This is a genomic window from Pseudomonas sp. LBUM1649 (assembly GCF_059716155.1).
In genome coordinates this window covers 4,752,501-4,979,723 of record NZ_CP166807.1, presented here as the reverse complement: position 1 = coordinate 4,979,723, position 227,223 = coordinate 4,752,501, and the positions used below count along the sequence as shown (strand labels likewise).

General features: G+C 60.2%; 199 protein-coding genes, 1 tRNA gene and 13 pseudogenes (2 of these 213 running past the window's edge). 117 read left to right on the top strand and 96 right to left on the bottom strand.

The annotated features are described in order from the left end of the window. The 4 genes from ACA058_RS22980 to ACA058_RS22965 form a co-directional block, all read left to right on the top strand. Window positions 1–295, top strand: partial view of a helix-turn-helix domain-containing protein gene (locus ACA058_RS22980; protein ID WP_497636038.1) — the 3' portion only. It extends 47 nt beyond the left edge of the window; 295 of the gene's 342 nt are visible here — the last part of the coding sequence; the start codon falls outside the window, past its left edge; it ends in the stop codon at window positions 293–295. Beyond that, on the top strand, window positions 292–663 hold the full coding sequence (locus ACA058_RS22975) for a hypothetical protein (RefSeq protein ID WP_008060892.1): 372 nt from the start codon (window positions 292–294) through the stop codon (window positions 661–663). The genes ACA058_RS22980 and ACA058_RS22975 overlap by 4 nt, the downstream gene beginning before the upstream one ends. After that, window positions 664–1,071 carry an SEL1-like repeat protein gene (locus tag ACA058_RS22970; RefSeq protein ID WP_497636037.1) on the top strand — a complete coding sequence of 136 codons (408 nt, stop codon included), beginning with the start codon at window positions 664–666 and terminating at the stop codon, window positions 1,069–1,071. A 407-nt stretch (window positions 1,072–1,478) separates the two neighbouring features. Then, on the top strand, window positions 1,479–1,805 hold the full coding sequence (locus ACA058_RS22965; protein ID WP_497636036.1) for a hypothetical protein: 327 nt from the start codon (window positions 1,479–1,481) through the stop codon (window positions 1,803–1,805). A 75-nt stretch (window positions 1,806–1,880) separates the two neighbouring features. On the opposite strand, the gene ACA058_RS22960 is transcribed toward ACA058_RS22965, so the two are convergent. Together ACA058_RS22960 and ACA058_RS22955 are read right to left on the bottom strand one after the other, a co-directional pair. Then, entirely contained in the window at window positions 1,881–3,017 is a 1,137-nt protein-coding gene (locus tag ACA058_RS22960; protein ID WP_497636035.1) for an aminotransferase class V-fold PLP-dependent enzyme, read from the bottom strand. 320 nt (window positions 3,018–3,337) lie between these two features. Then, window positions 3,338–3,928: pseudogene (locus tag ACA058_RS22955) on the bottom strand (LysR substrate-binding domain-containing protein); the annotation flags it as partial. Window positions 3,929–4,278: 350 nt separating this feature from the next. Between ACA058_RS22955 and istA (ACA058_RS22950) the strand changes: the two are divergent. The 3 genes and pseudogenes from istA (ACA058_RS22950) to ACA058_RS22940 form a co-directional block, all read left to right on the top strand. Next, window positions 4,279–5,793, top strand: coding sequence for an IS21 family transposase (istA, locus tag ACA058_RS22950; RefSeq protein WP_497636034.1), 1,515 nt, complete (start codon window positions 4,279–4,281; stop codon window positions 5,791–5,793). 20 nt (window positions 5,794–5,813) lie between these two features. Further along, on the top strand, window positions 5,814–6,569 hold the full coding sequence (gene istB / locus ACA058_RS22945; RefSeq protein ID WP_024264899.1) for an IS21-like element ISPsy14 family helper ATPase IstB: 756 nt from the start codon (window positions 5,814–5,816) through the stop codon (window positions 6,567–6,569). A gap of 124 nt (window positions 6,570–6,693) precedes the next feature. Beyond that, a pseudogene (locus ACA058_RS22940) lies at window positions 6,694–7,245 on the top strand (transposase); the annotation flags it as partial. An 815-nt stretch (window positions 7,246–8,060) separates the two neighbouring features. Here the strand turns inward: ACA058_RS22940 and ACA058_RS22935 are convergent. The 4 genes from ACA058_RS22935 to ACA058_RS22920 form a co-directional block, all read right to left on the bottom strand. Then, complete coding sequence (locus ACA058_RS22935; RefSeq protein WP_497636033.1) at window positions 8,061–8,450, bottom strand: hypothetical protein; 390 nt, start codon at window positions 8,448–8,450, stop codon at window positions 8,061–8,063. A gap of 148 nt (window positions 8,451–8,598) precedes the next feature. After that, entirely contained in the window at window positions 8,599–9,129 is a 531-nt protein-coding gene (locus ACA058_RS22930; RefSeq protein WP_497636032.1) for a DUF2867 domain-containing protein, read from the bottom strand. 415 nt (window positions 9,130–9,544) lie between these two features. After that, entirely contained in the window at window positions 9,545–11,344 is a 1,800-nt protein-coding gene (locus tag ACA058_RS22925; protein WP_497636031.1) for a bifunctional diguanylate cyclase/phosphodiesterase, read from the bottom strand. Window positions 11,345–11,478: 134 nt separating this feature from the next. Beyond that, on the bottom strand, window positions 11,479–13,560 hold the full coding sequence (locus ACA058_RS22920; RefSeq protein WP_497636030.1) for a carboxy terminal-processing peptidase: 2,082 nt from the start codon (window positions 13,558–13,560) through the stop codon (window positions 11,479–11,481). 138 nt (window positions 13,561–13,698) lie between these two features. On the opposite strand from ACA058_RS22920, the gene ACA058_RS22915 reads away from it, so the two are divergent. Continuing rightward, window positions 13,699–14,661, top strand: coding sequence for a zinc-binding dehydrogenase (locus ACA058_RS22915; protein ID WP_497636029.1), 963 nt, complete (start codon window positions 13,699–13,701; stop codon window positions 14,659–14,661). Between the two features lie 114 nt (window positions 14,662–14,775). On the opposite strand, the gene ACA058_RS22910 is transcribed toward ACA058_RS22915, so the two are convergent. From ACA058_RS22910 to ACA058_RS22885, 6 genes are all read right to left on the bottom strand, one after another. Further along, window positions 14,776–15,429, bottom strand: coding sequence for an HAD family hydrolase (locus ACA058_RS22910; protein ID WP_497636028.1), 654 nt, complete (start codon window positions 15,427–15,429; stop codon window positions 14,776–14,778). Between the two features lie 34 nt (window positions 15,430–15,463). Then, window positions 15,464–16,453 carry an ABC transporter ATP-binding protein gene (locus ACA058_RS22905; protein ID WP_497636027.1) on the bottom strand — a complete coding sequence of 330 codons (990 nt, stop codon included), beginning with the start codon at window positions 16,451–16,453 and terminating at the stop codon, window positions 15,464–15,466. After that, a complete protein-coding gene (locus ACA058_RS22900) occupies window positions 16,450–17,250 on the bottom strand; it encodes an ABC transporter permease (RefSeq protein ID WP_497636026.1) in 801 nt (266 codons plus the stop codon). Before ACA058_RS22900 ends, ACA058_RS22905 begins: the two co-directional genes overlap by 4 nt. After that, the gene (locus tag ACA058_RS22895; protein WP_497639988.1) at window positions 17,237–18,073 is read right to left on the bottom strand and encodes an ABC transporter permease; all 837 of its coding nucleotides are present in this window, start codon (window positions 18,071–18,073) and stop codon (window positions 17,237–17,239) included. The genes ACA058_RS22900 and ACA058_RS22895 overlap by 14 nt, the downstream gene beginning before the upstream one ends. Before the next feature lie 5 nt (window positions 18,074–18,078). Beyond that, window positions 18,079–18,885: an alkaline phosphatase family protein gene (locus ACA058_RS22890; protein WP_497636025.1), complete on the bottom strand. Its 807-nt coding sequence runs from the start codon at window positions 18,883–18,885 to the stop codon at window positions 18,079–18,081. 184 nt (window positions 18,886–19,069) lie between these two features. Then, window positions 19,070–20,134, bottom strand: a complete 1,065-nt coding sequence (locus ACA058_RS22885; protein WP_497636024.1) for an ABC transporter substrate-binding protein — start codon at window positions 20,132–20,134, stop codon at window positions 19,070–19,072. 363 nt (window positions 20,135–20,497) lie between these two features. On the opposite strand from ACA058_RS22885, the gene ACA058_RS22880 reads away from it, so the two are divergent. Continuing rightward, entirely contained in the window at window positions 20,498–21,223 is a 726-nt protein-coding gene (locus ACA058_RS22880; RefSeq protein WP_497636023.1) for a UTRA domain-containing protein, read from the top strand. A 25-nt stretch (window positions 21,224–21,248) separates the two neighbouring features. Here ACA058_RS22880 and ACA058_RS22875 read toward each other — a convergent pair whose 3' ends face one another. Beyond that, complete coding sequence (locus tag ACA058_RS22875) at window positions 21,249–22,016, bottom strand: DODA-type extradiol aromatic ring-opening family dioxygenase (RefSeq protein ID WP_497636022.1); 768 nt, start codon at window positions 22,014–22,016, stop codon at window positions 21,249–21,251. A gap of 103 nt (window positions 22,017–22,119) precedes the next feature. Here ACA058_RS22875 and ACA058_RS22870 point away from each other — a divergent pair, with 103 nt between their 5' ends. Beyond that, a complete protein-coding gene (locus tag ACA058_RS22870; protein ID WP_497639987.1) occupies window positions 22,120–22,776 on the top strand; it encodes a thiopurine S-methyltransferase in 657 nt (218 codons plus the stop codon). Window positions 22,777–22,839: 63 nt separating this feature from the next. On the opposite strand, the gene htpX is transcribed toward ACA058_RS22870, so the two are convergent. Both htpX and ACA058_RS22860 read right to left on the bottom strand, forming a co-directional pair. Next, window positions 22,840–23,730 (bottom strand): protease HtpX, encoded by an 891-nt coding sequence (gene htpX / locus ACA058_RS22865; protein ID WP_497636021.1) that lies wholly within the window; start codon window positions 23,728–23,730, stop codon window positions 22,840–22,842. A 315-nt stretch (window positions 23,731–24,045) separates the two neighbouring features. Next, on the bottom strand, window positions 24,046–25,257 hold the full coding sequence (locus tag ACA058_RS22860; RefSeq protein ID WP_008030363.1) for a pyridoxal phosphate-dependent aminotransferase: 1,212 nt from the start codon (window positions 25,255–25,257) through the stop codon (window positions 24,046–24,048). A 225-nt stretch (window positions 25,258–25,482) separates the two neighbouring features. Between ACA058_RS22860 and msrB the strand changes: the two genes are divergently transcribed. The 3 genes from msrB to ACA058_RS22845 all read left to right on the top strand — a co-directional run bounded on the left by msrB (window position 25,483) and on the right by ACA058_RS22845 (window position 27,017). Next, complete coding sequence (msrB, locus tag ACA058_RS22855; RefSeq protein ID WP_497636020.1) at window positions 25,483–25,878, top strand: peptide-methionine (R)-S-oxide reductase MsrB; 396 nt, start codon at window positions 25,483–25,485, stop codon at window positions 25,876–25,878. 195 nt (window positions 25,879–26,073) lie between these two features. Then, the gene (locus ACA058_RS22850; protein WP_497636019.1) at window positions 26,074–26,559 is read left to right on the top strand and encodes a glutathione peroxidase; all 486 of its coding nucleotides are present in this window, start codon (window positions 26,074–26,076) and stop codon (window positions 26,557–26,559) included. Beyond that, window positions 26,556–27,017 carry a MarR family winged helix-turn-helix transcriptional regulator gene (locus ACA058_RS22845; protein WP_497636018.1) on the top strand — a complete coding sequence of 154 codons (462 nt, stop codon included), beginning with the start codon at window positions 26,556–26,558 and terminating at the stop codon, window positions 27,015–27,017. The genes ACA058_RS22850 and ACA058_RS22845 overlap by 4 nt, the downstream gene beginning before the upstream one ends. On the opposite strand, the gene ACA058_RS22840 is transcribed toward ACA058_RS22845, so the two are convergent. Beyond that, on the bottom strand, window positions 27,001–29,364 hold the full coding sequence (locus ACA058_RS22840) for a hybrid sensor histidine kinase/response regulator (RefSeq protein ID WP_497636017.1): 2,364 nt from the start codon (window positions 29,362–29,364) through the stop codon (window positions 27,001–27,003). The two genes, ACA058_RS22845 and ACA058_RS22840, sit on opposite strands and share 17 nt — an antisense overlap. Before the next feature lie 117 nt (window positions 29,365–29,481). On the opposite strand from ACA058_RS22840, the gene ACA058_RS22835 reads away from it, so the two are divergent. Continuing rightward, window positions 29,482–30,372: an ATP-binding protein gene (locus ACA058_RS22835; protein ID WP_497636016.1), complete on the top strand. Its 891-nt coding sequence runs from the start codon at window positions 29,482–29,484 to the stop codon at window positions 30,370–30,372. Then, window positions 30,369–30,851 carry a GAF domain-containing protein gene (locus ACA058_RS22830; RefSeq protein WP_497636015.1) on the top strand — a complete coding sequence of 161 codons (483 nt, stop codon included), beginning with the start codon at window positions 30,369–30,371 and terminating at the stop codon, window positions 30,849–30,851. Before ACA058_RS22835 ends, ACA058_RS22830 begins: the two co-directional genes overlap by 4 nt. Here ACA058_RS22830 and ACA058_RS22825 read toward each other — a convergent pair whose 3' ends face one another. From ACA058_RS22825 to ACA058_RS22785, 9 genes are all read right to left on the bottom strand, one after another. Then, window positions 30,852–33,797, bottom strand: coding sequence for an HD domain-containing phosphohydrolase (locus tag ACA058_RS22825; RefSeq protein ID WP_497636014.1), 2,946 nt, complete (start codon window positions 33,795–33,797; stop codon window positions 30,852–30,854). Between the two features lie 48 nt (window positions 33,798–33,845). Then, a complete protein-coding gene (locus ACA058_RS22820; protein WP_497636013.1) occupies window positions 33,846–37,487 on the bottom strand; it encodes a transporter substrate-binding domain-containing protein in 3,642 nt (1,213 codons plus the stop codon). 8 nt (window positions 37,488–37,495) lie between these two features. Continuing rightward, complete coding sequence (locus tag ACA058_RS22815; RefSeq protein ID WP_272603202.1) at window positions 37,496–38,122, bottom strand: response regulator transcription factor; 627 nt, start codon at window positions 38,120–38,122, stop codon at window positions 37,496–37,498. A gap of 240 nt (window positions 38,123–38,362) precedes the next feature. Further along, on the bottom strand, window positions 38,363–38,752 hold the full coding sequence (locus tag ACA058_RS22810; protein WP_497636012.1) for a response regulator: 390 nt from the start codon (window positions 38,750–38,752) through the stop codon (window positions 38,363–38,365). A gap of 179 nt (window positions 38,753–38,931) precedes the next feature. Beyond that, complete coding sequence (locus ACA058_RS22805) at window positions 38,932–40,260, bottom strand: deoxyguanosinetriphosphate triphosphohydrolase (RefSeq protein WP_497636011.1); 1,329 nt, start codon at window positions 40,258–40,260, stop codon at window positions 38,932–38,934. Between the two features lie 68 nt (window positions 40,261–40,328). Beyond that, window positions 40,329–41,492, bottom strand: coding sequence for an EAL domain-containing protein (locus ACA058_RS22800; protein ID WP_497636010.1), 1,164 nt, complete (start codon window positions 41,490–41,492; stop codon window positions 40,329–40,331). A 128-nt stretch (window positions 41,493–41,620) separates the two neighbouring features. Next, window positions 41,621–41,965 carry a hypothetical protein gene (locus tag ACA058_RS22795; protein ID WP_497636009.1) on the bottom strand — a complete coding sequence of 115 codons (345 nt, stop codon included), beginning with the start codon at window positions 41,963–41,965 and terminating at the stop codon, window positions 41,621–41,623. Beyond that, entirely contained in the window at window positions 41,962–42,351 is a 390-nt protein-coding gene (locus tag ACA058_RS22790) for a phage holin family protein (protein ID WP_248678874.1), read from the bottom strand. The genes ACA058_RS22795 and ACA058_RS22790 overlap by 4 nt, the downstream gene beginning before the upstream one ends. A gap of 1 nt (window position 42,352) precedes the next feature. Continuing rightward, the gene (locus ACA058_RS22785) at window positions 42,353–42,667 is read right to left on the bottom strand and encodes an ElaB/YgaM/YqjD family protein (protein ID WP_497636008.1); all 315 of its coding nucleotides are present in this window, start codon (window positions 42,665–42,667) and stop codon (window positions 42,353–42,355) included. 326 nt (window positions 42,668–42,993) lie between these two features. On the opposite strand from ACA058_RS22785, the gene ACA058_RS22780 reads away from it, so the two are divergent. The 5 genes from ACA058_RS22780 (at window position 42,994) to ACA058_RS22760 (ending at window position 46,371) form a co-directional block, all read left to right on the top strand. Continuing rightward, entirely contained in the window at window positions 42,994–44,205 is a 1,212-nt protein-coding gene (locus tag ACA058_RS22780; protein ID WP_497636007.1) for an ammonium transporter, read from the top strand. Between the two features lie 70 nt (window positions 44,206–44,275). After that, a complete protein-coding gene (locus ACA058_RS22775) occupies window positions 44,276–44,512 on the top strand; it encodes a glutaredoxin family protein (protein ID WP_497636006.1) in 237 nt (78 codons plus the stop codon). A 161-nt stretch (window positions 44,513–44,673) separates the two neighbouring features. Continuing rightward, window positions 44,674–44,991 (top strand): transcriptional regulator, encoded by a 318-nt coding sequence (locus tag ACA058_RS22770; protein WP_497636005.1) that lies wholly within the window; start codon window positions 44,674–44,676, stop codon window positions 44,989–44,991. Between the two features lie 71 nt (window positions 44,992–45,062). Further along, window positions 45,063–45,953: a pseudouridine synthase gene (locus ACA058_RS22765; RefSeq protein WP_497636004.1), complete on the top strand. Its 891-nt coding sequence runs from the start codon at window positions 45,063–45,065 to the stop codon at window positions 45,951–45,953. Between the two features lie 139 nt (window positions 45,954–46,092). Beyond that, complete coding sequence (locus ACA058_RS22760; RefSeq protein WP_497636003.1) at window positions 46,093–46,371, top strand: PA2433 domain-containing protein; 279 nt, start codon at window positions 46,093–46,095, stop codon at window positions 46,369–46,371. Between the two features lie 77 nt (window positions 46,372–46,448). Here the strand turns inward: ACA058_RS22760 and ACA058_RS22755 are convergent, their stop codons facing one another. Together ACA058_RS22755 and mobA are read right to left on the bottom strand one after the other, a co-directional pair. Further along, the gene (locus ACA058_RS22755) at window positions 46,449–46,670 is read right to left on the bottom strand and encodes a YgdI/YgdR family lipoprotein (RefSeq protein ID WP_497636002.1); all 222 of its coding nucleotides are present in this window, start codon (window positions 46,668–46,670) and stop codon (window positions 46,449–46,451) included. A 77-nt stretch (window positions 46,671–46,747) separates the two neighbouring features. Next, window positions 46,748–47,350, bottom strand: a complete 603-nt coding sequence (gene mobA / locus ACA058_RS22750; protein WP_497636001.1) for a molybdenum cofactor guanylyltransferase MobA — start codon at window positions 47,348–47,350, stop codon at window positions 46,748–46,750. A gap of 81 nt (window positions 47,351–47,431) precedes the next feature. Between mobA and moaB the strand changes: the two genes are divergently transcribed. Both moaB and ACA058_RS22740 read left to right on the top strand, forming a co-directional pair. Next, window positions 47,432–47,971, top strand: coding sequence for a molybdenum cofactor biosynthesis protein B (gene moaB / locus ACA058_RS22745; protein ID WP_046816112.1), 540 nt, complete (start codon window positions 47,432–47,434; stop codon window positions 47,969–47,971). Beyond that, window positions 47,955–49,181: a molybdopterin molybdotransferase MoeA gene (locus tag ACA058_RS22740; RefSeq protein WP_497636000.1), complete on the top strand. Its 1,227-nt coding sequence runs from the start codon at window positions 47,955–47,957 to the stop codon at window positions 49,179–49,181. The genes moaB and ACA058_RS22740 overlap by 17 nt, the downstream gene beginning before the upstream one ends. A gap of 62 nt (window positions 49,182–49,243) precedes the next feature. On the opposite strand, the gene ACA058_RS22735 is transcribed toward ACA058_RS22740, so the two are convergent. Continuing rightward, entirely contained in the window at window positions 49,244–49,555 is a 312-nt protein-coding gene (locus ACA058_RS22735) for a hypothetical protein (protein ID WP_497635999.1), read from the bottom strand. A gap of 213 nt (window positions 49,556–49,768) precedes the next feature. Between ACA058_RS22735 and yegS the strand changes: the two genes are divergently transcribed. Next, entirely contained in the window at window positions 49,769–50,686 is a 918-nt protein-coding gene (gene yegS, locus ACA058_RS22730; RefSeq protein WP_497635998.1) for a lipid kinase YegS, read from the top strand. Here the strand turns inward: yegS and ACA058_RS22725 are convergent. From ACA058_RS22725 to ACA058_RS22715, 3 genes are all read right to left on the bottom strand, one after another. Further along, on the bottom strand, window positions 50,670–51,329 hold the full coding sequence (locus tag ACA058_RS22725; RefSeq protein ID WP_497635997.1) for a response regulator: 660 nt from the start codon (window positions 51,327–51,329) through the stop codon (window positions 50,670–50,672). The two genes, yegS and ACA058_RS22725, sit on opposite strands and share 17 nt — an antisense overlap. Next, entirely contained in the window at window positions 51,326–52,219 is an 894-nt protein-coding gene (locus ACA058_RS22720; RefSeq protein WP_497639986.1) for a sensor histidine kinase, read from the bottom strand. The genes ACA058_RS22725 and ACA058_RS22720 overlap by 4 nt, the downstream gene beginning before the upstream one ends. A 357-nt stretch (window positions 52,220–52,576) precedes the next feature. After that, window positions 52,577–53,047 carry a hypothetical protein gene (locus tag ACA058_RS22715; RefSeq protein ID WP_497635996.1) on the bottom strand — a complete coding sequence of 157 codons (471 nt, stop codon included), beginning with the start codon at window positions 53,045–53,047 and terminating at the stop codon, window positions 52,577–52,579. Window positions 53,048–53,499: 452 nt separating this feature from the next. On the opposite strand from ACA058_RS22715, the gene ACA058_RS22710 reads away from it, so the two are divergent. Next, window positions 53,500–54,435, top strand: coding sequence for a chemotaxis protein CheV (locus ACA058_RS22710; protein ID WP_497635995.1), 936 nt, complete (start codon window positions 53,500–53,502; stop codon window positions 54,433–54,435). 315 nt (window positions 54,436–54,750) lie between these two features. Next, entirely contained in the window at window positions 54,751–55,557 is an 807-nt protein-coding gene (locus tag ACA058_RS22705) for an MOSC domain-containing protein (RefSeq protein WP_497635994.1), read from the top strand. Between the two features lie 69 nt (window positions 55,558–55,626). Here ACA058_RS22705 and ppnP read toward each other — a convergent pair whose 3' ends face one another. From ppnP to ACA058_RS22665, 8 genes are all read right to left on the bottom strand, one after another. Next, window positions 55,627–55,911, bottom strand: coding sequence for a pyrimidine/purine nucleoside phosphorylase (ppnP, locus tag ACA058_RS22700; protein ID WP_433736347.1), 285 nt, complete (start codon window positions 55,909–55,911; stop codon window positions 55,627–55,629). An 80-nt stretch (window positions 55,912–55,991) separates the two neighbouring features. Then, window positions 55,992–56,534 (bottom strand): 3'-5' exonuclease, encoded by a 543-nt coding sequence (locus ACA058_RS22695; protein WP_497635993.1) that lies wholly within the window; start codon window positions 56,532–56,534, stop codon window positions 55,992–55,994. A 71-nt stretch (window positions 56,535–56,605) separates the two neighbouring features. Beyond that, window positions 56,606–58,567, bottom strand: coding sequence for an acetyl/propionyl/methylcrotonyl-CoA carboxylase subunit alpha (locus ACA058_RS22690; RefSeq protein WP_497635992.1), 1,962 nt, complete (start codon window positions 58,565–58,567; stop codon window positions 56,606–56,608). 109 nt (window positions 58,568–58,676) lie between these two features. Further along, entirely contained in the window at window positions 58,677–59,474 is a 798-nt protein-coding gene (locus ACA058_RS22685; RefSeq protein ID WP_497635991.1) for an enoyl-CoA hydratase/isomerase family protein, read from the bottom strand. Beyond that, on the bottom strand, window positions 59,471–60,628 hold the full coding sequence (gene atuD / locus ACA058_RS22680) for a citronellyl-CoA dehydrogenase (RefSeq protein WP_497635990.1): 1,158 nt from the start codon (window positions 60,626–60,628) through the stop codon (window positions 59,471–59,473). The genes ACA058_RS22685 and atuD overlap by 4 nt, the downstream gene beginning before the upstream one ends. Window positions 60,629–60,763: 135 nt before the next feature. After that, the gene (atuC, locus tag ACA058_RS22675; protein WP_497635989.1) at window positions 60,764–62,380 is read right to left on the bottom strand and encodes a geranyl-CoA carboxylase subunit beta; all 1,617 of its coding nucleotides are present in this window, start codon (window positions 62,378–62,380) and stop codon (window positions 60,764–60,766) included. Window positions 62,381–62,383: 3 nt separating this feature from the next. Further along, window positions 62,384–63,253, bottom strand: coding sequence for an SDR family oxidoreductase (locus ACA058_RS22670; protein ID WP_497635988.1), 870 nt, complete (start codon window positions 63,251–63,253; stop codon window positions 62,384–62,386). A 12-nt stretch (window positions 63,254–63,265) separates the two neighbouring features. Next, entirely contained in the window at window positions 63,266–65,068 is a 1,803-nt protein-coding gene (locus ACA058_RS22665) for an acyclic terpene utilization AtuA family protein (RefSeq protein WP_497635987.1), read from the bottom strand. Between the two features lie 177 nt (window positions 65,069–65,245). On the opposite strand from ACA058_RS22665, the gene ACA058_RS22660 reads away from it, so the two are divergent. The 3 genes from ACA058_RS22660 (at window position 65,246) to ACA058_RS22650 (ending at window position 67,869) form a co-directional block, all read left to right on the top strand. Continuing rightward, a complete protein-coding gene (locus tag ACA058_RS22660; protein ID WP_497635986.1) occupies window positions 65,246–65,869 on the top strand; it encodes a TetR/AcrR family transcriptional regulator in 624 nt (207 codons plus the stop codon). Window positions 65,870–65,961: 92 nt separating this feature from the next. Then, window positions 65,962–66,756 (top strand): substrate-binding periplasmic protein, encoded by a 795-nt coding sequence (locus ACA058_RS22655; RefSeq protein WP_497635985.1) that lies wholly within the window; start codon window positions 65,962–65,964, stop codon window positions 66,754–66,756. A 99-nt stretch (window positions 66,757–66,855) separates the two neighbouring features. After that, entirely contained in the window at window positions 66,856–67,869 is a 1,014-nt protein-coding gene (locus tag ACA058_RS22650; RefSeq protein WP_497635984.1) for a GNAT family N-acetyltransferase, read from the top strand. A 59-nt stretch (window positions 67,870–67,928) separates the two neighbouring features. Here ACA058_RS22650 and ACA058_RS22645 read toward each other — a convergent pair whose 3' ends face one another. Then, window positions 67,929–68,096: a DUF2897 family protein gene (locus ACA058_RS22645; RefSeq protein ID WP_020796133.1), complete on the bottom strand. Its 168-nt coding sequence runs from the start codon at window positions 68,094–68,096 to the stop codon at window positions 67,929–67,931. Between the two features lie 379 nt (window positions 68,097–68,475). Between ACA058_RS22645 and kdpF the strand changes: the two genes are divergently transcribed. The 6 genes from kdpF to ACA058_RS22615 all read left to right on the top strand — a co-directional run bounded on the left by kdpF (window position 68,476) and on the right by ACA058_RS22615 (window position 76,628). Further along, window positions 68,476–68,565: a K(+)-transporting ATPase subunit F gene (gene kdpF / locus ACA058_RS22640; protein WP_007899818.1), complete on the top strand. Its 90-nt coding sequence runs from the start codon at window positions 68,476–68,478 to the stop codon at window positions 68,563–68,565. Window positions 68,566–68,573: 8 nt separating this feature from the next. Beyond that, window positions 68,574–70,277 carry a potassium-transporting ATPase subunit KdpA gene (gene kdpA, locus ACA058_RS22635; RefSeq protein WP_497635983.1) on the top strand — a complete coding sequence of 568 codons (1,704 nt, stop codon included), beginning with the start codon at window positions 68,574–68,576 and terminating at the stop codon, window positions 70,275–70,277. A gap of 18 nt (window positions 70,278–70,295) precedes the next feature. Continuing rightward, a complete protein-coding gene (gene kdpB, locus ACA058_RS22630; RefSeq protein WP_497635982.1) occupies window positions 70,296–72,362 on the top strand; it encodes a potassium-transporting ATPase subunit KdpB in 2,067 nt (688 codons plus the stop codon). Between the two features lie 201 nt (window positions 72,363–72,563). Continuing rightward, window positions 72,564–73,109 (top strand): potassium-transporting ATPase subunit KdpC, encoded by a 546-nt coding sequence (kdpC, locus tag ACA058_RS22625; RefSeq protein WP_497635981.1) that lies wholly within the window; start codon window positions 72,564–72,566, stop codon window positions 73,107–73,109. Window positions 73,110–73,225: 116 nt separating this feature from the next. Next, window positions 73,226–75,871 (top strand): DUF4118 domain-containing protein, encoded by a 2,646-nt coding sequence (locus ACA058_RS22620; protein WP_497635980.1) that lies wholly within the window; start codon window positions 73,226–73,228, stop codon window positions 75,869–75,871. 67 nt (window positions 75,872–75,938) lie between these two features. After that, the gene (locus ACA058_RS22615; RefSeq protein WP_497635979.1) at window positions 75,939–76,628 is read left to right on the top strand and encodes a response regulator; all 690 of its coding nucleotides are present in this window, start codon (window positions 75,939–75,941) and stop codon (window positions 76,626–76,628) included. A 117-nt stretch (window positions 76,629–76,745) separates the two neighbouring features. Here ACA058_RS22615 and ACA058_RS22610 read toward each other — a convergent pair whose 3' ends face one another. Beyond that, window positions 76,746–77,786, bottom strand: coding sequence for a patatin-like phospholipase family protein (locus ACA058_RS22610; RefSeq protein WP_497635978.1), 1,041 nt, complete (start codon window positions 77,784–77,786; stop codon window positions 76,746–76,748). A gap of 218 nt (window positions 77,787–78,004) precedes the next feature. Between ACA058_RS22610 and ACA058_RS22605 the strand changes: the two genes are divergently transcribed. From ACA058_RS22605 to ACA058_RS22595, 3 genes are all read left to right on the top strand, one after another. Next, window positions 78,005–78,283 carry a hypothetical protein gene (locus tag ACA058_RS22605; RefSeq protein WP_497635977.1) on the top strand — a complete coding sequence of 93 codons (279 nt, stop codon included), beginning with the start codon at window positions 78,005–78,007 and terminating at the stop codon, window positions 78,281–78,283. An 89-nt stretch (window positions 78,284–78,372) separates the two neighbouring features. Continuing rightward, complete coding sequence (locus ACA058_RS22600; RefSeq protein WP_497635976.1) at window positions 78,373–79,131, top strand: CHAD domain-containing protein; 759 nt, start codon at window positions 78,373–78,375, stop codon at window positions 79,129–79,131. A gap of 223 nt (window positions 79,132–79,354) precedes the next feature. Beyond that, entirely contained in the window at window positions 79,355–80,152 is a 798-nt protein-coding gene (locus ACA058_RS22595) for an acyl-CoA thioesterase (protein WP_497635975.1), read from the top strand. Here the strand turns inward: ACA058_RS22595 and ACA058_RS22590 are convergent, their stop codons facing one another. Further along, the gene (locus tag ACA058_RS22590; protein ID WP_497635974.1) at window positions 80,153–80,518 is read right to left on the bottom strand and encodes an Mpo1-like protein; all 366 of its coding nucleotides are present in this window, start codon (window positions 80,516–80,518) and stop codon (window positions 80,153–80,155) included. Between the two features lie 131 nt (window positions 80,519–80,649). Continuing rightward, window positions 80,650–82,131 carry a methyl-accepting chemotaxis protein gene (locus ACA058_RS22585; RefSeq protein ID WP_497635973.1) on the bottom strand — a complete coding sequence of 494 codons (1,482 nt, stop codon included), beginning with the start codon at window positions 82,129–82,131 and terminating at the stop codon, window positions 80,650–80,652. Between the two features lie 179 nt (window positions 82,132–82,310). Here ACA058_RS22585 and ACA058_RS22580 point away from each other — a divergent pair, with 179 nt between their 5' ends. The 7 genes from ACA058_RS22580 to ACA058_RS22550 all read left to right on the top strand — a co-directional run bounded on the left by ACA058_RS22580 (window position 82,311) and on the right by ACA058_RS22550 (window position 87,546). After that, window positions 82,311–82,841 (top strand): hypothetical protein, encoded by a 531-nt coding sequence (locus ACA058_RS22580; protein ID WP_497635972.1) that lies wholly within the window; start codon window positions 82,311–82,313, stop codon window positions 82,839–82,841. Window positions 82,842–82,923: 82 nt separating this feature from the next. Beyond that, complete coding sequence (locus ACA058_RS22575; RefSeq protein WP_020796120.1) at window positions 82,924–83,115, top strand: PLDc N-terminal domain-containing protein; 192 nt, start codon at window positions 82,924–82,926, stop codon at window positions 83,113–83,115. A 137-nt stretch (window positions 83,116–83,252) separates the two neighbouring features. After that, window positions 83,253–83,486 carry a hypothetical protein gene (locus ACA058_RS22570; protein ID WP_497635971.1) on the top strand — a complete coding sequence of 78 codons (234 nt, stop codon included), beginning with the start codon at window positions 83,253–83,255 and terminating at the stop codon, window positions 83,484–83,486. 220 nt (window positions 83,487–83,706) lie between these two features. Then, window positions 83,707–84,051 (top strand): ribonuclease E inhibitor RraB, encoded by a 345-nt coding sequence (locus ACA058_RS22565; RefSeq protein ID WP_007971898.1) that lies wholly within the window; start codon window positions 83,707–83,709, stop codon window positions 84,049–84,051. 316 nt (window positions 84,052–84,367) lie between these two features. After that, window positions 84,368–85,777 carry a circularly permuted type 2 ATP-grasp protein gene (locus ACA058_RS22560; protein ID WP_046816144.1) on the top strand — a complete coding sequence of 470 codons (1,410 nt, stop codon included), beginning with the start codon at window positions 84,368–84,370 and terminating at the stop codon, window positions 85,775–85,777. 12 nt (window positions 85,778–85,789) lie between these two features. Continuing rightward, window positions 85,790–86,740 carry an alpha-E domain-containing protein gene (locus tag ACA058_RS22555; protein ID WP_497635970.1) on the top strand — a complete coding sequence of 317 codons (951 nt, stop codon included), beginning with the start codon at window positions 85,790–85,792 and terminating at the stop codon, window positions 86,738–86,740. Continuing rightward, the gene (locus tag ACA058_RS22550; RefSeq protein ID WP_497635969.1) at window positions 86,737–87,546 is read left to right on the top strand and encodes a transglutaminase family protein; all 810 of its coding nucleotides are present in this window, start codon (window positions 86,737–86,739) and stop codon (window positions 87,544–87,546) included. The genes ACA058_RS22555 and ACA058_RS22550 overlap by 4 nt, the downstream gene beginning before the upstream one ends. A 129-nt stretch (window positions 87,547–87,675) precedes the next feature. Here the strand turns inward: ACA058_RS22550 and ACA058_RS22545 are convergent, their stop codons facing one another. Next, window positions 87,676–88,497 carry a c-type cytochrome gene (locus ACA058_RS22545; RefSeq protein ID WP_497635968.1) on the bottom strand — a complete coding sequence of 274 codons (822 nt, stop codon included), beginning with the start codon at window positions 88,495–88,497 and terminating at the stop codon, window positions 87,676–87,678. Window positions 88,498–89,114: 617 nt separating this feature from the next. Here ACA058_RS22545 and ACA058_RS22540 point away from each other — a divergent pair. The 4 genes and pseudogenes from ACA058_RS22540 to ACA058_RS22525 all read left to right on the top strand — a co-directional run. Then, the gene (locus tag ACA058_RS22540) at window positions 89,115–90,320 is read left to right on the top strand and encodes an acetyl-CoA C-acetyltransferase (protein WP_497635967.1); all 1,206 of its coding nucleotides are present in this window, start codon (window positions 89,115–89,117) and stop codon (window positions 90,318–90,320) included. Window positions 90,321–90,344: 24 nt separating this feature from the next. Beyond that, on the top strand, window positions 90,345–92,489 hold the full coding sequence (locus ACA058_RS22535; RefSeq protein ID WP_497635966.1) for a 3-hydroxyacyl-CoA dehydrogenase NAD-binding domain-containing protein: 2,145 nt from the start codon (window positions 90,345–90,347) through the stop codon (window positions 92,487–92,489). Between the two features lie 94 nt (window positions 92,490–92,583). After that, the gene (locus tag ACA058_RS22530) at window positions 92,584–93,306 is read left to right on the top strand and encodes an amidotransferase (protein ID WP_497635965.1); all 723 of its coding nucleotides are present in this window, start codon (window positions 92,584–92,586) and stop codon (window positions 93,304–93,306) included. Window positions 93,307–93,333: 27 nt separating this feature from the next. Then, a pseudogene (locus tag ACA058_RS22525) lies at window positions 93,334–93,411 on the top strand (outer membrane lipoprotein carrier protein LolA); the annotation flags it as partial. Here the strand turns inward: ACA058_RS22525 and ACA058_RS22520 are convergent. Beyond that, on the bottom strand, window positions 93,407–94,378 hold the full coding sequence (locus ACA058_RS22520) for a magnesium and cobalt transport protein CorA (RefSeq protein ID WP_497635964.1): 972 nt from the start codon (window positions 94,376–94,378) through the stop codon (window positions 93,407–93,409). The pseudogene ACA058_RS22525 and the gene ACA058_RS22520 overlap by 5 nt on opposite strands. A gap of 592 nt (window positions 94,379–94,970) precedes the next feature. On the opposite strand from ACA058_RS22520, the gene ACA058_RS22515 reads away from it, so the two are divergent. The 4 genes from ACA058_RS22515 (at window position 94,971) to ACA058_RS22500 (ending at window position 100,192) form a co-directional block, all read left to right on the top strand. Continuing rightward, the gene (locus ACA058_RS22515; protein ID WP_497634894.1) at window positions 94,971–95,966 is read left to right on the top strand and encodes an IS110 family RNA-guided transposase; all 996 of its coding nucleotides are present in this window, start codon (window positions 94,971–94,973) and stop codon (window positions 95,964–95,966) included. 505 nt (window positions 95,967–96,471) lie between these two features. After that, window positions 96,472–97,986, top strand: coding sequence for an IS21 family transposase (gene istA, locus ACA058_RS22510; RefSeq protein ID WP_497635052.1), 1,515 nt, complete (start codon window positions 96,472–96,474; stop codon window positions 97,984–97,986). 20 nt (window positions 97,987–98,006) lie between these two features. Beyond that, the gene (gene istB / locus ACA058_RS22505) at window positions 98,007–98,762 is read left to right on the top strand and encodes an IS21-like element ISPsy14 family helper ATPase IstB (RefSeq protein ID WP_024264899.1); all 756 of its coding nucleotides are present in this window, start codon (window positions 98,007–98,009) and stop codon (window positions 98,760–98,762) included. A 161-nt stretch (window positions 98,763–98,923) separates the two neighbouring features. Beyond that, window positions 98,924–100,192 carry an IS110 family RNA-guided transposase gene (locus ACA058_RS22500; protein WP_497635127.1) on the top strand — a complete coding sequence of 423 codons (1,269 nt, stop codon included), beginning with the start codon at window positions 98,924–98,926 and terminating at the stop codon, window positions 100,190–100,192. Window positions 100,193–100,355: 163 nt separating this feature from the next. Here ACA058_RS22500 and ACA058_RS22495 read toward each other — a convergent pair whose 3' ends face one another. Then, complete coding sequence (locus ACA058_RS22495; RefSeq protein ID WP_020796108.1) at window positions 100,356–101,078, bottom strand: lysophospholipid acyltransferase family protein; 723 nt, start codon at window positions 101,076–101,078, stop codon at window positions 100,356–100,358. A gap of 214 nt (window positions 101,079–101,292) precedes the next feature. After that, window positions 101,293–101,982 (bottom strand): crotonase/enoyl-CoA hydratase family protein, encoded by a 690-nt coding sequence (locus ACA058_RS22490; protein ID WP_497635963.1) that lies wholly within the window; start codon window positions 101,980–101,982, stop codon window positions 101,293–101,295. Window positions 101,983–102,046: 64 nt separating this feature from the next. On the opposite strand from ACA058_RS22490, the gene ACA058_RS22485 reads away from it, so the two are divergent. After that, window positions 102,047–102,205 (top strand): hypothetical protein, encoded by a 159-nt coding sequence (locus tag ACA058_RS22485; RefSeq protein ID WP_497635962.1) that lies wholly within the window; start codon window positions 102,047–102,049, stop codon window positions 102,203–102,205. Between the two features lie 85 nt (window positions 102,206–102,290). Further along, a tRNA-Ser gene (locus tag ACA058_RS22480) sits at window positions 102,291–102,380 on the top strand. 79 nt (window positions 102,381–102,459) lie between these two features. Here the strand turns inward: ACA058_RS22480 and ACA058_RS22475 are convergent. The 4 genes from ACA058_RS22475 to phbB form a co-directional block, all read right to left on the bottom strand. Continuing rightward, window positions 102,460–102,726 (bottom strand): DUF1652 domain-containing protein, encoded by a 267-nt coding sequence (locus ACA058_RS22475; RefSeq protein ID WP_497635961.1) that lies wholly within the window; start codon window positions 102,724–102,726, stop codon window positions 102,460–102,462. Window positions 102,727–102,809: 83 nt separating this feature from the next. After that, window positions 102,810–104,513, bottom strand: coding sequence for a class I poly(R)-hydroxyalkanoic acid synthase (gene phaC, locus ACA058_RS22470; RefSeq protein WP_497635960.1), 1,704 nt, complete (start codon window positions 104,511–104,513; stop codon window positions 102,810–102,812). Window positions 104,514–104,673: 160 nt separating this feature from the next. Next, on the bottom strand, window positions 104,674–105,852 hold the full coding sequence (locus ACA058_RS22465; RefSeq protein ID WP_497635959.1) for an acetyl-CoA C-acetyltransferase: 1,179 nt from the start codon (window positions 105,850–105,852) through the stop codon (window positions 104,674–104,676). A 64-nt stretch (window positions 105,853–105,916) separates the two neighbouring features. Beyond that, the gene (gene phbB, locus ACA058_RS22460) at window positions 105,917–106,663 is read right to left on the bottom strand and encodes an acetoacetyl-CoA reductase (RefSeq protein WP_497635958.1); all 747 of its coding nucleotides are present in this window, start codon (window positions 106,661–106,663) and stop codon (window positions 105,917–105,919) included. A 271-nt stretch (window positions 106,664–106,934) separates the two neighbouring features. On the opposite strand from phbB, the gene ACA058_RS22455 reads away from it, so the two are divergent. Beyond that, window positions 106,935–108,062, top strand: a complete 1,128-nt coding sequence (locus ACA058_RS22455; RefSeq protein ID WP_497639985.1) for an AraC family transcriptional regulator — start codon at window positions 106,935–106,937, stop codon at window positions 108,060–108,062. Between the two features lie 14 nt (window positions 108,063–108,076). On the opposite strand, the gene ACA058_RS22450 is transcribed toward ACA058_RS22455, so the two are convergent. After that, window positions 108,077–109,918: a DUF3141 domain-containing protein gene (locus ACA058_RS22450; protein ID WP_497635957.1), complete on the bottom strand. Its 1,842-nt coding sequence runs from the start codon at window positions 109,916–109,918 to the stop codon at window positions 108,077–108,079. A gap of 248 nt (window positions 109,919–110,166) precedes the next feature. On the opposite strand from ACA058_RS22450, the gene phaP reads away from it, so the two are divergent. Then, window positions 110,167–110,730, top strand: a complete 564-nt coding sequence (gene phaP / locus ACA058_RS22445) for a TIGR01841 family phasin (protein ID WP_497635956.1) — start codon at window positions 110,167–110,169, stop codon at window positions 110,728–110,730. A gap of 34 nt (window positions 110,731–110,764) precedes the next feature. Here phaP and phaR read toward each other — a convergent pair whose 3' ends face one another. Further along, on the bottom strand, window positions 110,765–111,298 hold the full coding sequence (phaR, locus tag ACA058_RS22440) for a polyhydroxyalkanoate synthesis repressor PhaR (protein ID WP_497635955.1): 534 nt from the start codon (window positions 111,296–111,298) through the stop codon (window positions 110,765–110,767). Between the two features lie 320 nt (window positions 111,299–111,618). Here phaR and ACA058_RS22435 point away from each other — a divergent pair, with 320 nt between their 5' ends. The 7 genes from ACA058_RS22435 (at window position 111,619) to ACA058_RS22405 (ending at window position 115,726) form a co-directional block, all read left to right on the top strand. Beyond that, window positions 111,619–111,801, top strand: a complete 183-nt coding sequence (locus ACA058_RS22435) for a hypothetical protein (protein ID WP_497635954.1) — start codon at window positions 111,619–111,621, stop codon at window positions 111,799–111,801. A gap of 308 nt (window positions 111,802–112,109) precedes the next feature. Beyond that, window positions 112,110–112,436: a hypothetical protein gene (locus tag ACA058_RS22430; protein ID WP_497635953.1), complete on the top strand. Its 327-nt coding sequence runs from the start codon at window positions 112,110–112,112 to the stop codon at window positions 112,434–112,436. 144 nt (window positions 112,437–112,580) lie between these two features. After that, a complete protein-coding gene (locus ACA058_RS22425) occupies window positions 112,581–112,769 on the top strand; it encodes a hypothetical protein (RefSeq protein WP_497635952.1) in 189 nt (62 codons plus the stop codon). A gap of 391 nt (window positions 112,770–113,160) precedes the next feature. Then, window positions 113,161–113,529: a bacteriocin gene (locus ACA058_RS22420; RefSeq protein WP_497635951.1), complete on the top strand. Its 369-nt coding sequence runs from the start codon at window positions 113,161–113,163 to the stop codon at window positions 113,527–113,529. Between the two features lie 113 nt (window positions 113,530–113,642). After that, entirely contained in the window at window positions 113,643–114,077 is a 435-nt protein-coding gene (locus ACA058_RS22415) for a glycine zipper domain-containing protein (protein ID WP_497635950.1), read from the top strand. Window positions 114,078–114,181: 104 nt separating this feature from the next. Next, complete coding sequence (locus ACA058_RS22410; RefSeq protein ID WP_497635949.1) at window positions 114,182–114,394, top strand: hypothetical protein; 213 nt, start codon at window positions 114,182–114,184, stop codon at window positions 114,392–114,394. Window positions 114,395–115,030: 636 nt separating this feature from the next. Next, entirely contained in the window at window positions 115,031–115,726 is a 696-nt protein-coding gene (locus ACA058_RS22405; protein WP_497635948.1) for an HAD-IA family hydrolase, read from the top strand. A gap of 50 nt (window positions 115,727–115,776) precedes the next feature. On the opposite strand, the gene ACA058_RS22400 is transcribed toward ACA058_RS22405, so the two are convergent. Continuing rightward, entirely contained in the window at window positions 115,777–116,523 is a 747-nt protein-coding gene (locus ACA058_RS22400) for a 3-oxoacyl-ACP reductase family protein (protein WP_497635947.1), read from the bottom strand. A 125-nt stretch (window positions 116,524–116,648) separates the two neighbouring features. Here ACA058_RS22400 and ACA058_RS22395 point away from each other — a divergent pair, with 125 nt between their 5' ends. Further along, window positions 116,649–117,572: a LysR family transcriptional regulator gene (locus ACA058_RS22395; RefSeq protein WP_497635946.1), complete on the top strand. Its 924-nt coding sequence runs from the start codon at window positions 116,649–116,651 to the stop codon at window positions 117,570–117,572. A 116-nt stretch (window positions 117,573–117,688) separates the two neighbouring features. Here ACA058_RS22395 and ACA058_RS22390 read toward each other — a convergent pair whose 3' ends face one another. Both ACA058_RS22390 and ACA058_RS22385 read right to left on the bottom strand, forming a co-directional pair. Then, window positions 117,689–118,417, bottom strand: a complete 729-nt coding sequence (locus tag ACA058_RS22390; protein ID WP_497635945.1) for an aspartate/glutamate racemase family protein — start codon at window positions 118,415–118,417, stop codon at window positions 117,689–117,691. A gap of 175 nt (window positions 118,418–118,592) precedes the next feature. Beyond that, window positions 118,593–119,333, bottom strand: a complete 741-nt coding sequence (locus tag ACA058_RS22385) for a phosphoadenylyl-sulfate reductase (RefSeq protein WP_497635944.1) — start codon at window positions 119,331–119,333, stop codon at window positions 118,593–118,595. A gap of 163 nt (window positions 119,334–119,496) precedes the next feature. On the opposite strand from ACA058_RS22385, the gene thrH reads away from it, so the two are divergent. Continuing rightward, a complete protein-coding gene (thrH, locus tag ACA058_RS22380) occupies window positions 119,497–120,114 on the top strand; it encodes a bifunctional phosphoserine phosphatase/homoserine phosphotransferase ThrH (protein WP_497635943.1) in 618 nt (205 codons plus the stop codon). 75 nt (window positions 120,115–120,189) lie between these two features. Here the strand turns inward: thrH and pabB are convergent, their stop codons facing one another. The 4 genes from pabB to rloA form a co-directional block, all read right to left on the bottom strand. Beyond that, window positions 120,190–121,527, bottom strand: coding sequence for an aminodeoxychorismate synthase component I (pabB, locus tag ACA058_RS22375; RefSeq protein ID WP_497635942.1), 1,338 nt, complete (start codon window positions 121,525–121,527; stop codon window positions 120,190–120,192). A gap of 194 nt (window positions 121,528–121,721) precedes the next feature. After that, window positions 121,722–122,708, bottom strand: coding sequence for an alpha-L-glutamate ligase-like protein (locus ACA058_RS22370; RefSeq protein WP_497635941.1), 987 nt, complete (start codon window positions 122,706–122,708; stop codon window positions 121,722–121,724). Next, window positions 122,708–124,243: an osmotic stress tolerance membrane protein RloB gene (gene rloB / locus ACA058_RS22365; protein ID WP_497635940.1), complete on the bottom strand. Its 1,536-nt coding sequence runs from the start codon at window positions 124,241–124,243 to the stop codon at window positions 122,708–122,710. Before rloB ends, ACA058_RS22370 begins: the two co-directional genes overlap by 1 nt. A gap of 5 nt (window positions 124,244–124,248) precedes the next feature. Next, window positions 124,249–124,785 (bottom strand): retropepsin-like aspartic peptidase RloA, encoded by a 537-nt coding sequence (gene rloA, locus ACA058_RS22360; RefSeq protein ID WP_497635939.1) that lies wholly within the window; start codon window positions 124,783–124,785, stop codon window positions 124,249–124,251. Window positions 124,786–125,087: 302 nt separating this feature from the next. Between rloA and ACA058_RS22355 the strand changes: the two genes are divergently transcribed. The 5 genes from ACA058_RS22355 (at window position 125,088) to prpF (ending at window position 132,045) form a co-directional block, all read left to right on the top strand. Continuing rightward, window positions 125,088–125,804, top strand: a complete 717-nt coding sequence (locus ACA058_RS22355; RefSeq protein WP_171017110.1) for a GntR family transcriptional regulator — start codon at window positions 125,088–125,090, stop codon at window positions 125,802–125,804. Then, window positions 125,801–126,691, top strand: coding sequence for a methylisocitrate lyase (gene prpB, locus ACA058_RS22350; RefSeq protein ID WP_008061726.1), 891 nt, complete (start codon window positions 125,801–125,803; stop codon window positions 126,689–126,691). Before ACA058_RS22355 ends, prpB begins: the two co-directional genes overlap by 4 nt. Before the next feature lie 174 nt (window positions 126,692–126,865). Further along, window positions 126,866–127,993: a bifunctional 2-methylcitrate synthase/citrate synthase gene (gene prpC, locus ACA058_RS22345; RefSeq protein WP_497635938.1), complete on the top strand. Its 1,128-nt coding sequence runs from the start codon at window positions 126,866–126,868 to the stop codon at window positions 127,991–127,993. Between the two features lie 189 nt (window positions 127,994–128,182). After that, entirely contained in the window at window positions 128,183–130,777 is a 2,595-nt protein-coding gene (gene acnD / locus ACA058_RS22340; protein WP_497635937.1) for a Fe/S-dependent 2-methylisocitrate dehydratase AcnD, read from the top strand. Window positions 130,778–130,842: 65 nt separating this feature from the next. Then, the gene (gene prpF, locus ACA058_RS22335) at window positions 130,843–132,045 is read left to right on the top strand and encodes a 2-methylaconitate cis-trans isomerase PrpF (protein ID WP_497635936.1); all 1,203 of its coding nucleotides are present in this window, start codon (window positions 130,843–130,845) and stop codon (window positions 132,043–132,045) included. Here prpF and ACA058_RS22330 read toward each other — a convergent pair. Further along, window positions 132,043–132,174 (bottom strand): annotated as a pseudogene (locus ACA058_RS22330) (outer membrane lipoprotein carrier protein LolA); the annotation flags it as partial. The gene prpF and the pseudogene ACA058_RS22330 sit on opposite strands and share 3 nt — an antisense overlap. Here ACA058_RS22330 and prpD point away from each other — a divergent pair. Continuing rightward, window positions 132,173–133,657, top strand: coding sequence for a 2-methylcitrate dehydratase (prpD, locus tag ACA058_RS22325; protein WP_497635935.1), 1,485 nt, complete (start codon window positions 132,173–132,175; stop codon window positions 133,655–133,657). The pseudogene ACA058_RS22330 and the gene prpD sit on opposite strands and share 2 nt — an antisense overlap. A gap of 118 nt (window positions 133,658–133,775) precedes the next feature. On the opposite strand, the gene ppsR is transcribed toward prpD, so the two are convergent. Then, window positions 133,776–134,594 (bottom strand): posphoenolpyruvate synthetase regulatory kinase/phosphorylase PpsR, encoded by an 819-nt coding sequence (gene ppsR / locus ACA058_RS22320; RefSeq protein WP_008061720.1) that lies wholly within the window; start codon window positions 134,592–134,594, stop codon window positions 133,776–133,778. 174 nt (window positions 134,595–134,768) lie between these two features. Between ppsR and ppsA the strand changes: the two genes are divergently transcribed. The 8 genes from ppsA (at window position 134,769) to ACA058_RS22280 (ending at window position 142,957) form a co-directional block, all read left to right on the top strand. Further along, window positions 134,769–137,144 carry a phosphoenolpyruvate synthase gene (gene ppsA / locus ACA058_RS22315; RefSeq protein WP_497635934.1) on the top strand — a complete coding sequence of 792 codons (2,376 nt, stop codon included), beginning with the start codon at window positions 134,769–134,771 and terminating at the stop codon, window positions 137,142–137,144. Between the two features lie 204 nt (window positions 137,145–137,348). Beyond that, window positions 137,349–138,338 (top strand): alpha/beta fold hydrolase, encoded by a 990-nt coding sequence (locus ACA058_RS22310; protein ID WP_497635933.1) that lies wholly within the window; start codon window positions 137,349–137,351, stop codon window positions 138,336–138,338. A gap of 137 nt (window positions 138,339–138,475) precedes the next feature. Next, complete coding sequence (gene rraA / locus ACA058_RS22305) at window positions 138,476–138,967, top strand: ribonuclease E activity regulator RraA (protein WP_046053152.1); 492 nt, start codon at window positions 138,476–138,478, stop codon at window positions 138,965–138,967. Between the two features lie 34 nt (window positions 138,968–139,001). Next, on the top strand, window positions 139,002–139,997 hold the full coding sequence (gene cmaX, locus ACA058_RS22300; protein WP_497635932.1) for a divalent cation transporter CmaX: 996 nt from the start codon (window positions 139,002–139,004) through the stop codon (window positions 139,995–139,997). A 63-nt stretch (window positions 139,998–140,060) separates the two neighbouring features. Then, window positions 140,061–140,309, top strand: coding sequence for a CrfX protein (locus ACA058_RS22295; RefSeq protein WP_207263654.1), 249 nt, complete (start codon window positions 140,061–140,063; stop codon window positions 140,307–140,309). A 2-nt stretch (window positions 140,310–140,311) separates the two neighbouring features. Beyond that, complete coding sequence (locus tag ACA058_RS22290) at window positions 140,312–141,136, top strand: mechanosensitive ion channel family protein (RefSeq protein ID WP_008048604.1); 825 nt, start codon at window positions 140,312–140,314, stop codon at window positions 141,134–141,136. Window positions 141,137–141,227: 91 nt separating this feature from the next. Then, complete coding sequence (sigX, locus tag ACA058_RS22285; protein WP_075949123.1) at window positions 141,228–141,818, top strand: RNA polymerase sigma factor SigX; 591 nt, start codon at window positions 141,228–141,230, stop codon at window positions 141,816–141,818. 107 nt (window positions 141,819–141,925) lie between these two features. Then, on the top strand, window positions 141,926–142,957 hold the full coding sequence (locus tag ACA058_RS22280; RefSeq protein WP_497635929.1) for an OmpA family protein: 1,032 nt from the start codon (window positions 141,926–141,928) through the stop codon (window positions 142,955–142,957). A gap of 119 nt (window positions 142,958–143,076) precedes the next feature. Here the strand turns inward: ACA058_RS22280 and cobA are convergent, their stop codons facing one another. Genes cobA through ACA058_RS22265 form a run of 3 tightly spaced genes read right to left on the bottom strand, consistent with a single transcriptional unit; the run spans window position 143,077 to window position 146,782 of the window. Beyond that, window positions 143,077–143,841, bottom strand: coding sequence for a uroporphyrinogen-III C-methyltransferase (cobA, locus tag ACA058_RS22275; protein ID WP_497635928.1), 765 nt, complete (start codon window positions 143,839–143,841; stop codon window positions 143,077–143,079). Between the two features lie 51 nt (window positions 143,842–143,892). Continuing rightward, the gene (locus ACA058_RS22270) at window positions 143,893–145,563 is read right to left on the bottom strand and encodes a bifunctional protein-serine/threonine kinase/phosphatase (protein WP_497635927.1); all 1,671 of its coding nucleotides are present in this window, start codon (window positions 145,561–145,563) and stop codon (window positions 143,893–143,895) included. A gap of 7 nt (window positions 145,564–145,570) precedes the next feature. Beyond that, window positions 145,571–146,782, bottom strand: coding sequence for a nitrate/nitrite transporter (locus tag ACA058_RS22265; protein WP_497635926.1), 1,212 nt, complete (start codon window positions 146,780–146,782; stop codon window positions 145,571–145,573). A 277-nt stretch (window positions 146,783–147,059) separates the two neighbouring features. Between ACA058_RS22265 and ACA058_RS22260 the strand changes: the two are divergent. Both ACA058_RS22260 and ACA058_RS22255 read left to right on the top strand, forming a co-directional pair. After that, window positions 147,060–147,209: pseudogene (locus ACA058_RS22260) on the top strand (transposase); the annotation flags it as partial. Between the two features lie 27 nt (window positions 147,210–147,236). Continuing rightward, window positions 147,237–147,587 (top strand): annotated as a pseudogene (locus ACA058_RS22255) (transposase); the annotation flags it as partial. A 90-nt stretch (window positions 147,588–147,677) separates the two neighbouring features. Here the strand turns inward: ACA058_RS22255 and ACA058_RS22250 are convergent. Both ACA058_RS22250 and ACA058_RS22245 read right to left on the bottom strand, forming a co-directional pair. Beyond that, window positions 147,678–148,253, bottom strand: a complete 576-nt coding sequence (locus tag ACA058_RS22250) for an ANTAR domain-containing response regulator (protein WP_008056396.1) — start codon at window positions 148,251–148,253, stop codon at window positions 147,678–147,680. A gap of 15 nt (window positions 148,254–148,268) precedes the next feature. Then, a complete protein-coding gene (locus tag ACA058_RS22245; RefSeq protein ID WP_497635925.1) occupies window positions 148,269–149,480 on the bottom strand; it encodes a CmpA/NrtA family ABC transporter substrate-binding protein in 1,212 nt (403 codons plus the stop codon). Window positions 149,481–149,709: 229 nt separating this feature from the next. Between ACA058_RS22245 and ACA058_RS22240 the strand changes: the two genes are divergently transcribed. Beyond that, window positions 149,710–150,729, top strand: a complete 1,020-nt coding sequence (locus tag ACA058_RS22240; RefSeq protein WP_497635924.1) for a quinone-dependent dihydroorotate dehydrogenase — start codon at window positions 149,710–149,712, stop codon at window positions 150,727–150,729. Between the two features lie 300 nt (window positions 150,730–151,029). Here the strand turns inward: ACA058_RS22240 and rmf are convergent, their stop codons facing one another. Further along, complete coding sequence (gene rmf, locus ACA058_RS22235) at window positions 151,030–151,245, bottom strand: ribosome modulation factor (protein ID WP_003223300.1); 216 nt, start codon at window positions 151,243–151,245, stop codon at window positions 151,030–151,032. A gap of 529 nt (window positions 151,246–151,774) precedes the next feature. Here rmf and rlmKL point away from each other — a divergent pair. The 3 genes and pseudogenes from rlmKL to ACA058_RS22220 all read left to right on the top strand — a co-directional run bounded on the left by rlmKL (window position 151,775) and on the right by ACA058_RS22220 (window position 156,738). Beyond that, complete coding sequence (gene rlmKL / locus ACA058_RS22230; RefSeq protein WP_497635923.1) at window positions 151,775–154,045, top strand: bifunctional 23S rRNA (guanine(2069)-N(7))-methyltransferase RlmK/23S rRNA (guanine(2445)-N(2))-methyltransferase RlmL; 2,271 nt, start codon at window positions 151,775–151,777, stop codon at window positions 154,043–154,045. A 35-nt stretch (window positions 154,046–154,080) separates the two neighbouring features. Continuing rightward, window positions 154,081–154,158: pseudogene (locus ACA058_RS22225) on the top strand (outer membrane lipoprotein carrier protein LolA); the annotation flags it as partial. A gap of 180 nt (window positions 154,159–154,338) precedes the next feature. Further along, entirely contained in the window at window positions 154,339–156,738 is a 2,400-nt protein-coding gene (locus ACA058_RS22220; RefSeq protein WP_497635922.1) for a sensor domain-containing diguanylate cyclase, read from the top strand. Between the two features lie 122 nt (window positions 156,739–156,860). On the opposite strand, the gene dacB is transcribed toward ACA058_RS22220, so the two are convergent. After that, window positions 156,861–158,321 (bottom strand): D-alanyl-D-alanine carboxypeptidase/D-alanyl-D-alanine endopeptidase, encoded by a 1,461-nt coding sequence (gene dacB / locus ACA058_RS22215; RefSeq protein ID WP_497635921.1) that lies wholly within the window; start codon window positions 158,319–158,321, stop codon window positions 156,861–156,863. Window positions 158,322–158,554: 233 nt separating this feature from the next. On the opposite strand from dacB, the gene ACA058_RS22210 reads away from it, so the two are divergent. Then, window positions 158,555–158,899, top strand: a complete 345-nt coding sequence (locus ACA058_RS22210) for a YggL family protein (protein ID WP_274073188.1) — start codon at window positions 158,555–158,557, stop codon at window positions 158,897–158,899. A 468-nt stretch (window positions 158,900–159,367) separates the two neighbouring features. Next, the gene (gene ltrA / locus ACA058_RS22205) at window positions 159,368–160,789 is read left to right on the top strand and encodes a group II intron reverse transcriptase/maturase (RefSeq protein WP_497635123.1); all 1,422 of its coding nucleotides are present in this window, start codon (window positions 159,368–159,370) and stop codon (window positions 160,787–160,789) included. Between the two features lie 161 nt (window positions 160,790–160,950). On the opposite strand, the gene ACA058_RS22200 is transcribed toward ltrA, so the two are convergent. After that, entirely contained in the window at window positions 160,951–162,141 is a 1,191-nt protein-coding gene (locus ACA058_RS22200) for a benzoate/H(+) symporter BenE family transporter (RefSeq protein WP_497635920.1), read from the bottom strand. A gap of 223 nt (window positions 162,142–162,364) precedes the next feature. On the opposite strand from ACA058_RS22200, the gene ACA058_RS22195 reads away from it, so the two are divergent. Next, a complete protein-coding gene (locus ACA058_RS22195; RefSeq protein WP_497635919.1) occupies window positions 162,365–163,129 on the top strand; it encodes a GntR family transcriptional regulator in 765 nt (254 codons plus the stop codon). Window positions 163,130–163,309: 180 nt separating this feature from the next. Here ACA058_RS22195 and guaD read toward each other — a convergent pair whose 3' ends face one another. The 4 genes from guaD to xdhA form a co-directional block, all read right to left on the bottom strand. Beyond that, the gene (gene guaD, locus ACA058_RS22190; protein WP_497635917.1) at window positions 163,310–164,614 is read right to left on the bottom strand and encodes a guanine deaminase; all 1,305 of its coding nucleotides are present in this window, start codon (window positions 164,612–164,614) and stop codon (window positions 163,310–163,312) included. Between the two features lie 25 nt (window positions 164,615–164,639). After that, window positions 164,640–165,497: a xanthine dehydrogenase accessory protein XdhC gene (gene xdhC, locus ACA058_RS22185; RefSeq protein ID WP_497635916.1), complete on the bottom strand. Its 858-nt coding sequence runs from the start codon at window positions 165,495–165,497 to the stop codon at window positions 164,640–164,642. A 124-nt stretch (window positions 165,498–165,621) separates the two neighbouring features. After that, on the bottom strand, window positions 165,622–168,021 hold the full coding sequence (gene xdhB, locus ACA058_RS22180) for a xanthine dehydrogenase molybdopterin binding subunit (protein ID WP_497635915.1): 2,400 nt from the start codon (window positions 168,019–168,021) through the stop codon (window positions 165,622–165,624). Continuing rightward, entirely contained in the window at window positions 168,014–169,468 is a 1,455-nt protein-coding gene (gene xdhA, locus ACA058_RS22175) for a xanthine dehydrogenase small subunit (RefSeq protein ID WP_497635913.1), read from the bottom strand. The genes xdhB and xdhA overlap by 8 nt, the downstream gene beginning before the upstream one ends. A gap of 266 nt (window positions 169,469–169,734) precedes the next feature. On the opposite strand from xdhA, the gene ACA058_RS22170 reads away from it, so the two are divergent. From ACA058_RS22170 to ACA058_RS22130, 9 genes are all read left to right on the top strand, one after another. After that, a complete protein-coding gene (locus ACA058_RS22170; protein ID WP_497635912.1) occupies window positions 169,735–170,394 on the top strand; it encodes a GntR family transcriptional regulator in 660 nt (219 codons plus the stop codon). Window positions 170,395–170,396: 2 nt separating this feature from the next. After that, window positions 170,397–173,885: a chromosome segregation protein SMC gene (smc, locus tag ACA058_RS22165; RefSeq protein ID WP_497635911.1), complete on the top strand. Its 3,489-nt coding sequence runs from the start codon at window positions 170,397–170,399 to the stop codon at window positions 173,883–173,885. Window positions 173,886–174,140: 255 nt separating this feature from the next. After that, window positions 174,141–174,986: a cell division protein ZipA gene (gene zipA / locus ACA058_RS22160; RefSeq protein ID WP_497635910.1), complete on the top strand. Its 846-nt coding sequence runs from the start codon at window positions 174,141–174,143 to the stop codon at window positions 174,984–174,986. A 138-nt stretch (window positions 174,987–175,124) separates the two neighbouring features. Further along, window positions 175,125–177,482 carry an NAD-dependent DNA ligase LigA gene (gene ligA / locus ACA058_RS22155; protein WP_497635909.1) on the top strand — a complete coding sequence of 786 codons (2,358 nt, stop codon included), beginning with the start codon at window positions 175,125–175,127 and terminating at the stop codon, window positions 177,480–177,482. Window positions 177,483–177,699: 217 nt separating this feature from the next. Beyond that, entirely contained in the window at window positions 177,700–178,863 is a 1,164-nt protein-coding gene (locus ACA058_RS22150; RefSeq protein WP_497635908.1) for a zinc-binding metallopeptidase family protein, read from the top strand. A gap of 88 nt (window positions 178,864–178,951) precedes the next feature. Beyond that, window positions 178,952–179,260, top strand: coding sequence for a PepSY domain-containing protein (locus ACA058_RS22145; protein WP_497635907.1), 309 nt, complete (start codon window positions 178,952–178,954; stop codon window positions 179,258–179,260). Further along, window positions 179,260–179,583, top strand: coding sequence for a PepSY domain-containing protein (locus ACA058_RS22140; protein WP_497635906.1), 324 nt, complete (start codon window positions 179,260–179,262; stop codon window positions 179,581–179,583). The genes ACA058_RS22145 and ACA058_RS22140 overlap by 1 nt, the downstream gene beginning before the upstream one ends. A 3-nt stretch (window positions 179,584–179,586) precedes the next feature. Continuing rightward, window positions 179,587–180,255, top strand: a complete 669-nt coding sequence (locus ACA058_RS22135) for a response regulator transcription factor (protein WP_497635904.1) — start codon at window positions 179,587–179,589, stop codon at window positions 180,253–180,255. Next, the gene (locus tag ACA058_RS22130) at window positions 180,252–181,565 is read left to right on the top strand and encodes a sensor histidine kinase (protein WP_497635903.1); all 1,314 of its coding nucleotides are present in this window, start codon (window positions 180,252–180,254) and stop codon (window positions 181,563–181,565) included. The genes ACA058_RS22135 and ACA058_RS22130 overlap by 4 nt, the downstream gene beginning before the upstream one ends. A gap of 13 nt (window positions 181,566–181,578) precedes the next feature. Here ACA058_RS22130 and dusA read toward each other — a convergent pair whose 3' ends face one another. Next, window positions 181,579–182,574, bottom strand: a complete 996-nt coding sequence (gene dusA / locus ACA058_RS22125; RefSeq protein ID WP_497635901.1) for a tRNA dihydrouridine(20/20a) synthase DusA — start codon at window positions 182,572–182,574, stop codon at window positions 181,579–181,581. A 473-nt stretch (window positions 182,575–183,047) separates the two neighbouring features. Here dusA and ACA058_RS22120 point away from each other — a divergent pair, with 473 nt between their 5' ends. The 5 genes and pseudogenes from ACA058_RS22120 to ACA058_RS22100 form a co-directional block, all read left to right on the top strand. Next, on the top strand, window positions 183,048–183,410 hold the full coding sequence (locus ACA058_RS22120; RefSeq protein WP_497635900.1) for a DUF6124 family protein: 363 nt from the start codon (window positions 183,048–183,050) through the stop codon (window positions 183,408–183,410). A 152-nt stretch (window positions 183,411–183,562) separates the two neighbouring features. Beyond that, entirely contained in the window at window positions 183,563–183,907 is a 345-nt protein-coding gene (locus ACA058_RS22115) for a hypothetical protein (protein ID WP_497635899.1), read from the top strand. After that, a protein-coding gene (locus ACA058_RS22110; RefSeq protein ID WP_497635898.1) for an IS3 family transposase occupies window positions 183,876–185,038 on the top strand; the annotation gives its coding sequence in 2 pieces (ribosomal slippage) (window positions 183,876–184,131 and window positions 184,131–185,038; 1,164 coding nt in all). The genes ACA058_RS22115 and ACA058_RS22110 overlap by 32 nt, the downstream gene beginning before the upstream one ends. 124 nt (window positions 185,039–185,162) lie before the next feature. Next, on the top strand, window positions 185,163–185,408 hold the full coding sequence (locus ACA058_RS22105; protein WP_497635897.1) for a type II toxin-antitoxin system Phd/YefM family antitoxin: 246 nt from the start codon (window positions 185,163–185,165) through the stop codon (window positions 185,406–185,408). A gap of 130 nt (window positions 185,409–185,538) precedes the next feature. Continuing rightward, window positions 185,539–185,718, top strand: a pseudogene (locus ACA058_RS22100) (type II toxin-antitoxin system HicB family antitoxin); the annotation flags it as partial. Window positions 185,719–185,768: 50 nt separating this feature from the next. Here ACA058_RS22100 and ACA058_RS22095 read toward each other — a convergent pair. After that, window positions 185,769–186,317: an RNA polymerase factor sigma-70 gene (locus tag ACA058_RS22095; RefSeq protein ID WP_497635896.1), complete on the bottom strand. Its 549-nt coding sequence runs from the start codon at window positions 186,315–186,317 to the stop codon at window positions 185,769–185,771. Window positions 186,318–186,698: 381 nt separating this feature from the next. Here ACA058_RS22095 and ACA058_RS22090 point away from each other — a divergent pair, with 381 nt between their 5' ends. Further along, window positions 186,699–199,694, top strand: a complete 12,996-nt coding sequence (locus ACA058_RS22090; RefSeq protein WP_497635895.1) for a non-ribosomal peptide synthetase — start codon at window positions 186,699–186,701, stop codon at window positions 199,692–199,694. 205 nt (window positions 199,695–199,899) lie between these two features. Further along, window positions 199,900–200,712 carry an alpha/beta fold hydrolase gene (locus ACA058_RS22085; protein ID WP_497635894.1) on the top strand — a complete coding sequence of 271 codons (813 nt, stop codon included), beginning with the start codon at window positions 199,900–199,902 and terminating at the stop codon, window positions 200,710–200,712. A 103-nt stretch (window positions 200,713–200,815) separates the two neighbouring features. Here ACA058_RS22085 and dsbG read toward each other — a convergent pair whose 3' ends face one another. Genes dsbG through dsbD form a run of 3 tightly spaced genes read right to left on the bottom strand, consistent with a single transcriptional unit; the run spans window position 200,816 to window position 204,149 of the window. Further along, window positions 200,816–201,583, bottom strand: a complete 768-nt coding sequence (dsbG, locus tag ACA058_RS22080) for a thiol:disulfide interchange protein DsbG (protein ID WP_497635893.1) — start codon at window positions 201,581–201,583, stop codon at window positions 200,816–200,818. Further along, window positions 201,559–202,413, bottom strand: a complete 855-nt coding sequence (locus ACA058_RS22075) for a prolipoprotein diacylglyceryl transferase family protein (RefSeq protein WP_497635892.1) — start codon at window positions 202,411–202,413, stop codon at window positions 201,559–201,561. Before ACA058_RS22075 ends, dsbG begins: the two co-directional genes overlap by 25 nt. Then, the gene (dsbD, locus tag ACA058_RS22070) at window positions 202,413–204,149 is read right to left on the bottom strand and encodes a protein-disulfide reductase DsbD (RefSeq protein ID WP_497635891.1); all 1,737 of its coding nucleotides are present in this window, start codon (window positions 204,147–204,149) and stop codon (window positions 202,413–202,415) included. The genes ACA058_RS22075 and dsbD overlap by 1 nt, the downstream gene beginning before the upstream one ends. A gap of 154 nt (window positions 204,150–204,303) precedes the next feature. Between dsbD and ACA058_RS22065 the strand changes: the two genes are divergently transcribed. The 5 genes from ACA058_RS22065 (at window position 204,304) to ACA058_RS22045 (ending at window position 208,689) form a co-directional block, all read left to right on the top strand. Further along, a complete protein-coding gene (locus ACA058_RS22065; RefSeq protein WP_497635890.1) occupies window positions 204,304–204,984 on the top strand; it encodes a response regulator in 681 nt (226 codons plus the stop codon). Further along, complete coding sequence (locus ACA058_RS22060; RefSeq protein ID WP_497635889.1) at window positions 204,981–206,306, top strand: ATP-binding protein; 1,326 nt, start codon at window positions 204,981–204,983, stop codon at window positions 206,304–206,306. Before ACA058_RS22065 ends, ACA058_RS22060 begins: the two co-directional genes overlap by 4 nt. A 121-nt stretch (window positions 206,307–206,427) precedes the next feature. Continuing rightward, window positions 206,428–206,910 (top strand): GNAT family N-acetyltransferase, encoded by a 483-nt coding sequence (locus tag ACA058_RS22055; RefSeq protein ID WP_497635888.1) that lies wholly within the window; start codon window positions 206,428–206,430, stop codon window positions 206,908–206,910. A 57-nt stretch (window positions 206,911–206,967) separates the two neighbouring features. Then, window positions 206,968–208,380, top strand: coding sequence for an aspartate aminotransferase family protein (locus ACA058_RS22050; RefSeq protein ID WP_497635887.1), 1,413 nt, complete (start codon window positions 206,968–206,970; stop codon window positions 208,378–208,380). An 81-nt stretch (window positions 208,381–208,461) separates the two neighbouring features. Further along, window positions 208,462–208,689, top strand: a complete 228-nt coding sequence (locus ACA058_RS22045) for an MbtH family protein (RefSeq protein WP_033041979.1) — start codon at window positions 208,462–208,464, stop codon at window positions 208,687–208,689. 134 nt (window positions 208,690–208,823) lie between these two features. Here ACA058_RS22045 and ACA058_RS22040 read toward each other — a convergent pair whose 3' ends face one another. The 9 genes from ACA058_RS22040 to ACA058_RS22000 form a co-directional block, all read right to left on the bottom strand. Then, window positions 208,824–209,735 (bottom strand): metal ABC transporter substrate-binding protein, encoded by a 912-nt coding sequence (locus ACA058_RS22040; protein WP_497635886.1) that lies wholly within the window; start codon window positions 209,733–209,735, stop codon window positions 208,824–208,826. Next, window positions 209,736–210,635, bottom strand: coding sequence for a metal ABC transporter permease (locus tag ACA058_RS22035; RefSeq protein WP_497635885.1), 900 nt, complete (start codon window positions 210,633–210,635; stop codon window positions 209,736–209,738). After that, the gene (locus ACA058_RS22030; protein ID WP_497635884.1) at window positions 210,635–211,480 is read right to left on the bottom strand and encodes a metal ABC transporter ATP-binding protein; all 846 of its coding nucleotides are present in this window, start codon (window positions 211,478–211,480) and stop codon (window positions 210,635–210,637) included. Before ACA058_RS22030 ends, ACA058_RS22035 begins: the two co-directional genes overlap by 1 nt. Then, entirely contained in the window at window positions 211,477–212,403 is a 927-nt protein-coding gene (locus ACA058_RS22025) for a metal ABC transporter substrate-binding protein (protein ID WP_497635883.1), read from the bottom strand. Before ACA058_RS22025 ends, ACA058_RS22030 begins: the two co-directional genes overlap by 4 nt. Window positions 212,404–212,438: 35 nt before the next feature. Then, window positions 212,439–213,011 (bottom strand): DUF6162 family protein, encoded by a 573-nt coding sequence (locus tag ACA058_RS22020; protein ID WP_497635882.1) that lies wholly within the window; start codon window positions 213,009–213,011, stop codon window positions 212,439–212,441. Continuing rightward, window positions 213,008–213,337, bottom strand: coding sequence for a hypothetical protein (locus tag ACA058_RS22015; protein WP_497635881.1), 330 nt, complete (start codon window positions 213,335–213,337; stop codon window positions 213,008–213,010). Before ACA058_RS22015 ends, ACA058_RS22020 begins: the two co-directional genes overlap by 4 nt. Beyond that, window positions 213,334–213,876, bottom strand: coding sequence for a PA2404 family protein (locus tag ACA058_RS22010; protein WP_497635880.1), 543 nt, complete (start codon window positions 213,874–213,876; stop codon window positions 213,334–213,336). The genes ACA058_RS22015 and ACA058_RS22010 overlap by 4 nt, the downstream gene beginning before the upstream one ends. After that, complete coding sequence (locus ACA058_RS22005; protein WP_497635879.1) at window positions 213,873–215,072, bottom strand: PepSY-associated TM helix domain-containing protein; 1,200 nt, start codon at window positions 215,070–215,072, stop codon at window positions 213,873–213,875. The genes ACA058_RS22010 and ACA058_RS22005 overlap by 4 nt, the downstream gene beginning before the upstream one ends. A gap of 234 nt (window positions 215,073–215,306) precedes the next feature. After that, entirely contained in the window at window positions 215,307–215,765 is a 459-nt protein-coding gene (locus ACA058_RS22000) for a VOC family protein (RefSeq protein WP_497635878.1), read from the bottom strand. A 320-nt stretch (window positions 215,766–216,085) separates the two neighbouring features. Here ACA058_RS22000 and ACA058_RS21995 point away from each other — a divergent pair. Both ACA058_RS21995 and ACA058_RS21990 read left to right on the top strand, forming a co-directional pair. Further along, a pseudogene (locus tag ACA058_RS21995) lies at window positions 216,086–216,572 on the top strand (acyl-CoA dehydrogenase family protein); the annotation flags it as partial. Between the two features lie 2 nt (window positions 216,573–216,574). After that, window positions 216,575–217,128, top strand: a pseudogene (locus ACA058_RS21990) (MetQ/NlpA family ABC transporter substrate-binding protein); the annotation flags it as partial. A gap of 113 nt (window positions 217,129–217,241) precedes the next feature. Here the strand turns inward: ACA058_RS21990 and soxR are convergent. Then, window positions 217,242–217,697: a redox-sensitive transcriptional activator SoxR gene (gene soxR, locus ACA058_RS21985; RefSeq protein WP_497635877.1), complete on the bottom strand. Its 456-nt coding sequence runs from the start codon at window positions 217,695–217,697 to the stop codon at window positions 217,242–217,244. A 95-nt stretch (window positions 217,698–217,792) separates the two neighbouring features. On the opposite strand from soxR, the gene ACA058_RS21980 reads away from it, so the two are divergent. Beyond that, window positions 217,793–218,158 (top strand): antibiotic biosynthesis monooxygenase, encoded by a 366-nt coding sequence (locus ACA058_RS21980; RefSeq protein ID WP_497635876.1) that lies wholly within the window; start codon window positions 217,793–217,795, stop codon window positions 218,156–218,158. Here the strand turns inward: ACA058_RS21980 and ACA058_RS21975 are convergent. The 4 genes and pseudogenes from ACA058_RS21975 to msuE form a co-directional block, all read right to left on the bottom strand. After that, window positions 218,155–218,322 (bottom strand): annotated as a pseudogene (locus tag ACA058_RS21975) (sigma-54-dependent Fis family transcriptional regulator); the annotation flags it as partial. The gene ACA058_RS21980 and the pseudogene ACA058_RS21975 overlap by 4 nt on opposite strands. A 165-nt stretch (window positions 218,323–218,487) precedes the next feature. Next, a pseudogene (locus ACA058_RS21970) lies at window positions 218,488–219,167 on the bottom strand (acyl-CoA dehydrogenase family protein); the annotation flags it as partial. A 127-nt stretch (window positions 219,168–219,294) separates the two neighbouring features. Beyond that, window positions 219,295–219,931: pseudogene (locus ACA058_RS21965) on the bottom strand (LLM class flavin-dependent oxidoreductase). A 10-nt stretch (window positions 219,932–219,941) separates the two neighbouring features. Then, window positions 219,942–220,505 carry an FMN reductase gene (gene msuE / locus ACA058_RS21960; RefSeq protein WP_497635875.1) on the bottom strand — a complete coding sequence of 188 codons (564 nt, stop codon included), beginning with the start codon at window positions 220,503–220,505 and terminating at the stop codon, window positions 219,942–219,944. Between the two features lie 197 nt (window positions 220,506–220,702). On the opposite strand from msuE, the gene ACA058_RS21955 reads away from it, so the two are divergent. From ACA058_RS21955 to ACA058_RS21940, 4 genes are all read left to right on the top strand, one after another. Next, window positions 220,703–220,972 (top strand): hypothetical protein, encoded by a 270-nt coding sequence (locus ACA058_RS21955; protein WP_497635874.1) that lies wholly within the window; start codon window positions 220,703–220,705, stop codon window positions 220,970–220,972. Window positions 220,973–221,073: 101 nt separating this feature from the next. Continuing rightward, on the top strand, window positions 221,074–221,688 hold the full coding sequence (locus tag ACA058_RS21950; protein ID WP_497635873.1) for a LysE family translocator: 615 nt from the start codon (window positions 221,074–221,076) through the stop codon (window positions 221,686–221,688). A 206-nt stretch (window positions 221,689–221,894) separates the two neighbouring features. Continuing rightward, on the top strand, window positions 221,895–223,052 hold the full coding sequence (locus tag ACA058_RS21945) for an aminotransferase class V-fold PLP-dependent enzyme (protein ID WP_497635872.1): 1,158 nt from the start codon (window positions 221,895–221,897) through the stop codon (window positions 223,050–223,052). A gap of 64 nt (window positions 223,053–223,116) precedes the next feature. Beyond that, window positions 223,117–224,925, top strand: coding sequence for an aminopeptidase P family protein (locus ACA058_RS21940; protein WP_497635871.1), 1,809 nt, complete (start codon window positions 223,117–223,119; stop codon window positions 224,923–224,925). Window positions 224,926–224,988: 63 nt separating this feature from the next. Here the strand turns inward: ACA058_RS21940 and ACA058_RS21935 are convergent, their stop codons facing one another. Next, window positions 224,989–225,579, bottom strand: a complete 591-nt coding sequence (locus ACA058_RS21935) for a 2-hydroxychromene-2-carboxylate isomerase (protein WP_497635870.1) — start codon at window positions 225,577–225,579, stop codon at window positions 224,989–224,991. 36 nt (window positions 225,580–225,615) lie between these two features. Beyond that, entirely contained in the window at window positions 225,616–226,344 is a 729-nt protein-coding gene (locus tag ACA058_RS21930) for an SDR family oxidoreductase (RefSeq protein WP_497635869.1), read from the bottom strand. A 93-nt stretch (window positions 226,345–226,437) separates the two neighbouring features. Here ACA058_RS21930 and ACA058_RS21925 point away from each other — a divergent pair, with 93 nt between their 5' ends. Then, window positions 226,438–226,998 (top strand): TetR/AcrR family transcriptional regulator, encoded by a 561-nt coding sequence (locus ACA058_RS21925; protein ID WP_497639984.1) that lies wholly within the window; start codon window positions 226,438–226,440, stop codon window positions 226,996–226,998. A 15-nt stretch (window positions 226,999–227,013) separates the two neighbouring features. Here ACA058_RS21925 and ACA058_RS21920 read toward each other — a convergent pair whose 3' ends face one another. Next, on the bottom strand, window positions 227,014–227,223 hold the 3' portion of the coding sequence (locus ACA058_RS21920) for a hypothetical protein (protein ID WP_497635868.1). It continues 72 nt past the right edge of the window; 210 of the gene's 282 nt are visible here — the last part of the coding sequence; its start codon lies off the right edge, out of view — the gene reads right to left on this strand; it ends in the stop codon at window positions 227,014–227,016.

Here is a 227,223-nt window from a genome sequence, read left to right as displayed (position 1 = left end):
TCTGCCGTGGGCTCAGTATCAGGCTCTACTGAAAGCAGCAGGCATCAACCAAGCACCGTCGCGTCCGGCCCCGGCGCCGCTCGCGACAACGCCAGACCCCATTCTTCCAGGTCTGGATCAACTACGCAGTTTGCGCGAAGGGAAGGGCATCGCCATCGAGGCGCTCGCCCGCACGGTAGGCATCAGCCCGTCTTATCTGGCCTTGATCGAAAGTGGTGAGCGTCTGCCCGACGCCGCGATTCGCCGCAGCCTGGCCTGGGAATTGACGGTGCCAGGATGGAGGGATGAATCGTGAGCGTACGCATCAGTCGTCACCATTGGGACGGATTGCTGGGCGAGTTGGATCAGGCGCGCCGTCAGCGTCATCTCCTGACTTATCGGGCATTGCTGGAGCGTTTGCAGCTTCCTACGCCCGCCATGCAAACCCTGACCGCCGCACTTGAGCACCTGGCCGCACTGGATGCCAAGGCCGAACAGCCGCTGCGCAGTTCGCTGGTGATCAGCCAGGGTGCCAGCCGCTTGCCGCGCACCGGATTCTTCGAATGTGTCGAGCGATTGGGGCGTTTCACCGGCCCGTCCGACGGCGTCGCCGCAGCCTCCTGGCACGCATCGGAAGTGGTTCGCGTATTCGAATATGAGTACCCCGAATCGGCGGAAGCCTGAGTGTTTCTGCGGCTCAAGGCGCGGGCCGGTTACTGGCTGGCCCGCCGGTTGTTTCACTGGCCATGGTTTGTGCGCCAGCCTCGCGGCTGGAGCTGGCTGGAGGGCCAGTTCGCGCGCATGGCAAACCTGGGCGATGTCGGCGCCATGAGTTTCTATGGGCACATCCTGACCTTTCGTGGCGTCGGCCTGGGGGCGCGCGAAGAGGGTGTTCGTCTGTTGCGCCTGGCGGCATTGGCCGGTGATGGCAAGGCGGCCTACCAGGTGGGTGTGATCAGCCTCGCCGGGAGCCCGAGCAAGGCGCCGGACCCGGCGGAAGCTGCGCGGTTCTGGCACATGGCGGCCAAAGCCGGACATCCATTGGCCGAGATCAAACTCAAAGAGTTGGCGGCTGGCGGTTCTTCGCAGTAATCCCTTTATTGTTCGATAAGCACACGTGGCCTGAGGGAAACCTTGTGCCTCGTTGCGTTTAATTGGGCGAAATTTCTGGGCAAGGTCCTAGGAAGTTTCCTTCAAGTTGTGGCGGTTTTCGTGAACTGGTGCGCAGGGAGTTCAATCGATAGGCTTTGGGGGTCGCTGCATATGCAGTGACAGGGTGTAGGAACCCTTCAAGACTTTTAAGGTGATATAGCGTCGATACTTGATTGCGGCCGTTGAATTGCGTCCGTAAGATTCGTTGCGGCGGCTATGTGTGGGCACGCTTCGGCGTGGTCGAGTTTTCGCCCTAAAAGTCTCGATATTCCTACCCCGCGCATAGCTGCCACCCTAACCTGTAGGAAGGCGGATGGCAGTTCCCCTCAGACTTTTAGGGTTTCAAAATGACATCACTGCATCCCGATCCACCTTACGAAAAACCAATTCCCCACCCCGAAAACCGCTTCATGGCGCTCACCAGCAACTGCACCGACATACCCACCCTGTTCGTGGATACCCAAGCGCCGCTGGATGTTTTGTATGACGCGGCCGGCTATCGAATTCGCGCTGTAACCCAAGTGCTGGAGAACCTGTCCATGCGTGGAACGATCGAATGTGAATCCTTCATCCTCAGCGATTTTGCCTTGCTGTGCGCCATCCCGCTTCGCGATGGCTGTGATGTGCTGGATGTGATTGGGCGGCGGTTACGGGCTCAGTCAGCGGCGGATTAGCTCAGAGATTTGTAGTGTTAGAGCTGGCCTCTTCGCGGGCGGCGATCGACTTGCCCGCGGAGGCTTCCTTTCTAATCACCGCTGCCCCATCACCTCGTCCAGTGCCTGCTCGAGGGTGCTGACCGTGCGCTCGATATTGTGCAGCTTTTCGAGTCCGAACAGACCGATGCGGAAGGTCTGGAAGTCGGCCGGCTCGTCGCATTGCAACGGCACTCCGGCGGCGATCTGTAGGCCGTGGTTGGCAAATTTCTTACCGCTCTTGATGTCGGCATCATCGGTGTAGCTCACGACTACGCCAGGGGCCTGAAAGCCGGCTGCAGCCACGCTTTTGATGCCTTTGCCGATCAACATTGCGCGCACCCGATCGCCCAGAGCCTGTTGTTCGCCGCGGACCTTCTCGAAACCGTAGGCTTGCGTCTCTTTCATCACTTCGTTAAATCGCGCGAGGGAATCGCTGGGCATGGTCGCATGGTAGGCATGTCCGCCCTGTTCGTAGGCCTGCATGATCTGAAGCCACTTTTTCAGGTCGCAGGCGAAGCTGCTGCTATGCGTCTGTTCGATGCGCTCGAGGGCCAAAGAACTGAGCATCACCAGGGCGCAGCAAGGGGAGGCGCTCCAGCCTTTCTGCGGTGCGCTGATCAGCAGGTCGACTGCGCATTTCTGCATATCAACCCAAAGCGTGCCTGAGGCGATGCAGTCCAGCACGAACAGGCCACCCACCGCATGCACGGCGTCGCCGACGGCCCGCAGGTACTCGTCGGGCAGGATAATCCCTGATGAGGTTTCAACGTGGGGGGCGAAGACAATCTGCGGCTTCTGCGCCTGGATGGCTGCCAGCACTTCGTCCAGAGGGGGTGGGGCGTAGGCAGCCTGGCGACCAATGTCGACCGGTCGGGCTTTCAGCACCGTGGTGGCCGCCGGGATGTTGCCCATCTCAAGGATCTGGCTCCAGCGATAACTGAACCAGCCGTTGCGTATCACCAGGCATTGCTGGTCGGTGGCAAACTGTCGCGCCACCGCTTCCATGCCGAATGTGCCGCTGCCCGGGACCACCGCAACAGCCTGGGCGTTGTAGACCTGTTTCAGGGTCCTGGAAATGTTCTTCATCACGCCTTGGAACGACTGCGACATGTGGTTGAGCGAGCGGTCGGTGTAGACCACCGAGTACTCGACCAGCCCCTCGGGATCGATACTGGGATAGAGCTTTGACATGAATGACTCCTTTGGCAGAGATCTCAGTGGTATCGACCCTGCCCTAAGCCTTGGCAAATGACAAGATTGCTCGGGATTGAATTGCGACTTCTGTCGAGCGGCTGGCATCATCAGGTCCATTACTGGAGGTAGCAATGCTCGCAGGTGGCTGCTGAGTTGTGGGAGGGTGGGCCTTTGTAATCAAGCACCTCGTGCCCCATTGCATCCGGCATGGTTAAGGAAAAAAAAGGGAAAAAAAAGGGACGGATTTATTTTCCAAAAAGAGAAGGAAAAATAAATCCGTCCCCTTTTCACTCTCACTTTTCACTCAATCGTCGTGGTCACGCATCCGTGACGGTCATGCTGTCATCTGGTGGCAAGCGGTCCACCCGTAATGCATCAACGACCAGCGAAAATGCCTGGGAGGGTTGCCGGCGGCTGGGGTAGTACAGGTGAAAACCTCCGAAAGGCTCACACCAGTCTTCCAGCACCCGAACCAGGCGACCTTGAGCCAGTTGTGAGGCGAATTCGTCCTCGGGCAGGTAAGCGATGCCCAGCCCGCTCACCGCTGCATCGGCGATATGGGTGGTGGAGTTAAATAGCAATTGGCCGTTTACCCGCACTTTCAGCTTCTTGCGCTGGCGCTCGAATTCCCACGCGTCCATGCCGTCATAGGTGGGGAAACGTATGTCGATGCAGCGATGTGCCGCCAGATCTCGAGGGTGTTCAGGGACGGGATTTTTAGCGAAGTAGCTTGGCGCTGCCACTACGGCCATTCGTATCGCGGGGCCAATGGGCACGGCAATCATGTCTTGGGCCACCGTGTCACTGAAGCGCACGCCAGCATCGAAGCGGTCGGCGACGATATCGCGAAAGCCATAGTTGATATCGAATTCCAGCTTGATATCCGGGTACATCTGCAGCAGCGGCGTCCAAAAAAAGGGACGGATTTATTTTCCAAAAAGATAAGGAAAAATAAATCAAGGAAAAATAAATCCGTCCCCTTTTCCCTGCTTTTCCCTGCTATCTGATCGAGGATATTTACAGCCGCAAAGCTGGGGATTCCATGCGCACTTGGACACCCATTCCACGAACACTTGGACAGCGATTCCACGCTGACTTGGACACTCATTCCACGACCACTTGGACACTGATTCCACGAGTACTTGGACAGTAATCTCTCACTGATCCGACCCAAGCTCAGGCAGGCAGCAACGCAGGATTATTCACTACCATCGACCTCTTTTCTCGAAGCGAAGAGGTCGTCGTGGAGCGTATATCCATGCGTAAAATCCGAGAGGTACTACGCCTAAAGTTCGACGCCGGCCTGTCCGTGCGCAAAATTGCCACCAGCCTTCGCATCAGCAGCGGCAGTGCCGGCAATTATCTGCACCGCTTCAACGCTTGCGGGCTGACTTGGCCCACGCAGTTGTCGGACGCCGAACTGGAGCGATGTCTATTCCCGCCAGCGCCGACGGTTCCCAGCGATCAACGTCCGATGCCGGACTGGGCTCATGTCCATGCCGAGTTACGTCGCCCGGGTGTAACTCTGGCCCTGCTTTGGCAGGAGTATCGACTCGCTCACCCGCAAGGTTTCCAGTACAGCTGGTTCTGCGAGCACTACCGCCTCTGGGCCGCGAAGATCGATGTGGTCATGCGCCAGGAACACCGTGCCGGCGAGAAGCTGTTCGTTGATTACGCCGGCCAGACCGTGCCAGTTATTGATCGGCGAACCGGGGAGATACGCCAGACGCAGATCTTCGTCGCCGTCCTCGGCGCGTCCAGCTACACCTTCGCCGAGGCCACCTGGTCGCAGAAACTGCCTGACTGGCTGGGCTCGCACGTGCGCTGCTTCGCCTTTCTCGGCGGTACATCGCAGATCCTGGTACCGGACAATCTGCGCAGCGGCGTCACCAAGGCGCATCGCTACGAGCCGGATATCAACCCCAGTTACCGCGATCTCGCCGAGCATTACGGCGTAGCCGTGCTGCCCGCGCGCTCGCGTAAACCCAAGGACAAAGCCAAGGTTGAAGTCGGTGTGCAGGTGGTCGAGCGCTGGATCCTGGCGGTGCTGCGCAACCGCCAGTTCTTCTCCTTGGGCGAACTCAACACAGCCATCGCGCTGCTCGTGGATCGCCTCAATCAGAAGCCCTTCAAGAAGCTGCCCGGCTCACGCCGTTCGGCCTTCGAGACCATCGACCAACCCGCACTGCAACCGCTACCAGAACATCCGTATGTCTACGCCGAATGGAAAAAGGTGCGGGTGCACATCGACTACCACGTCGAGGTCGACGGCCATTACTACTCGGTGCCGTACCAGCTGGTGAAGCACCAACTCGAAGTGCGGCTAACCGCTAAGACCGTCGAGTGCTTCCACGCCAACCAGCGGGTGGCCAGCCATCTGCGCTCAGCACATAAAGGCCGCCACACCACCCAAACCGAGCACATGCCCAAAAGTCACCGCGAACATGCCGAATGGACGCCGCAGCGACTGATCCACTGGGCTGAGCAGACCGGGCCGAACACCGCTGGTGTCATCGCCTACATCCTCGAACGCCGAATCCATCCGCAGCACGGCTTCCGCGCCTGCCTGGGGATCCTGCGCCTGAGCAAACAGCACGGCGAAGAGCGGCTGGAAGCCGCTTGCCAGCGAGCGCTGGCACTGGGCGCGTGCAGCTACAAAAGCCTTGAATCGATCCTGCGCCAAGGGCTGGAACGACTGCCGCTGGCCCAGCAAAACCTACCGTTACTGCCTGAAGAACACATCAACCTGCGCGGCCCTGGCTACTACCACTGACCTGAAAAAGGACCACCAAAATGCTGCCCAACCCGACACTCGACAAGCTGCAAACCCTGCGCCTGCACGGCATGATCAAGGCGCTTGGCGAACAACATGCAACGCCTGACATCAACGATCTCAGCTTCGACGAACGCCTCGGTCTGATGGTCGACCGCGAGCTGACCGAGCGCGAAGACGCACGCCTGACGACTCGCCTCAAGGCCGCACGACTGCGCCATAACGCCTGCCTGGAAGACATCGATTATCGCAGTCCGCGCGGTCTGGACAAGGCCTTGATCCTGCAACTGGGCAGCGGCCAGTGGCTGCGCGACGGCCTGAACCTGATCATCGGCGGCCCAACTGGCGTAGGCAAAACCTGGCTCGCCTGCGCGCTGGCTCATAAGGCCTGCCGCGACGGTTACAGCGTGCGTTATCTGCGCTTGCCGCGCTTGATGGAAGAACTAGGCCTGGCCCACGGCGACGGCCGCTTCGCGAAACTGATGGCGGGTTATGCCAAGACCGACTTGCTGATCCTGGACGACTGGGGCTTGGCGCCGTTTACCGCTGCGCAACGGCGCGACATGCTTGAACTGCTGGACGACCGCTACGGTAACCGCTCGACGCTAGTGACCAGCCAGATGCCAGTGGACAAATGGCACGCGCTGATCGGCGATCCGACCTTGGGCGATGCGATCCTCGACCGGCTGGTGCACAACGCTTATCGGATCGAACTGAAGGGCGAATCGATGCGCAGACGCGCAACGAAATTGACGGCGACAGAGACTTCAGACTAACAATGCAAACCTGCGTCGCTGCGCTCCGACTGCCTGTCCAAGTGGACGTGGATCAGGTGTCCAAGTGAGCATGGAACGAGTGTCCAAATGATCGTGGGCTGAGTGTCCAAGTGTCGTGGAATCCGCACGCAAAGCCGTGGGCTGGGAGGTCTACGACGCGGAAAGCGGCGAGAAAGCCGCCGCGCTGCTGCAACGCAGCGTGATCGGCGAGCAGTGTTTACACGAACCGCTGGTGCTGCACTCGGACAACGGAGCGCCGATGAAATCGGTGACGCTGTTGAGCAAGATGTACGAACTGGGCATCACGCCCTCGCGGGGCCGACCGCGGGTAAGCAACGACAATCCATACTCGGAGTCGTTGTTTAGAACGTTGAAATACTGCCCGCAATGGCCGCAGGATGGCTTTGCCAGTCTGGACGCCGCACGAGCTTGGGTGAGGGATTTCATGCGCTGGTACAACAACGAGCACCGGCATAGTCGAATCCGGTTCGTCACACCGGCTGAGCGGCATCGAGGACTGGACCATCAGGTCTTGGCCCGGCGACATGAGCTGTACGAACGAGCCAAAGAGAAAAAGCCGGAACGGTGGTCGGGTTGCACACGCAACTGGGAGCCGATCGGCACCGTGCTGTTGAACCCGGATCGAGAGCAACAGGTCGAGAAAAGAGCAGCATAGTTAGACGGTTGACGCGACAACCACCTTGAAAAACGCCGAGCCTTTGCATCGGATTTGACCGGCACGCTTCGTAACCATGACCGGCAGAGAACGGCCAAGGGCGGTCATCATGTGACCACGAGACTAGATACGATCTGTCCTGATTCATGTGATTTCAAGGGCTACGGAGAGTAATAACACATTTTTTGATGGTGGCCACTTGAAATCAAAACTCGTCTCCCCAATTAGTTAGGTTACCTGGGAGCATCTGCTGTCGGGTCAAGTCACTCTACACATAGGGAGTTGGTTATGGCTACGCAACCCTTGGCCTCTCCCTGTTGACAGTTGTAAAAAACCGGCTAGTTACAATGCAGGATTTAACAACCCAAGCGAGAAAGGAAATCGACCATGAGTATCAAACCTGGCCCTAAAAGAACAAACGAAGATGGCACTCCGGACAAGAGGCAGAGAGTTACGCCCGAAAAGCAAAAAGATCATCCAGACTTGAAACCCCATAAGCACAAAAAGGGGGAGTAGGATCGAAAAGTAGCTCCTGAGAGCTGCTTTTTTATTTGTGTACGAATAGGCCTGTCCGTCATCACGCCAGCAAAAAGGGGCAGATTTATTTTTTCCAGAAAAGTAGAAAAATAGATCTGTCCCCTTTTTCCGTCCCTTTTTCCGTCGTCCCCTTTTTCCTCGCTTTTTCCTCAAGTGGTTAGCTGCTAAGTAAGTGCCATTCAAATCAGTCCCCTTTTTTCTTTGGCTTTCCCATTCTTGAATGTCTATTGAGCAGATATTTATTGAACCTAACGTCAACTCGATGGAAGAGTTAGGCCTCAGTGCTGGTCCGCCAGAATAGGCCTGATCGACTGAGCATCGGCTTTCAGTGCGAAGTAGGTCCATATGCCTCCAAAAAGATCCGCTACTCCGAAGAGAACGATCATTGGACTGGCGAGGCCAACGACAGCGAAGGTAGTGAAGGCCACGAAGACGACGAAGCGCGTGTACACCGACGCTTCCAAAAATGGCTTGTTTTCGTGCTTGGCTGCGACCCATGCGTAGATGCCGATATTGAACGCGATAACGCCAACCACGTGAATCCAGACCTCGGAGGTTGGGGGAATCCGAAAGATCGACAGCAAGAAGTTCGGCACTACGGCTAACACGGCACCAACGACGAACAAATATATGGCGAAGACCTTGGCACTGAACGCAGACTTGGACATATTTTCCTTTCCTTTAGTGATGTACGGCAGATGGAGCGAATGAATCTTAGAGGCCTAACGTTTGATTTGAGAGGCATGGCCGGGCTTGGCGGAACAAGCCTCTCGATGGAAGGGTTATATTTCAGAGGGGCACACAGCGTTCTCAGCCTTAGGGGCAGGTAGCCAGAGGCCAACCGATTCGCGCTGCACGGAGGAGGCTGGCCTTAACAACCAAGCGGTGAAAAGGGGCAATGACGAAGATGTAGGCCCGGCCTAGACGGTTGTGGCACTGGACCACGGTTGAAACAACGAGTTGGTGACTGCCTTCTGGCTCTGCCTCCCCGGAACATAGAACCGATATCCGGAAGTCGAGGTGCTTGTCGTCCTCTCCCAACACGATTTCAGTCTGGTTCGTGCTGTAGAGCTTGAAGACTCCAATCCGATTAGCAAGTGATGCCAAGTGTTTGGCTGTCTTGAGACCAAAAGAGGCAACGATAGTGTCTCGGGCTTTCGTGAGCCATCCGATCCAGGATGGCTGGTGGGAAAGGATGAATCGAGCTAGCAAATCTGGATTGCTAGATGTGCCCGCAGGGAGCTGAATCGCAAAAGCGTCCGCTAGGTTCATTGATTTGTAAAGGTGGGAGATGCCGGACCTCGAGGGGACTGGCACGGACGTAATGAGCTCGAATTCTCTGGGCATCGGGGATCTCTCCTGAGGTCTAACTACTAATTAGACGACATGCCATGTCGCGTTTCTTGTTGCGGTGTGGCTTGTCGTATAACGCTCGTTGTCGCCTGCAAGTGCTTGTCTAGCTTAGATGTGGTTGCGGCAAACGCAACATCGCCCTGAGAGAAACACGACAAGGGCGGCTAGCCCTGCTGCCTTCTGGATTCGAAAGCAGCATCGGTAACGCGGCCTATTTGCCATCACTGTGTCCACCGTCTGCTACTGGCCGATATCTGCCTGTTGCCACCGGCAGCAAAGGACAACTCTCCGCCGATCATGTTGACTAAGCATATTGGTAAAAACCGATGAAATCGGTGCTCAGATCGAAATACAAACGCCTGGTCAAGTGCAATACAAACGCCTGGTCAGTACCAATGCAATCAGGTGGTCAAGTGCAGTGCAATTTCGCAATCAACAATTCACTCTCTCGCCCCGTCCCCGCCAGGCTATCAATCACATGCACGCTATACCCCGGCACATTCTTCGCGTGATGCTTGGCCTGGGAGGCCATTTCCGCCAACTGGCTGGCATCGAGTTGTGCGCAGGCCTGTGGGTGTAAATGCACCACGCCGATCGACAGTGACAACAAGGGGAATTCCTGGCGCAACCCTTGGCGATTAGGAGCGATGAAGCAGCCGGCTTCCAGGTGTTCGCTGCGGTAGAAGCGCCGGCACTGGCTTTGGAAGTCGTCGAGCAACTGGTTCAAACGTTTGCGCCAGTCGTCCGGGCCCAGTACCAGCAGAAAGTCATCGCCGCCGATGTGGCCGACGAAGTCCCGGGAGGGGTCGATGCGATCATTCAGGCATTGCGCCAGGCACAACAGGACTTCATCACCACGGCCGTAGCCGTAGATGTCGTTGAAGGGTTTGAAGCTGTCGATGTCCACGTAACAGATCACCGATTCGCGTTGCTGTTGCAGCAGTCGTGTCAGGCATTGCTGGATCGGTACGTTGCCCGGCAGCAGGGTCAGCGGGTTGGCGTAGCGCGCTTGCTGGATTTTCAGTTCGGTGATCAGCTTGAGCACATCGATCACCCGACCCAGGCCCAGGTAATTGCCATTGAGGCTGATGATGAAGTCTTCTTCGATGCGTTGCCGGGCGCGGCTGGTAATCAGCCGGCTGACCTGCTGCAGCGACTGACTTATCTCGACGGCCAGGAAGTCGTCGCTCATCAGGCGGCTGATCGGTTTGCGGGCGAACAGGTCGGTGGCAAACGGCTTGAGCAAGGCATCCGAGAGCGAATGCCGATGGACGATCCCGCAAGGCTGGCCTTGCTCATCCAGCACCGCCAGCGAGTTAAGGTTGGCCTGGCGACGGAAGGCTTCGAGCACGGTAGCGGTCGGGGTGTCGCGGGCCACCGCGGGCTGGTCGTTGAGCAGGGCACTCAGGTCGCTGCCGTCGTCGCCCAACGCTACGGCGGTGCTGTCGCGCCTGGGCATCAAGGTGCGGGCATCGCGCGGCGGATGCTCCTGTGGCCGACAGAGCAAATAGCCCTGGACCAGGTCAACGCCCATTTCGGTCAATACCGCCAGTTCTTCCGGCAATTCGATGCCTTCGGCGATCACCTGTGCCCGCGAGGCTTTGGCAATTTGCAGGATCGAGCCAACGAACTCACGCTTGAGGGCATCCAGGTGAATGCCGTCGATGAAGTGTCGGTCGATCTTCACGTAGTCGGGACGTAATTCGGACCACAGGCGCAAGCTTGAGTAACCCGCGCCCAGATCGTCCAGCGCAATGGAAAAACCCATGGCCCGATAATGATGCAGGGCGGTATGCAGCAGCTGGAAGTCGTCGGTCGGGGTCTGCTCGGTGAGTTCGATCACCACCTGGTTCGGTGCAATGCCGAAATCCTGCAGCAACTGCAACGTGCGACCGGGTTGGTGAGCCGCTTCGAGCAAGGATTCCGGGGAAACGTTGAGGAACAGTTTGCCGGGCAGTTGTTGTTCGTTGAAGCGCCGGCACGCACTCTGCCGGCAGGCGATTTCCAGTTCGCTCAGGCGACCCGCCTGGCGGGCGACGGCGAACAGGGCGACAGGGGAGTGCAACGGACTATTGGAGGGGCCGCGGCTCAGGGCTTCGTAGCCCAGGATGCGTCGTTCAGAGAGGCAAATGATGGGTTGGAACAGGCTGTGCAAACCGCTTTGAGCCAGGATTGAACTCAAGGCACTCAGCTGTTCGGTTGTGGTCATGGCGATCTCTGGCGAAAAAAAAGGACCGGGCGTGCTCTTGATTGAAAGAGGCGCTACCGGTCCGATATTTCACGACAGAATGATGACTGTTTGATGACGCTCCGGGGAGCGTCAGCATTAAATTGCCGTCAATCCTAGTGCTTGGCTACCGCCGTATTGAGCTTCAGGTAATCCAGCAGAATGCGCCCGGTCTCGCTCAGGTAGGCATCGTCTTCCGGCTTGGTCTTGTCGTCCTCGGCCGCGATAGCGTCTTCGTCTTCTTTCTTCAATTCCTTGAGCGGCTCTTCGCCCTTGGCCTTGCGACGGATATTCTCCATGGCAAGCTGCTTGGCTTCGATATCGGTATGCTGGGCACGACGCTCGGTTTCATTGAGGCTGACGGTTTTTTCCGTCATCAGTTTCTGCGCCAGGGCCAGCTTGTCGCGGATGAACACGAACTCCGCGTCCTTGGCCGTGCGTACGTCATGCTCGGACTTGAGCTGGGTGATGTACGGTTTGAACGGATCGACCGCAGGCTTGATCGCTGCACGGATGGTGTCCCACGGCATGGCTTCCGGCAGGGCGCTTTCGCCGATTTCCTTGGTGTCGATGATCGACGGGTAATCGATGTCCGGCAGTACGCCCTGATGCTGGGTGCTCTGCCCGGAAACCCGGTAGAACTTGGCCAGTGTCAGCTTGAGCTCGCCATGGTTCAGCGGCTGGATGGTCTGCACGGTGCCTTTGCCGAAGGTCTGGCCGCCGATGATCAGGGCGCGGTGGTAGTCCTGCATGGCGCCGGCGAAAATTTCCGAAGCCGAGGCGGACAGGCGGTTGACCAGCAGCGCCATCGGGCCTTTGTAGAAGGCGCCGGGGTTTTCGTCTTCCAGGACATCGACCCGTCCATCGGCGTTACGCACGAGTACGGTAGGGCCCTTGTCGATGAACAGGCTGGTCAGCTCGGTAGCTTCCTGCAAGGAGCCACCGCCATTGTTGCGCAGGTCGATGACCACGCCGTCAACCTTGTCCTTTTGCAACTCGGTCAGCAGCTTCTTGACGTCGCGGGTGGTGCTCTTGTAATCCGGATCGCCGGCACGGAAGGCCTTGAAGTCCAGGTAGAAGGCCGGGATCTCGATAACACCGAGCTTGTAGTCCTTGCCATCCTGCTTGAGGTTGAGGACCGACTTTTTCACCGCCTGGTCTTCAAGCTTCACCGCTTCGCGGGTGATCGGCACGATCTTGCTGGTCTGGTCGTTCGGCGCATTGCTGGCCGGGATCACTTCCAGGCGCACGATGGTGCCTTTGGGACCGCGGATCAGCTTGACCACTTCGTCCAGACGCCAGCCGACCACGTCGACCATCTCTTTATTGCCTTGGGCAACACCGATGATCTTGTCGGCCGGAGCGACTTGCTTGGTCTTGTCCGCCGGACCTGCCGGTACCAGGCGCACGATCTTCACTTGATCGTTATCGCTCTGCAACACGGCGCCGATGCCCTCCAGGGACAGGCTCATGTTGATGTCGAAATTTTCCGCGTTATCCGGCGACAGATAGTTGGTGTGCGGGTCGTAGGACATGGCGAAGGTGTTGATGTACGCCTGGAAGATGTCTTCCGCGCGGGTCTGGTCCAGGCGCGCCAGCTGGTTCTTGTAGCGCTTGGTCAGGGTTTCCTGGATCTGCTTGGAATCCTTGCCCGCGATCTTCTGCCGCAGCACTTCGTCCTTGACGCGTTTGCGCCACAGGTCGTCGAGTTCGGCAGTGGATTTGAGCCAAGGGGCATCCTTGCGGTCGATCAGCAAGGTTTCCTTGGAGGTGAAGTCGATCTTGTCGACGCCCTTGTTCAGCTCGGCCAGGGCAAAGTCCAGACGCGCCTTGACGCGGTCCAGGTAGCGCTTGTAGATGGTGAAACCGGCGTTGAGGTCGCCGCTCTTGAGGAAGTCGTCGAACTGGGTCTTCCACTTGTCGAATTCGGCAATGTCGCTGGCCATGAAGTAGCTGCGCGACGGATCGAGCAATTTCAGATAGCTGTCATAGATGATCACCGAGCGCGCGTCGTCGAGCGGCGGCTTGCTGTAGTGGTGGCGCTTGAGCAACTCCACGACGTTCAGACTGGCGATGACTTCGTCACGGTCGGGCTGAAGCTTGTCCCAGCTATTGGCTGCAAAAGAACTGCTCGACATCGGCAGCAGGCCGAAACCGATGAAAAGGGCGAGGGCAGTGCTGGGGAACAAACGCTTCATGTTGATTCGACGCGGGGACAATTGATAACGCATATTAGGCCGTCTTTGAAGTCGCCGGTTCCACAAGAGCCGGTCGCATAATGCAAAAAGCCCGGCGCTACAGCTTCGGGCTCAGTCCAGACTCACTATGGAGGCACTGTGAAAGCATTGCAAGGCGTTGACGGTCAAGTGGAGTGGCTTGAAGAGCCCAGTCCTGCGTGTGATGTAGGGCAAGTTCGCATTCGAGTGGCGGCAGCGGGTCTCAATCGTGCCGATTTGTTGCAGAAGGCCGGTCTTTATCCGCCACCGCCGGGGACCAGTCAGGTGCTTGGTCTAGAGTGCTCGGGGGTGATCAGCGAAGTGGGTCCGGGTTCGTCGTGGCAGGTGGGGGATCGGGTTTGCGCCTTGCTGGCCGGGGGCGGCATGGCCGAAGAGGTGGTTGTCGACGGACGGCATGTATTGCCGGTTCCCGACGAAATGTCGCTGGCCGAAGCCGCCGCGTTGCCGGAAGTGTATGCGACCGTCTGGTTGAATTTGTTTCAACTGGCAGCGCTCAAACCCGGTGAAAAAGTTCTGCTACACGCCGGGGCAAGTGGAATCGGTTCAGCAGCCATTCAGCTGTGCAAGGCGTTCGGCAATCCGTGCTGGGTCAGTGTCGGCTCCGCTGAGCGCCTGGCCTACTGCGAAGCGCTCGGCGCCCAGGGCGGTGTGGTGCGCACTGACGAGCTGGACAGCCTGCGCGACCTGGGGCCGTTCGATGTCATCCTCGACCCGGTGGGCGGCAACTATGCAGCGCTAAACCTGAAACTGATGGCGACTGATGGCCGTTGGGTGTTGATCGGCCTGATGGGCGGCCGCGAGGCGAAGTTGGATCTGGCGCAGGTGCTGGCCAAGCGTGTGCAACTGCTGGGCTCGACCCTGCGCAGCCGCGATGATCAGTTCAAGGCGGATCTGTTCAGCGATCTACGCCTGCATGTCTGGCCGCTGTTTGCGGATAAACGCTTGAGCCCGCAACTGGCCAAGGCTTTCCCGATCAAGGATGCCGAAGCGGCGTTTGCCGAGTTGGCGAGTAATAAGGTGGCGGGGAAGCTGGTGTTGGTGGTTGATGAGAGCCTGACCTGACACCACAAAACCTTGTGGGAGCGAGCCTGCTCGCGAAGGCGGTGTGTCATTCGACGTATGTGTTGAATGTATGTCCGCTTTCGCGAGCAGGCTCGCTCCCACAGGGAATCGGTGTTACTTCCAGAGGTGGATCGGCCAGCCGGCCTTTTCCGCCTGCTCGCGCAACACCGGGTCCGGATTGACCACGTGCGGGAAATCGACCTTCAGCAACAACGGCAAATCATTGCGTGAGTCCGAATAGAAGCTCGCACCTTCCAGGTTTTCCTCTTCGGCATCCAGCCATTCCAGCAACCGGGTGATCTTGCCTTCGCGATACGTCAGCGTGCCGACGGTCTTGCCGGTATACGCCCCGTGAGCCACTTCCAGCTCGATACCAAGAATTTCATCGATGCCCAGGCGTTCGGCAATCGGCTTGACCAAATGGACACCCGAGGCCGAGATCACCAGGATCCGGTCGCCGGCCTTGCGGTGGGCGGCGATGGTTTTGGTGGCGTCGCTGAAGATGATCGGTTCGATGAAGTCTTCCACCCAGGGGCCGACCAGGTGCTCGACTTCTGCGGGAGTACGGCCGATCAAGGGTTCCAGGCTGAAGGCCATGTAGTCCTCCATGGCCAGGTGACCCCTGCCGTAGGCATCCATCAATTCCTTGTCGCGACGCAGGAAGGATTCGCCGTCGACCCAGCCGAGGCGGACCATTTGCTCACTCCACAACGAGGCGCAGTCGCCGTGGATCAGGGTTTCGTCCAGATCAAAAATTGCCAGGGCCATTAGTGCAGTTCTCTCTTCAACATCAGCAAGGGCATCAGGCTACCTCACACAGTGCCGTCGGATCGATGGAAAGCGCCAGGCGCTGACCATCGGGATGCAAGTCGGACGCCGAGCGATTGAGCACATCCACCACCAGTTCCACGCCTCGGGCTTCGATCCGGTAGCGAATCACGTTGCCCAGCAGGCTGTGGCTGCGCACTTGGGCGTCGAGATCGCCGTCGAGGCTCAGTTCGATGGCCTCAGGACGAATGGCGATACGGTGGTTGATCGGCCGTTGCAACAGCTTTGACGCGCTGTCGGCATCCAGCAGGTTGTAGTTGCCGATGAAACCGGCGGCGAAAACATCCACCGGTGCCGTGTAAAGGGTTTCAGCGTCACCGCTTTGTACGATCTTTCCCTGGTTCATCAGGAAAATGCGATCGGACATGGTCAGCGCTTCTTCCTGGTCGTGTGTGACGAAGATCGTGGTCAGGCCCAGCTCGCGCTGGATCTGACGGATCTGTTCGCGCAGGTGCTTGCGAATCCGTGCATCCAGGGCCGACAGCGGTTCATCCAGCAACAGCAGGCGCGGTCGGGTTACCAATGAACGAGCCAGGGCGACACGTTGGCACTGGCCTCCCGACAGCTGGTGCGGGTAGCGGCTGGCAAAGTCGGTCAGTTCCACCAGCTTCAACACCTCGGCGACCCGCTTGTGGCTGTCATCGGCGTTGACCTTTTGCATGCGTAGGCCGAACGCGACGTTTTGTTCCACGGTCATGTTGGGGAACAGCGCATAACTCTGGAACACCATGCCGATCCCGCGTTTTTGCGGGCTCAATGGCACGAGGTCGCGACCATCGAGCAGGATCTGGCCGCCATCCACCGAGGTCAGTCCGGCGATGCAACGCAGCAGGGTGGACTTGCCACAACCGGACGGGCCGAGCAGGGTGACGAACTCACCCTTCTGGACTTCGCAGTTGATGTCGCTGAACACCGTGGTGCCGGCGTAATTTTTCTGCAGATGTTGGACGCTGACATAGCTCATTCGCTTTTGTCCCTGTTCAAGATATTGGCCGCCCAGGTCAGAACCAGTACGAAGAAGAAGTAGGAAATCACCAGCGCACTGGTGAAGTGGCCGCTGCTGTTGCGCATGTTGTTGAGGTAGACCTGCAGGGTTTCGTAGCGGGTGCCGACGAGGATGTTGGCGAACACGAACTCACCGAACAGGAACGAAAACGACAGCAGCAGCGCCACCATCAAGCCCTTGCGCAGGTTCGGCAGCACTACCAGGAACGCTGCCTGGAAAGTGCTCGCGCCGAGCAACTGGGCGGAGTCCATCAGGTCGCGCAGGTTGATTGCTTGCAGGTTGTTGGTGATGGCGCGGTACATGAACGGCAGCGCTACGGTGAAATAGCAGCCGATCAGGATCCATGGCGTACCGACCATTGCAAACGGCCCGGAACCATAGAGCTGCAACAGCCCCACCGACGACACCACGGGCGGTACGGCGAAGGGCAGCAGGATCAGGATGTTCATCAGCGCATCGAGTTTGGGGAAGTGGTAATGCACCACGAACAGCAGCGGCAGAATCAGCACCACCGAAAGTATCAATGCACCGACGCAGACCAGCAGCGATTGGCCGAAAGCATTCAGAAAGCGCGGATCGCTCCACAGCTGCGCGTACCATTTGATGCTGAAACCGCTGGGCAGAATCGTTGCCGACCAACTGCTGGAAATCGAATAGATGAAGGTGCCGAGCAGAGGCAGCAACAGGATGGTAAACAGCAGGTAGACCACTACCCGATGGTAGATGCCGACAGGGCCCAATTCAGCGCGTGACATGGTAGCTCCTCTTCAACAGCAGCTGATGCACGATGGTCACCAGGGTCATCAACGCCACCAGCACCACGGCCAGGGCACTGGCCAGGTTCGGATCGAGGGAAATATCGCCCGAGACCATCGCCGCGATTCGGATTGGCATCACGTTGAAGTTGCCGGTGGTCAGGGCGTACACCGTGGCGTAGGCGCCGAGGGCGTTGGCCAGCAGGATCACGAAGGTGCCAAGCAGTGCCGGGGTCAGCACCGGCAGGCCGATGTGGCGCCAAAACTGCCAACCGTTGGCGCCGAGCAGCGCGGCGGACTCGCGCCAGTCTTCGCGCAAGGCGTCGAAGGCCGGGTAGAGCAGCAGCACGCCAAGGGGAATCTGGAAGTAGGTGTAGAGAATGATCACCCCGGTTTTCGAATACAGGTTGAAGTCCTGAATGATTCCGGCCTGTTTGAGCATGATGGTGAAGCTGCCGTTGAAACCCAGCAGGATGATGAACGCGAAGGCCAGCGGCACGCCGGAGAAGTTGCTGGTCATGTTGGCGAAGGCGTTGACGAAGTTGCGCAGCTTCGAGTCGACCCGGCGCAGGGAATAGGCACCGAGTACCGCGATGATGATGCCGAACACGCTGGACCAAAAACTGATCTCGAGGCTGTACTGGATCGCCTGCAGGTAAAACTTGGAACTGAAGATCCTGGTGAAGTTGGCCAGGCCCCAGCCGAACTCTTCCGACTCCAGGCTATTGGTCATCACCCACACCAGCGGGGCGATTTCGAACACGATGAAGAACAGGGTGAAAGGCACCAGGCACAAGGCTGCCAGCCATTTGCCGCGAGTCATGGCGTTCACTTGAGCAGCTCCCTGCACACAGGTTTGTCGTGGGGTACGCCCAATAGTTCACAGACGGTGCCGCAAATTTCGGTCTGTTTCGGCGTGGCATCGGCGTTGAAGCTGAAGGCATCGCCGAGCACGAACAGCGGCACTTCGCGTTCTTCGGGCAGCAGACCGTTATGGGATCGGTCGTTGTTCATGCCGTGGTCGGCGGTCACCAGCACCTGATAGCTGGCGTCGAGCCAGTTCTGTAGGTAGTCGGCGAGGATGATGTCCGCCGAGCGCGCGCTGTTGCGGTACTGCGGGGTGTCGAGGCCGTGCTTGTGCCCGGCGTCGTCGATGTTCATCGGGTGCACCAGCAGGAAATTTGGCGCCTGACGCAAGCGTAGGCTTTCGGCGTCGGCGAACAGGTGCGAGTCGGGGTAGTGATCGCTCCAGTAGAAATGCCCGTGCTGGATCGGAAGGGCGGGGTCGTCGGTGTGGCGATCCCGGGCCGCCACGAATGGGGAACGGTTGTACAACTCACTGACCCAGTGATAAGCCGCAGCGGCGGTTTTCAGGCCGGCATCGGTGGCGTAATGGTAGATGCTGCGCTGATTGGACAGGCGCGATACATTGTTGTGAACGATCCCGCTCTCGATCGGTGTCACGCCGGTGAGGATGCATTCGTAGAGCGGTCGGGACAGGGCCGGCAGCTCGCACTCCAGTTTGTAGAGTGCGGCGCGTCCTGCACCGACGTAAGCCTGCAGGTGCCCCATGGCGTGGCGGGCGACTTCGTAATTGAGGCCGTCGAGCACGACAAGGATGACGTTGTGCTTCATAGGGGCAAAACTCCGTGAAACAGGAATTCGGAAATCTCGAAAACATCACCATTCCTTGTGGGAGCGAGCCTGCTCGCGAAGGGGGCTTAACATTCAGAGCCAATGTTGAATGTCAGACCGCTTTCGCGAGCAGGCTCGCTCCCACAAGGATTTCCATCAGATCCCGCACTGGGGACCTACCGCATCATTTCATTTCTACGATGACTTCTTCGTTCCACTTCTGCGGCAGGGCCTTGGAGGTTTTTTCCCACGCATCCGCGTCCTTGATCGGCGTGACCTTTTTGTACTGCTCGTTTGGCAGCAGTTTGGACTTCACGTCTTCCGGCAGAGTGATGTGATCGGCGCGGATTGGACGGGCGTTGCCCTTGGCCAGGTTGATCTGGCCGGCGTCGCTGAAGATGTACTCGCGGGTCAGCTTGGCGGCGTTCGGGTTCTTCGCGTATTTGTTGATGATGGTGGTGTAGCCGGAAATCACCGAGCCGTCGGACGGGATCAGCACCACGTAGTCATCCGGATTGGCCATCTTGGCCTTGTAGCTCAGGCCGTTGAAGTCCCAGACCACGCCGACTTCGATCTCGCCTTTTTCCATGGCGCCTATGACCGGGTTGGACATCGACAAGCGACCTTGTTTAGCGAGGTCGGCAAATAGCAGCAGTGCCGGTTGCAGGTTTTTCTCATCGCCACCGTTGGCATAGGCAGCAGCCAGAACGCCGTTGGCAGCCTGGGCGGCGGTGCTCACGTCACCGATCGATACCTTGTATTTGCCGGTTTTGAGGTCAGCCCATTTGGTCGGTACGTCGGAGCCGTGCAGCAGCTTTTTGTTGACGATAAAGGCGATGGTGCCGGTATAGGCCAGCGCCCAGTGACCGTCCTTGTCTTTAGCCCAGGTCGGCACCTGGTCCCAAGTGGATGGCTTGTAGGGCTGGGTAACGTTCTGTTTCACCGCGATCGGGCCAAAGGCTGCACCGACGTCACCGATGTCGGCACTGGCGTTGTCTTTCTCGGCGGCGAACTTGGCGATCTCCTGGGCCGAGCTCATGTCGGTGTCGATGTGCTTGAGGCCGTATTTCTTCGCCAGATCTTCCCAGGTGCCTTTCCAGTTGGCCCAGTCATCGGGCATGCCGACACTGTTTACTGCGCCTTCCGCTTTCGCAGCGGCTTCAAGGGTTTTCAAATCATCAGCCGCCATGGCGGCGGTGCACATGGCAATGGTCGAGCCTAACAGTGATGCCAGGAAAAGCTGTTTCATTCCGAAGCTCCTATGGGCGTTTTCAACGCTGCGATTGCGATTGTGTTGGTCTAGGTCAGCAATACCTGAGCCAATCTAAGGCGGCTCAATGACACTTTGATGTCGCTCGTCGCCCCGATGGATGTTTATCTGCCCGGTATTGGCGGGTGCCAAGTAAGCGTAGACCATGGGCGAAGCCCCATTGCGCAAGGGACTTGGCCGATGTCTTGCAGGTTGTTGGACGAGTTGTTGGAATGACCGTCGGGCGGCTTTGTCATCTCTCGGTCATCTGCATTGCCTACGCTTGCAGGATCTTCAAACAGCCGATTTTCCCGCCGGTTCTGCCCTGAAAGAGTGCTGGTCTAGTCCAGATAGGTAACGTTGATGCGCGATGAGGCAACAAAAGCGGTGACAACCATTGGCCAAGTGCTTCAGGAGCAGCTTGATCACGGGCTGCTGGCTGCCGGGAGCAAGTTGCCAGCTGAACGCAAGCTCAGTGAGTTGTTTGGCACCACGCGCATTACCGTGCGCGAGGCGTTGCTGCAGCTCGAAGCCCAAGGCCAGATCTATCGCGAAGAGCGTCGTGGCTGGTTCGTGTCGCCGCCGCGCCTGGCCTATAACCTGATGCAACGCAGCCACTTTCACGCCATGGTCAGCGCCCAGGGGCGAGTGCCGTCCACAGAAGTCATTTCAGCGCGATTGCAGCCGGCATCGGCGGCGGTCTGTGCCTGGTTACAGTTGCCGGCGTTGTCGAGCGTGATTCAGGTCTGTCGTTCGCGGCGTATCGATGGGCGACTGGTGTTGTACGTGGAGCACTATCTGAATCCGCAGTATTTTCCGGGCATCCTGGATTTCGACTTGAATCAGTCGATCACCGAGCTGTATGCGCGGCACTACGACCTGCACTACGGGCGGGTGCGCTTCGAGATCGTGCCGACGGCGTTGTCGGCAGACGCGGCGGCCGCATTGCGGGTGTCGGTGGGCAGTCCTGGACTGCGCATCGCCCGGGTCAATTACGATCAGCATGAGCGGCTGATCGATTGTGACCTGGAGTTTTGGCGCCACGATGCGATCCATGTGGGGGTCGATGTGGGCGTCGATGTGGCCTGAACCTGGCCGTCGCAGGCTCTAGCCCTTATCCGAAACGGTAGATGTCCATGCCCAACGCGCCCAGGGTGAATCCCTGGTGGGCAATGCTGAACTGGCCCCCGGCACTGCGGGCAAAGTACAACGGCAACAAATGTTCATCGCTGGGATGGTTACGCACCGCGTTCGGTGCTTGCCGGCGATAGTCGTGCAAGGCGGCCTCATCGTTTGCCGCCAGCTTTTCGATCATCCAGTCGCGGAATACCTGAGCCCAGGGTTGCACGCTCTCGGGGCCGGCATGCCAGTCCAGCTCTCGCAGGTTGTGGGTAATACTGCCGGAGCCGATCAACAGCACGCCCTGTTCGCGCAAGCCTGCCAGGGCATGGCCAACTCGGGCCTGTAGCGCCGGGCCGCCTCGGGTGGGCTGTGAAACCTGCACAATCGGGATATCGGCCTGCGGGTACATCAACGACAGCGGCACCCAGACGCCATGGTCGAACGGTCGTGTGTTGTCGATGCGGGCGGGAAGGGCATTGGCGTGTAACAGATTGACCACCTGTGCGGCCAACCCAGGGTTACCGGGGGCCGGGTATTGCACCTCGAACAGTGCCCGTGGAAAACCGCCGAAGTCATGCCAGGTGTCTGGCTGCGGGTTGCCGCCGACCAGCAGTTCATCGCTTTCCCAGTGCGCGGAGACAATCACGATGGCGTCTGGCCTGGGCATTTCTGCCGCCAGGCGAGCGAGGGCCGGCCCGCTCGCGCCAGGTTCCAGGGCCAGCATCGGCGAGCCATGGGATATGTACAGGCTGGGGAACATGGATGAGCTCCTGAGAGTTAAGATAGCGCCATCTTCTGTCAGATCATTGATCTAAATCTAATATAAGTTTTAGGGTGTTTTGATCGAATTTTCGGGGTTATTTATGCAGCCGGAGTTTTGGCACAAAAAGTGGGCGTCGAATCAGATCGGCTTTCACTTGCCGCAAGTGAATCCCTATCTGCAAAGGTTTTGGCCGCAATTGGGTGTGGAGGACGGCGCCCGCGTGCTGGTGCCGTTGTGTGGGAAGAGTCTGGATTTGTTGTGGCTCGCACGCGAAGGCCATGAGGTGTTGGGAATCGAACTGTCGGAAAAGGCCATTGAGGATTTCTTCAATGAGCACCATTTCGACCCTGATGTCAGCGAGCAGGGCCCGTTCAAGGTCTATCGGGCGGGCTCGATCGAGCTTTGGTGCGGTGATTTTTTTGCGTTGACTGCCGGTGATGTTGCCGATTGCGCCGCTCTTTACGACCGCGCCGCGCTGATTGCGCTACCGCCGCCAATGCGTGAGCAATACGCCGCGCATCTAACGCGGATTCTGCCGAAGGATGCGCTTGGGTTGTTGATTACGCTGGATTACGACCAGGCGCAGATGCCCGGTCCGCCGTTTGCTGTGCTCGATGAAGAGGTGCAGCGGTTGTTCGGTGCTTCGTGGACGCTGAAGATCCTGGAAGATCAGGATGTGCTGAGCGAGGGCGGGAAGTTTCTGGAGGCAGGAGTCACGCGGCTTGAGGAGCGCGTTTATCGGGTTTCCAGCCGGTAATCGAAATCAGCAGAAAAAAAAGGCCCGCATCACTGCGGGCCTTCTTGTTTACTTCGCCAGCTCTCAACCGCGACGACGCGCCAGTGCGTCGATGCGCTCTTCCAGCGGCGGGTGGCTCATGAACATGCGGGCGAAGCCCTGTTTGATGCCACCATTGATGCCGAAGGCATTCAGGGTGTCAGGCATATGCACCGGCAGGCCCTGTTCCGCACGCAGGCGTTGCAGTGCGCCAATCATCGCATTGGTACCGGCCAGGCGTGCACCGGCTTCGTCGGCGCGGAATTCGCGTTTGCGCGAGAACCACATGACGATGGCACTGGCCAGGATACCCAGGACCAGTTCGGCGAAGATGGTCGCCACGTAGTAGGCAATGCCCTGGCCTTCTTCGTTCTTGAAGATCACCTTGTCGACAAAGTTGCCGATGATCCGTGCGAAGAACATCACGAAGGTGTTCACCACGCCCTGGATCAAGGCCAGGGTGACCATGTCGCCATTGGCCACGTGGCCAATTTCGTGGGCCAGGACGGCTTTCACTTCATCCGGCGAGAAACGCTCCAGCAGGCCCTGGCTTACGGCGACCAGTGCGTCGTTCTTGTTCCAGCCCGTGGCAAAGGCGTTCGCCTCGTAGGCCGGGAAGATACCGACTTCGGGCATCTTGATCCCGGCTTCGCGGGACAGTTGCTCGACCGTTTGCAGTAGCCATTGCTCGTGACGCGTGCGCGGCTGGCTGATGATTTGGGTGCTGGTGCTCATCTTCGCCATCCACTTGGAGATGAACAGCGAGAACAGGGAACCAGCGAAACCGAAGACCGCACAGAAAATCAGCAGCTGATTGAGGTTGAGATCAACCCCATTGGCCGCCATGAACCCGTTGAAGCCGAAAAGGCTCAGGGTGATGCTGGCAATCAGCACGACCGCCAGGTTAGTGGCCAAGAACAGCAGGATGCGCATCATGGTTGTAGAAATCTCCTCATGCTAAAGATGTAGCGTACTGCGGGGTATATAAGGTGCTGCAACGGGGTATTCAACCGAGTGACTATTTCAAACTGTGTCCTACAGCGATAGCGTAGCTGTTTGCAGGGCATTTCCGACGTGGGAAGGCGAAGTGTTTGTCAGGCCACCGGCGGCTGAGTGCCCGTCGTTACTCGACGTGACCAGGCAATGTGTCATTGCACAGGCTTCGAGGCAGAGGTCATGGGTAGGGCACAAGCATGTGTTGCAGAATGAATCAACGTGCGATGTTTCTGGCATCGCACGGTGACAGGCCGCTTACTGGCGATAGGATTTGAGGAAATTGCCAATGCGTCCGATGGCCATGTCCAGGTCATCGACGCGCGGCAGGGTCACGACGCGGAAGTGGTCGGGCCATGGCCAGTTGAAGGCCGTGCCTTGCACCACCAGCAGCTTCTCCGAGAGCAGCAGGTCGAGGACGAACTTTTCGTCGTTGTGGATCGGGCAGACCTTCGGGTCGATCCGCGGGAACGCATACAGCGCGCCCATCGGTTTGACGCAGCTCACGCCAGGAATGTCGTTGAGCAGTTCCCAGGTGCGGTTACGCTGTTCCAGCAGGCGCCCTTGCGGCAGCACCAGATCGTTGATGCTTTGATAGCCACCCAGCGCGGTCTGGATCGCGTGCTGGCTTGGCACGTTGGCGCACAGGCGCATGTTGGCCAGCATGTCGATACCTTCGATGTAGCTCTGGGCGTGGTGTTTCGGTCCGGAAATGGCGATCCAGCCGGAACGGAAACCGGCCACGCGATAGGACTTGGACAAGCCGTTGAAGGTCAGGCACAACAGGTCCGGCGCCAGGGACGCGGTGCAGATGTGCACGGCATCGTCGTAAAGGATCTTGTCGTAGATCTCGTCGGAAAAAACCACCAGGTTGTGCTGGCGGGCCAGTTCCAGCATGCCCAGCAGGACTTCTTTCGAATACACCGCACCGGTCGGGTTGTTCGGGTTGATGATGACCAGCGCCTTGGTGTTCGGGGTGATCTTGGCCTTGATGTCGGCCAGGTCCGGCCACCAGTTGGCCTGCTCGTCGCACAGGTAATGCACCGGGTTACCGCCCGACAGGCTCACCGCGGCGGTCCACAACGGGTAGTCGGGAGCCGGTACCAGCACTTCGTCGCCGTTGTTGAGCAGGGCCTGCATCGACATCACGATCAGTTCGGAAACGCCGTTGCCCAGGTAGATGTCCTCGATGCCGACACCTTCCACCTGCTTTTGCTGGTAGTACTGCATGACGGCCTTGCGCGCACTGAACAGGCCCTTGGAGTCGCTGTAACCCTGGGCGGTCGGCAGGTTGCGGATCACGTCCTGGAGGATTTCGTCCGGCGCTTCGAAACCAAAGGGCGCCGGGTTGCCGATGTTCAGCTTGAGGATGCGATGGCCTTCCTCTTCCAGGCGTTTGGCGTGCTTGAGCACTGGGCCGCGAATGTCGTAGCAGACGTTGGCGAGCTTGTTCGATTTGCTGACCTGCATGGCGATGTGTTCCCGAAAATGAACGATCCAGGCGGCGTATGGACAACCGTGCTGGGAATCCTGCGTATTCACACAGGCCTGACGCCTTGAATGCAGCACCCATAAATCCGTTTGAATGCGCGTGGTCTGGCTGCCAGACTGGCGTTTGACGAGGCGCAATCATACGTGCCGCCCGATCCGTGGAAAAGGTACAGATCGGGCTTTTTCAGCTGCTGAGGTGTGATGATGGAAAAGTTGGAAAAAACCCTGGAAGAATGGAAAGCCATGCTTGATCCGGAGCAGTACAACGTTTGCCGCCTCAAGGGCACCGAACGCCCGTTTTCCGGTAAGTACAATGGCACCAAGACCGACGGTATTTACCACTGCATCTGCTGCAACGAGCCGTTGTTCGACTCCAGGACCAAGTTCGATTCCGGCTGCGGCTGGCCAAGCTTTTATGCACCGATCGGCGATAGCGCCATGACCGAGATTCGTGATGTCAGCCACGGCATGATCCGTACCGAAGTGGTCTGCGCCAAATGCGATGCGCACCTGGGACACGTATTCCCGGACGGGCCGCCGCCAACAGGTCTGCGTTATTGCATCAACTCGGTGTGCCTGGACCTGGTGCCACGCGAGTAATGCGAGCCCTGTAGGAGCGAGCATGCTCGCGATGGACCAGAAAACAACACGGGGCACCAGGCGTCCCGCGTTATCGTTGGCGACCATCGCGAGCATGCTCGCTCCTACAGTGGTTGATGTTTAATTAATTAAATTGCACACAATTCAATTGCTCGCTATGTTTGTCACATCACCCCCTACTCGAGTGTCCCAATCATGAGCGACAACCTCCTGAGCATCCCTTGCACCACCATCAAGGGCGAACAAAAGACCCTGGCGGATTACGCCGGCAAAGCTGTGCTGGTGGTCAACACCGCCAGCAAATGCGGCTTCACCCCGCAATACAAAGGCCTTGAGGAACTGTGGCAGACCTACAAGGATAAAGGCCTGGTGGTGCTCGGTTTCCCCTGCAATCAATTTGGCAAGCAGGAGCCGGGTAACGAAGGGGCGATCAGCGAGTTCTGCGAGCTGAACTACGGTGTCAGTTTCCCGCTGTTCAAAAAAATTGAAGTCAATGGTGACGGCGCCCATCCCTTGTTCGTGCAGTTGAAAAAGCGTGCACCGGGTGTGCTCGGTTCCCAGGGTATCAAGTGGAATTTCACTAAATTTTTGATCGGCAAGGACGGCCAACTGGTCAAGCGCTTCGCCCCGGCGACCAAGCCGCAGGATTTGAGCCGCGAGATCGAAGCCCTGCTTAAATGAACACCTTGTCCGTCGATTCCCTGAACCTCGACAGCCAGCTCTGCTTCAAGTTATACGCGGCTTCCCGGGCGGTGATTCGGGCTTACAAGCCGATGCTCGATCAACTGGGCCTGACTTACCCGCAGTACCTGGCGATGCTGGTGTTGTGGGAATGGCAGGAAACAACCCCGGAGCAGCCCACGGTCAAGGCGCTGGGTGAGCGTCTGGCTTTGGACTCCGGCACGCTGACGCCGTTGCTCAAGCGTCTTGAGCAACTGCAACTGGTCCAGCGCCAGCGCTCGGCGCGCGATGAGCGTGAAGTGCACTTGAGTCTGGCGCCGGCCGGCACCGCGCTGCGTGATCAGGTCGGGCCGCTCAAGTCCCGCCTGTTGTGCGACAGCGGTGTGGACCTGGATCGCCTGAATGACCTGCGCGACGGCCTTGATCACTTGCTGGGGCAAATCAAGGCGTTGTCGTAGCGGGTATCCACACGTCCAGCAGGGCGGCCAGCTCTTCCCGACGGAAAGGTTTGGCCAGGTAGTCGCTCATGCCCGCCGCACGGCAGCGTTCGCGTTCTTCGGACATGGCGTTGGCGGTCAGGGCGACGATGGGCAGTTGCGGCCAGCGACCGCTGCGACGGATTTGCCGACTGGCTTCATAGCCGTCCATGACCGGCATATTACAATCCATCAGCACCAGTTCGAAGTCGCGGCTCTCCAATTGATCCAGCGCCTCGGCTCCATGCGCGGCGACGACCACGTCGCAACCGAGTTTACCCAACATGCCCTTGGCCACCAGTTGGTTGACCGGGTTGTCCTCGACCAGCAGCACCCGCGCACGTCGCTGCGGGACGCGGGCGTCGACCCGGGTATCGTTGGGGGTGTCGGTTTTCGCCAGCAGGATTCGCCGCAAGGTCTGATGCAGCGCATTGCGTGCCAGGGGGCGTGCCTGCTGCTGCAGGGGGGCGAGGGCGTTGGCTTGTTCGCTGGGCATGAAGCTGCCGTAAGCGGTCACCAGCAGAATCGGCGCGCGGATGGTGGGGCGCAGGTTGAACAGGCACTCGGGGCAATCGGTGATCAGTACATCGGGGTCCAGGCCGAGCAACGGGTCATCGATCGAACGCTGCTGATAATCAAGCCCCCAACCGGGCAACACGTTGCTCAGCAGTTCCGCCAAACCGCTGCTGGCGGCGGTAATTGCAATGACCTTGCCCTGCAGGGGAGCCGGGGCAAGTGCCCTGGTGTGACTGGGCAGTGGCAGTTGCGCGCAGAACTGGCTGCCGAAACCGGGTTCAGAGCTAATGGTGAGCCGGCCTTGCATGGCTTCGCACAGGTTGTAGGTCAGGGCCAGGCCCAACCCGGTACCGCCAAATTGTCGGGTGATCCCGGCACCGGCCTGGGTGAAGGGCTGGAAGATCTTGACTTGAGCATCCCGAGGGATGCCGATGCCGGTGTCGCAGACTTCGATGCTGACGCCGTCCTGGCAGGTCGACAGACGCACATCGACCCGGCCGAAACGGGTGAACTTGAGCGCATTGGACAGCAGGTTGCTGACGATCTGCCGGACCCGTGTCGGATCGCCGAGCACCAGTGCTGGAAAGTCCGGATCGATCAGGCAGGTCAGTTCGACACTCGGCGCGGCATTCTGCGACAGCAGGTTGGCGGTGTCTTCGATCAGCGAGCCCAAGTCAAACGGGATGTGCTCGAGCTCGAGCTGGCCGGCATCGAATTTCGACAGGTCGAGAATATCGTTGAGCAACTCCACCAGCACTTTGCCCGAGTCATGGGCGATGGCCAGCTGTTGCTGTTGCTCGGCGCTCAGCGGGCCGTCCAGCGACAGCGCGATCATGCCCAGCAGGCCATTGAGGGGCGTGCGAATTTCGTGGCTCATGTTGGCCAGGAACACTGAGCGCGCTTCGGCCATATCCAGGGCGGTACTGCGGGCGACTTCCAGTTCCTGATTGGATTGACTGAGCCGGGCATTGATGGCCTCGAGTTCGGTCGTGCGCGCCGAAACGATGTTTTCCAGCTGGCCAAGATAGTCGGTCAGGCGGTTTTCGGCGTTGCGTCGCTGCTGGATTTCGGTGGCGATGTTTTCGAATTGCTGGTTGGCGACTTTCACCAGCACGCCGATTTCATCATTGGCATGTCCCGCCGGACATTCCAGTGATGTCGGCTCCGCGCTGCGCGGATCACGGCCGCTGAGTTCGCGGATGACCCGCACCAATGGCTTGGTCAGCATCACGTAGAACAACGCCAGGAGGATACCGGTCAGGAGCAGGCTGCGGGCGAAACCATTGAGCAGGGTCACCTCGGCCCGCCGCAGGAAGCGGTAGCCGAACGAGTAAGTGTCGACGTCCAGTTGCAGTGTGCCCAGGGATTCGCTGGGCAGATGATCCAGGTACAGGCGGTCTTCGAACTGCCGTTTGGCCCCGAACAAAAGGTCACTCAATACCCGATAGCCGCTTTGCAGGCCAGGACGCTTGACGTTGGCCAGGATACTACCGTTGTTGTCTGTCAGTTTCGCACCGATGATCGCAGGCGAGCGCAGCAGGCCCAAGGCCAGTTCCTGGGCGAGTTCGGCGTCGATGTTGTAGGCGATGCGCGAGGCGGGGTTGTGACTGATTTCGAGCAAAGACAGTATTTCGCGGTTGATGGAGGCGTCTTCACTGGCATAATCGATGCCTATTTGCAGCACGCTGAGCAGCATACCCAGAACGAAACCGACCAGCACGGTGAGCCGCGCTTGTTTGTAAGACAGCCGGTTGGTGAACTTGATATCCATGGGGTGTTGAATCACTTCCGTTTTCCTTCGCTGCTCAAGCATAGTCGATCATGCAGGGTGATCCCACGAGCCCTGCTACAGGGCGGTTGACCGTTCATCGAACGCTGTGTTTCGTCGCTGTATCGCCATCATTACTGTGAACGTGCCCGAGGAGAAGACGTGGATTCCAGATTAAATGCTTTTCTTGAACGTGCCGATGCCGTTCTGGCCCGTATCGAACCGCTGCTGCCCACCCCTCGGCAAGCCATCGACTGGACACATTGCCTGGCGGCGCGCTGGCAGCGCGAGGGGCGCAGCGGTTTTCTGCTGCCGCTGCAAGTCAGCCTGGACATGCGCCTGAGCGACCTGATCGGCGTCGACCGCCAAGTGGAGCAACTGGGGCGAAATACCCGTCAGTTCCTCGATGGCATGCCGGCTAACCACGCCCTGCTCTGGGGTTCGCGCGGCACCGGCAAATCGTCGCTGGTGCGCGCTTTGCTGGCCGAACACGCCAAGGCCGGTCTGCGCCTGATCGAAATAGAGCGTGATCACCTGGCAGACTTGCCGCGGGTGGTCGAGCAGATCGCCAAGCTGCCGCAGCGTTTCGTGCTGTTCTGCGATGACCTGTCGTTCGAGTCGGGCGAGGGCGATTATCGCGTGCTCAAAAGCGTTCTCGACGGTTCGCTCGAACAGGCACCGGACAACGTGTTGCTGTACGCCACCTCCAACCGTCGCCACCTGGTGCCGGAAAAGGAAAGCGATAACGAAAACTGGAAACGGGTCGATGGCGAATTGCACCCCAGCGAGGCAGTGGAAGACAAGATCGCCCTGTCGGACCGCTTCGGTTTGTGGCTGTCGTTCTATCCGTTCACCCAGGAACACTTCCTCGACGTCGTCGAACACTGGATCGGTCAATTGGCCGACAAGGCAGGCCTTGCGTGGCAGCGCACCGAAGAGCTGGACATCCTAGCGGTGCGCTGGGCCACGGGGCGTGGCAATCGTAACGGACGTTGCGCGTATCAATTTGCCCGCTACTGGGTGGGGCTCAAACTGTTGGAGCACAAGGCATGATTGATTTACACAAGAGCGGCCAGGGCCTTGAGGGCTACGGCATGCTGCACGCGCAGCTGGAATCCTTGCTGGCGGACGAGCGCGACTTCATTGCCAACGCCGCTCAGTTTTCGGCGTTCCTGTTCAATCAGCTCGAGGGCTTGAACTGGGCCGGGTTCTACCTCAATCGTAATGAAGAGTTGGTGCTGGGTCCGTTTCAAGGGCAAATCGCCTGCGTCCGGATTCCCTTCGGTCGGGGCGTGTGCGGAACGGCGGCGGCGACCTTGCAGACCCAGCGGGTCGAAGACGTGCACGCATTTGCCGGGCATATCGCCTGCGACAGTGCGTCGAACAGCGAGCTGGTCGTGCCCTTGGTCAAGGACGGTCGCCTGATCGGCGTGCTCGACCTCGACAGCCCGCAACTGGCGCGTTTCACCGCGCAGGATCAAGCGGGTATCGAGCAACTGGCGGCTATTTTCCTGCGTCTGACCGACTGCTGATCACACTTTCAAGCCTGCCTTGATCAGCAGGCTTGACGCGTCCACTGCATCGACCTGTTGTGGGTCGAGGAAGCGCCGGGCGTACTGCAGATAAATCTGTGCGTTGATGAACAGCTCGAACAACTGCGGGTCGATGTGGGCATCCCGGCACATGGTGGCCATGATGCCCAGCGCTTCACTCAGGGTCTTGGCTTTCTTGTAGGGGCGGTCGGCGGCGGTCAGCGCTTCGAAGATATCGGCAATCGCCATCATCCGCGCCGGCAGGCTCATTTGCTCACGCTTCAAGCGTTTTGGATAACCGGTGCCATCCATTTTTTCGTGGTGGCCGCCGGCAATCTCCGCGACGTTGCCCAGGTGTTCGGGGAAGGGCAGTTGGCTGAGCATCAGAATCGTCTGCACCATGTGGTGGTTGATGATGTAGCGCTCCTCAAAGGTCAAGGTGCCTCGGGCAATGCTCAAGTTGTAGAGCTCGCCGCGGTTGTACTTGTAACGCGGGACATCGAGCTTGAAGCCCCAGGGATTGTCCTGGGCAATCAATTCGGTTTCGGCGCGCTCGAACAGATGCTCGGGCCGGTCCGCCAGCAACGCTTCGCGAACGGGCAGTGTCGGTGCCGGCGTCCGCGCCTGGCGCTGGTTCTCTTCCCAGGAAATACCCAGCCGGTCATCCAGGGTTCGCGTCCAGGTGCGTTGAGCGATACTGCGCAGGCGTTGCAGGTCAGCCTCGGCCATGGCCTCGCCGCCGAGGTTGCAGCGGGCGATGAAGGCGAAATCATCATCGAGCCCCGCCAGGGTGGCATCGCGCTGATGCGCCAGCTGTTGCTCGTCGCCACCTTGGGCAATGGCTTGCCAATAGCTGATCCAGGCATCGCGCTTGAGCACTTCGAAGCGGGTACGTATTTCGTGGATGCGGTCGTTCAGGGTTTCGAGTTTGGTGGCTTTGTCGACGACATACTCCGGGGTTGTCACCTTGCCGCAGTCATGCAGCCAGGCGGCGATGTGCAGCGCCTCCCACTCATCGTCCGTGGGCTGATAGTCGCGCAAGGCCGGGTCCTGGCTGGCTGCCGCGGCCTGGGCGAGCATCAGCGTCAGGGCCGGTACTCGTTGGCAATGGCCGCCGGTGTAGGGGCTCTTGGCATCAATCGCGCCGGCCAGCAGTTTGATGAAGGCGTCCAGCAGCTGTTTTTGCCGGTCTTGCAAGCGCTGGCTTTCGATACTCACAGCGGCCGCACCGGACACCGCCTGCAAGAACGCGATGCGGTCGGGACGCAGTTTGTCCAGGTCGCTCTGGTTACCGCTGTCGGCCAACAGAAACACCAGCAGGCCGACGGTTTCGTTGTGACGATTGTGTAAGCGGATGCCGATCAGGTGAACGCGGGGACAGACCATTGCCAGCAGGACTTGCTGTAAATCCCCCGCCTGTTCGAAACCGAGCTGGGTGACGACGCTATCGGCCTTCGATAGCTGCTGCAGCCAGGCGGGGCTGTGCGCGTCCTGAAACCCGTGGGCGCAAAGGTCGAATGAAGACAGGGCTTGTGCCGTGTCGTTGATCACCAGGCCTTGGGGTTCCATCAGATCGCCATCCCCTTCGCGCAGGTAGATCAGGCCGGCCTGGGCCTGGCCAATCCTTACCGTTTCAAACAGCACCCGCTCCAGCAATGGGGCAAACCGGGTCTCGGCGCTCAGGCTGTCAGTGATCTGGAAGAAGCTCGCCAGGGTGTCTTTCATGCGCGCCATCGACACGCTCAGTTGGTCGACCTCGAGCACCGGAGAGCGGCGTGCGGCGGGAAAGTTGAAATCGAAACTGCGAATCGCATCCGCCTCCTGCACCAGGGCGCGCAGGGGCTTGACCAGGATCCTGGAGGTCAGCCATCCCAGTGGCACGCACAACAGCAGGGTCGCCAGGGTAATCAGCGCGCCTTGCCAGCGTATGCGGTAGGCGTCGACGAGCAATTCATCTTCGGGTACCAACATCGCCAGTTGCAGTCCCTGGGGGCCGCCTTCCTGGATGCTGCTGCGGGCAACGATCCATTGACGACCCATGGCAGTCAGGCGATTGCCCTGCGCAGGATTGTCGAGCAGTGCTTCCAGGGCGGGACTCAGGTCGACGGCCTTGCTCAGGCGGGCGGTTTGATCGTCAACGATCAGGCGACGGCTGTCGGGATAAGCGATGGCATTGCCTTGGGCATCGAACAGCACGATCTCAGTAGCGGGCGTCACCACATGTTTGGCCAGGGTGGCCGAGAGCTCGGCCAGGGTCAGGTCGGCAGCGATCACGGCATGCTCGCCGCTGCGCCGCGCCAGGGTGGTACCGACGTTGTGAGTCGAAAAAAAAACGTAGGGCTCGGTGGTGATCTGGTCAAGGTCCTGGCTGGCGCTGATAAACCAGGCGCGGCTGCGCGGATCGTAGGTTTCGCCGAGGTTGTCCTGACGGCTGACGAGCGTCAGTTCCTGATCGAAAAACAGGAATTGCGAATGCGCCTGGCCACTGCTGTTTCGCTCGATACTCCAGACCTGATAGGCCGCAGTATCCGGGGCCTTGAGCAGCGCTTTCAGATCTGGCGTGCGCAGCGGGCGAACCATGAAAAAGTCGCCGGTGTCGTACCCCAGGTACAACGAAGCCAGGTCGGGGTTGTCCTTGAGTGACTGACTGAAGGGCTGGAGCAGCGCCAGGCGCTGTTGCAGATCGGGGGACAGGGCTGCGGGGTTGAGCCTCAACAGGCTCAGCAAATGTCGAATCGGCTCATAGGTCGCGTGCAGGTCCAGGCGCACGTCCTGCTCGATTCGACTGAACAGCTTTTCACTGCTCGAAAGAATGATTTGAGTGGTTTGCCGGTAGTTGAAAATGCCCAGCACGATCCCGGTCAGCAACAGCAGGCAAGTGAACATCACGCTGATATGAACGTGCAGGGGAAACCGCCGTTGATCCGGGCGCAGTGGGCTGGGCATGCAGGTCACTCCGTGATGGTTAACACACTGCTCCGCGTCCAAGCATAGTTAAGGCTCGCTTATTGTGCTGGCGTCGTTTTGCTCGATTTGTTGCAGTAATGCCTGCTCCAGCTCGAGCAGGGCGCGCTCCACGGCGTCGCAGCATTCGCTCACTTTCTCGGGGGAAAAGCGCTCGTGGCAGGTTGCTTCCAGCGCCTCGCAGCTGTCGATCAACCGAGTGGCCTGGACGATTCGGGCGGCGCCCTTGATTTTATGGGCAATGTCGAGAAATGCCTGGGGGGCCGGTGTGCCGGACAACGCCAGCAGATCCTGTCGATCCAGGCGGTTGCTGTTCAACAGTTCGGTCAGCAGGCGCAGGTTCAACGCCGGGTTGCCCCCCGTCAACAAATGCAAGCCTTGCAGGCTGAAGGCCGGGGCGACGACCGTGGGCTGGATACCCTTGACCCATTGACTCAAGGCGACCAGGGAGAGTGGCTTGAACAGGCAGTCGTCCATCCCGGCCTGTTTGCAACGTTGAATCTCTTCGGGCTGAGCGTTGGCGGTAAAGCCCAAGAGGGTGCAGCGCGGCTGTTGCGTGAGCTGTTCATGGCGACGAATGGCTTGGGCCAGTTCGTATCCGTTCATGACCGGCATGTTGCAATCGGCGATCACCAGGTCGAATGCGTCGGATTTCCACGCGTCCAATCCAGCCTGGCCATCTGCCGCGACGCTGAATCGATGGCCCAGAAATTCCAGCTGCTGGCACATCAGCAAGCGATTGGCCGCGTGGTCGTCGACCACCAGCACATTCAAAGGGACCGTAGCGCAGTGGATGGGGGGCTCAGCTATTTGTTCCCTGGATTCACGAGGCAGCGTGGGTAACGGCAATGAAATCCTCACTCGGGTACCGACGCCCGGCTGGCTGCTCAAGTGCAGGCTGCCGTTCATCATTTCGCACAGGTTGCGGCTGATCACCAGGCCAAGCCCGGCACCGCCCCTGGCCGACTGCCCGGCATTACCGGCCTGGGCGAAAGGTTCGAACAGGCGTTGCTGATCCTCATGGCTGATTCCCGGGCCACTGTCTTCGACCAGCAGCAGCATTTGCACCCGGTCAGCCTCGCAGGTCATGTGCAGGGCGACAATAATCCTGATCTGGCCGTGCTCGGTAAACTTGATGGCATTGCTGACCAGGTTCGACAACACCTGCTTGAAGCGCAGGGGATCGAGCAACACGTCGACCGTCGGATTGGCCGGGTTGAGTTCCAGTTGCAGTTCGAGCCCCTTCTGTCGGGCCAGCCCATCGAAGATACGCGCCACCGACGCCACGATTTCCTCTGGATTGACCCGTTCCGGATTCAGGCTCAGGTGCCCGGACTCGATGCGGGCAATATCGAGGATGTCCCCGATCAGTTCCAGCAGGTCCTTCGCCGAATGGTACGCCACATCAATGGCGGGACGATCCGGGTGGTGGTGTTCGATGCGCTTGAGCGTCAGTTCGAGCATGCCGATGACGGCATTCATCGGGGTGCGGATTTCATGACTCATGGTTGCCAGGAACGTGCTCTTGGCCCGGTTGGCTTCGTCGGCACGCTCTTTGGCGCAACGCAGGTCATCGAACAATTGCCGCCGTTCGCTGATGTCGATCCAGCCACCAATGATGCCTTGCACCTCACCGCTTGAGTCGCGGTAGGGAAGAATCCAGTGATAGATCGTCAACCGGCGGCCGCCAATGTGCAGCGCACGGTCAAGGATCATGGGCGTGCCCTCGGCCACGACACGCTGGTAATCGGCCTGGTACTCCCGAGCTTCGAAGGCGTTGCTCATGGTGCCCTGGATCACGCTTTTACCGATCACGTTTTCGCGTTTTGCGTTGAAGGCTTGCAGGTAACTGTCATTGCAACTTTGCAGCAGTCCTTGACGATCACGCACATAAATCGGGTGAGGCGTGCCGTTGACCAATGAACCCATGAACTCCAATTGATCGTTCAGCGCTCGCTCGGCCGCCCTGCGTTGATTGATCTGGCGCCGCATGTAAGCGTTCCAGGTCACGGAGATCAACAACAGCAATCCCGCACCGATGACGATCTGATAGAACACCCGTTGATAATTGCGCCAGGTACTTTGCGAGGAGGCCGAATAGCCGCGCCAACGGCTGTTGATGACGCCCAGCTCCTGCGGCGCGATGCTCAACAGTGCCTTGTTGAGGATGTCATTGAGTTCCTTGGCCTCGCGCCCGGTTGCCAGGGAGAATGCCGCCTGCTGGGTGCCGATGGTGGTGCTGATTTGCAGATCGGTTTCGAACAGTTGCGATGCGATGAAGTAGTTGGCGATCACCAGCGAGTTCACCGCTCCTTCCACCCGGCCTTCGGCAAGCATTTCTACGGCGCTGAAGGTGTCCGGGGTCTTGATCACCCGGATCTGCGGAAACTCGCTACGCAGATAGTCGATCAGGGGGTTGCCACGGGCAATGGCCAGGCTCTTGCCCTGAAGCTGTGCAAGGTTTGTCGGACTGTCATGCGCCTTGCGTGTCAACAGGACGTAGGAGTTCTGCAGGTACGGGCGGGTAAAGTTCAGCAAGGTATCCCGTCGCGCGCTAGGGAGCAGCGCGGCGATCAGGTCGGCCTGGTCGGTCTTGATTCGCTCGATCATGTCGCTGTCGCTGCGGCTGCGCTGAATGTCGAAGCGCAGGCCGGTACGCAATCTGATCAACTCAAGCAGATCCGCGGCAATCCCGCGAAAGTTGCCGGCACTGTCAAAAAACGTCAGCGGCGCATAGGCCTCATTGACGACCACCCGGACCACCGGATGTTGCGCCAGCCAGCGCTCCTCACTGTAACTGAGCTCCAGTTTTTGATCGGTGAGCAGGATATCGCTCCCGGCGCTCCAGCGTTTGGCGATGTTTTCCCGTTCGCTGGCGGGGATAGCCGCGAGCGTCGTATTGATGATGTCGAGCAGTTGTGGATTGGTCTTGTGCACGGCAAAGCTGAAACCATGGGCTTCGTGCTTGCCGAAACTGGCCATGCGAATGTTGTTCAGATAGCCCTTGTTGATCATGTAATGGGTTGAAATGGTGTCACCGAGAAAAACATCGGCCTGGTCGAAAGCAACGGCATTGATTGCGTTCTGGTAGGAGGGATAGGACGTGATGATTGCCTTCGGATACAACGCCTTTACCTCCTCCAGGGGCAAGTAGTGATACAGCATGCTGAGCCGCAACCCGGAAAGTCCATCATTGAGCGGCCGGGTTTCGCCTTCTCGAGTCACCAGGACCGGTTGATCTACCGCATAAGGCCTGGAAAGCGCGATGTGGTCATTGCTCGCCTCGAATCCGTTGGCGGTGCCCAGCAGGTCTACCTCGCCGTTTTCGAGCGCTTCGATCGCAGCTCCCCGGGAGGTGAAGCGCTGGACCTTGATGGGCAGGCCAAGGACCTTGCCAAGTATGCCCGCGTAATCCGCAGTAAAACCTTCGTAGTCACGACCGCTGCTGGTCAGGTCGAAGGGGGGATAGTCTGGCGCTGAAGTACCCAGGATCAGTTCATGTTTACCCTCGATCCAATGTCGTTGTGATTGATCCAGCTGGACTTCGAGGTGCAGGGGCGCTGAGCGACTGAGCAAGGTGAATTGTTCAGGGGCCTGCGCGGCTTGCAACGAGGTGCACAGGCACAAACCTGTGGTCATGATCAGCAGATAGTCCTTCAAGCGGCTGGGCATCCTGTGTCTCACACTAACGCGTTACGTTTTGCCATCTCGATGAGTTCAACCAGTGATTTGGCCTTGAGTTTCTGCATGAGTCGTTTTTTATAAGTGCTGACCGTTTTGTTGCTCAGGAACATGCCTTTGGCGATTTCCTTGTTATTGCGACCTTGTGCAAAAAGTTGCATTACCATGAGCTCCCTGTCATTAACTGATTTGAACAGTTCAAGTTCGGCGCACCGCGCTTCGTCACCACGAGCAGGGTTCAAGGCTTCACTGGGAAAATAGTTATAACCTGACAGTACCGCTTTGATGGCGCTCACCAGTTCGCTCAACTCTTCCTGTTTGCAAACATATCCCGAGGCGCCGGATTGCATGCAGCGTATACCGAACAGCGTCGGGCATTGTGCAGTCAATACCAAGGTTCTCGGGGGCGTATGCATGGCGTTGAAACGGGTCAGCACTTCCAGGCCATCCAGTTTGGGAATGCTGATATCGAGAATGACCAGGTCGGGCATGCATTCACGAACCATCTGCATGGCATCGACACCATTATCGGTTTCACCGACGACTTTAAAGCCCTCGTGTTCAAGCAACATACGAACGGCAAGCCGGATGACAGGGTGATCGTCGACGATAAAAACGGAGTTCATAATCAAATCCCATGCGAGCTCAAATAAAGCGCGCACCTTAGCTCAGATAGTTGAGACGACGTATGAACTGACGGGTCCGTCGCGGCAATATAGGAATGTTCCTACATGCGAAAAGGAAATGACTTACGTGTCAAACGGTTTTTTGGGGTGGTTTTCACAAATAATGTTGCTGTTTAATTGTGGGGCGCAGGGCGGTGATTAGTGGATCGCACAATTTTTTTTGAGCGCCTGGTTGCAGGGTCAGGGAATCAATTTCAATAATTGTCTCAGCTCGCATTGTTTCAAAGGTTTTATCAAGTAGCCAAGTAATGGCAGCCCGTTGAGGATTGCCAGGTTTTCAAGTTCGCCCAATTCAGTGGCTGTCAGGCTACTTAAAAGTATTGCCTGCTTGATCATTCCCTGATGGCTGGCGATTTTTATCAGGTCAATGCCAGAAACTTCGGGCAGGCATTGATCGCATAACAGTATATCGAAGGGCTTCTCTGCCCCGAACATGTGTTGCAAGGCGCCTCTGGCACAGTCGCTGGTGGTCAAATGGGTGAAGCCATAACTTTCAAGCAGACACTGAGTGGCCCTGAGCTGAAACGGATGGTCTTCCACCAGCATGATGCGCAGATTGTCGTTGATCATATTATTCACGCTTCTTCTATCGGAACCGATAGGCGTGATTGTTTCCCGACAAGGACCGGGCATTCGATCAGTGCACTCGACAGGTGCTGTAGGGGGATTCGGTGTTCATTGAATGTTTTTGGAGTTTCAGGCCTGATCGGCCATTACCGAGGGGGTAATGGCTAATCGACCGTTTGTCGTCAGTGGCTGGAACGACCTGTCATCTCGAGGGCCATGTGGCTGGCGTAGCTGTCAGTCATGCCGGCGATGAAGTCGATCATGCGCAGGAACGAGTTGTGTAGAGGGCCGTTCGGATCGGGCGCATTGTTGCCCAACAGGTCGAGAACCCGCCGGCTCTTGAAGGACGGCGTTCGACCGTTGTGTTGTTCCAGTGCGGCACCGCAGAAAGCATTGAGCAGAATTTCCAGGGTGGTATAGGCACCGATCTCATGCAGGGTCTTGCGTTTGTCCTGGAAAATCTTCTGCCGTGCCATGTCTTTTGCGTTGAGGACGCAGCGTTTGGCCGGGCCGTGCATGTGCTCCACCAGGTCGCCAGCCAGGGAACCGGCCAACAGTGCATCCTGTTGCTCGACAAAAGCGCGGGCCGCTGCGTTGGTCAGGTGTTCGATGGCCTTGCCCCGCAGGATCGCCAGTTTGCGCCGACGCGAATCCTGCGGGCCGAGCAGGCGATAGGTCTGCGGTAAATCGTCGCCCACCAGATCCAGTAGCAGGGACTCGACTTCGGCGTACTCCAGCAACTCCATTTCCAGGCCGTCTTCCAGGTCGATCAACGCATAGCAGATGTCATCGGCGGCCTCCATCAGGTACACCAGCGGATGGCGTGCCCAGCGCTGCTCCTCAAGCTGCGGCAGGCCAAGTTTTTGCGCGATCTGCTCCAGTAGCGGCAGTTCGCTCTGGTAGCAACCGAACTTGTGTTTCTTGTACCCCAGGGAGTCGGCGTGTCTGGCTGTCCATGGGTATTTCAGGTAAGTGCCCAAGGTGGCATAGGTCAGCCGGGTTCCACCGTCGAACTGGTGATATTCAAGCTGGGTCAGTACCCGAAAGCCTTGGGCATTACCTTCGAAGTTGAGGAAGTCATTGCGTTGCGCTTCACTCATCGCATCCAGCCAGCCCCGTCCGGCGGCTTGCTGGAACCAGTGCCGAATCGCGTCTTCGCCGGAATGGCCGAAGGGTGGATTGCCAATGTCATGGGCCAGGCAGGCCGATTGCACCACCATCCCCAGATCACCGGGTTCACACCAGTCGGGCAGGGCGCTGCGGATGGTTTCGCCGACGCGCATACCCAGTGAACGGCCAACGCAACTGACTTCCAGCGAGTGGGTCAGGCGCGTGTGGATATGGTCGTTGCTGTGGACCGGGTGAACTTGAGTCTTGCGCCCGAGACGGCGGAACGCCCCCGAGAAAATAATTCGGTCATGATCCTTGTGAAAAGGACTGCGGCCCAATTCTTGCGGGCTGTGCAGGGGCTTTCCGAGGCGTTCGCGGGTAAGCAGGGTAGGCCAATCCAAGGCTGGTTCTCTCCGTCAGGTGACTGATTGACTAGCTTCCCGGTTCGCATCGGTACCTGCAAGTGTCACTACAGCCCGACTGCATCGATATCGATGAGCAGCAGGCGTTCGCCGTTGTCGAAAAATTGCCCGGCGGTGAGGCAGTACTGATTGCTGGTGGCGTCGCGATAAGTATTGGAGAGGGTCAGCTGACGTTCTTCCCAACCCTGAGCCAGCAGGTGATAAAAATACGGACGCCACGACCAGTTATGGCCCAGGTAGCGGTTGTCGGCGACCCAGCCGTTATTGCGCCATTCCAGGTTGGGCGTCAGCTGCGTACCGTGTCGGTCGCACTGATAGAAACGCAGCAGCCAGGGAAAGGCATCCAGTTGTGGCAGGGCACTCAGGGGCGCGCAAGTCTGTGCCCAGGCCTGCAGGATCGCCATCAGTTCGCGAAGTTGCTGGCGCATGATCTTCAGGCGACCGCGTTCGACCAACTTTTGCTGCACATAGCGCTGACGCAGGTGCGCAAAGCGCTCGACGAAGGCGTCAGCGGCAAAGAAATCCGCTTGAGCTGCGGCAAACAGAAACCCCTGGACGTAACGTGAGCCGCACTCCAGGGCAAAATTCAGTTGCGCTTCGGTTTCCACGCCTTCGGCAATGATCCAGCAACCGGTTTTTTCCGCCATTTGTGCCAGGGCCTTGACGACATCGCCGCTGGGCCCGCCCAGCGCCGCCGCCTGGAACAGGCGCATATCGAGTTTGAGGATGTCCGGTTGCAGCGCCAGTACCCGATCGAGCTGAGAGTACCCTGCGCCGAAATCATCGATGGCGATCCGGGCGCCGGCTTGCCGGTAACGCGCCACCACTTGTGCCAGGCGCTGGATGTCGCCACCCAGTTCAGTGATTTCGAAGACGATGCGCCGCGGGTCGACACCGTGCTTTTGTAGCTGTCCGAGGCTCGGCAACGGTTGGTCAGGGCGCAGGCGGCTGATCCAGCGTGGGGAAATGTTCAGGCTGAGAAACCAGTCGCCGGGCGCTTCATGCAGGCGACTCAGCGCGTTATCGCGTAGCTGGCGGTCCAGGCGACGCAGGGCAACGGCGTTCGTTCGGGAATCAGCGAACAGCGGCCCCACCGAAGCCAGTTGGCCGTCGGCCTGACGCAGTCGACCCAGGGCTTCCACGCCGGCGATACGGCCCGTGGCGGTATCGATGAACGGCTGAAAGCAGGCGAGCGGTTGCCCGTCGATCACAAGGCCTCCTTGTTGGATCTTGTTTTTGGATAAAACCTGGTCACCGGGTAGGCACGCAGGATTGAACCCCTCGATGAAGAGGTTCGATCCCGTGGGTACTGCAAGAATGTAGCCAGGTACTGACAGGGTCAGTGATTGCGCGAAGAACCTTGCAAGACCAGTTTGACCAGAGGCCCCAGGGTGGTGCCCAGTCGGACCAGTCGGGTCAGGCTGTCCAGGCCGGCGCCGTTCCTGGCGCCCTTGCCGCTCAGAAAACCCAGCAGGGTGACGGCCGCCATGCCCCACAGCGGTGCATGCTTGATGCCGAACCCGTCCTGCAGGTTTTGGGTCATGCCACGCACTCGCTGCAAGGGTTGCAGCAGTTGCGCGGATTCGTGGCGGATTTCCTGGCGGTGCATTTCCATGCGCAGGCGGATCAGTGCCTTGCGCATTTCCGTGCGCGAGCTGTTTCGAGGCAGTTCGGGCAGGTTCATGGCAGCAGGCGCTCCCGATCATTGGCCAGTTCTTCCAAGGTGCCATGGAAGGGCGAGGATTCATCGAAGATCGCTGCTCTCAAGCGCATCCCGCAGAAGACGCATGCGAGGGTGTAGAACACACAGAGCGCGATGATGGCGGGCAGGCGATAAGTGTCCCAAAACAGGATCAGCACCAGTGTCGACAACCCCACCAGCAACAGCAAGGCAAACACCAGCGCCAAGCCTGCAAACAGCAACAGGCTCACGGTGCGGGCTTTTTGTTCCTGTAATTCGATGCCGAACAATTCGACATGGCTGTGCAGCAGTCCAAGGAAAGCGGCACCCAGGCGCCGCGGTGAGGAGCTTGGGCCTGTCCCGGACAAGCCGGATTCATCGATCGCCATATCAGCGCCGAGTCGCCAGCAAGCCAATCAGAAAGCCCACGCCGGCCGCGATTCCGACCGATTGCCATGGGTTGGCCTGGACATAGTCCTCGGTGGCGGTCACGGCAGCCTTGCCGCGTTCGCGCAGGGAGTCTTCGGTCAATTTCAAGGTTTCCCGTGCACGCAGCAGACTGTCGTGGATCTGCTCGCGCAATTCATCGGCCTGGTCACCGGCCAGGGAGGCGGTGTGTTCCAGCAACCGTTCGGTATCGCTGACCAGTGTTTGAAAATCGTTGATCAGGATTTCTTGAGCAGTCTTTGCCTTGATGCTGGCCATTGGTGATCTCCATAAGTGGCGTCTGAATCGTTCGAGTATGAGCCTTGTGTGAAGGTTCAGTACAAATGACTGGTACAACTTTTGCTGTGTCGTGGTGCGTTAGCCCGCGCCGTTGCGCTGTTGCTGGGCAAGATTCCAGTAAAACCTTAACTCAAACAATCGAAACCCGCGCAAATGTCCAGGTCGTGATTGGCCTTGATGCACCCTGTGCTCCAAAACGGTTCGTCGGGAGAGACTTGCTGGAATCGACAAGTCTCAACTTGGTGCATGGATTGCCCGCGCGAACTGCTTTGGTGCTTTTTTCAGCCTTAAGGTCTGCCAAATCCATGGAAAATCTGCAAAGCGCTGTGGACACCCTTGTCCATAGCTCCAATACATTGTTCATCCTGATCGGTGCGGTCATGGTACTGGCCATGCACGCCGGCTTCGCCTTTCTCGAAGTCGGGACGGTCCGGCAAAAAAACCAGGTAAACGCATTATCGAAGATTCTCAGTGACTTTGCCGTTTCGACCCTGGCTTACTTCTTTATAGGCTATTGGATTTCCTACGGGGTCACCTTTATGCAACCGGCGGCCGTGATCAATGCCGATCACGGCTATGGCCTGGTGAAGTTTTTCTTCCTGCTGACCTTCGCCGCGGCGATCCCGGCAATCATTTCCGGTGGCATCGCCGAGCGTGCCCGGTTTGTCCCGCAATTGTGCGCGACAGCGCTGATCGTGGCGTTCATCTATCCCTTCTTCGAGGGCATGATCTGGAACGGCAACCTGGGTCTGCAGGCCTGGCTGCTGGAGCGCTTCGGCGCCAGCTTCCATGATTTTGCCGGTTCCGTGGTGGTGCACGCCATGGGCGGTTGGCTGGCGCTGGCGGCGGTACTGTTGCTGGGACCACGCAATGGGCGTTACCGCGAAGGGAAGCTGGTGGCGTTCGCGCCGTCGAGCATCCCCTTCCTGGCGTTGGGCTCGTGGATTCTCATTGTCGGCTGGTTCGGCTTCAACGTGATGAGCGCGCAAACCCTGCAAGGGGTCAGCGGGCTGGTAGCGGTGAACTCGCTGATGGCCATGGTCGGCGGTACGATGGCAGCGCTGATCGTTGGGCGCAATGACCCGGGCTTTCTGCACAACGGCCCGTTGGCCGGGCTGGTGGCGATCTGTGCCGGTTCAGACCTGATGCACCCCGTGGGTGCGCTGGTCACCGGTGCCATCGCCGGAGCACTGTTTGTCTGGTGCTTTACTGCCGCGCAAGGCAAATGGCATATCGATGACGTGCTGGGTGTCTGGCCGCTGCATGGTTTGTGTGGCGCCTGGGGCGGGATCGCCTGCGGCATTTTCGGTAAGAGTGCTTTGGGTGGATTAGGCGGTGTGAGCCTGATCAGCCAGTTGATCGGCACTGCACTGGGTGTGGTGGTGGCGCTGGTCGGTGGCTTTGCAGTGTATGGCGTGATCAAGGCGTTCCATGGAATGCGCCTGAGCCAGGAAGAAGAGTATTACGGCGCGGACTTGTCGGTGCACAAGATCGGCGCAGTCAGTCAGGATCAGTAGTGGGTTCATCGGCTCGACGGCATTTCGGGGCAGGCCTAGAATAAGCACTTAATTTTTCGGTAGAGCGCTCATGCTTCCTGAATGTCAGCTATTCGGCACTCTTGGGTGCCATCTCTGTGAAGTAGCCGAAGCCATGTTGATGGAGTTTGTCGAGCGTGGCTTGCTGGTGGAGCTGGTGGACATCGCTGAGGACGAAACATGGTTCGAAGCCTACAGCCTGCGGATTCCGATCTTGCGTCGGGTCGATACAGGTGCCGAGTTGGGCTGGCCGTTCGGGCCTGAAGAAGTCGTGGCATTCCTGCAATAAGCGGTTTTGGTGAGGGCGGGCTCCCGCCCGTCGAACAATCCTCTTGGCTTAACCGACGCGATTCGGATACTGTATGCGTATACAGTTATTCGGATTATTGCCTTGCCGCCGCTGATTTTCGGCTTTGAGTGGGGCAAATCCGGGCGTGAGAGGGATGAGTCGTGGTCAATGTCGAACAATTGAAGAGCAGCGTTAACCGCATGTCGGTGGATGTAGTACGCGAAGCCGTCGGCGAATTGCGTCTCGACGGCTTGGTGACGGAAGGAAAAACGCCCTTCAACAAGCTGCATTTCAATACCTGTTTTGCTGAAATCGAAGCCTTGTTCCAGCGCGCAGGCTATCACCGGCAGCTGGATGTCGTGGGTTATCAGGGTTTGTTGTATGCACTGTATGACCCGGGTCGCTGGGAGGCGGTCGACGTGCTGCGCTGGCTCAAGGAGTACACCGAGGCGGCCGGGCGTGCGCAGATACCGGCTTGAGGATTCTGCGCTAGGTTCGTTTGCGCCGCTGTTGGATAATGCCGCTCTGCATTCAAGGTAAGAGCTTTTGTATGTCCACTTCATCATTTTCTGCTGCACACAGCCAGGCCAGCACGCTGTACTTGCCGCCTGGCCCGTGGCAGACCGTTTTCGATTGCCTGTGCGAGCACTTCAGCGCCATCGGTCGTGAACAGTGGCTGGACAGAATCGCTCGCGGCCGCGTCCTCGATGGGCAGGGCGCGCCAATTGCCCTTGACCTGCCTTACAAGGAAGGCCTGCGGATTCACTATTTTCGCGAAGTGCCGGACGAAAGACCGATCCCGGTGGTCGAGTCGATCCTGTACGCGGACGAGCATCTGGTCGTGGCGGACAAGCCACATTTTCTACCCGTGACCCCGGCGGGTGAGTACGTCGAACAGACCTTGTTGCGCCGCCTTATCCGTCGACTGGATAACCCGCATCTGGTGCCCTTGCATCGCATTGACCGGCATACGGCGGGGCTTGTGCTGTTTTCAGCCAACCCTCAAAGCCGTTCGGCGTACCAGTCGTTGTTTCCAACGCGGCAAATCGAAAAGCGCTACGAGGCTATTGCCCGGGCGTTGCCTGAACTGACTTTCCCACTGGTGCACAAGAGCCGGCTCATCGATGGCGAGCCGTTCTTCCGCATGCAGGAAGGTCCTGGCGCCAGCAACACCGAGACTGCTATCGAAGTCAGGGAAAAAAACGGTGATCTCTGGCGTTATGGGCTTTATCCGGTGACGGGCAAAAAACATCAGTTACGGGTGCACATGACAGCCCTGGGTGCCAGCATTTGCAACGACCCGTTTTATCCCCGCGTGCTCAAGGACGTGGAAGATGACTATGCCAACCCGCTGAAACTGCTGGCCCAGGGGCTGAAATTTGTAGATCCGGTGACCGGCGAGGCCAGGGAGTTCGAGAGCGCAATCACGTTGCAATGGTGAGCCAGGGATTCAAAAAAATCGAATTTATGCGCATGTCTACAGTCTTTTGATCAGGCGCCACGCATGTGGCGTCCTATGAACTCGGCACAGCCGCAAAGTCATCAGGCGCCCCCGAGACCTCCCATGCAAGGAGATATTCATGAAACGCACCGTTCTCGCTGGAATGTTGATTTGCGCCGCCATGTTGGCCTCTCCCGTATTCGCCGCAGACAACGACCTGTGCACCATCAAGCTGCAGGAACTCAAGGACAAGGTCACCAGCCTGCCTGCCACGTCCGAAAACACCACCATGGAAATCAAGCGGATGCAGGCCAGCGCTGAAGCAGCCCGGGCCGCCAAGGATGACAAGAAATGCATCACCGAAGCCACACAGGCGCTGGCACGCGTGGATAAACTGAGTAATGAGCCGAACCCATGACATAGGTTTTCAGTTAACAGATAAAAATGCCCCGACAAGTCGGGGCATTTTCATGTATCGGGTAGACACCGCGAAGATTACAACTCTTTAACGGTACGAACCTGATCCTTGTTGATGCGGGTCTGCTTGCCATCCAGTTGTTCGAATTCGTAGAAGCCCGAATCCTTGTCAAAGTTTGGCGTGTCGATAGCCTGGATTTCGCGACCGTCATTCAAGGTGATCACAGTAGGCGATGCGCAACCGGCGAGGGTAGCGAGGCCCAGTGCAAGCATGAAAGTGGCCAGGGTCCGTTGAGTCATGGAAGTGTCTCCGAAAATGAATTCTTTTTTGATTGCTGAGCTTGAGACGTGTACAGCGCGTGCAAGTTCCTTGGTACTCAGTCTGACACAGTGTCTGGCATGCTTAATAGTTCCGGCGTATTAAGGTTCGCCAGGCGCGGATCGTTGTCGGGGCACTGCAGCGCAGTAGCACCCAGCTTGCGCATGAGTCGACCCGGGCTGCGCTCACCCTCCTTCCAGGCCGTTTCGAAATCAGCGCGCAGTGCCACCGGAATGATGCACAGCAGGGGTTCCCAGTGTCCGTCATGGTGCAGCATCAGCGGTTTGTCGGGATGCTCGGCGGCGGCTTCGCGCATGCGGGTGAGCAGTGCGTTGTCGATGCGCGGGACATCACAAGGCAAGACTAGCAGATAGGTATGCCGAGCAGCCTTGAGACCTGCACGAATGCCCGCCAATGGTCCCGGAAAGTCGCCTTCGTCGTCGTGGACCAGTTGATCGGCGTAGGGCGCGTACTTTTCCAGGTTCCTGTTGCACGAGACGATCAAGTCATCGCTCAGCGGGCGCGTCTTGCGATGCAAATGGGCAATCAGCGGCTCGCCGTGCCATTCCAGTAATCCTTTGTCCTGGCCGCCCATGCGATGGCCGCGGCCGCCTGCCAGGAGCAAAATGGAGCAGGGTGGCAACAGTGAATTCGAAGTCATGGCAGGCCTCCATGAGGGCGGCGAAAAATGGGGTCGCTGTGATATAACACCGGGCTGTTTCTCCTACAACTGGACGAGCCTATGAAAGCCAAGGCTGATGTACCTTTCGCGCCGCTCAACATCGCGGTGCTGACGGTCAGCGATACCCGAACCCTGGAAACCGATACCTCAGGTCAGGTCTTCGTTGACCGCCTGACGGCTGCCGGACACAACCTGGCCTGTCGGGTCTTGCTCAAAGATGATCTCTACAAGATTCGCGCGCAAGTTGCCAACTGGATCGCCGACGAGGTCGTACAGGTGGTGCTGATCACCGGCGGCACCGGCTTCACCGGTCGCGACAGCACGCCGGAAGCGGTGAGCTGTCTGCTCGACAAGCAAGTCGATGGTTTTGGTGAATTGTTCCGCCAGATATCGGTGGCGGACATCGGCACATCGACCGTTCAGTCCCGCGCCTTGGCCGGCCTGGCCAACGGCACGTTGGTGTGCTGCTTGCCGGGGTCGACCAATGCCGTGCGCACCGGTTGGGATGGCATTCTTGGCGAGCAGCTGGATTCGCGGCATCGCCCGTGCAATTTCGTAACTCACCTGAAACAGGCGGCACCCTGTGAATCCCGCGGGTAAGCCGGGCAAGACCGGTACCCTGATGCCGGTCGAGGTGGCTCTGGCGCGGTTACTGGAAATGGCGGACGCCTCACGGATTGTCGAGCGCCAGCGTTTGCCATTGGCGCAGGTTCAGGGCCGGGTGCTGGCCGATGATCTGCTGTCGACTCTCGATCTGCCGCCGTGGCCCAATAGCGCGATGGATGGTTATGCCTTGCGCGTGGCCGACTGGAACGCAGAGCCGCTGGTAGTCAGTCAGAAAGTGTTTGCCGGCCAGGCCCCTGTTGCGTTGACGCCGGGCACCTGTGCACGAATCTTCACGGGGGCACCTGTTCCGCCGGGCGCAGATTGCGTCGAGATGCAGGAGAACGCCGAAGTCCAGTCCGATGGACGTGTACGTTTCAACGAAACCCTGGTCATCGGGCAGAACATTCGTCCACAAGGACAGGAAGCCATCGCTGGCGAACTGATCCTGCCGGCGGGCACACGGCTGGGGCCGATCGAACAAGGCCTGGCAGCCTCGCTGGGGTGTGCCGGGCTGGAAGTGATTCGCAAGGTGCGCGTGGCGGTGCTGTCCACCGGGGATGAACTGATCGAGCCGGGGCAGGCGCTGGGGCCAGGGCAGATCTACAACAGCAACCGTGTGTTGCTCTGCAGCTGGTTGCAACGCCTGGGTTGCGAGGTGATCGACGCCGGGATTCTGCCGGATAACCTGGACACCACGCGCGCGCGCCTGGGCGAATTAGGGGATGTCGACCTGATCCTCTCGACCGGTGGCGTATCGGTGGGGGAGGCCGACTTTCTAGGCATCGCCCTGAGAGAAGAGGGCGAGCTGGCGCTGTGGAAGCTCGCCATCAAACCGGGAAAACCCCTGACTTTCGGGCATTTTCGTGGCGTGCCGGTGATAGGCTTGCCGGGCAATCCAGCCTCGACCCTGGTCACCTTTGCCTTGCTGGCAAGACCTTATCTGCTGCGGCGCATGGGTGCCCTGGAGGTGGAGCCTCTCAAGATGCAAGTGCAGGCAGGGTTCGACTGGCCCAAGGCCGGCAACCGACGCGAGTACCTGCGCGGTCGCCTGGAAAACGGTCGAGCTATCATCTACAGCAATCAGAGTTCCGGTGTGCTGCGCAGCGCGGCCTGGGCCGATGGGCTGGTCGAGGTCATGGAGGAGCGGACACTGGTAGCGGGTGATAGCGTCTACTTCATCCCGCTGAGCGAAGTGTTGAGCTGAATCTGGACGCCGCCAGGTTAACAAGCCCGGTCGATCGAGCCGGGTTTTGCATCCATGGCGCGTCAATGGGCCAGCAGCAGTGATACCACCTGATCAAAACGGCTGTTGGCGATCCAGCCCAGCAGCCCAAGGACAACGGCTGTTCCGCCCGCCGAATAGGCAAGCCTGTGCCTGACGGACTTGATGTCACTTCGAATCTTTTCCAGATCGCTGCGCAGGGTGTCGAGGTGTGTCTCAAGCTCGTTGACGCGAGGTGGCATATCAACTTCTCCGCTGGATTTGGCGCTGCTGACGAGTTCAGCTTGATGATTGGCCCGTTTCGGTGCGAGCGGCACCACCGGAATCACCGGTGACCTGATGTCATGTTGTTGCATTGCACATCCTTGTGTCTGTCCTGCTGATGACTGAAAACCGCTGACACAAAAGTGGACCAATTGCCATTTCTGGTCAATTGAGCCGATTCCTCACGTTTTGTAAGAAAAATCTCCTTATTGGACTCAACTGTAAATAATTCAGTTTTTTGCGACTTTTCCGCAGGGTGGCAAGGTCACATGTTCCATACGCCTTCAATGATGGGAGTGACGACAATGAGCGAACGCAAGGCGCTGTTGATTTTGCATGGCAAGCAGGCGCTCAACGAAGCGGTTCGGGCCGCCGTCGAGAGCAAGCGTGAACAAGGCTGGGAGCTGGCCGTTCGATTGACCTGGGAAGCCGGGGATGCGCAACGGTTCGTGGGCGAAGCGCTAGGGGCGGGCTATCGGCAGATCATCGCCGGTGGCGGCGACGGCACCTTGCGCGATATTGCCGAAGCCATGGCCGGGCAGTCGCAGCAGGCGAGCCTGGTGTTGATGCCGCTGGGAACCGCCAACGATTTTGCCCGTGCTGCCGGTATTCCGCTGGAGCCGGATGAGGCACTGGCGCTTCTGGACGTTGCACCCACTGCCATCGACCTGGGGGAAGTCGGCGGGCAGGTATTCCTGAATATGGCCACCGGGGGGTTTGGCAGTCTGGTCACGGCCAATACCTCCGAGGAACTGAAAAAGGTCCTGGGTGGTGCGGCGTATCTGTTCACCGGCTTAACGCGTTTCAGTGAGTTGCATGCGGCGTACGGTGAGTTGCAGGGGCCTGATTTCCACTGGAGTGGCGAGTTGCTAGCCTTGGGGATCGGCAATGGCCGGCAGGCTGGCGGGGGGCATGTACTCTGCCCGGAGGCCCTGGCTGATGACGGGATGCTCGACATCAGTATTTTGCCGGCGCCGCAGGAGCTGGTTAGCACCTTGAAAGACCTGCTGGCCGATGGCTTCGGCATCGATAACATGTTCGTACGGGCCCGCCTGCCATGGGTTGAAATCAAAGCTTCGGAGGGTCTTTACATCAACCTCGACGGAGAGCCGCTCGAGGGTGACAGCCTGCGGTTCTCGGCTCGACCGGCAGCGTTGCGGGTGCATTTACCCGAGCAGTCACCGTTGTTGAGCGGGACTGAAGCTGTCAGTCGTCCAGACTGATGATCTGCTCTCGCACGGCGAACAACACCAGGCCGGCCACGTCAAAGATCTGCAAGCGCTTCATGACTTGCGAGCGATGGGTTTCGACCGTCTTGACGCTCAGACCCAGGCCGTTGGCGATTTCCCTGGTGGATTTTCCACGCACGATCAGCCGAAGGATTTCCAGCTGACGGGCTGTCAGGTTGTGCGAGTCTGCCGGGTCCGCCTGGTTTTTCTGGGTCCGGGTCAATGCCTGGGTGATCACGGTATGGGCGATTGCCGGGCTCAGGTAGCGCTCATTGTTACGCAAGGCGTGCAGCGCGTGTTCCAGTTCGGTGGCCGTGGTGTCCTTGAGCAAATACCCATGGGCACCCGATTCCAGGGCCTGCATGATAAGTGCCGGGTCGGTGTGCATCGACAGGATCAGCACCTTGCTCTGCGGACGTACCCGCTTAAGCTGTTGCAAGGCTTCGAGGCCGCCTGTCTGCTTCATGGAAATATCCAGCAGCACGATATCCGGGGACAGTTGCTGGACCATGTCGAGTAACTGCGAGCCATCGTTGGCCTCGCCGATAACCGCATAGCCAGGTAGGTCCAGCACCAGGGCGCGCACGCCAGCCCTGATCAGCGAGTGGTCATCCACCAGAAGTAAGTTACAAGTCAATGCATAACCTTATTCGTACTGGCCCGTTCGAACGCACGAGGCGCCCATGGGAAGAGGGCTTCGATTTGAGTGCCTTTGCCTGGCTCGCTGGTCACGGTCAGCGTGCCGCCCAGTTGTTTGATCCGTTCCGACATCCCGGCCATTCCGCGTTGTCCTTCACGCCCCGGGTCAGTGGCGGGCGCGAATCCCAGGCCATCGTCACTGATCTTCAATGCCAGGCCTTGGGGCAAACGCTGCAGGCAGACCAGCAGGTTTTGCGCTTGGGCATGGCGCAGCATGTTGGTGACAGCCTCCTGGGTGATACGAAACGCCGCCACGGCCATTTCTTCCGGGATGCCGGTCAATCGTTGATGGCACTCCAGGCTCCAGTGCACCGGAGTGTTGCTCAGGGTCTTGAGCAAATGCGCCCGCAGGCTGGCTTCCAGCCCCAGGCTGGTCAGTTGTCGGGGGTTGAGGATGGCCGATACATCGCGAACCTTGGCGAGGGTTTCTTCCAGGGTGTCGCACAGCACCGAGCATTGCCCCTGGAGGTCTTCGGGCAGCCTGCGCTTGAGCCAGTCGCTCTGAAGTTTTGCCGCGGTCAGCAACTGGCCGATGTCGTCGTGTAATTCCCGACTGAGGCGGTGGCGTTCGTTTTCCTGGACTTGCAGCAACCGGTCGGCGAGCTCCTGGGGTTGGAACTTGATCGACTTGCGTGACAGGCGGTACTGCACCCAGACGCAGCCCAGAGCAGCAATATCGAGTACCAGCAGGCTCAGCGGCAACCGCGTGGACAGGCTGTAGACCAGCAGGCTGCCGAGCGTCGAGCCGGCGCACAGCAACAGCGTGAACCTGCGTGCGTTTTCTCGGGAGGTTGGCCACTTGGCGATTGACTTGAGGCTGGCGTACATAGCGGATGGAGCCAATGGATGTTCGCTGCGGGCCGATCGGTCATGCGCGCTGACAGATCGATGATTTTTGTTGTCAGCTGTCGACTTCTACGGAATTTCGTATAAGAACAGGGTCTTGTATAAGAAATCAGACCTGGAACTTGGTAGGCTGCAATCGCCTTACCGTTAATTGACGTCAACTAATGGGCGGCATAATACCACTTCGGATACCGTTGGTCGCGCGGCTCAGGCAGGCGAACACTTGTACAAGCAATAGTTACTTGTTTCGAAGTGTCGTTGGCAGATATGAAGTATTCAATTGCGACATGAATCTTGTGATGCAGTCATCTATTCGCAGCTGGACGTACTTGCGCTAAGTTAAGCCTGGCGCTCCGAATAAGAAACGAGTGTGAACGGCCTGGAATTAACCGGGGGGCGAAACTGACTCTGGCCGACCTGGAACGCGAAGGCTTCGATCAGGGTGGCCTGTTCCGTTTCATCGAGGCTGAGCTGGCCGGTGTTCTGGTCGATCAGTTCAAGTTGCCAGGCGATCAGCGTCAGGCAGTCCTTGAGCGCATCCAGGGCCTGGTCGTGCAATTCCATGTGGTTGTGGGCGTGATTGAGCAGGCCATGGATATGTAATGAAAACTCTGACACGGCGGCGAGGGCAAGGGCATCCGCCTTGCTGGCCAGTTTGAGCAGGGTACTGAGCATGCAGTCAATGGCGTCCGGGTCATTGCTGATCAATTGCAGATGACTCAGGCATTCCTCAGTTTTGGCCAGGAGTGTTTCAGCCTCGACGATAAACTCCGGAATACGCTTTGCCCACTCTTTACGATTGTTCGGCATGCTTATCTCCACAACGTCATGTCAAATGAGGAGGGTGTCGTGTGTGTCGACGAGAGCAATGTAAACCTGATGGCTTGAGTTCGCGCTCTGGACGGCTCAAGTGCGGGCTGAACGCTTGAGAGGGTGGCTGGCCACTGGTTTGCGATCGCCCACAAAGGCTCGACTCCATTTCATGCAATGAGAATGGCGTCACATTAATGGCTATTGGATATTGCGAATATCAGGTTGCACCTGATTGTCGCTAAGGGAATCCCTTACATAGCGGAACCAATCGCACGAGCTGGGGTCGCGACGAAAAGAATGCAGCAGATGAAATAGCAGCGCCAGTAAAGCATGGTGTTAATGTGACATCAATGCCCGAGCATGGCATTTGCCAAGGGGTCAAGGTCCGGCAAATACAGCCGATAACCCTCTATCCAGTGAATTCATCCGAACAAGCCCAGGAGTCATCGATGGCCGGCATTCTCGATACGGTAGACCAACGTACGCAACTTGTGGGTGAGAATCGCCTGGAAATTCTCATGTTCCGGCTGGCCGGGCGGCAATTGTTCGCAATCAACGTGTTTAAAGTCCAGGAAGTCCTGCAACTGCCGAAGCTGACACTGATGCCCCAGCGTCACCCGTTCGTTTGCGGCGTGGTCAATCTGCGCGGCCAGACCCTGCCGGTCATCGACCTTTCCCAGGCCATCGGCATGCGTCCGCTGGTGCCAGGCCCTGGCAGCACGATCATCGTTACGGAGTACAACCGATCGGTGCAAGCCTTCCTGGTCGGTGGGGTGGACCGCATCGTCAACATGAATTGGGAAGCGATTCTGCCGCCGCCCAGCAGTGCCGGTCGGCAACATTACCTGACCGCGATCAGCAAGGTCGATGATCAGTTGGTGGAGATCATCGACGTCGAGAAAGTCCTCGCTGAAATCGTGCCTTACAACGCCAAGGTCTCCCGGGAAAAACTCGAAGATCCGCTGCTCGAACGCGCCCGTGGCCGCGAGGTGCTGCTGGTGGATGACTCGAATGTGGCCCTGGCGCAATTGCGCGATACCCTGGGACAGTTGGGCGTGAAGATGCACATCGCCAGCGATGGTTTGAAGGCCCTGAACATGCTCAAGGCTTGGGCGGATACCGGCGTCAACATGACCGACAAGCTGCTGATGATATTCACCGACGCGGAAATGCCGGAAATGGATGGCTATCGCCTGACCACCGAAATTCGCAACGATCCGCGCCTGCGCGGCCTTTATGTGGTGTTGCACACGTCCCTGTCCGGCAGCTTCAACGACTCGATGGTCAAGAAGGTCGGCTGCGACAACTTCCTCTCCAAATTCCAGCCGGACAAACTCGTCGACGTGGTGCGCCAGCGTTTGATGCGTGATGCTGTGCCTGCCTGATCGGGATGGGTTACCGGGAGTGCCAGCGAAGGCGGCCTGACAGCCGACCTGACTTTTACGGCTGTACCTGATCCCCTGTGGGAGCGAGCCTGCTCGCGATGGTCGTCAACTATAACGCGCCCTGCCTGGATGATCGCGTTGTCTGGACATTTTTCGCGAGCAGGCTCGCTCCTACAATGGGATCGCGGACAGACCAGTATCCAGGTCGGCTGTCAGGCCGCTATCGCTGCGATGCGGCGACCTAAGTGGTTGGGGCTTTGATTCGGTGATCAAGCTCGTATAGGGTGGCGTTTTTGTCCATCCAGGGAGCTGGCCATGTTGCGTCTGAGCGCGCTGTATCGTTATCCGTTGAAATCCGGCAAAGGGGAGATCATGCAACAGGTCGGCCTCGACAAGCTGGGGCTGGACGGCGATCGACGCTGGATGTTGGTGGATGAAGCCAGCGGACGCTTTTTTACCCAGCGCGCGGTGGCGCAGATGAGCCAGCTGTCGGCGTTGTGGAATGCCGAGGGTGGTTTGACCCTCAGCGCCCCTGGCCATTTGCCGATCGATGTCGCCTTGCCCGCCAATGATGCTCAATTGCGTGGCGTGACCATCTGGCGTGACAGCTTGCGCGTGCCCGATGCCGGCGATGCGGCGGGCGCCTGGGTCAGCCGGTTCATCGGCAAGCCAACGCGCCTGGTGCAGGTGCCACTGGACCGCGCACGGACCACCGCATCGGGCTATGGCAAGGACGACGATCAGGTCGCCTTCGCCGATGGCTTCCCGTTGTTGCTGATTGGCCAGGCGTCGCTTGCGGATTTGTCGCAACGAGTCGGGCGCCCGCTGGAGATGCTGCGTTTCCGGCCAAACCTGGTGATAGAGGGCAGCGAGGCGTATGCCGAAGATGGCTGGAAGCGCCTTCGCATCGGCGATGTCGAGTTCCGCGTCGTCAAGTCCTGTTCACGCTGCATCCTGACCACCATCGATCCGCAAACCGGCGAGCGTAGCGCTGACCGCGAACCCTTCGCCACCTTGCAGAAGTACCGTACCGAAGCCGATGGTGCGATGTTTGGGCAGAATCTGGTCAACGACGGTAATGGCCGGCTCGAAGTCGGCATGCCGGTCACCGTCCTCGAATAAATGCCCTTCAATGAAAAATGCCCGTGTCGATGGACACGGGCATTTTTTTTTCGTGGTGAACCCGGGGTTTTAGCCGCGGTATTCGCACAGGTAGGCCGTGTCGACGGCCACTTTGAGCTGGAACTTGCTGTTGGCTGGCACGTTGAACTGGCTGCCGGCGGCGAAGGTTTCCCAATCGTTGCTGTCCGGGAGCTTGACGGTCAGGGCGCCGGACACCACGTGCATGATTTCGCGCTGGCTGGTGCCGAATTCGTATTCGCCCGCAGCCATGACGCCGATGGTCGCTGGACCTTCAGCAGTGCCAAAGGCGATCGACTTGACGGTGCCGTCGAAGTACTCGTTGACTTTAAACATGGGCGATTCCTCGAAAAGGGCTGAAAAGGACTAATAAAGGGCTGGCCAGTATGCACAAGGCCTAGGGCCTAGTCACCTGCCTAAAGCGGAAGGACCAGGGGCAACAGGCGTGCGGTATTGCGCGCGTCTTCCAGCGCCCGGTGTTGCTGGCCGGTGAACTGCAGTCCCGCCAGTTGCAGGGCACCGTTGAGCCCCAGTGGTCGTTCCAGTCGCCGGGCCTTGGCAAAGCGCTGCTTGAGATTCATGTGCGGCACCTGGCTCAAAGCGCTGTCGAGTGCCAGGCGTTGCCATTCCTGAAGCAACTGTTTGCGATCGTAGTCACCCCAGCTGACCCAGCCTTCAAGCCGCGAGTGATGTTGGCCCAACCAGCGCTCGAACGACGGCCAGACCTCGTCCAGGGGCTGTGCGGCATCGATGTTGGCCTGGGTGATGTGCGTCAGCTCCCGGCAAAACGGCGTCAACAAGGGGCGTCGCAACGGGCGCACGAAACGCTGGAAGTAATCCAGCTCGCGGCCTTTGCGATCCACCAGGGTGGCACCGATTTCGATGATTTCCATTTCCGTTATGGGCCAACCACCCTCATCGGTGGTGGCTTCCAGATCAATGACCAGCCAGTGAGGCATCGCAGGGTTCCCGGTATCTGCATGCTGATAGGGCTTGAGCGTAGCCAAAGCCGACGGTTACGCCTAGCGGCTTATTCGACCTCCAGCAGAATCTGACGGTTTTTCACCTGGTCACCGACCTGCACCTGCAAGCGTTTGAGCACGCCGTCGATGCCCGACTTGAGCGGGTGCTCCATTTTCATGGCCTCCAGCACCACCAGCAATTGGCCTTTGCTGACCTTGCTGCCTTCACTGACCAACACGTCGATGACCGCACCGTCCATTGGCGCCTTGAGGGTGCCGGAGCTGACTCCGGCCTGAACGCAGACCGGCGCTTGAGTACGATCCACCAGCCGCAGGCTGCCTAAGCCTGTGTACAACCAGAGTTGCCCGGCCTCCATCCGGTAAGCATGACGCTGGCGGATGCCGTCGATTTGCAGAGTGGCCCAGTGGCCGTCGCTGTGGATGATCTTCAGTTCGAGATGGCGGCTGGCGACTTGAATCCGCAGCGGCTCCCCGGGTACCGCGTGCAACGCCACCGGCCAGTCCTGATCGTCCAGTGCGAGACGATAGTGCAACGGCACGCTGGCGTTGTTGCGCCAACCGGCCAGCGCAACCGGATGCGCCTGTGCGGATGCCTGAAAGAACAACGCCGCGGCAATGGCCAGTTGTTCGGCACTCGGCACATGGCGCTGCAAACAGGGATGGTCAGCGAAATGGCGGGCGATGAACCCGGTACTGAACTCGCCGCTGATGAATTGTGGATGTTGCAGCAGGCTGGCGAGCAAGCGCTGATTGCTCTGTACCCCCAGCAGCACGCTGTCCTGCACTGCCCGCAACAACTTGCGCCGAGCCTCTTCTCGGTTCTCTCCGTGGGCGATGATTTTGCCAAGCATCGGGTCGTAGAACGGGCTGATGTCCTGGCCTTCGACCAGGCCATGGTCGATCCGCACACCGTCCTGCAAGCGCGGTTCCCACGCCGCGATTCGTCCGGTTTGTGGCAGGAAGCCTTGAGCCGGGTCCTCGGCATACAAGCGCACTTCCATGGCATGTCCCTTGAGTTGCACGTCCTCCTGACGCAGCGGCAGCGCTTGTCCCTGGGCGATGCTCAACTGCCAGGCCACCAAGTCCAGTCCGGTGATGAGTTCGGTCACCGGATGTTCCACTTGCAATCGGGTGTTCATTTCCAGGAAGTAAAATTGTCCGCGCGCATCCAGCAGGAATTCCACCGTGCCCGCGCCGACATAGTTGACCGCGCGCCCCGCCTTGAGCGCCGCTTCGCCCATGGCCTGGCGCAATTCATCGGTCATCACGGGGCAGGGGGCCTCTTCGATGACTTTCTGGTGGCGACGCTGGATCGAGCAATCGCGCTCGCCAAGGTAGATCAGGTTACCGTGCGAGTCGCCGAACAGTTGCACCTCGACATGGCGCGGTTCGATCAATGCCTGCTCGAGGATCAGTTCGTCACTGCCAAAACCGTGCAAGGCTTCGGAGCGAGCGGTGCGCAGCTGTTCCGCCAGGTCGCTGGCCGCGTGCACCACGCGCATGCCACGCCCACCGCCGCCGGCACTGGCCTTGATCATCAACGGGTAGCCGATGCGGCCGGCTTCGCGGATGAGGGTTGCATCGTCCTGTTTGGCACCCTGATAACCCTCGATGCAAGGCACGCCGGCATTGAGCATGGCGATTTTCGACCGGCGTTTGCTGCCCATCAGTTCGATGGCTTCGGGGCTGGGTCCGATGAAGGTGATGCCGGCGTCCTGGCAAGCGAGGGCGAAACCGGCATTTTCCGAGAGGAAACCGTAGCCCGGATGAATGGCGTCAGCCCCGGTACGTCGGGCAGCGTCGATGATCGCCTGGATGTTCAGGTAAGACTGTTGCACCGGGGCAGGGCCGATGTTTACCGCTTCGTCGGCCATTTGCACGTGCAGGGCATCGGCGTCGGCATCGCTGAATACGGCGACGGTGCGGTAGCCCAGGGCCTGGGCGGTGCGCTGGATGCGGCAGGCGATTTCACCGCGGTTGGCGATCAGGATTTTGCTGAATCCGGGCATGTTTCATTCCCTTAGATGTGCGGTGAATGTGATGGCCTCTTCGCGAGCAGGCTCGCTCCCACAGTTGAAATGCATTCCAATTGTGGGAGCGAGCCTGCTCGCGAAGCTTTTAAGAGGCCCACCCCGGTTTACGCTTTTGCACGAAAGCCATGGTGCCTTCGATCCCTTCAGCCCCGGCCACCGCTTCGCTGAACCATTCGGCTGCCTGATCCAGCAGTTCATCCGATGGCTGCACTGCACTCGCCAGCAGCAGTTTCTTGGTCGCCGCATTCGCCCCAGGCGCACAACACAGCACATGGGCCAGTACTTCATCGAGGCGCTCGGCCAATGCCTGCGCATCGTGCTCGACAAAATGCACCAGCCCCATCCGCCGTGCCTGGGTGCCGTCGAAACGTGCCGCGGTCAGGGCCAGGCGGCGTGCCTGGGTCAGGCCGATGCGCTGCACCACGAACGGCGCGATCTGCGCTGGCAACAGGCCGAGGCTGGTTTCCGGCAGGCCGAACTGCGCCTGGTGATCGGCCAGGGCAATATCGCCGACACAGGCCAAACCGAAGCCACCACCGAGCACCGCGCCTTGCAGCACGGTGATCACCACTTGCGGTGCGTGCTGCACCTCTTGTAGCAACGCACCGAACAATCGATTCAAATCGCGGTGCGCGCTCGGGCCTTGAGCGCGTGCGTTGGCCATGTCCTTGATGTCGCCTCCGGCACAGAAATGCCCGCCGGCACCGCCGATCACCAAGGCCCTGATCCCCCGGTCATCGTGCACCGCCGCCAGCACTGCACGCAGTTCGCTGACCATCTGCAAGCTCATGGCGTTACGGCTGGCCGGTCGATTGAGGGTGATGTGCAGCACACCGTTGTGCAGTTCGAGCAGCAGGGTCTGGCAAACCGGCAGGGTACTCATTTCTTTTTCCCCGGCAGGATGCCCATGAGCTTGCAGATGATCCCCAACATGATTTCGTCGGCACCGCCGCCGATCGACACCAGGCGCACATCGCGGTAGGCGCGGGCCACCGGGTTGTCCCACATGAAACCCATGCCGCCCCAGTATTGTAGGCAGCTGTCACTGACCTCGCGGCCCAGGCGACCGGCCTTGAGTTTGGCCATGGACGCCAGGCGCGTGACGTCCTGGCCCTTGATGTATTGCTCGGTGGCTTGATAGACCAGCGCCCGCAGGCATTCGATCTCGGTTTGCAGCTCGGCCAGGCGAAAGTGAATGACCTGGTTGTCGATCAGCGCACTGCCGAAGGTTTTGCGCTCCTTGCAGTACTCGATGGTGCTGTCGACGCAATACTCCAGGCCCTTGATCATGTTGGCCGCACCGAACAGGCGTTCCTCCTGGAACTGCAGCATCTGCATCATGAACCCCGCGCCTTCATGACCGATGCGGTTGCGCTGTGGCACCCGCACGTTGTCGAAAAACACCTGGGCGGTTTCCGAGCTGCGCATGCCCAGTTTGTCCAGGTGCGAGCTGAGGCTGATGCCAGGGCTGTTCATCGGCACCATGATCAGTGATTTGTTGATGTGCGGTTTGTCGTCCGAGGTATTGGCCAGCAAGCAGATGAAGTCGGCGCTCGGCGAGTTGGTGATCCACATCTTGCTGCCGTTGATCACGTAATCGTCGCCGTCCTTGCGCGCGGTGGTTTTCAAGCCGGCCACGTCGGAGCCGGCGCCGACTTCGGAGACGCCGATACAGCCGACCTGCTCGCCGCTGATGGCCGGGCGCAGGAACTCATCACGCAACTCATCGGAACCGAAACGCGCCAGGGCCGGGGTGCACATGTCGGTCTGTACGCCGATCGACATGGGAATCCCACCGCAATGAATGGTGCCGAACTCTTCGGCGGCGACGATCGAGTAGCTGTAGTCCAGGCCCATGCCGCCGAATTTTTCCGGTTTGCAAATGCCCAGCAGGCCGAGGTCGCCGGCCTTGCGAAAGATCTTGTGGATCGGAAAGCGCCCGGCCTTTTCCCATTCCTCGACGTGAGGGTTGATCTCGTGATCGACGAATTGGCGAACGGTGCGACGCAATGCTTCGTGTTCCTGGGTGAAGATCATTCTTGTTGTTCTCCTGACGAACCCGCTCGTTCCCACGCTCTGCGTGGGAATGCCTCAATGGACGCTCTGCGTCCGCTTCTGGGACGCGGAGCGTCCCGGGCTGCATTCCCACGCAGAGCGTGGGAACGATCAAAACTAAAAACGCGCTACACCAAAGCTGTTGGCTTGCAGCGGCCGCACCTCGGCCTCGTGACAAATATCCAGCAAATACCCGAGCAAGGTCCGGGTGTCACGTGGATCGATCAACCCGTCATCCCACAGATTGGCACTGGCATAAAGCGCCGTGGACTGGCTGTCGAGTTTCTGTGCGGTGACCTGTTCGAGCATGTCAAGCATTTTTGGGTCGGGCAACAGGCCGTCCTTGGCCTGTTTGGCCTCGGTGACGATGCGCAGCACCTTGCCGGCCTGGGCGCCGCCCATGACGGCGGTGCGGCTGTTGGGCCAGGCGAAGATGAAACGCGGGTCCAGGCCACGGCCGCACATCGCGTAGTTGCCGGCGCCATAGGAGCCGCCCACCACGATGGTCAGTTTCGGCACCCGCGCATTGGCCACCGCCTGGATCATCTTGGCGCCGTGCTTGATCACCCCTTGCTGCTCCGCTTCGGTGCCGACCATGAACCCGGTGGTGTTGTGGAAAAACAGCAGCGGTGTCTGGCTCTGGTCGCACAGTTGAATGAATTGCGCAGCCTTGCTCGCGCCCTTGGGCGTGATCGGACCGTTGTTGCCGATAAATCCGCAAGCGCGACCCTGGATTTTCAGTTGGCCGCAAACGGTCTGCTGATCGAACTCGGCCTTGAATTCGAGGAAGTTCGAGCCATCGGCGATTCGGGCGACGATCTCGCGCACGTCGTAGGGTTTTTTCGGGTCATCCGGGATCAGGCCCAGCAATTGGTCGATGGGGTAGAGCGGTTCCGGCCATTGCCTGGCAGGCAACACCGGCAAGCGCGCATTCCATGGCAGCAGGCTGACGATCTCGCGAACCTGGCGCACGCCGTCGGCATCATTCTCGGCCAGGTATTCGGCGGTGCCGGCGGTTTGCGCGTGCATCTCGGCGCCGCCCAGTTCTTCGTCGCTGGCGATTTCTCCGGTGGCCGCTTTTAAAAGAGGCGGGCCGGCCAGAAACAGCTTGGCCTTGCCACGTACCACCACCACATAGTCCGACAGCCCCGGCTGATAGGCGCCGCCTGCCGTCGCCGAGCCGTGGACCACGGTAATCTGCGGCAGGCCCATGGCCGACATGCGTGCCTGGTTGGCAAAGCTGCGCGCGCCTTCGACGAAAATTTCCGCCGCGTAATTGAGGTTTGCGCCGCCACTCTCGGCGAGGGTAATCACCGGCAGTTTGTTTTCCATGGCGATCTGTTGCAGGCGCAGGGACTTTTTCAGGCCCGAGGGGGAAATGGTGCCGCCCTTGATCGCACTGTTGTTGGCCACCACCAGCACCCGGACACCCGACACGTAACCGATCCCGGCGATCAAGCCGCCGCCGGCCGAGCTGCCGTCCTTGTCGTCGTGCAACTTGTAGCCGGCCAGGCTGGCCAGTTCGAGAAAGGGCGCGCCAGGGTCGAGCAACAGGTTGAGGCGTTCGCGGGGCAGTAACTGACCGCGTTTTTCGAACCTGGGCCTGGCGTCGGCAGCCTTGTCCAGCAGGTTCTGGTCAAGTGTGCGGACCTGCTCGACGGCGTCCAGCATTGCCGCGCGATGGCGGGCGAACTGTTCGCTGTGGGGGTCGAGTTGCGACTCAATCACCGGCATGGCTTATTCCTTGTCCTTGAGCACATCAGGCAAGTACGCGCGGTGGAAGCCGTTGTACGACTCACTGTTGGTCGCCTTGTGGATCGGCCATGCCCGTCCGCCGAGGCTGGCCGCGCCGTCGATGCGCAGGGTGCTGCCGCTGATGAACGCCGCGGCCGGGCTGAGCAGGAAAACGATCGCCGCACTGACTTCCGATTCGGTGCCGATGCGCTTGAGTGGCACGTGTTCACGCAACGTCGGAATCACCGCTCTGAGCGCACCTTCGTAGGTGTCCATGCCGCTGGACGCGATCCAGCCCGGCGCCACGGCGTTGACCCGGACCCCGGCGTGCCCCCATTCGAAGGCCGCCGTCTTGGTCAGGTTGTCCATGCCCGAGCGCGCCGCGCCCGAGTGGCCCATGCCGGGCATGCCGCCCCACATGTCGGCGAGCATGTTGACGATGGCGCCGCCGTGCTTGCTCATGGACTGGTTGAACACTTCCCGGGCCATCAGGAATCCGCCCAGCAGATTGGTGCGCATCACGGTTTCGAAACCCTTTAGATTGATCGAGGCCAGTGGCGACGGGTACTGGCCGCCGGCGTTGTTGACCAGGCCGTGAATCGGGCCGTGCTTGCGGATCAATTCGCTGACAAGGTGCGTGACCGCTTCTTCCTCACGGATATCACAGGTGCTCCAGTCAGCCTTGCCGCCATCTTCGGCGATCTCGGCGGCGACGGTTTTCAACTTCTCGGCCTTGCGCCCGACCAGCAGCACATGCGCACCGAGGGCCGCCAGTTCGTGAGCGGTGCAGCGGCCAATGCCACTGCCGCCACCGGTGACGATGATGGTCTGGCCGGCAAACACATCGGCTTTGAAAATCGAATCGTAGGCCATGAAGGCAATCCTCTAGTTGACCTGGTCGGCGATGCGCTGTGGCACCGGAATCTGGATCTCCAGCAGTTGCTGGGCGAAGGCTTTGCCCTGCGGATCGATCCGCAGGCTGGCCACGCCGCCGCCACCCAAAGCGTTTTCCAGGAGGAAATTCAGGCTGTGGGTGGCGGGCAAGTACCATCGCTCGACACGCCCGTGGATCGGGTCGAGGACATGGCTCATCCAGTCGACGATCACTTCCGGGGTCAAGGCTTCGGCGATCCACGGCAGGTACTGCGGGTCGCGGGCCATGACGCCGATGTTGCTGTGGTTGCCCTTGTCACCGGAGCGGGCGACCGCGAGCTTGACCAGGGCGACGCTGGCGTCAGCAGGTCCCGTGGGGCGGGGCGGCTCAAATGGCACGGGCAAGTCGGCGCTGTCGAGCACATCGAGGGCGGGCAGGGCGCACGGGTGGCGCTGGCCCATGAGATCAATTTCCAGCGTGCAGGCGGTTTTGTCGATCAGGAACGAAAACAAGCGGATCAGCGGATACACCGTCGGCCGGCCGCCGACGATCCCGGTCAGCCCCGGCGCCATGCCGGTGGCGGCCTGGGCGATTTCCCGGGAGAACAGGATCAATGCCTGTTTGTGCGGATGGCGCACCGCGAGCTTGATCACCACTTCGCGGCTGTCCTGGCGCTGGCCGTGGGGGCCGTAAGTGGCTTCGCTGCCGAGCAGTTCAATATTCACCTCGCTATAGGGCGCCCAGCCGCGTTGGCTGAACATCTGCGAAGTCTTGTTGATGATCGCTTCGCTGACCCTGCGGGCCTTGTCGACCGCATCGATCCCGGCGATCAGGCAACTGGCGGTGCAGCGGAAACCGTCCGGATAGGTGGCGCTGACCTTGTACTGAGCGGTTGGCGGCAAGCCTTTTGCGCCATGGACACGGACCGCGTTCTTGCCTTGCTGCACGAGTTTGACCTGCGTGAAATCGCAGACCACGTCGGGCAGCAGATAGGCCCGCGGGTCACCGATTTCGTAGAGCATCTGTTCGCCCACGGTCAAGGGTGTGACCAGGCCGCCAGTGCCTTCGGGTTTGCCGACGATGAACTGGCTGTCGGCGCTGACTTCGACGATGGGGAAACCGATGTGCTCGTAATCGGGTACATCGCGCCAGTCGGTGAAGTTGCCGCCGGTGCATTGGGCGCCACATTCGATGATGTGCCCGGCCAGCGCCGCCTGGGCCAGTTTATCGTAGTCGTGCCACGACCAGCCGAACTCATGCACCAGCGCGGCACTGACCACGGCGCTGTCGACCACGCGCCCGGTGATCACGATGTCCGCGCCCAGGCGCAGGGCTTCGACGATGCCCGGCGCGCCAAGGTAAGCGTTGGTCGAGACACACATCGGCGGCAGGGGGGCGGCGCTGAACATTTCATGAATGCCAAGGCTGCCCAGCTGTTTGAACTGCGGTTGCAGGTCATCGCCCAACAGGACGGCGATCTTCAGTGCGACCCCGGCCTTGTCGCAGGCTGCCTGCAGGGCAGCGGCACAGGCTTGTGGATTGACCCCGCCGGCATTGCTGATGACGCGGATCTTTTGTTCGGCAAGTTGAGAGAGGAGAGGACCGAGGACTTCGATGAAGTCGCTGGCGTAACCGGCCTGGGGATCTTTCATCCGTGCGCCAGCCATGATCGACAGGGAGATTTCGGCCAGGTAGTCGAAAACCAGGTAGTCCAGACGTCCGCCTTCCACCAGTTGCGCGGCGGCGGTCGAGGTGTCGCCCCAGAAGGCGCTGGCGCAACCGATGCGAATTGTTCTTGGCGCAGTCAACTCCATAACCACCTCCGGCAGCAATGCTTCGAGACTACCAAGCAAGCGCTTGGTTTGTAAACGGCTGAACTATCTTCTGCCCGAGCGCTTGCTTGGTCGTCGCCAGTTGCTTAAATTGCCAGCACAGCCCCAATGTTTCGCGGGGAGCGCGGCATTGGACTGATCGACTGTAGGAGAGAACGGGTGGATGAGCAAAAAGCCTTGAGGGTCATGCGCGAGTTGGTCGACAGCGGGCAATTGACCGACCCGGACAGCGCCCGGGGCAAGTTGCTGCAAGTGGCGGCCCACCTGTTTCGCAACAAAGGCTATGAACGTACTACCGTGCGCGACCTGGCCGGTGCCGTGGGCATCCAGTCGGGGAGTATTTTTCATCACTTCAAAAGCAAGGACGAGATCCTGCGGTCGGTGATGGAGGAGACTATTCGCTATAACACCGCGTTGATGCGTGCGGCCATCGCCGAGGCTGGCGACGTGCGCGAGCGGGTACTGGCGCTGATCCGTTGTGAATTGCAGTCCATCATGGGCGGCAGTGGCGAGGCCATGGCCGTGCTCGTCTACGAATGGCGCTCACTGTCCGATGAGGGGCAGGCCAGGGTCCTGGCGTTGCGCGATATCTATGAAGACATCTGGCTGCAGGTGCTGGGTGAAGCCAAGAGCGCCGGTTTTATCCGCGGTGATGTGTTTGTGACCCGGCGCTTTCTGACCGGGGCGTTGTCCTGGACCACCACCTGGTTTCGTGCCAATGGCAGCATGAGCCTGGATCAACTGGCCGAGGAGGCCTTGATTCTGGTGCTGGCGGGCAAATAAGGCGTGTGCGGGTCGGCAGGAAACTGGCTAACTGGGCGAAACCGCCTGGTTTCATTGCATTGATGCAGTATTTCGGGGAGTGGGTTGTTTTGATGTCTTCGCCAATTCGGACGGCTTCGCGACTTATACTGGCGGTGCTCGCGGCGTTATCAATCTTGCCGACCCAGGCCGCACAACTGGTGCGCATCGGTGCCGCACACTTTCCGCCCTATACGGTGCGCCCGGAGTCCGGTGCGGACACCGGCCTGTTGCCGCAATTGGTCGAGGCCCTCAACAGCCTGCAAAGCGATTATCAATTCGTCTTGGTACCCACCTCCATTCCCCGCCGTTTTGGCGATTTCAAGCAAGGCCGGGTGGACATGGCGATCTTCGAAAACCCCGACTGGGGCTGGAGGGACATTCCCCACAGCAGCGTCGATATGGGCCTGGAAGATGCCGAAATCTTCGTGGCGCAACGCCTGCCGGAGCGACAGCAAAGCTACTTCAGCGAGCTCTCCGGCAAGCGCTTGGCGTTGTTCAGCGGGTATCACTACGAATTCGCCAACTTCAACGCCGATCCCAAGTACCTCGCCACTCACTACAACGCCACGTCGACCTATTCCCATGACAGCAACCTGCTGATGGTGCTGCGTGGCCGCGCCGATGTCGCCCTGGTCACACGGTCTTACCTGAGCGACTACTTTCTGCGCAATGAGAAAGTCGCCAATGAGTTGCTAGTGTCCGAGCGCGTTGACCAGATCTATCACCACTACGCCATTCTTCGCCCGGCCGCGCCGATCAGCGGCGAGGCCTTCGGCAAGTTGCTGCAAGGGTTGCGCGATAATGGCCAGATGTTGAAGATTTTCGACCCCTATAAAATCGCGGTATTGCCAGTGCCGGGTAACTGAGCGGGCACCGCAGGTCGCGTATCGGCTCATGGCGCTTAAATTTCCAGGCTCCACTCACGTCAACCGTTGACCTGTCGACGAATATCGTGAGCCCGACCCATGTCCAATCCGAATGTCCTGACTGCGCTGGCCTTACCGACCGGCAGCAGTCTTGTAGCCGATGAAACCGCAACCGGGCTGAGCCTGAGTCTTGAAGGCCAGCCGCTGATCCAGCTGCACCTGACGCGCGAGCCCGAGTTGCTGCTGCAGTTGCACGAGGGCGCAGTAAGCCTCGACAACCGAGCCGTCTGGGCCGCTTGCTATTGGTTGTTCGCCCGTGATCCTGTTTGCCAGCGACTGCTCTGGCAACTGGATGAAGCGCCGCCGGAAGCCTTGCTCAGCGCATTGCTGGTCCCTACCGAAACGGCCGGCCAGTATCGTAGCGAACGCACGCTGTTCTGGCAGTTGCCACAGCCGTGGGTGGGTTACTCGCTGACGGGCTGTTACCCACAGCAGATGGTCATCAGCGGTGGCAAGCGTCACCCACTGCGCCCGCCGAAGCCGCGTGGCGAGGTGTATCGGCGTTTCGATGCCAGGCTGGGGGCCTGGATTTCCCTGCGCACGGTGGATATCGACGAGGATCTTTCGCGTTTCAATCGCTGGCAGAACAGCCCTCGGGTAGCGAGTTTCTGGCAGGAGCAGGGCAGTCTCGAACAGCATCGAGAGTACCTGGGCAAACTCCAGGACGATCCCCATACCCTGACATTGATCGGTTGTTTCGACGATCAACCGTTTGCCTATTTCGAAGCCTACTGGGCCAAGGAAGATCGCATTGCACCCTTCTTTGATGCGGATGATTACGACCGTGGCATTCATATGCTGGTGGGGGAAGAAAATCACCGTGGTCCGCACAAGGTGGCGAGCTGGCTGTCGGCGTTGGTGCACTACCTGTTTCTCGATGATCCACGGACCCAGCGGGTGGTCGCCGAGCCTCGTGCCGACAACGCGAAGATGATCGGGCACATGCAGGGACAGGAGTTTCATTGCGAGAAGGAATTCGACTTTCCACACAAGCGCGCAGCATTGATGGCGCTGGGGCGCGAGCGGTTTTTTGATCGCTGCTCGTTGACCTGAACCGGGACAACGCCAAAAAATCGTCCGAATGCAGTGCGCAGCTTCGGACGATTTTGCAGTTAGCGATCCTGCGCTTCCTTGGCGTCCATTTCCGCATTGCGTTCGGCGACGCGTTTGCGCTGTTCATCGGTCAGCTCAACCTTGTGGGCGGTGTCGCGCAGCATCATCAAACCGCCAACGATAGAGCCAATGGCAACCACCAGAATCAACCAGGCATACCAGGGCATAGGACCTCCTTGAAAGCCGGACGGCGGGCGAGGGTTTCGCCTGTCGAACGTGCATACCAATTTGAGCGATTGGATTTCGCAGTGGTTCCATTCTATGCCTGTTCTGCGTCGTTCACCCCTGCGTTGTTGCCTGCCCTGCCGCCTTCGCGAGCAGGCTTGCTCCCACAGGTTTTTGCAGTGTCTGGGCTAACGCATTCCCCCCCTGTGGGAGCGAGCTTGCTCGCGATGAGGCCCGCCAGTACAACGCTGCAGCAAAGCCATAAACCCACTCTTTACGCTTTATTTATGCCCCGCCACACCCCTCGGTCTCGTTCCTTTACAGCCTCCCTGCCGACAATGCCTCCACACGCGGCAATACGCCGTAACACGGAGAACTTCCATGAGCGTTCTGGACGGAGTGTCACTGCTGCTGGCAGTGGGGCTGTTCATTTATCTGTTGGTTGCGCTGTTGCGCGCGGACCGGAACTAGGAGCGGCTATGCACAGTTATGACTATTGGCTGATCCTGGCGTTTTTCGCCCTGGTATTGGTCCCGGCGCCGTTTCTTGGGCGTTTCTACTACAAGGTCATGGAAGGCCAGCGCACCTGGCTGACGCCGATCCTCGGTCCGGTCGAACGCGGTTGTTATCGTCTGGCCGGCGTTGATCCGCAGGCCGAACAGAGCTGGCAGAAGTACACCCTGGCCTTGCTCGCCTTCAACCTTGCGGGTTTTCTGCTGTTGTTCGCGATCCTGTTGTTCCAGGACCACTTGCCGCTGAACCCGCAAAATCTGCCGGGCCAGGAGTGGACGCTGGCGTTCAACACCGCCATCAGCTTTATGACCAACACCAATTGGCAGGCCTACAGCGGCGAAGCATCGCTGAGTTACCTGAGCCAGATGGTCGGCCTCACCGTGCAGAACTTCGTCAGCGCCGCCACCGGCCTCGCTGTACTGGTTGCTCTGTGCCGCGGCATCGGCCGCAAGTCCTCCCAATCCCTGGGCAACTTCTGGGTCGACATGACTCGCGCCACACTCTACGGGTTGCTGCCACTGTGCCTGCTGCTGGCGCTGTACCTGGTCTGGCAGGGCGTGCCGCAAACCTTCGCGCAGTACCTGAATGCCGTGACCGTGCAGGGTGTCGATCAGGTGATCCCGCTGGGGCCGGCCGCCAGCCAGATTGCGATCAAGCAATTGGGCACCAACGGTGGTGGCTTCTTCGGCGTGAACTCGGCGCATCCGTTCGAGAACCCGACGGCCTGGAGCAACCTGTTCGAAGTGGCGTCGATCATTCTGATTCCCGTCGCGCTGGTGTTCACCTTCGGCCATTACGTCAAAGACCTGCGTCAGAGCCGGGCGATCATTGCCTGCATGCTGGCGCTGTTCTTGATCGGCGGCGCGACGTCGCTTTGGGCTGAATACCAACCCAATCCGACCCTGGCCAACGTCGCCGTCGAACAGACCGCACCGCTGGAGGGCAAAGAGGCGCGTTTCGGTACCACGGCCACGGTGCTGTGGTCGGTGACCACCACGGCGGCCTCGAACGGTTCGGTCAATGGCATGCATGACAGCCTCAACCCGCTCAGCGGCATGGTCGCGCTGGTGAACATGATGGTTGGCGAAGTGATCTTCGGCGGCGTCGGCGCCGGGCTCTATGGCATGTTGCTCAACGTGCTGATCGCAGTGTTCCTCGCCGGCCTGATGATCGGCCGGACCCCGGAATACCTCGGCAAGAAACTGCAGGCCCGGGAGGTGCAGCTATTGGTGGTGACCTTGCTGGTGATGCCGATCGGCGTGCTGGTCCTCGGTGCGATTGCCGCCAGCCTGCCAGGGCCTGTGGCCTCGGTTAGCAATCCCGGCGCTCATGGTTTCAGCCAATTGCTCTACGCCTACACATCCGCCAGTGCCAACAACGGTTCCGCGTTCGGTGGCTTCGGTGCCAACACACCGTTCCACAACCTGATGCTGGGCCTGGGCATGTTGATCGGTCGCTTCGGCTACATCCTGCCGGTGTTGGCCCTGGCCGGCAGCCTGGCGATGAAGAAAACCGCGCCGATCGGCCAGAACAGCTTCCCGACTCATGGCCCGCTGTTTGTGACCTTGCTGACTGTGACCATTTTGCTGGTGGGTGGTTTGACCTTTCTGCCGACCCTGGCGTTGGGCCCGATTGCTGAACATTTGAGTATGGCTGCTCTTCTAAAATAAGGAGCTAAGGAATCCATCATGAATATGCACGTTCCAGCTTCAAAACCTGCTTCACCGACCAAGTCGGCCGAAGCACCGAAAACCGCGATCTCGGCCCTCTGGCGCCCGGCGCTGGTGCAAGCCTTCGTCAAGCTCGACCCGCGGCAATTGCAGCGTGCGCCAGTGATGTTGGTGGTCGAACTGACCGCGATCCTCACCACCGTCCTCTGCTTCGTCCCGGACACCGCGGTACCCACCTTCGTCGCCGCGCAGATCGCGGTGTGGCTGTGGTTCACCGTGCTGTTCGCCAACTTCGCCGAAGCCCTGGCCGAAGGTCGCGGCAAGGCCCGCGCCGACAGCCTCAAGGCCGGTAGCGAAGGCTTGAGCGCTCGGCGCAAAACCAGCAACGGCACCTTTCAGGTGGTGCCCGCCGCCAGCCTGCGCAAAGGGGATGTGGTGCGCGTCGAAGCGGGGGAGATGATCCCCGGTGACGGCGAAGTGATCGAAGGCATCGCGGCGGTCAACGAAGCGGCAATCACCGGTGAATCGGCGCCGGTGATTCGTGAATCCGGTGGCGACCGCTCGGCGGTTACCGGCAACACCCGGCTGGTGTCTGACTGGCTGTTGGTGAAGATCACCGTCAACCCCGGCGAGTCGACCCTGGATCGCATGATCGCCCTGGTCGAAGGCGCCAAGCGTCAGAAAACCCCGAACGAAGTGGCGCTCGACATCCTGTTGATCGGCCTGACCCTGATCTTCCTGCTCGTGGTGGTCACCCTGCAGCCGTTCGCCCACTTCGCCAATGGCAGCCTGCCGCTGGTGTTCCTGGTGGCGTTACTGGTCACGCTGATCCCGACCACGATTGGCGGTTTGCTGTCGGCCATCGGTATCGCCGGCATGGACCGCCTGGTGCGCCTGAACGTGATCGCCAAGTCCGGTCGCGCCGTGGAAGCGGCGGGGGACGTGCACGTCCTGCTGCTGGACAAGACCGGCACCATCACCTTCGGCAACCGTCGTTGCACCGCCGTTGTTACGGCTCCGGGTGTGACGGCCAGGGAACTGGCCGAGGGTGCCTTGTTTGCCTCCCTGGCCGATGACACGGCGGAAGGTAAATCCATCGTCGAATACCTGCGTGGCACGCAACCGCAACCTGAGCCCGCCGCGCAATTGCTGACGGCTGTACCGTTCAGCGCCGAAACCCGGCTGTCGGGTGTCGACTATCAGGGCCGCGTGTATCGCAAGGGCGCAGTGGATTCGCTGCTGGCGTTTGTCGGCCTCAAACGCGCCGACCTGGCCGCGCCGCTGTCCCGGGAAATCGACAAGATTGCCCAGAGTGGCGGCACGCCGTTGCTGGTTTGCGCCGACGGCAAACTGCTCGGTGCGATCCACCTCAAGGACGTGGTCAAGCCCGGCATCCGTGAACGTTTCGCCGAGCTGCGCAAACTGGGGATCCGCACCGTCATGGTGACCGGCGACAACCCGCTGACCGCTGCAGCGATCGCTGCCGAAGCCGGTGTGGACGACGTGCTGGCCGAAGCCACGCCGGAGAAAAAACTGGCGCGCATTCGTCACGAGCAGAACGACGGTCGCCTGGTCGCCATGTGCGGTGACGGCGCCAACGACGCTCCGGCCCTGGCCCAGGCGGACGTGGGCATGGCAATGAACGACGGGACCCAGGCGGCGCGCGAGGCGGCGAACATGGTCGACCTCGACAGCGACCCGACCAAGCTGCTCGACGTTGTGCAGATCGGCAAGGAATTGTTGGTGACCCGCGGCGCGCTGACGACCTTTTCCATCGCCAACGACGTGGCCAAGTATTTCGCCATCCTGCCGGCCCTGTTTGCTGCGATCTACCCGCAACTGGGCGTGTTGAACGTCATGCAGCTGCACAGCCCGCAGAGCGCGATTCTCTCGGCGATCGTGTTCAACGCCCTGATCATCGTGGTGCTGATCCCCCTGGCGTTGCGCGGTGTGCGCGTGCAGGCGGCGAGTGCGGCGGCGTTGCTGCGGCGCAATTTGCTGATCTATGGCCTGGGCGGGATTGCGGTGCCGTTCGTGGGTATCAAGGCGATCGACATGCTGTTGACGGCGTTGCATCTGGTTTGATGATTGCTGGCTGGGGGCTGCTTTTTGTGGCGAGGGGATTTATCCCCGTTGGGCTGCGCAGCAGCCCCAAAACCTGCAATTTCATTTCTTCAGACATATTGCATGTGACAGGTTGGGGGCCGCTGCGCAGCCCAACGGGGATAAATCCCCTCGCCACAAAAAGCGGTGGCGGTTTCAACTATCGAATTCGAGGATTTTGAAATGTCCACAATGATACGTCCGGCCCTGAGCCTGCTGGTCCTGATGACCCTGATCACCGGTGTCGCCTATCCCCTGGTGGTCACCGGCGTGGCCCAGGTCGCCTTCCCGAATCAGGCCAATGGCAGCCTGATGCGCGATGCCGAGGGCAAGGTCCGCGGCTCATCGCTGATTGCCCAGGATTTCGTCGGTGACGCCTGGTTCCATCCACGGCCATCGGCTGGTGCATTCGCTACTGTGTCGAGCGGCGCCAGCAACCTGTCGCCGAGCAACCCGGCTCTGGCCACTCGTGTGATCGACGACGCCAACAAACTGCTGGTACCAGGTCAAGGGCCCGTGCCGTTGGCCATGCTCACCACCTCCGGCAGCGGCCTCGATCCGCACTTGCCACCGGCCGCGATTGCCTATCAACTGACGCGTGTTGCGGCGGCGCGCAATCTGCCGGTTGCGACGCTTCAGAACCTGTTGGATGCGCACATCGAGCAGCCGTTGGTAGGCCCGCCGGTGGTGAATGTGCTTGAGTTGAATCTGGCGCTGGAAAAGCTGTAGAGCAAAAGATCGCAGGCTGCGCCAGCTCCAGGGTGTACGCCGCCCAATGTAGGAGCTGCCGAAGGCTGCGATCTTTTAGGCAACTCTCCATTTAAAGACGAACAAGGCAAAGACAAATGAGCGACTCCGGCCGCGCCGACGCGCTGTTAGCAGACCTGCCCCGCGATGGCCGTGGCCGGCTCAAGGTTTTCCTGGGCGCCGCGCCCGGCGTCGGCAAGACCTACGCCATGCTGCAAGCGGCCCACACCCAACTGCGCCAAGGCGTGAAACTCATCGCCGGCGTGGTCGAAACTCATGGCCGCGCGGAGACCGAAGCGCTGCTCGGTGGCCTTCCGCAGCAACCGCTGGTGCGCTCGGAATACCGTGGCGTGATGCTCGAAGAAATGGACCTCGACGGCTTGATCAAAGCCAAGCCGAAACTGGTGCTGGTGGATGAGCTGGCCCACACCAACGCCCCCGGCAGCCGCCACGCCAAGCGCTGGCAAGACATCCAGGAATTGCTCGCCGCCGGTATTGATGTGTACACCACGGTCAATGTGCAGCACCTGGAGAGCCTTAACGATCAGGTGCGCGGTATCACCGGCGTACAGATCCGCGAAACCCTGCCCGACTGGGTGCTGCAAGAAGCCTATGAACTGCTGCTGATCGACTTGCCACCGCGCGAATTGCTCGAGCGTTTGCGCGACGGCAAGGTCTACGTGCCCGAGCAGGCGAGGGCGGCCATCGATGCGTATTTCTCCCAGACCAACCTCACAGCGCTGCGTGAATTGGCAATGCAAACCGCGGCGGCCCAGGTCGATAACGACCTGGCCCAGGGCTATCGCCAGCTCGGTCAGGCGGCGCCAGCGGTGCGCGGTCGTTTGCTGGTCGGGGTCGATGGTGATGCCCAGGCCGAACGTCTGGTGCGACACGCCAGCCGCGTCGCTCAGCGTCGACATCTGCCGTGGAGCCTGGTCCATGTGGACAACGGCAGCGTGCGTGACGAGCAGTCGCGCCTGCGCCTGCAAAGTGCCCAGCAACTGGCCGAACGCCTGGGCGGCGAAGTGGTATTGCTGCGGGCCGGCGAAGTGGCCAAGACCCTGATCCAGCACGCCGCTGAACGCCGTGCCAGCCTGGTGCTGGTCGGCCAGTCCCGCCAGCGACTGCGCCGTCGGCTGTTCGGTGGCGGTTTGGCGGCGCGTTTGTTGCGCCATGCGCGCGGGCTGGAAATCAACGTCATCGACAGCGATCATGAACAGGATCAGCCACGACAACGCCAGGTACAGTCGCTGGTGTGGTTCGACTATGCGCTGGCGCTGATTGCGACTGTGCTCGCCAGTGCCCTGGCCTGGGCGGTGGCGAGTGTTTTGCCGCTGCCGAATATTTCGCTGGTGTTCCTCGCCGCCGTGTTGCTGGTGGCGGTGCGAAGCAGCCTGGGCCCGGCGCTGGCCTGTGCCGTGCTGTCGTTTCTGACCTACGACTTCTTGTTCATCCCACCGAATTTTTCCTTTCGCATCCAGCGCGAAGAAGATGTGCTGACCTTGCTGTTTTTCCTGCTGATGGCGGCGCTCACGGGTAACCTCGCGGCGCAACAGCGACGGCAATTGCAGGCCTTGCGCGACACCCAGGAGGAAACGAGTGAATTGCTCGACCTGTCGCGCAAACTCACCGCAGCCACTGACCGTCAGGCCGTGATCAATGCCGCCGCCCATCACCTTGAGGGCTGGAGCGACCTGCAACTGTGCCTGCTCAATCGCGACGGCCAGAGCGGCTGGAAAGTCGAAACCGGTGGCCCACTGGAATTTACCGAAGCCGAACGCGCCGCCGCCGATTGGGCCTGGCAACACGATCAACCGGCGGGCGCGGGCACCGGCACCTTGCCGTTCGGGCGTTGGTGGTGGTGGCCGTTATCGGTGGAGGACGGTCCGCTGGCGCTGCTCGGCGTGTGTGCCAAAGAAGGCCAGACCTTGAGCGGCCAGCGTCGACGGTTGCTGACCGCACTGAGTCAGCCGCTGGCCCAGGCGCTGGCCCGCGCGCGATTGGCCGATGATCTTGAAGCTGCGCGACTGCACGGAGAAACCGAGCAACTGCGCAGTGCCTTGCTGGCCTCGGTGTCCCATGATTTGCGCACGCCACTGACCTCCATGCGCGGCAGCATCGATAGCCTGTTGGCCCTCGGTGAGGCCATCCCCCTGGAGGATCGCCGTGAACTGCTGGAAGGTACCCGCGACGAAGCCGAACGCCTTGATCGCTACATTCAAAACCTGCTGGACATGACCCGCCTCGGTCACGGCGCGCTGAAGCTGGCACGGGACTGGGTATCGCCAGCGGACATCGTCGGCAGTGCGCTCAATCGCCTGCGCGCCGTGCTGGCGCCGTTGCAGGTCAGCACGGAAATGCCGGCGCAACTGCCGCTGCTGTTCGTCCACGCCGCGCTGATCGAGCAGGCCTTGGTCAACGTGCTGGAAAACGCCGCACGTTTCTCGCCGTCCCATGGGCGCCTGCAATTGCGCGCTGGGGCCGATGACACGGAGCTGTTTTTCTCGGTAAGCGACGAAGGGCCGGGGATTCCGGAAGCGGAGCGGGCGAAGATTTTCGACATGTTCTACACCGCCGCCCGTGGTGACCGCGGCGGGCAGGGCACGGGGCTGGGGCTGGCGATCTGTCAGGGCATGGTCGGCGCCCATGGCGGGCGAATCAGCGTCGCCGACGGTATTGAAGGGCGCGGCACCTGCATCACCTTGCACCTGCCCTTGCAGGCTCAGCCTGCCCTTGAAGATTGAGAGCCGAAGGTGAAGCCTGATCGTGCTAGCGTTACTCCCTGCCAACTCTCTTTTTTGATGTGAATCCATGAGCCAGACCGCGACCATTTTGGTCATCGACGACGAACCGCAGATCCGTAAATTCCTGCGCATCAGCCTCGCTTCGCAGGGCTACAAAGTGTTGGAGGCCGGTACCGGCACCGAAGGCCTGGCGCAAGCGGCGTTGTACAAACCGGACTTGCTGGTGCTCGACCTCGGCCTGCCGGACATGGACGGCCAACAGGTGCTGCGCGAGTTTCGCGAGTGGTCGACGGTGCCGGTGCTGGTGCTCTCTGTGCGTGCCGGTGAAGGGCAGAAAGTCGAGGCGCTGGACGGTGGCGCCAATGACTACGTGACCAAGCCCTTTGGTATCCAGGAATTCCTGGCGCGGATTCGCGCGCTATTGCGTCAGGCTCCGGTGGGTGAGGCCCAGCAAGCGGCGCTGGTGTTCGGCCCGCTGACGGTGGACCTGGCCTATCGCCGGGTACTGCTCGACGGCAGCGAAGTCGCACTGACTCGCAAGGAGTACGCGGTGCTGGCGCAACTGGCACGGCATCCCGGACGGGTCATCACCCAGCAGCAACTGCTCAAGGACATCTGGGGGCCGACCCATACCGAAGACACGCATTACTTGCGGATCGTGGTCGGGCATCTGCGCCAGAAACTGGCGGATGATCCTACCCAGCCACGGTTTATCGTGACCGAGGCGGGGGTTGGGTATCGGTTACTCGATTCATGAGCGTTCCCACGCTCTGCGTGGGAACGCCGCCATGGACGCTCCGCGTCCGCTATTGAGTTCGTGACGCGGAGCGTCACAGGATGCATTCCTTTGCTGCGCGTGGGAACGATCGTCGTTTCAGGAATCCCGCTCACTCTCATACCGATCCAGTGTATCGCGCGCAATCTCCCGTCCCAGCGCTATCAACTCCGGCGCCTTGTAGAACTCGAAAAACCGGCACACCCGTTTCGGCACGTTGATCAGGATGTCCGGCGGGTACCCGGCAATCTTGTATTGCGCCAAAGAGGTCTGCATCACCTCGAAACTCTGGTTGATCAAATCCAGCAGGGACGCCGGCCCCACGTTGTCGATGATGAACGACCCGGTGGCGGACTTCGGCGCACCGTCTCGTTCTGGCGCGGCCGCCGGTTGTTGGGCTTCAGGCTTGGCAGACTCGACCCAAGGGTTGATCTCCGCCGCTTCGGCCAGCAACGCTTCCTTCTCCAGCAGCAGCAATTGTTCGGCCTGCTTGCGCCGGAACGGCATCTTCGAACCCAGGGAACTGATCAGGCTGTCGAAGCGGGTCTTGAACGCGGCCGGGCGCTGGATCACCGGCAACTGGTAGTGGCGCTGGTTGGTGGAGTTGAGGTTGACCGCGATGATCAGGTCGCAATGGCTCGACACCACCGGCACGATCGGCAATGGGTTGAGGATGCCGCCATCCACCAGCATGCGATTACCCTGCATCACCGGTGTAAACAGACTGGGAATCGCCGCCGAGGCACGCATTGCCTGGTGCAGGCAGCCCTCCTGGAACCAGATTTCCTGCTGGTTGGTCAGGTCGGTGGCCACCGCCGTATAGGGGATGCGCAGGTCTTCGATATTGATTTCGCCAACGATCTTGCGGATCCGCCCGAAGACCTTTTCCCCGCGGATTGCCCCCAGACGAAAACTGACATCCACCAGGCGCAACACGTCGAGGTAATCCAGGCTCTCGATCCAGTCGCGATAATCATCGAGTTTGCCGGCGGCGTAGATCCCGCCGACCACCGCCCCCATGGAACAACCGGCGATACAGGCGATATCGTAGCCACGCCGTTCGATTTCCTGGATGACGCCGATATGGGCATAGCCCCGGGCTCCACCCGAGCCCAACACCAGTGCGACACGCTTTTTCATTGATCGCCCTCGTTTGAATGGTTCAACAATGCACCCATCGAGGGGCCCGCTTCAATCGCCAGGTCGTTCGGTCGCGCGAACGGGTCGTTTTTTCGACACTCCAAGGCGGCAGATGGGTATTCTCGCGCCGCAGGGTTTGGGTTGGCGATGGACGGCACTTTTTGCCCGCCAGACCGTCCTACCTGCATGAGTGTTTACCTATCTTTGAGGTGTAAGAAATGAAAGCTTGGATCTGTGTGCCACTGATTGCTTTGGCACTGGCCGGTTGTGCCGGCAAAACCGCTTATCGCGACAGCTGCGGCAGCCAGCTCGATGCCGCCTGGCGTGAGCTGGACCTGGCCAAGGCCGAAGGTTTCGCCGGTAACGTCAGTTATTCAAAGGCGTTGTCGCTGTTGACCGCGGCCAAGACCCAGCAGCAATTCGAAGGCTTCGAGGGCTGCTCGAAGAAGGCCGAGAAGGCGCGTTTCTACATTCGTGAATCGCGCGCGGGGCGATAGGCGATAGAAGCAGCTATAAGTTATAAGCTGCAAGCTACAAGTCAGTTCGCTTGCAGCTTGCAGCTTGTAGCTGTTTACGGAGTAAACCAATGATCGATAGGTTGGTGGCCCGGGTCCTGGGCCTGGAAATTCGTCTGCTGGCCTGTCAGGCACGCTTGAGTGCCCACACCGACCCTGAGGCATTGCACGATTTGCGCACCACTGTGCGCCGGTTGCGCAGCCTGTTGCGGCCGTTGCGGGGTTTGCCCGGGGTCGAGCAGTTGGAAGTGGCGGCATCCCGGGTGGGCGACTTGACCACACCATTGCGTGATCGCGAAGTAATGGCGGCCTACTTGCTCGAGCACGATCAAGCAGAAGCCGCGCAATGGCGCATGGCGCAAATGGCCAAGGCTTATCCCGCGGTGGCGACCAGTAACGAGCTTGCGCAGTTGCTGATGATCCTCGATGCCTTCCCGCGATTCCTGCGCGCCGCCCAGCGTCAGGGGTTGCTCAAGGGGCTCGGCAAGCGCATCGAAAAACGCCTGGGCAAGCAGTGGAAGAAACTCGACACCGCCCTGCACGATCCCGCCCATGACCGTCATCGTTTGCGCCTGCTGATCAAGCGCGTGCGTTATGGCATCGACGCCTATCCCGAACTGGATCGCCTGCCCAAGGCCGCCATGCCCCGACTGAAATCGGCCCAGGGGGCCCTGGGGGACTGGCACGACTGTGTGCAATGGCTGGCCATGGCCGAGCAGGAAGCGGATTTGCAACCTTGTGTCGCCGTTTGGCAATCCACCATGGCCGTGGCCGAACAGCGCGCCGACCGTGTGCTGGACAAGCTCAGCAAGGCCTGTTTCAAATCCTGAAACCATCACGGCCCCCTGTAGGAGCGAGCATGCTCGCGAAAAACCAGAGAGCACCGCGGGGTGTTAGGCTCCCCGCGTCATCGTTGACATCCATCGCGAGCATGCTCGCTCCTACAGGGGCACAGGCGGCTCATCTGTCAGTCAATTTGACTGTAATAGGCACTGTACAGCCTTCGCGAGCTGGTTAAGATCCCGTCATCCTTTTTCTTTTCTTGAGGTTTTCATGCGCTTTTGCGATCTGCTCGACGCTGTCCGCCGTCAACCACTGGAACTGTCGATCCCGGCCGGATGGGCGCAAGGCCGCGCCAGTTTCGGCGGCCTGGTGGCTGCCTTGCAATACGAAGCCATGCGCGCCAAGGTGCCGGCGGACCGGCCGGTGCGCTCGCTGGCAATCACCTTTGTCGGCCCGGTCGAACCCGACGTGCCGGTCAGTTTTGAAGTCGATGTGCTGCGCGAGGGCAAGGCCGTCAGCCAGGTGCTGGGCCGGGCGATGCAGAGGGGCCAGGTGGTGACCCTGGTCCAGGGCAGCTTCGGCGCCTCGCGTCCATCGCAAGTGAAGGTGCAAGCAGAGCCGGCGCCAGAAATGAAGCATTGGGACGACTGCCAGGAGCTGCCTTTCATCGAGGGCGTGGTCCCGCAATTCATGCAGCATCTGGCAATGCGCTGGAGTGTTGGCGGGTTGCCATTCACCGGCAATACATCCCGCCAGATGGGCGGCTGGGTGCGCTTGCGCGGTGATGTGAAGGAGGAGCCGGTCACCGAGGCGCACATCCTGGCGCTGGTGGATGCCTGGCCACCGGCCCTGATGCCGTTTCTGAAGAAGCCGGCGATGGGCAGCACACTGACCTGGACCATCGAATTCGTCCAGCCATTGCTGGAGCTGAGCACTCTGGACTGGTGCAAATACCTGGTTGAAACCGAACATGCCGCGGACGGCTACGGCCATGCCGCCGCGAAGCTGCTGGACGTGGAGGGGCGATTGATTGCCATGAGCCGGCAGACGGTGACGGTGTTCGCCTGATTAATGACGACGGTGGCGCTCCCGCCAGGCGCGCCACCAGCCGCCGCTGAGGAAAAACCGTGGGAAGGTCAGGAACTGCTCGACCAGCAAGCGCGAGAGCGCATCTTTACGATCGCTGAACGGCTCGGAGGCTTGCGCCTCCAGGTTATGGCCGTGGCGTTGCAAACCCAGGGCGGCAATCACACCGATGACGCCGATGGCGAAATTTGCCAGGTTCAGGCCGAACACCCCGGTGACGATCAGCAGAAAGGCGACGATGAACAAGGGCACGGCAATCAGGTGCAACACCAGATTGGTCGGGTGCTGGTGATTGTTCGGGTACGCACGCCATTGCCAGGCGGGAAGATTGGGGTGACGTTTACCCATGATGCCGATCCTCGATCCATGTTGAACTCATGAGTGAAGGATAGGCCCGGTAAATGCGGGCGGCGAATCAAGCTTGGCTATCGAAGCGATAGGGATCATGGTCATTATCGATGTTGCCTGCGAAGAGACCTTTACAGCCGGAGCTGCCCGATCGCCTTGCTCAACTCCCCGGCCAACACCGCCAGCTCATCGCTGGTGGTTGCCGAGCTGACGGTCTGGCGCACCGTATTCTCGGTCACATCGCGGATGCTCACCACCGCCCGGTTCATCTCTTCGGCCACCTGGCTTTGTTGCTCGGCCGCCACGGCGATCTGTGTGTTGCTTTCGCGCATCTGCGCCACTGCCCCGGTGATCTGCGCCAACGCGGCCCCAGCCTCCTGGGCTTGCTGTACGCATTCGTCGGCCTTGAATGAACTCTCCTGCATGAAGTCCACCGCATCGCGAGTGCCCGATTGCAATGCGGACACCATCACGGTGATTTCATCGGTGGAGGTTTGTACGCGCTTGGCCAGGTTGCGCACTTCATCGGCGACCACCGCAAACCCACGGCCCATTTCACCGGCCCGGGCTGCTTCAATCGCCGCGTTCAGCGCCAGCAGATTGGTCTGCTCGGCAATGCTGTGAATCACATTGACTACACCGTTGATCTTCTGGCTGTCCTCGGCCAGGCGCTGGATCATCTCGGCGGTCTGCTGCACTCCGGTAGACAGTCCGGCAATCGATCGTTGCACCCGCATGACCACTTCTTGCCCGCTGCCAGCCAAGGTGTCGGCGGATTGCGACAGGTCGCGGGTGGCACCGGCGTGCTGGGCGATGTGATAGACGGTGGCGGTCATTTCATTGATGGCCGTTGCCGCCTGATCGGTTTCGCTCTGCTGGCCAAGCATGCCGTGACGCACTTCATTCATGCTCGATGCCAGGCGTGCGGCGCCGTCGTCCAGTTGCCGGACCGTGCTGGCGACGGTGCTGACCACGCGTTGGTAACCGGCCTGCATGGCGTTGAAAGCGTTGGCCATCTGCCCGACTTCGTCACTGCAGGTCAGCGGGACGCGGGCCGACAGGTCGCCGGTTTTTTCAACGTGGAGCATCACGTCTTTCAAGGTATTGAGCTGACTGAGCAAAAAACGGATCAACAACTGTGAGGCACCGAGCATCGCCAGCATCAGGATGAACACCGCCAGCGCATAGTTGGCAACGCGCTCGCCCATCACCTGGCTCAGGCTTGGGCCATAGGCAATCAGCGCAACCCGCTGGCCATCTGCGCGGGTAAAGACTTCGGCGCCGATCGGCAGGTTATCACCGAAATACCGCGGCGCATCGATCTCGATCCAGCCGTTGGCGTCGGCCAGTGCGGGCACCGGCTGTCCGTTCAGCCGCGGTACCTGGCCGTGATCGAACGTCAGCAGATTCTCCGCCCTGGGCAGCGGCTGCCCGGCAGGCCAGGCCGCGAGCAATCGCGCCTGAGCCTGGGCCGATACCTGGGCGGCATGGCTGCGCGCTTGTTGTTCGAGTTGCAGGGCATAAAACACCAGCAGTAGCGTGGTGACGAAGGCGACGGCATTCACCGCCCAGAATTTGTACTTCAGTGAGATGTTGCTAAGCCAGGCACCCATGGAGGTCTTCTCTGATAGCGGAAACAGTTTTGGCAAGGTGCCATTATTGTGCCGCTATTCGTTGGTCGAACGCTTGATGCAGGTCAACATCGCGAGCCTTGCTTGCCCGCCGCCATCGCAGAGCGTAATGCGCTATCCTGCGCGCCCTCAAAAATTTTCTTGCTACAGGATCCGCCCCCATGAAAGCCGCACTCATCGAACTCATCAGTAACATCAGCTCCGGGTGCATGGGCGATGACGAAATCGAGAAAGTCGCTGACGAAGCGGCCCAGGCTTACGCTGATCCAGCGGCTTTCCTGAGCGCCAACCCGGACATCAACTACGACGACAGCTTCCCGATCCCGCTGGGTGAGTGGGTGGTCGTTGGCAGCCTGCCCGAGACAGTGCTGTTCCAGGCCGACACCTATGTGGACCTGTTCGCCCAGATCGTTGCCTCGTTCGGCCCGGGGGTGGCGTTCAATCTCAAGCCCAAGCAACTGGCCAAGACCGAAGCCCTGACCGCGCTGAACCGCATCCAGGTGCAGATGAGCAGCCTGAATAAGGAAAACGGCGGTTACACGCTGATGAACTTCAGCCAGTTGCTGGACGATGAACTGCAAGTGGTACTGGTCTACGGCAATGCTGTTCCGCGGGTACTCGAGCTGTGCGCCAAAGTTGGAATCGCCGCCGCTCCGTCGCTGGAAGCCTTGAAAGTGGCGATCCACGTCTGAACCGGTAAAGCTGTCAAAAAAAAGGAACCCTGGTCAGGGCCGGCTATCCTAAGAGGGCATATCACTCTTAGGGAGCGTCATCATGGGTTCCACGTTCAACAGCCTGGTTGGCCTGATCATTCTTGCCCTGGACATCTGGGCAATCATCAACGTGTTGAAAAGCGGTGCCGAAACCGGGATGAAAATCTTCTGGGTGCTGTTGATCCTGTTGCTGCCGGTTCTGGGCCTGATTATCTGGGCCATTGCCGGTCCCCGGGGGAATGTGCGCATCTGACAGAGGAACACCGTCTGTACGGGGCGTAAGGCGGTCTTTTTGGATGCCTGCTATTGTTGATTCGCCGGAACATTTGCCCAGTGTTCAGGGTCGAGATAGGTGTAAGCCCATCCATGGGTTTTATCGAGGAGGCACCGATGCAAAAGTGGAAAGTCACTTTCGTGGATGATCATGGTGAAGTGATCGACGAAGTCTTCGAGTGCGAGGAGTGCCCGGATCACGAGCAAGCCGCCAGACTGATCAAGGAACGGTTCCTTCCCGTGGCCGCCGAACTGGATCTGAACGATCTGGAGGGGCGCACCACTGACGCAGGCGTCAAAAGCCTGAAAACCCAGAACAGTATTGAAATCCGCAGCATTACCCCCGTCTGAACCTCTTCTTGTCATCGACGACAGCAAAATCAGGCCTTGGCAGCGGCTCTATCTTGGGGCTACTCTGCAATCGAGATCAGCGAATGGATCGCTAAGGTCTGGTCTTGTCAGCTCCATGCTTGTTTCCCATCGGCAAATCGGTTGTCGATTCGTGCGCACCATCGGGTTGCGCACGTAGGGAGTACGGAAAGTCTATCCATCAGTTTGAGGAGGACGTTTCATGAGCACAGCCTATCAAGAAGACATCAGCAGCAGTGTACTGCGCCGCATGAAAGAAGGTGGTTTCGACTTTTCCCGGTTCCATCCCATCGAGTTCTACGCCATTTTCCCGGACGAGGAGCGGGCACGCAGGGCGGCAGGTCATTTCCACCGTGGTGAATCCCTGGATGCGCAAGTCAGTGTGCGCGACGATGGCGCCTGGGCGCTGGAGTTGTGCAAAGTCATGTATGCCACCTATGACGACATTGGCGATTTCGAACAGGGTTTCGAGGCAGTGGTTGAGCCTCTGGGCGGCATCATTGAAGGCTGGGGTGTGAAACAGGAGGTACGAGGGCGACTCGCATAAACTTATGAACAGTGACAACCTGCAATAGCGGCTGACCTTCGGGTTGGCCGTTTTCGTTTTTGCCCAAGCTTTTTTGCCCAGGGAAAATTGAACAGGGCCGATCCCATAGCCAGCAAGCCGGCGCCTACAGTCTATGCTGGTGATGGGCGACAACAACGCCTTGCAATGAAGCGGGGGCAGTCAGGTTGGGGCATTTGCCGCACAGGATTGGTGCGGTACTCGCGTGGTAATTATCCAACTGATTGAAATCTAAGCGTTTCTGCCGATGGCACGGGCTTTGCGAAGGCCTGGATGTCCGGGTGACAAGGAGTACGGCATGATCCGCACCTATTTTGATGAGATGTACGATGCCGGCGGCCAGGTCCGCCCGCATTATCGGGAGTTTGCCCGTTGGCTGGCCGAAACGCCTGACGAGCTTTTGGCACAACGGCGACGCGAGGCCGATCTGTTATTTCATCGCGCCGGGATCACATTCACGCTTTACGGTGATGAGCAGGGGACAGAGCGCCTGATTCCCTTCGACACCATCCCTCGCAGCATCCCCGCCAGTGAATGGCGGGTGGTCGAGCGCGGCTGCATCCAGCGGGTCAAGGCGCTGAACATGTTCCTCGCCGACCTGTACCACGAGCAACGCATCATCAAGGCCGGGATCATTCCGGCCGAGCAGGTGCTGGCCAACGAGCAATACCAGCTGGCAATGCAGGGTCTGGACCTGCACCGTGATATCTATTCGCACATTTCCGGCGTCGACCTGGTGCGCGACGGCGACGGCACGTACTACGTGCTCGAAGACAATCTTCGTACACCGAGCGGCGTCAGCTACATGCTCGAAGACCGCAAGATGATGATGCGACTGTTCCCCGAGCTGTTTGCGGCCCAGCGCATTGCCCCGATCGACCATTATCCGAACCTGTTGCTCGACACCCTGAAAAGCTCAAGCCCGATCGATAACCCGAGCGTCGTGGTGCTGACGCCGGGGCGCTTCAACAGCGCGTTCTTCGAGCATGCGTTCCTGGCGCGGGAAATGGGTGTCGAGCTGGTGGAGGGCGCGGATCTGTTCGTGCGTGACGACAAGGTGTTCATGCGCACGACCGACGGACCGAAAGCCGTCGACGTGATTTACCGCCGTCTCGACGATGCGTTCCTCGACCCGCTGGCGTTCAATCCCGACTCGATGCTTGGCGTGCCGGGGCTGCTGTCGTCCTATCGTTCCGGCAATGTCGTGTTGGCGAACGCCATCGGTACCGGGGTGGCGGACGACAAATCGGTCTATCCGTTCGTCACCGACATGATCCGTTTCTATCTGGACGAAGAACCGATCCTGAAAAACGTACCCACCTGGCAGTGTCGCAATCCTTCTGAACTGTCCCACGTTCTGGCCAATCTTCCAGAGCTGGTGGTCAAGGAAACCCAGGGCTCCGGCGGCTACGGAATGCTGGTGGGGCCCGCGGCGACCGCAGCGGAAATCGAAGCCTTCCGCGCGCGCATCATCGCCAAGCCCCATGCCTACATCGCACAGCCGACGCTGTCGCTGTCGACCTGTCCGACCTTTGTCGAAAGCGGCATCGCGCCACGCCACATCGACCTGCGTCCGTTTGTATTGTCTGGCCGCGAAACCCGGGTCGTACCCGGCGGTTTGACCCGTGTCGCCCTGCGCGAAGGCTCCCTGGTGGTGAACTCCTCCCAGGGCGGTGGAACCAAGGACACCTGGGTGGTCGAGGATTGAAGGAAGCCTGACATGTTAAGTAGAACTGCCTCGGATTTGTATTGGATGTCGCGTTACCTGGAGCGGGCGGAAAACCTCGCACGGATGCTCGACATCAGTTATTCGCTGTCGCTGATGCCGCAGGATGGCCGCGGTAATGGCCTGCACGAATTGGCCATGCCGTTGCTGATTACTGGCACGCTGGACGATTACCTCGAACGCCATGGCGATCTGCATGCCGAACGGCTGCTGCATTTCTTTGCCCTGGACGCGGCCAACCCGGCCAGCATCTACAGCTGCCTAGGCGCCGCACGGGCCAGTGCCCATGCGGTGCGTGGACGCATCACCGCCGACATGTGGGAAAACATCAACGCCACCTGGCTGGAGATTCGCGGCATCGCCGAACAGGGCCTGAGCCGCTACGGCATGAGCCGTTTCTGCGAGTGGATCAAGGAACGTTCCCACCTGTTCCGTGGCGCGTCCTACGGCACCATCATGCGCAATGACGCGTTCCGCTTCATTCGCCTGGGGACGTTCATCGAAAGGGCCGACAACACACTGCGCCTGCTCGATGCCCGCTATGAAATGGCTGGCGATCAGGCCGAAGCGGTCAGCGACGGCACGGCCCACGCCTACTACCAGTGGAGTGCGTTGCTGCGGGCCTTGTCGTCTTTCGAGGCGTACACCGAGATCTACCGTGACGCACCCGGTGCCCGGCATGTGGCCGAGTTACTGCTGCTGCGGGCCGATGTTCCGCGCTCCTTGCGGGCCTGCACCGAAGAAATCGACCAGATCCTCGCGCAACTGCCGGGGGCCAATGGCCGCCCTGCACAGCGCCTGGCGGCGGAGATGGACGCGCGATTGCGCTACACCGGCATCAACGAAATCCTCGACGAAGGCCTGCATGCCTGGCTGACCGAGTTCATCCCGCTGGTGCGCCAGTTGGGTAACGCCATTCACAGTTCCTACCTGGAGGCCGCATGAGACTTTCCATTAGCCACGAGACCACCTATCACTACGAGGATCAGGTGCGGGCGAGCATCCAGTACCTGCGGCTGACCCCCCACGACAGCGAGCGCCAGCACGTGCTCAGCTGGCAGCTCGATCTGCCGCGGCCGGTGCGCGCGCAACTTGATCCGTTCGGCAACATCCTGCACGTGCTGACCATGGACGAGCCCCACGAGGCGATCATCATCGGTGCCCGTGGCCAGGTCGACATCGACGAGTTGCGCGAAGCTGAGCACGAAAGCCGGTCGGCATTGCCGTTCCTGCGCTTCACCCGGCTGACCGAAGCCGACCAGGCGCTACGCGCGTTCGCCGACAAGGCGTGCAAGCAGCGCCGCGATCGTACGGCGCTGATCGACTTGATGCATGGGCTGAACCAGCACATGACCTACACGCCGGGCGCCACCGAAGTGGACACCAGCGCCGCGCAGGCTTTCGCCGGGCGTTCGGGCGTGTGCCAGGACCACACCCACGCATTCCTCGCCTGTGCCCGCAGCCTGGGCGTGCCAGCGCGTTATGTGTCAGGGTACTTGTACAGCGAAAACAGCGAACACCTGGCCAGCCATGCCTGGGCCGAAGCCTGGCTCGATGACGCCTGGTACAGCTTCGATGTGACCAATGAACTGGCACGCCCCGAGCGTCACTTGAAACTGGCGGTGGGCCTGGATTACCTGGACGCCTGCCCGGTGCGTGGCATGCGCCGCGGGGGTGGGTGTGAACAGATGCATGCGAAGGTGTTCGTATCGCCGACGCCGATGCCGGTGATCTCAGTGCAACAACAGTAATTCAATGGTTCGCTTACTGTAGGAGCGAGCCTGCTCGCGATGAACCTGAGAGCGCCGCGGGGTGTCAGGTTCCCCGCGTTATCGTTAACGACCATCGCGAGCAGGCTCGCTCCTACAGTGGGACGCGACTCAGGGCTTTTCCTTGCGCCCGACCATGTGCTGCAAATACCCCACCAACATCCGCAGATCCTCATCCGGCAACACCTCGGCCGAGAACCCCGGCATCTTCGCCTGCGGCCACTGGCGCAAACTCTGCGGATCCCGGATATAGCGCTGGAGGAAATCCGCACCAAAATACTCGGTCGGGTTATACGGAATATTCAGGTCCGGCCCGAACTGTGAATCCCCGGCGCCATTCAATCGATGACACGCCAGGCAGTTTTTCTGAAACAGCGCAAAACCCTGGTTGACCGGGTCATCGGCCTTTAGCGCAGGATCTGGTAGCAGGGCAGGGAAGCGCGCGGCCACGGGGGCCATGCGCTTGATGCTGGCGACCTCGAACGGCCATTGTTCCGGGCTGATGTTGCCTGCCCGCGGATCGGTCCAGACCAGGTAAAACGGCCCGGCGCTGTGTTTGCCTTCCGCCAGCGGCGGCCACGGTTTGGCGGGATCTTCGATCGCCAGCCAGGCACGCGCTCCCTGAGTGTTGAGCAGCGGTGCGGCCGCCAGTTCCGCGGCAAAGCCGTCCAGTGCCACGGCTTGCAAGTGGTCGTCAGGCTTGATGTCGGTCAATAGCGCGGCGAGCGGCACGGCGCGGTAGGTCATGTCACGCTTGTAGGACACGTCATTGCTGATACTGATGGTCTGAACCTGAGGGTGCTTGAGCAGCTCCTCGGTTTTCCACGTGCGACTGTTCGCGCCCAGCTCCAGGTTCAGCTGTGCGGCAGAAAGAGGCGTGCTGAGCAGCAGGGCCCCGAACACAATGAGCGTTTTCAAATGATCGCCATCCATGTCGTGGAAGTGCCGCAAAGGTTGGCACAGCCACGCTGGCCCGGGAAGCAAGCCAGCCACATTTTTACGAGGCGATAAAAAATCTGCCGCCGTCTTTTTTAAGATCGACTAACCGATCACCTTGGTCAGGTTCGGCAAAATCAACAACAGAGTGGTGGCGAAAAGAATGAGCCCGGCTTGACGAACTTTCGATTGTTTGAACATGGCTGACCGCCTTTTTTTTGTTTTTTCCTGATGCCTGCCTGCACATCTCCATGACGGCAATGCACTTCCTGTAGGACGAGCGCCTCGGCAAAACCCGACGACAACTTCGTACACCTTCACCTTAGAGCCCGCGTCACGCTTGGTTTAGATCCATTTAGTATGGTGTTCTAACCGAATGCTATTAAAAAGGTATGAGGCCTATTGCCAGCTTCTTGGGCGGCCTTTTGCTAGACACCTGCGGGTCCTGAACCGGTTCACCGTCTGCTGGATGACCGTCCGTCTGAGCGTGAGCGTCAATGCCGTTGAGCACTGCGGTCATTGAATCCCCAGCAGCTGGGAATAAGGTGGAGGCTCTTTGGAAGATCAAATGATCGCAGCCTTCGGCAGCTTCTACAGTCAGGTTCGAGGACGTCATGACCCAAGCTTTGATTTTCGACGCATTACGCACACCCCGTGGCAAAGGCAAGGCCAACGGTGCCTTGCACAGCGTCAAACCGGTGAGCCTGGTGGCCGGCTTGCTCACGGCGCTGCAACAGCGAACCGACCTTGACACCAGCCAGGTCGATGACGTGGTGCTCGGTTGCGTGACGCCCATCGGCGATCAAGGCTCCGACATTGCCAAGACCGCGGTCCAGGTGGCGGATTGGGATGTCAGCGTGGCCGGTGTGCAGATCAATCGTTTCTGCGCCTCGGGGCTGGAGGCGGTGAACCTGGGGGCGATGAAAGTCCGTTCCGGTTTCGAAGACCTGGTGGTGGTCGGCGGCGTCGAGTCCATGTCGCGAGTCCCTATGGGCAGCGACGGCGGGGCGTGGGCGCTGGACCCGCAAACCAACCTGTACGGCCATTTCATTCCACAGGGTGTGAGCGCCGACCTGATCGCCACGCTTGAAGGTTTCAGCCGTCAGGACGTCGATGCCTACGCGTTGCACTCGCAACAAAAAGCCGCACGGGCGCGGGCCGATGGGTCGTTCAAAAACTCATTGGTGCCGGTGCAGGACCAGAACGGCATCATCCTGCTCGATCATGATGAGTTCATCCGCGCCGAATCGACCCTGGAAGGCTTGGGCAAGCTCAAGCCGAGTTTCGAAATGATCGGACAAATGGGTTTCGACGCCACCGCGCTGCGGGTCTTCAGCCAGGTGGAGCGGATCCATCATGTGCACACCCCCGGCAACAGTTCCGGGATCGTCGACGGCGCGGCGTTGATGTTGATCGGCTCCGAAGCCAAGGGCCGGGCGCTGGGCTTGCAGCCACGGGCGCGGATCGTCGCCACGGCGGTCACCAGCACCGACCCGACCCTCATGCTCACCGGCCCCGCGCCGGCCACCCGCAAGGCGTTGGCCAAGGCCGGGCTGCGGGTCGAAGACATTGATCTGTTCGAGGTCAACGAGGCGTTTGCCTCGGTGGTGTTGAAGTTCATCAAGGACATGGCCGTCGACCCGAACAAAGTCAATGTCAACGGCGGTTCCATTGCCATGGGCCACCCGTTGGGCGCCACAGGCTGCGCAATTCTCGGCACTCTGCTCGATGAACTGCAAGCCCGACACCTGCGCTATGGCTTGGCGACCTTGTGTGTCGGCGGCGGCATGGGCATTGCCACCATCATCGAACGCCTCTGAGCCCGGACTTCAAGGAACCTGTTTATGAGCCAAGCCATTCGCTACGAAAAAGGCCAGGACCAGATCGTCGTCCTGACCATCGACATGCCGGGCCAGAGCGCCAATACCATGAATGCGCTCTACCGCGAGGCCATGGCTGACTGTGTCGCCCGTCTGCTGGCCGACAAGGACAACATCGCGGGAGTGATCATCACCTCGGCCAAGAAAACCTTCTTTGCCGGCGGCGACCTCAATGAACTGATCAAGGTCGGCAAACCCCAGGCCAAAGCTTTTTACGACATGGTGCTGACCCTCAAGGGCCAACTGCGCACCTTGGAAACCCTCGGTAAACCCGTGGTCGCCGCGATCAATGGCGCGGCGTTGGGCGGCGGCTGGGAAATCTGCCTGGCCTGCCATCACCGCATAGTGCTGGACGATCCCTCCGTGCAACTAGGCCTGCCGGAAGTGACCCTCGGCCTGCTGCCGGGCGGTGGCGGGGTGGTGCGCATGGTGCGCATGCTCGGCATTGAAAAAGCCCTGCCGTACCTGCTTGAAGGCAAGAAAATCCGGCCGCAGCAGGCCTTGCAGGCGGGTTTGATCGATGACCTGGCGATAGATCGCGAGGCACTGCTGAGCAAGGCGCGCACCTGGATAACTGCCAACCCGAGGGCGGTTCAGCGCTGGGACGTGAAGGGCTATCAGATTCCCGGTGGCACGCCGTCGAACCCGAAAGTTGCACAGATGCTGGCGATTGCACCGTCGATCCTGCGCAGTAAAACCCAGGGTACGCTGCCCGCGCCGGAGAAAATCCTGTGTGCCGCGGTGGAGGGCGCCCAGGTGGATTTTGACACGGCGCACCTTATTGAAACCCGTTACTTCACAGAGCTGGTCACCGGCCAGGTCGCGAAAAACCTGATCGGCACCTTCTGGTTCCAGCTGAACGAAATCAATGCCGGAGGTTCGCGTCCTCAAGGCTTCGCACCTTATGTGACGAAAAAAGTCGGCGTGCTCGGTGCCGGGATGATGGGCGCGGGCATCGCTTTTGTCAGCGCCTCGGCTGGTATCGATGTGGTGCTCAAGGACATCAACCTCGCGGCGGCCGAGAAGGGCAAGGCGCACTCGGCGGCGTTGCTGGACAAGAAAGTGGCGCGCCGGCAGATCAGCGCCGAGCAACGTGAAGCCGTGCTGGCGCGCATCCATACCAGCGATACCGATTCCGAACTGGCGGGATGCGATCTGATTATCGAAGCGGTATTCGAAGACCGTGAGTTGAAGGCCAAGGTCTCATCGGCTGCGCAAAAAGTGGTTGGCGCGGATGCGCTGATCGCCTCCAACACCTCGACCCTGCCGATCAGTAGCCTGGCCACGGCGGTGCCGGACCCGAGCAAGTTCATCGGCCTGCATTTCTTCAGCCCCGTGGAAAAAATGCCGTTGGTGGAAATCATCAAGGGCGCCAGCACCAGCGACGAAACCCTGGCTCGCGGGTTCGATTTCGTCCTGCAAATCAGGAAAACCCCGATCGTGGTCAACGACAGTCGTGGTTTCTTCACGTCTCGGGTGTTCGGCACGTTCACCAATGAAGGCATTGCCATGCTGGGGGAAGGCGTCAGTGCGGCGATGATCGAGACCGAGGCGCGCAAGGCCGGCATGCCGGTCGGGCCGCTGGCGATCTCCGACGAAGTTTCCCTCAGCCTCATGAGCCATATCCGCCAGCAAACCGCCAAAGACTTGCAGGCAGAAGGTAAAGCGCTGATCGAGCACCCGGCGTACGCTGTGATTGACTTGCTGCTCAGCGAGTACAAGCGTCCGGGCAAGGCCGCCGGGGGTGGTTTCTATGAATACCCGGCGGGCGGGCAAAAACATTTATGGCCGGAACTGAAAACCCGCTTTGAAAAGGCTGATGGGCAGATTTCGCCAAAGGATGTGCGCGATCGCCTGTTGTTCGTGCAAGCCATCGAAACCGTGCGCTGTGTGGAGGAGGGCGTACTGACTTCGACGGCGGATGCCAACGTCGGCTCGATCTTCGGCATTGGCTTCGCCGCCTGGACCGGCGGTGCACTGCAGTTCATCAATCAGTACGGGGTCAAGGACTTCGTCGCCCGCGCCCAGTATCTGGCCGGGCAATACGGCGAGCGCTTTGCACCGCCGGCCTTGCTGCTGGAAAAAGCCGCCAAAGGGGAGGGGTTTTAGGGATCGGTGACCCACTGCAGGGCTTGCCTTGTCACGGTGTTTCAAGGCAGGCTCTGGGGTGTGCATTATTCCCATCACGTGTCAGGTATTTTTTATGTCGTTACGCATCTGCATTCTGGAAACCGACATCCTGCGTCCGGAATTGGTTGACCAATATCAGGGCTACGGGCAGATGTTCAAGCACCTGTTTTCGCAGCAACCCATCGCCGCCGAGTTCACCGTCTACAACGTGATGCAGGGCGAGTATCCCAGCGATGACCTGACGTTTGACGCCTACCTGGTGACCGGCAGCAAGGCCGATTCCTTTGGCACCGACCCGTGGATCGAAACACTCAGGACTTACTTGCGCAGCCGCTACGAGCGCGGCGACAAGTTGCTGGGCGTATGCTTCGGCCATCAGTTGCTGGCGCTGCTGCTGGGTGGAAAAAGCGAACGTGCGACGCAAGGCTGGGGCGTTGGCACCCATAAATACAAACTCGCCGCCAAGGCGCCATGGATGAGCCCGGTGAAGGAAGAGCTGACCCTGTTGATCAGCCACCAGGATCAGGTCACCTCGCTACCGGAAAACGCCACGGTGATCGCCTCCAGCGATTTCTGCCCGTTTGCCGCCTACCACATCAACGATCAGGTGCTGTGCTTCCAGGGGCATCCGGAATTTATCCACGACTATTCCCGGGCGTTGCTGGAAATTCGCCAGCAGGCGCTGGGTGAGCAGGTGTATTCGAAAGGAATCGCGAGCCTGGAAAGTGAACATCACGGCAGCACGGTTGCCGAGTGGATGATGCGTTTTGTGGCGCACAAGCCAGAAAGCGTTTAACGCTTGTTGGAGCGAGCTCTGCTCGCGATGGTCGTGAACGATAACGCGCCAAACCTGACACCCCGCGGTGCTCTCAGGTTTTTCGCGAGCGTGCTCGCTCCTACAGCCACCCCGACTTCTTGAAGCTCGCCCACAAACCTACGCATCCCGCCGCAATAAACCCCAACACTCCGAAATACCCGTAATGCCAGGTCAACTCCGGCATGTTCTGGAAGTTCATCCCGTAAATCCCTGCCACCGCCGTCGGGAACGCCAGAATCGCTGCCCAAGCGGCAAACTTGCGCTGCACCACGCTCTGGCGTGAGGCTTCCAGCAAGACCCCGACCTCGATGGTCTGGCTGGCAATGTCCGCCAGGGTCGTCAGGTCCTCCATCTGCCGCGTCACATGAATCTGCACATCGCGAAAGTACGGGCGCATGTTCTTGTCGATGAAGGGGAAGTTCAGCTTTTGCAGTTCCTCGCCGATCTCCACCATCGGCGCCGCAAACCGGCGCAAGCGCAATACATCGCGGCGCAGGCTGTGAAGTTTTTGAATGTCGCGCTCGTTCAGGGAGCTGCACATGACGTTGCGTTCCAGCTCATCGATTTGGGCATGAATGGCTTCGCCCATCGGCTGGTAGTTTTCAATCACGAAATCGAGAATGGCATAGAGTACGAAATCTTCCCCATGCTCCAGCAACAACGGACGCGCCTCACAACGCTGCCGGACATAGGCGTAGGACGCCGAATGGCCGTTGCGCGCGGTGATGATGTAGCCATTGCCGGCAAAGATATGGGTCTCAATAAATTTGAGTTTGCCTTCTTCCATAATGGGCGAATACGTGACGATGAACAGCGCATCGCCGAAGGTTTCCAGCTTCGGGCGGCTGTGTTTTTCCAGGGCGTCTTCAATGGCTAGCTCGTGCAGGTTGAACTGGCGTTGCAGGTTGTACAGTTCCTCGGCGTTCGGCTCTTCAAGCCCGATCCAAACAAAGTGCCCCGGCTTTGCAGCCCAGGCCGCGCCTTCGTCGAGGGTGATATTGGTGACTTTCTTACCAGCGCTGTAAACCGCAGCAGCAACAACTCTACCCATGATGGTGATTCACTTCTTATTGGCAGCTTTCTATGGCAAATGGCCGTGGCAGGCAGCGTTCAGCTTAGCCTTGTCTGCTACTTGAGAGTCAGTGAAATTTTGTAGGAGCTGGCTTGCCAGCGATGGCGGCCTTACAGCCGAGCTGGATTTTGTTGACGGAGTACATATCCATTCCTGCGGTAATGGCTACCTATGGTTTCGCTCTTACAGCGAGTCACTTGGAAAAGCCTGTAGGAGCGAGCGTGCTCGCGATGAAGGTCAACGATGACGCGGGGAGCCTGACACCCCGCGGTGCTCTCAGGTTTTTCGCGAGCATGCTCGCTCCTTGTATGTTGACCTTGATTCCATGAGAGAGGTTACGCTCAAGGATTCATTCAACAGCAAGTACGTTTCTGGGGGAGGCCGATCGCTCCTGAAGGCAGGATTTGCTCCTGACCTTGTCTGTAGAGAGGCCCCCCCGCCTCATTGCCCACCACGAAGAGTATCGAGAAGCCGACAAGTCGGACTTCGCATTACAAGGTTGCAGTGGCATGAAGTTCGAGGTCGGGGGAACCAGGTGCAATCTTACCTAAAGCCAAGGAAGTGAAAAGCAATGAATGCGCATGTCGGCATAGATATCAGTGCTCGCAGTTCAGCCATGGGATGGCGGCAGAACGGCAAAGCAGCAGGCAATGGAGACATTCTGCACACGCCCAAAGGTCGCAAGGCCGCTGTGGAAAAGCTGCTACGTCTCAAGCCGCTGAGCGTTGTCATGGAGGCTACCGGTATTTACTACCTGGATCTTGCGATGGAATTGCACGCCGCCGGCTTGCCGGTCTCGGTGATCAACCCCAAAAGCTTCCACAACTTTGCCAAGCTGATGTTGCAAAACAGCAAGACTGACCAGATCGATGCCCAACTGCTGGCCGAATACGGCGAGCGTATGGGGCCTAGGCTGTGGGTCCCGCCCACTGCGGAACAGATGATGCTGCGTGCGATTGGTCGCCACATCAACCGACTGATTGGCCATCGGACGCGAGCCAAGAACGAGCTGCATGCGCTACAAGCGACAGAAACGAGCATCGCACTGCTGATCGAGGATGAGAAAGACGCGATAAGCGCGTTGGACGCTCGAATCGATCGATTAAAACAGGCTGCGCGCGACGCCATCGCCAAATGCCCTGATCTGAGCCTGCAATTTCGCTGCATGATGGCGGCGCCCGGCGTTGGAGAGGCCTCGGCCATCGCCGCACTGGCTGAGCTGACGACCCTTCCAGTGACGCTTAAATCGGCACAGGTAAGCCGCTATGCAGGCCTGGATGTCAGACTGACCCAGTCAGGCACCAGCGTGAACCGGCCAGGACGAATGTCCAAGTGCGGTAATGCTTACTTGCGTGCAGCGATGTTCATGCCGGCGATGACGGCAATCCGTTGTGATGAGAATGTGAAGGCCTTCTACGAGGCACTGGTAGCGCGCGGCAAGAAGAAAATGCAGGCCATCGGCGCGGTCATGCGCAAATACCTAACCGGGTTATGGGCATGCATGCGCTCTGGAGAAGAATTTAATACGGCCAAGCTTTTTAGCAAAAAACATCTCGCGAAAGCTTGACCGTGAACAGAGTATCTACAGGGCCCGCCGCGATGGGCCATCCTTGGCCCAGCGCGGCTAACCCGGCATCCATGCCGGGTTGCCCACTGCGCAGAACCTCCACTCGGCCTCTCGATATAGGTTGTCCGTTCCTTTCCTCTTCCATACTTCGGTGTCTGGAAGTCAGTTTTAATCAAGGGAAGGAGCATGCACCCGTGGGCTACGAATATGCCTCTCAAGCACGCGATGATTACCTCCTCACCTTCGAGCCCACAGGTGCGCTTGCGCCCTCTAACGAATACTCAGGGAAAGCCCGACACGGCTCTCTATATCGCTTTCGCTGGATGCGGATTCCACGGGCATCCGGCCATCTATTCCATGAACATCCGGCCACTGATTCCACGATGATCCGGCCACCCATTCCACGGCCATCCGGCCACTCATAAGGCAGGCAGCAACGCAGGATTAATTCACTACCATCGACCTCTTTTATCGAAGCAGAGAGGTCGTCGTGGAGCGGTTATCCATGCGTAAAATTAAGGAAGTGCTACGTCTCAAATTCGAGGTCGGCCTGTCTGCTCGCCAGATCGCTGTCAGCTTGGAAGTGGGTCGCGCGACCATCGGTGAGTACCTCAATCGCTTTGCTGCCAGCGGGCTGATTTGGCCGTGTGCTTTGAGCGACGTTGAGTTGCAACGGCGCCTTTTTCCGCCTCCGCCCGATGTTCCCAGCGACCAACGCCCGATGCCGGACTGGGCTCATGTCCATGCCGAGTTACGTCGCCCCGGCGTCACCCTGGCCCTGCTTTGGCAAGAGTATCGGCTCACCCACCCGCAAGGCTTCCAGTACAGCTGGTTCTGCGAGCACTACCGCCTCTGGGCCGCGAAGATCGATGTGGTCATGCGCCAGGAACATCGCGCCGGCGAAAAGCTGTTTGTCGACTACGCCGGCCAGACCGTGCCAGTCATTGATCGGCGAACCGGCGAGATCCGCCAAACGCAGATCTTCGTCGCCGTCCTCGGCGCGTCCAGCTACACCTTCGCCGAGGCCACCTGGTCGCAGAAACTGCCCGACTGGCTGGGCTCGCACGTGCGCTGCTTCGCCTTTCTCGGCGGTACATCGCAGATCCTGGTACCGGACAATCTGCGCAGCGGCGTCACCAAGGCGCATCGCTATGAGCCGGATATCAACCCCAGTTACCGCGATCTCGCCGAGCATTACGGCGTAGCTGTGCTGCCCGCGCGCTCGCGTAAACCCAAGGACAAAGCCAAGGTTGAAGTCGGCGTACAGGTAGTCGAGCGCTGGATCCTGGCGGTGCTGCGCAACCGCCAGTTCTTCTCCTTGGGCGAACTCAACACAGCCATCGCGCTGCTGCTCGATCGCCTCAATCAGAAGCCCTTCAAGAAGCTGCCCGGCTCACGGCGCTCAGCCTTCGAGACCATCGACCAACCCGCACTGCAACCGCTACCAGAACATCCGTATGTCTACGCCGAATGGAAAAAGGTGCGGGTGCACATCGACTACCACGTCGAGGTCGATGGTCATTACTACTCGGTGCCATACCAGCTGGTGAAGCACCAACTCGAAGTGCGGCTAACCGCTAGGACCGTCGAGTGCTTCCACGCCAACCAGCGGGTAGCCAGCCATCTGCGCTCACCGCACAAAGGCCGCCACACCACCCAAACCGAGCACATGCCCAAAAGTCACCGCGAACATGCCGAATGGACGCCGCAGCGACTGATCCACTGGGCTGAGCAGACCGGGCCGAACACCGCTGGTGTCATCGCCTACATCCTCGAACGCCGGATCCATCCGCAGCACGGCTTCCGCGCCTGCCTGGGCATCCTGCGCCTGAGCAAACAGCACGGCGAAGAGCGGCTGGAAGCCGCTTGCCAGCGAGCACTGGCACTGGGCGCGTGCAGCTACAAAAGCCTGGAATCGATCCTGCGCCAAGGGCTGGAACGGCTGCCGCTGGCCCAGCAAAACCTGCCGTTACTGCCTGAAGAACACATCAACCTGCGCGGCCCTGGCTACTACCACTGACCTGAAAAAGGAGCACCAAAATGCTGCCCAACCCGACACTCGACAAGCTGCAAACCCTGCGCCTGCACGGCATGATCAAGGCCCTTGGCGAACAACACGCAACGCCTGACATCAACGATCTCAGCTTCGACGAACGCCTCGGTCTGATGGTCGATCGCGAGCTGACCGAGCGCGAAGACGCCCGCCTGACGACTCGCCTCAAGGCGGCCCGACTGCGCCATAACGCCTGCCTGGAAGACATTGACTATCGCAGTCCGCGTGGCTTGGACAAGGCCTTGATCCTGCAACTGGGCAGCGGCCAGTGGCTGCGCGATGGTCTGAACCTGATCATCGGCGGCCCAACTGGCGTAGGCAAAACCTGGCTCGCCTGCGCGCTGGCTCATAAGGCCTGCCGCGACGGTTACAGCGTGCGTTATCTGCGCTTGCCGCGCTTGATGGAAGAACTAGGCCTGGCCCACGGCGACGGCCGCTTCGCGAAACTGATGGCGGGTTATGCCAAGACTGACTTGCTGATCCTGGACGACTGGGGCCTGGCGCCGTTTACCGCTGCGCAACGGCGCGACATGCTTGAACTGCTGGACGACCGCTACGGTAACCGCTCGACGCTAGTGACCAGCCAGATGCCAGTGGACAAATGGCACGCGCTGATCGGCGATCCGACCTTGGGCGATGCGATCCTCGACCGGCTGGTGCACAACGCTTATCGGATCGAACTGAAGGGCGAATCGATGCGCAGACGCGCAACGAAATTGACGGCGACAGAGACTTCAGACTAACAATGCAAACCTGCGTCGCTGCGCTCCGACTGCCCGGCCGGATGATCGTGGAACAGGTGGCCGGATGTTGGTGGGCTGGGTGGCCGGATGGCGTGGAATCCGCACGCTGGACGTAAGCATGCATGTTCCTGCATGTACTTTAGCGCCTGTGGAGGTTGTTGATGCAAACGCTCCTGTCTCAGAAATTCACTGCTTATGTCGGAATAGATTGGGCAGATACCAAGCATGACGTGTGTTTGCAGGTCGCGGGGGAAACCCGGCGGCACTTCTCTGTCATCGACCACACACCCCAATCGATTGATCGTTGGGCGAAATCGTTGTTTGAGCGCTACGGCGCTCCGATCGCGATTGCTCTTGAGCTCAACAAGGGCCCGTTGGTGGCGGCCCTGCAAAAGTACGAGTTCTTTTGCCTGTTTCCAATCAATCCGAGCACCTTGGCCAAACACCGTAAAACCTTTGTCCGCAGCGGTGCCAAGGATGATCCGACCGATGCTCAATGGGCGCTTGAGTTGTTGCTCACCTATCCCCAACGGTTTGCGCAGCTGATGCCGCAAAGCCCGGCCATGCGTATTTTGGCCAGCCTGACAGAACATCGACGTGCACTGGTTGATGAGCGAGTGAAGGTCAGCAACCGCTTGATCTGTACGCTCAAACAGTATTATCCATTGGCCCTGGAGCTGTTTAGCAGTCATGACACCGTGGTGTTCTGTGACTTTCTGATGCGCTGGCCCACGCTTGAGCACATCAAGCGTTCTCGCCAGAGTACTTTTCTCAAGTTCTTTAATGAGCACAACGCTCGTCACGCTCAACTCAATCAAACGCGCTGGGAAATCATCACCCAAGCGATGCCTTTGACACAGGACCCGGGGGTAATACGTCCTTCGCAGTTGTACGCAACAGCCTTGGCGTCGCAACTTAAAGGGCTCCTTTCCACCATCAAGGATTTTGATCGCGAGATCGAAGAAACGGCCAGCACCTTGGCCGATTACCCGATCTTTAAGGCACTCCCTGGCGCCGGCCAACATCTTGCGCCGCGCCTGATGGTGGCTTTTGGTGAACAGCGTGATCGATTTAGCGACGCCAATGCGATGCAGCGATATGCCGGAATCGCACCCGTTACCGAGCGTAGCGGAAAGAAGAAAGTCGTGTATTGGCGCTACCAATGCTCAACCTTCTTGCGTCAGACCTTTGTCGAATGGGCCGCTCACAGCATCACTCAATCAACGTGGGCCGAGGCTTATTATCGGCAGCAGCGGGCTAAAGGCTGCTCATACCAGGCGACCCTGAGAGCACTTGCTTTCAAGTGGATCAGAATCGTCTATCGCTGCTGGAAAAACGGCACCGTCTATGACGAAATGGCTTACTTGCAGGCTTTAACGCGGCGCGGATCAACGTTGGTAGAGGCGCCGATGGAGGTAGTCACAGGTTGACGGACAGGCTCAGGGCGTGAGGGGGCAAGAAAATCAAAAGCCAAATCAAAAGCAAAAGCGAGGCGGCCTACCAGCCGGCCTGATTTCGGACGTATGTGGTCTCATAGGAACTGGCGAAGCACCGAATGGCCAGACTACATTACGCCCACGGCAGGTTTCTTTTTCAGGCAGCTTGCAGTTGCCGATCCATCGAATCAATGCATTCGCGCATCTGCTCTCGGCACTGGGCCATCAGCATGGGCATGTCGTCCAGGCTCAATCCCGCGGTAGGAATGGCCGGCAAGGAACGGATCAGAATTTTCCCACTGCGCCAGCGGTTCAAACGCATGTGTTTGACGTAACTGCTGACACACACCGGTACGATGGGTACCCCGGCCGCGATGGCCATCTGGAAGGCGCCTTTTTTGAACGGCAACAGCTCTTCGCCCAGATTGCGCGTGCCCTCCGGGAAGACCCAGATGGAAGTGTCTTCGTTTTGCAGGGTATGGGTGGTGGTCAACATCGACTGACGCGCCTTCTGCGCATTGCCGCGGTCGATCAACACATTACCGGCCAGCCAGAACAACTGACCGAACAATGGCACCCATTTCAGGCTCTTTTTACCGATGCACACAGTACGGCGGGGCACTACGTTGCCAAACACGAACAAATCGTAGTTGGACTGGTGGTTGGCAATGATCACGCAGCTGTCAGGTTTATCCATCAACGGCCCGACGTCGGCTTTTACTCGCAGACGCAAAATGCACATCGCTGGCCACGCATAGAGGCGCGCGCACAGTCGACTGTTGTCCGGATTGAACGGGCGACACAGGCCTAGCACTACACCCAGCACACCCGCCACAATAAAGTGCAGGCCCATCAATGACATACGTAAAGCGAACAGCATTTGCAGGCCCCACCCGGACAAAAGGTGGCGCAGTGTACGGATGTGCACTGATTTCGGCAATTGCCACTATAGAGGCGGGAGATAGGCGATGTTTGAGTACTTGTTTCCGACTGGTGGGTCAGACGCGTTCTAGAGCGGTTGTAGACTTTTCAGCGCGGCGCTTACGAAAAGCCCGACACGACGGTCGGGCTTTTCGTTGCTGCAGGAAGGGGGCTTAACCCATATGCTCCTGATCCAGGATGATTGCGTTGTCCAGGGTTTCCAGCAGTTCCTTGCGTACTTTGAGCTTGGTGTTTTTGTGTGCGGTCATGTTGATCTTCTTCAACTGACGAGCCGCCGCCAGTGCTGCACCTTGCAGCTCCTCGGCCGACACCACCACGTCAAGGAAACCGGCATCCACTGCAGTCTGCGGATTGAACATTTCACCGTTGATCACCGAGCGGTGGAACGCCGATTTGCGCAGACGATCACGGGCCAGCTCGATACCGGCGTGGTGCATGGTCATGCCGATCTGTACTTCGTTAAGACCAATGCTGAACGGACCGTCGACACCGATGCGATAGTCGGCGGATAGCAGTAGAAACGCGCCCTTGGCCACGGCATGGCCAGGGCAAGCCACAATCACCGGGAACGGGTGCGACAACAGGCGACGAGCCAGCGTCGAGCCGGAAGTCACCAGCGACACGGCTTCCTTGGGGCCGGACGTCATTACCTTCAGATCATACCCGCCCGACAGAATCCCTGGCTGACCGGTAATGATCACCACCGCGCGATCAGTCACTGCCTGATCCAGCGCAGCGTTGAACGCCGCAATCACGTCCGGAGAGATGGCATTGACCTTGCCGTTGCTCAAGGTCAGGGTCGCGATACCGTCTTCGAGGTGGTAGGAAATCAACTCACTCATGACGCTAATCCTTTCAATAAAGTAGGGCAGAAGTTACTCACCGCCACCGGCCAGGTAAAGCGCGGTGACTGACTCGCCAGTCACCCTTTACGCCGTCGGCAAGCGTCACCCGGCCCGCCAGCCGCGCATCGCCAGCTATATGGAGGTGGGTGCCAGGCCGGAGATTGGCCGGTTTGCCATTACCCAGGGCAACCAGAAACAGCTAAGCGAGTTAAGCGCATGAAAATTCTGAAAAAAATGTTTGCCATCAGAAAAGCTTTCGACTACATTAGCGCGCCTCGACAGACAGAACATGTTTGAAGAGATACGGTGAAGTGTCCGAGTGGCTTAAGGAGCACGCCTGGAAAGTGTGTATACAGGAAACTGTATCGAGAGTTCGAATCTCTCCTTCACCGCCACATATATACGAAAAAGCCCTGATTATTCAGGGCTTTTTCGTTTCTGCGTTTCTGAAAAAATTCCAGTCCGCGAGAATGTTTACTCTGGCATTGCCCAGGATTGCAGCGTGTAGCCCCCCTGGCTCAACTCGGCGCGCACCTCTTGCAGCAGGCTTTCCAGTTGCGCCGGGTCGGAATAGGTACTGCTTGGAATCTGTTTGCGACAAATACGCGTGCTGGCCTGGTCGATGACGGTCAAGCTCAGTTCGCCATTACCGTCTTGCCCAGCCCAGGCGACGCATTGAAACGGTTCGAATGCTTGACCGGCAATCAAAAGGGCTTCGTTGATGCGAAACGGGGTGCTCATGGAGCGTCTCTCCTTTGATCTTTGTCTGTGCAATCAAGCTGCTGTGTCGCAGGCGCTGTCGCGCTCTGCCCCACAGCAGTCTTTCATTGCTTTACATAACTGCCTGGCGCCGGCTCCAGAGGTGGGAATTTGTCATTCCCGGTGTGTGCAACCGCTGGTTGGCGCTCGCCGGAGTGTCCCGCCAGCCAGTTGAACCAATCATTCCACCAGCTACCGGGTTGCTGCTCGGCATTCTTGAACCAGGTCTCCGGGTTTTTCGTGACCCGATTGTTGGTCCAGTAATGGCGCTTCTGCTTGGCCGGTGGATTGATGACGCCGGCGATATGCCCTGAAGCACCCAATACAAAACGCTTGGGCCCGGAGAGCAGGTTGGTGCTGGCGTAGGCGCTCTTCCAGGGCACGATATGATCGTCATGGGTGGCAAGGATGTAAGCGGGAGCGTCAATTGCACGCAAATCCAGCTTGGTCCCGCAGCACTCCAGCTCGCCTGATTTCAAATCGTTCTGTAGATAGGTGTGGCGCAGGTACCAGCAGTACATCGGCCCCGGAAGGTTGGTGCTGTCGTTGTTCCAGAACAGCAGATCAAGCGGGATCGGTTTTTGCCCCTTGAGGTATTTGTCGACGTTGTAGTTCCACCACAAATCGTTGGGACGCAGCAGGGAAAAGGTATTGCCCATGTCCTCGCCACGAAACAGACCGATGGGGCCATTCACACCACCAATGGTGCGCTCGCGATGGGACACCAGCTCTTCGTCGACGAAGATGTCGATGGGACCGGTATCCAGATAATCAAGGAACGTGGCGAACAGGCTTACGCTGGCGATCGCTCGGTCGCCACGTGCAGCCAGTACGGCCAGCGCAGTGCTCAACAGGGTGCCGCCAATGCAGAAACCCACGCAATTGAGTCGCTGCTGGCCACTGATCTCGCGGGTCACTTGCAGGGCGTCGATCACCCCGTGCTCAATCAGGTCATCCCAGGTGGTGCCAGCGTGTTCCTGGTCAAAGTTGCGCCAGGAGACCATGAATACGGGATGTCCCTTTTCCAGCAGGTGGCGGACCATCGAGTTGTCCGGGCGCAGATCAAGGATGTAGTACTTGTTGATCGCCGGCGGTACGACCAATACCGGGAGCCGGTACTGGGTTTCGCTTTGCGGGTAGTACTGAATCAGCTGGAAGAGATGATTCTCGAAAACGATTTCGCCGGGGGTGTTGGCTAGATCGATGCCAACCTTGAAGGCTCCGCTATCACACTGGCGCATTTTGCCTTCGTTCATGTCGCTGGCCAGATGCTGCATACCTGTGAGCAGGCTGGCACCTTGAGTCTCGACCGCACGCTGGAGCGCATCAGGGTTGCTGACCAGAAAATTGCTTGGCGCGCTGGCGGCAATGGCTTGCTCCACCAGATAGCGCAGACGTTGGCGTGCCTTCTTTTCGTCGATCAGCAGTTTGTCGAGCAGTTTCAGGAGAAAGCTGGAGTTGAGCAGGTAAAACGCAGCGAGGGAGCCGAACAGTGGCTCGCTCCAGTTGCCGCTGGCGAAACGTCGGTCATCGAAACTGAAGGGTTGGCCGGTCAGCAGTTTCTGGCCGAGTTGGCTCCATTGAACATGGTAGTCCGCTTGAAGGCTGTCCAGGGTTTCGCGAGGCAGATCGAACCAGGTGTCGTGCTCATGCCCGGAAAACCAGGGATTGGTGCTGACCCATAGGCGCAGTTGTTGCACTGCAAAGGACGCGATGAACGGAACCTGGCCTGACCAATAGGTTTTGAATGTATGTGCGTTGTTGTCCATAAAATTCCTTGCCCATTCCGATGAGCCGGGCAGAAAAAAGCCGCGCCTTGCCGGACTCCGGCGTAGCGACGGCAGGTATGCGGGCCACGTTGTCTGATGCCAGCCTGATGCGCGGAACAAGGGTCCCAAGTCCGCGCATTGGCTACTCGGATGACGTTGGTTAGCGCTCGATAGCCAGGCCGACGCCTTGTCCGCCACCGATGCACAAAGTCGCCAGCCCTTTCTTGCCGTCGCGACGGATCAGTTCGTGCACCAGCGACACCAGAATCCGTGCCCCCGATGCGCCGATCGGATGGCCAAGGGCGATCGCGCCGCCGTTGACGTTGACTTTGCTGGTGTCCCAACCCAACTCTTTGCCAACCGCCAGCGCCTGGGCGGCGAAGGCTTCATTGGCTTCGATCAGGTCCAGGTCCTCGACGCTCCAGCCGGCCTTTTGCAGGGTCAGGCGTGTAGCCGGGACCGGGCCGATGCCCATGATCGACGGGTCCACACCGGCGCTGGCATAGGCTTTGATCCGTGCCAGTACCGGAAGGCCAAGCGCCTGGGCTTTAGCGGCGCTGGCCAGCAACAGCACGGCCGCACCATCGTTGAGGGTCGAAGCGTTGCCGGCGGTCACGCTGCCGTCTTTCTGGAATGCCGGTTTGAGTTTTGCCAAGGCTTGCGCAGTACTGTCGATACGCGGCTGTTCGTCGGTGTCGAAGACCAGCGGTTCGCCCTTGCGCTGAGGAATCAGGATTGGGGTGATTTCGCTCTGGAAACGCCCGCCCTCAATGGCTTCGGCGGCCTTCTGTTGCGAGGCGGCAGCGAAGGTATCCTGTGCTTCACGAGAGATCTCGTACTTCTGCGCCAGATTTTCAGCGGTGATACCCATGTGATAGTCGTTGAAGGCGTCCCACAGACCATCCTGGATCATGCTGTCTTGCAGTTGCGCATGGCCCATACGCAAGCCGGTGCGTGCCTTGGGCAGAACATAGGGGGCCAGACTCATATTTTCCTGACCGCCAGCGATGACCAGTTCCGCATCGCCGCAACGGATGGCCTGGACGGCGAGATGGACCGCCTTGAGACCGGAGCCGCAGACCTTGTTCAAGGTCAGGGCAGGCGTGGTGTGTGGCAAGCCCGCCTTGATCGCTGTCTGGCGTGCCGGGTTTTGCCCAGCGCCGGCAGTGAGTACCTGGCCGAGTATCACTTCATCAATTTGCGCAGCATCGATACCCGTCTGTTCCAGCAAGCGGCGAATCACTGCGGCACCCAGTTCGGTCGCGGGAATTGCAGACAAAGCACCCTGGAAACTGCCAATGGCGGTACGAGTAGCGGCAACGATTACGACTTCGTTCATGCGTGACCTCATGGAAAAGACAAAATTCGACGAGCAAACCAGGGCATTTCTGCCCTGGTCAGGGTTATTGCATGTTCATGCCGCCGTTTACCGAGAAGTCGGCACCGGTGCTGTAGCCAGACTCATCGGAAGCCAGCCAGGCCACGATCGAGGCGATCTCTTCCGGTTGGCCAAGGCGACCAACCGGTGTTGCCGCGATCATGCCTTCGAGAATGTCCGGGCGAATTGCCGCAGTCATGGAGGTCTGGATGTAGCCTGGGGATACGGTATTGACGGTCACGCCCTTGCCGGAGACTTCCCGGGCCAGTGCCATGGTGAAACCATGGATGCCTGCCTTGGCGGCGGAGTAGTTGGTCTGACCGAACTGGCCACGCTGACCGTTGATCGAGGAGATATTGATGATCCGCCCCCAACCTTTGGACAGCATCCCTTCAATGACCTGCTTGGTGGTGTTGAACAAGCCCGTCAGGTTGGTCCCGATCACGCTGTTCCAGTCTTCCGGGGTGAGCTTGCGAAAAGACGCGTCGCGAGTGATGCCGGCGTTGTTGACCAGCACATCGATCGGGCCGAATTGTTCACGAGCCATTTCGAATGCCTTGCGGGTGGTCTCCCAATCGGTGACGTCGCCATAAATGAACTCGAACTCATAACCCGCCTCACGCTGGCTGGCTGCCCAGTCGTTCTTGCGGCTGGAATCAGAGCTGCAGCCGACGATTACCTTGAATCCTTCCTTGTATAGACGTTGGCTGATTGCCGTACCGATACCGCCCATACCACCCGTTACCAAAGCAATACGATTACGCGATTCCATACATCTACTCCATTTTTTTTTGCGCTGCAGGAGAGAAGATTGTTGGTTATCGACGGGCCGGGCGGAAGTGTTTGAAGGTGACGTTCTCCTGTCCTTCGGTGCCACGCTGGGAGGGAGGGGGATGGCAAAAAATGAGGAGTACCTATACTGGGATCAGTACTCAGAACTGAATGGATAGTTAATATTTCTGCAACAGAGTTGAAATATGTTCAACGCATGTCAGTATCGGCTCCGGACAGGATGTTCGGTTCCACTGGTCATTGAGGACGCCATGTATAGAGTGAGTTCAGGTTATGCCAGCGTGCTGGCGAATACGTTTTTGGCCCAAGGACTGGACCTTGACGGTCTGTGCCAGGAGGCGGGACTGGATGTCGAGTTCGTGAATAAACCAGGAGCATTCTGCGAGCGAAGCGTTATCTATCGTCTTTGGGATCTGGCGGCTCAAGCTTCGAATGATCCGAATATCGGTTTGAAAGCCTACGGGGAATTTCATCCCAGTAGTTTTCAGATCGTGGGCTACACGATGATGTCCAGTTCGAATCTGAAAAGGGCGCTTGAGCGTCTGGTTCGTTTCAGCCCGTTGATCAGTACCGGATTCAGCCTTTTCCTTGTCCAGGAGCAGCAGCACTTCCGATTGGCCAGTCTCGATCATCAGCAACATGGCTCGGTCAAACCCCGGCAATACACGGATGCAGCCTTGGCTTCGCTGCTGGGTTTCTGCCGTTGGTTGGCAGGTGGCAAGTCACCGCAACCGTTGAGTGTGGAGTTCACTTATCCCGAACCTGAGGACACGTCGGAGCATCAGCGACTTTTTGGCTGTCCGCTGAGTTTCGGGGCGGCCTATGACAGCATCTTGTTCGATGGCCAGGAGCTTCTGAGTCCGTTGAGTATGGCCAACGAGGCGTTGGCAATACTCCATGACAGTTTTGCCGTGGCTCAATTGGACCTGTTGTCCGGTTACACAATTGTTGGCAGGATTCGCGGGCTGGTTACCGAGCGCTTGAGTCAGGGACAAGGCCAAGGGCAATGTGATATGGAATCGATTGCGGCAGCACTGAACATCAGCAAGCGAACGCTTCAACGAGGCCTTGAGAAGGATGGCACGCAATTCAAGGATGTCCTGAATGATGTGCGCCGGCAGATGGCCGACTTCTATTTGCGCCATTCTCATTTCAACCTGAAGCATGTGACTCACCTGCTCGGCTTTCATGACCACAGTAGCTTCCATAAGGCATGCACCCGTTGGTTCGGTATGACCCCCGGTCAATATCGAGCCCACGAGTTGTTGCTCGTGCCCAAGGAAGTCGCGCCGGTCCGAGCCATGAACCCATTGGGTCTGCGCAGAGATCACAAGATTGCAGGCTTCGCCAGCGACTACGCCGAACGGATGCACCGCTAATCCCGTTTGAAGGTTCATTGAGACCTGGGGGGTTTAACGACGGCGCCCAGTGCGCCGTAAATACCGTAAAAACAGATCTCTTGAGTGGCGTCACGCGCATCGCGGTACGCATTCAGGGTGTCTTGCATCTGGTTGGAGAACAGCTCCTGCCAGGCCAGCAACGGGTTGTCTTTGTGTGCGGGACGACGATCACTGTTGACTGTGGAAACGGTCCCGGCTAACCACCACAGCGCCGGATTCAGGCTGCTCCATAGCAATTGCTGCCGATGGAAAGGGTGCGTCCTGCGCATCAATTCGGCGATGGGCTCGTTGACTACCTGACGCAGCCACGGACGTATTAATCCATCGTAAAACGCGTTGTTGATTTCAGAGGTGCGCTCTACCAGAGAGAATTCGCGATCGTCATCACGGGCCGGCTCGATGTCATCATGGATATCGGCAATTCGCCTTGATTCGAAACGCACTCGATATTGCATGTCACTGCTGCCTGAAGGGGCCGGCAGATCGTCAATCAGCATTTCATACAGCCCCGCCGGCAGCGCATTGATGGCTTCGACCGCGCCGAGCAACCCTCGGTGTTCGCGCCGCGCCACCTGGCCGGAGACGAAAATACCTAAATGGCCGATGCTGGCGTGCCGAAGGTAGACGATGGTACGTCCTGCCTCATGCAAAGCGAGATCGCTGGAATAGACATCGGCGATCCAGTTCAATGCCTGCTGCGGAGGGGTAATGTTGTCTCCGTAGGAACAGAACACCACCACCGGTACTTCGATCCGTTTCAGGTCGATACCGCTGCTCTTGCGGTCGAGACCGCCGGACAATTGGTTGCCGATGAAAAGATCATCGACAATCATCTCGATCTCTTCGCCATTGAGCAGGGTCGGGCTACCCCACCAGCGTTCGAAGTCGAGGAAGCGCGCAGCCTCGCTGTCGACCTGACTGAACAGCTGGTAGTACTTGCCCCAATAGGTGTTGGCCGGGTCCAGGTTTTCGAAGTTGCTGACCAGCCAGGTACCGTCAAAACGGCCATTGCCCAAGTCGCTGCCAAGGTGAGCCATCCAGCCGCCACCCAGCAGGCCGCCGGTATAGCGCATTGGATTGCGTCCATTGACACCGGCCCAGTATGACAAAGGGGCACCATTGATAATGATCAATCCCGGTAATTTCGGCCGTGTTGCCGCCAGTCCCATCAAGGCCCAGCCGGCTTGGCAGTTACCGATGATGATCGGCTTGCTGTTGGTCGGGTGAAGGGCGCTGACGGCTTCAATGAACCGGGCCTGGGCTTCGACGATATCGGCCAGGGTTTGCCCAGGCTGTGGCGAGTGACTGAAAGAGATGAAATAGGTGGGGTGCCCAGCTCTGAGGCTCTCACCTAATATCGAATCCTGTTTGAAGCCGCCGATTCCCGAGCCATGGCCGCCGCGTGGGTCAATGATGACCACCGGCTGGCTGTTGCTGCCGATTTTCTGCTCGGGGCCGGGGAAGACTCGAAGCAGTGAAAAGTTGACCGGGCGTGGAAGATCTGAGCCTGCGATCAAGGTTTCATGGTCGAACTTGAGCAGCAGCGGGTACCCGGCGCGTTCATGGGCCAGCATATTGTCGCCGCGCTGGCGCAGGGTGTCCCAGAACAGTAGGCAGCGTTGGCCGAGGTCGGTGACATATTCCTGCCATTCAGCTGGTGTAGGTTGTCTGAGTTGACCTCGTTTCAGGGGCGCGAGGGTTTCTTTCTGGCGCTGACGCACAGCATCAAGGAGGTTGAGCGTATTGAGGCGCTGCAGATGACTCAGGTGTTCCCACAGGCCGCGTTGTGAGGAGGGCTTTTCATGTTGCGATGCAATAGTATCTTCCTGGCCCATGGTGATCCCCTGACGATATGCATGAGAAGCAGGTGCCTGCGGCTCGTTAACAGGTAGAGCTTGGCTGTCTGTTCGATGTTAGGAGTCTATAGCGAATATCGACAGGAGGGGAAAGACTTTGTGCGCCGCACAAAAAACGTTGCCAAAAAAATTTGTGCGCTGCAATATAAAGTCTAACGCGATGACCGGCAGGATCGCTATCGCGTCCTCAGGCCAGAGTCGGCCTTCCAGTACCAGGAGATTCAAGCATGTCTTTTTTCAACTCGGAAAAATTGCAAGACGCTCAGAAAGCCAACCTCGACCTCCTGCAGCAAATCAGCGGCAAAATCTTCTCCAGTGTTGAGCAGCTGAGCCAGTTGCAGTTCAAGACCCTGCAGGCCTCTACCGAGGAGCAGTTCGACGGCTTTCGCAAGCTGCTTGCGGTACGTGATCCACAAGGATTCGCTGAGCTCCAGGCTTCTTTGACCCAGCCAAATGTGCAAGCCGAACGCTTGGCTAATTTCAATCGCCAAGTGCAAGCGTTGATTGTCGATACTCACTCGGAAATCGCCAAACTGACCTCGCGTCAGGTCGAGGCAGGCACCCAGCAGGTGCAAGAGTTCGTTGAGGTGATCAGCAAAAATGCACCGGCTGGCTCCGAGCCTGTTGTGGCCGGGTTCAAATCGTCGCTGGCGAATGCCGGTGTCGTTTTTGAAAGTGCACAGAAAGCCGTAAAACAGGCTGCGGACGTTGCCCAGAGCGGTTTTGACGCAGCGACCGCCGCCGCGGGCAAAACCGCTCCTGGCACCAAGGCTACAAGCGATAACAAGTAAGTCTGATTAGAGTGGTTGCATAATGGCGATGGGTTTACTCCCCATCGCCATTTTTTTTCGGCCCGCCACCGGCACCTGGCTTGCCTGGTGGCATGCCGCCGAACAGCCCGAAGAGGTTCTGAGTGTTCAGGTAGAGGGCTTTTGACTGGTCGACATACTGGCGCATCAAATCCTGCATGACCGGTGCCTGCTGGTGCATGAACGCGCTCCAGGTTTCGGAGGACTGAGCGCCGGTCTGGGACTGGATGTCGATGACCGTCTGGATGCTTTTATCCAGATAGCTGCCGAGGACGCTCTGGTAGGGACCGTAGAACTGGATAATCCCCATCAGCATCTCACTGGAGAAAATCGGCTCACCGCCACTTTCGGCTTCCAGAATGACCTGCAGCAAAATACTTCGGGTCAGATCCTCACCAGTTTTGGCGTCGACCACCTCGAACGGGATTCTATCGACGACCAATTTGCGTATATCCGCAAGGGTCAGATGACTGCTGGTGTGCGTGTCATACAGACGGCGATTCGGGTACTTCTTGATCAGACGGGTGGTGTTCCGACTGTTTTCTGTCATGCGGGGCTACTCACAGCGAGCCTGATTTGCAGGCATTTTATCCTACTCTGACCACTGCCACTCCAATGTGTCGCCTCACAAATAAACTCCACCAGGTAACTGAACGAAGACATTTCCGAAATTTCCGTAGGAAACGGGATCGGCGTGTGGGAAGTCATACTGGCGAGTCAAGTTGATAGCTGCATTCATAGGTCTTGCCACCTGAAAGAAGTCGTCTGGGCAAAGGGTATTCGTTTTGGTATTCCGGGTGCAAAATGAATGAAAGCACCCAACGCGACCCACTCCAGGATGGAAAGGCACCCGCTATGCAGGAATTCACCATGAAGCAGGCCGAACTCGAAAGGGTTCATGTGGAAATCGTCAAGCTGATGGCTGAACAGCGCAAGCTGAACGCCGAAGCAGGCAAGATGACCCGTGAAACGTTCTGGTATCCGGTGGCGGTGGCCACCGGGCTTATTGGCACAGTAGCCACCGTCACTGCGGTGCTGGTGAAACTGATCTGACGCCATTCGTTCGATATTCGTAAAGCTCTTTCCAGAGGGGCGGCGACCACTTTCGTTCACCTGTTAGACTGCCCAAACTCTTCGAACGGAATCGACACCATGCACCCTTTTCGCGCCGCTTTTTGCGGTGTTGCGATATCTATCGCCACTGTAGTGCTGGGCTTCGCCCCATCATTGGCCTCTGCAGCCTCCCCCACGGCTTTTCCCGACGCAGCCGCCAGCGACCCGTCCAGGCTTGGCTGGATGGTCGGTTTTCCGCCACCTTCCGACCGCACCGTGCGGTTTGAAGACGGCAGGGGTTTCCGGCGATGCGCTGGAGCGTCTCGAACTTTCGGCAACTGATGCCAACCACCAATGTTTCACGTGGTTGGAGGGCACCCGCGCCGTTGGTGACGGCACTGCACAAGGATATCGATGCCATCAGTTTTCTCCCGCTCGGTTCGCATGCCGCGATGACGTGGGAACAACGGACAAGGAGGGCGGGGCATTCATGGCACGCGGGGTGCATGGTCAGCGCATCCATGTTGATCAGAGAGCGAGCGCGAGCACTGCAGGCGGTTGCAGTCGTGGGGCTCGATTACCAGATCAGCATGCCGACAGGAAAGGGCGGCATGGTGATGGTGTTACTGAAGTGACACTGCGTTGCCCATTCGTCGGGCATTGGGTTTTATGAATAACAAGTCCGGTAATGACCAACTAGTCTCAAAATCCTTGGTGATCGATATTTTTCGGGCAAAGGGCTTGCCGGTGTCGATCCCGCATATGAGAGGGGTGAAGCGATGACTGAACCGTATATCGAAGATGACGGCGCAGAATTTCCGATCAACAACTACGTTCAGTGCGGCCAGACAGAATATGTGGCCAGCTTTGGCGAAGATCAGGCCAAGGTCCTCAAGATCAAGACCAAGGCTTGTCGAATACTGAAGGGAAAATTCCTGCCCAAGCTTACGGAACCGGTCAGCAAGTAAATGACCCGCGAGCAAACCCCGTCATCGAACGGGGTTTTTTGTGCGGGTAGGAGCGAGCTTGCTCGCGATGGACTTGAAGGCGACGCGTTCCGTCGGGAAACACGCGTTGTCGTTAACGTCCATCGCGAGCAAATGTGAACGAATATTTAATCTGGAAAGTTTTCACAAACTTTTCACAAGGCTCTACGTAGGCTCAACTCATCCGTTAGAAGCAACACCCTGCCCGTTCCCCAGCGGGCTTTTTTTTGCCCGCGATAAAACCTTTTCCAAAAATGCTGTCCAACTGTCGCCTACCACGAGGTTGAGCGCGCGCATGTCTGGACTTTGCCTCCTCTAAAGCATTCAATCTCGACCCCTTTGAATTTCATCCCCTATTTTTGAGGTTTCTGTCATGCGTTTCACACTGCCTGCTCTGGTTCTGGGTCTTCTGGTTGCTCAAGGTGCAATGGCCGGCGACGGCACTGCCGCCCTTGGTGGCGGCTTGGGTGGTGCGCTTGGTAACGTTGTTGGCCACAGCATGGGCGGCAGCACCGGTGCAGCGATTGGCGCGGGTGTCGCAGGCGCAGCGGGCAGCGCGGTTGCCGCCAAGAAAGGCCACCGTACCAGCGCGGCCATCGGTGGTGGCGTTGGCGCTGCCGGTGGTTCGGTGATCGGCAACAGCCTGGGTGGCAAGACTGGTTCGACCATCGGCGCAGGCCTGGGTGGCGCCTTGGGCGGCGGCGTAGGTAACAACCTGGCCAAAGGTCACAAGCGTCACTGATCCCAGGGATCGGCACCAAAAGCCCGGCTTGATGCCGGGCTTTTGCGTTTTTGAACGTTTCTGGCTTTCGCGCCTCGAATGCTCCATACCCCCGATAGAATGCGAGGCGTGCCATGGAACTGAAAACCCGCTTGACGTTGCCGGCGCTTGTTTTTGGATTGTTGCTTACACCGCTCGTGCTGGCAGCAGGAGACGGTACTGCCGCAGTTGGCGGTGGTATTGGCGGTGCATTGGGCAACGTGGTTGGCGGACAAATGGGCGGCAGCACAGGCGCCGCGATTGGCGCCGGTGTCGGTGGCGCCGCTGGTAGTGCGGTCGGCGCACCCAAGGGCAGTCGCACCGAAGCGGCGGTGGGCGGTGGATTGGGTTCGGCGGGCGGTTCGATAATCGGCAACAGCCTGGGTGGCAAAACCGGTTCGACCATTGGCGCAGGCCTGGGCGGCGCAGCCGGTGGTGCGGTCGGCAACAATCTGGGAAGCGACAATGACCGATCCCATTCCGGTGGCGGCCATAAACATAAGAACAAACATAAAAACAAGCATCACTGACTGATAACGAACTGCGCAACCGATGGTCTCTCTGATCGAACCTGACGATCGACTATCCCTCCAATGGTCAGGACCTGCCTTTAAGGTCCGTTGAGAGGTGCCCTATGAACGCTGATCCGAAAGACTCCGACATCGACGAAACCCCCGAATACCCCCTGCCTTCACCCACCGATTCCCTGAGTCGGGATCAACGTCCGCCCGATGACGAGGCTGGTGTCGAGCAGGTTCCAAACGAAGACGTCAAGCGTACTGATGTCGAAGCAGACCCGAACGATCCGGACATCGCCGGGGAAGATGCCTCCGGCGAGCCAAGCTGATCGACGTCTGGTACAAGGCCGCCTGTCGAATGAGTGGCAACCATGCCAACGCTCTGTTGCCAGACATAAGGTATGCAACTCATAAAGGAGACGCACATGATCAGGTCAAGATGGATGGCCCTGACAGTGGCCGGTCTGTTGTCGCTTGGTTCAGGCACGGCCTTTTCACAGTCCTATGGCAACGATGCCCCGATCGATAAGGGCGGAATGCCACCGTCTACCGAAATGAATGCAGGCTCTGGCCCGGAGAATGCGTTGCCGCCTGGCGCCATCAAGGATGGCAATGCAGGCGATGCCAAGGGGAGCAGCACCCGCCCGGAGACGGCAAACGATTCGACCAGCGGTGGCAGTTCGATGGGGAGCGGTTCTGGGAGTGGGTCTGGAGGATCAGGTAATTCTGCCGGCAGTGGCGGGAGTACAGGGCCTGCGGGTAGTGGGACAGGTAAAGCGGGCGGTTAGCCTGATAGAGGATCAACAGCAGTGAGCTGACCGGGCCCGGCGATTTGCCGGGCTTTTTGCGTCATCCTCCCGTTGCTCTTGGCCACGGCTGCTCGTTATGCTGCTGAAACCTTTAATCTGTCACGCAGCAGGCCGTACCTGAGCCGCCTGGGATGTCATGAAAACGGATCAGATGCGATGAATTCACCGCTCAAAGAGTTCGGCCCCATCAAGGCCGTGATTTTCGATATGGACGGCTTGCTGCTGGACACCGAGGGGATTTACACCGAAGTCACCGCCACGATCGCCGCGCGCTATGGACGGACGTTCGACTGGAGCGTCAAACAGAACATCATCGGCCGTGGTGCGGGTGATCTGGCGCGCTATGTGGTGCAGGCGCTGGACTTGCCGATCAGCGCCGAAGAGTTTCTGGAGATTCGCGAGCCGCTGATGCGCGAGCGTTTTCCTGCGGCGCAGGCGATGCCGGGTGCAGAAGAGCTGGTCCGGCACCTGAAGGCGCATAACATTCCCATTGCGGTGGGTACCAGTTCCTCGAGCCAGTCGTTCGGCCAGAAAACCACCTTGCATCGCGACTGGTTCGCCTTGTTCGATTTCATCGTCACGGCCGATGATCCTGAAGTCCGCGCGGCCAAACCGGCGCCGGATATCTTCCTGACGGCGGCGCGACGCCTGGGTGTCGAGCCGCAGGATTGCCTGGTGTTCGAGGATTCGCCGTTCGGTGTCACGGCGGCCAAAGCGGCGGGGATGACGGCGATTGCGATTCCGGATGCGGCGATGGCTGACGAAAAGTACGCACACGCCGATGGCATTCTTCGTACGCTGAAGGCGTTCAAACCAAGTGCCTGTGGCTTGCCAGCGCTCGATGGGTCCTGACGATAATGTGGGAGCAGGCTTGCTCCCACATTTTGATTGCGTTCAATTCATCAGGCGCCAAAACCACCGTCGATGGTCAGGCTCGCGCCGGTGATGTAGCCGGCTTCGGGGCCGACCAGGTAAGCGACGAAACTGGCGATCTCTTCGGCTTTGCCGTAACGCCCCACTGCCATCAACGGAATCAGGCTGTCGGCGAAGTCGCCGTGGGCAGGGTTCATGTCGGTATCGACCGGACCCGGTTGCACATTGTTGATGGTGATGCCTTTGGGGCCGAGGTCGCGGGCCAAGCCCTTGGTCAGGCCAACCAGCGCCGATTTGCTCATGGCGTACGGACCGCCACCGGCGAAGGGCATGCGGTCGGCGTTGGTGCTGCCGATATTGATGATTCGTCCACCTTCGGTCATGTGTTTGGCGGCAGCCTGGGTGGCGATGAACACGCTGCGTACGTTAATCGCCAGGGTCTGGTCGAAGTCTTCGAGTTTGAAGTCTTCCAGCGGTGCAACGGCCAGCACGCCAGCGTTGTTGACCAGGATATCCAGCTGACCAAACGCTTCTACGGTAGCCGTTACGGCGCCGCGAATGGCCTCGGCGTCAGCGCTGTCAGCCTTGATGGCCAGGGCTTTACCGCCGCCATGGGTGATGCTGTTTTGCAATTCTTCGGCCTTGGCCGTGGAGCTGACGTAGGTAAAGGCGACCGTCGCGCCTTCAGCGGCCAGGCGTTTGACGATGGCAGCGCCGATGCCGCGGGAGCCGCCTTGGATCAACGCCACTTTGCCGCTGAGGTTCTGAGTAGTCATATCGATCTCCAAAGTCCCGAGGCGAGATGTCCCGGTTGATGGAGCCTAGTATCGATTCAGGATTACACGCTGAGTAGACGGTAATTGCGATAGTCTGTGTAAACCATAAGTTTATAGTGGCGCCTATGGAAACCTTCAGCAGTATCGAATGCTTTGTGCGCAGCGCCGAGGTTGGCAGCTTTGCCGAGGCCGCGCGACGCTTGAGCCTGACTCCGGCGGCAGTGGGAAAGAGCGTGGCCAAACTGGAAGCGCGGCTGGGGGTGCGATTGTTTCAGCGCAGCACCCGCAGCCTGACGCTGACCGAGGCCGGGCAGCTGTTTCTGAGTGAGGTCAGTGCCAGCCTGCACACGATCCAGAATGCCGTGGCCAATCTCGCCAGCGCCGAAGGTCGTCCGGCGGGCACGTTGAAGGTCAGCATGGGCACCGTGTTCGGGCGTTTATACATCGTGCCGCTACTCGGGGAGTTTTTGCGGCGCTTTCCGGCGATCAACCCGGACTGGCATTTCGATAACCGTCAGGTCGACCTGATAGCCCAGGGTTTCGACGCCGCGATTGGTGGCGGGTTCGAGCTGCCCCTAGGGGTGGTGGCGCGCAAGCTGACCCCAGCCCATCGCGTGCTGGTCGCTTCTGCCGATTACCTGGCGGCGCACGAAGCGATCCTCGAGCCCGATGATCTCAAGCTTCACGACGGCATCCTCATTCGCTCGCCGCAGACCGGCCGCGTGCGTTCCTGGCAGTTGACCAGTCGCACCCGGCAACACAGCCCGCTGACGCTCAAGGCGCGGATGACCATGAGCGATTCGGAGGCGGCTTGTGCTACGGCGGTCCAGGGTTTGGGCATTGCGCTGGTGAGCATGCCGTTTGCCGTGGGCTATCTGGAGGCAGGGACGTTGCAGCGGGTGTTGCCGGATTGGTATGTCGATGATGGCAATATTTCTATCTATTACGCCGAACATAAGCTGCTGCCGGGCAAGACCCGGGCGTTTGTGGATTTCATTATCGAGCAGTTGGCCGAGCAGGGGTTGGGGCGGCGGTTCAGTGCTGTGTGAGTTTACTCGGGACCGAGTCGTCCCCATTCGCGAGCAGGCTCGCTCCCACAGGGGATTTTTGTACGCCGAAGAACCAATGTGGGAGCGAGCCTGCTCGCGAAGAACGATAACGCGGTTTACCTGCCGAACCGCCCCGGCCAGCCAATGATGTTCTTCGGTCGCGGCGTCGCGTAAGTCCGCACCTTGGACGTCGACAACCCCAGCCGCACCAACGATTCGGCGATGGTCACCGCCGCCGTCACGCCATCGATCACCGGCACGCCGGTGCGCTGACGAATCTGCTCATCCAGCCCGGCCATGCCGCCGCAACCCAGGCAAATCACTTCGGCTTTGTCCTGGGTCACTGCCAGCTCAGCCTGATGCACGATGGCCTCCAGCGCGCGTTGCGGCTCGTGTTCCAGTTCCAGCACCGCTAGCCCGCTGGCCCGCACCGAGGCACAGCGGTCCCACAGCCCGGACAGTTTCAGGCGATCTTCGATCAGTGGAACAGTGCGGTCGAGGGTAGTGACGACCGAGTAGGCATGGCCGAGAAACATCGCGGTGCTCGCCGCCGCATCGGTGATGTCTACCACGGGTACGTTGAGCAATTCCTGCAGGCCTTCGCGACCGTGTTCGCCGTAGCCGGCTTGAATCACGGCATCGAAGGGCTGGTCGTAGGCCATGACCCGATCCATCACCGCAATGGCGGCCAAGTAGCTTTCGAAGTTGCCTTCGATCGAGTCGGCACCGAAGTAGGGCGTCAGGCCAACAATTTCCGTACCGGGCGCGGCCACGGCCTGGGCTGAGCGGGCGATGGCCTGGGTGATGGATTCGGTGGTGTTGACGTTGACTACGAGAATACGCATGGGAAGTCCTTATAGCCGAGTGTGTATGTTTTGATTATTGTATACAAAACATGTATGCACTTAAGCCATATTCGTGCCAGTAGCGAATATATAAACAGATCAAGAGATCGCAGGCTCGCCAGCTCCTACAGGGGATCGTGTTTCATCTGTAGGAGCTGCCGCAGGCTGCGATCTTTCAGGCTTTGGATTTGCTGATGATGTTCCCGGCATGCAACCCGCATTCCTTCTGCGTGGCTTCTTCCCACCACCAGCGACCTTCACGCTCGTGCTGGTTCGGCAGTACCGGGCGGGTGCACGGCTCACAGCCGATACTGATGAACCCGCGTTCGTGCAGGCTGTTGTACGGCAGTTCCAGCATGCGGATGTAGCCCCAGATTTCCTCGCTGGTCATCTGTGCCAGCGGGTTGAACTTGTACAGGGTGCGTTCCGGGGTGGAGAACGCGGTGTCGATTTCCATCACCGCCACTGCGCTGCGCGTGCCGGGGCTCTGGTCGCGGCGCTGGCCGGTGGCCCAGGCCTTCACGCCAGACAACTTGCGACGCAGCGGCTCGATCTTGCGGATGCCGCAGCACTCGCCATGACCATCCTTGTAGAAACTGAACAGGCCTTTTTCCTTCACGAACGGTTCGAGTCTGGTGTAGTCCGGCGATACCAGTTCGATGTCGATCTTGTAGTGCTCGCGTACCTGATCGATGAAACGATAGGTCTCGGGATGCAAGCGGCCGGTGTCGAGGCTGAACACTTTGACGTTCTTGTTCAGCTTCCAGGCCATGTCCACCAGCACCACGTCTTCGGCGCCGCTGAAAGATATCCACAGGTCATCGCCGAACTCGGCGAAGGCGAGTTTCAGGATGTCCTGGGCGGATTTGTTGGCATAGGTCGTGGCGAGTTCCACGACGTCGAACGTTGGGCTCATCAGGGCGGCTTCCTACAGGTCGGTGGCGCTGGGCGCTCTATATGGGGCCGATGGTAACAAAAAGCTGCACTGGCCGGGGCGTCCTCTGCGTTGCGTGGTGGGGGAGTTGTCGTTAGAGTTCCGGCTCGCTCTACTCAATAAACAATACCAATGGGAGTGTCTTGTGGAAATTGCCTGTCTGGATCTTGAAGGTGTGCTGGTCCCGGAAATCTGGATCGCCTTCGCCCAAAAAACCGGGATCGAATCCCTCAGGGCCACCACCCGGGACATTCCCGACTATGACGTGCTGATGAAGCAGCGCTTGCGGATTCTCGACGAACACGGCTTGAAGCTCGCCGACATCCAGGAGGTGATCGCCACGCTCAAGCCACTGGACGGTGCTGTCGAGTTCGTCGACTGGCTGCGTGAGCGCTTCCAGGTGGTGATTCTGTCGGACACCTTCTACGAGTTTTCCCAGCCGCTGATGCGTCAATTGGGCTTTCCGACCTTGCTTTGCCATCGTCTGATTACTGACGATACCGGGCGTGTCACGGGCTATCAGCTGCGTCAGAAAGATCCCAAGCGTCAGTCGGTGCTGGCCTTCAAGAGCCTCTACTACCGGGTGATTGCAGCGGGGGATTCCTACAACGACACCACGATGCTGGGTGAGGCGGATGCAGGGATTCTGTTCCATGCGCCGGACAACGTGATCGCCGAGTTCCCGCAATTCCCGGCGGTGCATACATTTGATGAGTTGAAGCAGGAATTCATCACGGCTTCCAACCGCACCTTGAGCCTCTAGGCTGCGCAATGATCGTTCCCACGCTCTGCGTGGGAATGCAGCCCGGGACGCTCCGCGTCCCACGATCGGTGGGGATTACAGGTTTTGCAGGGTATCGAGCAGCACCTTCACCTTGGTGATCGATTCCTGATACTCGGCCTGCCACTCGGAATCGGCGACGATTCCGCCACCGCCCCAGCAACACACCTGCCCATCCTTGACCAGCAGGCTGCGGATGGCGATGGAGCTGTCCATCTCGCCGCGCACGTCCAGATACAGCAATGAACCGCAGTAGAGACCGCGTCGGGTGGGTTCCAGCTCGTCGATGATCTGCATTGAGCGAATTTTCGGCGCACCGGTAATCGAGCCGCCCGGGAAGCTGCCGGCGATCAGGTCCAGCGCATCCCGATCATCCGCCAGTTCGCCAGTCACGCAGCTCACCAGGTGATGCACATTCGGGTAGCTTTCCAGGCTGAACAACTCTGGCACACGAACCGAACCGGTGCGGCAGGTGCGACCGAGGTCGTTGCGCAACAGGTCGACGATCATCAAGTTTTCCGCGCGGTCCTTGGGGCTGGCCAGCAGTTCGGCGGCGTTCGCCGCGTCTTCGGCAGCCGTGAGGCCACGTGGGCGCGTGCCTTTGATCGGGCGGGTTTCAACACAGCGCTCGCTGACTTTGACGAAGCGTTCTGGTGAAAGACTCAGCACCGCGCCGCCGTCTGGTAGGCTCTGGAAGCCGGAAAACGGGGTTGGGCAAGCCCGTCGCAACGCGCAGTACGCCGTCCATGGATCACCCTGGCAGGGCGCGCGGAAGCGTTGGGCGAAGTTGACCTGATAGCAATCGCCGGCCTGAATGTATTGCTGAATGCACTCGATCGCCTGGCGATACTGATCAGCGTTCAGATCGGCATTCATCGGCGCCTGCAACCTGAACGGCTCGGCCGTTTCAAAGGCTGGCTGGCTGAACAACTGGATCAGGCGCTGACGTTCGCTGTCGGCCAGCGTCGGGTGGAACACCAATTGGCTGGTGGCCTGCTGGTGATCGCTGATCAGCGCCCAGTCGTACAGGCCGAATCGCGCATCCGGCAACTGCAGGTCATCCACGGCCTGGCTCGGCAGGTGTTCCAGGTGGCGGCCGAAGTCGTAGCTCAGGTAGCCGATCAAGCCGCCGGCGAAAGGCAGGTCATGGGCAACTGTCGCTTCGCCCAGTCGCGTCAGATTGTCCCGAAGGCGTTGCAGGAAATCACTGCCACGTTCGTCTGGCGTTACCGCCAGTTGTTCCAGCGGCCAGGCGCTGAGCAGGTCAAAGCGCCCGCGCTCGGCACTGGGGCGGCCGCTGTCGAGCAGCACGGCACCCGGGGCATGGCGAATGGCCGCAAAGTATTCGGCGGGGTTGGCGCGATAGGGCAGCGGATGTACGGAACAGGTCAGCATGGGCGGGGGAGATCAGCCATCGAGGCGGGGTGGCGATTGTAGTCCTCTCGGGGAATTGCTCCTAGAGGGGATTGTAGGAGCGAGCATGCTCGCGAAAAACGCCGGAACAACGCGGGTATCCAGAAAGCCCGCGTACTCGTTGACGTCCATCGTCGGAACGCCGCCCGGAGCAGGCTCGCTCCTACAGGAAGGGATCAACCCTCAACCGGCGGAATATGCCCAAACATCTCCTGCACGAACGCCACCCGCTCTTCGACGGTTTCGCTGACGCCGCGTGCCTTCAAATCCTCCAGTCGCGCCTCGACCGCATGGGTGCGCAAGGTCAGGCCGCAATCATTGGCAATCTGGATGTTCAAGCCGGGTCGGGCGTTGAGCTCGAGGATCAGTGGGCCTTTCTCCTGGTCCAGCACCATGTCGACACCGATGTAGCCCAGCCCGCACAGCTCGTAGCAACCCGCGGCGAGTTTCATGAAGCCGTCCCAGTAGGGCAGTTGCACGCCATCCACCGCGTTGGTGGTGTCCGGGTGCTTGGTGATGATGTTGTTCAACCAGGTGCCGCGCAGGGTCAGGCCGGTGGCCAGGTCGACACCGACGCCGATGGCGCCCTGGTGCAGGTTGGCCTTGCCGCCCGACTGACGGGTGGGCAAGCGCAGCATGGCCATGACCGGATACCCCATCAACACAATGATGCGGATGTCCGGCACGCCTTCATAGCTGATGCTCTTGAAGATCTGGTCCGGGATCACCCGGTATTCGATCAGTGCACGGTCGCGATGCCCGCCGAGGGAATACAGGCCGGTGAGGATGCTGGAGATATGGTGTTCGAGCTCTTCGTGGCCGATGATCTTGCCGGACACCGTGCGATAGCGGCCCTCGAAGCGGTCGGCGATGACAATGATGCCGTCGCCGCCAGCGCCCTGGGCCGGCTTGATCACGAAGTCGTTGTGCCCGTCGATGATCTCGCCGAGCTTGTCGATTTCCTTTTCGGTGGAGATCACCCCATACAGCTGCGGCACATGGATGCCGGCGGCAATCGCGCGTTCCTTGGTGATGATCTTGTCATCGACGATCGGGTACAGGCTGCGCTTGTTGTACTTGAGCACGTAGTCCGCGTTACGCCGGTTGATGCCCATGATGCCCCGGGCCTCCAGGGCTTTCCAGGTCTTCCAGAAGCCGAACATCAGGCGTCAGCCTTCTTCAGGAAGGCCTTGAAGCGCACCAGCTCGGTCAGGCGGTAGCCGCGATAGCGACCCATGGCCAGCATGAAGCCCACCAGGATCAGCAGGATCGCCGGGAAGGTGAACACGAAGTACACCAGTTCCGGCACGCTCATGATCAGGTGTGCCAGGGAGGCCGCGAACAAGGTGCCGATCGCCACTTTCATGGCATGGCTGGCACCGCGTTCTTCCCAGGTGATCGACAGGCGTTCGATGGTCATGGTCAGGATCACCATCGGGAACAACGCCACCGACAGTCCGCGCTCCAGGCCGAGCTTGTGGCTGAACAGGCTGATGGCCGCGATCAACACCACCACGAACGTCAACACCACCGACAGCCTCGGCAGCATCTGCAGTTTCAGGTGTTCAAGGTAAGAGCGCAGCGACAGCCCCAGCGCCGTGATGATGGTAAACAGCACGATACCGAAGCCGAGCTGGGTCTCGCGGAAGGCCAGGGCGATCAGTACCGGGGTAAAGGTGCCGAGGGTCTGCAGGCCGATCAGGTTGCGCAGGATCAGGATTACCAGTACGCCGATCGGGATCATCACCATGATCATGAAGGTCTGCTGGGTTTGCAGTGGCAGGCCGTACAGCGAGTATTCGAGGAAGTTGGCGTCGGTGTTTTCGTCGGTCAGCTTGGCCAGGCGAATGGCGTTCATTTCGCTGTTGTTCATGCTGAAGGTCACAGTGGCCTTCTTGCCGCCATCGACGGTGATCAGGTTTTCATCGCCCGTCCACCACAGCAGGCGGTCGGTCGGCAGGCCCTGTTCGCCGGTTTCCGGGTTGAAGTACAGCCAGTCGGTGCCGTTGAAGCTGCGCAGCCAGAGTTCCGGGGTTTGTGGCTGGTCGGCCACCAGGCGAATGGTATGGACCTTTTCCACCGGGACGTGGGCGATGGACAGCAGCAGTTCGACGATCTTCGCCTTGTGGGCCGGTGTCGGGTCGCCGGCCAGGAGCATCTTGGCATTCTCGTCGTTGCTGTTGTTGACCCGCTTGATCGCTTCGCTGATGAAGGTCTCGACGTCGGCCGAGTGCTGGCGAATCGGCGCCAGCAGCGCTTCGGCGGCGAGTTTCTCAGGGCCTTCCACGGCAATGCTGTCGCGGAAGGTCGGACCTTTGATCTTGGCTTTTTCGGCGGTGTAGCGCTTGGTCAGCACCAGTCGGTAATAAAGGGTCTGGTTGCCTTTGGCCCGGCGCGCCGACCAGGTGACCTTACGGTTGCCGTCGACACGGTTCACGGCCACGCCGTAGTTATTGGAGATGAAGCTTTCGTTGAGGCTCACGTAATCGCGGCTCAACGGTGGCACGAACATCTGGATCTTGACCGGATCCTTGGCACTGGCGACGAACTCGACTTTGGCGTCGATGTTCCACAAGTCGTCGGTGGCGTCTTCCGTCACGGGAATGCCGAGTACGAAGATCTGGTAGGCCGTGACTGAAATGCCCAACACCACCAGGATGGCGATCAGCATTTTCAGATGAAGGGTAAGAGAGCGCATTTAAATTACTCGGCGGTATGAGCGTCGGTGGCGCAGGCGGGTTTGCCGGCAGCGTATTTAAGACTGGGGTCGACCAGCGCATCGAAGCGTTTGAGCGCTTCGGAGCCGATCAAGAGCGGATATTGGAACGCGCTACGGTCGGTCAGGTTCACTTCGATGCTGCGTAAAGCCGAACCCATGCATATATCCAGCTCGATCACCGGACGGGCGGTGTACTTTTTGCCCTCTTCCGGGTCGTAGTCACCGGCCCGGCGCTTGATCTTGCTGACACGGGCCAGCGGTCGTTCGATCGGGTGCGAATGGGCGGCGTCGATGGCCAGGTAAAAGCGCACCCAGGACTCGCCATTGCGTTTGAAACGCTTGATGTCGCGGGCACTCAGGGACGCGGTTTTCGCCCCGGTATCGAGTTTGGCGGCCACTTCGAGGTCGATGCCGCCCAACGATGCGTATTCATTGAGGCCGTACACGGTCTTTTCCCCTGCGGCGGCGAAACCGGGCAGGCAAAGAAGAAAAAGGACAATCGGGAAGGGCTTGAGTCTCATAAATCCTGGTGCGCAGCGGTCTGTTCTTTGATTCAAGACCCTGGCATCGCTGCGCAAGCTCCTCGTATGCCTATCAGTTATTTATGACAGACAGTGCAGATGTGACAAACAAATGCGGGCGGCATTCTAGCACGGTGGGTTGAGGGCGCCAGCGCTGCCGGGCGGCTACAAGCAAAGGGTTCTGCTTGGTTATGGTCCAAGCGGTTATTAGACGATTGTCGACAATATCTAATTATCCTTTGACGTGAGCGGCTGTTTTGGTTAGTTTTTGCCGCACTGGCTTTCAAGGTGTCGACAATATGCTGGATCAACTGGATCCCCCGCTTACCGTTCAGGATGACTCGGAAACGCTTTCCGAAAACGTCTTCCGGCGCATTCAGGCGGCCATCGTCAAGGGTGAGATCGCCCCGGGCAGCAAAATCTCCGAACCCGAGCTGGCCCGTACCTACGGCATCAGCCGTGGCCCGTTGCGCGAAGCCATCCACCGCCTGGAAGGCCAGCGCCTGCTGGTGCGCGTGCCGCACGTCGGTGCGCGGGTGGTGTCGCTCAACCATGCCGAGCTGTTGGAACTCTACGAGATCCGCGAATCCCTCGAAGGCATGGCCTGTCGCCTGGCCGCCGAGCGCATGAGCGTCGAGGAAATCGATGAGCTGCGCCGGGTCCTTGAAACCCACGAGCGCGACGAGGCTTTCCAGGCTGGCCGAGGCTACTACCAGCAGGAAGGCGATTTCGACTTCCACTACCGGATTATCCAGGGCAGCGGCAACCGCACCCTGACGCAAATGCTCTGCGGCGAGCTCTATCAATTGGTGCGCATGTATCGCATCCAGTTTTCCACCACGCCCAATCGCCCGCACCAGGCCTTTGCCGAGCACCACCGAATTCTCGATGCCATCGCCGACCGTGACGGTGAACTGGCCGAGTTGTTGATGCGCCGTCACATCGGCGCCTCCAAACGCAACATCGCCCGTCATTACCAGGACGGCGCTAACCCGACAGCCAAACGAGGTGAGTCATGAGTTTGAACAAGAGCACACCAGGCCAGCGTTTCCGCGATGCGGTCGCCAGCGAGCATCCATTGCAAGTGGTCGGTGCGATCAACGCCAACCACGCATTGCTGGCCAAGCGCGCCGGTTTCAAGGCGATCTACCTGTCCGGTGGCGGGGTGGCTGCTGGCTCCCTCGGCGTACCGGACCTGGGCATCACCGGCCTGGATGACGTGCTGACCGACGTGCGCCGCATCACCGACGTCTGCGACCTGCCGCTGCTGGTGGACGTGGACACCGGTTTCGGTTCCTCGGCCTTCAACGTCGCCCGTACCGTGAAGTCGATGATCAAGTTCGGCGCGGCGGCGATTCACATCGAAGACCAGGTCGGCGCCAAGCGTTGCGGTCACCGTCCTAATAAAGAAATCGTGACCCAGCAGGAAATGGTCGATCGCATCAAGGCGGCGGTCGATGCCCGTACCGATGACAGCTTCGTGATCATGGCCCGTACCGACGCCCTGGCGGTGGAAGGCCTGGAATCGGCACTGGATCGTGCTGCCGCATGCATCGAGGCCGGCGCCGACATGGTGTTCCCGGAAGCCATCACTGAACTTGAGATGTACAAACTGTTCGCCAGCCGCGTGAAAGCGCCGATCCTGGCCAACATCACCGAATTCGGCGCGACGCCGCTGTACACCACCGAACAACTCGCCGCTGCCGACGTGTCGCTGGTGCTGTACCCGCTGTCGGCCTTCCGCGCCATGAACAAGGCCGCGGAAAATGTCTACACCGCAATCCGCCGCGACGGTACGCAACAGAACGTCATCGACACCATGCAGACGCGCATGGAGCTTTACGATCGCATCGACTACCACACCTTCGAGCAGAAGCTCGATGCGTTGTTCGCCGCGAAGAAATAATCAACACCCTGTCACTGTAGGAGCGAGCATGCTCCGGGCGGCGCTCCGACGATGGACGTCAACGATAACGCGGGAAGCCAGTTACCCCGTGGTGTAGCGTCCACCATCGCGAGCATGCTCGCTCCTACAGGAAGGAAGTTTCCCTAACAAATTCAAGAATGCTGGAGACAAAAAATGGCCGAAGCAAAAGTACTCAGTGGCGCCGGGCTCCGTGGCCAGGTAGCCGGGCAAACCGCATTGTCCACCGTGGGCCAGTCGGGTGCCGGTCTGACCTATCGTGGCTACGACGTCCGCGAACTGGCGGCTGACGCACAATTTGAAGAAGTCGCATACCTGCTGCTGTACGGCGAACTGCCGACCAAGGCACAACTGGCGGCTTACATCACCAAACTGAGCAAGCTGCGTGACCTGCCGCAAGCGCTGAAAGAAGTGCTGGAACGCATCCCCGCCGACGCCCACCCGATGGACGTGATGCGCAGCGGTTGCTCGTTCCTGGGCAACCTGGAACCGGAGAACGACTTCTCCGAGCAGCACGACAAGACCGACCGGCTGCTGGCCGCGTTCCCGGCGATCATGACGTACTGGTATCACTTCAGCCACGAAGGCAAGCGCATCGATTGCGTGAGTGACGAGCAGTCCATCGGTGGTCACTTCCTGCACCTGCTGCACGGCAAGAAGCCGAGCGAGTTGCACGTCAAGGTGATGAACGTTTCGCTGATTCTCTACGCGGAGCACGAATTCAACGCCTCGACCTTCACCGCGCGCGTGTGTGCATCGACCCTGTCCGATCTGTATTCCTGCATCACCGCGGCCATCGGCTCGCTGCGCGGTCCGCTGCACGGCGGCGCCAACGAAGCGGCGATGGAAATGATCGAACGCTTCAGCTCGCCGGAAGACGCGATCAAAGGCACCCTCGGCATGCTCGAGCGCAAGGACAAGATCATGGGCTTCGGCCACGCGATCTATAAGGACAATGATCCGCGCAACGAGGTGATCAAGGGCTGGTCGAAAAAACTCGCCGACGAAGTGGGCGACAAGGTGTTGTTCCCTGTCTCCGAAGCCATCGACAAGACCATGTGGGAGCAGAAGAAGTTGTTCCCGAACGCCGACTTCTACCATGCCTCCGCGTACCACTTCATGGGCATCCCGACCAAGTTGTTCACACCGATCTTCGTCTGCTCGCGCCTGACCGGCTGGGCGGCCCACGTGTACGAACAGCGTGCCAACAACCGCATCATCCGCCCAAGCGCCGAGTACACCGGCGTCGAACAGCGCAAGTTCGTGCCAATCGAACAACGCTGAATGGTGGGGGCGGCTAACCGGGAACCTGTAGGAGCCGAGCTTGCTCGCGATGACGGACTGACATTCAACAATAATGTCGACTGTTACACCGCTATCGCGAGCAAGCTTTGCTCCTACAGGGATTTGTTTGAGTTCGAGCCCGGTGCCAGGCCCCACCTTTTGAAACTACCGTGACCCGAGTCCTGACCGATGAACACAGAATTCCGTAAATCGCTGCCCGGCAGCCACCTGGATTACTTCGACGTCCGCGCGGCGGTCGAGGCCATCCAGCCCGGCGCCTATGACACCCTGCCGTACACCTCCCGCGTGCTGGCGGAAAACCTGGTGCGTCGCTGCGACCCGGCCACGCTGACCGAATCCCTGAAGCAATTCATCGAGCGCAAACGCGATCTCGATTTCCCATGGTTCCCGGCCCGTGTGGTGTGCCACGACATTCTTGGCCAGACCGCGCTGGTGGACCTCGCCGGCCTGCGTGACGCCATCGCCCTGCAAGGCGGCGACCCGGCGCAAGTGAACCCGGTGGTGCCGACGCAACTGATCGTCGACCACTCCCTGGCCGTCGAGCGTGGTGGCTTCGATCCTGAGGCGTTCGAGAAGAACCGCGCTATCGAAGACCGTCGCAACGAAGACCGTTTCCACTTCATCAACTGGACCAAGAAGGCGTTCAAGAACGTCGACGTGATCCCGCCGGGCAACGGCATCATGCACCAGATCAACCTGGAGAAAATGTCTCCGGTGATCCAGGTGCGCGACGGCGTGGCGTTCCCTGATACCTGCGTCGGCACCGACAGCCACACCCCGCACGTCGATGCGCTGGGCGTGATCGCCATCGGTGTCGGTGGCCTGGAAGCCGAAAGCGTGATGCTTGGCCGCGCATCGTGGATGCGTCTGCCGGAAAGCGTCGGCGTCGAGCTCACCGGCAAGCTGCAACCAGGCATCACCGCCACCGACATGGTGCTGGCGCTGACCGAGTTCCTGCGCAAGCAAAAAGTCGTCGGTGCATGGCTGGAGTTCTTCGGCGAAGGCGCAGCGGCCCTGACCCTGGGTGACCGCGCGACCATTTCCAACATGGCCCCGGAGTACGGCGCCACCGCGGCGATGTTCTACATCGACCAGCAAACCATCGACTACCTCAAGCTCACTGGCCGTGAAGACGAGCAAGTGCAGCTGGTCGAGAACTACGCCAAGACCACGGGCCTGTGGGCCGACAGTTTGAAAGGCGCGCAATACGAGCGCGGCCTGACCTTCGATCTGTCCTCGGTGGTGCGCAACATGGCCGGCCCGAGCAACCCGCACGCCCGTGTGGCGGTTGCGGATCTGGCCGCCAAAGGCATTTCCGGCCAGTGGGACGATGTGCCGGGGCAAATGCCGGACGGCGCGGTGATCATCGCCGCCATCACCAGCTGCACCAACACCAGCAACCCGCGCAACGTGATCGCCGCTGGCCTGCTGGCGCGCAACGCCAACAAGCTCGGCCTGACCCGCAAGCCGTGGGTCAAATCGTCCCTGGCACCGGGCTCGAAAACTGTCGCGCTGTACCTGGATGAAGCTGGCCTGACCGATGAGCTGGAGCAACTCGGTTTCGGCGTCGTGGCCTTCGCCTGCACCACCTGCAACGGCATGTCCGGCGCTCTGGATCCGGTGATCCAGCAGGAAATCATCGACCGTGACCTGTACGCCACCGCCGTGTTGTCCGGTAACCGCAACTTCGACGGGCGGATTCACCCGTACGCCAAGCAGGCGTTCCTCGCCTCGCCGCCACTGGTGGTCGCATACGCCATCGCCGGGACCATCCGTTTCGACATCGAAAAAGATGTGCTGGGTGTGGTCGACGGCAAGGAAATCCGCCTGAAAGACATCTGGCCGAGCGACGAAGAAATTGATGCAGTGGTGAAAGCTTCGGTCAAGCCTGAGCAGTTCCGCCAGGTCTACATCCCGATGTTCGCCATCCATGAAGACACCGGTCCAAAGGTCGCGCCGCTGTACGACTGGCGCGAGATGAGCACCTACATCCGCCGTCCGCCGTACTGGGAAGGCGCACTGGCCGGCGCGCGTCCGCTCAAGGGTATGCGCCCGCTGGCGGTGCTGCCGGACAACATCACCACCGACCACCTGTCGCCATCGAACGCCATCATGCTCGACAGCGCCGCCGGCGAATACCTGGCGAAAATGGGCCTGCCGGAAGAGGACTTCAACTCCTACGCGACTCATAGGGGCGACCATTTGACCGCGCAGCGCGCGACCTTCGCCAACCCGAAACTGTTCAACGAAATGGTTCTGGAAAACGGCCAGGTCAAGCAGGGCTCCCTGGCCCGTGTCGAGCCGGAAGGTAAAGTGATGCGCATGTGGGAAGCCATCGAGACCTACATGGATCGCAAACAGCCGCTGATCATCATCGCAGGTGCCGACTACGGTCAGGGTTCGTCCCGCGACTGGGCAGCGAAGGGCGTGCGTCTGGCGGGTGTGGAAGCGATTGCCGCCGAAGGTTTCGAGCGCATTCACCGCACCAACCTGGTGGGCATGGGCGTGTTGCCGCTGGAGTTCAAACCGGGCACCAACCGCCACACCCTGGGCATCGACGGCAGTGAAACCTACGACGTGATCGGCGATCGCACACCGCGCGCCGACCTGACGCTGGTGATCCATCGCAAGAATGGCGAGCGCGTCGATGTGCCGGTGACCTGCCGCCTCGACACCGCTGAAGAAGTGTCGATCTACGAGGCGGGCGGCGTGCTGCAACGCTTCGCCCAGGACTTCCTCGAAGAATCGGCGGTTGCCGTCTAATACACGCAGCACGGACACGGGACTTTGAGTCCCGTGTCTGTTTCCAGCTAAGGAGTAGGAACACCATGGTTCACGCAGCTATTTTTCCAAAGCAAATAAGGATACCCGCTACTTACATGCGCGGCGGCACCAGCAAAGGCGTGTTCTTCAGCCTGCAGGATCTGCCTGAAGCAGCCCAGATTCCAGGCCCGGCCCGCGACGCACTGTTGCTTCGCGTGATCGGCAGCCCCGACCCGTACGACAAGCAAATCGACGGCATGGGCGGCGCGACGTCCAGCACCAGCAAAACCGTGATCCTGTCGAAAAGCATCAAGGCCGATCACGACGTCGACTACCTGTTCGGTCAGGTGTCGATCGACAAGCCGTTCGTCGACTGGAGCGGCAACTGCGGCAACCTGACCGCGGCGGTCGGTTCGTTCGCCATCAGCAACGGCCTGGTGGACGCCAGCCGCATCCCGCACAACGGCATTGCCGTGGTGCGCATATGGCAGGCCAACATCGGCAAGGCCATCATCGCCCACGTGCCGATCACCAACGGCGAAGTACAGGAAACCGGCGATTTCGAACTCGACGGTGTGACCTTCCCGGCGGCGGAAGTGCAGGTCGAGTTCCTCGATCCGGCAGCGGAAGAAGAGGGCGGTGGCGGTTCGATGTTCCCTACCGGCAACCTGGTGGATGACCTGGAAGTGCCTGGCGTCGGGACCTTCAAGGCAACGATGATCAACGCTGGCATCCCGACCATCTTCGTCAATGCCGAAGACATCGGCTACAAAGGTACCGAGTTGCAAGGCGCGATCAACGGCGATCCGAAAGCATTGCTGATGTTCGAAACTATCCGTGCCTACGGTGCACTGCGCATGGGCCTGATTTCCAACATCGACGAAGCGGCCAAACGGCAGCACACGCCGAAGGTGGCGTTCGTCGCCAAGCCGGCGGATTACGTGTCGTCCAGCGGCAAAGCGGTTGCGGCGGGCGATGTCGACCTGCTGGTGCGCGCGCTGTCCATGGGCAAGCTGCACCACGCGATGATGGGCACCGCTGCGGTGGCCATTGGCACGGCAGCGGCGATCTCCGGCACATTGGTAAACCTCGCGGCGGGCGGTGTAGAACGCAACGCGGTGCGCTTCGGGCATCCGTCGGGCACCTTGCGCGTGGGCGCTGAAGCCAGCCAGGTGAACGGCGATTGGACCGTGAACAAGGCCATCATGAGCCGTAGTGCGCGGGTGTTGATGGAAGGGTTTGTCCGCGTGCCGGGCGATTCTTTCTAAAATCACCCAAAACCCTGTGGGAGCGAGCTTGCTCGCGATGGGCCTGAGACCACCACGGGGTGTCAGGCCCCCAGCGTTATCATTAACGACCATCGCGAGCAAGCTCGCTCCTACAGGTGAATCGAACATGAGCGCCAACGTCGACCTCAACAACCGCCCCGACTACGACCAGGTCCTGCAGGACATTGCCGATTATGTCCTGAACTACAAAATCGAATCCCAGGAAGCCTTGGATACCGCCCGCAACTGCCTGATCGATACCCTCGGCTGTGGCTTGCTGGCCCTGCGTTTTCCCGAGTGCACCAAGCATCTGGGACCTGTGGTCGAAGGTACCGTCGTGCCGTTCGGCGCCCGGGTACCAGGCACCAGTTATCGACTCGATCCGGTCAAGGCCGCTTGGGATATCGGTTGCATCGTGCGCTGGCTCGACTACAACGACACCTGGCTCGCGGCCGAGTGGGGTCATCCGTCGGATAACCTCGGTGGTATTCTCGCGGTGGCCGATCACCTGTCGCAAAAGCGCCTGGCCAATGGCGAGGCGCCGCTGACCGTTCGCACGGTGCTTGAAGCGATGATCATCGCCCATGAGATTCAGGGCGTGATTGCGCTGGAAAACTCGTTCAATCGCGTCGGCCTCGATCACGTCATTCTGGTGAAAGTGGCGTCGACCGCGGTCACCGCCAAGTTGATGGGCGCCAACCGTGAGCAGTTGTTGTCGGCATTGTCCCATGCGTTCGCTGACGGCCAGGCATTGCGCACCTACCGTCATGCCCCGAATGCCGGGTCGCGCAAATCCTGGGCGGCGGGCGATGCGTCCAGTCGTGGTGTGCGCCTGGCGGACATCGCCATGCGTGGCGAGATGGGCATTCCCGGTGTGTTGAGTGCCAAACAATGGGGCTTCTACGACGTGCTGTTCAGCCACACCAACAACGACCTGTCGCTCAAGCCTGAAGACAAGCGCGGGTTCAGTTTCTCGCGGCCATACGGCAGTTATGTGATGGAAAACGTGCTGTTCAAGATCAGTTTTCCCGCCGAATTCCACGCGCAAACGGCCTGTGAAGCAGCGGTGACCCTGCACCCGCAAGTGCGCAATCGCCTGCACGAAATCGCCCGGATCGTCATCACCACCCATCAATCGGCGATCCGCATCATTTCCAAGGTCGGTCCGCTGGCCAATGCCGCCGACCGCGATCACTGTATTCAGTACATGACAGCGGTGCCACTGGCCTTCGGCAATCTGGTGGCCGAGTACTACGAAGATGTTTTTCACAAGGCGCATCCGATCATCGATGTGCTGCGCGACAAGATGGTCATTGTCGAAAACCCGGATTACACCCGTGAATACCTGGAAGCCGACAAGCGCTCGATCGCCAATGCCATTCAGGTGTTTTTCAAGGACGGCTCCAGCACCGAGAACGTGGTGGTGGAGTACCCGATCGGTCATCGTCGGCGCCGTGCCGATGGCATTCCGTTGCTGGAGGACAAGTTCAGGGCGAACCTGCTGACACGATTCACTGGTCAGCGTAGCGAGGAGATTTTTGCGTTGTGCAAGGATCAGGAAAAGTTAGAGGCGACAGCGGTGAACCGGTTTGTGGATTTGTTTGTAATCTGAGAGACCGCGTTATCGTTCAATCGCCAGCAGGCTAGCTCCCACAGTTGATTTTTGTTCACCGCAGATCAAATGTGGGAGCTAGCCTGCTAGCGATGAGGCCAGAACAGGCAATAGAGGGCTACTTGAAACGCCGCTCTACACCTTTTTCGACAAGAATCTTCGCGGAGATCTCCTCCACGGAAAAATGCGTGGAATTGATATTCGGAATGTTCTCGCGGCGAAACAGGTTTTCCACCTCGCGCACTTCGAACTCGCACTGGGCGTAGCTCGAATAGCGGCTGTTGGGCTTGCGCTCGTTGCGGATCGCGGTCAGGCGGTCCGGGTCGATGGTCAGGCCGAACAGCTTGTGCTGGTGGGCGCGCAGGGCGCTGGGCAGTTGCAGGCGCTCCATGTCGTCTTCGGTCAGCGGGTAATTGGCCGCGCGGATGCCGAATTGCATGGCCATGTACAGGCAGGTCGGGGTCTTGCCGCAGCGCGATACGCCGACCAGGATCAGGTCGGCCTTGTCGTAGTAATGCGTGCGGGCACCGTCGTCGTTGTCGAGGGCGAAGTTCACCGCCTCGATACGCTCCATGTAATTGGTGTTGGCACCGATGGAGTGGGATTTGCCCACGGTATAGGAAGAATGCTCGGTCAGTTCCTGTTCAAGCGGCGCCAGGAAGGTCGAGAAAATGTCGATCATGAAACCATTGGAAGTCGCGAGGATCTCACGAATGTCCTGATTGACGATGGTATCGAAGATAATCGGACGGAAACCGTCGGTTTCGGCGGCTTTGTTGATTTGTTGTACCATGGCTCGCGCTTTATCCACGCTGTCGATGTACGGCCGCGTGAATTTGCTGAAGGTAATGTTTTCGAACTGCGCCAGGAGGCTTTGACCCAGGGTTTCGGCAGTAATGCCGGTGCCATCGGAGATAAAGAAAGCAGATCGTTTCATTTGCACCTTGGGCCTTAAGCTAATGATCATTCTTGGATATGATAGGCGCGATTTGCCGGCCGCCAATGGCCCGCATTCTCACTTATTTTCCAGGTCCAGGCCATACAACTGGCAAACGCTCCCCTGAGCAGCCGGTTTCTGAGCTTTTCCAACACAGTTAGTGGAGAGATCACCTTGGTAGAGTACGTAGTTTCCCTCGATAAGCTCGGCAAACACGATGTTGAGCATGTGGGGGGCAAGAACGCATCCCTGGGCGAGATGATCAGCAACCTTGCAGGTGCCGGTGTATCGGTACCCGGTGGCTTCGCCACGACCGCTCAGGCTTATCGCGACTTCCTGGAACTGAGCGGCCTGAACGATCAGATCCATGCTGCCCTCGACGCCCTGGACGTCGACGATGTCAACGCCCTGGCCAAGACCGGTGCCCAGATCCGTCAATGGATCATGGAAGCCGAGTTCCCCGAGAAGCTCAACGCCGAAATCCGCACCGCGTTCGCTGCGCTGTCCGCCGGCAACCCCGACGTGGCCGTGGCCGTGCGTTCTTCCGCCACCGCCGAAGACTTGCCGGACGCTTCTTTCGCCGGTCAGCAGGAAACTTTCCTGAACATCCGTGGTGTCGAGAACGTCATTCGCGCCGCCAAGGAAGTGTTTGCCTCCCTTTTCAACGATCGCGCGATTTCCTACCGCGTGCATCAGGGCTTCGACCACAAGTTGGTAGCCCTGTCGGCCGGCGTACAACGCATGGTCCGCTCCGAAACCGGCACCGCCGGCGTGATGTTCACCCTCGATACCGAATCGGGCTTCCGTGACGTGGTGTTCATCACCGGCGCCTACGGCCTGGGTGAAACCGTCGTGCAGGGCGCGGTGAACCCGGATGAATTCTATGTCCACAAAGGTACGCTGGAAGCCGGTCGCCCGGCGATCCTGCGCCGCAACCTGGGCAGCAAGGCCATCAAGATGATCTACGGCGACGAGGCCAAGGCCGGTCGTTCGGTCAAGACCGTCGACGTCGACAAGGCCGACCGCGCGCGTTTCTGCCTGACCGACGCCGAAGTCAGCGAGCTGGCCAAGCAGGCGATGATTATCGAGAAGCACTACCAGTGCCCGATGGACATCGAATGGGCCAAGGACGGTGACGACGGCAAGCTGTACATCGTGCAGGCCCGTCCGGAAACCGTGAAGAGCCGTACCCAGGCCAACGTCATGGAACGTTACCTGTTGAAAGAAACCGGCACCGTGCTGGTGGAAGGCCGTGCCATTGGCCAGCGCATCGGCGCCGGCAAGGTCCGCATCATCAAGGACGTGTCCGAGATGGACAAGGTCCAGCCAGGCGACGTACTGGTGTCCGACATGACCGACCCGGACTGGGAACCGGTCATGAAGCGCGCCAGCGCCATCGTCACCAACCGTGGTGGCCGTACCTGCCACGCGGCGATCATTGCCCGTGAACTGGGTATCCCGGCGGTAGTCGGTTGCGGCAACGCCACCCAGTTGTTGAAAGACGGCCAGGGCGTGACCGTTTCCTGCGCTGAAGGCGACACCGGTTTCATCTTCGAAGGCGAACTGGGCTTCGACATCAAGAAGAACTCCGTGGATGCCATGCCGGATCTGCCGTTCAAGATCATGATGAACGTCGGCAACCCGGACCGCGCCTTCGACTTCGCACAGCTGCCGAACGCCGGTGTGGGCCTGGCCCGCCTGGAGTTCATCATCAATCGCATGATCGGTGTTCACCCGAAAGCGCTGTTGAACTACGACGGCCTGCCACAGGACATCAAGGACAGCGTCGACAAGCGTATCGCCGGTTACGACGATCCGGTTGGCTTCTATGTCGACAAATTGGTCGAAGGCATCAGCACCCTCGCTGCTGCGTTCACTCCGAAAAAGGTCATCGTGCGTTTGTCGGACTTCAAGTCCAACGAATACGCCAACCTGATCGGCGGCAAGCTCTACGAGCCGGAAGAAGAAAACCCGATGCTGGGCTTCCGTGGCGCCTCGCGTTACATCAGCGAGTCGTTCCGCGACTGCTTCGAGCTCGAGTGCCGCGCCCTCAAGCGCGTGCGCAACGAGATGGGCCTGACCAATGTCGAAATCATGGTGCCGTTCGTCCGTACCCTGGGCGAAGCCAGCCAGGTCATCGACCTGTTAGCAGAGAACGGTCTGAAGCGCGGCGAAAATGGCCTTCGCATTATCATGATGTGCGAACTGCCGTCCAACGCGATCCTGGCTGAAGAGTTCCTCGAATTCTTCGACGGTTTCTCCATCGGCTCCAACGACCTGACCCAGCTGACCCTGGGCCTGGACCGTGACTCCGGGATCATCGCGCACCTGTTCGACGAGCGTAACCCGGCGGTCAAGAAGCTGCTGGCCAACGCCATTGCCGCCTGCAACAAGGCTGGCAAGTACATCGGCATCTGCGGCCAGGGCCCTTCGGACCACCCGGACCTGGCCAAGTGGCTGATGGAGCAGGGCATCGAAAGCGTTTCGTTGAACCCCGATTCCGTACTGGAAACCTGGTTCTTCCTGGCTGAGGGTCAGGCGCAGGCTTGATGGTGTGAACGGGCCGCTCACATGCCTTTGTAGGAGCGAGCATGCTCGCGATGGACGTCAACGATAACGCGTTTGTCCTGGATGAACATGGTGTCTTGAAGTTTTTCGCGAGCATGCTCGCTCCTACAGGGATGGGTTGGCCCGTTTTGAGATCCAAGTAGGGCGGGCTCCACCTGGATGCCGCCCTTTTTTGTGCAAGAGATTATGCAAAGCAGCAGCGACCTTTTTCCTGTCGCCCTGATCAGCGCCGAGCGGCGCGGCGATCTGAGCGAAGATGTCTACCGGTTGAAACCCGGTAACAGCCCCGACGGCACCGTAGAACTGGCGGTGACGCGCCTCGGCATGGCTGATGAACCGGCATCCCGTGGCGTGCCGGTGATCCTGTTGCACGGCAGTTTTTCCAATCGACGCTTCTGGTTCTCCCCCAAGGGGCTGGGCCTGGGTGCTTTTCTGACGCGCCTGGGGTTCGATGTCTGGATTGCGGAAATGCGCGGTCACGGCCTGTCCCAGCGCAACCAGAATTATCGCAAGAACCGTGTTGCCGACTATGCGCGTTACGATCTGCCAGCCATTGGCGCGTTCGTGCGCGAGCAAAGCGGCCAGGTCCCGCACTGGATCGGCCATTCGCTGGGCGGCATTACCCTGGCGGCCGCGCTGGGTGGCGAATACATTGGCGAACCCGTGGTCGCGTCCGCGGCGTTCTTTGGCACGCAAGTCAGCCGCACCTACTGGCCGCTGAAGATTCCACCGGTGGAATGGAGCGGTCGTTTCCTCCTCAAGCGCTTTGCCCAGCTGTCCGGTTCACGGCTCAAGCGTGGCCCGGAGGACGAGCCGATCGGCCTGGCCCTGGAAAGCATGCGCTGGTACGGCCTGTTCGGGCGCTTTGGCGATGCCGACAAGGACTGGTGGGCGGGCCTGGCGGAGGTCAGGATGCCGGTGCTGGCGGTGAGCGCCGCAGGCGATCACCAGGACCCGGCCTGGGCTTGCCGCAAGTTGTTTGATCAAGTGGGTTCCGAGCACAAGCAATTTATTAACCTGGGACGCGAGCAGGGTTTTGCCGATAATTTCGGTCATGTGGAAATGTTGGTCAGCAAAGCCGCCCAGGCTGAAGTCTGGCCGTTGGTCGCTCGCTGGCTGGCGGATCAGCACACGCCGTTGCTCGGTGATAAAGCGGATTTGGCCAAGGCGATCTAAGCTGGACGCTCTATCAAGGGCATTTCGCTCTTGTCGGCTTGCGGCTAAGATATGACGCATTGAGCTGTTCTGGTCATTTTCCGTGACTGAATCAGTAGTGATGTTCGTGCTTTCTTCCTCTTTACAGGAGTTTCTCGATGAACCATTACCTCACGCCTGACCTGTGCGACGCCTACCCGGAGCTGGTGCAGGTGCTGGAACCGATGTTCAGCAATTTTGGCGGCCGGGATTCCTTCGGCGGCGAGATCGTGACCATCAAGTGCTTCGAAGACAACTCGCTGGTCAAGGAGCAAGCAGAGCTCAAGGGTAATGGCAAAGTGTTGGTAGTCGATGGTGGTGGCTCCCTGCGCCGTGCGTTGCTGGGCGATATGATCGCCGAGAAAGCCGCGAAAAACGGCTGGGAAGGGCTGGTGATATACGGTTGCATCCGTGACGTCGACGTCATCGCGCAAACCGATCTGGGGGTTCAGGCATTGGCCAGCCACCCGATGAAAACCGACAAGCGCGGTATTGGCGACCTGAATGTTGCCGTGACCTTCGCCGGCGTGACCTTTCATCCCGGCCACTACATCTATGCGGACAACAACGGCGTGATCATCTCGCCGAGCCCACTTGCAATGCCTGAGTAAGCTTTGGCCGACTTTTTTGAAGAATGGAATGCGGATGTTCGAGGAAGAAAACGCGCAGTGGGGGCTGGTACATGCCCTGGTGCTGGACGGTAAAGGCGGTGCGCGTTCGATAGCCCGGACAGAACTCGACGAATTGCAGCTGCAGGCCCACGAAAGCCTGTGGCTGCACTGGGATCGCAGTCACCCGCAGACCCAGACCTGGCTGCGCAAGTCCAGCGGCCTGAGTGAGTTCAGCTGCGACCTCTTGCTGGAAGAAAACACCCGTCCGCGTCTTCTACAGCTTTCAGACAGCGAACTGCTGCTATTTTTGCGTGGGGTAAACCTTAATCCGGGTGCCGAGCCTGAAGACATGGTGTCGGTGCGCATCTTTGGCTCCGCCCAGCGGGTGATATCCCTGCGTTTGCGCCCGTTGCGCGCCACCGAAGAGCTGCTGGTGCAACTCGAGGAGGGCAAGGGGCCGAAAACCGCCTCCGAACTCATTCTCTACATGGCGCAGTACCTCACCAACAAGGTGCAGGATCTGGTGAGATGCCTCTCTGAAGTGGTCGATGAAGAAGAGGAAAGGCTGGATTCAGACGAACGGTATACGCCCGAGCACGATGCCGTTTTACAGATCCGGCGCCGGGCTGCTGCGTTGAAGCGGTTTCTCGCTCCGCAGCGGGACATTTTCGGTCAGCTGACGCGGATCAAATTGCCTTGGTTTGTAGAGGATGACGGGGATTATTGGAACGAATTGAACAACAGCCTGACCCGCTATCTAGAGGAGCTTGAGTTAACGCGGGAGCGCGTGGGGCTGGTCCTGGAGACTGAAGACCGACGATTGAGCGTGCGCATGAACCGCACCATGTATCGCTTCGGCATCGTCACCGGGATTTTTTTGCCGATGAGTTTTCTGGCCGGTCTTTTGGGGATCAACGTCGGAGGCATTCCATTTTCAGAAAGCCCCTATGGATTCCTCGTCGCCTGCCTGCTGATGATCTCGGTGGCGCTCGGGCAGTGGTGGTTATTCCGACGTTTGCGCTGGGTTTGAACGTGCGCCATGTGACCCGGGCAAATTTGACCGCGTCTTTCACAGACATCACGAGAGGTGCGTATGCACGATCCGTTTGAACAGTCTTTGCGTGACATGCTCAAGGCATCACCGTCCACCCGGGACGACGATGCGTGCCTGGGGCGTGTCCTGAAAACCGCCAATCGCCAGGTCGGCGCCGGTGATTTGTTCAGCCTGCTGGGCCGCTGGTTGCCCGCCCTGATGATCGCCCTCAATAACGGCTCGGCCCATGTCACGCCGGTCTCCCGTCTACGTAAACCTACCGCTCGCACTGCTGATAAGGCTGATTGAATATGGAACTTGATCTCTGGACACAGAGCCTCGTCACTGCAATGACTGCGTTATGGACCAAGGTTGCGAACTTCATTCCGAATCTGTTCGGCGCACTGGTCGTGCTCCTGCTCGGTTTTGTCGTGGCCAAGCTGCTGGACACCCTGCTGTCCAAATTGCTCGCCAAACTGGGTCTGGATCGCCTGATGGGCGGCACCGGTTTGACCAAATTGTTGTCCCGCGCCGGACTTCAAGTGCCCATTTCGACGCTGATCGGTAAAATCGTTTATTGGTTCGTTCTGCTGATTTTTCTGGTTTCTGCCGCAGAATCCCTTGGACTTGAGCGAGTTTCAGCTACGCTGGATATGCTTGCGTTGTATTTGCCGAAAGTATTCGGCGCGGCGCTGGTGCTGCTGGTGGGTGTCTTGCTGGCGCAATTGGCTAATGGGCTGGTGCGCGGTGCGGCAGAAGGCGTAGGCCTGGACTACGCTTCGGGGCTTGGGAGAATTGCCCAGGGCCTGGTGATCATCATCAGTATCTCGGTCGCGATCAGTCAGTTGGAGGTCAAGACTGACCTGCTCAACCACGTGATCGTGATCGTTTTGATTACCGTTGGTCTGGCGGTTGCGCTGGCCATGGGGCTTGGAAGCCGGGAAATTGCCGGTCAGATTCTTGCGGGAATCTATGTGCGTGAGTTGTACCAGGTTGGGCAACAAGTGCGAGTTGGAGAGGTCGAAGGGCAGATCGAAGAGATCGGCACGGTTAAAACTACATTGCTGACCGATGAGGGTGAGCTAGTCTCTCTTTCCAATCGGATCCTCCTCGAGCAGCATGTGAGTAGCCGCTAACCCGGCAAACCCTGCTAATGTATGCCGCCGCAAAAATGCCGCCTGATGCTGGCTGCGGCGGACATTGACCTGACTGTCGGCACGACTTGTTTTGAATAAAGCCCAATCGCTATCCATGCGCTACGACCCCCGCGAGCTCTCTGATGAGGAGTTGGTCGCGCGCTCGCATACCGAGCTGTTTCACGTAACGCGCGCCTATGAAGAACTGATGCGGCGTTACCAACGAACATTATTTAACGTCTGTGCACGGTATCTCGGGAACGATCGCGACGCTGATGATGTCTGTCAGGAGGTCATGTTGAAGGTGCTGTACGGCCTGAAGAACTTCGAGGGCAAATCGAAGTTCAAGACATGGCTATATAGCATCACGTACAACGAGTGCATTACGCAGTATCGGAAGGAACGGCGAAAGCGTCGCTTGATGGACGCATTGAGTCTTGACCCCCTCGAGGAAGCGTCCGAAGAAAAGGCGCCGAAACCCGAAGAGAAGGGTGGACTTGATCGCTGGTTAGTGTATGTGAACCCGATTGACCGCGAAATTCTGGTGCTACGATTTGTCGCAGAGCTGGAGTTTCAGGAGATCGCAGACATCATGCACATGGGCTTGAGCGCAACAAAGATGCGGTACAAACGCGCTCTAGATAAATTGCGTGAGAAATTTGCAGGCATTGCTGAAACTTAGTTCGGCGCAAATATCTCTTACGTGTAGGCAAGTTCTGATAGACTTGCCGCCGAGTTGTCCCCCGGTTTGCGGGACTGCTTCACAATCACCAGATGGGGATTTAACGGATGAAACTGAAAAACACCTTGGGCTTGGCCATTGGTTCTCTTATTGCCGCCACTTCGATCGGCGCTCTGGCACAGGGCCAAGGCGCAGTTGAAATCGAAGGCTTCGCAAAGAAAGAGTACTATGACAGCGACCGTAACTTCAAAAACGACGGCAATCTGTTCGGTGGTTCTGTTGGTTACTTCCTGACCGACGACGTTGAACTGCGTCTGGCTTACGACGAAGTCCACAACGTGCGTTCCGACTCTGGCCAGAACATCAAAGGCGCGGACACCGCCCTGGATGCTCTGTACCACTTCAACAACCCAGGCGACATGGTGCGTCCGTATGTCTCGGCCGGTTTCTCCGACCAGAGCATCGACCAGAACGGTTCGAACGGTCGTAACCGTTCCACCTTCGCCAACGTTGGCGGCGGCGCCAAGCTGTACTTCACCGACAACTTCTACGCCCGTGCCGGCGTTGAAGCTCAATACAACATCGACCAGGGCAACACTGAGTGGGCTCCTAGCGTCGGTATCGGTGTGAACTTCGGTGGCGGCTCCAAGCCTGCTCCTGCTCCAGTTGCAGCACCAGAAGTCTGCTCCGACAGCGACAACGATGGCGTGTGCGACAACGTTGACAAGTGCCCGGATACCCCAGCCAACGTAACCGTTGACGCTGATGGCTGCCCAGCAGTTGCTGAAGTTGTTCGTGTAGAGCTGGACGTGAAATTCGACTTCGACAAGTCGGTAGTCAAGCCTAACAGCTACGGCGACATCAAAAACCTCGCTGACTTCATGAAGCAGTACCCATCCACCAGCACCACTGTTGAAGGTCACACTGACTCCGTCGGTCCTGACGCTTACAACCAGAAACTGTCCGAGCGTCGTGCAAACGCCGTTAAGCAGGTTCTGACCAACCAGTACGGTGTTGAATCGTCCCGCGTTCAGTCTGTTGGCTACGGCGAATCCCGCCCAGTTGCTGACAACGCTACTGACGCTGGCCGTGCTGTAAACCGTCGCGTAGAAGCGCAGGTTGAAGCTCAAGGTAAGTAATTACCCCGTAGCTCCGAGAAAAGCCCGGCTCAGGCCGGGCTTTTCTTTGTCTGCGATTTGAGGAATTGTGTGGTGACTTGAAAAAATCGTCCGAACGCGGCCCGAACCTGCGGCAGCTCCTACAGGGATTTGCGCAGGACCAATGGAGCTGCCGCAGGCTGCGATCTTTTGATCTGTTCGCTGGCCGCGACAGCGCCGATGACCAATATGGCCGGGCTTTTCAGCTCAAAGGCGTAGGCATCTTCCTCCATGGCTGTCAGATCGCTCCTGCATTCCCTCTGATGGGGCAGTGAAGCGTTTTCGATCATCGCCACCGGCGTGTCCGCCGCCATCCCGCCGGTTAACAGCTGCTTGCGGATTTCGCTGAGTTTGGCCACACCCATGTAGATCACCAGGGTCGTACCGCCCTGGGCCAGTGCCTGCCAGTTCAGGCTGCTGCCGTCCTGGGTATGGGCGGTGACCAGTGTCACGCCGCGCGCCACACCGCGCAGGGTCAGCGGAATTTCGCATTGCGTGGCGCCCGCGAGCCCGGCAGTGATGCCATTGACCAGCTCGACCTCAACCCCGCGCTCGCGCAACCACTGAGCCTCTTCGCCACCACGCCCGAAAATGCACGGGTCACCCCCTTTGAGCCGCACCACACATTTGCCCTGCCGGGCGTAACGCAGCATCAGGCGATGGATGAACGCTTGCGGCGTGGAGCGGCAACCACCGCGTTTGCCCACCGCAATGATCCGTGCCTCAGGGCAGTGTTCGAGTATCGCGCCATTGACCAGGTCATCAATCAGCACCACGTCCGCTTCTTTCAATGCGCGCACCGCCTTGAGGGTCAGCAATTCAGGATCACCGGGTCCCGCACCCACCAGCCAGACTTTTGCGTTCATAGTGTTTTTCCTCACGAAATGACGATGATCGGTTTTAAAGGCAATGCAGGCTCAGCCATGGAACACCAGAAACAGCAACGCCAGGTTCGCCAGCAGCGACAGCAGTGCCAATGTCCGCCATACCTTCAGCGGTTCGCGCTCCAGCAACGGCCTGGGGCGTACGCTTAAACTGCGTCGTTCGCCCTGTTCCAGCAGCCGCAACCATTCCTCGGCAGTTTCAAAGCGCTGAGCCGGGTCTGCAGCAACCGCGCGTTCCAGGCTTTGCGCCAGCCATTCCGGCAGGTCGGGGCGGTAGCGACTGGCACTGACCGGAACGCCGAACCGGGGGCGCTGAAAGGCTTCGATTTCACCGTAGGGAAAATGCCCGGTAAGCAGAAAATACAAAGTCACCCCCACCGCATACAGGTCCTGTTGCGGCGTCGGTGCATCACCGCGGAAGGCTTCCGGGGCGATATAGCTGGGGGTTCCAGGCAGGGTGCTGGGTTGATCTTCAGACAGGCCGGGGCAGTAGGCGAGGCCGAAATCCAGCAGGCGCAATTCGCCGTCGTCCCCTGACAGCAGGTTCTGCGGCTTGATATCGCGATGGAGGATCTGCCGTCGATGCAGCATGCCGACCGCTCGCAGCAGGCGTTCAGCCACGTCCTGCCATTGGGCCAGGGGCATGGGGCCGATCTGTTCATGCAGTTGCGCCAGTGTCGAACCCGAATACTCACGCATCACGTAGTACAGGTGCTGACGCTGGCTGGCCGCATGCACTTCGGGAAAGTGCCGCCCGGCCACGCGTTTGAGGAACCATTCTTCGGACAGCAACGCTTGCCCGGCCTGATGATCGTCATGCAGGCGTGCGGGCAAGGTTTTCAGCAGCCAGGGTTGCTGCTGGCTGTCGCGTACCCGATAGAGCAACGATTGCTGGCTTTGGCCGAGAATGCCTTCAATCTGCCAGCCCTCGAAAACCTGGCCCGGTTTCAGTGCCGGGGGCAGCGGCCATTGCTGCAGATGGATCAATGCATCGCCGATATTCGCTTCACCCAGGGCATCGACCCGCACCAGCAGTGCGCTGGCGTTATCCTGGCTGCCCGCCAGGTGCGCGGCGTTAACCAGGGTTTGCGCGGCGCTGTCCAGGTCAGGTTGATCCCGCAGGATCGCCGCAATGGCGGTGTCGCCCAAGACCGCCCAGACACCGTCGCTGAGCAGCACAAAGCTTTCATCGATGCGCAATTCGCCGTCGAGAAAGTCCAGCACCAGGTGCTGATCCAGTCCCAGTGCACGCTTGAGTACATGTTGCATGCCCGGTTGGTCCCAGACGTGATCTTCGCTGACCCGCTGCAACTGCTCGGCGTGCCAGCGATACACCCGGCAATCGCCGACATGGGCCAAGGTAAAACGCCGGCCGCGCAGGATCAGGGCGCTGACGGTGGTCAGCAGCGGCTGGCCTGCGCCGTTGGCCTGCAGCCAGCGGTTTTGCGCCAGCAGCAAGCGATCCAGCGCCTGGGCAACCCCCCAGGTTTCCGGAGTGGCGTAGTAGTCCAGCGCCAAGGCCTGCAAGGTCGAGCGAGCCGCCAGGCCACCGTCGGCGCACTGGCTGACGCCATCAGCGATGGCGAACAGGTAGCCCTTGCTGGCTGCCAGCGCCGGGGCCGGCGTGACGAGGCGCAAGGCATCCTGATTCTCTTCGCGCGGACCGATGGCGCTGGCTTGCGCGAAACTCAGTTGCAGGCTCATGACGGCGTCAGACCCGTGCAGCCGTCACGGCGGCCGAACCCCAGGTGGTCCTCCAGCGGCGTTTTACGCCATGCAGGCCGAACCAGGCGAGAACCCCCAGGCTGGCGAACAACCACAGTGCCATCTGGTAGCTGCCGGTGCTCTGCTTGATCGCACCCATACCTGCCGCCAGGGCAAACCCACCGATGCCGCCGGCCATGCCGATCAGGCCGGTCATGACGCCGATCTCGCGACGGAAACGCTGTGGCACCAACTGGAATACCGCACCGTTGCCTGCACCCAAACCGAGCATGGTGCACACAAACAGGGCCAGCGCGGCATAGGAACTGGGCAAGTTGAAACCGACGGCAGCGATACAGATGGCCGCCACGGTGTACATCGCGAGCAGGGTGCGAATGCCACCGAAACGATCGGCCAGGGCTCCGCCCAGCGGACGCATCAGGCTACCGCCGAACACACAGGCTGCCGTGTAGTAACCGGCGGTGACCGGACTCAGGCCGTACTGGTCGTTGAAGTAACCGGGCAGGGCGCTGGCCAGGCCAATGAAGCCACCGAAGGTCACGCTGTAGAAAAACATGAACCACCAGCTGTCGCGGTCGCCCAACGCCTTGAAGTAGTCGGCCATCGACTTGGCTTTCGGCCGCTCAGGCGCGTTTTTGGCCAGCCAGGCGAAGACGATCAGCGTCAGGATCAACGGGATCAGCGCGAAGCCGAACACGTTGCTCCAGCCAACGGCACCCGCCAGGACCGGTGCAATCAGCGCTGCGAGTACGGTGCCGGAGTTTCCGGCCCCGGCGATGCCCATGGCTTTGCCCTGATGCTGAGGTGGATACCACTGCGATGCCAGGGGCAGGGCGACGGCGAAGGAGGCGCCGGCCATGCCGAGGAACAGCCCCAGCAGCAACGCTTGCTCGTAGCTGTGGATGCCGAGTTTCCAGGCACCGAACAACGCACAGATGACGATCACCTGGCCGATCAGGCCGGCGGTCTTGGGTGACAGGCGATCAGCCAGCATCCCCATCGCAAAGCGCAGTACCGCCCCGGCCAGAATCGGCGTGGCCACCACCAGCCCGCGTTGTTGGGTGGTCAGGTGCAGGTCGCCGGCGATCTGCACGGCCAGCGGGCCGAGCAGGTACCACACCATGAAACTCAGGTCGAAATAGAGGAAGGCCGCGAACAGTGTCGGGGTATGGCCGGATTTCCAGAAGCTTGAATTCATCGCGCACCTCAGCTGATAGGAGTCTCGAACGGGGGCCAAAACAAAAAAACGCCGCCACCTGATTCGCCATGGGGCAAATGAGGTGAGCGACGTCTTTGTCGTAGGTGGGGGCAACCGCCGTTGGTTACCTGTGGTGATTACCTAGCCAGATCTGTGCCAACAGGCGGGGACCGAGTAACGGCCAATCGCGAGCAAGCTTTGCTCCTACAGGTCAGTGGTGAACCTTGAACTGCCCCCCAAAAGTTGGACACCGATCCTGACTTTTGGGGGTGTTTCCATGGGCAAGTATTCCGTGCAGTTCAAAATCACAGCCATTAAGGCCTACATCAACGGCGACGATGGGTTTCGCAGAATCGCCAATCGCTACTCGATTGATTGCAGTCTCCTGCGACGCTGGGTTGCCGCTTTTCAAGTCCATGGCAGTGCGGGTCTGCGAGCGAATGGTCACCACTACAGTGCGGCGTTCAAGCGTTCGGTCGTTGAATGTATGCGCAAAGAACGACTTTCCTTGGTGCTCCACTCCGACCAGGGTTGGCAATACCAACAGCCCCGATACCAGCATGCCCTGAAGGATCGAGGCATAAAGCAAAGCATGTCGAGAAAGGGGAACTGCTTGGACAATGCGGTGATAGAGAGCTTTTTCGGAACACTGAAGTCGGAGTTTTTCTACCTCAACCGTTTTGAAAGCATAGAAGAACTGCAAACGGGCCTGGACAAGTACATCCGTTACTACAACCATGACCGAATCAAATCGAAGCTCGGCGGACTGAGCCCTGTGGAATACAGAACACGATCCGCTGGCTAGCGACAAAGACCGTCCAACATTTGGGGGTCAGTTCAACCTTGTAGGAGCAAAGCTTGCTCGCGATGGCGTCCTTTCAGGCGCTATAGGGGTTCAGCCGAGCAACTCACTCATGGCAATAATCTGTTCCGCCACCTGGATCAGCTTCTGCTGGCGGCTCATCGCCTGGCGACGCATCAGGGTGTAGGCCTCTTCTTCGTTGCAGTCCTTCATCTTCATCAGCAGTCCTTTGGCCAATTCGATGCGCTTGCGCTCGGCCAATTGCTGGTCACGGGCGTGCAGTTGGGCGCGCAGGGCCTGGTCGCTTTCGAAGCGCGCCATGGCCACGTCGAGAATCGGTTGCAGGCGCTGTGCGTGAATGCCTTCGACGATGTAGGCACTGACCCCGGACTTGATCGCCTGGCGCATCACATCGGGGTCGTGTTCGTCGGTAAACATCACAATTGGCCGTGGCTGGTCGCGGCTGACCAGTACCACTTGCTCCATGACATCGCGGCTCGGTGACTCGGTATCGATCAGGATCACGTCCGGGCGCACCGTTTCGACGCGCTCGGGCAGGTCGATGGTCAGCCCGGATTCGTCGATGACCTCGAAACCGGCCTCGGTCAGGGCGGCTTTCAAGCGGCCGACTTTTTTCGCGGTGTCGTTGATCAGCAGGATACGCAACATGTCTGCAGTCTCCTGTCAGCGGCTGGCGAGAAGTGGCGAGCTGTCGCTCATGGCGTGCAACTTGAAGCTGCGGGCGTAACCGGCCGGGTCCGAACCGTCCCAGACCTTGCCGTCGATCAACTGGCTGCTGCGCATCTCATTGCCTGGGGCGGCGATACCGACGGCGCCGGCGGCTTCACGGTATAAGTCTAGTTGTTGCACCTGGCGGGCAACGGCGAGGTAATCGGGGTCGTCGCGCAACAGGCCCCAGCGACGGAACTGGGTCATGAACCACATGCCATCGGACAGGTAGGGCAGGTTGACCGCCCCCTCTCCATGGAAGCGCAGCGCGTGCGGGTCTTGCCATTCGTTGCCGAGGCCGTCGGCATAGTCACCCAGCAGCCGCGGTTCGATGCACGGCAGCGGCGCATCGAGGTACTGCGGTGCGCTGAGCAATTGCGCGGTACTGCGGCGATTCTCGGTGCTGTCGTCGATGAAGCGGCTGGCTTCGAGGATCGCCATCACCAGCGCACGGGCGGTGTTGGGGTATTGCTCGACGAAGGCGCGAGTACAGCCGAGGACTTTTTCCGGATGGTCCGGCCAGATGGCCTGGGACGTGGACATGGTAAAGCCGAGGTGCTGCTTCACCGCGCTGTCGGCCCAGGGCTCGCCGACGCAGAAACCGTCGATACGCCCGGCTTGCAGGTGCGCAACCATCTGCGGTGGCGGCACCACCACGCTGTCGACATCGTGCAGCGGATGAATGCCCTGGCTCGCCAGCCAGTAGTACAACCACATGGCATGGGTGCCGGTGGGAAAGGTCTGGGCGAAGGTCAGTTTTGGGCGAGTTTGGTGCACGTGACGGTCCAGTGCTTCAGGACTGGTCACGCCGACGGCCTGCAAGCCGTGGGAGAGATTGATGCTCTGGCCGTTCTGGTTCAGGCTCATGAGCACCGCCATGTCGGTGGGGGCGACACCACCGATGCCCAGATGCACGGCGTAGATCAAGCCGTAGAGGCTGTGGGCGGCGTCGAGTTCGCCGCTGACCAGTTTGTCCCGCAGGTTGGCCCAGGACGACTGGCGCTTGAGGTTCAAGGTCAGCCCGTAGGGCTGGGCGAAGCCCTGGGTCGCGGCCACCACCACCGAAGCGCAGTCGCTCAAGGCCATGAAGCCGAGGTTGATTTCGGTCTTTTCCGGGGCATCGCTGCCATTTACCCAGGCCAAGGGGCCGGTTGAGGGTTCGTTCATCGATTTCGCACCTTCCAAAAAAAACGTCGTCCCGGACCCCGTATGAGCTGGGCCGGCTGACGACGCCATTGTCCTGGCACGCATTCCGCCGTTGGCCTGCGTGCTGATGCCTGTGCTGGTGCAAGGCATATGCCATCGCCCTATGATTTTGTCGCGCGCCTCGCTTGCGACCCCGATGCGCGGGTATAATCGCCGCCTCATTTCGCCGCCAATCGAGTCAACCCCGCCCATGTACACCCTGGCCCGTCAACTGTTGTTCAAACTTTCCCCGGAAACCTCCCACGATCTGTCCCTGGACCTGATCGGCGCGGGCGGGCGTCTGGGGCTCAACGGTTTGCTGTGCAAGTCTCCGGCAAAACTGCCGGTGAATGTCATGGGCCTGGACTTCCCGAACCCGGTGGGCCTGGCCGCCGGCCTGGACAAGAATGGCGCGGCCATCGATGGCTTTGCGCAACTGGGTTTTGGTTTTGTCGAAATCGGCACCATCACCCCGCGTGCGCAACCGGGCAATCCGAAACCCCGGTTGTTCCGGCTGCCGGAGGCCGAGGCGATCATCAACCGCATGGGCTTCAACAACCTTGGCGTCGATCACCTGCTGGCCCGCGTTGCGGCCGCCAAGTACAAGGGCGTGCTGGGCATCAATATCGGCAAGAACTTCGACACCCCGGTCGAGCGCGCGGTGGACGACTACCTGATCTGCCTGGACAAGGTCTACGCCCACGCCAGCTATGTGACGGTCAACGTCAGCTCGCCCAATACCCCGGGCCTGCGCAGCCTGCAATTCGGTGACTCGCTCAAGCAGCTGCTGGCTGACCTCGCCACGCGTCGGGCAGAACTGGCGCTGCGTCACGGCAGGCACGTGCCGCTGGCGATCAAGATCGCGCCGGACATGACCGACGAAGAAACCGCGCAGGTCGCACAGGCGTTGATCGAAACCGGGATGGACGCGGTCATCGCCACCAACACCACCTTGAGTCGCGTGGGTGTTGAAGGCATGGAACATGGTGACGAGGCGGGCGGTCTGTCCGGCGCACCGGTGCGTGACAAGAGCACGCACACCGTGAAGGTGCTGGCTTCGGAACTGGGCGGTCGCTTGCCGATCATCGCGGCGGGCGGCATCACCGAAGGCCGGCACGCGGCGGAGAAAATCAACGCGGGTGCGAGCCTGGTGCAGATCTACTCGGGCTTTATCTACAAGGGCCCGGCCCTGATTCGTGAATCTGTGGATGCCATCGCTGCCCTGCGCTAATACGATGGCGAGGGCTTTTGTGGCGAAGGGATTCATCTGTGGCGAGGGGATTCATCCCCGTTCGGCGGCGAAGCCGTCGCAAAACCTGCTTGCGAGGTTTGACTGAAGAAAGCAGGGGGCCGCTTCGCGACCCAACGGGGATAAATCCCCTCGCCACAAGGTGCCTCAGCGTTAGTGTTTTCAAGGCATAAAAAAGGGCCCCTTCAAAGGAGCCCCTGGGCCGTAGCCCGCCGTCCGGATGGGACGTGCGTGGTTAATTCGCTACATGATCAGATTGTGTGTCGGAGTGTGTGCCCCGTGTTAGCCGACGGCGTGAAGTTCGTTGAGTCTGTGGATTCCCGCAGTGCCGGTCATACCGTCCCAATTGTCGCCGCGTCCTTCGCGCCAGCCGTTAATCCAGGCTTGGCGTACCGACGGTAGAGTAAATGGGCAAAGCTCACGGGATTTGCCACCAACGCCATATTGATATCCGCGCAAAAATGCTCTTTCCAACGGATCACGCTTAAGTCTTCTCATAGGGTGTTGCCCTCACTTGTTGACTGTATTTATCGCGTTGACCTCAATCGAGGTCTGGCAGAAAAACTCTGCCGTTGGGGGCTCGTTGCCGGCGTGACGAGCCAAGGTGTTGGCGTCATTGCGCCGCCAACCTGTATTGAGTTCTAACCAATGCGTCACATCGAGGGAATGATCGTTTTGTCATAAGGACGTAACTGTTAATGTGCTATGGCACTAAGTAACTTGATGTTTTTGGCGTATTTATTGATCAAACCCCGGTATGATCGGCCCTGCGTTGGATGATCAGGTTAATCCTTTGCTGAGAATGCCTCCCGTTGCCGGGATGTACTTTTCGACGAAGGGTCGACTTATGTCATTTTGTTGCATCAAATTCTTTATCTGTCCTTGCATCTAAGCTCATCTAACCTGGGCAGCAAGGGTGGAACGGCACACCTTCGTGCCACACGGGCGCTCTTCGAGAAAAGCGCCTGATTGAAAACCGGGCCGGCAATGCGTTGCCGGTCCACTCAGCAAAGGCTCTGAAATCCTCATGTCCGATCGTTTCGAACTCTTCCTCACTTGCCCTAAAGGCCTTGAAGGCCTGCTCATCGAGGAAGCCGTCGGGCTTGGCCTTGAGGAAGCGCGAGAGCACACTTCTGCCGTGCGTGGCATGGCCACCATGGAAACCGCTTATCGCCTGTGCCTGTGGTCGCGCCTGGCCAACCGGGTGCTGCTGGTGCTCAAGCGTTTCCCGATGAAAGACGCCGAAGACCTCTACCACGGTGTGCTGGACATCGAGTGGCAAGACCACATGCTCAATGACGGCACCCTGGCCGTCGAATTCAGCGGTCATGGCTCGGGCATCGACAACACCCACTTCGGCGCCTTGAAGGTCAAGGACGCCATCGTCGACAAACTGCGTACACCGCAGGGCGACCGTCCGTCGATCGACAAGCTCAACCCGGACCTGCGTATCCATCTGCGCCTGGATCGCGGTGAAGCGATCCTCTCGCTCGACTTGTCCGGCCATAGCCTGCACCAGCGCGGCTATCGCCTGCAGCAAGGCGCAGCGCCGCTGAAGGAAAACCTGGCGGCGGCGATCCTGATCCGTTCGGGCTGGCCGCGTATTGCGGCCGAAGGCGGAGCCCTGGCTGACCCGATGTGCGGTGTCGGTACGTTCCTGGTCGAAGCGGCGATGATCGCTGCCGACATCGCGCCGAACCTGCGCCGCGAGCAATGGGGTTTCACCGCATGGCTCGGTCACGTACCGGCGCTGTGGAAAAAACTCCATGAAGAAGCCAGCGAGCGCGCCGCAGCCGGTATGGCCAAGCCACCGCTGTGGATTCGCGGTTACGAAGCCGATCCGCGCCTGATTCAACCAGGGCGCAACAACGTCGAACGTGCCGGCCTGAGCGAGTGGATCAAAATTTATCAGGGCGAAGTCGCGACCTTCGAGCCGCGTCCAGACCAGAACCAGAAAGGCCTGGTGATCTGCAACCCACCGTACGGCGAGCGTCTGGGCGACGAGGCGAGCTTGCTCTACCTCTACCAGAACCTTGGCGAACGCCTGCGTCAGGCTTGCCTCAACTGGGAAGCCGCGGTGTTCACCGGCGCCCCGGACCTGGGCAAACGCATGGGCATCCGCAGCCACAAGCAGTATTCGTTCTGGAACGGCGCCTTGCCGTGCAAGCTGTTGCTGATCAAGGTGTTGCCGGATCAATTCGTCACCGGCGAGCGTCGTACCCCGGAGCAGCGTCAGGCCGAGCGTGAACAGGCGGCCTACGATCAGGCGCCGAGCGAGCCGCAAGAGCGCCAGTACAACAAGAACGGCAACCCGATCAAACCGACGCCAGCGCCGGCACCGGTGATCGAGCAGCCGCGCCTGAGCGAAGGCGGGCAGATGTTTGCCAACCGCCTGCAGAAAAACCTCAAGGCGCTGGGCAAGTGGGTCAAGCGTGAAGGCATCGACTGCTATCGCGTCTACGATGCCGACATGCCGGAATACTCCATGGCCATCGACCTGTACCACGATTGGGTCCACGTCCAGGAATACGCCGCACCGAAATCCATTGATCCGCAGAAGGCTTCGGAGCGCATGTTCGATGCCCTGGCGGCGATCCCGCAGGCCCTGAACATCGACAAGAACCGGGTGGTGGTCAAGCGCCGCGAGCGTCAGAGCGGTACCAAGCAGTACGAGCGCCAGGCCGCCCAGGGCAAGTTCGTCGAGGTCAATGAAGGCGGCGTGAAGCTGCTGGTCAACCTCACCGATTACCTCGACACCGGGTTGTTCCTCGACCACCGGCCGATGCGTATGCGCATCCAGAAAGAGGCCGCCGGCAAGCGCTTCCTCAATCTGTATTGCTACACCGCCACCGGCAGCGTTCACGCGGCCAAGGGCGGCGCGCGCAGTACCACCAGCGTCGACCTGTCGAAAACCTATCTGGACTGGGCGCGTCGCAACCTGTCGCTGAACGGTTTCTCCGACAAGAACCGCCTGGAGCAGAGTGATGTGATGGTCTGGCTGGAAGCCTGCCGTGATGAGTACGACCTGATCTTCATCGACCCGCCGACTTTCTCCAACTCCAAGCGCATGGAAGGGATCTTCGACGTGCAACGTGACCAGGTGCAACTGATCGACCTGGCCATGGCGCGGCTGGCACCGGGCGGGGTGTTGTACTTCTCCAACAACTTCCGCAAGTTCGAGCTCGAGCCCAACCTCAGCGAGCGCTACGCGATCGAAGAGATCACCACTCAGACCATCGATGCGGATTTTTCCCGTAACGCCAAGATCCATCGTGCCTGGAAAATCACCGCCCGCTGAAGATTAGACCCACTGTAGGAGCGAGCCTGCTCGCGATGGTCGCCAACGATAACGCTGGGAACCTGACACCCCGCGGCGCTCTCAGGTTCATCGCGAGCAGGCTCGCTCCTACAGGAGCGAGCCTGCTCGCGATGGTCGTCAACGATAACGCTGGGAACCGGACACCCCGCAGCGCTCTCAAGTTCATCGCGAGCAGGCTCGCTCCTACAGTACTGGTCAAATTAGTGGCTAATAGCTATAACTCAACTCATGGCCAATGGGCTTTCCCGCACATGGCGTTTTGAGTTGCGTCTATGTCGTTGCACGCCGTGCGCCCCAAGATCCTGGGTTTTATCAGCGAAGATGTCTCGGCCGGGCTGGTCGCGCTCATGGTCTTGCTCGTCGGCGGGATTCTCACGGCATTGCTCGCCTGGTCGACGCTGAACCTGTTTCACCATCAATTGCGGCAACGCTTCCAGTTGCTGGCCAGCGAGCGCTACAGCCGTATCGAAGAACGTTTCCAGGATCAGGAGCAGCGCCTCGATGGCCTGCGCCGGTTCTTTGCCAACTCCGATACGGTTTCCCGCGCGGAATTCAACGGCTACACCCAGCCCCTATTGCACCGGACCCAGGCGTATTCGTTCGCCGAACGGGTCACCCGAGACCAGCGGCCAGCCTTCGAACGCCGGGCGCGCGAGGAGGGCCTGAGCGAGTTCACTCTGCGCGAGCTGAATGCCGACGGCCAACTGCAATTGGCCGGCGAGCGGGATGAGTACGTGGTGGTGCTGTATAGCCAGACGCAAAGCAAGCTCGGTGCGCCACTGGGCTATGACTTGCTGGCTCAGCCCTTGCGTCGCGCCACGCTGGAACGGGCCGATCAGCACCAGGGCATGGCCGTGTCGCAACCGATGCACTTGGTCAGTATCGAGCCGGCTTATGCGCGAGGCGTACTGTTGGTCGCGCCGGTCATGCCGCGCAGCAGCGCCGGCGGCGCAACCAGCAAACCGTTCGGTTATGTCATGGCGGTGATCAGCATGCGCCAGTTGCTGGCGGACGGGTTGCCGGAGGTGGGCCGCGATTATCTCTCGGTGCGCATCCTCGACTTGTCCACCGATGAGCAGCACGAGGTGCTGTTTGAATCGCCCAATGCGGCGGCGCTCAGTAACTTGTCCGCGACACGGTTGTTACGTCTTGCCGATCATGATTATCAGGTCGATATCCAGCCCAGCGAGGCTTTCCTCAAGGCCAACCACTCTTCAGTGACCACGCTGGTCGTGCTCGGCGGCTTGCTCAGTGTGTTGCTCAGCGCCTTGCTCTATGTACTGGTCAGTCAGCGGCAACGGGCTCTGAAAATGGTCGAGCAAAGGACCGAGGAACTGCGCGCCCGCGAACAGGAATTGCGCGGCACCCATGGCCAGTTGCGCGGGGTGCTGAATGCCGCAACCCAAGTTGCGATCATCGCCACGGACCTGCGCGGGGTGATCAGTACCTTCAATGCCGGTGCCGAGCAGATGCTCGGTTATAGCGTCGCCGAAGTGGTCGGGCGCATGACCCTGGAAAACCTGCACTTGCCCCGGGAGCTCGCGGCACGCTCGGCAGAATTGAGTGCGCGTTACGGCAAGCCGGTCCCGACCTGTCATGCAATGCTGGTCGAGGGCGGCGTGGAGGGCGGCCATGAGGCGCGGGAGTGGACGCTGGTGCGGGGCGATGGCAGCCATCTGATCGTCAACATGCTGGCGACCCCGGTCCTCGACGAGCAGGGGCTGTGGGTCGGGCACCTGGCGATCTGCATCGACATCACCGAACGCAAGCGCGTGCATGAGGCCCTGGCCGCACGGGACCTGTTGTTGAAGAAACTCAGTGCCCATGTGCCCGGCGGGATCTACCAGTTCAAGATGGAGTTCGACGGGCGATTCAGCGTGATCTACGCCAGCGACGGCATTCGCGAGATCTATGAGCTGGAGCCGGACGTGCTGCTGCACAATGCCGAAGCGATTTTCACGCGGATTCATCCTCAGGACACCTCCCGCGTGCGTGCCTCGATCCGGGCTTCGGCCAACACCCTCAGCCACTGGCGCGAGGAATATCGCGTGCAATTGCCCCAACGCGGCCTGCGCTGGGTCCGCGGCGAGGCGACCCCGGAAGAACTGACTGGCGGCGGTGTGCTCTGGCATGGCTACATCTCCGACATTACCGACACCAAGCGGGTGGAAGAAGAACTGCGGGCGCTGTCGGTCACCGACTCCCTGACCGGTATCCACAACCGCCGCTATTTCCAGGAGCGCCTGACCACCGAGATGGCCCGGGTGGAGCGCGGTGGTGGCGAACTGTCGGTGATCATGCTCGACATAGACCACTTCAAGCGCATCAATGATCAGTACGGCCATGCCGTGGGCGATCGGGTGTTGCAGGCCGTGTGCGAACGCATTGGCCATCGGCTGCGGCGCACGGATGTGTTCTGCCGCCTGGGCGGTGAGGAGTTCATGGTCCTTTGCCCGGACATCGGCGGCGAGCAGGCCCATCTGCTGGCGCTGGAGTTGTGGCAAAGCCTGCGCAGCGCGCCGATCGATGAAGTAGGCGTCGTCACCGCCAGTTTCGGTATTGCCAGCTGGCGGCCCGACGAGGGCGCGGATGCGCTGCTGTTGCGGGCGGACTCGGGGGTTTATGTGGCGAAGCAAGAGGGCAGGGATCGGGTTCAGGGGGAGATGAACTAGCTTCGTTGTACGCAATTCCTGTAGGAGCAAAGCTTGCTCGCGATAGCGGAGTGTCAGTCACATCTATGTTGGATGTGCCGTCGTATCGCGAGCAAGCTTTGCTCCTACAGGGGGATCTCCGATTACAACACCGAAGCGGTCTGCGCCAGTTTCGGCTGGCGATACAGGTCCAACAGCACCTGGTCGAGCACCGACGACGCGCCAAACGGTGCCTTGTCGTTGAGAATCGCCACCACCGCCCAGGTATTGCCGTTGATGTCGCGGCTAAAGCCGGCGATCGCCCGCACGGTGTTCAAAGTGCCGGTCTTGACGTGGGCTTCACCGCGCATCGCGGTGGTCTTCAGGCGTTTGCGCATGGTGCCGTCGGTGCCGGCAATCGGCATCGAGCTGATGTACTCGGCGGCGTAAGGGCTGCGCCAGGCGGCCTGCAGCATCGACGCCATTTCCCGGGCACTGACGCGTTCGGCACGGGACAGGCCGGAGCCGTTCTCCATCACCAGATGCGGCGCGGTGATGCCTTTCTTCGCCAGCCACTGACGGACCACGCGCTGGGCGGCCTTGGCGTCGTCGGCGTCGGCATCGGTGCGGAACTTCTGGCCCAGGCTCAGGAACAGCTGTTGGGCCATGGTGTTGTTACTGTATTTGTTGATGTCGCGGATGATTTCCGCCAGATCCGGCGAGAACGCCCGCGCCAGTACCTTGGCGTCCTTGGGCGTTGGCGCCAGCACATCCTTGCCCTGGATGCTGCCGCCCAGTTCTTTCCAGATCGCGCGTACGGCGCCGGCGGTGTAGGTGGCGTGGTCCAGCAAAGACAGGTAAGTCTGCGAGCTGCAGCCTTCACCCAACTGGCCGCCGACCGTCACGGTCACGCTGCCATCGGCCTGGGGCACCGGGTTGTAACGCACCCCCCCGGTGCATTGCTTGGAATTGATGGCCTTGACCTGGTTGTCGATGCGGATACTGGCGATCGGCGGTTCCACCGAGACCAGCACTCTGCCTGAGTCATTGCGCGCGACGAAACGCAGGGCCTTGAGGTTGACCAGCAACGAATCGGGCTTGACCAGGAAGGGCTTGTTGTCGTCGTTGCCGTCGTCGTTGAACTCGGGCAGTTGCGGTTGCACGAAGAAGTTCTTGTCCAGGACCAGGTCGCCGGTCACCTGAGTCACGCCGTTGGCGCGCAGGTCGCGCATCAGCAGCCAGAGTTTTTCCATGTTCAGCTTCGGATCGCCGCCACCCTTGAGGTAGAGGTTACCGTTAAGGATGCCACCGCTGAGGGTGCCATCGGTATAGAACTCGGTTTTCCACTGGTGATTGGGGCCGAGCATTTCCAGGGCCGCGTAAGTGGTGACCAGCTTCATGGTCGACGCCGGGTTGACCGAGACGTCGGCGTTGAAAACGGTCGGGGTGCCGGGGCCGTTGAGCGGAATCATCACCAGCGACAGGGCGTTGTCCTGCAATTTGCTGGCCTTGAGGGCTTTTTCGACATTGGGCGACAGGCTGGTATTGATCGGGTCAGCGGAAACGGGGAGGGCCAGGGGGAAAAGCAGGCCGGCCAGGAGCAATGGACGCAACGATTTGATCATGTAGATAAAACCCTACAGCCGAGGGGAAAAAAAGACGAGGGCATGAAGATAAATTCCCTCAGTGGTCATGAAAGTGTCGGCATTATGCCCCAAGGTGTAACGGCTTGTGCCGTTCCGGGGCCTTCTAATGGGCTATTTTTTACCGACGGTAGGTGTTGCGGCCCAGAGAGTCGGGCAATTGGCGGCTTAAACTGCTAAAGTGCGGCCCGTTATTACTTAAGAGGATTGTTCCAATGGCGACTAACCGTTCCCAGCGTCTGCGCAAAAAACTGTGCGTCGATGAATTTCAAGAGCTGGGTTTCGAACTGAACCTGGATTTCAAGGAAGATCTGTCCGAAGAAGCCATTGATGCCTTCCTCGAGGCGTTCCTCAAAGATGCCATGGAAGCCAACGGTCTGGGCTATGTCGGCGGTGATGACTACGGTCTGGTGTGCCTGATCAAGCGTGGCTCGGTCAGCGCTGAACAGCGCGCTGCCGTTGAAGCCTGGCTCAAAGGCCGCACCGAGCTGACCAGCGTTGAAGTCAGCCCGCTGCTGGACGTCTGGTACCCGGAAAAGCCGATCAATCCGGTAGCATGATGTTCTAAAAAACGGCGACCCGAGGGTCGCCGTTTTTTTATGGTGCGCCAGGCATGGCGCGTTGCGCGCAAGCGCAACCAGTTTGGCTGTGGTGGTCACGCTGGTGACTTGGAGGTGAAAGTCCTCTACACACCCGGCAAGGGGAAGTGTTAGCCGAAGGCAAGGGTGTCGCAGGCGACTGCGAATCTGAAGGAAGCCCGGGGCAAAATGCTGGCCTGACGAACAGGAAGCGGATTAGGCGGTGCAGCGGGGTAAGGTAGCCATAATTGCCAAAGCCCAATACTTGCACGGAACGCTGTGACGTAGATCCGACAGGCATAAGCAGGAAGGTCGCGCGAATTACCCTGGGAGATCTGCACGTTTGCCACTGTGCTACCGAGCGTCGAGAGGCGACGGGATGAACGTGCAGAAGTCAGCCGAGGCCGTAGTAAGTGGCAAATAACCCTGCCACCAAGGGCCGAACAGGTTATGCCGCCAGTAGGCGTCAGAGTCTCGTCGAATGTCGAAAAGCAGAAATTTCTCCGAGGGAGAACTGTGACCCCTAGTTCCGGACAGAATCCGCGGGCGACGGCTGGCAGTGCGCAGGCATCGGCGACGTCTGTGATGTGGACGAACGCGGAGCCGGACACGCTGATGGCGCGGGTGCTTGCATCGGCCAACCTCAAGCGTGCGTATCACCGCGTGGTCAGCAACGAGGGGGCGCCGGGTGCCGATGGCATGACGGTCGACGAATTGGCGGGCTACGTGGAACAGTATTGGCCAACCCTCAAGGCCAGGTTGCTGGCCGGTGAGTATCACCCGCAAGGTGTACGCGCCGTCGAAATCCCCAAACCCAAAGGCGGGACAAGACAGCTGGGTATCCCCAGCGTCGTGGATCGCCTGATCCAACAGGCACTGCTGCAACAGCTCACGCCGATCTTTGACCCGCTGTTCTCGGACTATAGCTACGGCTTCCGTCCGGGCAGAAGCGCCCACCAAGCCATCGAAACAGCCCGTGCCCATGTGGCGGCGGGCCACCGCTGGTGTGTGGAACTCGATCTGGAGAAGTTCTTCGATCGGGTCAACCACGATGTATTGATGGCCCATGTGCAGCGTCAGGTTGAAGACAAGCGGGTGCTCAGGCTGATCCGTCGTTATCTAGAGGCCGGCGTGATGTCGGGCGGGATCGCCAGCCGACGGCAGGAAGGGACGCCGCAAGGCGGCCCGCTCTCGCCGTTGCTGTCGAACATCCTGCTCAACGAACTCGACCAAGAGCTGACACGGCGGGGCCATCGCTTCGTGCGCTATGCCGACGATGCGAACATTTATGTGCGCAGTCCTCGTGCTGGCGCGCGAGTGATGGCTGGTGTTGAGCGTTTCCTGAATCAGCGTCTGAAACTGACGCTGAATCGGGAAAAGAGCCGAGTAGCCGGGTCGTGGATGTGTGATTACTTGGGCTACGGGATGAGCTGGCATCAACAACCGAGGTTAAGAGTAGCGACGATGAGTCTGGGTCGCTTACGCGACCGACTCAGAAACCTGCTGCGCGGCGCACGGGGCCACAAGATGGCGAACGTCATCGAGCGGATTAACCCCGTACTGCGCGGTTGGGCGGGCTACTTCAAGCTCAGTCAGAGCAAGCGCCCCCTTGAGGAGCTGGACGGGTGGGTGCGGCATAAACTTCGCTGCGTCATCTGGCGCCAATGGAAGCAGCCCTCTACGAGGGCGCGCAACTTGATGCGCTTGGGGCTTAGCGAAGCGCGCGCCTGCAAATCAGCCTTCAATGGTCGCGGACCATGGTGGAACTCGGGGGCGTCACATATGAATCAGGCGTTACCGAAGAAGCTGTGGGATCAGCTAGGGCTGGTCTCGATACTGGATACGATAAACCGGCTTAGCCGCATAACTTGAGCCGCCGTATACGGAACCGTACGTACGGTGGCGTGAGAGGACGGCGGTTGTGAAACCGCCTCCTACTCGATCCTGCTTTTTTGTAGGAGCAAAGCTTGCTTGCGATGGCGTTCTTGAAATCGCTATCGCGAGCAAGCTTTGCTCCTACAGATGGTTGTTCCTTATGCCTTGCGCCAGTTGAGGATCACCAGCGTCACCACCCCCGCCACAATCCCCCAGAACGCCGAACCGATGGAAAACAGCGTCAGCCCCGATGCCGTGACCATGAAGGTGATCAGCGCCGCTTCACGCTCCTTCGCTTCGCTCATGGCGATGCTCAAGCCATTGATGATCGAACCGAACAACGCCAGTGCGGCAATCGACAGCACCAGCTCCTTGGGCAGCGCGGCAAACAACGCTGCCAGCGTCGCGCCGAACACACCGGCGATGCCATAGAAAATCCCGCACCAGACCGCCGCCGTGTAGCGTTTGTTGCGATCCTCATGGGCATGCGGCCCGGTGCAGATCGCCGCGCTGATGGCTGCCAGGTTGATCCCGTGGGAACCGAATGGCGCCAGCAACAATGAGGCGATGCCCGTGGTGGTGATCAGCGGCGAGGCCGGCACGTTGTAGCCGTCTGCGCGTAGCACGGCAATGCCCGGCATGTTTTGTGAAGTCATCGCGACCACGAACAACGGGATGCCGATACTGATGGTCGCGGCGAGGGAGAAATGCGGTGTGGTCCACACAGGCGTGGCCACTTCCAGGTGGAACGCGCTGAAGTCCAGCAGCCCCATGAAGCCGGACAAGACCGTGCCGATCAGCAATGCGCCCAGTACGGCATAACGCGGCGACAGGCGCTTGACCACCAGATAGGTAAAGAACATGCCCAGCACCAGTGCGGTGCGATGCTGGGCCGCGACGAAAATCTCGCTGCCGATCTTGAACAGAATCCCCGCCAGCAATGCCGCCGCCAGTGATGCGGGAATCTTTTTTACCAGGCGTTCGAAACTGCCGGTCAGCCCGCAGATCGTCACCAGCACCGCGCAGGTAATATAGGCACCGATGGCTTCGCCGTAGGTTACGCCACCCAGGCTGGTGATCAGCAAGGCCGCGCCCGGGGTGGACCAGGCAATGGTGATGGGGGTGCGATAGCGCAAGGACAGGCCGATCGAGCACACCGCCATGCCGATGGAAATCGCCCAGATCCACGACGAAATCTGCCCGCTGGTCAGCCCGGCCGCTTGCCCGGCCTGGAACATCAGCACCAGGGAACTGGTGTAGCCGGTCATCATGGCGATGAACCCGGCGACGATGGCCGAAGGCGAGGTGTCGGCCAGAGGGCGGAGCTGCGTGTGCGTGGCGTCTGTCATGACAGCGGTGTTCCTTGTGCAGGCTGCGGATTCTGCTTTAAAGCCTAAGCTCAAACGTAATGGATCGTTGCGATACAGCGGAAGTGACAAACAGCCGTACAGTCGTGTTGCCACTGAGCATTGTGTACAATCGTCCTGTTTTATAAGCGATACTTGCCAGCGACCCACTGTGCCGTATTACAGTCACCGTCAATTCGCCGCAGTTCTCCCGACTCGAGTGCCCATGAACGAACAGTTGCAACCCCTAAAGAAACAGCCGCGAGCAGGCAAAGCCGGCCGCAGCGGAACCCAGGACGATATTGTCTACGCGCATATCTTCGAGGCCATCCTCGAACAGCGCCTGGCGCCCGGCACCAAGTTGAGCGAAGAAGCGCTGGGGGAAATTTTCGGGGTCAGCCGTACCATCATTCGCCGCGCGCTGTCGCGCCTGGCCCATGAAGGCGTGGTATTGCTGCGTCCCAATCGCGGCGCCGTCGTTGCCAGCCCGAGTGTCGAAGAGGCGCGCCAGGTGTTCATGGCCCGGCGTCTGGTGGAACGTGCGATCACTGAGCTTGCGGTTGAGCACGCCACCGCCGAACAGATTGCCGAATTGCGGCAGATGGTCAACGACGAGCGCGACAGTTTCTCCCGTGGCGACCGTGGTGCCGGCATCCGCCTGTCGGGCGAGTTTCACCTGAAACTGGCCGAAGCGGCGAAAAACGCCCCGCTGATCAGCTTCCAGCGCAGCCTGGTGTCCCAGACTTCGCTGATCATCGCCCAGTACGAAAGCGGTAACCGTTCTCACTGCTCCTACGACGAGCACACCCAGTTGATCGACGCCATTGAAAAGCGTGACGCTGAACTGGCGGTGAACCTGATGATGCATCACATGGATCACATCGACAGCAAACTCAATCTCGATGAAGAAAGTGCGTCGGATGATTTGCATGCGGTGTTCTCGCATTTGCTGCAGACCAAGAAGCCAGGGCGGCCGACCGCGAAGCTCTGAGATAACCATGATGAAAAAATCCCCCGGACCGAAAGGTCGCGGGGGATTTTTTTTGAGTCTTGGATCGTTCCCATGCTCCGCGTGGGAATGCCTCTAGGGACGCTCCGCGTCCAGTGACGCGGAGCGTCACGGGCTGCATTCCCACGCAGAGCGTGGGAACGATCAGTGCCCGGGGGAAACTCAGCGCTGATGCACCAGATTCCCCGCCGCATAAGTCTGCAACACAGTCCGGTCATCCCCCAGGGTCATCAACACAAACAACGTCTCGGCAATGTTATTGGCCTGCTGCAGGCGATAGCCCAGCAACGGCGTGGCGTTGTAGTCCAGCACCAGGAAGTCGGCATCGGTGCCCGGCTGCAGGTTGCCGATCTTGTCTTCCAGGCGCAGCGCACGGGCGCCGCCGAGGGTTGCCAGGTACAGCGACTTGAACGGGCTCAGGCGCGCGCCTTGCAGCTGCATGACCTTGTACGCTTCGTTCAGCGTTTGCAGCAGCGAGAAACTGGTGCCGCCGCCCACATCGGTGCCGATGCCGACATTGAGTTTGTGCTTCTCCGCCATCGGCAGGTTGAACAGGCCGCTACCGAGGAAGAAGTTCGAAGTCGGGCAGAACGAGATGGCTGAACCGGTTTCTGCCAGTCGCGCGCACTCGTCATCGCACAGGTGCACACCGTGGGCGAAGACCGAGCGCTCGCCGAGCAACTGGTAGTGGTCGTAGACGTCCAGATAGCCCTTGCGCTCCGGGAACAACGCTTTGACCCACTCGATTTCCTTGAGGTTTTCGCTGATGTGGGTCTGCATGTACAGATCCGGGTATTCGGTCAGCAACTGGCCGGCCAGGGTCAGCTGTTCCGGCGTGCTGGTCGGTGCAAAGCGCGGGGTGACGGCATAGTGCAGGCGACCCTTGCCGTGCCAGCGCTCGATCAGCGCCTTGCTTTCCAGGTAGCTGGATTCGGCGGTGTCGGTCAGGTAGTCCGGGGCGTTGCGGTCCATCATCACCTTGCCGGCGATCATGCGCAGATCCAGCTGCTCGGCGGCTTCGAAGAACGAGTTCACCGATTGCGGATGCACGCTGCCGAACACCAGCGCGGTGGTGGTGCCGTTGCGCAGTAGTTCCTTGATGAAAATGTCCGCCACCTGGTCAGCGTGGGTCTTGTCGGCGAACTGGCTTTCACAGGGGAAGGTGTAGGTGTTGAGCCAGTCCAGCAGTTGCTCGCCGTAGGCACCGACCATGCCGGTTTGCGGCAGGTGGATGTGGGTGTCGATGAAGCCGGGGGTGATCAGCGCATCCTGGTAATGGGTGATCTCGATATCGGCCGCCAGGGTTGGCAGCAATTCACTGGCGTGGCCAAGGGCGCTGATCTTGCCGTTTTCGATCACCAACAAGCCGTCCTCGAAATACTCATAAGAGGCTTCGATCCCGACTTCGGCGGGGTCGGCGATGCTGTGCAGAATGGCGGCGCGGTAGGCTTTGCGAGTCAGAGGCATAGTCGTTCTCTATTTATGAGGCTTATCAGTTTGAGGCTTTCAAGTGGGTGGCCTGACTGCGGCGTGAAACGGGCAGCAGTTTGGCAATCGGTTCGGCGCTGGACGTTTGCTGGCCGAAATTGGCGTTATAGGTGGCGATGATCTCGCCGGCGATGGAGATGGCGATTTCCACAGGCAGCTTGCCTTTGACTTCGCCGATGCCCATCGGGCAGCGCATGCGTTGCACGATGCTGCTGTCGAAACCGCGGTCGCGCAGGCGGTGTTCGAACTTCACCCGTTTGGTCTTCGAACCGATCAGGCCGAAATAGGCGAAGTCGTTGCGCTTGAGAATCGCGGCAGTGAGTTCGAGGTCGAGCTGATGATTGTGAGTCATGACGATGCAGTAGCTGCCGGCGGGCAGGTCGTCGATTTCATCCACCGGTTCTTCGCTGACGATCTTGCGCACGCCATGGGGGATCTGATCCGGGAATTCGTCTTCCCGCGAGTCGATCCAGCGCACCCGGCAGGGCAGGCTGGACAGCAGCGGCACCAGCGCGCGGCCGACATGGCCGGCGCCAAATACGGCGATCTGCGCCTGGACCTGGCCCATCGGTTCGAATAGCAGCACGGTCGCGCCGCCGCAGCACTGGCCCAGACTGGCGCCGAGGCTGAAGCGCTCAAGATGGGTATCCTGTTTGCCGCTGGCGAGCATCTCGCGGGCGATCTGCATGGCCTTGTATTCCAGGTGTCCGCCACCGATGGTGTCGAAGGTCTGGTGGGCACTGATAACCATCTTCGAGCCGGCATTGCGCGGCGTCGAGCCGAGCTCTTCGATGATGGTCACCAGCACGCAGGGTTCCCCCTGGTTTTGCAGGTCGGCGAGGGCGTCGATCCAGTTGTACATGTCTCACCTCAACATCTCTGTTGTCTGTCCGGGCCCCATCGCGAGCAAGCTATGCTCCTACAGGTTTGCGGCGATCACTCAATCCTGTAGGAGCAAAGCTTGCTCGCGATGGCAGCGCCTCGGTCTAGAGCGAAGCCAACTCGGTTTCGGCTTCGACAGCCTTCGCCACCTTCAACTGGCGCATCTGCTCACACCCCCACAACACCCGCTCCGGCGTCGCCGGCGCGTCGATTTTCGGCTGATGCCTGTAGTCGCCCAGACTCGCCACGGCGTCCTTGATCGCACACCAGGCGGCGATGCCAAGCATGAACGGCGGCTCGCCCACGGCCTTGGAATGGAACACCGTGTCTTCCGGGTTCTTGCGGTTTTCCACCAGCTTCACCCGCAGGTCCAGCGGCATGTCCGCCACGGCCGGGATCTTGTAGCTGGCCGGGCCGTTGGTCATCAGCTTGCCCTTGTCGTTCCACACCAGCTCTTCCATGGTCAGCCAACCCATGCCCTGGATGAAACCACCCTCGACCTGGCCGATGTCGATGGCCGGGTTCAGCGAGGCGCCGACGTCGTGGAGGATGTCGGTGCGCAGCATTTTGTACTCGCCGGTCAGGGTGTCGATGATCACCTCGCAGCAGGCTGCACCGAAGGCGAAGTAATAGAACGGACGCCCCCGGGCCTGGCTGCGGTCGTAGTAGATTTTCGGGGTCTTGTAGAACCCGGTGCTCGACAGCGACACCTGGGCGAAGTACGCCTGCTGGATCAGCGCTTCGAAGGTCAGGATGTGATCGCGAACCCGCACGTGACCGTTGTGGAACTCCACGTCTTCTTCGCTGACCTTGTACTGACGAGCGGCGAATTCGACCAGGCGTTGCTTGATAATTTCAGCGGCGTTTTGCGCAGCCTTGCCGTTCAGGTCGGCGCCGCTGGAAGCTGCGGTCGGAGAGGTGTTCGGCACCTTGTCGGTGTTGGTCGCAGTGATCTGCACGCGGTCCATTTCCACCTGGAACACCTCGGCCACTACTTGCGCGACCTTGGTGTTCAGACCCTGGCCCATTTCGGTGCCGCCATGGTTCAGGTGGATGCTGCCGTCGGTGTAGACGTGCACCAGGGCACCTGCCTGGTTGAGGAAGCTGGCGGTGAAGGAGATGCCGAATTTCACCGGGGTCAGCGCCAGGCCCTTTTTCAGGATCGGGCTGTTGGCGTTGTAGCGACGGATCGCTTCGCGGCGCTCGGCGTACTGGCTGCTTTCTTCCAGTTCGGCGGTCATTTCCTCGAGCATGTTGTGCTCGACGGTCTGGTAGTAATGGGTGACGTTGCGCTCGGTCTTGCCGTAGTAGTTGGCCTTGCGCACGGCCAGCGGGTCGAGGGCCAGATGGCGGGCGATGGCGTCCATCACCTCTTCGATGGCGACCATGCCCTGCGGGCCGCCGAACCCGCGGTAAGCGGTGTTCGAGGCGGTGTTGGTCTTGCAACGATGACCGTTGATGGTCGCGTCGCCCAGATAGTACGAGTTGTCGGAGTGGAACATTGCCCGGTCGACAATCGACGCCGACAGGTCCGGCGAGCAACCGCAGTTACCGGCCAGTTCCAGGGCAATCCCGTGCAGGCGCCCGGTGCTGTCGAAGCCCACGTCATACTCGACGTAGAACGGGTGACGCTTGCCGGTCATCAGCATGTCTTCGACACGCGGCAGGCGCATCTTGGTCGGCTGGCCGGTGAGGTGCGCGATGACGGCACACAGGCATGCCGGGCTCGCCGCTTGCGTCTCCTTGCCGCCAAAACCGCCACCCATGCGGCGCATGTCGACAACGATCTTGTTCATCGACACGTCCAGGACTTCGGCCACCAGCTTCTGCACTTCGGTGGGGTTCTGGGTCGAGCAGTAGACGATCATGCCGCCGTCTTCGGTGGGCATCACCGAAGAAATTTGGGTTTCCAGGTAGAAGTGCTCCTGGCCGCCGATGTGCAGGGTGCCTTGAATGCGGTGCTCGGCGGTGGCCAGCGCCGTGGCCGAATCGCCACGCTGATGAGTATGGCTGTCGAGCACGAAGTGGCGCTTGCGCAAGGCTTCGACCACGTCCAGCACCGGCTCCAGGTCTTCGTATTCGATGATCGCGGCCATCGCCGCCTTGCGTGCGGTTTCCAGATCTTTGGCGGCGACGGCGAGCACCGGTTGGCCGACGAACTGTACGTCATCGATGGCCAGCAGCGGATCACCCGGCAGCAGCGGGCCGATGTCTTTCAGTCCCGGCACGTCTTCGTGGGTGATGGCGATGCGCACGCCTTCGAAGGTGTAGCACGGCTTGGTATCGATGCTGATGATCCGGGCGTGGGCGCGGTCGGACAAGCGGGCGTACACGTGCAGCTGGTTCGGAAACTCCAGGCGATCGTCGATGTACTGCGCTTCACCGGACACATGCTTGGCGGCGCTGTCGTGCTTGACGCTGCGGCCGACACCGGTGGTCAGGTCCTTGGCGAACAGTTCAGCCAGTTCGGCCTGGGTCTTCTCTACGGCGTGATGGTTAGACATAAGCGGTCACCCGAGTCTCGATGTGCGGCGTTTGCAGTTCGATGAAGTATTTGCGCAGCAGGTTCTGCGCACTGAGCAGGCGATATTCCTTGCTGGCGCGGAAGTCCGACAGCGGCGTGAAATCTTCGGCCAGGGCGGCGCAGGCGCGTTCAACGGTGGCGCTGTTGAAGGGCGAACCGATCAACGCGGTTTCGCAATGGTTGGCGCGTTTTGGAATGGCCGCCATGCCACCGAACGCCACGCGGGCATCGGCGATCACACCGTTTTCCAGGCGCAGGTTGAACGCCGCGCACACGGCAGAAATGTCATCGTCCAGACGCTTGGACACCTTGTAGGCGCGGAACAGTTGTTCGACGCTGGCGCGAGGCACGATGATCTTCTCGATGAACTCGCTTTCCTGGCGCGCCGTGACGCGATAATCGATGAAGTAATCTTCCAGGGCCAGGGTGCGGCGGGTTTCGCCCTTGCACAGGACAATCTGTGCGCCCAAGGCAATCAGCAGGGGAGGTGAGTCACCGATGGGCGAGGCGTTGCCGATGTTGCCGCCCAGGGTGCCCTGGTTGCGAATCTGCAGTGACGCGAAGCGCTGCAGCAGTTCGCCGAAGTCCGGGTACTCGGCCTTCAGTGCCTCGTAGCAGTCGGAGAGTGCGGTGGCGGCGCCGATTTCCAGGCGGTCGTCGAAGCGTTCGATGCGCTTCATCTCGGCGACGTTGCCGACATAGATCATCACCGGCAGGGTGCGGTGGAACTGGGTCACTTCCAGCGCCAGGTCGGTGCCGCCGGCCAGCAGGCGGGCTTGTGGATAGGCGTCGTACAGGTCGGCCAGGTCGGCGACGGTCAAGGGCACCAGGCAGCGCTTGTCACCGCTGTTGAGTTCGCCGATATCGGTCGGCGCGATGGCTTTGAGCCGGGCAATGGTCTGGGCTTCATTGGCATCGAATTGATCCGGTTTTTTAGCGCAGCAGGACTGTTCGGCGGCTTCCAGGATCGGCCGATAGCCGGTGCAGCGGCAGAGGTTGCCGGCCAGGGCTTCGTGGGCCTTGTGCTGATCCGGTGCGTCGCTGTTCTTTTGCAGGGCAAACAACGACATCACGAAACCTGGGGTGCAGAACCCGCATTGCGAGCCGTGGCACTCGACCATGGCCTTCTGTACGCTGTGCAGCTCACCCTTGTGCTTGAGGTCTTCAACGCTGATCAGTTGCTTGCCGTGCAAGGACGAAACGAAGGTCAGGCAGGAATTGAGGCTGCGATAGCGAATGTGTTCGCGGCCTTCGTCATCCGTCTGCAACTCGCCGACGACAACGGTGCACGCGCCACAGTCACCGCTGGCGCAGCCTTCTTTGGTACCGGGTTTGCCCACATGGTCGCGCAGATAATTGAGCACGGTCAGGTTCGGGTCCAGGGCGTGCTCGCTACGGAGTTCCTGGTTTAGTAAAAACTGGATCACGGAAGGCCTCGCAGACTCATTATTGTTGTTAACCGCCATGAACCGAATTTAGCAGGTCTGACTTTTCGGTCAATGATTTTCTGACTTAAAGGTCAGGAAAATGTGTTTCGTCGATTAACGACTCGTTCCTACAGTATTGACCCTCGCGGGATAGGTTGCTTTTTGCTTGAATCGTGCCAAAAACCGCCGATAGGGCCCTGCGCCATGACGTATCAATTGCGCTACACTGCGCCGCTTGTGCAAATCGAAGAGTTTGAAGGACAACCATGACGTTCAAGGCGCCGGACAGCCTCGCCGAGCAAATCGCGCATCACCTCGCCGAACGCATCATTCGCGGCGAAATGAAGCCCGGGGAGCGCATCCAGGAACAGAAGGTCACGCAGGCACTCGACGTCAGCCGCGGCTCGGTCCGCGAGGCGTTGCTGATTCTCGAGCGCCGGCACCTGATCGCGATCCTGCCGCGACGAGGCGCCCACGTCACCGAGCTCACGGCGCACAAGGTCAAGAGCCTGTGCACGCTGATGGGCGAGATGTACATCCTGCTCGCCAACGCCGTGGCCAGTGGCTGGAAAGTCCAGGCCGACCTGGCGCCGTTCCTGCAGATTCAGCAGCGCCTGACGGCCAGCTACGAGCGTCAGGACATCCATACCTTCGTCGACGACAGTTTCAATGTGATGCGCGCCACGTATCCGTTCGCCGATAACCCGTACTTGCAGGAAACCGTCGAAAATCTGCAGCCGGCCATGAGCCGTGCGTATTTCCTCGCCCTGGACCAGCGCAAAGCCTCGATGAGCGAGTACCTGGCGTTGTTCGAGCGTCTGCTCGCCGCCGTGATTGCCCGTGACTTTCCACAGATTCGCGCAGTGCTGACCGCTTACGGCCAGCGCAGTTGCGATCTGGTGATCTCTGCCCTGACGGACGCATAAGCGTGCGGCTAAAGTGCATCAAGCTGGCGGGGTTCAAGTCCTTCGTCGATCCGACCACGGTGAACTTCCCCAGCAACATGGCGGCGGTGGTCGGACCCAATGGTTGCGGCAAGTCGAACATCATCGACGCCGTGCGCTGGGTGATGGGCGAAAGCTCGGCCAAGAACCTGCGCGGCGAGTCGATGACCGACGTCATCTTCAACGGTTCCACCAGCCGCAAACCGGTGAGCCAGGCGAGCATCGAGTTGGTGTTCGATAACTCCGACGGCACACTGCTCGGTGAATACGCCGCTTATGCGGAAATATCCATTCGCCGCAAAGTGACCCGCGACAGCCAGACCACTTATTACCTCAACGGCACTAAATGCCGTCGCCGCGACATCACCGACATCTTCCTTGGCACCGGCCTCGGCCCGCGCAGCTACTCGATCATCGAGCAGGGGATGATCTCCAAGTTGATCGAATCCAAGCCTGAAGACTTGCGCAACTTCATCGAAGAAGCGGCGGGGATCTCCAAGTACAAGGAGCGTCGGCGCGAAACCGAAAACCGCATCCGCCGCACCCACGAAAACCTGGAGCGCTTGACCGACCTGCGCGAAGAGCTCGAACGTCAGCTCGAACGCCTGCACCGTCAGGCCGAAGCGGCCAAGAAGTATCAGGAATACAAGGGCGAGGAGCGTCAGCTCAAGGCGCAACTGTCGGCCCTGCGCTGGCAGGACCTGAACGAACAGGTCGGCCAGCGCGAAGCGATCATCGGCACCCAGGAAATCAGTTTCGAAGCCCTGGTGGCCGAACAGCGCAACGCCGACGCCAGCATCGAACGCTTGCGCGACGGCCATCACGACCTCTCCGAGCGCTTCAATCTGGTGCAGGGGCGCTTCTATTCGGTCGGCGGCGACATCGCCCGGGTCGAACAGAGCATCCAGCATGGGCAGCAGCGTTTGCGCCAATTGCAGGACGATTTGAAGGAAGCCGAGCGTGCGCGCCTGGAGACCGAGTCGCACCTGGGCCACGACCGCACGCTGCTGCTGACCCTCGGCGAAGAACTGGACATGCTCACGCCGGAGCAGGAAGTCACCAGCGCCGCCGCCGAAGAGGCCGCCGCCACGCTGGAAGAATCCGAAACCACCATGCACGGCTGGCAGGAGCAGTGGGACACGTTCAACCTGAGCGCTGCCGAGCCACGGCGCCAGTCGGAAGTCCAGCAATCACGGATCCAGCAGCTGGAAACCAGCCTGGAGCGCCTGGCCGATCGGCACAGGCGCCTGGGTGAAGAGCGCGCCCTGTTGTCAGCGGACCCGGAAGATGCGGCGATCATGGCGCTCAACGAGCAGCTTGAGGCCAGCGAAGCGACCCTGGAAGACCTGCAAGCCAGTGAAGAAGCGCAGGTCGAGCGCCTTGAGCAACTGCGCCAGCAATTGCAGCACGCACTGTCGGCACAACAACAGGCCCAGGGCGATCTGCAGCGGCTCAACGGTCGCCTGGCTTCGCTCGAAGCCTTGCAGCAAGCCGCGCTCGACCCGGGCACCGGCACCGCTCAATGGCTACGCGAGCAGCACCTGGCGGACCGCCCGCGTCTGGCCGAAGGCCTGAAAGTCGAAGCCGGTTGGGAACTGGCGGTGGAAACCGTACTGGGTGCCGACCTGCAAGCGGTGCTGGTGGATGACTTCAGCGATTTCGATTTGTCCGGGTTTACCCAAGGCGATTTGCGCTTGCTCAGCCTCGCTACCGACGGCGCGCGCGTGCCCGGCAGTCTGCTCGACAAAGTCGAGGCGCAAATTGATCTGTCGCCATGGCTGGGGCAGGTCAAGCCCGTCGAAAGCCTCGAACAAGCGCTGGCGTTGCGTGGACAGTTGGCAGCGGGCCAGAGCCTGATCAGCCGCGACGGATATTGGGTCGGTCGGCACTTTTTGCGCGTGCGCCGCGCCAGCGAAGCGGAAAGCGGGATGCTCGCCCGTGGTCAGGAAATCCAGAAACTGGGCCTTGAACGCGAAGAACGTGAAGCTGCCGTCGAAACCCTGGAAACCGAATTGCAAAACCTGCGGGCGCAACAGCGCCAGCAGGAAAACGGCCGCGAACATTTGCGCCGTCTGCTGCAAGACGAAGCGCGTCAGCAAGGTGAGTTGAAAGCTCAATTGTCGGCCGGCAAAGCCAAGGCCGAGCAGTTGAACTTGCGCCGCACGCGCCTCGATGAAGAACTCCAGGAGTTGGCCGAACAGCGTGCCCTGGAGCATGAACACATCGGCGAAGCACGCCTGCAATTGCAGGAAGCGCTCGACAGCATGGCGCTGGACACCGAGCAGCGCGAGCTGCTGCTGGCCCAGCGCGACAGCCTGCGCGAACGGCTTGACCGGGTGCGCCAGGAAGCCCGTCAGCACAAGGATCACGCCCATCAACTGGCGGTACGCCTGGGTTCGCTGCGGGCCCAGCATGATTCGACGCGCCAGGCCCTGGAGCGCCTGGAAATGCAGGCCGAGCGCCTGACGGAAAAAAGCGAGCAACTCAGTCTCAACCTGGAGGAGGGCGAGGCGCCCCTGGAAGAGTTGCGCCTGAAACTCGAAGAGCTGCTCGACAAGCGCATGACCGTCGACGAAGAGCTCAAGACCGCGCAGATCGCCCTGGAAGATGCCGACCGCGAACTGCGTGAGGCCGAGAAGCGCCGCAACCAGGCCGAACAACAGTCCCAGCTGATTCGCAGTCAACTCGAAACCCAGCGCATGGAATGGCAAGCCCTGACCGTGCGGCGCAAAGCCTTGCAGGACCAGTTGCTCGAAGACGGTTACGACCTGCACGGTGTGCTGGCCACGCTGACCGCCGAGGCCAGCGAGAAAGCCGCCGAGGAAGAGCTCGAGCGTATTGGCGCGCGGATCCAGCGCCTGGGCGCGATCAACCTCGCGGCCATCGATGAATACCAGCAACAATCGGAGCGTAAACGTTATCTGGACGCCCAGAACGACGATCTGGTCGAGGCGCTCGATACGCTCGAGAACGTGATTCGCAAGATCGACAAGGAAACCCGTAACCGTTTCAAAGATACCTTTGATCAGATCAATGGCGGTTTACAGGCACTTTTCCCAAAAGTTTTCGGTGGAGGCCGCGCGTATTTGGAACTGACGGGCGAAGATCTACTCGATACAGGGGTGACGATCATGGCGCAGCCGCCAGGAAAGAAGAACAGCACCATCCATTTGCTCTCCGGTGGCGAAAAGGCCCTGACCGCATTGGCCCTGGTTTTTGCGATCTTCAAGTTGAACCCGGCGCCGTTCTGCATGCTCGATGAAGTGGACGCACCATTGGATGACGCCAACGTTGGACGCTATGCACGACTGGTCAAGGAGATGTCGCAAACGGTGCAGTTCATCTATATCACCCACAACAAGATCGCCATGGAAATGGCCGATCAACTGATGGGGGTGACGATGCACGAGCCGGGTTGCTCGCGTCTGGTGGCGGTGGATGTCGAAGAGGCCATGGCGATGGTGGACGCCTGAAGCGTGGCTTTCAGGGGGGATCTTTTAGCTGTGGGACACAATTAGCCATGCCGACTTGCTGGCCAATCGACATATTCGCGGGACCAACGTGACAGACGGTGTAAAGTTGCCTTTGGTCGTGCTAGTTTAATGTCAAAATTTCGTATGCGTGGGCAAAACGCCTGTCAGAACATAGAGTTGGCGCCACGTTTTAAAGCGGTTTACAGATTGTAAGCCCCTTATTTTTCAGCATTTTTTATAGAGGCACGGGATTACATGGAAATCGGTCTGCGCGAGTGGCTGATCGTCATCGGCATTATTGTCATTGCCGGTATTCTTTTCGATGGCTGGCGCCGTATGCGCGGCGGCAAGGGAAAACTGAAATTCCGTCTTGACCGGAGCCTGTCCAACCTGCCGGAAGAGGACGCCAGCCCCGAGCTGTTGGGCCCGTCTCGCGTCCTGGATACGCACAAGGAACCGCAACTGGACGAGCATGACCTGCCGTCGGTGAGCATGCCGGCCCGCGAATCGGGCTCCAAGCGCGGCAAGCGTGGCCATGGCGAGCCTTCCCAGGGCGACATGAACCTCAGCCTGGATCTGGACGGCGGTCCGAGCTTCAGCAGCCGTGACGACGATTTCCCGGATGACACCAAGCCAGCGCCAGCGGCCAGCGACAAGGAACAGCCGCAAGCCGAAGAAGTGCTGGTCATCAGCGTGATCTGCCGCGATCCTGCCGGCTTCAAAGGCCCGGCGCTGCTGCAGAACATTCTCGAAAGCGGTCTGCGTTTCGGCGAAATGGACATCTTCCACCGTCACGAAAGCATGGCAGGCAATGGCGAAGTACTGTTCTCCATGGCCAATGCGGTCAAGCCTGGCGTCTTCGACCTGGACGACATCGACCACTTCAGCACCCCGGCGGTGAGCTTCTTCCTCGGCTTGCCAGGCCCGCGTCATCCCAAACAGGCTTTCGACGTGATGGTGGCTGCAGCGCGTAAATTGTCGCAAGAGCTGAACGGCGAACTGAAGGACGACCAGCGCAGCGTACTGACCGCCCAGACGATCGAGCACTACCGTCAACGCATCGTCGAATTCGAACGCCGCGCACTGACCCAGAAGCGTTGATTTGTAGGAGCACGGCTTGCCGGCGATGGCGTCCGTGAGATCGCCATCGCGAGCAAGCTTTGCTCCTACAATGAGCTTTTTGCCGTATCAACAGATTGAGCAGCCTCGGCTGCTCTTTTGCTTTATGAGAGAACACCCATGACTGCCGCCCAAGACCGCATTCTAGAGCTACGTGCCGAGCTGGATCTGCACAACTATCGCTATCACGTGCTGGACGAGCCGAGCATCCCGGACGCCGAGTACGACCGGTTGTTCAACGAGCTCAAAGCCCTCGAAGCGGCCAATCCCGATCTGGTCACCAGCGATTCGCCAACCCAGCGGGTCGGCAGCGCGGCGCTGTCGGCGTTCACCCAGGTGCGCCACGAAGTGCCGATGCTCAGCCTGGGCAACGCCTTCGAAGAAACCGACATGCGCGAGTTCGACCGTCGGGTGACCGAAGGCCTGGACCTGCCGGCCGGTGATTTGTTCGGCGCTGGCGCGGCGGTGGAATACAGCTGCGAACCCAAGCTCGATGGCCTGGCGGTCAGCCTGCTCTATCAGGACGGCATGCTGGTACGCGGTGCCACACGCGGCGACGGCACCACCGGTGAAGACATCAGCGTCAACGTGCGCACCGTGCGCAACATCCCGCTCAAGCTGCACGGCACTGGCTGGCCGGCGACCCTGGAAGTGCGCGGCGAAGTGTTCATGTCCAAGGCCGGTTTCGAACGGCTCAATGCCACGCAACTGGAAGTCGGCGGCAAGACCTTCGCCAACCCGCGCAACGCCGCGGCAGGCAGCTTGCGCCAGCTGGACTCGAAGATTACCGCCAACCGTCCGCTGGAGTTCTGCTGCTACGGTATCGGCCAGGTGTCTGCGGACATCGCCGATACGCACATCGGCAATCTGCAACAGCTCAAGGCCTGGGGCATGCCCATCAGCCATGAGCTGAAGCTGGCGAACGGCATCGATGAGTGCCTGGATTACTACCGCGACATCGGCGAACGCCGCAATGCCTTGCCCTACGAAATCGACGGTGTGGTGTTCAAGGTCAACAGCATCGCGTCCCAGCGTGAACTGGGCTTCCGTGCCCGCGAACCGCGCTGGGCCATCGCCCATAAGTTCCCGGCCATGGAAGAACTCACCGAGTTGCTCGACGTGGAGTTCCAGGTCGGTCGCACCGGCGCGGTGACGCCGGTGGCGCGCCTCAAGCCGGTCAAGGTCGCCGGGGTCACCGTGGCCAACGCAACGCTGCACAACATGGACGAAGTGGCGCGTTTGGGCCTGATGATCGGCGACACAGTGATCATTCGCCGCGCCGGCGACGTGATTCCGCAAGTAGTGCAAGTGGTCACCGAGCGTCGCCCGGAAAACGCCCGGCCGGTGCAGATCCCTGAGCAGTGCCCGGTGTGCGGCTCCCACGTCGAGCGCACACAACTGGTCAAGCGCAGCAAGGGCCGCGAGACCGTCAGCGAAGGCGCGGTGTATCGCTGTGTCGGTCGCCTGGCCTGCGGTGCGCAGCTCAAGCAGGCGATCATTCACTTCGTCTCCCGCCGGGCCATGGACATCGAAGGCCTGGGCGACAAGAGTGTGGAACAGCTGGTCGATGAAGGGCTAGTGAGTTCGCCGGCCGATCTGTACGCCCTGAAGTTCGATGACATTGTCGACCTGGAAGGCTTCGCCGAGCTGTCGAGCAACAAGCTGCTCAGTGCCATCGCCGACAGCAAGAAACCGGGCCTGGCACGCTTCATCTACGCCCTGGGGATTCCCGATGTCGGCGAAGAGACGGCCAAGGTGCTGGCACGTTCCCTGGGTTCGCTGGAGCGGGTCCAGCAGGCCTTGCCGCAAGTGCTGACCTACTTGCCGGACGTCGGCCTGGAAGTGGCCCACGAAATTCACAGCTTCTTCGAAGACGCGCACAACCAGCAGGTGATTACCGAGCTGCTCAACCACGGCTTGCAGATTCAGGATCAGGGCGGGCTGGGCGCCGAGTTTGCCGCCAGCACCACCTTGGGCGGTTTCCTCGACAAGCTGCACATCCCTTCGGTAGGGCCGGGCGGGGCGCAGAAACTGGCCGACAAGTTCGGCTCGCTGCAAGCGGTGATCAGCGCCGATTGGCTGGACATGCGCCAGGCTTTGCCGGAAAAGCAGGCCAACTCGGTTCGCGAGTTTTTCGCCGTCGAGGACAATCGCCAACTGGCCGTGGCCGCCGAGAAGCAACTGGCCGATTTCGGCATGCACTGGCAGAGCGAGAAGAAAGTCGTCGAAGGCCTGCCCCTGGCCGGCCAGACCTGGGTGCTCACCGGTTCGCTGGAATTGATGAGCCGCGATGTGGCCAAGGACAAACTCGAAGGCCTCGGCGCCAAAGTGGCCGGCTCCGTATCGGCCAAAACCCACTGCGTGGTCGCGGGACCGGGGGCGGGGTCGAAGTTGACCAAGGCTAACGAGTTGGGCTTGAAGGTGCTGGATGAAGAGGCGTTTGTGGTGTTCCTGAAAAACCACGGTATCCCAGTCTGACACCAAACCTGTGGCGAGGGGATTTATCCCCGTTCGGCGGCGAAGCCGGCGCAAATCCAGCAATCGTGTTCAATCTGGCACAACGGGTTGAATGGATTTAGGGTCGCTTCGCGACCCAGCGGGGATAAATCCCCTCGCCACAAAGCTGTTTTGAAGCACGGAACGATCTACACCCAGGAATGATCTAGTCTTGGCAAGCCCCAGGGAGAGATCGCTCATGTACCGCTTCTTCGAACAGCTCACTTCGCGCATCGCCGCACCCTTCATCGGCGAAAGCTCGCGCAACAGCAAGATCTGGCCCTGTCGTTGCGGGCAGTCGCTGTTCTTTCGCAACAGCCAGTGCCTGGCCTGTTCGGCAGCCTTGGGTTATCAACCGCAGCTGAGTCGCTTGTCCTCGCTGCAACCGGGCGAGCAACCCGACACCTGGCTGCTCGATGCCGATCCCGGTGCCGGCGTGTTCCGTCGCTGCGCTAATCTCGATTCGCCGGCCGCGTGCAATTGGCTGCTGCCGGCCAATGACCACGATGCGTTGTGCGTCGCCTGTAGCCTGAACCGCACCATTCCCGATTTATCCATCGCCGAAAACCACGAGCGCTGGCGCAAGATGGAAACCGCCAAGCGCCGACTTATCGCGCAGTTGCTCAGCCTCGGGTTGCCGGTCATCCCGAAAACCCTGGACGAAGAAGTCGGCCTGGCCTTCGATTTCATCGGCGTCGACCTCGAAGGCAAGGCACCGACCACCGGCCACGCCAACGGCCTGATCACCCTCGATATCAAGGAAGCCGACGACGCCCACCGCGAACAGGTGCGGGTGCAAATGCACGAACCTTATCGCACGTTGCTCGGGCATTTCCGCCACGAAGTCGGGCATTACTATTGGGACCGCTTGATCGCCAACAGCGATTGGCTGGAACCTTGTCGCGGCCTGTTCGGCGATGAACGCGCCAGCTACGCCGAGGCCCTGGAACGGCATTATCAGCAAGGCGCGCCGATCGACTGGCAGCAGCAATACGTCAGCGCCTACGCCACCATGCACCCTTGGGAAGACTGGGCCGAAACCTGGGCTCACTACCTGCACATGATGGACGCCGTCGACACCGCGCTCGGGTTTGGCATGAGCGCGCGGGAAATGGACCTCGACTATCAGCCCTTTGCTCCCAGCACCCTATACGATCCGCAGCATCCCGGCGGCACCGCGTTTCTGTCATTCGTCAATGCCTGGATCGAACTGGCCGGCATGCTTAATGAACTGTCGCGCAGCATGGGCCAGCCGGATTTCTACCCCTTCGTGCTGCCGCCAGCCGTGATCGGCAAGCTGCACTTCATCCACCTGGTGATCCAGCGCGAGGGAGGCAGGGCGGATGAGGTACTGGCGCAATAGTTGTGCATGATGGCAATTCAGTTTCAATTAAGTTCGTTTCGCTAAGGTGACCTCCGTAGGCAACACATAAAAGATACGGAGACACCCCATGAAATCCTTCACTGCCCTGTTCATCGCATCCCTCATCGGCCTGACCGCGAGCCTCGCTCACGCGCGTGACCTCGGCCCCGACGAAGCCCTGAGGCTGCGCGACGCTGGTAACATTGTGTCTTTCGAGAAGCTCAATGCCACCGCGCTGGCCAAGCACCAAGGTTCCACCGTCACCGAAACCGAACTGGAAGAAGAGTACGGCAAGTACATCTACCAGGTTGAACTGCGCGATCCGCACGGCATCGAGTGGGACCTGGAAATGGACGCGGTCAGCGGGCAGATTCTCAAGGATCATCAGGACACGTAATGACGCTGCAATCCTTTTCCCATCGACGCGCCAGCGGCCGCCTGGCGCTGGCGCTGCTGGTTTTTTGCTCGGTGGTCGTGGCCCGCGACCTCGACCAGGACGAGGCCCTGCGCCTGCGCCAACAGGGTGTGATCCTGCCGCTCGAGCAGCTTCTGCAAAAAGCGCTGGATCGTTATCCGGGAGCCAAGCTGCTGGAAGCCGAGCTCGAAGAGAAGCACGACGTCTACATTTATGAAGTCGAACTGCTGACCACCGAAGGCGTGGTCCGCGAACTGGACATCGACGCCACCACAGGCCATTTACTCAAAGACAAGGAAGATTGACCGATGCGTTTGCTCCTGGTGGAAGACCACGTGCCGCTGGCCGACGAACTGGTGGCCGGCCTCAATCGCCAAGGGTATGCCGTGGACTGGCTGGCCGACGGTCGCGACGCGGTGTACCAGGGCAGCACCGAACCCTATGACCTGATCATCCTCGACCTCGGCCTGCCGGGGCTGCCGGGGCTTGAGGTGTTGACGCAGTGGCGCGTCGCTGGCCTGGCGACGCCGGTGCTGATCCTCACCGCACGCGGTTCATGGGCTGAGCGCATCGAAGGCCTCAAGGCCGGTGCCGACGACTACCTGACCAAACCTTTCCACCCCGAAGAACTGCACCTGCGCATTCAGGCCCTGTTGCGCCGCTCCCATGGCCAGGTCAATCAACCGACCCTGAAGGCGGCCGGGCTGCAACTGGATGAGGGGCGCCAGTGCGTGACCCGCGATGGCGCCGACATCCAGCTCACGGCCGCCGAGTTTCGCCTGTTGCGCTACTTCATGCTGCACCCGGAACAGATCCTTTCCAAAAGCCACCTGGCCGAACACCTCTACGACGGTGAAACCGAGCGCGACTCGAATGTGCTGGAAGTCCACGTCAATCACCTGCGGCGCAAACTCGGGCGCAGCGTCATCGAAACCCGTCGCGGTCAGGGTTACCTGCTCGGTGGACAAGCCCGGTGAAGTCGATCCAGCGCCGTTTGAGCCTGGGCCTGATCAGCGTGATGGTGATCGTCGGCCTGGTATTGGCGCAAACCAGCCTGTGGCTGTTCGAAGTGGGTTTGCAGCGCTACCTCGAAGCCGGGTTGCGCAACGACAGCGAAAACCTCTTGGTGGCACTGGTGCGCGGCCCCCAGGGCTTGCAACTGGATGAGCGGCTGTTGTCGCCGGCTTATCAGCGGCCGTTTTCCGGCCACTATTTCCGCATCGATTTTGCCGACAGACATTGGCGTTCCCGTTCACTGTGGGACCAGGAGCTGCCACGCCTCGACCGCCCGGGCCTGGAGAGCAATCTGCAACTGGGACCGGAAGGCCAGCAGTTGCTGGTGCTGCGTTCGGACTATCGGCGCTTGGGCCAGTCGATTTCCATCAGCGTGGCGCAGGACTACACCCCGGTGCGCGAGAGCTTCCAGCGCATGCAGCAGATCGGCCTCGGGCTGGGACTGGCGGGCTTGCTGCTGATCCTGCTGCTGCAACGGATCACCGTGCGGCGCGCCTTGCGCCCGCTGGAAAAAGCCCGGGAACAGATCGCGCAACTGCAACAGGGCCAGCGCTCGCAACTCGATGATCAAGTGCCGATCGAACTGGAACCGCTGGTGACCCAGATCAACCATTTGCTGGCCCACACTGAAGACAGCCTCAAGCGATCGCGCAATGCCTTGGGCAACCTCGGCCATGCCCTGAAAACCCCGTTGGCGGTGTTGTTGAGCCTGGCCTCCAGCGAGCAACTCGACGCCCACCCGCAACTGCGCCAGGTCCTCAAGGACCAACTGGAACAGGTCCGCCTGCGACTCAATCGCGAACTCAACCGCGCCCGCCTGGCCGGCGACGCCTTGCCGGGGGCCTTGTTCGATTGCGATGCCGAACTGCCGGGGTTACTAGCCACCCTGAACATGATCCACGGTTTACACCTGCACCTCAGCTATGTCGCGCCCACCGGCCTGCAGCTGCCCTGGGACCGCGAGGACCTGCTGGAACTGCTCGGCAACTTGTTGGACAACGCCTGCAAATGGGCGGACGCCGAAGTGCGCCTGAGCGTGGTCGAAACCGCGCAGGCCTTTGAGCTAAGCGTGGAAGACGACGGCCCGGGGATTCCCCAGGACCAGCGCGATCAGGTATTCAGCCGCGGCACGCGCCTGGATGAACAGACCGACGGACATGGCCTGGGCCTGGGCATCGTGCGCGACATCGTCGACACCTGGGGCGGGGTGTTGCTGCTGCGCGAAAGCGAGTGGGGCGGCTTGAAAGTGTCCATCGAACTGCCCAAACGCTGAAACAGCGGGGCGATCAACGCCCCTCAAGCAACCCGGCCGCCTGATCCAGCAAGGCCAAAGGCTCCTTCGCCTTGTGGATATCCACCGACAGCAACTGACGAAACTTGCGCGCCCCCGGAAACCCGGTGCCCAGCCCCAGCACATGGCGAGTGATATGGTGCATCGCCCCCCCGGCGTCCAGGTGCGCAGCGATATAAGGCCGCAACTGTGCCAGCGCCTCGGCGCGCGTGATCACCGGCGCGGTGCTGCCAAACAACTGCTGATCCACCTCGGCCATCACGTAGGGATTGTGATAAGCCTCACGCCCGAGCATCACACCGTCGAACGTCTGCAAATGCTCGTGACAGGCTTCCAGGGTCTTGATCCCGCCGTTGAGAATAATCTCCAACTCCGGAAAATCCGCCTTCAACCGCGCGGCCACGTCATAACGCAACGGCGGAATATCGCGATTCTCCTTCGGCGACAATCCCTCCAGAATCGCGATCCGCGCATGCACGGTAAAACTGGTACAACCGGCATCACGCACCGTACCGACGAAATCGCACAGCTGCTCATAACTGTCACGCCCATTGATCCCGATCCGATGCTTCACAGTCACCGGAATCGACACCGCATCGCGCATCGACTTCACACAATCGGCCACCAACTGCGGATGCCCCATCAGGCACGCCCCGATCATATTGTTCTGCACCCTGTCACTGGGGCAGCCAACATTCAGATTCACTTCATCGTACCCATGCTCCTGCGCCATCCGCGCACACGCCGCCAAGTCCAGCGGCACACTGCCGCCCAACTGCAACGCAAGCGGGTGCTCGGCTTCGTTGTGCCGCAGGAACCGCTCGTGATCGCCGTTGAGCAAAGCGCCGGTGGTGACCATTTCGGTGTAGAGCAGCGCGTGCTTGGAGAGCAGGCGCAGGAAGAAACGGCAGTGACGGTCGGTCCAGTCCATCATGGGGGCGACGGAGAAACGGCGGGAGAACGGGGCGGGTGTGGCGTTGGATACGGACATTGGGGATCTGGAATCGGTGAGGCTGGGAGGTGGGGGAGTTTATCAGGATTGGGGGTTGGGTGAGTCTTGCTCCTTCTGCAGCCATCGGAAACGCCGTAGTTAGTTACGTTTTCAACAGCTGTAGAGCGCGTGTTTAAAAACACTCAGTGATACTTCGCACCGGCTACAACACCTTGCGTCGTTGCCTACAGCTGAGACAGAATCCGCCGGCTTGTGCGTCTAGAGCATGGGTTCTATCGTTTGCCGGTCACTGAAAAAACCAGTGATCGGGTTTGGTAGGCCCGTAGCATCGACGCCTGGCGTCACCTTTGACTGTCCAATGTTTGGACGGTGTTTTTATGGTGGCCATGCGCAGGGCTCCTTCGGGAGCGCCGGTTACGATGCCCGGTCTACCAACCTTCGTATGGTCGCCACCCTTCGTTTGGTAGCGAGGCGGTGATGGCTCCTTTCTAAATAGCATCGGAGTTCCATCCATGTTCAAGGTCACACCCAATCCGCCGGACACCGATCCGGCATCCCCGTACGAAACCCTCGATTCAAAAAAACTCCACGATGCCGCCGAGCGCGCCCTCGACGATCACCTAAAGCTGGACGTCCCCATCATGGATACCCCGCGAACACCCAGCACCATGTTCATCGTCAACCCAGAGCTCGATACCGAAACCCTGCTGGCCCATGCTTGTGAGTCGCTGGCGTCGGCCAATTTCCTGACCATGGATCTGGCGGATCATATGGAGGGGCCCAGGCGAAATTCCTTGTTAGGTATTGCGCAAGTCATCATGTTGGGTGAGCTGGCGGTGAACCGGGCGCTGGGTCGACTCGAGCCACCTGAGTAGTCACGTTTTTCTTGAGGCGAGGTGGGGCTTGCCCTATTCGGCTGCGTAGTTGGAAAAAGGGCGGATTTATTATTTATATGCATGCGCGTACAAAAAATTAATCCGTCCCCCTTTTCGCCGTGGTTCATTAGCGTCTATCGGTGAGTGAGCTTATGAAGCTTCTATTTGAAGGCGATCACGGTAAGGCTTTATGTGAGCACTGCCAGCAGATTGTTATCACGACTTATGTCCGCCGCAATGTTCCATTCAGCGATGGCCACGGCGAGGCGAAGGACGTTTTGGTTGGGGTTTGTGACGTTTGTGACACGATCGTTGTAATTCCGGCGCAATCTACTCCGGCTCTCCAAGAGGCGCGAAAGCACCATTTGACCCCTGGGAATGGGACGGGAAAAGTGGGAAAATGTAGTGGTCTAATGAAACCGGACACCCATTTAGGCGAGAATGCTCGCCAGATCGAGGTGTCAGATGACCAAACAACGCCGTTCCTTTTCTGCTGAATTCAAACGCGAGGCTGCCGACCTCGTGCTCAAGCAAAACTATAGCTACATCGAAGCTAGCCGTTCACTCGGCGTCGGCGAGTCGGCCCTGCGCCGCTGGGTCGATCAGGTTCAGCAGGAGCGCCAAGGCGTCACTCCGCAGAGCAAAGCGCTGACCCCAGAACAGCAGAAAATCCAGGAGCTGGAAGCCCGGATCGCCCGCCTTGAACGGGAAAAATCGATATTAAAAAAGGCTACCGCGCTCTTGATGTCGGAAGATCACGAGCGTACGCGCTGATCAATCAGCTGAGCGTCCATGAGCCGATTGATTGGCTGTGCAAGGTGTTTGAAGTCCCCCGTTCGTGCTACTACGCCCAGCGCCATAGGCGCCGAACGCCGGATGTCGAACGGCTTCGGTTGCGCAGCCGGGTGAGCGAGCTGTTCTCGCAAAGTCGCAGTGCTGCGGGCAGCCGCAGCATCCTGTCACTGATGCGTGACGACGGTGAGCAGCTCGGTCGATTCAAAGTGCGCAGCTTGATGCGCGAGCTTGATCTCGTCAGTAAACAACCCGGATCACATGCCTATAAACGAGCGACGGTTGAACGGTTGGATATCCCCAACATCTTGAATCGGGAGTTCGATGTTCCGGCACCCAACCAGGTGTGGTGCGGTGACATCACCTACATCTGGGCCCAGGGGAAATGGCATTACTTGGCTGTCGTGCTGGATCTTTGCACGCGCCGGGTGGTGGGCTGGGCGTTGTCGGAAAAGCCGGACTCCGATCTGGTTATTAAGGCGCTGGATATGGCTTACGAGCAACGAGGAAAACCTCAGGGACTGCTGTTTCACTCGGATCAAGGGTCGCAGTATGCGAGTCGTTTATTTCGCCAGCGGCTGTGGCGTTATCGCATGCGCCAAAGCAGGAGTCGCCGGGGGAATTGCTGGGACAACGCGCCAATGGAGCGCGTGTTCCGCAGCTTGAAAACGGAATGGATACCGACCACGGGTTACAGAACGACTCAAGAGGCTCAGCGCGATATCAGCCACTTCTTGATGCATCGGTACAACTGGGTTCGACCCCATCAATTCAACGATGGGCTGGCGCCAGCTCGGGCCGAAGAAAAACTTAACGTCGTGTCCGGGATTAGTTGACCACTACAGTACGCTTGGTAGCAGTTTCAGCAAATACAGTTCTGGTTTGCTACATGACGACTGATCCGTCACGAACCACCTGAACTGGAAAAATCAATCAGTGTCCTGAGTTGGAGTCTCAATCATGCAAAGCGCATCTGCCGAAATTGCCGTCAGCGTGTGTGAATTGAAGAAAGATCCCATGGCAGTACTGAGTGGCGCCCATGGCACTGCGGTCGCAATCCTCAACCATAATCGTGTCATGTGCTACATGGTCCCTGCCGATGTCTTCGAAGCCATGATGGAGCGGCTGGACGATCTGGATCTGGCGGAACTGGTCCGCGCTCGCCGTGACGAAACGGCCGTGCCGGTAGAACTGGATGACTTATAAGGTGCGTTTTGGCCCCAACGGTGTGGTCGCAACCTTCCACCGACCACCTCCCGACAAAGAAACCAAGCCCCATCAGGTGCGTGACGCTCCGGGCTTTCCTTAAACAGGCAGGAGTTACTCCGTGAGCATCATGAATTACAAAGGCTACGCCGCCCGAATTGAGCACAGCGACGAAGACGGCCTGTTTGTTGGGCGCATCGCGGGTATCAAGGATGTCGTGGGTTTTCACGGCGAGTCGGTCAGTGAATTCCGAGCGGCATTTGAAGAAGCTGTCACCGATTACCTGGAGACGTGCGCCAAACTCGGACGCGTAGCGAAATAGGTATCGGGCGTTTTCTATTTCAACCCGTCACCCCAACCTCAGCGACCAGCCACCACATCCGCCCGACTCCCCGACACCTTCCTGCAATGCACCAACGCATCCCGAATCATGAAGTTCACCAGCGTCGGCGACACCCCCAACTCCTTGGCAATGTCCTTCTGCGGCACGCCATGCAAGCGGTACATCTCAAAGGCATAGCGAGTCCGGCTCGGCAGTTCAGTCAATGCGTCGGCAATGTTTTCCAGGGTGGAGAAGTTGATGTGCGAGGTTTCCGGTGAGGCGCCCTGGATGACCACGTTGAGGCCTTCTTCTTCAGGGCCGGAATATTTCTGTTCCAGGGCCTGCTTGCGGTAGTGGTCGATGGCCAGGTTGCGCACGATCTGGAACAGGTAGCTGAGCTGCGCCTTGAACGAGGAGGTGATGTTCGGCGCCGATTGCAGGCGGAAGAACGCGTCTTGCACCACATCTTCAGCGCGCGAGCGGCAGCCGGTGATGCGGGCTGCAATCTTGACCAGTATCAGTCGATTGTCGACGAATGCTTGAAGTAGCGGCGAATCGCACCTGCTTGTGGACGCTTGTTCCGTCATGGAAATCACCTTGCTGCCAATAGGTTAGTGGGACGACAAGAAGGCCGGGGCCGCCCTACACATCGAGCGACAAATTAGGTTGAATGATAATGATTGTCAATTGAGAAAGAGAACTAATGCTCCTCAAAGGTGCAGAGTGAGAACTGCGACACGCTGTCGCGGCCCGGCCCGGTTGGCGCTCATGCCTGGCGACTAATTATTTCCAGACTTCATCCGTTCTCAAGGAAGAAATTGCACAGCGCAACCCTCATCACCCCGTAGGAGCGAGCTCGCTCGCGATGGTCGTCAATGATGACGATGGGCGCCTGACACCCCGCGGTGTTCTCCGGATTTTCGCGAGCAGGCTCGCTCCTACCAAGCCGAATTCAGGCAGGAAACCTCATGACCGACGCGTTCGAACTCCCCAGCACTCTGGTCCAAGCCCTCCAGCGCCGCGCGGCCCTGACGCCGGATCGGGTGGCCTTGCGTTTTCTCGCCGAAACCCAGGACCATGCTGTGGTGCTCAGTTATCGCGAGCTGGATCAGCGGGCGCGGACGATTGCCGGTGCGCTGCAGGCCGAGGCCGGTTTTGGCGATCGCGCGGTGTTGCTGTTTCCCAGTGGGCCGGATTACGTCGCGGCATTCTTCGGTTGCCTGTATGCCGGGGTCATCGGGGTGCCGGCCTATCCGCCGGAGTCGGCGCGTCGGCATCATCAGGAGCGCCTGCTGTCGATCATCGGCGATGCCGAGCCACGCCTGCTGCTGACCAGTGCCGGCCTGCGCGATTCGCTGCTGCAAATCGAAGGCGCGCCGCCGCTGTTGTGTGTCGATACCCTCGACAGCGCCCACGCCGAACGCTGGGTCGCGCCTGCCCTTGCAAACGATGACATCGCCTTCCTGCAATACACGTCCGGTTCCACCGCATTGCCTAAAGGCGTGCAGATCAGCCACGGCAATCTGGTGGCCAACGAATTGCTGATCCGCCACGGTTTCGGCATCGACCTGAACCCTGACGACGTGATCGTCAGCTGGCTGCCGCTGTACCACGACATGGGCCTGATCGGCGGCCTGTTGCAGCCGATTTTCAGCGGCGTGCCGTGCGTGTTGATGTCGCCGGCGTACTTCCTCGGCCGACCTCTGCGCTGGCTCGAAGCGATCAGTGAATACGGCGGGACTATTAGCGGCGGGCCGGATTTTGCCTATCGCCTGTGCAGCGAACGGGTCAGTGAGTCGGCCCTGAAGCGCCTCGACTTGAGCGGATGGCGCGTGGCGTATTCCGGGTCGGAACCGATTCGCCTCGACACCCTGGAACGCTTCGCCGAGAAGTTCGCCACCTGCGGTTTCACTGAAGACAGTTTCATGGCCTCCTACGGTCTGGCGGAAGCCACGCTGTTCGTTGCCGGTACTCCGCGCGGTCAAGGCATCGGCAACTTGCGGGTGGAAGATCAGGCCCTGGCGCAGAACCGTGCCGAAGCCGGCGAGGGCAGCGCGATCATGAGCTGCGGCATCAGCCAGCCGGATCACGCGGTGTTGATCATTGACCCGGCGTCGCTCAGCGAACTGGCTGACAACACGGTCGGCGAAGTCTGGGCCGCCGGGCCGAGCATCGCCCACGGCTACTGGCGCAACCCCGAGGCCTCGGCCAAGACCTTCGTCCAGCACGCCGGTCGTACCTGGCTGCGCACCGGTGACCTGGGCTTCATGCGCGACGGTGAGTTGTTCATCACCGGGCGCCTGAAAGACATGCTGATCGTGCGCGGGCACAACCTTTATCCACAGGACATCGAGCAGACCGTCGAGCGTGAAGTGGAGGTGGCGCGCAAGGGGCGCGTCGCGGCCTTCGCGGTGAATATCGACGGTCAGGAAGGCATCGGCATCGCTGCGGAGATCAGCCGTAGCGTGCAAAAAATCCTGCCGCCGGAAGCCTTGATCAAGGCCATCCGCCAGGCCGTGGCCGAGGCGTATCAGGAAGCACCGAGCGTGGTGGTGCTGCTCAATCCGGGCGCCTTGCCCAAGACGTCCAGCGGCAAACTGCAACGTTCGGCGTGCCGCAATCGCCTGGCGGATGGCAGCCTCGACAGTTACGCGGTGTTCCCTTCAGCGGTCAGCGAAAGCGCAGGCAACAGCGAATCCGGCTCGGTGTTGCAATGCCTGATCGGCCAGATCTGGTGCGAGCAGTTGCAGGTCAAACAGGTCTCTGCCGACGATCACTTCTTCCTGCTGGGCGGTAACTCCATCGCGGCCACGCAAGTGGTGGCGCGTTTACGGGAACAACTCGGCCTGGAGCTGAACCTGCGTCTGCTGTTCGAAGCGCCGACCCTTGGCGCGTTCGCCGAAGTGGTGGCCCGGCAACAGCAGGACGGTGGCCTCGCCCAAGGCGCGATCAGCACGCTGTCGCGCAGCGAGGCCATGCCGCAATCCCTGGCGCAGAATCGCCTGTGGATCACCTGGCAACTCGATCCGCAGAGCAGCGCCTACAACATCCCCGGTGCCTTGCGCCTGCGCGGCGAACTGGACGAAGACGCCCTGCGCGCAAGTTTCCAGCAGTTGATCGAGCGCCACGAATCCCTGCGCACGCGCTTCTTCGAACGTAACGGGGTGGCGTTGCAGCAGGTCGATGCGGCCGCTGAATTCAATCTGCAACGCATCGACATCAGCGATCTGCCGCTGGCCGAGCGTGAAGCCCGGGCGCTGCAAATCCGCGAGGACGAAGCGCGCACTCAGTTCGATCTGGAGAACGGTCCGTTGCTCTGGGTGACGCTGGTGCGCCTCGACGAGGAAGATCACCAACTGGTGGTAACCATGCATCACATCATCGCTGACGGTTGGTCGATGAATGTGTTGATCGACGAATTTTCCCGGCTGTACGCGGCGGCTGCGCAAGGACAACAGTCCACGCTCGCGCCACTGCCGACCCAGTACGCCGACTACGGCAGCTGGCAGCGCCAATGGTTGGCGCAAGGGGAGGGCGAGCGCCAACTGGCTTACTGGAAGGCGCAGTTGGGCGATGAGCATTCAACTCTGAACTTGGCCAGCGACCACCCGCGTTCGGCGCAACAGCTGCACAGCGCCGCCCGCCACACCGTGCGTCTGGGTGCGGCGCTGAGCGATGCCATTCGCCAGACCGCCCAAGCCCATCAGGCCACGCCGTACATGCTGTTGCTCGCCGCGTTCCAGGCCCTGTTGCATCGCTACAGCGGTCAGCGCGACATCCGCATCGGCGTGCCAAATGCCAACCGTCCGCGCCTGGAAACCCAGGGCCTGATCGGCTTCTTCATCAACACCCAGGTACTGCGCGCCGAGGTGGATTCGCGACTGCCATTCGTACAGTTGCTGGCGCAAACCCGGCAGGCCGCGTTGGGTGCACAGGCGCATCAGGACCTGCCGTTCGAGCAACTGCTCGAAGCCTTCCCGCAGGCGCGTGAACAAGGCCTGTTCCAGGTCATGTTCAACCACCAGCAGCGCGATCTCAGCGCCTTGAAACGCTTGCCCGGGCTGCTCGCCGAAGAGCTGCCGTGGCACAGTCGCGAGGCCAAGTTCGACCTGCAGTTGCACAGCGAAGAAGATCGCAACGGGCGCTTGAGCCTGTCCTTCGACTACGCCAGCGAGCTGTTCGATGTGGCGACCATCGAGCGTCTGGCCGAGCATTACAGCAACCTGTTGCGCGCGATCAGCGAGCAACCGCAAACCGCAATCGGTGACCTGCCACTGCTGACCGGACCTGAGTCCGATCAGCAAGCGCAGTGGACCGTTGCACCGTGCACGCGCGCCCAACGCTGGCTGCCGGAACTGCTCAACGAACAGGAACGCCTGACCCCGGATCGCACCGCGCTGCTGTGGGACGGCGGCAGCCTCGATTTCGCCGAGCTGCACACCCAGGCCAATCGCCTGGCCCACTACCTGCGCGACAAAGGCGTCGGCCCGGACGTCTGCGTGGCCATTGTCGCCGAGCGTTCGCCGCAACTGCTGATCGGCCTGCTGGCGATCATCAAGGCCGGTGGCGCCTACGTGCCACTCGATCCGGATTACCCGGCCGAACGCCTGGCCTACATGCTCAGCGACAGCGGCGCCGAGTTGCTGCTGACGCAAAGCCAATTGCTCGATCGCTTGCCAGCGACTGACGGCGTCAGCGTGATCGCGATGGACGCCCTGCATCTGGAAAGCTGGCCAATCCATACGCCGGGCCTGCACCTGCACGGCGACAACCTAGCCTATGTGATCTACACCTCCGGCTCGACCGGCCAACCGAAAGGCGTCGGCAACACCCACGCGGCCCTCGCCGAACGTCTGCAATGGATGCAGGACACTTACCGTCTGAATGAAACCGATGTGCTGATGCAGAAAGCGCCGATCAGTTTCGATGTGTCGGTGTGGGAGTGCTTCTGGCCTTTGATCACAGGCGCCCGGTTGTTGATTGCCGGGCCGGGTGAACACCGCGATCCGCATCGCATCGCGCAGCTGGTGCAAGCGTACGGCGTGACCACGCTGCACTTCGTGCCGCCGCTGCTGGCGTTGTTCATCGACGAGCCGCTCAGCGCCGAATGCACCAGCCTGCGTCGGCTGTTCTCCGGTGGCGAAGCGCTGCCGGCCGAACTGCGCAACCGCGTGCTGCAGCAACTGCCGGCCGTGCAATTGCACAACCGCTATGGCCCGACCGAAACCGCGATCAACGTGACCCATTGGCACTGCACAGCCGCCGATGGCGAGCGCTCGCCCATAGGCCGGCCGTTGGGCAACGTCGTCTGCCGTGTCCTCGACAGCGACCTCAACCCGGTGCCGGCCGGTGTGCCGGGCGAACTGTGCATCAGCGGCATCGGCCTGGCCCGCGGTTATCTGGGCCGTCCGGGCCTGACCGCCGAGCGTTTTGTGGTCGATCCCATGGGCGAGCAGGGCGCGCGTCTGTACCGTACTGGTGACCGTGCGCGCTGGACCTCCGACGGCGTGATCGAATATCTAGGTCGTCTCGATCAGCAGGTCAAACTGCGCGGCTTCCGTATTGAACCGGAAGAAATCGAAGCGCGGCTGTTGGCGCAAATCGGTGTCGCCCAAGCGGTGGTGCTGGTGCGCGAAACTTCAGCCGGTGGTCAGTTGATCGGTTACTACACTGCCGATTCCACTGAATCCGAAGAAGCCCAAACCACCCGCCTGAAAACCGCACTGGCGGCCGAACTGCCGGAATACATGGTCCCGGCACAACTGATGCGCCTGGACCAAATGCCCCTCAGCCCGAGCGGCAAACTCGACCATCGTGCCTTGCCGGAACCGCAGTGGCAGGTGCGAGAACACGTCGAGCCGGTAACGGAACTTGAACAGCAAATTGCCGGCATCTGGCGTGCAGTGCTGGGCCTCGGGCAAGTCGGCCTGCGCGATGATTTCTTCGCCCTCGGCGGCCATTCACTGCTAGCCACGCAAATCATTTCCCGCACGCGCCTGGCCTGCGACGTCGAGTTGCCGCTGCGCGCGCTGTTCGAACACAGTGAGCTTGGCACGTTTGCCGAACAGGTGCGCCTGATCCAGGCCAGCGGCCGTACCAACGAACAGCCGCCGATCGCCAAAGTCGACCGCAGCCAAGCGGTGCCGCTGTCCTATTCCCAGCAGCGCATGTGGTTCCTCTGGCAGATGGAGCCGGACAGCCCGGCCTACAATGTTGGCGGCATGGCGCGCTTGCGCGGGGTGCTGGATGTCGGGCGTTTCGAGGCTGCGTTGCAGGCCTTGATCCTGCGTCACGAAACCCTGCGCACCACCTTCCCGAGCATCGACGGCGTCGCGCGTCAGCAGGTGCATGCCTCAACCTGTGTGCGCATGGACTGCAAGGACTTCACCGCGCTGGATGTCGATGGCCGCGAGTGGCAAGTCCAGCAACTGGCCGACGATGAAGCGCACAAACCCTTCGATCTGGAAACCGGACCGCTGCTGCGCGCCTGTCTGGTAAAGACCGCCGAGCAGGAACATTACCTGGTGCTGACCCTGCACCACATCGTCACCGAAGGCTGGGCGATGGACATCTTTGCCCGGGAACTCAGTGCGCTGTACGAAGCCTTCGTCGACGACCGCGAATCACCGCTGGCAGCGTTGCCGGTGCAGTACCTGGATTACAGCGTCTGGCAGCGTCAATGGCTGGAGTCCGGTGAACGTCAGCGCCAGCTCGACTACTGGACGACGCAACTGGGCCGGGAGCATCCGCTGCTGGAATTGCCGGCCGACCGTCCGCGTCCACCGGTGCAAAGCCACCAGGGCGAGTTGTACCGTTTCGACCTGAGCGATGACCTGGCGGCACGGGTCCGCGCCTTCAATACGCAAAACGGCCTGACCCTGTTCATGACCATGACCGCCGCCTTGGCCACGCTGCTGTATCGCTATAGCGGCCAGACCGACCTGCGCATCGGCGCGCCGGTGGCCAACCGGATTCGCCCGGAAAGCGAAGGACTGATCGGCGCGTTCCTCAACACCCAGGTGCTGCGTTGCCAGCTCGACGGGCAGATGTCCGTCGGCGAGTTGTTCGAGCAGGTTCGTCACACCGTGATCGAGGGCCAGTCGCATCAAGACCTGCCGTTCGATCATCTGGTGGAAGCCTTGCAGCCACCGCGCAGCGCCGCCTACAACCCGTTGTTCCAGGTGATGTGCAACGTGCAGCGCTGGGAGTTCCAGCAGAGCCGCACCCTGGCCGGCATGACCGTGCAATACCTGGCCAACGATGCCCGCGCGACCAAGTTCGACCTCAACCTGGAAGTCACCGATCTCGACCATCGCCTCGGCTGCTGCCTGACCTACAGCACCGATCTGTTCGACGAGCCGCGCATTGCACGCATGGCCGCGCATTGGCGCAACCTGCTGCAAGCGCTGATTGCCGATCCGCAACAGCGCCTCAGTGAGTTGCCATTGCTCGACGCCGGCGAACAACAACAGCTATTCGACAGCCTTGGCGTCGAGCCGGGCGAGCATCGACTCGACCAGTGCATCCATGATCTGTTCAGCGAACAGGCACTGGCGCGCCCCGATGCGCCGGCACTGACCTTCGCCGGGCAAACCCTGAGCTACGCCGAACTCGACAGCCGTGCCAATCGCCTGGCCTGGATGCTGCGCGAGCGCGGTGTCGGCCCACAGGTGCGCGTGGGCCTGGCGCTCGAGCGTTCGCTGGAGATGGTAGTCGGCCTGCTGGCGATCCTCAAGGCCGGTGGCGCCTACGTGCCGCTGGACCCGGAATACCCGCTGGATCGCTTGCACTACATGATCGAAGACAGCGGCGTCGGTCTGCTGCTCAGTGACGCGGCGATGCTCCAGGCCCTTGGCGATTTGCCCGCGGGCGTCGGCCGCTGGTGCCTGGAGGAAGACTCGGCGGCGCTTGCCAATTATCCAGTCTCCGAACTGCCTAACATCAGCCTGGCGCAACATCAGGCGTACCTGATCTACACCTCGGGTTCCACCGGTAAACCGAAAGGCGTGGTGGTGTCCCACGGCGAAATCGCCATGCATTGCCGCGCCGTGATCGAGCGTTTCGGTATGCGCCCGGACGACTGCGAGTTGCACTTCTATTCGATCAACTTCGACGCTGCTACCGAGCGACTATTGGTGCCGTTGTTGAGCGGTGCTCAGGTTGTGCTACGTGCCCAGGGCCAATGGGACGCGGAAGAGATCTGCGGTCTGATCCACCGCCACAACATCAACATCCTCGGTTTCACCCCGAGCTACGGCAGCCAGTTGGCGCAGTGGCTGGCAACGCAAAACGCAACCCTGCCGGTGCGCATGATCATCACCGGCGGCGAAGCGCTGACCGGTGAACACCTGGCGCGGATTCGTGCAGCGTTCAATCCGAACCTGTTCTTCAACGCCTACGGCCCGACGGAAACCGTGGTCATGCCACTGGCCAGCCTGGCGCCCGAGGTGTTGGAGGAAGGCGCCGGCAGCGTGCCGATCGGCAGCGTGATCGGCGACCGCGTGGCGTACATTCTCGATGCAGACCTGGCGTTGGTGCCGCAGGGCGCGACCGGCGAGTTGTACGTCGGTGGTGCTGGCCTGGCCCAGGGTTATCACCAGCGTGCGGGCATGACGGCGGAACGCTTTGTAGCCGATCCCTTTGCCGGCAATGGCGGGCGTATCTACCGCACCGGCGACCTGGTGCGCCAGCGCGCCGATGGCCTGGTGGAGTACCTCGGGCGTATCGACCATCAAGTGAAGATTCGCGGTTTCCGCATCGAACTGGGCGAAATTGAAAGCCGTTTGCTGGAACATGAATCGGTGCGTGAAGCGGTTGTGTTGGCGCTCGATGCGCCGAGCGGCAAACAACTGGTTGGCTATCTGGTATCCGACGTCGCCGAACAGGACGAGTCGCAACAAACCGCACTGCGTGAATCACTCAAGTCGCACCTCAAATCCCAGTTGCCGGATTATATGGTGCCGACTCACCTGATCCTGCTGGCCAGCATGCCGCTGACCGCCAACGGCAAACTCGACCGCCGCGCATTACCGGCGCCAGACCCGGAGTTGAACCGTCAGCATTATGTGGCGCCAAGCAACGAACTGGAGCTGACGCTGGCACAGATCTGGTGCGAAGTGCTGAACGTCGAGCAGGTCGGGCTCAACGATAACTTCTTCGAGCTGGGTGGCGACTCGATTCTGTCGATTCAGGTGGTCAGCCGCGCGCGGCAGCAGGGCATTCACTTCAGCCCCCGCGACCTGTTCCAGCACCAGACCGTGCAGACCCTCGCCGCCGTGGCGACCCGCACCGAGCAGGTCATCGCCGAGCAAGGTTTGCTCAGCGGCGAGTCGCGTCTGACGCCGATCCAGCACTGGTTCTTCGACACCGCCATTCCCCAGCGCCAACACTGGAACCAGGCGTTGCTGCTGCAACCGAGCGTGACCCTGGAACCCCATCACCTGGAGCAAGCGCTGCTGGCGATCGTTGCACAGCACGATGCGTTGCGCTTGCGCTTCAGCCAGGTTGGCGGTCAATGGCAGGCGCAGCACCAGGCGATTTCCGACATGCCGGTACTGTGGCAAGTCCGCGTCTCGTCCATGGACAAATGCGCTGCCCTGTTCGCCGACGCCCAGCGCAGCCTGGATCTCGAAGACGGGCCATTGCTGCGCGTGTTGCTGGTCGATGGTCCCGACGCCCAGCAACGCTTGTTCATCGCAATTCACCACCTGGTGATCGACGGCGTTTCATGGCGCGTGCTGCTGGACGATCTGCAGAACGTCTATCGCCAACTCGACGCGCAACAGCCGGTGAAACTGCCGGCCAAGACCAGCGCCTTCAAGGACTGGGCCGCACGCTTGCAGGCCTATGCCGGCAGCGAATCCCTGCGTGAAGAACTGAGCTGGTGGCAGGCGCAATTGGCCGGGCCGAGCGCCGAATTGCCCTGTGATCGTCCTGAGGGCGGTCGACAGAATCGTCATGCGCAAACCGTCAGCGTGCGCCTAGACAGCGAGCACACCCGGCAATTGCTGCAACAGGCGCCGAGTGCTTATCGCACCCAGGTCAACGACCTGCTGCTGACCGCCTTGGCCCGTGTGCTGTGCCGTTGGAGCGGTCACGAATCGGCGCTGATTCAACTCGAAGGCCATGGCCGCGAGGCGCTGTTCGACGAGATCGACCTGACCCGCACCGTCGGCTGGTTCACCAGCGCTTACCCACTGCGCCTGACACCCTCGAACATCGAGGAGGCGGCCGGGCAGGGCGCATCGATAAAGGCGATCAAGGAGCAACTGCGTGCCGTGCCGCACAAAGGGCTTGGGTATGGCGTGCTGCGTTATCTGGCGGATGAGCCGAGCCGCCAGCGCATGGCCGAGCTGCCGGTGGCGCCGATCACCTTCAACTACCTGGGTCAGTTCGACCAGAGCTTTGCTGCCGATGCGCTGTTCCATCCGCTGGATGAAGCCATTGGCGCGGCCCACGATGCGCAGGCGCCATTGCCTAATGAGTTGAGCGTCGACAGTCAGGTCTACGGCGGCGAGTTGGTGCTGCGCTGGACCTTCAGCGCCGAACGCTATGCTCCACAGACCATCAGCGAGTTGGCCGATGCTTACCTGGGCGAATTGTGCAGCCTGATCGAGCACTGCCTGCGCGATGACGCGGGCGGCTTGACGCCGTCGGACTTCCCGCTGGCGAAACTGAACCAGGCGCAATTGGATGCTCTACCGATTCCAGCGGCAGTGATCGAAGACGTCTACCCGCTGACGCCGATGCAGGAAGGCATGCTGCTGCACACCCTGCTGGAACCCGGCACGGGCCTGTACTACATGCAGGATCGCTACCGCATCAACAGCGAGCTCGATGCGCAGCGTTTCGCCCAGGCCTGGCAAGCGGTGATCGCCCGCCACGAAGCCTTGCGCGCATCGTTCTGCTGGAACGTCGGCGAAGACATGCTGCAGGTTATCCACAAGCCGGGCAGCACGCCGATCGAATACCTGGACTGGAGCGAAATCGCCGCCGCCGAGCAGGAGCCGAAGCTGCAAGCCTTGCTAAAGGCCGAGCGCGAGGCCGGGTTCGATCTGCTCAATCAGGCACCGTTCCACTTGCGCTTGATCCGGGTGGGCGCGGCGCGTTACTGGTTCATGATGAGCAACCACCACATCCTGATCGATGCCTGGTGCCGTTCGTTGCTGATGAACGATTTCTTCGAGATCTACACCGCCCTCGGCGAAGGCCGGGAAGCGCAGTTGGCCGTGCCGCCGCGTTATCGCGACTACATCGCCTGGTTGCAACACCAGAGCCTGGCCGAAGCGCGGCAGTGGTGGAAAACCAACCTGCAAGGTTTTGAGCGGACCACGCCGATTCCGAGCGACCGACCGTTCCTGCGCGAACATGCCGGCGACAGCGGCGGCATGATCGTCGGCGACCGCTACACCCGCCTCGATGCCCGTGACGGAGCACGGCTGCGTGAACTGGCCCAGGCGCATCAGCTGACCATCAACACCTTTGCCCAGGCGGCGTGGGCCCTGGTATTGCGCCGGTTGAGCGGTGACCGAGACGTGTTGTTCGGTGTCACGGTGGCCGGACGTCCGGTGGAAATTCCCGAGATGCAACGCACCGTTGGCCTGTTCATCAACAGCATCGCGCTGCGGGTGAAGATGCCTGACGACGATCAGCGTTGCAGCGTGCGCCAATGGCTGAGCGGTTTGCTCGACAGCAACATGCAACTGCGTGAGTACGAGTACCTGCCGCTGGTGAGCATTCAGGAAAACAGCGAACTGCCCAAGGGCCAGCCGCTATTCGACAGCCTGTTCGTGTTCGAAAACGCCCCGGTGGAAGTCTCGGTGCTGGACCGTGCGCAAAGTCTGAATGCGACTTCGGATTCGGGCCGCACCCACACCAACTTCCCGCTGACGGCGGTGTGCTATCCGGGTGATGACCTTGGCTTGCACCTGTCCTATGACCAGCGTTATTTCGATGAGTCCACCGTCGAGCGCATGCTCGGCGAGTTCAAGCGCTTGCTGTTGGCGTTGGTCGAAGGCTTCCATGGCGATATGGCGGACCTGCCGCTGCTGGGTGCCGAAGAGCAGGACTTCCTGATCCACGGCTGCAACCAGAGCGAACACGCCTACCCCCTGGAGCAGAGCTACGTTGCATTGTTTGAAGCGCAAGTGGCTGCGCATCCGCAGCGGATTGCCGCCAGTTGCCTGGATCAGCACTACAGCTACCTTGAACTGAACCAGCGCAGTAACCGCCTCGGTCATGCGCTGATTGCGGCTGGCGTCGGACTGGATCAACCGGTGGCGCTGCTGGCCGAACGCAGCCTCGACTTGCTCGGCATGATCATCGGCAGCTTCAAGGCCGGTGCCGGTTATCTGCCACTGGATCCGGGGCTGCCGAGCCAGCGCCTGAGTCGCATCATTGATTTGAGTCGCACGCCGTTGCTGGTGTGCACTCGAGCCTGCCACGCACAAGCACTGGCGTTGCTGGATGAGTTTGGTTGCGCCAGTCGGCCTCGGTTGCTGGTTTGGGAAGAGGTGCAGGCGAGCGCTGTATCGGTGGTCAACCCGGGCGTCTACAGCGGGCCGGATAACCTGGCCTACGTGATCTACACCTCCGGCTCCACCGGTTTGCCCAAGGGCGTGATGGTCGAACAGCGCGGCATGCTCAACAACCAGTTGAGCAAGGTGCCGTACCTGAGCCTGAGCGTGGCTGATGTGATTGCGCAGACCGCTTCGCAAAGCTTCGATATTTCGGTCTGGCAGTTCCTCGCCGCACCGTTGTTCGGCGCGCGGGTGGACATCGTGCCGAACAGCATCGCCCACGACCCGCAAGGTTTGCTCGCCCACGTACAAAGCCAGGGGATCAGCGTGCTGGAAAGCGTGCCGTCGCTGATCCAGGGCATGCTCGCCCAGGAACGCATGAGCCTCGATGGCCTGCGCTGGATGTTGCCGACGGGGGAGGCGATGCCGCCGGAACTGGCGCATCAATGGCTGCTGCGCTACCCGGATATCGGGCTGGTGAATGCCTATGGCCCGGCGGAATGCTCGGACGACGTGGCGTTCTTCCGCGTCGACATGGGCTCCACCCGCGGCAGCTACTTGCCGATCGGAACGCCGACGGACAACAACCGCCTGTACCTGCTCGACGGTGCGCTGGAACTGGTGCCGCTGGGGGCAGTGGGAGAGTTGTGCGTCGCTGGCACCGGCGTCGGGCGCGGCTACGTCAGCGATCCGCTGCGCACGGCCCAGGTGTTTGTGCCGAACCCGTTCGGTGCACCGGGCGATCGCCTGTATCGCACCGGCGACCTGGCGCGCCGTCGCAGTGACGGCGTGCTGGAGTACGTCGGGCGTATCGACCACCAGGTGAAGATTCGTGGTTACCGCATCGAACTGGGTGAAATCGAAGCGCGCCTGCATGAGCGGCCGGAGGTCCGCGACGCGGCGGTCGGTGTGCAGGAAGGGGTCAATGGCAAGCATCTGGTGGGCTATCTGGTTGCGGCGGATTCGACGCTCAATCCGGCTGAACGTCTGGAGGGTATCAAGCAACGCCTGCGCGCGGAGCTGCCGGAATACATGGTGCCGCTGCACTGGCTGTGGCTCGACAAGCTGCCGCTCAACGCCAACGGCAAACTGGACCGCAAGGCCCTGCCGGCGCTGGAGATCGGCCAGTTGCAAAGCCAGGACTACCAGGCGCCGCGCAACGACCTGGAGCAGACTTTGGCGGATATCTGGGCCGAGGTGCTGAAGGTCAAGAAAGTCGGCATCCGCGACAACTTCTTCGAACTGGGCGGGCATTCGCTGCTGGCCACGCAGATCGCCTCGCGGGTGCAGAAAACCCTGCAGCGGGATGTGCCGCTGCGGGCGATGTTCGAATGCAGCACGGTGGAGGAACTGGCCGAGTACATCGGCGGGTTGGCGGCCAGCGATATCACCGAGGAGAAGGTGGATCGGTTGAATGATTTGATGGCGGAGCTGGAGGGGCTTTGACTTTCTAGCGCCTGCACTGGCCCCTTCGCGAGTAGGCTCGCTCCCACAGGTTCGTTGGTGAACACAATATGTGTCAACACCGCAAAACCCTGTGGGAGCGAGCCTGCTCGCGATGAGGCCGGTACAGACGCATACAATCGTGTGATTGACTGCGGACCGTCTGCCGCTCAATCTTCCGGCTTCATTTTCAAACGGAGCCACTGCGATGCCCTTCGTGACCCTGGACGGCCAACCCCTCCACTACATCGATCAAGGCACCGGCCCGGCGGTCCTGCTGGCCGGAAGTTACCTGTGGGACCAGGCCATGTGGGCACCGCAGATTGCCGCGTTGTCGCAACAGTACCGGGTGATCGCCCTGGACCTGTGGGGCCACGGTGAATCCGGGCCGCTGCCTGCCGGTACAACGTCGCTGGATCACATCGCCCGCCAGGCTTTGGCGCTGCTCGATCATCTGGACATCGATCGTGTGACCCTGGTCGGCCTGTCGGTGGGGGGCATGTGGGGTGTGCGTCTGGCGCTGTCGGCACCACAACGGCTCAACGGGCTGGTGTTGATGGGCACCTACGTCGGTGTAGAGCCGGAACCGACCCGGCAGCACTACTTTTCGCTGTTCAAGATGATTGAAGAAACCGGCGTCATCTCACCGCAGTTGCTGGATATCGTGGTGCCGATCTTTTTCCGTCCGGGCATCGATCCGCAGTCGGCGCTGTACCAGGAGTTTCGCGCCAAACTCGCCGCGCTGCCGCCTGAGCGGTTGCGCGAAAGCATCGTGCCGATGGGGCGGATTACCTTTGGCCGGGATGACCTGTTGCCGCGCCTGGGCGAGTTGAATGCCGCGACGACGCTGCTGATGTGTGGCGATCAGGACAAGCCACGTCCGCCGAGTGAAACGCAGGAAATGGCCGGGTTGATTGGCTGCCCGTATGTGCTGGTGCCGGAGGCGGGGCATATTTCCAATCTGGAAAACCCGGGGGGCGTGACCGAGGCACTGCTCGAGTTTTTAGCCCAGAGAAATTAGTCGTTAGTACTGACGCCATCGCGAGCAGGCTCGCTCCCACAGGTTTTGTGAGCGCCACAAGTCCACTGTGGGAGCGAGCCAGCTCGCGATGGCGGCGATGAGGTCACTTAGGCCCAAGAATCTTCGCCAGTTTATCCGGCGACGGCGCCCCTTGCTGTTGCTGCAACTCGCCCTTGTCATCCATGTAGAAAATCGCCGGAGTGGCTTGCAGCTCCAGGTCTTCCATCAGTTGCATATTGGCCGCGAGTTTCGCCTGAATCGCCGGCGGCACATTCTTCAAGGCCTTGAGCGAACTGCCCTTGCCAGCGGCTTCGTGGTCGTGCAGGGCCTTTTGCGGATCCTTGGCGGCGAGCAGCGCGGCGGATTTGCCCGGGCTGTCCTCACGAATGATCCCGACCATGATGTGCCGCAGCTGCACCTTGCCAGCCTTGACCCACGGCCGCGCCTGTTCCCAGAACATGCTGCAGTAAGGGCAGTTCGGGTCACTGAACATGTAGACGATCCGCGGTGCATCTTTCTTGCCATCGGCGATCCAGTTGCTCGCTTCCATCTTGCCCCAGACTTCCTTGGACATTGGCGCGTACACCAGTTTCTGCAACGGCGCGCTGCTCAGGTCATTGCCTTGCGCGTCGTACAGATTGCCCAGCAAAACGTGCTTGCCATCGGGCGTCAGGTACAGCGCCATGCCGCGGTTCTGGTATCGCGCCGCATAACCGCGCAAGCCGTCGGGGGCGTCGAATTGACCGACGATTTTCGCGCCCTTGGCTTCGATCTTCTTGATCGCCTCGGGCAGCTCTTCGGCCTGCACCGTCGGCAGGTGCAACAGGGCGGCGCCCAGGCTCAGGGTCAGCAGATGGCGGAGGCGGGGCATGGCAGTTTCCTTGAAGAAGTGGCAGGTACGGAATCGAAGTTTTCCAGGGCGCGGGCCAGGCTGGCTTGCGACAGCTCGCCCAGATGACTGCCCAGCAGGCGACCGTCGGGGCTATAGAAAAGCGTAGTTGGCAATGCCATGGAGCCGACGGCCTGACCCAGGCGACCGCTGCCGTCGAACAGTACGTTGGACAGGCTCAGGCCCTGGGTTTCCAGGAACGTGCTGACGCTTTGCATGCTTTCGGCCTGATTGACGAACAGGAAGGTCAGGTCAGGGCGCTGTTGCTGGGCGTGTTCCAGCACCGGCATTTCCCGGCGGCAGGGCGGGCACCAGGTGGCCCAGAGATTGATCACCAGCGGGCCGCCCTTGTAGTCCGCCAATTGCACGGTTTCACCGGCGGAATTGCGCAGGCTGATGTCCGGCAGGCGCGTGCCCTGTTCAAAAATGGTCAGCGAGAAGGTCGCCAGCAACCAGAACGCCAGGCCGCTGGCCACGCCGAAGCCCAGCGGACGGCGCAGGCCCGGGCGACGCCAGCCACGGTACAGCGTGGCGAGCACCAGCGCGATGACGCCCGGCCAGGCGAGGAAACCGCCGTCGCGCAGGTCGATGACCTGCCAGGGATCGATGCGATAGTGCGTCCAGTAAACGGCGACGAAACCGATCCGCGCCGCGAGCATGCCGATCAGGAACAGGCCGAACAGCACCGACTCAGGGTTCTCGCCACCGCGTTTGGCCACCCGCCAGCCGACGAACGTCGCCAGCACCAATGCACTGATCAGCAGCAGATGGTTAAGCGCGATGGCAAAGGTGCCGAGGGTAAAAGTCAGCATTAACGGGCGTCTCGGGTGGTGGTCCAGCGTTGCAGGAAAGTGTCGGCATTGACCTCGCCGGTGATGCGCTGGCTGCGCCGCTCGATGCCGTCGACACCTATCCACAGCAAGCTCGGTGGGCCTGGCACTTTGTAACGGCCGAGCAGTTCGCGGCTGGCGGCATTGTCGGCGGTGACGTCCAGTCGGAGCAAGCGCACGTCGCTCAAGGCTTCCAGGACATGAGCTTTGCCGAAGACCTGTTTTTCCATGACCTTGCACGACACGCACCAGTCGGCGTAGTAGTCCAGCAGCACCCATTGGCCCTGCACTTGCGCCGCGTCGAGTTCCCGTTGCAGGGAAGCAGGGTCCTTGATCGTGGTAAAGGCGTCGTGGCCGGTCGGCACGGCGGCGACGGCCGAGCTGGAAGCGCGGAAGACCTGCAACGGCTTGAACAGATCATCACTGCCTCCCGCCGCGCCGATCATCAACAGGCTGCCCCACAAACCAAGCAGGAGCGAGGTGGCGCCGAACAGATGAGCGATGCGCCCGAAACCGTCTGACTGCTTCCAGGCGCTGTAAGCCGCGATCAGCAGCAATGCACCACACAAGCCGACCCACAGCGATTCATCCAGCACCGGGCGCAGCATCAGCAACGCCGTGGCGAGGAACAGGAAGCCGAAGATGCCTTTTAACAGGTTCATCCAGGCGCCAGGCTTGGGCAGGAAGCGATTGCCAACCGTCACCAGCAGCAACAACGGCACACCGATGCCGATGCCCATGGCAAACAGGATCAACCCACCGTGCAGCGCGTTGCCGCTCTGCGCGATATAGAGCAGCGCGCCAGCCAGCGGCGCGGTCATGCACGGGCCGACCAGCAGACCGGACAACGCGCCCAGCGCGCCAGCGCCGATCAGGCTGCCACCGCGCTGATTGCGTGAGACGTGTTCCAGTCGATCGCGCACGGCCACCGGCAGTTGCAGCTCGAAGAAGCCGAACATCGGCAACGCCAGCAGCACGAAAATCGTCGCGAAACTGCCCAGCAGCCAAGGGTTTTGCAACCAGGCTTGCAGGTTCGCCCCGAGGGATGCAGCCAACACACCCATCGCCGCGTACACCAGCGCCATGCTCACCACATAACTGCAGGCCAGGGCTACGCCGCGCCTCGGCGTAGCGCCGCTGCCGACGATCAATCCAGCCAGAATGGGCAGCATCGGCAGCGAACACGGGGTGAACGCCAGCAGCAGGCCCAGACCGAAGAACACCAACAGGCTCCAACCCAGTGCACGTTGCTGCAGATTGCTGGCCAGGGCCTGGTCCGGCGCTTCATTGGCCGTACTCAGGGCATTTGAGTTGCCCAGGTCCACAATCCTGGTTTGCGGTGGATAACACAGCCCGGCATCGGCGCACCCCTGGTAACCGACCTTGACCTGACCGCTGGCGCCCGCAGGGATCTTCAGTTCCAGGCCTTGACGGTAGACCTGCTGTTCACCGAAAAACTCGTCGCTGTGGGCTTCGCCCTCCGGCAACGCTGGATGCTGGTCGACAGGCAAACCGTCGAACTTCAACCGTTTCTGATACAGGTAATAGCCATCGGCAATCTGCCAGAACAGCTGGGTTTCGCCGGACTCAAGGCGTTCAGAGGTGAGAACGAACGCTTTGTCGACGGGGAGAAAGTCGGGTTTTGTCTCGAACGGATTGCTGCCAGCCTGGGTCAGGCCGGAGAATAGCAGGGCGACGAGAAGAATCAGCTGACGCATGGAAAAGCCTTATCCTTTAGCAAGTGGGCTGCACAATGGGCGGTGGCGATTAACCGATGATTAACCCTGGCCGCCTTGTGGCAGGGGCACTTGCGGCATAATGTCCGCTTAATCGGTCACCGGCCTAATCAGCTTTATTTACACGAGGCTTTCCATGCACGTACTGGTTTGCGAAGACGATGAGTTGATTGCCAGCGGCATCGTCGCCGGCCTGACAGCCCAAGGCCTGACCGTAGAACATGTCGCCACCGCGTCGGCGGCCCGGGCGATGCTCAAGGTGGCCGAATTCGATGTCATGGTGCTTGACCTCGGGCTGCCGGACGAAGACGGTCTCAAGCTCTTGCAGCAACTGCGCCACAACGGCCTGGAGTTGCCGGTGCTGATCCTCACGGCCCGCGACTCGGTAACCGATCGTGTCGACGGCTTGCAGGCCGGTGCCGACGATTATCTGCTCAAGCCGTTCGACCTGCGCGAACTCGCTGCGCGTTTGCACACGCTGTTGCGGCGGGTGGCCGGACGCAGCGTCAACCTGATCGAGCACGGTGCCCTGACTTACGACCCGAGTAGTCGCGAAACCACCCTTGGCGGCCAGTCGGTGGACCTGTCGCGCCGCGAGCAGTCGCTGTTGCAGGCGCTGCTGCATAACCGCGGCCGGGTGCTGTCGACCGAGCAGCTCAAGGACAGCGTCTACGGTTTCAACGATGAACTGGAGAGCAATGCCCTCAACGTCCATATCCATCACCTGCGGCGCAAGCTCGGCAACGGCATCGTCGAGACCGTGCGCGGCCTGGGTTATCGCCTGGGGCCGGCCGATGGCGGAGATCAATCAAAGTGATGAGCCTGCGTTTGCGCCTGAGCCTGACACTCGGCGGCGCTTTTGCCCTGATCTGGGCCTTGGCTGCGGCCTGGATGCTCAGCGATTTGCGCAATCAGATGATGTTTTCCCTCGACCAGCGCCTGGTGGCGTCGGCGCGCATGGTCGCCGGGCTCATGGAGCAATTGCCAGCGTTGCCGAGCAAGGGCGAGGGCACCCATTTCAGTGCCGAACAACTGAATATTCCCGGTGGCATGGCGTGTCAGGTCAGTTCTCTGCGGGGTGAAATCCTCGCCCGCAGCCACAGCGATCCGGGGCAAACCCTGGAAGCCGAGAAAATGGGTTTCCACGATCAGATCATCGACGGCGCGCCGTGGCGCAGTTTCACCCTGGCCCGTGGCGACCTGCGGATCACCACGGCCGACCGGCAGATCGAACGCGAGGCGCTGAACATGTCGATCCTGCTGGCCGCTTCAGTGCCGGTGGGCGTGGCGCTGCTCGGTTGCCTGTGCCTGCTCTGGCTCGGCATCGGCCAGGGACTGGCGCCGCTCAACCGCATGCGCGACGCCTTGATGCGCCGCAGCCCCGACTCCTTGGAGCCTTTGCAGGTCCAGCCGTTGCCCAGCGAACTGCAACCGTTGCTCGACACGCAGAACCAGTTGTTCCAGCGCATCGGCAAGACCATCGAACGCGAACGTCGACTGACCGGTGACGCAGCCCATGAATTGCGCAGCCCGCTGACCGCGATCAAGACCCACCTGCAAGTGGCGCGCATGACCGAAGGCGCGGCCCGGGATCAGTCCCTGGCCCGGGCCGAAGAGGGTGCCGATCGCCTGCACCGCACGCTTGAACAATTGTTGTTGCTGGCGCGGGTCGAGGGCAGCCTGTCATTTGATGATGGCGTGCAGTGCAATGCCGAGCAGGTGGCGAAACTCGCAATTCAGGACACGGCCGGTGGTGATCGTCAACGCATCAGGCTCCAGCTGCCGACCAGGGTCTCTCACGCCCCGGTGAAAATGCCCGCGGTGCTGTCGATTGCGGCACTGCGCAACCTGTTGGACAACGCCTTGCGCCATACACCGGGCGACGGGCCGGTGGAGCTGAGCCTGCAAACCACCGGTAACCGCGTGCAGTTCGTGGTACGCGACCATGGCCCGGGCATTGCCGAAGACGACCTGCAACACCTGACCCAACGCTTCTGGCGCAACGGCCAGAGCAACGGCTGCGGGCTCGGCCTGGCGATTGTCCAGGCAATCGTCCAGCGCTGCGGCTGCTCCCTGCGTTTCGACAGTCGGCCGGATGGATTGCGGGTGGAGCTGACGATGCCGTTGCAACCCGTCTAAAACACCACAAAACCTCCTACAGGGATCTCTGTCGCACATCAAATGTAACTTCTCTCGATTGGCCGCCCGGACCTTGCAGGGCTATCGTTGCTCATACTCAATGGATTGAGGTGACCGCACCATGGAAGCATCCGTACGCACCTGCAAGGCAACCCCGGCCGACGCCGGCATCATCAGTCGCATCATCGAGCGCTCCATTCGGGTCGGTTGCGCGCTCGACCATCGCAACAACCTGCGAACCGTTGCCAACTGGACCCACAACAAGACCATCGAACACATTCTTCCCTGGTTCACCGACCGGCGGTTGTACCTGAACATCGCGCTGTTACAGGACAAGCCCGTGGGTGTCGCCATGGCCGCCAGCAACGGCAAGGTAGCGTTCTGTTACGTACTACCGGAATGGTTTCGTCGCGGAGTCGGGCAGGCGCTGGTGCGCGATCTCGAAGGCTGGTTGATCGAACAAGGCCTGCGTCATTCACGACTCAACAGCACCCGCACCGGCGAGGCCTTTTACCGGCGCCTGGGTTATCAGGCGTACGCCAAAGCGTTCGCGGTAGCGGGCCTCTATGCCATCCCCATGCACAAAGCGTTGCCTGAGGTCTAAATCCTCGGGCTCCTGATGCGTTTCCAGAACAGGAAAACCTTATTGAGGGGTCGAGAGATGTCAGTCGCTACCAGGCTTATGGAAGACCAGTCGGCCCGGATTGCTCCGGTGCCGGCCGAGACGCTTTATCAGTTCAACGAATCGCCGTTGCTGGCGCGTCAAAGACAGCAGGAGTCCAACGCCCGCAGTTACCCGCGACGTATTCCCCTGGCACTCAAGCGCGCCAAGGGCCTGTATGTCGAAGACGTCGAAGGCCGCACGTTCATCGATTGCCTGGCCGGCGCCGGCACGCTGGCCCTGGGGCACAACCACCCGGTGGTGATCGAAGCGATCCAGCGCGTGCTGAGCGACGAACTGCCGCTGCACACCCTGGACCTGACCACGCCGGTCAAGGATCAGTTCGTCCAGGACCTGTTCGGCTTGTTACCGCCAGCCTTGGCGGCTGAAGCGAAGATCCAGTTCTGCGGTCCCACCGGTACCGATGCGGTGGAAGCTGCGCTGAAACTGGTGCGGACGGCCACCGGCCGCAGTACCGTGCTGTCGTTCCAGGGCGGCTACCACGGCATGAGCCAGGGCGCGCTGAGCCTGATGGGCAGCCTCGGGCCGAAAAGGCCCTTGGGCGCCTTGCTCAGTAGCGGCGTGCAGTTCATGCCATACCCTTACGATTTCCGTTGCCCGTTTGGCCTGGGTGGCGCGCAGGGGGTGAAGGCCAACCTCAACTACCTGGAAAACCTGCTGAACGATCCCGAGGCCGGCGTGCAACTGCCGGCGGCTGTGATCGTTGAAGTGGTACAGGGGGAGGGCGGAGTCATTCCGGCCGATCTCGACTGGTTGCGCGGCTTGCGCCGGATTACCGAAAAAGCCGGCGTGGCGTTGATCGTCGACGAGATTCAGAGCGGTTTTGCCCGCACCGGCAAGATGTTTGCTTTCGAGCACGCCGGGATCATTCCGGACGTGGTGGTGATGTCCAAGGCCATCGGCGGCAGCTTGCCATTAGCCGTGGTGGTCTATCGCGACTGGCTCGACACCTGGCTGCCGGGCGCCCATGCCGGGACCTTCCGTGGCAATCAAATGGCGATGGCCGCCGGTTCCGCCGTGATGCGTTACCTGGTCGAACACAAGGTTTGCGAACATGCCGCCGCCATGGGCGAACGCCTGAGCGAGCACCTGCGCATCCTGCAGAGCGATTTCCCGCATCTGGGCGATATTCGTGGTCGAGGCCTGATGCTCGGTGTGGAGCTGGTAGATCCGACCGGCGCGCCGGATGCCCTAGGTCATCCACCGGCGTTTGCGCGACTGGCGCCGCTGGTGCAGCGCGAATGCCTAAAACGCGGCTTGATCCTTGAGCTGGGTGGCCGCCATGGTGCCGTGGTGCGCTTCCTGCCACCGCTGGTGATCACCGCCGCAGAAATCGATCGAGTGGCCGAGATATTCGGCAGGGCCTTGGCTGCTGCCACAGTCAGCCTCTAAATTTTCCGGGCCCTGGAACGTTCCTTCTACATAGCGGCTGCATATAGCGTACAGCCCACCCTACAGCGATGGAGAGACAGCATGACGTCAGTATTCGACCGTGAGGACATCCTCTTTCAGGTCGTGGTCAACCATGAAGAACAATACTCGATCTGGCCCGACTACAAAGCGGTGCCTGAGGGGTGGCGTACCGTGGGCAAAAGCGGGCTGAAAAAAGAATGCCTGGCCTACATTGAAGAGACCTGGACCGATATGCGTCCGCTGAGTCTGCGCCAGAAGATGGACGAGCAGGTGGCTGTGGCGCACTGAGTCAATCGCCTGAAAAAAGCCCGCTGAACCGGAACGGTCAGCGGGCGTTTTTAAAGGATCGCAGCCTTCGGCAGCTCCTACAGGACGCACATCTTTTCCCTGTAGGAGCTGCCGAAGGCTGCGATCTTTTGATCTTAGGCCGAAGGCCCGTTGCTAAACCCCTTGATCACCAGATCCACATTCCCCTCCAGCTCACCTACCGGATCCTCGGCATCGGTGCTCAACACCACCAACCGACTCCCGGCCTCAGTAATCGCCGCTTTCACCGCCTCCGAAGGCTGCCGGTGATGCAATACCACCGCCACATCATTGTCCTTGAGCGTCGCGCCCAATGCCTTGAGCGCTTCCGGCGTCCATTCGGCATCCGGCCGCGCATCCAGCCCCACCAGCTCCAAATTGAGCCCACCGATCAGGTAACCAAAGTGATCGCTAAGGCTCAGCATACTAAGGTTATCGGCCGCCGCCAGGCGCGCTTCGCTGTCGGCGCTGAGTTTGAGCAAACGCTGTTTCAGCGCCGCCAGGTTCGCCTCGATCGCAGGTTTGGCCGTGGGGGCCAGGCGTATCAGGTCCGCCGCCATCACGTCGGCCATGCGTCCCATATTGTTGCTGGCCAGCCAGGGCTGACTGTTCAAGCCATCGACCTTGTTGCCCGGCTGCACGGCAATGCCGGGCAGGGCGCCATCCATCGGTCGGGCCGCGTCGACTTCGACGATGCGGATATTGCTGCGTCGGGAGATCGGGTACAGCGGATCGTCCGGCCACAGCGAGCGCAAGCCGATCACCGCATCGGCGTCCGTCGCCAGTTTGGCCAGCGCCGGTGCACCACGACCGGTGAAGTAGGCGGTCTGGCGACTGCCGGGCAGGTTGGCTGGCGCCGCGCGCTCAAGGCTGACATCGGTGCCTTTGAGCAGCACTTCGCCCAGACCGTAGGTGATTGGCAGTGACGCCAGCACCCGCAGCGGTTTGCTGCTGTCGGCGCCGAAGGATGTCGTGGCCAGCCCGCACAGGGCGAGCGCCAGGGTCAGTTGTCGCAGAGCAAATGACATTTATCCAAGGTTCCCTTTGAGGCTGGGGACGACGCCGCGCGCGATGGCGGCCAATGCGAAGGCGATACCGGCTACCAGGATGATCGCGGCACCAGACGGGATCGGCAGGTCAAAGACAATCGGCGCGAGAATCCCGCACAGCGTGCTCACCGTGGCGATCAGCACCGAGCACCAGAAGAAGCCCTTCAGTGACTGGCTGAGCAGGCGCGCCGCCGCGGCCGGTATCACCAGCAGCGCACCGACCAGGATGGCGCCGATGACTTTCACGGCGGCGACGGTGATCAGCGTCACCAGAATCACGAACAGATAATCCAGGGACCTCACCGCCACCCCGCGCACCGCCGCCAATTGCGGGTTGAAGCTGGCGAGCATGATGCGGTTGTAGAGCGGCAAGGCCAGGGCCATGACCAGTGAGCCGACGATGGCCAACACCAGCAGGTCATTGCCGTTGACCGTCAGCACTGAGCCAAACAGCACGTTTTCGAGGATGTGTACGTTGATCTTGCCCGCCAGGATCAGCAGCAGGCTGGCACCCAGCGCCAACGACACCGACAGAAACACACCGATCAACGTATCCGGCGCCAGACCCGTGCGGTTGCGCAAGTAGTTGAGCAAAATGCCGAACAGCAGGCAGTAGCCGAACAGGCTGCCGTAGGGCCCGGTGTAGGGTTCGCCCAAAAGGATGCCGATGGCCACGCCGGTCAGCGCCGCGTGACCCACCGCTTCGGAGAAAAACGCGAAGCGCTTGACCACCACCAAGGTGCCCAAACCGCCCAGCACCGGGCCGATCAACAGGCCGGCGAGCAAGGCGTTGACCACAAACCCATAGGCCAGCGCCTCAGGCAGATAACCCGACGAGGCCCAGCCCTGGACCATCAAACGAAAGGCTTCGTAACTCATCAGGCAGCGCTCCGTGGATGGGTCGAAAACAAGGTCAGCAGGCGATCAGGGGTCAACGCCTGTTGCGGTGTGGCGTCGAACAGCACTCGGCGGTTCAGCCCGGTGACGTGATCGGCCAGGCGTGCGACCGCTTCAAGATCGTGCTCGATCCACAGCACGGTGATGCCCGCTGCGCGCCAGTCGCCCAGCAAGCGTTCGAACACTCGGATTCCGGCTTCATCGAGGGCCGACATCGGTTCGTCGAGTACCAGCAATTGCGGCGCCGGAATCAGCCCTTGCGCCAACAAGACCCGCTGGCGCTCGCCGCCCGACAGCGCGCCCATGCGGCGCTTGCGCTTGTCCTGCATGCCGACCCGTTCCAGCGCCTCGCCAACCGCCTTCGCGTAGTGCTTGCTCAAGCCGAGGAACGCCGGGCGCCGCTGGCACATCGCGGCCATGAAATCGTCGACGGTCATCGGCAAGCCGCGATCGAATTCCAGCGCCTGGGGCACGTAACCGATCGTTCCCGGTTCGCCCGGCCATTGCAGGCTCAAGCGGCCCTGGTGCGGCATCTGCCCGAGCAGGGTCTTGATCAGCGAACTTTTGCCGCCACCGTTGGGGCCGACCAGCGCATGCACGCTGCCGGGGCGGACTTGAAAAGTGACATTGTCGAGGATCGTCGTGCGACCGAGGGTCAGGCTGACATGAGCAAAACCCAGGGTCGGCCCCGAAACCTGTGGGAGTGAGCCTGCTCGCGATTGCGGTGTGTCATTCAATGATGATGTCGCCTGACTGGACGCCTTCGCGAGCAGGCTCGCTCCCACAGGGGATTCTGCATCGGCCAGGATGGTTTCTTTCGATGTCATGCCCCAGACTCCTGAATCGCCCGCACCACGGTGTTGAGGTTGCCGGTCATTTCCTTTTCGTACTTGTCGGCGGTGTATTCGCCGTAGGAGATATGCGACAGCGGGTACAGCTTCACCCCGGATTCGCGCTGGATGGTGTCGACGTAAGTGGAAGGGAAATCCATCTCCGAGAAGATCACTTTGACGTCCAGCTCGCGCAGTTGGTCGATGGTTTTTTTCAGCTGGCTCGGGCTGGGTTCGATGCCGTGGGCCGGTTCGACCACCGCTGTCACTTCCAGGCCGAATTCGCGCAGCAGGTAATCGTAGGCAGCGTGAACCGTGGCCACGCGCAATTCGGCGTTCGGCGCCTCGGTCAATTTGGCCAGGGCGTCGGCGCGCATCTTGCGCAGGCGCTTGCTGTAGGCACGGGCGTTCTCGGTGTAGGTCTTGGCGTTGGCCGGATCGAGTTTTCCCAGTTCACGGGCGATATTGTTGACCTGGGCAATCGAGGCGCTGATCGACAGGAAGGTGTGCGGGTTGACCACTTTGCCCGCGCCACGCGCGGCGACGCCGGTGGCGGCCAGCAGCGGCACGTTTTCGTTGGCCTCGATCACCGGCACGTTCGGCGTTTCACTGGCAGCGATCATGCGGTCGGCGAAGTCGTCATGGCCGACGCCGTTGAGCACGATCACGTCGAGCCCGCCGATGCGCTTGATGTCCTCGGCCCGTGGCTCGTAGGCGTGGGGGTTGAAGCCGGCCGGAATCAGCGGCACCACTTCGGCTTTGTCGCCGACAATGTTGGCCACGTAGCTGTAATACGGGTGCAGGGTGATGCCGATGCGCAGGCGCTTGGCCTCTTCGGCGCTGGCCAGGGGTGTCAGCAGGCAGGCCAGCAGGCCGACCAGTGACAGGCGCAGGAAAGAACGTAGCGATGAAATAGGCATGGGAAAGCGGTCTTCTCTCGGATGAAGGCGAGGATTCAGTGCCGGTGCTGGCGGGTCACGCCGGCATCGAATTGCGCGACGATCTGCTGCCAGCCGGCGCCTTCGAGCGCGGCATCGCTGAGGTCGGCAGGAGCCTCGAGGTCGGTGGCGCGGTTGAGCCAGATGTCCGGGGCGTCGTCGTCTGCACTCAGGCGCATCAGGAACGAGCCGGCCACGGTGGCGCTCTGGCTCTGTCCGAAGTACGCCTTGGTGTCGAGCAACTGCCAGGCATGGCCACCCCGGCTAACTGAGCTGGCGTCCTTGGCAAAGGGTGCAAAGCCTTCATCGGCGAGGGTTTCAGGTGTCGGCAGGCTGTGTTGTTCCTGGCGCAACAAGTGAATCTCATCCAGCGTCACGCGCAAATCGGCGTAGATACCTTGTTCGGACGCGCTCAGATCGCGGCGGGCATCCAGTTGATGGCTGTTAACGCTGCTCACTTGCTGCGACTCGCCGCGCCAGGCGACCACCGAACCGGCCACCGCCAGGATCATCAGGCACAACAGCAATACGTAGAGGGTTTCATGGCCGGCACCGGCCGGGCGGACGATTTGGCTGGTTGGCGTACTCATGGGCTTTCGATGTCCGCCTGGTCGATCTCGACCACATGGCCGGGGCCTGCGTCGAACAGCACATAGAACTCGGCCCCGGGCTTCTTGAAGGTCAAGGTCGAATCGGCCCCGAGCTTGCCCGGCACCAGAATGGTTTCGTCGTAGCCGATCACGTCCAGGGTCACGCCCGGTGCACCACTGCCGTCGGAAAAACCGCCGGTGCACTTGATCTGCTCGGCGTCGATGGCCTTGCATTCGCACATCGGGTTGTGGGCCAGGGCGCTGGCGCTGAAGCCGGCACAGAGCACCAGCAACGCGGCGCTCAACGGGCGGATAGGTTTGATCATGGTTTGCCTCCTTGGGTGGACAGCCAGGCGAGAGTGGCGGGGGAGGCCTGGCTCAGAGGAATGGATGCCTGATGCATGGAGCCGTCCCAACCTTCCATGGTGATCCACAGTTCGGCGTCGGCCTTGGTTTTTTCCGGGACCGGCAGCATGGCGCCCATGCGGTAGGGCGTGCCGAAGAAAATCACCCCGGCGGCGCGCAGGCTGCGTGGCTTGCCGATGCGCAGGTAAGTCGCCTTGACCTGCTCGCGGCAGCTGTCGCACAGCGCGGCGTTGAAGCTCTTCATGTAGCCGGCCGGACCATCGGGCCGTGGTGCTTCGTTACGAAGTTCGGCCAGGCGCAGGCTCCAGGGTCCGACCTGGACTTCGCCGATTTCCCGCTCGCCCAGGCCCGTGTCACCGCGAAACAGCGCGGCATCGGCGAAATATTTGGGCATGAAACCCAGCGGCACCAGCAACAGCAGGACGTTGATGTGGAAACGCCATTTGTGCCAGAAGCGGCTCAGCGTCAAACGGGGTGCTTGAGTCGCGACCTGGCTCATTGGCTGACCTCCGTGGTTTCACCGCTGCTGGCCGTAGCAGGCTCGATGCGTGGGCGTTTGTTGCTGCGCTTGAGGGCGTTGGCCGTGGCCAGGGCGGTGCGCTTGGTCCAGATCAACAGGCCGCTGAGCACCATCATGCTCAACAGCAGGCCGAAGAAGCACCAGATCAGCTTGATCCAGATACCGCCGAAATCACCGGTGTGCAGCGGACGCATGGATTCGGTCACGAACTCAAGGCCCGAGCGGTCCGACAGCAGGCGCGTGGCGGCGACTTCGCCGGTGTACGGGTTGATGTCGGCGGTCTGGAACATCAGCGGATACCAACTGCGCCCGCCCACCGACAGGTAGCTGTAGGCATTGGCCGGCATACTGACAAAGCTCTCGTCGAGCCCCGGAATACGCTCCTTGGCCTCGCGGATCGCCGCCTGCAGGCTGATCATCGGAGTGGGCGATCCATCGGTGGTGAGCGGCACGCTTTCACGCGGGACCACGGCAGCCACCGGCGCGGTGGAGATGGAAATCTGGTTATCGAACATGAACGCTTCGATCAGGAACCAGGTGCTGGTGACGGAAATGACCGCGATGAACCAGATCGACCAGATGCCGCTGAGACGGTGGAAATCTCCCCAGAAAATCCGGGCGCCATGGCGAATGCGCAGGGTTGGCCGGAAAAAGCCTTTCCAGAAGCGCTTGTACACCACCAGCCCGGTCACCAGGGAGGCCAGCATCGGCAGGCTGAGGAACGACACCAGGTACCAGCCCCAGCTGTAGCCGTTGGTGAACGGCACCAGCCACCAGCCGTGCAGGGCACGCGTGAACGCCTGGAAGTTGAATTGCGGAGCGGGGCCCTGAATGGCACCGGTGTAAGGGTTGACGTACACCGTCAACGCACGCCCGTCGGGGTAGGTGACGCTGACGTCCAGCGCGAAATGCGCTTCGTCGGGGCGGCTGATGCTGTCGACGATGATGTCGGGTTCGGCTTGCTTGATCGCGGCGACGACCTGGTCGTAATTGAGCCGCGGCGCATCGTCCGCAGGCTGGCTGGCGCGCATTTGCGGATTAGCCAGCCAGACGATCTCCTGGCTGACCACCGCCAGCGTGCCGGTCACACAGACGATCAGGACGAAAAACCAGATCGGCAGTGCCAGCCAGCTATGGACCAGGAACCAGATTTTTGAACGGGATTTCTTCGACATGAATAAGGGTCTTATATCGATGAAAAGGCCTCTACTACGGCTTCGCAGCCATGAGGCCAATGGAAGGTCCGGTCGTGGCTTTTGCCTACGCAACAGGACTGCATCTATATAGGACGGATGAGCACCCGAAATCCCGAAGGGTGATATGAAAGAAAATGTTTCGTGTTTCGCCAGGCCATCGTCGGAACTCCGGGCGGCGTTCCGACGAAGAGGCCCGCTCAGGCCCCGCAGATGTCACCCTTGCTGGAACATCTCCTTCGCCCGCTGCTCGATCTGCTCCTGGGTCAGATCCTCTTTGCGCGAGGCCAGAAACCACATATGCCCATAGGGATCCTTCAAGGTCCCTGAACGGTCGCCGTAAAACTGATCCTTGACCTCGGAAACCACGATGCCGCCAGCATCGATAGCCTGTTTGTAAGACCTGTCCACATCGGTCACGTACAAATGCAGGCCCACCGACGGTGAGTTGTCCGGATTGCTCAGCGGCCCTTGATCGCACGGAGTGCCGAGCATGATCGGGCAGTCGCCAATGCGCAGTTCAGCGTGGCCGATGCCGCCGTCGGGCATGGCCAGGCGCATGACCTCGATGGCGCCGAAGGCTTTTTTGTAGAAGTCGATGGCTTCAGCCGCTTTTTGAATGCCCAGGTACGGGGTGATGCTGTGATAACCCTCTGGAATGGGTTTAACGCTCATGATGGTTCTCCCTCTTTTTGTTATGGATTGAAGATCGCTCTCCAGCCGAACAATTGTAGGAGCTGCCGAAGGCTGCGATCTTTTGATTTGATCTTCAGCATGTTTCAAGTTCACAAAAAGATCGCCGCCTGCGGCAGCTCCAGCAGGGGATTCCGGAGCGCACGTCACTGTTCAGCCATCAACAGTGAAGCAACAGATTGCTTGTCTTCGTTACGCTAAATTCCCCGGAAATCCCAAGAAGCCCCTTAAAACATTGGCCCACGCCGTCAGGCACAGAAGCTGCAATGACCTTCGATAAATACTGGTATCGAGAGTCTTGTATGTCCCAATCTGCCGTTTATCCGATCAACCCGCAGGCCGCCCACCGGATCGCCGACGAAGCCGAAGCGCTGCAGGTGGCTGAACAGGTCGCCGCGATCCTGCTGGAGCAGGATGCGGAACGCGACCGCATCGCTTTGCCAACGCCTTGTCGGAAACCGGCGGCAAAAACGTGCAGGACATTCAGGCGACCATCCGCCGTTACGGCGACGGTCATGTGATCAATGGACGCAAGGGTTACTGCACCGGGTCGCTGTATGCCCACTGGCTGGCGGTGCTGGCGCTGGATGAAGAGCAGAAGGGCCAGTTGGCCTTCGTCGAGCGCGGCACACCAGGCCTGGTGATTGTCGACGACTGGGACAGCATTGGTCAGCGCACCACCTCCAGCGGCACCGTTTTGGCCGAGAATCTGCACGTCGCGGCGTTCAACCTGTTCCGACGTATCGCTCCTACGAAAACCCGACCCTGGCCGTCCCGTTCGCCCAGTTGAATATTACCAGTACCGGCCGTTTCTCGATGACTACAACAAGACCCGTCACACCGACCTGGTGCCGGTGGTGGGCGTGCACATCGAGCCGTTCGGTGCTTATTCGACCAGGATCAAAAACATCGCCGAGCTCAAGGACGGTGCACCGTTTCAATCCCCAACGACCCGGTCAACACCGGCCGAGCCCTGGTGCTCTTGCACGAAGCGGGTCTGATCAAACTCAAGGACCCAAGCAACACCCTGGCGACCCAACGGGACATCGTTGAAAACCCCAAACACCTGAAAATCCGTGAACTGGAAGGCGCATTGCTGGCGCGTTCGGTGAGTCAGGTCGACCTGGCGTTCGTCTTCGCCAACTACGCCCTGGAAGCCGGGATCGATACCAACAATGCCTTGATCGTGGAGAAGGGCAAGAGCCTGTACATCGAGTTCCTGGTGGCACGGCCGGACAACATCAACGACCCGGGCCTGCAGAAACTGGCCAAGGTGTTGAACTCCGATGAGGTGCGGCAGTTCATCCTGACCCGCTACAAAGGCCAGATTGCGCCGGGGTTCTAACCGTAATGGGTTGTGGCGAGGGGATTTATCCCCGTTGGACTGCGCAGCAGGCCCATTTTTTGGGGCCGCTGTGCAGCCCAGCGGGGATAAATCCCCTCGCCACAGGTATGTAATCAACTCGGCTCCAGCAGCTGCGCCCCCGACCCTTGCTCCCCCAACACATCACCAAAATTACGCAACGGACACGCCTCCATCGACAAACAGCCGCAACCAATGCAGCCATTCAACTTGTCCCGCAACAACGTCAGCTGATTGATCCGCTCATCCAGATCCCGACTCCACTGCGCTGACAACAGCTTCCAGTCCGCCGCCGTGGGGGCGCGGTTATCCGGCAGGGATTTGAGCGCCTCGCCAATCTCCGCCAACGGAATGCCCAGCCGCTGGGCCACCTTGATCAATGCCACCCGCCGCAACACTTCCCGTGGATAGCGTCGCTGGTTGCCCTGATTGCGGTTGCTCTTGATCAATCCCTTGGATTCATAAAAGTGCAGCGCCGTGACCGCGACGCCGCTGCGGGCGGCCAATTGGCCGACGCTGAGTTCTTTATGCAGGTTTTGCGAGGTGATCATTTAAAAAATGCCTCTTGACCTTTACTTAACTGGAGGTTTTACCCTGCATGCCTTCGGATCGCAAGATTCGCCTTGCAACAGAGTGGGGACTATCCATGCACGCGCCAGCGAAACATCGCAGCTTCACCCAACTGATCGAATTCGAAATCGAACCGCAGCAACAACCGGCGCTGGTATCGGCGCTGTCGCAGCAGACCGAGCGTCTGGCCCAGCACCACAGCGGTTTTCTGAGTGCCAGCATCCAGGCCAGCGAAGACGGCCGGCGGGTGCTCAATTACCTGCAATGGCAAACCCGCGAGGCGGGGGAGGCGGCGTTTCAGGCGTTTGAAAGCGGGGAACAGGATTTCTGGCAATTGATTCGCGCCCATCAGGCGAAGACCGTGACCTTTGGCTCGTTCCAGGTGCTGCACAGCCTGGAACGCAGCCACGACCACGCGTTGCACTGCAATCTGCTGGGTTAGATCGACAGCTGCATCAACCGCTCGCCCTGAATGTTTTCCGTGGGCCGGCGTTTGTTGACCGCCAGTTCACCGATCTTGATCAGGCGCGTGCGGGTCACGTTGCGGCTCAGCCCCAGCAGGGCGGCGGTGTGCACCTGGTTGTAGTGGCTGAAACGATAGGCCGCCGAAGACCTGCGCCGTGGCGCGGATCGACGTGGCCAGAGCGGGCGAGGGCGGTAAGGTCAGCAGTTGCATGGGGCACCATTGCGCGTTGCCGCGACCTTGGCCGTGGCGATGGCGGTGGCGCGAGATGCCCGCGTTCTTCGGCGCTGAGGTTCGGGCCTTTGGCCCAGGCCGGCGAAGGGTGTACTCAACGGACCCGGATCGAGCAGCAGTTCCGACTCTTCGACCCGCACCCGTTCGAAGGTGGCGCTGCCACTGTCGGTCTGGCGCTGACCGATGTTGTTCCAGTCGTTGTGCAGGGTGATGCCGCTGCGACCGCTGGGAATGGCGGCGATCAACAGCTTGCCACCGGCGTTTTCGTCCACCGCCGAGGCGATCAACATTTCTGAATCGCTGGCGCCGGAGCAGAAACTTTTCTTGCCGGAAAACTCAGGCCAGCCGCCAAGGTTTTTCACCACGGTGCGGGTGTCCAGCGGGTTGAGGGCATTGCCCCAGAACCAGTTCTTGCGTGCGGTTTGTTCAAACCACGGCTGCCATTGCTCGGGCCGGGCGAACAGGCGCACGGTGGCGAGCATCAGGTGATGGAAACCGAAAACATGGGCAATCGAACTGTCGACCTTGGCGAACTCACGGACGATGGCCAGGGTTTCACTCCAGTGGGCGCCGAGGCCGCCGAACTGGGTGGGAATACTTAACGCGAGCAGGCCGCTTTGGCGTAGGGCATCACGCTCGGCCTTGGGCGTACCGCCGCGTTCGTCGCGCTCGACGGCGGTCAAGGCAAACTCGCGGCCAATTGGCGGGCTGTCTGCAACGGGGATATCAGGGCGCTTTGCGGTTTGGCAGTCACGCGGGAAATTCCTTTGGTTATGTCGGAACCCTGTAGGAGCTGACGAGTGAAGCGAGGCTGCGATCTTTTGATATTGATCTTCAAAGTCAAAAGATCGCAGCCTGCGGCAGCTCCTACAGGATCGGCGTCAGGCTTTGGCTTTCTCGGGCAACACGTCGTTAGCGATCATTTCCCCAACCGGCCCGGTGAGGTTGGTGACACCGCGGCCGGTCAGGCTGGCGTACGGTTCGGGCAACAGCGGGAACACCAGTTCGGCAAAGCGATAGGCCTCTTCGAGGTGCGGGTAGCCGGAGAAGATGAAACTTTCGATTCCCAGGTCGGCATACTCCTTGATCCGCGCCGCCACCTGCTGCGGATCGCCCACCAGCGCCGTCCCCGCACCGCCACGCACCAGGCCGACACCGGCCCACAGGTGGGGCGAGATATCCAGGTTGTCACGACGTCCGTCATGCAGTGCAGCCATGCGCCGTTGACCTCAGTCGATCCAGGGTCGCGGCCATGCGCGCCGACACGGTCGGCGAGATGATCCCGGGCCGAATGGCCACCAGATACCGCAAGCGTTCGGTCAGCGGCACCAGCGCCGAAGCGATCACCCACGAGTCTTCGCAGGAGCGCCCGGTGGGGATCAACACACCGTGGTAACCGGGGCTGTCCGCAGCCTGGGCCACCTGTTTCAGATAATTGAGCGTTACCGGGCGTGCGCCTTGAGTGGTGCCCAAGTAATGGCCGTCGCCGTGGGTCGGCAGAAACCAGAAAACATCCATGAAAAAATCCTTAAGCGATTTTCAGCAGTTTGTTAGGGTGCACGCCGAACAACGGCGCCGCGCGTTCTGCAGCAAGACGAATGCGCGCCTTCAAGGGCTCACTGGTTATTTGGTAGTTGAAGAAATCGGCTTCGGTGGCATACACACCAATCGGCAAGGTCAACGCCTGGAAGAAACTGAACAGTGGCCGCAGTTGATGATCGAGCACCAGCGCGTGACGGTCGCTGCCACCGGTTGCGGCCAGCAGAACCGGTGTGTCGATCAGCGCGTTCAGGTCGATCAGATCGAACAGGTGCTTGAGCAGGCCCGGGTAGGAGCCTCGATAAACCGGCGCGGCAACGATCAGCAAGTCGGCGTTTTCGATCACTTGCAGTTCGGCTTCGACGTCCGCAGCCAATTCCTGACGGGACAGCGCCGCGCCCAGTGGCCGGGCAATGTCACCCAGTTCGATCAGCTTGCTGTCGATCGGCAGTTGCTCGGCCAATTGCGCCAAAATCGCTTGGGTCAGCACCAGGGTGCGCGAAGGGCGCCAGGTACCACCGGAGAGGGCAACGACTTTCAATGGACGCGACATGATCGGTTCCTTTTTAAACAGTTGCTCAGCGAGCAGTGAGTAGTCACCGGGTTGAGCAAGAGTTGTACCAATCCGAGGGCTGCAAGAGCTGCATCAGAAAAACCCGATAGCGACTATCGAGAGCGTTGATTTCTGCTTGGGCAAAGGCGCGAGTAGCCTGTGTTCATTGCCCCGAACCCGATGCCAGGACGCCGAAGATGAAACCTCTAATCGCCACTTTCTTGCTGCTCGCGGTCTCTGTACTTGCCGGATGTGCCAGCCATGTTTCCCCGGAATTGCGCCCCTACACCGCTGAAGAAACCCGGGAGCTGGCGCTGGAAGCACTGAATCGTCGTAGCTTGTCCTTCGACGAATACCACGCGAAAAAAGCCGAATTGCTCGGCGAGCCACAAAAAGCCGTTGGCTTCGACAAGCAGGGCGAAATGAACGCCGAGCGAGCTGTACAGCTGCACGGTCGCCAGAGCTGAGCCAAGACTGTACTGCTCGAACTTTCGCCTAACTGTCCATGGGTTTCCCTGAGCGTTCGCGATAGGGTCAATACCTGACTGACCCCGATGGACTGCCACCCATGACACTCTCACTCGATCTGCTGCTGGCCTTTGCCCTGTTTGCCCTCGTCACCTCGATCACACCCGGTCCGAACAACACCATGTTGCTGGCATCCGGGGTGAACTTCGGCTTTCAGCGGACCATCCCCCACATGCTGGGCATCACCTGCGGATTCTTCGTGCTGGTCGTGGCAGTGGGATTAGGGCTGGGCGCGGTGTTCCAGGCTTATCCTGTTCTCTACACCGTGCTGCGCTACGTCGGTGCGGCGTACTTGCTGTACCTGGCGTGGAAAATCGCCCATTCCGGTCCCGTCTCGGACACCGGGAAAGGCGAGGCCAAGCCGATCAGCTACCTGGGCGCCGCCGCGTTCCAGTGGGTCAATCCCAAGGCCTGGATCATGGCCATCGGTGCCATCAGCACCTACACACCGATGCAGGGCTATTTCACCAACGTGATTGTGATTGCCGCGGTGTTCGCCCTGATCAACCTGCCGAGCGTCGGTGTCTGGGCCGCCTGCGGCACGTTGTTGCGCAACGTTCTCAAGGACCGGCGCTGGTTGCGCCTGTTCAACTGGGGCATGGCCGCGCTGCTGGTGGCGTCGCTGTATCCGATATTGCTCGATAGCTTTAGCTGACGCATCGCTTCAACCGCTTGCCCGATGCCTGTTAAGCTGGCTTTTCAGGAGCGTTCCGACGCACTTTTAAATGAAGTTGTTCTTCTTTAACGGCATCCGATCAGGTATTGGTAACCTTCTGAAAACCGCACGCAGCTCAAAAGGCTGCGTTTCGCCGTTTGCAGTCATGAGCCTCCTGATCCCGGAACACGCTCTGCGAGTCTTTTATGAATAAACGTCCGCTGTATTTCGACTACGCCGCCACCACGCCGGTGGATGAGCGAGTCATCAAGATCATGGTCGAGTGTCTGGGCTTTGATGGTAACTTCGGCAATCCGGCCTCCAGCTCCCACGCCTTTGGCCAACAGGCCCGGCAATCGGTCGAGCAGGCGCGACGCCAGGTCGCCGAACTGGTCGGCGCCATGCCGGAACGGATCGTCTGGACCTCAGGTGCCACCGAATCCAACAACCTTGCCCTCAAGGGTGTTGCCCAGGCACGCGGCTCGGCCTGCGGCCACATCATCACCAGCCAGATTGAACACAAGGCCATCATCGACACCGCCAGGCAGTTGCAGGACAGCGGCGTGGCGGTGACGTACCTGGTGCCGGACGCCGATGGCCTGATCACCGCGCAAGCGGTGAGCGAAGCCATGCGCGAGGACACCTTCCTGGTGTCGCTGATGCTGGTCAATAATGAACTCGGCACGGTCAACGACATCCCGGCCATCGGCCAGGTGGTGCGTGGGCGTAACGCGTTGTTTCATGTCGACGCGGCGCAAGGCGCGGGCAAGGTGGCGATCGACCTGGCGCAGTGGCCGGTGGACCTGATGTCCTTCTCGGCGCACAAGCTCTATGGCCCCAAAGGCATCGGCGCGCTGTATGTCGGCCCGCGTGCGCACCAGCGCCTTCTGGCGCAGATCCACGGCGGCGGTCATGAAGGCGGCCTGCGTTCCGGCACCTTGGCGACCCACCAGATTGCCGCGATGGGCGCGGCCTTTGCCTTGGCCGCGGCATCGTTCGATGAAGAAAAGGCCATGATCGTGCATCTGCGCGAACGCCTGCTTGAACAATTGCTGAGCATACCGGGCGTGCGGCTTAATGGCAGCGTGACTCAACGCATCCCGCATACGTTGAGCCTGACCTTCAGTGAAGGCGAATTCAACTCGGCGACGTTGCTCGCCTCGATGGCGTTTTCCGCGACCTCGGCCTGTAATTCCGCCAGCAATGCGCCATCCCATGTGCTGCTGGCCCTGGGGCATGATGCCCGCACGGCGAGTCGCACCATTCGCTTGAGCCTGGGCCGTTTCACCACCGAACAGGATGTCGATCAAGCGGTACAGCTGATTAAAACCGCCTGCGCCAGTGCTCCGGCATTCTGGCAATAGGGCAACAAAGCGCCGACCTTGATCGGCACTGAACAATAATGACGAGTGGTTAGCAGGAGTCACGATGAATACGCAGTTTACGATCACCGGGTCAGTGCCCCAGCGCCTGGCGCAAACCCGCGAGCTGATGAGCCGGGAGGGCATCCATGCCTTGCTGGTGCCGTCGGCCGATCCCCACCTGTCCGAATATCTGCCGGGTTACTGGCAAGGGCGTCAATGGTTGTCGGGTTTCCATGGTTCGGTCGGCACCCTGATCGTTACCGCGGATTTCGCCGGCGTCTGGGCCGACAGCCGTTATTGGGAACAAGCGAGCAAGGAACTCAACGGCAGTGGCATCGAGCTGGTCAAGCTGCAACCGGGACAACCCGGGCCGCTGGACTGGCTGGCCGAGCAAACCCCGCAAGGCGGCGTGGTCGCGGTCGATGGCGCGGTGATGGCCGTGGCTTCCGCTCGCACGCTGGGCAGCAAGCTTGAGGAGCGCGGCGCACGCCTGCGCACCGATATCGACCTGTTGAGCGAAGTCTGGAGCGACCGCCCGAGCCTGCCGAACGAAGCGATCTATCAACACTTGCCGCCACAAGCCACCGTCAGCCGCGGCGAAAAACTCGCCAGGCTGCGCGAAACCCTGCAGGCACGTGGTGCCGACTGGCATTTCATCGCCACCCTGGATGACATCGCCTGGCTGTTCAACCTGCGTGGCGGCGATGTGTCGTTCAACCCGGTGTTCGTTTCTTTCGCCTTGATCAGCCAGCAGCAGGCGACGCTGTTCGTAGCGCTGAGCAAGGTCGATGCGCAGTTGCGTGCGGTCCTGGAACAGGACGGCGTGACCTTGCGCGATTACACCGAAGTAGCTGACGCCCTGCGCGCGGTTCCGACAGGGACGAGCTTGCTGGTCGATCCGGCGCGGGTGACGGCGGGCCTGCTGGATAACCTCGATAGCGGTGTCAAACTGCTCGAAGGCCTGAATCCGACCACCCTGGCCAAGTCCCAGAAGAGCCTGGCTGACGCCGAACACATCCGCCAGGCCATGGAGCAGGACGGCGCAGCGCTGTGCGAATTCTTCACCTGGCTCGAATCGGCCTGGGGCCGTGAGCGTATTACCGAACTGACCATCGACGAAAAACTGACCGCAGCGCGTGAGCGCCGGCCGGGTTACGTGTCGCTGAGCTTCAACACCATTGCCGCATTCAACGCCAACGGCGCCATGCCCCATTACCACGCCACCGAAGAAGAGCACGCGGTGATCGAAGGTGACGGCTTGTTGTTGATCGATTCTGGCGGTCAGTACCTGGGCGGCACCACCGACATCACGCGGATGGTGGCGGTCGGCACACCGACCAGCGAGCAGAAACGCGATTGCACCCGCGTGCTCAAGGGCGTGATCGCCCTGTCCCGTGCGCAATTCCCCAAAGGTATCCTGTCGCCACTGCTGGACGCCATCGCCCGGGCGCCGATCTGGGCCGAAAGCGTCGACTATGGTCACGGCACCGGTCACGGCGTCGGTTACTTCCTCAACGTTCACGAAGGTCCGCAGGTCATTGCCTATCAGGCCGCACCCGCGCCGCAAACCGCCATGCTGCCAGGCATGATCACATCCATCGAACCTGGCACTTACCGTCCAGGCCGCTGGGGTGTGCGCATCGAGAACCTGGCGATGAACCGCGAGGCAGGCAGCAGCGAATTCGGCGAATTCCTCAAGTTCGAAACCCTGACCCTGTGCCCGATCGACACGCGCTGCCTGGAAACCTCGCTGCTGAGCGAAGAGGAAAAGAACTGGTTCAACGCTTACCACGCCGAAGTGCGCGAGCGTTTGAGCCCGTTGCTCGACGGCGCTGCCCTGGAGTGGTTGAACACGCGTACTGCGGCTGTTTGACCGGATGTAGCCCGGGCGCTGTCTCCAGCGCCCGGCTCATGTTGTCGATCTGGTCCGCGGGTTTTAACTCAGGGCTTCGATGACAAAGTCCAGTCGATCCTGGCCGAAGAACAGCTGATCACCGACAAACATGCTCGGTGCACCGAATACACCGCGTTGCACCGCTTTTTCGGTGGCTTCCTTGAGGGCGGTTTTGACCTCTTCATCGGCGCTCAGGGCCAGAATTTCTTCTGGGTCGAAACCGTTTTCGCTCAGTACTGCCCCAACAGTGGCCGGATCATTGAGGTTGCGACCTTCGATCCACAGTGCCTTGAACAGGCAATCGATGAACGCGGCAAAGCGCTCAGGGTGACGCAACTGCACGCCTGTTACGGCACGCATGAGCACCAGTGTGTTGATCGGGAAGTGCGGGTTGATTTTCAATGGCACACCGTAGCGTTTGGCGTACCGATCCAGGTCTATGAACATGTAACGGCCCTTGGCAGGGATGGTCGCCGGGGAGGCGTTGCCGGTGGCTTTGAACACGCCGCCGAGCAGGATTGGCACGTAGATCAGCTGGCTGTCGGTCTGCTCACAGATCTTCGGTAGCTGGGTATATGCCAGGTAGGTGGCGGGGCTGCCCAGGTCGAAATAGAACTCCACGGTTTTGCTCATGGTCGATGCACTCTTTTTGTTGTTGTAGGGGAGGGATTACCAGCGTTCGCTCCAGGGGCGCAGGTCCAGCTCGAAGGTCCAGGCGTCGCGGGGCTGGCTGTGCAGGTACCAATAGTTCTCGGCGATGTGCTCGGGGTCGAGAATGCCGTCCTGGTCCTTGGTTGCATACTTCTCGGGGAAGTTGTCACGGATGAAATCGGTATCGATGGCGCCGTCGACCACGACGTGGGCGACATGAATGTTCATCGGCCCGAGTTCGCGAGCCATGCTTTGTGCCAGCGCCCGGATCCCGTGCTTGGCGCCGGCAAACGCGGCAAACCCTGCAGCACCGCGCAAACCGGCGGTGGCGCCGGTGAACAGGATAGTGCCCCGTTGCCGCTTGGCCATGCGCTTGGCCACTTCCCGGCCATTGAGAAAGCCTGAGAAACAGGCCATTTCCCAGATTTTGAAATACTTGCGGGCGGTTTCTTCGAGAATGCTGCATGGCACGTTGGCGCCGATGTTGAACACCAGTGCTTCGATCGGGCCGATGTCGCTTTCGATTTGCTCGACCAGGGCAACCACATCGTCTTCTTTGCGGGCATCGCAGGCGAAGCCGTGGGCTTCGCCGCCGCCGGCCCTGATGGCATCGACCAGAGGCTGGAGTTTGTCCGCGCTGCGACGGGTCACACAGGCAACGTATCCCTCCTGTGCAAACCGTTTGGCAATGGCGCCACCCGTGGCATCTCCCGCACCGACAACCAGTACGACCTTGTTGTTATTCATTGCCTGGACCCCTTTAGTAAACGATCGTTAACTAAACTCACGTTATGCTACGATTCGACAGGCGTCAAGATGATCGAACCTGAGGGAAGGGCAATGCGTTATTCGGCCAATCACAAACTGGAAACCCGAGAGAAACTGCTGCAAAGCAGCGCTGTGTCGGCCAAGCAATCCGGTTTTGCCACGGTGGGTGTCGACGGTTTGATGAAAGCCATTGGCTTGAGTGGTGGCGCGTTCTACAGTCACTTTGCGTCGAAAGACGAGTTGTTCGCTTCCATTGTCGAGCGTGAGCTGCGTCAAAGCCTGGAACGGTTGGGGGCTGATCAGGATCGCGACAAATTCGAGCGTTGCCTGAAGCTCTACTTGAGCATGTCCCACGTCGAGCACCCGGAAACCGGTTGTGCATTACCGGCATTGGGGGCCGAGATTGCCCGCTCCGATCCACTGATTCGACGGCAGGCGGAGCACTGGATCTGCCAGCTTCAGGAGAGTTGGGCGCGGGTGCTGGAGAGCGACAGCCTGGCCTGGGCTATTCTGTCGCAATGCATCGGTGCATTGGTGGTGGCGCGAATGTTGGTCACGCCGGATCTGCAGCGCAGAGTACTGAAGTCCAGCCATGAGGAGATTGGCCGCCAGCTGGCAGGCCCGAGAGCCTGACCGGGTGGCTTCACCTTATTTGCAGATGACGATCATGCTGCGGCTGGTGTAGCCCGCCGGGTTGAGTCCGAACAGATAATCACCCGGTTCTTCCACGGCATCGCCGGATTTGGCGATGACCTTGTAGTTCTTGGGGGCGCACGAGTTGGCGGCGCTGGTGTAGCACTGTTCCCATGAGGACGATAGCCCCGAACAGTTGATGTGGATGCCTTTCTTGCCGTGTTT

Excerpts from the sequence above, each read along its gene's own strand:
- ACA058_RS22965 (WP_497636036.1), top strand. The coding sequence starts at position 1,479 with ATGACATCACTGCATCCCGATCCACCTTACGAAAAACCAATTCCCCAC.
- ACA058_RS22960 (WP_497636035.1), bottom strand. The coding sequence starts at position 3,017 with ATGTCAAAGCTCTATCCCAGTATCGATCCCGAGGGGCTGGTCGAGTAC.
- istA (WP_497636034.1), top strand. The coding sequence starts at position 4,279 with ATGCGTAAAATCCGAGAGGTACTACGCCTAAAGTTCGACGCCGGCCTG.
- istB (WP_024264899.1), top strand. The coding sequence starts at position 5,814 with ATGCTGCCCAACCCGACACTCGACAAGCTGCAAACCCTGCGCCTGCAC.
- ACA058_RS22935 (WP_497636033.1), bottom strand. The coding sequence starts at position 8,450 with ATGTCCAAGTCTGCGTTCAGTGCCAAGGTCTTCGCCATATATTTGTTC.
- ACA058_RS22930 (WP_497636032.1), bottom strand. The coding sequence starts at position 9,129 with ATGCCCAGAGAATTCGAGCTCATTACGTCCGTGCCAGTCCCCTCGAGG.
- ACA058_RS22925 (WP_497636031.1), bottom strand. The coding sequence starts at position 11,344 with ATGACCACAACCGAACAGCTGAGTGCCTTGAGTTCAATCCTGGCTCAA.
- ACA058_RS22920 (WP_497636030.1), bottom strand. The coding sequence starts at position 13,560 with ATGAAGCGTTTGTTCCCCAGCACTGCCCTCGCCCTTTTCATCGGTTTC.
- ACA058_RS22910 (WP_497636028.1), bottom strand. The coding sequence starts at position 15,429 with ATGGCCCTGGCAATTTTTGATCTGGACGAAACCCTGATCCACGGCGAC.
- ACA058_RS22905 (WP_497636027.1), bottom strand. The coding sequence starts at position 16,453 with ATGAGCTATGTCAGCGTCCAACATCTGCAGAAAAATTACGCCGGCACC.
- ACA058_RS22900 (WP_497636026.1), bottom strand. The coding sequence starts at position 17,250 with ATGTCACGCGCTGAATTGGGCCCTGTCGGCATCTACCATCGGGTAGTG.
- ACA058_RS22895 (WP_497639988.1), bottom strand. The coding sequence starts at position 18,073 with ATGACTCGCGGCAAATGGCTGGCAGCCTTGTGCCTGGTGCCTTTCACC.
- ACA058_RS22890 (WP_497636025.1), bottom strand. The coding sequence starts at position 18,885 with ATGAAGCACAACGTCATCCTTGTCGTGCTCGACGGCCTCAATTACGAA.
- ACA058_RS22885 (WP_497636024.1), bottom strand. The coding sequence starts at position 20,134 with ATGAAACAGCTTTTCCTGGCATCACTGTTAGGCTCGACCATTGCCATG.
- ACA058_RS22880 (WP_497636023.1), top strand. The coding sequence starts at position 20,498 with ATGCGCGATGAGGCAACAAAAGCGGTGACAACCATTGGCCAAGTGCTT.
- ACA058_RS22875 (WP_497636022.1), bottom strand. The coding sequence starts at position 22,016 with ATGTTCCCCAGCCTGTACATATCCCATGGCTCGCCGATGCTGGCCCTG.
- ACA058_RS22870 (WP_497639987.1), top strand. The coding sequence starts at position 22,120 with ATGCAGCCGGAGTTTTGGCACAAAAAGTGGGCGTCGAATCAGATCGGC.
- htpX (WP_497636021.1), bottom strand. The coding sequence starts at position 23,730 with ATGATGCGCATCCTGCTGTTCTTGGCCACTAACCTGGCGGTCGTGCTG.
- ACA058_RS22860 (WP_008030363.1), bottom strand. The coding sequence starts at position 25,257 with ATGCAGGTCAGCAAATCGAACAAGCTCGCCAACGTCTGCTACGACATT.
- msrB (WP_497636020.1), top strand. The coding sequence starts at position 25,483 with ATGGAAAAGTTGGAAAAAACCCTGGAAGAATGGAAAGCCATGCTTGAT.
- ACA058_RS22850 (WP_497636019.1), top strand. The coding sequence starts at position 26,074 with ATGAGCGACAACCTCCTGAGCATCCCTTGCACCACCATCAAGGGCGAA.
- ACA058_RS22845 (WP_497636018.1), top strand. The coding sequence starts at position 26,556 with ATGAACACCTTGTCCGTCGATTCCCTGAACCTCGACAGCCAGCTCTGC.
- ACA058_RS22840 (WP_497636017.1), bottom strand. The coding sequence starts at position 29,364 with ATGCTTGAGCAGCGAAGGAAAACGGAAGTGATTCAACACCCCATGGAT.
- ACA058_RS22830 (WP_497636015.1), top strand. The coding sequence starts at position 30,369 with ATGATTGATTTACACAAGAGCGGCCAGGGCCTTGAGGGCTACGGCATG.
- ACA058_RS22825 (WP_497636014.1), bottom strand. The coding sequence starts at position 33,797 with ATGCCCAGCCCACTGCGCCCGGATCAACGGCGGTTTCCCCTGCACGTT.
- ACA058_RS22820 (WP_497636013.1), bottom strand. The coding sequence starts at position 37,487 with ATGCCCAGCCGCTTGAAGGACTATCTGCTGATCATGACCACAGGTTTG.
- ACA058_RS22815 (WP_272603202.1), bottom strand. The coding sequence starts at position 38,122 with ATGAACTCCGTTTTTATCGTCGACGATCACCCTGTCATCCGGCTTGCC.
- ACA058_RS22810 (WP_497636012.1), bottom strand. The coding sequence starts at position 38,752 with ATGATCAACGACAATCTGCGCATCATGCTGGTGGAAGACCATCCGTTT.
- ACA058_RS22795 (WP_497636009.1), bottom strand. The coding sequence starts at position 41,965 with ATGAACCTGCCCGAACTGCCTCGAAACAGCTCGCGCACGGAAATGCGC.
- ACA058_RS22790 (WP_248678874.1), bottom strand. The coding sequence starts at position 42,351 with ATGGCGATCGATGAATCCGGCTTGTCCGGGACAGGCCCAAGCTCCTCA.
- ACA058_RS22785 (WP_497636008.1), bottom strand. The coding sequence starts at position 42,667 with ATGGCCAGCATCAAGGCAAAGACTGCTCAAGAAATCCTGATCAACGAT.
- ACA058_RS22780 (WP_497636007.1), top strand. The coding sequence starts at position 42,994 with ATGGAAAATCTGCAAAGCGCTGTGGACACCCTTGTCCATAGCTCCAAT.
- ACA058_RS22775 (WP_497636006.1), top strand. The coding sequence starts at position 44,276 with ATGCTTCCTGAATGTCAGCTATTCGGCACTCTTGGGTGCCATCTCTGT.
- ACA058_RS22765 (WP_497636004.1), top strand. The coding sequence starts at position 45,063 with ATGTCCACTTCATCATTTTCTGCTGCACACAGCCAGGCCAGCACGCTG.
- ACA058_RS22760 (WP_497636003.1), top strand. The coding sequence starts at position 46,093 with ATGAAACGCACCGTTCTCGCTGGAATGTTGATTTGCGCCGCCATGTTG.
- ACA058_RS22755 (WP_497636002.1), bottom strand. The coding sequence starts at position 46,670 with ATGACTCAACGGACCCTGGCCACTTTCATGCTTGCACTGGGCCTCGCT.
- mobA (WP_497636001.1), bottom strand. The coding sequence starts at position 47,350 with ATGACTTCGAATTCACTGTTGCCACCCTGCTCCATTTTGCTCCTGGCA.
- moaB (WP_046816112.1), top strand. The coding sequence starts at position 47,432 with ATGAAAGCCAAGGCTGATGTACCTTTCGCGCCGCTCAACATCGCGGTG.
- ACA058_RS22735 (WP_497635999.1), bottom strand. The coding sequence starts at position 49,555 with ATGCAACAACATGACATCAGGTCACCGGTGATTCCGGTGGTGCCGCTC.
- yegS (WP_497635998.1), top strand. The coding sequence starts at position 49,769 with ATGAGCGAACGCAAGGCGCTGTTGATTTTGCATGGCAAGCAGGCGCTC.
- ACA058_RS22720 (WP_497639986.1), bottom strand. The coding sequence starts at position 52,219 with ATGTACGCCAGCCTCAAGTCAATCGCCAAGTGGCCAACCTCCCGAGAA.
- ACA058_RS22715 (WP_497635996.1), bottom strand. The coding sequence starts at position 53,047 with ATGCCGAACAATCGTAAAGAGTGGGCAAAGCGTATTCCGGAGTTTATC.
- ACA058_RS22710 (WP_497635995.1), top strand. The coding sequence starts at position 53,500 with ATGGCCGGCATTCTCGATACGGTAGACCAACGTACGCAACTTGTGGGT.
- ACA058_RS22705 (WP_497635994.1), top strand. The coding sequence starts at position 54,751 with ATGTTGCGTCTGAGCGCGCTGTATCGTTATCCGTTGAAATCCGGCAAA.
- ppnP (WP_433736347.1), bottom strand. The coding sequence starts at position 55,911 with ATGTTTAAAGTCAACGAGTACTTCGACGGCACCGTCAAGTCGATCGCC.
- ACA058_RS22695 (WP_497635993.1), bottom strand. The coding sequence starts at position 56,534 with ATGCCTCACTGGCTGGTCATTGATCTGGAAGCCACCACCGATGAGGGT.
- ACA058_RS22690 (WP_497635992.1), bottom strand. The coding sequence starts at position 58,567 with ATGCCCGGATTCAGCAAAATCCTGATCGCCAACCGCGGTGAAATCGCC.
- ACA058_RS22685 (WP_497635991.1), bottom strand. The coding sequence starts at position 59,474 with ATGAGTACCCTGCCGGTTTGCCAGACCCTGCTGCTCGAACTGCACAAC.
- atuD (WP_497635990.1), bottom strand. The coding sequence starts at position 60,628 with ATGATCTTCACCCAGGAACACGAAGCATTGCGTCGCACCGTTCGCCAA.
- atuC (WP_497635989.1), bottom strand. The coding sequence starts at position 62,380 with ATGCCGGTGATTGAGTCGCAACTCGACCCCCACAGCGAACAGTTCGCC.
- ACA058_RS22670 (WP_497635988.1), bottom strand. The coding sequence starts at position 63,253 with ATGGCCTACGATTCGATTTTCAAAGCCGATGTGTTTGCCGGCCAGACC.
- ACA058_RS22665 (WP_497635987.1), bottom strand. The coding sequence starts at position 65,068 with ATGGAGTTGACTGCGCCAAGAACAATTCGCATCGGTTGCGCCAGCGCC.
- ACA058_RS22655 (WP_497635985.1), top strand. The coding sequence starts at position 65,962 with ATGTCTTCGCCAATTCGGACGGCTTCGCGACTTATACTGGCGGTGCTC.
- ACA058_RS22650 (WP_497635984.1), top strand. The coding sequence starts at position 66,856 with ATGTCCAATCCGAATGTCCTGACTGCGCTGGCCTTACCGACCGGCAGC.
- ACA058_RS22645 (WP_020796133.1), bottom strand. The coding sequence starts at position 68,096 with ATGCCCTGGTATGCCTGGTTGATTCTGGTGGTTGCCATTGGCTCTATC.
- kdpF (WP_007899818.1), top strand. The coding sequence starts at position 68,476 with ATGAGCGTTCTGGACGGAGTGTCACTGCTGCTGGCAGTGGGGCTGTTC.
- kdpA (WP_497635983.1), top strand. The coding sequence starts at position 68,574 with ATGCACAGTTATGACTATTGGCTGATCCTGGCGTTTTTCGCCCTGGTA.
- kdpB (WP_497635982.1), top strand. The coding sequence starts at position 70,296 with ATGAATATGCACGTTCCAGCTTCAAAACCTGCTTCACCGACCAAGTCG.
- kdpC (WP_497635981.1), top strand. The coding sequence starts at position 72,564 with ATGTCCACAATGATACGTCCGGCCCTGAGCCTGCTGGTCCTGATGACC.
- ACA058_RS22620 (WP_497635980.1), top strand. The coding sequence starts at position 73,226 with ATGAGCGACTCCGGCCGCGCCGACGCGCTGTTAGCAGACCTGCCCCGC.
- ACA058_RS22615 (WP_497635979.1), top strand. The coding sequence starts at position 75,939 with ATGAGCCAGACCGCGACCATTTTGGTCATCGACGACGAACCGCAGATC.
- ACA058_RS22610 (WP_497635978.1), bottom strand. The coding sequence starts at position 77,786 with ATGAAAAAGCGTGTCGCACTGGTGTTGGGCTCGGGTGGAGCCCGGGGC.
- ACA058_RS22605 (WP_497635977.1), top strand. The coding sequence starts at position 78,005 with ATGAAAGCTTGGATCTGTGTGCCACTGATTGCTTTGGCACTGGCCGGT.
- ACA058_RS22600 (WP_497635976.1), top strand. The coding sequence starts at position 78,373 with ATGATCGATAGGTTGGTGGCCCGGGTCCTGGGCCTGGAAATTCGTCTG.
- ACA058_RS22595 (WP_497635975.1), top strand. The coding sequence starts at position 79,355 with ATGCGCTTTTGCGATCTGCTCGACGCTGTCCGCCGTCAACCACTGGAA.
- ACA058_RS22590 (WP_497635974.1), bottom strand. The coding sequence starts at position 80,518 with ATGGGTAAACGTCACCCCAATCTTCCCGCCTGGCAATGGCGTGCGTAC.
- ACA058_RS22585 (WP_497635973.1), bottom strand. The coding sequence starts at position 82,131 with ATGGGTGCCTGGCTTAGCAACATCTCACTGAAGTACAAATTCTGGGCG.
- ACA058_RS22580 (WP_497635972.1), top strand. The coding sequence starts at position 82,311 with ATGAAAGCCGCACTCATCGAACTCATCAGTAACATCAGCTCCGGGTGC.
- ACA058_RS22575 (WP_020796120.1), top strand. The coding sequence starts at position 82,924 with ATGGGTTCCACGTTCAACAGCCTGGTTGGCCTGATCATTCTTGCCCTG.
- ACA058_RS22570 (WP_497635971.1), top strand. The coding sequence starts at position 83,253 with ATGCAAAAGTGGAAAGTCACTTTCGTGGATGATCATGGTGAAGTGATC.
- ACA058_RS22565 (WP_007971898.1), top strand. The coding sequence starts at position 83,707 with ATGAGCACAGCCTATCAAGAAGACATCAGCAGCAGTGTACTGCGCCGC.
- ACA058_RS22560 (WP_046816144.1), top strand. The coding sequence starts at position 84,368 with ATGATCCGCACCTATTTTGATGAGATGTACGATGCCGGCGGCCAGGTC.
- ACA058_RS22555 (WP_497635970.1), top strand. The coding sequence starts at position 85,790 with ATGTTAAGTAGAACTGCCTCGGATTTGTATTGGATGTCGCGTTACCTG.
- ACA058_RS22550 (WP_497635969.1), top strand. The coding sequence starts at position 86,737 with ATGAGACTTTCCATTAGCCACGAGACCACCTATCACTACGAGGATCAG.
- ACA058_RS22545 (WP_497635968.1), bottom strand. The coding sequence starts at position 88,497 with ATGGATGGCGATCATTTGAAAACGCTCATTGTGTTCGGGGCCCTGCTG.
- ACA058_RS22540 (WP_497635967.1), top strand. The coding sequence starts at position 89,115 with ATGACCCAAGCTTTGATTTTCGACGCATTACGCACACCCCGTGGCAAA.
- ACA058_RS22535 (WP_497635966.1), top strand. The coding sequence starts at position 90,345 with ATGAGCCAAGCCATTCGCTACGAAAAAGGCCAGGACCAGATCGTCGTC.
- ACA058_RS22530 (WP_497635965.1), top strand. The coding sequence starts at position 92,584 with ATGTCGTTACGCATCTGCATTCTGGAAACCGACATCCTGCGTCCGGAA.
- ACA058_RS22520 (WP_497635964.1), bottom strand. The coding sequence starts at position 94,378 with ATGGGTAGAGTTGTTGCTGCTGCGGTTTACAGCGCTGGTAAGAAAGTC.
- ACA058_RS22515 (WP_497634894.1), top strand. The coding sequence starts at position 94,971 with ATGAATGCGCATGTCGGCATAGATATCAGTGCTCGCAGTTCAGCCATG.
- istA (WP_497635052.1), top strand. The coding sequence starts at position 96,472 with ATGCGTAAAATTAAGGAAGTGCTACGTCTCAAATTCGAGGTCGGCCTG.
- istB (WP_024264899.1), top strand. The coding sequence starts at position 98,007 with ATGCTGCCCAACCCGACACTCGACAAGCTGCAAACCCTGCGCCTGCAC.
- ACA058_RS22500 (WP_497635127.1), top strand. The coding sequence starts at position 98,924 with ATGCAAACGCTCCTGTCTCAGAAATTCACTGCTTATGTCGGAATAGAT.
- ACA058_RS22495 (WP_020796108.1), bottom strand. The coding sequence starts at position 101,078 with ATGCTGTTCGCTTTACGTATGTCATTGATGGGCCTGCACTTTATTGTG.
- ACA058_RS22490 (WP_497635963.1), bottom strand. The coding sequence starts at position 101,982 with ATGAGTGAGTTGATTTCCTACCACCTCGAAGACGGTATCGCGACCCTG.
- ACA058_RS22475 (WP_497635961.1), bottom strand. The coding sequence starts at position 102,726 with ATGAGCACCCCGTTTCGCATCAACGAAGCCCTTTTGATTGCCGGTCAA.
- phaC (WP_497635960.1), bottom strand. The coding sequence starts at position 104,513 with ATGGACAACAACGCACATACATTCAAAACCTATTGGTCAGGCCAGGTT.
- ACA058_RS22465 (WP_497635959.1), bottom strand. The coding sequence starts at position 105,852 with ATGAACGAAGTCGTAATCGTTGCCGCTACTCGTACCGCCATTGGCAGT.
- phbB (WP_497635958.1), bottom strand. The coding sequence starts at position 106,663 with ATGGAATCGCGTAATCGTATTGCTTTGGTAACGGGTGGTATGGGCGGT.
- ACA058_RS22455 (WP_497639985.1), top strand. The coding sequence starts at position 106,935 with ATGTATAGAGTGAGTTCAGGTTATGCCAGCGTGCTGGCGAATACGTTT.
- ACA058_RS22450 (WP_497635957.1), bottom strand. The coding sequence starts at position 109,918 with ATGGGCCAGGAAGATACTATTGCATCGCAACATGAAAAGCCCTCCTCA.
- phaP (WP_497635956.1), top strand. The coding sequence starts at position 110,167 with ATGTCTTTTTTCAACTCGGAAAAATTGCAAGACGCTCAGAAAGCCAAC.
- phaR (WP_497635955.1), bottom strand. The coding sequence starts at position 111,298 with ATGACAGAAAACAGTCGGAACACCACCCGTCTGATCAAGAAGTACCCG.
- ACA058_RS22435 (WP_497635954.1), top strand. The coding sequence starts at position 111,619 with ATGAAGCAGGCCGAACTCGAAAGGGTTCATGTGGAAATCGTCAAGCTG.
- ACA058_RS22430 (WP_497635953.1), top strand. The coding sequence starts at position 112,110 with ATGCGCTGGAGCGTCTCGAACTTTCGGCAACTGATGCCAACCACCAAT.
- ACA058_RS22425 (WP_497635952.1), top strand. The coding sequence starts at position 112,581 with ATGACTGAACCGTATATCGAAGATGACGGCGCAGAATTTCCGATCAAC.
- ACA058_RS22420 (WP_497635951.1), top strand. The coding sequence starts at position 113,161 with ATGCGTTTCACACTGCCTGCTCTGGTTCTGGGTCTTCTGGTTGCTCAA.
- ACA058_RS22415 (WP_497635950.1), top strand. The coding sequence starts at position 113,643 with ATGGAACTGAAAACCCGCTTGACGTTGCCGGCGCTTGTTTTTGGATTG.
- ACA058_RS22410 (WP_497635949.1), top strand. The coding sequence starts at position 114,182 with ATGAACGCTGATCCGAAAGACTCCGACATCGACGAAACCCCCGAATAC.
- ACA058_RS22405 (WP_497635948.1), top strand. The coding sequence starts at position 115,031 with ATGAATTCACCGCTCAAAGAGTTCGGCCCCATCAAGGCCGTGATTTTC.
- ACA058_RS22400 (WP_497635947.1), bottom strand. The coding sequence starts at position 116,523 with ATGACTACTCAGAACCTCAGCGGCAAAGTGGCGTTGATCCAAGGCGGC.
- ACA058_RS22395 (WP_497635946.1), top strand. The coding sequence starts at position 116,649 with ATGGAAACCTTCAGCAGTATCGAATGCTTTGTGCGCAGCGCCGAGGTT.
- ACA058_RS22390 (WP_497635945.1), bottom strand. The coding sequence starts at position 118,417 with ATGCGTATTCTCGTAGTCAACGTCAACACCACCGAATCCATCACCCAG.
- ACA058_RS22385 (WP_497635944.1), bottom strand. The coding sequence starts at position 119,333 with ATGAGCCCAACGTTCGACGTCGTGGAACTCGCCACGACCTATGCCAAC.
- pabB (WP_497635942.1), bottom strand. The coding sequence starts at position 121,527 with ATGCTGACCTGTTCCGTACATCCGCTGCCCTATCGCGCCAACCCCGCC.
- ACA058_RS22370 (WP_497635941.1), bottom strand. The coding sequence starts at position 122,708 with ATGTTCGGCTTCTGGAAGACCTGGAAAGCCCTGGAGGCCCGGGGCATC.
- rloB (WP_497635940.1), bottom strand. The coding sequence starts at position 124,243 with ATGCGCTCTCTTACCCTTCATCTGAAAATGCTGATCGCCATCCTGGTG.
- rloA (WP_497635939.1), bottom strand. The coding sequence starts at position 124,785 with ATGAGACTCAAGCCCTTCCCGATTGTCCTTTTTCTTCTTTGCCTGCCC.
- prpB (WP_008061726.1), top strand. The coding sequence starts at position 125,801 with ATGAGTTTGAACAAGAGCACACCAGGCCAGCGTTTCCGCGATGCGGTC.
- prpC (WP_497635938.1), top strand. The coding sequence starts at position 126,866 with ATGGCCGAAGCAAAAGTACTCAGTGGCGCCGGGCTCCGTGGCCAGGTA.
- acnD (WP_497635937.1), top strand. The coding sequence starts at position 128,183 with ATGAACACAGAATTCCGTAAATCGCTGCCCGGCAGCCACCTGGATTAC.
- prpF (WP_497635936.1), top strand. The coding sequence starts at position 130,843 with ATGGTTCACGCAGCTATTTTTCCAAAGCAAATAAGGATACCCGCTACT.
- prpD (WP_497635935.1), top strand. The coding sequence starts at position 132,173 with ATGAGCGCCAACGTCGACCTCAACAACCGCCCCGACTACGACCAGGTC.
- ppsR (WP_008061720.1), bottom strand. The coding sequence starts at position 134,594 with ATGAAACGATCTGCTTTCTTTATCTCCGATGGCACCGGCATTACTGCC.
- ACA058_RS22310 (WP_497635933.1), top strand. The coding sequence starts at position 137,349 with ATGCAAAGCAGCAGCGACCTTTTTCCTGTCGCCCTGATCAGCGCCGAG.
- rraA (WP_046053152.1), top strand. The coding sequence starts at position 138,476 with ATGAACCATTACCTCACGCCTGACCTGTGCGACGCCTACCCGGAGCTG.
- cmaX (WP_497635932.1), top strand. The coding sequence starts at position 139,002 with ATGTTCGAGGAAGAAAACGCGCAGTGGGGGCTGGTACATGCCCTGGTG.
- ACA058_RS22295 (WP_207263654.1), top strand. The coding sequence starts at position 140,061 with ATGCACGATCCGTTTGAACAGTCTTTGCGTGACATGCTCAAGGCATCA.
- ACA058_RS22290 (WP_008048604.1), top strand. The coding sequence starts at position 140,312 with ATGGAACTTGATCTCTGGACACAGAGCCTCGTCACTGCAATGACTGCG.
- ACA058_RS22280 (WP_497635929.1), top strand. The coding sequence starts at position 141,926 with ATGAAACTGAAAAACACCTTGGGCTTGGCCATTGGTTCTCTTATTGCC.
- cobA (WP_497635928.1), bottom strand. The coding sequence starts at position 143,841 with ATGAACGCAAAAGTCTGGCTGGTGGGTGCGGGACCCGGTGATCCTGAA.
- ACA058_RS22270 (WP_497635927.1), bottom strand. The coding sequence starts at position 145,563 with ATGAGCCTGCAACTGAGTTTCGCGCAAGCCAGCGCCATCGGTCCGCGC.
- ACA058_RS22265 (WP_497635926.1), bottom strand. The coding sequence starts at position 146,782 with ATGAATTCAAGCTTCTGGAAATCCGGCCATACCCCGACACTGTTCGCG.
- ACA058_RS22250 (WP_008056396.1), bottom strand. The coding sequence starts at position 148,253 with ATGTTGCGTATCCTGCTGATCAACGACACCGCGAAAAAAGTCGGCCGC.
- ACA058_RS22245 (WP_497635925.1), bottom strand. The coding sequence starts at position 149,480 with ATGAACGAACCCTCAACCGGCCCCTTGGCCTGGGTAAATGGCAGCGAT.
- ACA058_RS22240 (WP_497635924.1), top strand. The coding sequence starts at position 149,710 with ATGTACACCCTGGCCCGTCAACTGTTGTTCAAACTTTCCCCGGAAACC.
- rmf (WP_003223300.1), bottom strand. The coding sequence starts at position 151,245 with ATGAGAAGACTTAAGCGTGATCCGTTGGAAAGAGCATTTTTGCGCGGA.
- rlmKL (WP_497635923.1), top strand. The coding sequence starts at position 151,775 with ATGTCCGATCGTTTCGAACTCTTCCTCACTTGCCCTAAAGGCCTTGAA.
- ACA058_RS22220 (WP_497635922.1), top strand. The coding sequence starts at position 154,339 with ATGTCGTTGCACGCCGTGCGCCCCAAGATCCTGGGTTTTATCAGCGAA.
- dacB (WP_497635921.1), bottom strand. The coding sequence starts at position 158,321 with ATGATCAAATCGTTGCGTCCATTGCTCCTGGCCGGCCTGCTTTTCCCC.
- ACA058_RS22210 (WP_274073188.1), top strand. The coding sequence starts at position 158,555 with ATGGCGACTAACCGTTCCCAGCGTCTGCGCAAAAAACTGTGCGTCGAT.
- ltrA (WP_497635123.1), top strand. The coding sequence starts at position 159,368 with ATGCCGCCAGTAGGCGTCAGAGTCTCGTCGAATGTCGAAAAGCAGAAA.
- ACA058_RS22200 (WP_497635920.1), bottom strand. The coding sequence starts at position 162,141 with ATGACAGACGCCACGCACACGCAGCTCCGCCCTCTGGCCGACACCTCG.
- ACA058_RS22195 (WP_497635919.1), top strand. The coding sequence starts at position 162,365 with ATGAACGAACAGTTGCAACCCCTAAAGAAACAGCCGCGAGCAGGCAAA.
- guaD (WP_497635917.1), bottom strand. The coding sequence starts at position 164,614 with ATGCCTCTGACTCGCAAAGCCTACCGCGCCGCCATTCTGCACAGCATC.
- xdhC (WP_497635916.1), bottom strand. The coding sequence starts at position 165,497 with ATGTACAACTGGATCGACGCCCTCGCCGACCTGCAAAACCAGGGGGAA.
- xdhB (WP_497635915.1), bottom strand. The coding sequence starts at position 168,021 with ATGTCTAACCATCACGCCGTAGAGAAGACCCAGGCCGAACTGGCTGAA.
- ACA058_RS22170 (WP_497635912.1), top strand. The coding sequence starts at position 169,735 with ATGACGTTCAAGGCGCCGGACAGCCTCGCCGAGCAAATCGCGCATCAC.
- zipA (WP_497635910.1), top strand. The coding sequence starts at position 174,141 with ATGGAAATCGGTCTGCGCGAGTGGCTGATCGTCATCGGCATTATTGTC.
- ligA (WP_497635909.1), top strand. The coding sequence starts at position 175,125 with ATGACTGCCGCCCAAGACCGCATTCTAGAGCTACGTGCCGAGCTGGAT.
- ACA058_RS22150 (WP_497635908.1), top strand. The coding sequence starts at position 177,700 with ATGTACCGCTTCTTCGAACAGCTCACTTCGCGCATCGCCGCACCCTTC.
- ACA058_RS22145 (WP_497635907.1), top strand. The coding sequence starts at position 178,952 with ATGAAATCCTTCACTGCCCTGTTCATCGCATCCCTCATCGGCCTGACC.
- ACA058_RS22140 (WP_497635906.1), top strand. The coding sequence starts at position 179,260 with ATGACGCTGCAATCCTTTTCCCATCGACGCGCCAGCGGCCGCCTGGCG.
- ACA058_RS22135 (WP_497635904.1), top strand. The coding sequence starts at position 179,587 with ATGCGTTTGCTCCTGGTGGAAGACCACGTGCCGCTGGCCGACGAACTG.
- dusA (WP_497635901.1), bottom strand. The coding sequence starts at position 182,574 with ATGTCCGTATCCAACGCCACACCCGCCCCGTTCTCCCGCCGTTTCTCC.
- ACA058_RS22120 (WP_497635900.1), top strand. The coding sequence starts at position 183,048 with ATGTTCAAGGTCACACCCAATCCGCCGGACACCGATCCGGCATCCCCG.
- ACA058_RS22115 (WP_497635899.1), top strand. The coding sequence starts at position 183,563 with ATGAAGCTTCTATTTGAAGGCGATCACGGTAAGGCTTTATGTGAGCAC.
- ACA058_RS22105 (WP_497635897.1), top strand. The coding sequence starts at position 185,163 with ATGCAAAGCGCATCTGCCGAAATTGCCGTCAGCGTGTGTGAATTGAAG.
- ACA058_RS22095 (WP_497635896.1), bottom strand. The coding sequence starts at position 186,317 with ATGACGGAACAAGCGTCCACAAGCAGGTGCGATTCGCCGCTACTTCAA.
- ACA058_RS22090 (WP_497635895.1), top strand. The coding sequence starts at position 186,699 with ATGACCGACGCGTTCGAACTCCCCAGCACTCTGGTCCAAGCCCTCCAG.
- ACA058_RS22085 (WP_497635894.1), top strand. The coding sequence starts at position 199,900 with ATGCCCTTCGTGACCCTGGACGGCCAACCCCTCCACTACATCGATCAA.
- dsbG (WP_497635893.1), bottom strand. The coding sequence starts at position 201,583 with ATGCCCCGCCTCCGCCATCTGCTGACCCTGAGCCTGGGCGCCGCCCTG.
- ACA058_RS22075 (WP_497635892.1), bottom strand. The coding sequence starts at position 202,413 with ATGCTGACTTTTACCCTCGGCACCTTTGCCATCGCGCTTAACCATCTG.
- dsbD (WP_497635891.1), bottom strand. The coding sequence starts at position 204,149 with ATGCGTCAGCTGATTCTTCTCGTCGCCCTGCTATTCTCCGGCCTGACC.
- ACA058_RS22065 (WP_497635890.1), top strand. The coding sequence starts at position 204,304 with ATGCACGTACTGGTTTGCGAAGACGATGAGTTGATTGCCAGCGGCATC.
- ACA058_RS22055 (WP_497635888.1), top strand. The coding sequence starts at position 206,428 with ATGGAAGCATCCGTACGCACCTGCAAGGCAACCCCGGCCGACGCCGGC.
- ACA058_RS22050 (WP_497635887.1), top strand. The coding sequence starts at position 206,968 with ATGTCAGTCGCTACCAGGCTTATGGAAGACCAGTCGGCCCGGATTGCT.
- ACA058_RS22045 (WP_033041979.1), top strand. The coding sequence starts at position 208,462 with ATGACGTCAGTATTCGACCGTGAGGACATCCTCTTTCAGGTCGTGGTC.
- ACA058_RS22040 (WP_497635886.1), bottom strand. The coding sequence starts at position 209,735 with ATGTCATTTGCTCTGCGACAACTGACCCTGGCGCTCGCCCTGTGCGGG.
- ACA058_RS22035 (WP_497635885.1), bottom strand. The coding sequence starts at position 210,635 with ATGAGTTACGAAGCCTTTCGTTTGATGGTCCAGGGCTGGGCCTCGTCG.
- ACA058_RS22030 (WP_497635884.1), bottom strand. The coding sequence starts at position 211,480 with ATGACATCGAAAGAAACCATCCTGGCCGATGCAGAATCCCCTGTGGGA.
- ACA058_RS22025 (WP_497635883.1), bottom strand. The coding sequence starts at position 212,403 with ATGCCTATTTCATCGCTACGTTCTTTCCTGCGCCTGTCACTGGTCGGC.
- ACA058_RS22020 (WP_497635882.1), bottom strand. The coding sequence starts at position 213,011 with ATGAGTACGCCAACCAGCCAAATCGTCCGCCCGGCCGGTGCCGGCCAT.
- ACA058_RS22015 (WP_497635881.1), bottom strand. The coding sequence starts at position 213,337 with ATGATCAAACCTATCCGCCCGTTGAGCGCCGCGTTGCTGGTGCTCTGT.
- ACA058_RS22010 (WP_497635880.1), bottom strand. The coding sequence starts at position 213,876 with ATGAGCCAGGTCGCGACTCAAGCACCCCGTTTGACGCTGAGCCGCTTC.
- ACA058_RS22005 (WP_497635879.1), bottom strand. The coding sequence starts at position 215,072 with ATGTCGAAGAAATCCCGTTCAAAAATCTGGTTCCTGGTCCATAGCTGG.
- ACA058_RS22000 (WP_497635878.1), bottom strand. The coding sequence starts at position 215,765 with ATGAGCGTTAAACCCATTCCAGAGGGTTATCACAGCATCACCCCGTAC.
- soxR (WP_497635877.1), bottom strand. The coding sequence starts at position 217,697 with ATGATCACCTCGCAAAACCTGCATAAAGAACTCAGCGTCGGCCAATTG.
- ACA058_RS21980 (WP_497635876.1), top strand. The coding sequence starts at position 217,793 with ATGCACGCGCCAGCGAAACATCGCAGCTTCACCCAACTGATCGAATTC.
- msuE (WP_497635875.1), bottom strand. The coding sequence starts at position 220,505 with ATGTCGCGTCCATTGAAAGTCGTTGCCCTCTCCGGTGGTACCTGGCGC.
- ACA058_RS21955 (WP_497635874.1), top strand. The coding sequence starts at position 220,703 with ATGAAACCTCTAATCGCCACTTTCTTGCTGCTCGCGGTCTCTGTACTT.
- ACA058_RS21950 (WP_497635873.1), top strand. The coding sequence starts at position 221,074 with ATGACACTCTCACTCGATCTGCTGCTGGCCTTTGCCCTGTTTGCCCTC.
- ACA058_RS21945 (WP_497635872.1), top strand. The coding sequence starts at position 221,895 with ATGAATAAACGTCCGCTGTATTTCGACTACGCCGCCACCACGCCGGTG.
- ACA058_RS21940 (WP_497635871.1), top strand. The coding sequence starts at position 223,117 with ATGAATACGCAGTTTACGATCACCGGGTCAGTGCCCCAGCGCCTGGCG.
- ACA058_RS21935 (WP_497635870.1), bottom strand. The coding sequence starts at position 225,579 with ATGAGCAAAACCGTGGAGTTCTATTTCGACCTGGGCAGCCCCGCCACC.
- ACA058_RS21930 (WP_497635869.1), bottom strand. The coding sequence starts at position 226,344 with ATGAATAACAACAAGGTCGTACTGGTTGTCGGTGCGGGAGATGCCACG.
- ACA058_RS21925 (WP_497639984.1), top strand. The coding sequence starts at position 226,438 with ATGCGTTATTCGGCCAATCACAAACTGGAAACCCGAGAGAAACTGCTG.